At 56.0% G+C, this 230,686-nt stretch carries 204 protein-coding genes, 15 tRNA genes, 4 pseudogenes and 1 riboswitch (2 of these 224 cut by a window edge); of the genes and pseudogenes, 106 read left to right on the top strand and 117 right to left on the bottom strand.

Translation table 11 applies throughout. From position 1 onward, the window contains the following. Positions 1–528, top strand: the 3' portion of a protein-coding gene (ybbP, locus tag H7R76_RS17570; protein WP_182965958.1) for a putative ABC transporter permease subunit YbbP. 1,887 nt of this gene lie to the left of the window's left edge; only the last 528 of its 2,415 coding nucleotides appear in the window; its start codon lies off the left edge, out of view; it ends in the stop codon at positions 526–528. 270 nt (positions 529–798) lie between these two features. Beyond that, positions 799–1,941, top strand: coding sequence for a porin (locus H7R76_RS17565; RefSeq protein WP_106930513.1), 1,143 nt, complete (start codon positions 799–801; stop codon positions 1,939–1,941). 39 nt (positions 1,942–1,980) lie between these two features. On the opposite strand, the gene mnmH is transcribed toward H7R76_RS17565, so the two are convergent. From mnmH to ppiB, 5 genes are all read right to left on the bottom strand, one after another. After that, positions 1,981–3,066, bottom strand: coding sequence for a tRNA 2-selenouridine(34) synthase MnmH (mnmH, locus tag H7R76_RS17560; protein ID WP_182965956.1), 1,086 nt, complete (start codon positions 3,064–3,066; stop codon positions 1,981–1,983). A 106-nt stretch (positions 3,067–3,172) separates the two neighbouring features. Beyond that, positions 3,173–4,240, bottom strand: a complete 1,068-nt coding sequence (purK, locus tag H7R76_RS17555; protein WP_106930509.1) for a 5-(carboxyamino)imidazole ribonucleotide synthase — start codon at positions 4,238–4,240, stop codon at positions 3,173–3,175. Beyond that, a complete protein-coding gene (gene purE / locus H7R76_RS17550) occupies positions 4,237–4,746 on the bottom strand; it encodes a 5-(carboxyamino)imidazole ribonucleotide mutase (RefSeq protein ID WP_106930507.1) in 510 nt (169 codons plus the stop codon). Before purE ends, purK begins: the two co-directional genes overlap by 4 nt. Before the next feature lie 117 nt (positions 4,747–4,863). Beyond that, positions 4,864–5,586, bottom strand: coding sequence for a UDP-2,3-diacylglucosamine diphosphatase (gene lpxH / locus H7R76_RS17545; RefSeq protein ID WP_106930505.1), 723 nt, complete (start codon positions 5,584–5,586; stop codon positions 4,864–4,866). A gap of 3 nt (positions 5,587–5,589) precedes the next feature. Beyond that, positions 5,590–6,084: a peptidylprolyl isomerase B gene (ppiB, locus tag H7R76_RS17540; protein WP_106930503.1), complete on the bottom strand. Its 495-nt coding sequence runs from the start codon at positions 6,082–6,084 to the stop codon at positions 5,590–5,592. Positions 6,085–6,269: 185 nt separating this feature from the next. Here ppiB and cysS point away from each other — a divergent pair, with 185 nt between their 5' ends. After that, positions 6,270–7,655, top strand: a complete 1,386-nt coding sequence (cysS, locus tag H7R76_RS17535; protein WP_106930501.1) for a cysteine--tRNA ligase — start codon at positions 6,270–6,272, stop codon at positions 7,653–7,655. A 243-nt stretch (positions 7,656–7,898) separates the two neighbouring features. Here cysS and ybcJ read toward each other — a convergent pair whose 3' ends face one another. Together ybcJ and folD are read right to left on the bottom strand one after the other, a co-directional pair. Beyond that, positions 7,899–8,111, bottom strand: a complete 213-nt coding sequence (gene ybcJ / locus H7R76_RS17530; protein ID WP_106930499.1) for a ribosome-associated protein YbcJ — start codon at positions 8,109–8,111, stop codon at positions 7,899–7,901. Between the two features lies 1 nt (position 8,112). Beyond that, the gene (folD, locus tag H7R76_RS17525) at positions 8,113–8,979 is read right to left on the bottom strand and encodes a bifunctional methylenetetrahydrofolate dehydrogenase/methenyltetrahydrofolate cyclohydrolase FolD (protein ID WP_182929361.1); all 867 of its coding nucleotides are present in this window, start codon (positions 8,977–8,979) and stop codon (positions 8,113–8,115) included. 250 nt (positions 8,980–9,229) lie between these two features. Between folD and H7R76_RS17520 the strand changes: the two genes are divergently transcribed. Further along, a tRNA-Arg gene (locus H7R76_RS17520) sits at positions 9,230–9,306 on the top strand. A 94-nt stretch (positions 9,307–9,400) separates the two neighbouring features. Here the strand turns inward: H7R76_RS17520 and H7R76_RS17515 are convergent. Continuing rightward, positions 9,401–10,957 (bottom strand): T6SS phospholipase effector Tle1-like catalytic domain-containing protein, encoded by a 1,557-nt coding sequence (locus H7R76_RS17515; protein ID WP_182965954.1) that lies wholly within the window; start codon positions 10,955–10,957, stop codon positions 9,401–9,403. A 662-nt stretch (positions 10,958–11,619) separates the two neighbouring features. On the opposite strand from H7R76_RS17515, the gene sbmC reads away from it, so the two are divergent. Next, entirely contained in the window at positions 11,620–12,090 is a 471-nt protein-coding gene (sbmC, locus tag H7R76_RS17510) for a DNA gyrase inhibitor SbmC (RefSeq protein WP_182965952.1), read from the top strand. Positions 12,091–12,161: 71 nt separating this feature from the next. Here sbmC and H7R76_RS17505 read toward each other — a convergent pair whose 3' ends face one another. Further along, positions 12,162–13,472 carry a serine hydrolase domain-containing protein gene (locus H7R76_RS17505; protein WP_182965950.1) on the bottom strand — a complete coding sequence of 437 codons (1,311 nt, stop codon included), beginning with the start codon at positions 13,470–13,472 and terminating at the stop codon, positions 12,162–12,164. A gap of 140 nt (positions 13,473–13,612) precedes the next feature. On the opposite strand from H7R76_RS17505, the gene H7R76_RS17500 reads away from it, so the two are divergent. Then, positions 13,613–14,527 (top strand): LysR family transcriptional regulator, encoded by a 915-nt coding sequence (locus tag H7R76_RS17500; RefSeq protein ID WP_182965948.1) that lies wholly within the window; start codon positions 13,613–13,615, stop codon positions 14,525–14,527. Here the strand turns inward: H7R76_RS17500 and H7R76_RS17495 are convergent. Further along, a complete protein-coding gene (locus H7R76_RS17495; RefSeq protein WP_182965946.1) occupies positions 14,483–15,325 on the bottom strand; it encodes a DMT family transporter in 843 nt (280 codons plus the stop codon). The two genes, H7R76_RS17500 and H7R76_RS17495, sit on opposite strands and share 45 nt — an antisense overlap. A 245-nt stretch (positions 15,326–15,570) precedes the next feature. Here H7R76_RS17495 and H7R76_RS17490 point away from each other — a divergent pair, with 245 nt between their 5' ends. From H7R76_RS17490 to H7R76_RS17465, 6 genes are all read left to right on the top strand, one after another. Further along, positions 15,571–17,772: a TonB-dependent receptor gene (locus tag H7R76_RS17490; protein ID WP_502711072.1), complete on the top strand. Its 2,202-nt coding sequence runs from the start codon at positions 15,571–15,573 to the stop codon at positions 17,770–17,772. A gap of 145 nt (positions 17,773–17,917) precedes the next feature. Then, complete coding sequence (pheP, locus tag H7R76_RS17485; protein WP_106924760.1) at positions 17,918–19,309, top strand: phenylalanine transporter; 1,392 nt, start codon at positions 17,918–17,920, stop codon at positions 19,307–19,309. Positions 19,310–19,509: 200 nt separating this feature from the next. Then, complete coding sequence (locus tag H7R76_RS17480) at positions 19,510–20,751, top strand: MFS transporter (RefSeq protein ID WP_106924759.1); 1,242 nt, start codon at positions 19,510–19,512, stop codon at positions 20,749–20,751. Between the two features lie 17 nt (positions 20,752–20,768). Further along, the gene (locus tag H7R76_RS17475) at positions 20,769–21,797 is read left to right on the top strand and encodes a sugar phosphate isomerase/epimerase family protein (RefSeq protein ID WP_182929356.1); all 1,029 of its coding nucleotides are present in this window, start codon (positions 20,769–20,771) and stop codon (positions 21,795–21,797) included. Further along, the gene (locus H7R76_RS17470; RefSeq protein WP_182965943.1) at positions 21,794–22,945 is read left to right on the top strand and encodes a Gfo/Idh/MocA family protein; all 1,152 of its coding nucleotides are present in this window, start codon (positions 21,794–21,796) and stop codon (positions 22,943–22,945) included. Before H7R76_RS17475 ends, H7R76_RS17470 begins: the two co-directional genes overlap by 4 nt. 76 nt (positions 22,946–23,021) lie before the next feature. Continuing rightward, positions 23,022–24,002, top strand: coding sequence for a LacI family DNA-binding transcriptional regulator (locus H7R76_RS17465; protein ID WP_106924756.1), 981 nt, complete (start codon positions 23,022–23,024; stop codon positions 24,000–24,002). Here the strand turns inward: H7R76_RS17465 and H7R76_RS17460 are convergent, their stop codons facing one another. Together H7R76_RS17460 and H7R76_RS17455 are read right to left on the bottom strand one after the other, a co-directional pair. Next, positions 24,003–25,250: a mechanosensitive ion channel family protein gene (locus H7R76_RS17460; RefSeq protein ID WP_182934676.1), complete on the bottom strand. Its 1,248-nt coding sequence runs from the start codon at positions 25,248–25,250 to the stop codon at positions 24,003–24,005. Positions 25,251–25,327: 77 nt separating this feature from the next. Next, complete coding sequence (locus H7R76_RS17455) at positions 25,328–26,755, bottom strand: MFS transporter (protein ID WP_182965941.1); 1,428 nt, start codon at positions 26,753–26,755, stop codon at positions 25,328–25,330. A 107-nt stretch (positions 26,756–26,862) separates the two neighbouring features. On the opposite strand from H7R76_RS17455, the gene H7R76_RS17450 reads away from it, so the two are divergent. Then, positions 26,863–27,726, top strand: a complete 864-nt coding sequence (locus H7R76_RS17450) for a helix-turn-helix transcriptional regulator (protein ID WP_182929353.1) — start codon at positions 26,863–26,865, stop codon at positions 27,724–27,726. Positions 27,727–27,811: 85 nt separating this feature from the next. Here the strand turns inward: H7R76_RS17450 and nfsB are convergent, their stop codons facing one another. The 3 genes from nfsB to H7R76_RS17435 form a co-directional block, all read right to left on the bottom strand. After that, a complete protein-coding gene (gene nfsB / locus H7R76_RS17445; protein WP_106924752.1) occupies positions 27,812–28,465 on the bottom strand; it encodes an oxygen-insensitive NAD(P)H nitroreductase in 654 nt (217 codons plus the stop codon). Positions 28,466–28,587: 122 nt separating this feature from the next. Next, positions 28,588–28,956: an MmcQ/YjbR family DNA-binding protein gene (locus H7R76_RS17440; RefSeq protein WP_182965939.1), complete on the bottom strand. Its 369-nt coding sequence runs from the start codon at positions 28,954–28,956 to the stop codon at positions 28,588–28,590. Then, a complete protein-coding gene (locus H7R76_RS17435) occupies positions 28,956–29,531 on the bottom strand; it encodes a TetR/AcrR family transcriptional regulator (RefSeq protein WP_106924750.1) in 576 nt (191 codons plus the stop codon). The genes H7R76_RS17440 and H7R76_RS17435 overlap by 1 nt, the downstream gene beginning before the upstream one ends. A gap of 190 nt (positions 29,532–29,721) precedes the next feature. Between H7R76_RS17435 and H7R76_RS17430 the strand changes: the two genes are divergently transcribed. Both H7R76_RS17430 and H7R76_RS17425 read left to right on the top strand, forming a co-directional pair. Then, positions 29,722–30,822, top strand: coding sequence for an MBL fold metallo-hydrolase (locus H7R76_RS17430; RefSeq protein WP_106924810.1), 1,101 nt, complete (start codon positions 29,722–29,724; stop codon positions 30,820–30,822). A gap of 33 nt (positions 30,823–30,855) precedes the next feature. Then, a complete protein-coding gene (locus tag H7R76_RS17425; RefSeq protein ID WP_106924749.1) occupies positions 30,856–31,203 on the top strand; it encodes a RamA family antibiotic efflux transcriptional regulator in 348 nt (115 codons plus the stop codon). Positions 31,204–31,290: 87 nt separating this feature from the next. Here H7R76_RS17425 and H7R76_RS17420 read toward each other — a convergent pair whose 3' ends face one another. Continuing rightward, positions 31,291–31,539, bottom strand: coding sequence for a DUF1158 domain-containing protein (locus tag H7R76_RS17420; protein WP_106924748.1), 249 nt, complete (start codon positions 31,537–31,539; stop codon positions 31,291–31,293). A gap of 506 nt (positions 31,540–32,045) precedes the next feature. On the opposite strand from H7R76_RS17420, the gene H7R76_RS17415 reads away from it, so the two are divergent. From H7R76_RS17415 to H7R76_RS17405, 3 genes are read left to right on the top strand one after another with little or no spacing between them, the layout of a single operon-like run. After that, positions 32,046–34,769, top strand: coding sequence for a cation-transporting P-type ATPase (locus H7R76_RS17415; RefSeq protein ID WP_182929352.1), 2,724 nt, complete (start codon positions 32,046–32,048; stop codon positions 34,767–34,769). A gap of 56 nt (positions 34,770–34,825) precedes the next feature. Beyond that, entirely contained in the window at positions 34,826–35,896 is a 1,071-nt protein-coding gene (locus H7R76_RS17410) for an efflux RND transporter periplasmic adaptor subunit (RefSeq protein ID WP_106924746.1), read from the top strand. A gap of 10 nt (positions 35,897–35,906) precedes the next feature. Beyond that, entirely contained in the window at positions 35,907–39,002 is a 3,096-nt protein-coding gene (locus H7R76_RS17405) for an efflux RND transporter permease subunit (protein ID WP_182929350.1), read from the top strand. Here H7R76_RS17405 and pdxR read toward each other — a convergent pair. Continuing rightward, positions 38,999–40,462 carry a MocR-like pyridoxine biosynthesis transcription factor PdxR gene (gene pdxR / locus H7R76_RS17400; RefSeq protein WP_106924744.1) on the bottom strand — a complete coding sequence of 488 codons (1,464 nt, stop codon included), beginning with the start codon at positions 40,460–40,462 and terminating at the stop codon, positions 38,999–39,001. The genes H7R76_RS17405 and pdxR overlap by 4 nt on opposite strands. A 232-nt stretch (positions 40,463–40,694) precedes the next feature. Here pdxR and H7R76_RS17395 point away from each other — a divergent pair, with 232 nt between their 5' ends. The 4 genes from H7R76_RS17395 to H7R76_RS17380 are packed head-to-tail and all read left to right on the top strand — an operon-like array spanning position 40,695 to position 43,668. Continuing rightward, entirely contained in the window at positions 40,695–41,546 is an 852-nt protein-coding gene (locus H7R76_RS17395) for a transporter substrate-binding domain-containing protein (protein WP_106924743.1), read from the top strand. A gap of 46 nt (positions 41,547–41,592) precedes the next feature. Beyond that, positions 41,593–42,234 carry an amino acid ABC transporter permease gene (locus H7R76_RS17390; protein ID WP_106924742.1) on the top strand — a complete coding sequence of 214 codons (642 nt, stop codon included), beginning with the start codon at positions 41,593–41,595 and terminating at the stop codon, positions 42,232–42,234. A gap of 14 nt (positions 42,235–42,248) precedes the next feature. Then, the gene (locus H7R76_RS17385; RefSeq protein ID WP_106924741.1) at positions 42,249–42,914 is read left to right on the top strand and encodes an amino acid ABC transporter permease; all 666 of its coding nucleotides are present in this window, start codon (positions 42,249–42,251) and stop codon (positions 42,912–42,914) included. Continuing rightward, positions 42,907–43,668 carry an amino acid ABC transporter ATP-binding protein gene (locus H7R76_RS17380; RefSeq protein ID WP_106924740.1) on the top strand — a complete coding sequence of 254 codons (762 nt, stop codon included), beginning with the start codon at positions 42,907–42,909 and terminating at the stop codon, positions 43,666–43,668. Before H7R76_RS17385 ends, H7R76_RS17380 begins: the two co-directional genes overlap by 8 nt. A gap of 251 nt (positions 43,669–43,919) precedes the next feature. Here the strand turns inward: H7R76_RS17380 and H7R76_RS17375 are convergent, their stop codons facing one another. Continuing rightward, the gene (locus tag H7R76_RS17375; protein ID WP_182965937.1) at positions 43,920–44,684 is read right to left on the bottom strand and encodes an SDR family NAD(P)-dependent oxidoreductase; all 765 of its coding nucleotides are present in this window, start codon (positions 44,682–44,684) and stop codon (positions 43,920–43,922) included. A 180-nt stretch (positions 44,685–44,864) separates the two neighbouring features. Between H7R76_RS17375 and H7R76_RS17370 the strand changes: the two genes are divergently transcribed. Continuing rightward, entirely contained in the window at positions 44,865–46,181 is a 1,317-nt protein-coding gene (locus H7R76_RS17370; protein ID WP_106924738.1) for an aspartate aminotransferase family protein, read from the top strand. Between the two features lie 85 nt (positions 46,182–46,266). Here the strand turns inward: H7R76_RS17370 and H7R76_RS17365 are convergent, their stop codons facing one another. The 3 genes from H7R76_RS17365 to H7R76_RS17355 all read right to left on the bottom strand — a co-directional run bounded on the left by H7R76_RS17365 (position 46,267) and on the right by H7R76_RS17355 (position 50,921). Further along, on the bottom strand, positions 46,267–47,829 hold the full coding sequence (locus H7R76_RS17365) for an AbgT family transporter (protein WP_106924737.1): 1,563 nt from the start codon (positions 47,827–47,829) through the stop codon (positions 46,267–46,269). Positions 47,830–48,021: 192 nt separating this feature from the next. Continuing rightward, positions 48,022–48,645, bottom strand: a complete 624-nt coding sequence (entD, locus tag H7R76_RS17360) for an enterobactin synthase subunit EntD (protein ID WP_182965935.1) — start codon at positions 48,643–48,645, stop codon at positions 48,022–48,024. Between the two features lie 47 nt (positions 48,646–48,692). After that, positions 48,693–50,921 carry a TonB-dependent siderophore receptor gene (locus tag H7R76_RS17355; RefSeq protein ID WP_182965933.1) on the bottom strand — a complete coding sequence of 743 codons (2,229 nt, stop codon included), beginning with the start codon at positions 50,919–50,921 and terminating at the stop codon, positions 48,693–48,695. A 195-nt stretch (positions 50,922–51,116) separates the two neighbouring features. On the opposite strand from H7R76_RS17355, the gene fes reads away from it, so the two are divergent. Genes fes through entF form a run of 3 tightly spaced genes read left to right on the top strand, consistent with a single transcriptional unit; the run spans position 51,117 to position 56,422 of the window. After that, on the top strand, positions 51,117–52,331 hold the full coding sequence (gene fes, locus H7R76_RS17350; RefSeq protein WP_182929307.1) for an enterochelin esterase: 1,215 nt from the start codon (positions 51,117–51,119) through the stop codon (positions 52,329–52,331). A gap of 15 nt (positions 52,332–52,346) precedes the next feature. Further along, positions 52,347–52,562 carry an MbtH family protein gene (locus tag H7R76_RS17345; protein WP_106924733.1) on the top strand — a complete coding sequence of 72 codons (216 nt, stop codon included), beginning with the start codon at positions 52,347–52,349 and terminating at the stop codon, positions 52,560–52,562. Continuing rightward, entirely contained in the window at positions 52,559–56,422 is a 3,864-nt protein-coding gene (gene entF, locus H7R76_RS17340) for an enterobactin non-ribosomal peptide synthetase EntF (protein ID WP_182965931.1), read from the top strand. Before H7R76_RS17345 ends, entF begins: the two co-directional genes overlap by 4 nt. A 121-nt stretch (positions 56,423–56,543) precedes the next feature. Here entF and fepC read toward each other — a convergent pair whose 3' ends face one another. Genes fepC through fepD form a run of 3 tightly spaced genes read right to left on the bottom strand, consistent with a single transcriptional unit; the run spans position 56,544 to position 59,331 of the window. Then, positions 56,544–57,338 carry an iron-enterobactin ABC transporter ATP-binding protein gene (fepC, locus tag H7R76_RS17335; RefSeq protein ID WP_182929305.1) on the bottom strand — a complete coding sequence of 265 codons (795 nt, stop codon included), beginning with the start codon at positions 57,336–57,338 and terminating at the stop codon, positions 56,544–56,546. Further along, positions 57,335–58,327: an iron-enterobactin ABC transporter permease gene (gene fepG, locus H7R76_RS17330; protein WP_182929304.1), complete on the bottom strand. Its 993-nt coding sequence runs from the start codon at positions 58,325–58,327 to the stop codon at positions 57,335–57,337. The genes fepC and fepG overlap by 4 nt, the downstream gene beginning before the upstream one ends. Further along, positions 58,324–59,331, bottom strand: a complete 1,008-nt coding sequence (gene fepD / locus H7R76_RS17325) for a Fe(3+)-siderophore ABC transporter permease (RefSeq protein ID WP_106924729.1) — start codon at positions 59,329–59,331, stop codon at positions 58,324–58,326. The genes fepG and fepD overlap by 4 nt, the downstream gene beginning before the upstream one ends. A gap of 110 nt (positions 59,332–59,441) precedes the next feature. On the opposite strand from fepD, the gene entS reads away from it, so the two are divergent. Then, entirely contained in the window at positions 59,442–60,680 is a 1,239-nt protein-coding gene (entS, locus tag H7R76_RS17320) for an enterobactin transporter EntS (RefSeq protein WP_182929303.1), read from the top strand. Between the two features lie 25 nt (positions 60,681–60,705). Here the strand turns inward: entS and fepB are convergent, their stop codons facing one another. Then, positions 60,706–61,665 carry a Fe2+-enterobactin ABC transporter substrate-binding protein gene (gene fepB, locus H7R76_RS17315; protein WP_106924727.1) on the bottom strand — a complete coding sequence of 320 codons (960 nt, stop codon included), beginning with the start codon at positions 61,663–61,665 and terminating at the stop codon, positions 60,706–60,708. Between the two features lie 233 nt (positions 61,666–61,898). Here fepB and entC point away from each other — a divergent pair, with 233 nt between their 5' ends. The 8 genes and pseudogenes from entC to H7R76_RS17275 all read left to right on the top strand — a co-directional run bounded on the left by entC (position 61,899) and on the right by H7R76_RS17275 (position 70,634). Beyond that, positions 61,899–63,080 (top strand): isochorismate synthase EntC, encoded by a 1,182-nt coding sequence (gene entC, locus H7R76_RS17310; protein ID WP_106924726.1) that lies wholly within the window; start codon positions 61,899–61,901, stop codon positions 63,078–63,080. Between the two features lie 9 nt (positions 63,081–63,089). Continuing rightward, the gene (gene entE, locus H7R76_RS17305; RefSeq protein ID WP_182928316.1) at positions 63,090–64,700 is read left to right on the top strand and encodes a (2,3-dihydroxybenzoyl)adenylate synthase EntE; all 1,611 of its coding nucleotides are present in this window, start codon (positions 63,090–63,092) and stop codon (positions 64,698–64,700) included. Between the two features lie 13 nt (positions 64,701–64,713). After that, on the top strand, positions 64,714–65,571 hold the full coding sequence (locus H7R76_RS17300; protein WP_106924724.1) for an isochorismatase: 858 nt from the start codon (positions 64,714–64,716) through the stop codon (positions 65,569–65,571). Next, positions 65,568–66,323 carry a 2,3-dihydro-2,3-dihydroxybenzoate dehydrogenase EntA gene (gene entA, locus H7R76_RS17295; RefSeq protein WP_182965929.1) on the top strand — a complete coding sequence of 252 codons (756 nt, stop codon included), beginning with the start codon at positions 65,568–65,570 and terminating at the stop codon, positions 66,321–66,323. Before H7R76_RS17300 ends, entA begins: the two co-directional genes overlap by 4 nt. Before the next feature lies 1 nt (position 66,324). Continuing rightward, a complete protein-coding gene (gene entH, locus H7R76_RS17290; RefSeq protein WP_182965927.1) occupies positions 66,325–66,738 on the top strand; it encodes a proofreading thioesterase EntH in 414 nt (137 codons plus the stop codon). A 284-nt stretch (positions 66,739–67,022) separates the two neighbouring features. Then, on the top strand, positions 67,023–69,128 hold the full coding sequence (gene cstA / locus H7R76_RS17285; protein ID WP_106924721.1) for a pyruvate/proton symporter CstA: 2,106 nt from the start codon (positions 67,023–67,025) through the stop codon (positions 69,126–69,128). Positions 69,129–69,187: 59 nt separating this feature from the next. Next, a complete protein-coding gene (locus H7R76_RS17280; protein WP_052284779.1) occupies positions 69,188–69,385 on the top strand; it encodes a YbdD/YjiX family protein in 198 nt (65 codons plus the stop codon). Between the two features lie 89 nt (positions 69,386–69,474). Then, positions 69,475–70,634 (top strand): annotated as a pseudogene (locus H7R76_RS17275) (pyridoxal phosphate-dependent aminotransferase). On the opposite strand, the gene H7R76_RS17270 reads toward H7R76_RS17275, so the two are convergent. The 3 genes from H7R76_RS17270 to citR all read right to left on the bottom strand — a co-directional run bounded on the left by H7R76_RS17270 (position 70,635) and on the right by citR (position 73,510). Further along, on the bottom strand, positions 70,635–71,261 hold the full coding sequence (locus H7R76_RS17270; protein ID WP_106924719.1) for an IbrB-like domain-containing protein: 627 nt from the start codon (positions 71,259–71,261) through the stop codon (positions 70,635–70,637). Further along, a complete protein-coding gene (locus tag H7R76_RS17265) occupies positions 71,246–72,469 on the bottom strand; it encodes a phosphoadenosine phosphosulfate reductase (RefSeq protein ID WP_106924718.1) in 1,224 nt (407 codons plus the stop codon). Before H7R76_RS17265 ends, H7R76_RS17270 begins: the two co-directional genes overlap by 16 nt. A gap of 150 nt (positions 72,470–72,619) precedes the next feature. Then, complete coding sequence (citR, locus tag H7R76_RS17260; protein ID WP_182965925.1) at positions 72,620–73,510, bottom strand: DNA-binding transcriptional repressor CitR; 891 nt, start codon at positions 73,508–73,510, stop codon at positions 72,620–72,622. A gap of 698 nt (positions 73,511–74,208) precedes the next feature. Here citR and ahpC point away from each other — a divergent pair. After that, positions 74,209–74,772 carry an alkyl hydroperoxide reductase subunit C gene (ahpC, locus tag H7R76_RS17255; protein ID WP_106924716.1) on the top strand — a complete coding sequence of 188 codons (564 nt, stop codon included), beginning with the start codon at positions 74,209–74,211 and terminating at the stop codon, positions 74,770–74,772. Positions 74,773–74,955: 183 nt separating this feature from the next. Further along, on the top strand, positions 74,956–76,521 hold the full coding sequence (gene ahpF / locus H7R76_RS17250; protein WP_106924715.1) for an alkyl hydroperoxide reductase subunit F: 1,566 nt from the start codon (positions 74,956–74,958) through the stop codon (positions 76,519–76,521). A 70-nt stretch (positions 76,522–76,591) separates the two neighbouring features. On the opposite strand, the gene uspG is transcribed toward ahpF, so the two are convergent. Next, on the bottom strand, positions 76,592–77,002 hold the full coding sequence (gene uspG / locus H7R76_RS17245; RefSeq protein WP_182965923.1) for a universal stress protein UspG: 411 nt from the start codon (positions 77,000–77,002) through the stop codon (positions 76,592–76,594). 100 nt (positions 77,003–77,102) lie between these two features. Here uspG and H7R76_RS17240 point away from each other — a divergent pair. Continuing rightward, a protein-coding gene (locus H7R76_RS17240) for an IS3-like element ISEc36 family transposase (protein WP_182965921.1) occupies positions 77,103–78,330 on the top strand; the annotation gives its coding sequence in 2 pieces (ribosomal slippage) (positions 77,103–77,419 and positions 77,418–78,330; 1,230 coding nt in all). 189 nt (positions 78,331–78,519) lie between these two features. Here the strand turns inward: H7R76_RS17240 and rnk are convergent. After that, complete coding sequence (gene rnk / locus H7R76_RS17235; RefSeq protein ID WP_106924713.1) at positions 78,520–78,930, bottom strand: nucleoside diphosphate kinase regulator; 411 nt, start codon at positions 78,928–78,930, stop codon at positions 78,520–78,522. Positions 78,931–79,164: 234 nt separating this feature from the next. Between rnk and H7R76_RS17230 the strand changes: the two genes are divergently transcribed. Continuing rightward, positions 79,165–80,004, top strand: a complete 840-nt coding sequence (locus tag H7R76_RS17230) for an alpha/beta fold hydrolase (RefSeq protein ID WP_182965919.1) — start codon at positions 79,165–79,167, stop codon at positions 80,002–80,004. Between the two features lie 24 nt (positions 80,005–80,028). Here H7R76_RS17230 and rna read toward each other — a convergent pair whose 3' ends face one another. Further along, positions 80,029–80,829: a ribonuclease I gene (gene rna, locus H7R76_RS17225; protein WP_182965917.1), complete on the bottom strand. Its 801-nt coding sequence runs from the start codon at positions 80,827–80,829 to the stop codon at positions 80,029–80,031. A 93-nt stretch (positions 80,830–80,922) separates the two neighbouring features. After that, a complete protein-coding gene (gene dcuC, locus H7R76_RS17220; RefSeq protein ID WP_106924711.1) occupies positions 80,923–82,293 on the bottom strand; it encodes an anaerobic C4-dicarboxylate transporter DcuC in 1,371 nt (456 codons plus the stop codon). A gap of 599 nt (positions 82,294–82,892) precedes the next feature. Here dcuC and H7R76_RS17215 point away from each other — a divergent pair. The 3 genes from H7R76_RS17215 (at position 82,893) to cspE (ending at position 85,090) form a co-directional block, all read left to right on the top strand. Further along, a protein-coding gene (locus H7R76_RS17215; RefSeq protein ID WP_502711062.1) for an IS5-like element ISKpn26 family transposase occupies positions 82,893–83,872 on the top strand; the annotation gives its coding sequence in 2 pieces (ribosomal slippage) (positions 82,893–83,778 and positions 83,778–83,872; 981 coding nt in all). A 297-nt stretch (positions 83,873–84,169) separates the two neighbouring features. Next, on the top strand, positions 84,170–84,718 hold the full coding sequence (pagP, locus tag H7R76_RS17210; RefSeq protein ID WP_353654621.1) for a lipid IV(A) palmitoyltransferase PagP: 549 nt from the start codon (positions 84,170–84,172) through the stop codon (positions 84,716–84,718). Positions 84,719–84,880: 162 nt separating this feature from the next. Next, a complete protein-coding gene (gene cspE, locus H7R76_RS17205; protein WP_000034825.1) occupies positions 84,881–85,090 on the top strand; it encodes a transcription antiterminator/RNA stability regulator CspE in 210 nt (69 codons plus the stop codon). Positions 85,091–85,148: 58 nt separating this feature from the next. On the opposite strand, the gene crcB is transcribed toward cspE, so the two are convergent. Beyond that, positions 85,149–85,532, bottom strand: coding sequence for a fluoride efflux transporter CrcB (crcB, locus tag H7R76_RS17200; protein WP_106924709.1), 384 nt, complete (start codon positions 85,530–85,532; stop codon positions 85,149–85,151). 115 nt (positions 85,533–85,647) lie between these two features. Between crcB and H7R76_RS17195 the strand changes: the two genes are divergently transcribed. Together H7R76_RS17195 and tatE are read left to right on the top strand one after the other, a co-directional pair. Then, on the top strand, positions 85,648–86,436 hold the full coding sequence (locus tag H7R76_RS17195) for a deaminated glutathione amidase (RefSeq protein WP_182965915.1): 789 nt from the start codon (positions 85,648–85,650) through the stop codon (positions 86,434–86,436). Positions 86,437–86,562: 126 nt separating this feature from the next. Further along, the gene (gene tatE / locus H7R76_RS17190) at positions 86,563–86,763 is read left to right on the top strand and encodes a twin-arginine translocase subunit TatE (protein ID WP_106924707.1); all 201 of its coding nucleotides are present in this window, start codon (positions 86,563–86,565) and stop codon (positions 86,761–86,763) included. A 209-nt stretch (positions 86,764–86,972) separates the two neighbouring features. Here tatE and lipA read toward each other — a convergent pair whose 3' ends face one another. The 15 genes from lipA to leuS form a co-directional block, all read right to left on the bottom strand. Continuing rightward, complete coding sequence (gene lipA, locus H7R76_RS17185) at positions 86,973–87,938, bottom strand: lipoyl synthase (protein WP_182929293.1); 966 nt, start codon at positions 87,936–87,938, stop codon at positions 86,973–86,975. A gap of 200 nt (positions 87,939–88,138) precedes the next feature. Continuing rightward, positions 88,139–89,095 (bottom strand): YbeF family transcriptional regulator, encoded by a 957-nt coding sequence (locus H7R76_RS17180; protein WP_182928315.1) that lies wholly within the window; start codon positions 89,093–89,095, stop codon positions 88,139–88,141. 306 nt (positions 89,096–89,401) lie between these two features. Beyond that, positions 89,402–90,043 carry a lipoyl(octanoyl) transferase LipB gene (gene lipB / locus H7R76_RS17175; RefSeq protein ID WP_182934679.1) on the bottom strand — a complete coding sequence of 214 codons (642 nt, stop codon included), beginning with the start codon at positions 90,041–90,043 and terminating at the stop codon, positions 89,402–89,404. Between the two features lie 97 nt (positions 90,044–90,140). Further along, positions 90,141–90,404 (bottom strand): DUF493 family protein YbeD, encoded by a 264-nt coding sequence (gene ybeD, locus H7R76_RS17170; RefSeq protein WP_035894333.1) that lies wholly within the window; start codon positions 90,402–90,404, stop codon positions 90,141–90,143. 106 nt (positions 90,405–90,510) lie between these two features. After that, complete coding sequence (dacA, locus tag H7R76_RS17165; RefSeq protein WP_106924703.1) at positions 90,511–91,710, bottom strand: D-alanyl-D-alanine carboxypeptidase DacA; 1,200 nt, start codon at positions 91,708–91,710, stop codon at positions 90,511–90,513. Positions 91,711–91,846: 136 nt separating this feature from the next. Further along, on the bottom strand, positions 91,847–92,941 hold the full coding sequence (rlpA, locus tag H7R76_RS17160) for an endolytic peptidoglycan transglycosylase RlpA (RefSeq protein WP_182965913.1): 1,095 nt from the start codon (positions 92,939–92,941) through the stop codon (positions 91,847–91,849). 10 nt (positions 92,942–92,951) lie between these two features. Further along, positions 92,952–94,064, bottom strand: a complete 1,113-nt coding sequence (mrdB, locus tag H7R76_RS17155; RefSeq protein ID WP_106924701.1) for a peptidoglycan glycosyltransferase MrdB — start codon at positions 94,062–94,064, stop codon at positions 92,952–92,954. A gap of 2 nt (positions 94,065–94,066) precedes the next feature. After that, on the bottom strand, positions 94,067–95,968 hold the full coding sequence (gene mrdA / locus H7R76_RS17150) for a peptidoglycan DD-transpeptidase MrdA (protein WP_106924700.1): 1,902 nt from the start codon (positions 95,966–95,968) through the stop codon (positions 94,067–94,069). Between the two features lie 27 nt (positions 95,969–95,995). After that, a complete protein-coding gene (rlmH, locus tag H7R76_RS17145) occupies positions 95,996–96,463 on the bottom strand; it encodes a 23S rRNA (pseudouridine(1915)-N(3))-methyltransferase RlmH (protein WP_064548242.1) in 468 nt (155 codons plus the stop codon). A 3-nt stretch (positions 96,464–96,466) separates the two neighbouring features. Then, positions 96,467–96,784, bottom strand: a complete 318-nt coding sequence (gene rsfS, locus H7R76_RS17140; RefSeq protein WP_106924699.1) for a ribosome silencing factor — start codon at positions 96,782–96,784, stop codon at positions 96,467–96,469. A gap of 260 nt (positions 96,785–97,044) precedes the next feature. Beyond that, positions 97,045–97,656 carry an adenosylcobalamin/alpha-ribazole phosphatase gene (locus tag H7R76_RS17135; RefSeq protein ID WP_182965911.1) on the bottom strand — a complete coding sequence of 204 codons (612 nt, stop codon included), beginning with the start codon at positions 97,654–97,656 and terminating at the stop codon, positions 97,045–97,047. Between the two features lie 22 nt (positions 97,657–97,678). After that, entirely contained in the window at positions 97,679–98,338 is a 660-nt protein-coding gene (nadD, locus tag H7R76_RS17130) for a nicotinate-nucleotide adenylyltransferase (protein WP_146145691.1), read from the bottom strand. Further along, entirely contained in the window at positions 98,331–99,362 is a 1,032-nt protein-coding gene (holA, locus tag H7R76_RS17125; protein ID WP_182965909.1) for a DNA polymerase III subunit delta, read from the bottom strand. Before holA ends, nadD begins: the two co-directional genes overlap by 8 nt. Continuing rightward, positions 99,362–99,934, bottom strand: a complete 573-nt coding sequence (gene lptE, locus H7R76_RS17120) for an LPS assembly lipoprotein LptE (protein ID WP_182929289.1) — start codon at positions 99,932–99,934, stop codon at positions 99,362–99,364. Before lptE ends, holA begins: the two co-directional genes overlap by 1 nt. Before the next feature lie 14 nt (positions 99,935–99,948). Beyond that, positions 99,949–102,531, bottom strand: coding sequence for a leucine--tRNA ligase (gene leuS, locus H7R76_RS17115; RefSeq protein WP_106924694.1), 2,583 nt, complete (start codon positions 102,529–102,531; stop codon positions 99,949–99,951). Positions 102,532–102,756: 225 nt separating this feature from the next. On the opposite strand from leuS, the gene H7R76_RS17110 reads away from it, so the two are divergent. Continuing rightward, positions 102,757–103,239, top strand: a complete 483-nt coding sequence (locus H7R76_RS17110; RefSeq protein WP_182928314.1) for a zinc ribbon-containing protein — start codon at positions 102,757–102,759, stop codon at positions 103,237–103,239. A 95-nt stretch (positions 103,240–103,334) separates the two neighbouring features. On the opposite strand, the gene rihA is transcribed toward H7R76_RS17110, so the two are convergent. The 10 genes from rihA to miaB all read right to left on the bottom strand — a co-directional run bounded on the left by rihA (position 103,335) and on the right by miaB (position 113,730). Next, positions 103,335–104,270 (bottom strand): pyrimidine-specific ribonucleoside hydrolase RihA, encoded by a 936-nt coding sequence (gene rihA, locus H7R76_RS17105; RefSeq protein WP_182929288.1) that lies wholly within the window; start codon positions 104,268–104,270, stop codon positions 103,335–103,337. Between the two features lie 117 nt (positions 104,271–104,387). Further along, on the bottom strand, positions 104,388–105,113 hold the full coding sequence (locus tag H7R76_RS17100; RefSeq protein ID WP_182965907.1) for an amino acid ABC transporter ATP-binding protein: 726 nt from the start codon (positions 105,111–105,113) through the stop codon (positions 104,388–104,390). Further along, positions 105,113–105,787 (bottom strand): glutamate/aspartate ABC transporter permease GltK, encoded by a 675-nt coding sequence (gene gltK / locus H7R76_RS17095; RefSeq protein WP_106924690.1) that lies wholly within the window; start codon positions 105,785–105,787, stop codon positions 105,113–105,115. Before gltK ends, H7R76_RS17100 begins: the two co-directional genes overlap by 1 nt. Continuing rightward, positions 105,787–106,527, bottom strand: coding sequence for an amino acid ABC transporter permease (locus H7R76_RS17090; protein ID WP_106924689.1), 741 nt, complete (start codon positions 106,525–106,527; stop codon positions 105,787–105,789). Before H7R76_RS17090 ends, gltK begins: the two co-directional genes overlap by 1 nt. Positions 106,528–106,693: 166 nt before the next feature. Continuing rightward, positions 106,694–107,617: an amino acid ABC transporter substrate-binding protein gene (locus tag H7R76_RS17085; protein WP_182965905.1), complete on the bottom strand. Its 924-nt coding sequence runs from the start codon at positions 107,615–107,617 to the stop codon at positions 106,694–106,696. Positions 107,618–108,054: 437 nt separating this feature from the next. Next, positions 108,055–109,593, bottom strand: coding sequence for an apolipoprotein N-acyltransferase (gene lnt, locus H7R76_RS17080; protein WP_106924687.1), 1,539 nt, complete (start codon positions 109,591–109,593; stop codon positions 108,055–108,057). A 5-nt stretch (positions 109,594–109,598) separates the two neighbouring features. After that, positions 109,599–110,477, bottom strand: a complete 879-nt coding sequence (corC, locus tag H7R76_RS17075) for a CNNM family magnesium/cobalt transport protein CorC (RefSeq protein ID WP_106924808.1) — start codon at positions 110,475–110,477, stop codon at positions 109,599–109,601. 164 nt (positions 110,478–110,641) lie between these two features. Continuing rightward, the gene (gene ybeY, locus H7R76_RS17070; protein WP_106924686.1) at positions 110,642–111,109 is read right to left on the bottom strand and encodes an rRNA maturation RNase YbeY; all 468 of its coding nucleotides are present in this window, start codon (positions 111,107–111,109) and stop codon (positions 110,642–110,644) included. Beyond that, positions 111,106–112,152: a PhoH family protein gene (locus tag H7R76_RS17065; protein WP_106924685.1), complete on the bottom strand. Its 1,047-nt coding sequence runs from the start codon at positions 112,150–112,152 to the stop codon at positions 111,106–111,108. Before H7R76_RS17065 ends, ybeY begins: the two co-directional genes overlap by 4 nt. Before the next feature lie 153 nt (positions 112,153–112,305). Further along, positions 112,306–113,730: a tRNA (N6-isopentenyl adenosine(37)-C2)-methylthiotransferase MiaB gene (gene miaB / locus H7R76_RS17060; RefSeq protein ID WP_106924684.1), complete on the bottom strand. Its 1,425-nt coding sequence runs from the start codon at positions 113,728–113,730 to the stop codon at positions 112,306–112,308. A 149-nt stretch (positions 113,731–113,879) separates the two neighbouring features. On the opposite strand from miaB, the gene ubiF reads away from it, so the two are divergent. Then, positions 113,880–115,055, top strand: a complete 1,176-nt coding sequence (ubiF, locus tag H7R76_RS17055; RefSeq protein ID WP_182968025.1) for a 3-demethoxyubiquinol 3-hydroxylase — start codon at positions 113,880–113,882, stop codon at positions 115,053–115,055. Positions 115,056–115,190: 135 nt separating this feature from the next. Here ubiF and H7R76_RS17050 read toward each other — a convergent pair. The 8 genes from H7R76_RS17050 to H7R76_RS17015 form a co-directional block, all read right to left on the bottom strand. Continuing rightward, positions 115,191–115,265: transfer RNA gene (locus tag H7R76_RS17050), tRNA-Gln, on the bottom strand. Between the two features lie 36 nt (positions 115,266–115,301). Beyond that, a tRNA-Gln gene (locus tag H7R76_RS17045) sits at positions 115,302–115,376 on the bottom strand. Between the two features lie 45 nt (positions 115,377–115,421). Continuing rightward, positions 115,422–115,498 (bottom strand) — tRNA-Met (locus H7R76_RS17040). Positions 115,499–115,516: 18 nt separating this feature from the next. Further along, a tRNA-Gln gene (locus tag H7R76_RS17035) sits at positions 115,517–115,591 on the bottom strand. A 36-nt stretch (positions 115,592–115,627) separates the two neighbouring features. Beyond that, a tRNA-Gln gene (locus tag H7R76_RS17030) sits at positions 115,628–115,702 on the bottom strand. Positions 115,703–115,725: 23 nt separating this feature from the next. Further along, positions 115,726–115,810: transfer RNA gene (locus H7R76_RS17025), tRNA-Leu, on the bottom strand. Positions 115,811–115,818: 8 nt separating this feature from the next. Further along, positions 115,819–115,895: transfer RNA gene (locus H7R76_RS17020), tRNA-Met, on the bottom strand. Between the two features lie 199 nt (positions 115,896–116,094). Continuing rightward, positions 116,095–116,460: a hypothetical protein gene (locus H7R76_RS17015; protein ID WP_106924683.1), complete on the bottom strand. Its 366-nt coding sequence runs from the start codon at positions 116,458–116,460 to the stop codon at positions 116,095–116,097. A 206-nt stretch (positions 116,461–116,666) separates the two neighbouring features. Here H7R76_RS17015 and H7R76_RS17010 point away from each other — a divergent pair, with 206 nt between their 5' ends. From H7R76_RS17010 to H7R76_RS16990, 5 genes are read left to right on the top strand one after another with little or no spacing between them, the layout of a single operon-like run. Next, complete coding sequence (locus H7R76_RS17010) at positions 116,667–116,993, top strand: HMA2 domain-containing protein (protein WP_106924682.1); 327 nt, start codon at positions 116,667–116,669, stop codon at positions 116,991–116,993. Positions 116,994–117,012: 19 nt separating this feature from the next. Next, positions 117,013–117,708 carry a YtxH domain-containing protein gene (locus tag H7R76_RS17005; protein WP_106924681.1) on the top strand — a complete coding sequence of 232 codons (696 nt, stop codon included), beginning with the start codon at positions 117,013–117,015 and terminating at the stop codon, positions 117,706–117,708. Further along, positions 117,692–118,003 (top strand): magnetosome protein MamC family protein, encoded by a 312-nt coding sequence (locus H7R76_RS17000; RefSeq protein WP_106924680.1) that lies wholly within the window; start codon positions 117,692–117,694, stop codon positions 118,001–118,003. Before H7R76_RS17005 ends, H7R76_RS17000 begins: the two co-directional genes overlap by 17 nt. Further along, positions 117,990–118,292 carry a YtxH domain-containing protein gene (locus H7R76_RS16995; protein WP_227673911.1) on the top strand — a complete coding sequence of 101 codons (303 nt, stop codon included), beginning with the start codon at positions 117,990–117,992 and terminating at the stop codon, positions 118,290–118,292. The genes H7R76_RS17000 and H7R76_RS16995 overlap by 14 nt, the downstream gene beginning before the upstream one ends. Then, positions 118,289–120,373, top strand: a complete 2,085-nt coding sequence (locus tag H7R76_RS16990; protein ID WP_182965903.1) for a heavy metal translocating P-type ATPase — start codon at positions 118,289–118,291, stop codon at positions 120,371–120,373. The genes H7R76_RS16995 and H7R76_RS16990 overlap by 4 nt, the downstream gene beginning before the upstream one ends. Before the next feature lie 135 nt (positions 120,374–120,508). Here H7R76_RS16990 and asnB read toward each other — a convergent pair whose 3' ends face one another. From asnB to nagB, 7 genes are all read right to left on the bottom strand, one after another. After that, positions 120,509–122,173 carry an asparagine synthase B gene (gene asnB, locus H7R76_RS16985; protein WP_182965901.1) on the bottom strand — a complete coding sequence of 555 codons (1,665 nt, stop codon included), beginning with the start codon at positions 122,171–122,173 and terminating at the stop codon, positions 120,509–120,511. Between the two features lie 269 nt (positions 122,174–122,442). Beyond that, a complete protein-coding gene (locus H7R76_RS16980) occupies positions 122,443–123,195 on the bottom strand; it encodes an HAD-IIA family hydrolase (RefSeq protein WP_106924677.1) in 753 nt (250 codons plus the stop codon). Positions 123,196–123,280: 85 nt separating this feature from the next. Next, complete coding sequence (locus H7R76_RS16975; protein ID WP_106924676.1) at positions 123,281–123,685, bottom strand: type II TA system antitoxin MqsA family protein; 405 nt, start codon at positions 123,683–123,685, stop codon at positions 123,281–123,283. Position 123,686: 1 nt separating this feature from the next. Beyond that, positions 123,687–123,986 carry a type II toxin-antitoxin system MqsR family toxin gene (locus H7R76_RS16970; protein ID WP_106924675.1) on the bottom strand — a complete coding sequence of 100 codons (300 nt, stop codon included), beginning with the start codon at positions 123,984–123,986 and terminating at the stop codon, positions 123,687–123,689. 123 nt (positions 123,987–124,109) lie between these two features. Continuing rightward, positions 124,110–125,330 (bottom strand): DNA-binding transcriptional regulator NagC, encoded by a 1,221-nt coding sequence (gene nagC / locus H7R76_RS16965; protein ID WP_182928313.1) that lies wholly within the window; start codon positions 125,328–125,330, stop codon positions 124,110–124,112. 8 nt (positions 125,331–125,338) lie between these two features. After that, positions 125,339–126,487 carry an N-acetylglucosamine-6-phosphate deacetylase gene (gene nagA / locus H7R76_RS16960; protein WP_106924673.1) on the bottom strand — a complete coding sequence of 383 codons (1,149 nt, stop codon included), beginning with the start codon at positions 126,485–126,487 and terminating at the stop codon, positions 125,339–125,341. A gap of 57 nt (positions 126,488–126,544) precedes the next feature. After that, entirely contained in the window at positions 126,545–127,345 is an 801-nt protein-coding gene (gene nagB, locus H7R76_RS16955; protein WP_106924672.1) for a glucosamine-6-phosphate deaminase, read from the bottom strand. 341 nt (positions 127,346–127,686) lie between these two features. On the opposite strand from nagB, the gene nagE reads away from it, so the two are divergent. The 4 genes from nagE to H7R76_RS16935 all read left to right on the top strand — a co-directional run bounded on the left by nagE (position 127,687) and on the right by H7R76_RS16935 (position 133,646). Further along, positions 127,687–129,558 carry a PTS N-acetyl glucosamine transporter subunit IIABC gene (nagE, locus tag H7R76_RS16950; protein ID WP_182965899.1) on the top strand — a complete coding sequence of 624 codons (1,872 nt, stop codon included), beginning with the start codon at positions 127,687–127,689 and terminating at the stop codon, positions 129,556–129,558. 186 nt (positions 129,559–129,744) lie between these two features. Next, positions 129,745–131,403: a glutamine--tRNA ligase gene (glnS, locus tag H7R76_RS16945; protein ID WP_106924669.1), complete on the top strand. Its 1,659-nt coding sequence runs from the start codon at positions 129,745–129,747 to the stop codon at positions 131,401–131,403. 447 nt (positions 131,404–131,850) lie between these two features. Then, positions 131,851–133,257: a chitoporin ChiP gene (gene chiP / locus H7R76_RS16940; protein WP_106924668.1), complete on the top strand. Its 1,407-nt coding sequence runs from the start codon at positions 131,851–131,853 to the stop codon at positions 133,255–133,257. Positions 133,258–133,307: 50 nt separating this feature from the next. Then, entirely contained in the window at positions 133,308–133,646 is a 339-nt protein-coding gene (locus H7R76_RS16935) for a ChiQ/YbfN family lipoprotein (RefSeq protein ID WP_106924667.1), read from the top strand. Between the two features lie 121 nt (positions 133,647–133,767). On the opposite strand, the gene fur is transcribed toward H7R76_RS16935, so the two are convergent. The 4 genes from fur to ybfF form a co-directional block, all read right to left on the bottom strand. After that, on the bottom strand, positions 133,768–134,220 hold the full coding sequence (gene fur / locus H7R76_RS16930; protein WP_106924666.1) for a ferric iron uptake transcriptional regulator: 453 nt from the start codon (positions 134,218–134,220) through the stop codon (positions 133,768–133,770). 292 nt (positions 134,221–134,512) lie between these two features. After that, entirely contained in the window at positions 134,513–135,043 is a 531-nt protein-coding gene (gene fldA, locus H7R76_RS16925; RefSeq protein WP_064548295.1) for a flavodoxin FldA, read from the bottom strand. Positions 135,044–135,193: 150 nt separating this feature from the next. Further along, positions 135,194–135,487, bottom strand: a complete 294-nt coding sequence (gene ybfE, locus H7R76_RS16920) for a LexA regulated protein (protein WP_106924665.1) — start codon at positions 135,485–135,487, stop codon at positions 135,194–135,196. A 129-nt stretch (positions 135,488–135,616) separates the two neighbouring features. Beyond that, complete coding sequence (ybfF, locus tag H7R76_RS16915) at positions 135,617–136,381, bottom strand: esterase (RefSeq protein ID WP_182965897.1); 765 nt, start codon at positions 136,379–136,381, stop codon at positions 135,617–135,619. Positions 136,382–136,563: 182 nt separating this feature from the next. On the opposite strand from ybfF, the gene seqA reads away from it, so the two are divergent. Together seqA and pgm are read left to right on the top strand one after the other, a co-directional pair. Then, complete coding sequence (seqA, locus tag H7R76_RS16910) at positions 136,564–137,136, top strand: replication initiation negative regulator SeqA (protein ID WP_106924663.1); 573 nt, start codon at positions 136,564–136,566, stop codon at positions 137,134–137,136. A 38-nt stretch (positions 137,137–137,174) separates the two neighbouring features. Beyond that, on the top strand, positions 137,175–138,815 hold the full coding sequence (gene pgm / locus H7R76_RS16905) for a phosphoglucomutase (alpha-D-glucose-1,6-bisphosphate-dependent) (RefSeq protein ID WP_182965895.1): 1,641 nt from the start codon (positions 137,175–137,177) through the stop codon (positions 138,813–138,815). Positions 138,816–138,887: 72 nt separating this feature from the next. Here the strand turns inward: pgm and H7R76_RS16900 are convergent, their stop codons facing one another. The 12 genes and pseudogenes from H7R76_RS16900 to kdpF form a co-directional block, all read right to left on the bottom strand. Beyond that, positions 138,888–139,361, bottom strand: coding sequence for a pyridoxamine 5'-phosphate oxidase family protein (locus H7R76_RS16900; RefSeq protein ID WP_106924661.1), 474 nt, complete (start codon positions 139,359–139,361; stop codon positions 138,888–138,890). 62 nt (positions 139,362–139,423) lie between these two features. After that, the gene (potE, locus tag H7R76_RS16895; protein WP_106924660.1) at positions 139,424–140,740 is read right to left on the bottom strand and encodes a putrescine-ornithine antiporter; all 1,317 of its coding nucleotides are present in this window, start codon (positions 140,738–140,740) and stop codon (positions 139,424–139,426) included. After that, a pseudogene (locus H7R76_RS16890) lies at positions 140,737–141,600 on the bottom strand (Orn/Lys/Arg family decarboxylase); the annotation flags it as partial. The pseudogene H7R76_RS16890 and the gene potE, both read right to left, overlap by 4 nt. Positions 141,601–141,689: 89 nt before the next feature. Then, positions 141,690–142,670, bottom strand: coding sequence for an IS5-like element ISKpn26 family transposase (locus tag H7R76_RS16885; RefSeq protein WP_182918900.1), 981 nt, complete (start codon positions 142,668–142,670; stop codon positions 141,690–141,692). A 66-nt stretch (positions 142,671–142,736) separates the two neighbouring features. Next, a pseudogene (locus H7R76_RS16880) lies at positions 142,737–143,609 on the bottom strand (Orn/Lys/Arg decarboxylase N-terminal domain-containing protein); the annotation flags it as partial. A gap of 243 nt (positions 143,610–143,852) precedes the next feature. Further along, positions 143,853–143,957: a leader peptide SpeFL gene (gene speFL / locus H7R76_RS16875; RefSeq protein ID WP_106924658.1), complete on the bottom strand. Its 105-nt coding sequence runs from the start codon at positions 143,955–143,957 to the stop codon at positions 143,853–143,855. A gap of 278 nt (positions 143,958–144,235) precedes the next feature. After that, complete coding sequence (gene kdpE, locus H7R76_RS16870; RefSeq protein ID WP_182965892.1) at positions 144,236–144,913, bottom strand: two-component system response regulator KdpE; 678 nt, start codon at positions 144,911–144,913, stop codon at positions 144,236–144,238. Beyond that, positions 144,910–147,597: a two-component system sensor histidine kinase KdpD gene (kdpD, locus tag H7R76_RS16865; protein WP_182968021.1), complete on the bottom strand. Its 2,688-nt coding sequence runs from the start codon at positions 147,595–147,597 to the stop codon at positions 144,910–144,912. Before kdpD ends, kdpE begins: the two co-directional genes overlap by 4 nt. A gap of 2 nt (positions 147,598–147,599) precedes the next feature. Further along, complete coding sequence (kdpC, locus tag H7R76_RS16860) at positions 147,600–148,175, bottom strand: potassium-transporting ATPase subunit KdpC (protein ID WP_106924656.1); 576 nt, start codon at positions 148,173–148,175, stop codon at positions 147,600–147,602. Positions 148,176–148,185: 10 nt separating this feature from the next. Next, the gene (kdpB, locus tag H7R76_RS16855) at positions 148,186–150,234 is read right to left on the bottom strand and encodes a potassium-transporting ATPase subunit KdpB (RefSeq protein ID WP_182965890.1); all 2,049 of its coding nucleotides are present in this window, start codon (positions 150,232–150,234) and stop codon (positions 148,186–148,188) included. 20 nt (positions 150,235–150,254) lie between these two features. Beyond that, positions 150,255–151,934 carry a potassium-transporting ATPase subunit KdpA gene (kdpA, locus tag H7R76_RS16850; protein WP_182968019.1) on the bottom strand — a complete coding sequence of 560 codons (1,680 nt, stop codon included), beginning with the start codon at positions 151,932–151,934 and terminating at the stop codon, positions 150,255–150,257. Continuing rightward, positions 151,934–152,023 (bottom strand): K(+)-transporting ATPase subunit F, encoded by a 90-nt coding sequence (kdpF, locus tag H7R76_RS16845; protein ID WP_077625464.1) that lies wholly within the window; start codon positions 152,021–152,023, stop codon positions 151,934–151,936. Before kdpF ends, kdpA begins: the two co-directional genes overlap by 1 nt. Positions 152,024–152,327: 304 nt before the next feature. On the opposite strand from kdpF, the gene H7R76_RS16840 reads away from it, so the two are divergent. Further along, positions 152,328–152,534, top strand: coding sequence for a YbfA family protein (locus H7R76_RS16840; protein WP_182965888.1), 207 nt, complete (start codon positions 152,328–152,330; stop codon positions 152,532–152,534). A gap of 180 nt (positions 152,535–152,714) precedes the next feature. Next, positions 152,715–154,136: a deoxyribodipyrimidine photo-lyase gene (gene phrB / locus H7R76_RS16835; protein WP_182965886.1), complete on the top strand. Its 1,422-nt coding sequence runs from the start codon at positions 152,715–152,717 to the stop codon at positions 154,134–154,136. Between the two features lie 22 nt (positions 154,137–154,158). On the opposite strand, the gene dtpD is transcribed toward phrB, so the two are convergent. Further along, positions 154,159–155,640, bottom strand: a complete 1,482-nt coding sequence (dtpD, locus tag H7R76_RS16830) for a dipeptide permease DtpD (protein WP_106924651.1) — start codon at positions 155,638–155,640, stop codon at positions 154,159–154,161. A 281-nt stretch (positions 155,641–155,921) separates the two neighbouring features. Between dtpD and H7R76_RS16825 the strand changes: the two genes are divergently transcribed. From H7R76_RS16825 to nei, 5 genes are all read left to right on the top strand, one after another. After that, a complete protein-coding gene (locus H7R76_RS16825) occupies positions 155,922–156,665 on the top strand; it encodes a type 2 GTP cyclohydrolase I (RefSeq protein ID WP_106924650.1) in 744 nt (247 codons plus the stop codon). A gap of 17 nt (positions 156,666–156,682) precedes the next feature. Beyond that, positions 156,683–157,339 (top strand): 5-oxoprolinase subunit PxpB, encoded by a 657-nt coding sequence (pxpB, locus tag H7R76_RS16820; protein WP_182929280.1) that lies wholly within the window; start codon positions 156,683–156,685, stop codon positions 157,337–157,339. Beyond that, entirely contained in the window at positions 157,333–158,265 is a 933-nt protein-coding gene (pxpC, locus tag H7R76_RS16815) for a 5-oxoprolinase subunit PxpC (RefSeq protein ID WP_106924648.1), read from the top strand. The genes pxpB and pxpC overlap by 7 nt, the downstream gene beginning before the upstream one ends. Positions 158,266–158,475: 210 nt before the next feature. Beyond that, positions 158,476–159,342: a DUF1266 domain-containing protein gene (locus tag H7R76_RS16810; RefSeq protein WP_227673982.1), complete on the top strand. Its 867-nt coding sequence runs from the start codon at positions 158,476–158,478 to the stop codon at positions 159,340–159,342. A gap of 80 nt (positions 159,343–159,422) precedes the next feature. Then, positions 159,423–160,214 (top strand): endonuclease VIII, encoded by a 792-nt coding sequence (gene nei, locus H7R76_RS16805; protein ID WP_182965882.1) that lies wholly within the window; start codon positions 159,423–159,425, stop codon positions 160,212–160,214. 138 nt (positions 160,215–160,352) lie between these two features. On the opposite strand, the gene H7R76_RS16800 is transcribed toward nei, so the two are convergent. After that, positions 160,353–161,636, bottom strand: coding sequence for a citrate synthase (locus tag H7R76_RS16800; protein WP_106924645.1), 1,284 nt, complete (start codon positions 161,634–161,636; stop codon positions 160,353–160,355). A 637-nt stretch (positions 161,637–162,273) separates the two neighbouring features. Between H7R76_RS16800 and sdhC the strand changes: the two genes are divergently transcribed. From sdhC to sucD, 8 genes are all read left to right on the top strand, one after another. Then, positions 162,274–162,678: a succinate dehydrogenase cytochrome b556 subunit gene (gene sdhC / locus H7R76_RS16795; RefSeq protein ID WP_181357960.1), complete on the top strand. Its 405-nt coding sequence runs from the start codon at positions 162,274–162,276 to the stop codon at positions 162,676–162,678. Further along, on the top strand, positions 162,672–163,019 hold the full coding sequence (sdhD, locus tag H7R76_RS16790) for a succinate dehydrogenase membrane anchor subunit (protein WP_035892719.1): 348 nt from the start codon (positions 162,672–162,674) through the stop codon (positions 163,017–163,019). The genes sdhC and sdhD overlap by 7 nt, the downstream gene beginning before the upstream one ends. Beyond that, on the top strand, positions 163,019–164,785 hold the full coding sequence (gene sdhA, locus H7R76_RS16785; protein WP_064548330.1) for a succinate dehydrogenase flavoprotein subunit: 1,767 nt from the start codon (positions 163,019–163,021) through the stop codon (positions 164,783–164,785). Before sdhD ends, sdhA begins: the two co-directional genes overlap by 1 nt. A gap of 15 nt (positions 164,786–164,800) precedes the next feature. After that, a complete protein-coding gene (gene sdhB, locus H7R76_RS16780; RefSeq protein ID WP_064548333.1) occupies positions 164,801–165,517 on the top strand; it encodes a succinate dehydrogenase iron-sulfur subunit SdhB in 717 nt (238 codons plus the stop codon). 298 nt (positions 165,518–165,815) lie between these two features. After that, on the top strand, positions 165,816–168,617 hold the full coding sequence (sucA, locus tag H7R76_RS16775; RefSeq protein ID WP_182929275.1) for a 2-oxoglutarate dehydrogenase E1 component: 2,802 nt from the start codon (positions 165,816–165,818) through the stop codon (positions 168,615–168,617). A 13-nt stretch (positions 168,618–168,630) separates the two neighbouring features. Next, entirely contained in the window at positions 168,631–169,851 is a 1,221-nt protein-coding gene (gene odhB, locus H7R76_RS16770) for a 2-oxoglutarate dehydrogenase complex dihydrolipoyllysine-residue succinyltransferase (RefSeq protein ID WP_106924642.1), read from the top strand. A gap of 146 nt (positions 169,852–169,997) precedes the next feature. Next, on the top strand, positions 169,998–171,164 hold the full coding sequence (gene sucC, locus H7R76_RS16765) for an ADP-forming succinate--CoA ligase subunit beta (RefSeq protein WP_003022927.1): 1,167 nt from the start codon (positions 169,998–170,000) through the stop codon (positions 171,162–171,164). Further along, positions 171,164–172,033, top strand: coding sequence for a succinate--CoA ligase subunit alpha (gene sucD / locus H7R76_RS16760; RefSeq protein WP_006809578.1), 870 nt, complete (start codon positions 171,164–171,166; stop codon positions 172,031–172,033). Before sucC ends, sucD begins: the two co-directional genes overlap by 1 nt. Positions 172,034–172,131: 98 nt before the next feature. On the opposite strand, the gene H7R76_RS16755 is transcribed toward sucD, so the two are convergent. Beyond that, positions 172,132–172,848 carry a GntR family transcriptional regulator gene (locus tag H7R76_RS16755; RefSeq protein ID WP_182965880.1) on the bottom strand — a complete coding sequence of 239 codons (717 nt, stop codon included), beginning with the start codon at positions 172,846–172,848 and terminating at the stop codon, positions 172,132–172,134. Between the two features lie 194 nt (positions 172,849–173,042). Between H7R76_RS16755 and mngA the strand changes: the two genes are divergently transcribed. From mngA to pnuC, 22 genes and pseudogenes are all read left to right on the top strand, one after another. After that, positions 173,043–174,959: a PTS 2-O-a-mannosyl-D-glycerate transporter subunit IIABC gene (gene mngA, locus H7R76_RS16750; RefSeq protein WP_182965878.1), complete on the top strand. Its 1,917-nt coding sequence runs from the start codon at positions 173,043–173,045 to the stop codon at positions 174,957–174,959. A 24-nt stretch (positions 174,960–174,983) separates the two neighbouring features. After that, positions 174,984–177,624 (top strand): annotated as a pseudogene (gene mngB / locus H7R76_RS16745) (mannosylglycerate hydrolase). Positions 177,625–178,359: 735 nt separating this feature from the next. Further along, entirely contained in the window at positions 178,360–179,928 is a 1,569-nt protein-coding gene (gene cydA, locus H7R76_RS16740) for a cytochrome ubiquinol oxidase subunit I (RefSeq protein ID WP_106924638.1), read from the top strand. Between the two features lie 15 nt (positions 179,929–179,943). Continuing rightward, entirely contained in the window at positions 179,944–181,083 is a 1,140-nt protein-coding gene (gene cydB, locus H7R76_RS16735) for a cytochrome d ubiquinol oxidase subunit II (RefSeq protein ID WP_182965876.1), read from the top strand. 14 nt (positions 181,084–181,097) lie between these two features. Beyond that, positions 181,098–181,211, top strand: coding sequence for a cytochrome bd-I oxidase subunit CydX (cydX, locus tag H7R76_RS16730; protein ID WP_006177208.1), 114 nt, complete (start codon positions 181,098–181,100; stop codon positions 181,209–181,211). Then, positions 181,211–181,507 (top strand): cyd operon protein YbgE, encoded by a 297-nt coding sequence (gene ybgE / locus H7R76_RS16725; RefSeq protein ID WP_106924636.1) that lies wholly within the window; start codon positions 181,211–181,213, stop codon positions 181,505–181,507. The genes cydX and ybgE overlap by 1 nt, the downstream gene beginning before the upstream one ends. A gap of 145 nt (positions 181,508–181,652) precedes the next feature. Beyond that, the gene (ybgC, locus tag H7R76_RS16720) at positions 181,653–182,057 is read left to right on the top strand and encodes a tol-pal system-associated acyl-CoA thioesterase (protein ID WP_035892730.1); all 405 of its coding nucleotides are present in this window, start codon (positions 181,653–181,655) and stop codon (positions 182,055–182,057) included. Next, on the top strand, positions 182,054–182,755 hold the full coding sequence (gene tolQ / locus H7R76_RS16715; protein WP_074398837.1) for a Tol-Pal system protein TolQ: 702 nt from the start codon (positions 182,054–182,056) through the stop codon (positions 182,753–182,755). The genes ybgC and tolQ overlap by 4 nt, the downstream gene beginning before the upstream one ends. A 3-nt stretch (positions 182,756–182,758) precedes the next feature. Continuing rightward, a complete protein-coding gene (tolR, locus tag H7R76_RS16710; protein ID WP_064548352.1) occupies positions 182,759–183,187 on the top strand; it encodes a colicin uptake protein TolR in 429 nt (142 codons plus the stop codon). Positions 183,188–183,275: 88 nt separating this feature from the next. Continuing rightward, the gene (gene tolA, locus H7R76_RS16705; protein WP_106924635.1) at positions 183,276–184,568 is read left to right on the top strand and encodes a cell envelope integrity protein TolA; all 1,293 of its coding nucleotides are present in this window, start codon (positions 183,276–183,278) and stop codon (positions 184,566–184,568) included. Between the two features lie 132 nt (positions 184,569–184,700). After that, positions 184,701–185,993 (top strand): Tol-Pal system beta propeller repeat protein TolB, encoded by a 1,293-nt coding sequence (tolB, locus tag H7R76_RS16700; RefSeq protein WP_106924634.1) that lies wholly within the window; start codon positions 184,701–184,703, stop codon positions 185,991–185,993. Between the two features lie 34 nt (positions 185,994–186,027). Continuing rightward, positions 186,028–186,549 carry a peptidoglycan-associated lipoprotein Pal gene (pal, locus tag H7R76_RS16695; RefSeq protein WP_106924633.1) on the top strand — a complete coding sequence of 174 codons (522 nt, stop codon included), beginning with the start codon at positions 186,028–186,030 and terminating at the stop codon, positions 186,547–186,549. Between the two features lie 9 nt (positions 186,550–186,558). Continuing rightward, positions 186,559–187,356: a cell division protein CpoB gene (cpoB, locus tag H7R76_RS16690; RefSeq protein ID WP_182965874.1), complete on the top strand. Its 798-nt coding sequence runs from the start codon at positions 186,559–186,561 to the stop codon at positions 187,354–187,356. 165 nt (positions 187,357–187,521) lie between these two features. Beyond that, positions 187,522–187,597 (top strand) — tRNA-Lys (locus H7R76_RS16685). 137 nt (positions 187,598–187,734) lie between these two features. After that, positions 187,735–187,810, top strand: a tRNA-Val gene (locus H7R76_RS16680). A 2-nt stretch (positions 187,811–187,812) separates the two neighbouring features. Further along, a tRNA-Lys gene (locus H7R76_RS16675) sits at positions 187,813–187,888 on the top strand. Positions 187,889–187,938: 50 nt separating this feature from the next. Beyond that, positions 187,939–188,014: transfer RNA gene (locus H7R76_RS16670), tRNA-Val, on the top strand. Positions 188,015–188,017: 3 nt separating this feature from the next. Then, positions 188,018–188,093, top strand: a tRNA-Lys gene (locus H7R76_RS16665). Positions 188,094–188,137: 44 nt separating this feature from the next. Then, positions 188,138–188,213 (top strand) — tRNA-Lys (locus H7R76_RS16660). Positions 188,214–188,243: 30 nt separating this feature from the next. Further along, a tRNA-Lys gene (locus tag H7R76_RS16655) sits at positions 188,244–188,319 on the top strand. 304 nt (positions 188,320–188,623) lie between these two features. After that, positions 188,624–189,667 (top strand): quinolinate synthase NadA, encoded by a 1,044-nt coding sequence (gene nadA, locus H7R76_RS16650; RefSeq protein ID WP_182968017.1) that lies wholly within the window; start codon positions 188,624–188,626, stop codon positions 189,665–189,667. A 24-nt stretch (positions 189,668–189,691) separates the two neighbouring features. After that, positions 189,692–190,411: a nicotinamide riboside transporter PnuC gene (pnuC, locus tag H7R76_RS16645; protein WP_106924630.1), complete on the top strand. Its 720-nt coding sequence runs from the start codon at positions 189,692–189,694 to the stop codon at positions 190,409–190,411. On the opposite strand, the gene zitB is transcribed toward pnuC, so the two are convergent. Beyond that, on the bottom strand, positions 190,408–191,352 hold the full coding sequence (gene zitB / locus H7R76_RS16640) for a CDF family zinc transporter ZitB (RefSeq protein ID WP_106924629.1): 945 nt from the start codon (positions 191,350–191,352) through the stop codon (positions 190,408–190,410). The genes pnuC and zitB overlap by 4 nt on opposite strands. A gap of 332 nt (positions 191,353–191,684) precedes the next feature. Here zitB and aroG point away from each other — a divergent pair, with 332 nt between their 5' ends. Then, on the top strand, positions 191,685–192,737 hold the full coding sequence (gene aroG, locus H7R76_RS16635; RefSeq protein ID WP_182965872.1) for a 3-deoxy-7-phosphoheptulonate synthase AroG: 1,053 nt from the start codon (positions 191,685–191,687) through the stop codon (positions 192,735–192,737). A gap of 114 nt (positions 192,738–192,851) precedes the next feature. Here the strand turns inward: aroG and gpmA are convergent, their stop codons facing one another. The 7 genes from gpmA to modE all read right to left on the bottom strand — a co-directional run bounded on the left by gpmA (position 192,852) and on the right by modE (position 200,700). Continuing rightward, positions 192,852–193,604: a 2,3-diphosphoglycerate-dependent phosphoglycerate mutase gene (gpmA, locus tag H7R76_RS16630; RefSeq protein WP_035892201.1), complete on the bottom strand. Its 753-nt coding sequence runs from the start codon at positions 193,602–193,604 to the stop codon at positions 192,852–192,854. A gap of 250 nt (positions 193,605–193,854) precedes the next feature. Beyond that, a complete protein-coding gene (gene galM, locus H7R76_RS16625; RefSeq protein WP_106924625.1) occupies positions 193,855–194,895 on the bottom strand; it encodes a galactose-1-epimerase in 1,041 nt (346 codons plus the stop codon). Further along, positions 194,889–196,037 (bottom strand): galactokinase, encoded by a 1,149-nt coding sequence (gene galK, locus H7R76_RS16620; protein ID WP_106924624.1) that lies wholly within the window; start codon positions 196,035–196,037, stop codon positions 194,889–194,891. The genes galM and galK overlap by 7 nt, the downstream gene beginning before the upstream one ends. A gap of 2 nt (positions 196,038–196,039) precedes the next feature. Next, positions 196,040–197,086: a galactose-1-phosphate uridylyltransferase gene (galT, locus tag H7R76_RS16615; protein WP_106924623.1), complete on the bottom strand. Its 1,047-nt coding sequence runs from the start codon at positions 197,084–197,086 to the stop codon at positions 196,040–196,042. Between the two features lie 10 nt (positions 197,087–197,096). Next, positions 197,097–198,113 (bottom strand): UDP-glucose 4-epimerase GalE, encoded by a 1,017-nt coding sequence (gene galE / locus H7R76_RS16610; RefSeq protein ID WP_182965870.1) that lies wholly within the window; start codon positions 198,111–198,113, stop codon positions 197,097–197,099. A 261-nt stretch (positions 198,114–198,374) separates the two neighbouring features. Beyond that, the gene (gene modF, locus H7R76_RS16605) at positions 198,375–199,844 is read right to left on the bottom strand and encodes a molybdate ABC transporter ATP-binding protein ModF (RefSeq protein WP_182965868.1); all 1,470 of its coding nucleotides are present in this window, start codon (positions 199,842–199,844) and stop codon (positions 198,375–198,377) included. A 67-nt stretch (positions 199,845–199,911) separates the two neighbouring features. Then, on the bottom strand, positions 199,912–200,700 hold the full coding sequence (gene modE / locus H7R76_RS16600; RefSeq protein ID WP_106924620.1) for a molybdenum-dependent transcriptional regulator: 789 nt from the start codon (positions 200,698–200,700) through the stop codon (positions 199,912–199,914). A gap of 130 nt (positions 200,701–200,830) precedes the next feature. On the opposite strand from modE, the gene H7R76_RS16595 reads away from it, so the two are divergent. The 4 genes from H7R76_RS16595 to modC all read left to right on the top strand — a co-directional run bounded on the left by H7R76_RS16595 (position 200,831) and on the right by modC (position 203,681). Continuing rightward, positions 200,831–200,980, top strand: a complete 150-nt coding sequence (locus H7R76_RS16595; protein ID WP_072129149.1) for an AcrZ family multidrug efflux pump-associated protein — start codon at positions 200,831–200,833, stop codon at positions 200,978–200,980. 176 nt (positions 200,981–201,156) lie between these two features. After that, entirely contained in the window at positions 201,157–201,930 is a 774-nt protein-coding gene (gene modA / locus H7R76_RS16590; protein WP_182965866.1) for a molybdate ABC transporter substrate-binding protein, read from the top strand. Further along, positions 201,930–202,619, top strand: coding sequence for a molybdate ABC transporter permease subunit (modB, locus tag H7R76_RS16585; RefSeq protein WP_182965864.1), 690 nt, complete (start codon positions 201,930–201,932; stop codon positions 202,617–202,619). The genes modA and modB overlap by 1 nt, the downstream gene beginning before the upstream one ends. 3 nt (positions 202,620–202,622) lie before the next feature. Continuing rightward, positions 202,623–203,681 carry a molybdenum ABC transporter ATP-binding protein ModC gene (gene modC, locus H7R76_RS16580; protein WP_182929266.1) on the top strand — a complete coding sequence of 353 codons (1,059 nt, stop codon included), beginning with the start codon at positions 202,623–202,625 and terminating at the stop codon, positions 203,679–203,681. Here modC and H7R76_RS16575 read toward each other — a convergent pair whose 3' ends face one another. Continuing rightward, on the bottom strand, positions 203,682–204,500 hold the full coding sequence (locus tag H7R76_RS16575) for a pyridoxal phosphatase (RefSeq protein ID WP_182928310.1): 819 nt from the start codon (positions 204,498–204,500) through the stop codon (positions 203,682–203,684). A gap of 117 nt (positions 204,501–204,617) precedes the next feature. On the opposite strand from H7R76_RS16575, the gene pgl reads away from it, so the two are divergent. After that, complete coding sequence (gene pgl, locus H7R76_RS16570) at positions 204,618–205,613, top strand: 6-phosphogluconolactonase (protein WP_106924608.1); 996 nt, start codon at positions 204,618–204,620, stop codon at positions 205,611–205,613. A 43-nt stretch (positions 205,614–205,656) separates the two neighbouring features. On the opposite strand, the gene H7R76_RS16565 is transcribed toward pgl, so the two are convergent. The 12 genes from H7R76_RS16565 to bioA form a co-directional block, all read right to left on the bottom strand. After that, entirely contained in the window at positions 205,657–206,964 is a 1,308-nt protein-coding gene (locus H7R76_RS16565) for a PTS sugar transporter subunit IIC (protein WP_182965862.1), read from the bottom strand. Next, positions 206,961–207,320: a PTS sugar transporter subunit IIB gene (locus tag H7R76_RS16560; RefSeq protein ID WP_106924606.1), complete on the bottom strand. Its 360-nt coding sequence runs from the start codon at positions 207,318–207,320 to the stop codon at positions 206,961–206,963. The genes H7R76_RS16565 and H7R76_RS16560 overlap by 4 nt, the downstream gene beginning before the upstream one ends. A gap of 13 nt (positions 207,321–207,333) precedes the next feature. Next, complete coding sequence (locus tag H7R76_RS16555) at positions 207,334–207,636, bottom strand: PTS sugar transporter subunit IIA (protein WP_106924605.1); 303 nt, start codon at positions 207,634–207,636, stop codon at positions 207,334–207,336. Then, on the bottom strand, positions 207,633–208,355 hold the full coding sequence (locus H7R76_RS16550) for a 6-phosphogluconolactonase (RefSeq protein ID WP_182934684.1): 723 nt from the start codon (positions 208,353–208,355) through the stop codon (positions 207,633–207,635). Before H7R76_RS16550 ends, H7R76_RS16555 begins: the two co-directional genes overlap by 4 nt. Then, entirely contained in the window at positions 208,355–209,734 is a 1,380-nt protein-coding gene (locus H7R76_RS16545; RefSeq protein WP_182965860.1) for a family 4 glycosyl hydrolase, read from the bottom strand. The genes H7R76_RS16550 and H7R76_RS16545 overlap by 1 nt, the downstream gene beginning before the upstream one ends. A gap of 71 nt (positions 209,735–209,805) precedes the next feature. Next, positions 209,806–210,555: a GntR family transcriptional regulator gene (locus H7R76_RS16540; RefSeq protein ID WP_182965858.1), complete on the bottom strand. Its 750-nt coding sequence runs from the start codon at positions 210,553–210,555 to the stop codon at positions 209,806–209,808. Positions 210,556–210,757: 202 nt separating this feature from the next. Beyond that, positions 210,758–212,041, bottom strand: a complete 1,284-nt coding sequence (locus H7R76_RS16535; protein ID WP_182965856.1) for a putative acyl-CoA thioester hydrolase — start codon at positions 212,039–212,041, stop codon at positions 210,758–210,760. A gap of 195 nt (positions 212,042–212,236) precedes the next feature. Next, on the bottom strand, positions 212,237–212,794 hold the full coding sequence (locus H7R76_RS16530) for an MltR family transcriptional regulator (protein ID WP_223878907.1): 558 nt from the start codon (positions 212,792–212,794) through the stop codon (positions 212,237–212,239). A 171-nt stretch (positions 212,795–212,965) separates the two neighbouring features. Further along, positions 212,966–214,117: a mannitol-1-phosphate 5-dehydrogenase gene (locus tag H7R76_RS16525; protein WP_106924599.1), complete on the bottom strand. Its 1,152-nt coding sequence runs from the start codon at positions 214,115–214,117 to the stop codon at positions 212,966–212,968. A 52-nt stretch (positions 214,118–214,169) separates the two neighbouring features. Next, complete coding sequence (locus tag H7R76_RS16520) at positions 214,170–216,140, bottom strand: PTS mannitol transporter subunit IICBA (RefSeq protein WP_106924598.1); 1,971 nt, start codon at positions 216,138–216,140, stop codon at positions 214,170–214,172. A 455-nt stretch (positions 216,141–216,595) separates the two neighbouring features. After that, the gene (locus tag H7R76_RS16515; RefSeq protein ID WP_106924597.1) at positions 216,596–217,072 is read right to left on the bottom strand and encodes a kinase inhibitor; all 477 of its coding nucleotides are present in this window, start codon (positions 217,070–217,072) and stop codon (positions 216,596–216,598) included. A 70-nt stretch (positions 217,073–217,142) separates the two neighbouring features. Further along, positions 217,143–218,432 carry an adenosylmethionine--8-amino-7-oxononanoate transaminase gene (gene bioA / locus H7R76_RS16510; RefSeq protein WP_182965854.1) on the bottom strand — a complete coding sequence of 430 codons (1,290 nt, stop codon included), beginning with the start codon at positions 218,430–218,432 and terminating at the stop codon, positions 217,143–217,145. Positions 218,433–218,515: 83 nt separating this feature from the next. Between bioA and bioB the strand changes: the two genes are divergently transcribed. The 5 genes from bioB (at position 218,516) to uvrB (ending at position 224,782) form a co-directional block, all read left to right on the top strand. Then, on the top strand, positions 218,516–219,556 hold the full coding sequence (gene bioB / locus H7R76_RS16505) for a biotin synthase BioB (protein ID WP_106924595.1): 1,041 nt from the start codon (positions 218,516–218,518) through the stop codon (positions 219,554–219,556). Then, entirely contained in the window at positions 219,553–220,710 is a 1,158-nt protein-coding gene (gene bioF / locus H7R76_RS16500) for an 8-amino-7-oxononanoate synthase (protein WP_182965852.1), read from the top strand. The genes bioB and bioF overlap by 4 nt, the downstream gene beginning before the upstream one ends. After that, positions 220,694–221,449 carry a malonyl-ACP O-methyltransferase BioC gene (gene bioC / locus H7R76_RS16495; protein ID WP_182929256.1) on the top strand — a complete coding sequence of 252 codons (756 nt, stop codon included), beginning with the start codon at positions 220,694–220,696 and terminating at the stop codon, positions 221,447–221,449. Before bioF ends, bioC begins: the two co-directional genes overlap by 17 nt. Next, positions 221,442–222,119, top strand: a complete 678-nt coding sequence (gene bioD, locus H7R76_RS16490; RefSeq protein ID WP_106924592.1) for a dethiobiotin synthase — start codon at positions 221,442–221,444, stop codon at positions 222,117–222,119. The genes bioC and bioD overlap by 8 nt, the downstream gene beginning before the upstream one ends. Positions 222,120–222,757: 638 nt before the next feature. Then, positions 222,758–224,782, top strand: coding sequence for an excinuclease ABC subunit UvrB (uvrB, locus tag H7R76_RS16485; protein WP_182965850.1), 2,025 nt, complete (start codon positions 222,758–222,760; stop codon positions 224,780–224,782). A 307-nt stretch (positions 224,783–225,089) separates the two neighbouring features. Here uvrB and pmrB read toward each other — a convergent pair whose 3' ends face one another. From pmrB to yvcK, 4 genes are read right to left on the bottom strand one after another with little or no spacing between them, the layout of a single operon-like run. Continuing rightward, positions 225,090–226,169 carry a two-component system sensor histidine kinase PmrB gene (gene pmrB / locus H7R76_RS16480; RefSeq protein WP_106924590.1) on the bottom strand — a complete coding sequence of 360 codons (1,080 nt, stop codon included), beginning with the start codon at positions 226,167–226,169 and terminating at the stop codon, positions 225,090–225,092. A 3-nt stretch (positions 226,170–226,172) separates the two neighbouring features. Next, positions 226,173–226,844: a two-component system response regulator PmrA gene (pmrA, locus tag H7R76_RS16475; protein WP_106924589.1), complete on the bottom strand. Its 672-nt coding sequence runs from the start codon at positions 226,842–226,844 to the stop codon at positions 226,173–226,175. A 10-nt stretch (positions 226,845–226,854) separates the two neighbouring features. Next, on the bottom strand, positions 226,855–228,486 hold the full coding sequence (eptA, locus tag H7R76_RS16470; protein WP_182965848.1) for a phosphoethanolamine transferase EptA: 1,632 nt from the start codon (positions 228,484–228,486) through the stop codon (positions 226,855–226,857). A gap of 47 nt (positions 228,487–228,533) precedes the next feature. After that, positions 228,534–229,475, bottom strand: a complete 942-nt coding sequence (gene yvcK / locus H7R76_RS16465; RefSeq protein WP_182965844.1) for a uridine diphosphate-N-acetylglucosamine-binding protein YvcK — start codon at positions 229,473–229,475, stop codon at positions 228,534–228,536. A gap of 230 nt (positions 229,476–229,705) precedes the next feature. Beyond that, positions 229,706–229,844: riboswitch (molybdenum cofactor riboswitch) on the top strand. Between yvcK and moaA the strand changes: the two genes are divergently transcribed. Further along, positions 229,832–230,686, top strand: partial view of a GTP 3',8-cyclase MoaA gene (moaA, locus tag H7R76_RS16460; protein ID WP_106924585.1) — the 5' portion only. 135 nt of this gene lie beyond the right edge of the window; 855 of the gene's 990 nt are visible here — the first part of the coding sequence; its start codon is at positions 229,832–229,834; its stop codon lies off the right edge, out of view. Its footprint overlaps the riboswitch before it by 13 nt.

Here is a 230,686-nt window from a genome sequence, read left to right as displayed (position 1 = left end):
GGTCAGCCGCAGAGCTGGCTAACCAGCTTCCGCTGGGATCACGGTAACACGCTGCTAACGCAGCTCAACCGCGAGTTCCCGACGGTTACGTTGCTGGATATCGGCGCAATCCTGAAACAGGTCGGCCAGGTGCTGGCGCAGGTGAGTCGGGCGCTGGAAGTGATGGTGGTGCTGGTCACCGCCTGCGGTGTGCTGCTGCTGCTGGCTCAGGTGCAGGTGGGAATGCGCCAGCGCCATCAGGAGCTGGTCGTTTATCGCACCCTCGGTGCCGGGAAGCCGTTGCTGCGGCTAACGCTGTGGGCTGAATTTGCGCTGCTGGGCGCGATTTCCGGGCTGGTGGCGGCCATCGGGGCCGAAACGGCACTGGCGATGCTGCAAACGAAAGTGTTCGACTTCCCGTGGTCGCCGGACTGGCGTCTGTGGCTGGCCCTGCCGCTGTGCGGCGCGCTGCTGTTGTCATTATGCGGCGGTGGCTTAGGGCTGCGGCTGTTGAAAGGGCGGGCGCTGTTCCGCCAGTTCTCCGGCTAGTTTAACGGCGTTGCTCTTGCGTAGCGCCGGACGGCGCTACGCTGCACGTTGTTGGATGGCGGCATAAACGCCGTACCCTGCCTATGCGTAGCGATCGCTGCTCGTCAAAATTATTCATCCTTTCATCATCTTGCCTGTTTTATGGCACCATTCGGTAAAACTGGAAACCTAAATCGCACATTTTAATAAAAATCAGCCAGGTGGATTTTATTAATAGACGATAATATTTATCAGCCAGATAGTTGGCTATAAATCTATCAAGGAAAAATAATGACTATAAAAATGAAAGCACTGGCGTTGTCGATCGGTGCAGCAGTGGCGTTAACGTCTTTCGCATCCCAGGCTGAAATTACCCTGCTCAAGCAGGATCCGCAGGCCGGGAACCCGCTTAGCCGTCTTAATTTCACCGTGGGCGGGAGTATTCGTCCGCAGTTCAACATGATGACCGGTGATGGTGATAAAGGCTCATACAAGCGTAACGGCTTCGATGGCGGCACCCGTTTCCGCTTCGCAGCAGATTACTACCTGTTCGATGACATTAGCTGGGTCAGCTACTACGAACTGGGCGTGAACATTCCGGCGCTGTTTGACTGGGATAACCACTACGCTGACGGCGCGAACAACACTACCCGTCGTATGCTGTACACCGGTCTGAAAAGCAACACCTGGGGTACGTTGACCTTCGGTCAACAGAACAGCGTTTATTACGATGTGGTCGGCGTGAAAACCGATATCTGGGACTATGACATGATTGGTCAGGCGCCAGGTAACGGTATCAACGGCGATTACGATGGTTCTTACCGTACCCGTAAATCACTGAAATACAAAAAAACCGTGGGTGATGTCGATCTTTATGCATCCTACCTGTTCAGCGACGACTACAACCCGAACAACGGCCTGCTTTACAAACGTAAAGGCGGCGGTTCACTGGGTGTGGATTACCACATCACCGACGACCTGACCTGGGGTACGGCGTGGAACTACACCCGCGCGGATATGCACAACCCGCAGAATACCGACGGTAAAACCTACGATCAGAACATCGTGGGCACCGCGCTGAGCTGGACCCCGGATAACTGGACATTTGCTCTGGGCGGCGGCTGGTATCAGAACTTCATGACCACCAAGAAAGTGAACGTTCACGACTACTTCGCGGGCGACGCGTGGGGTATTGAATACTTCGCGGGCTACAAAATCCCGGTGGGTCAATACGCGGTTAAATCTATTCAACCGTACTTTATGGGTGACCGTATTGAATACGTGAATGGTCGCAACTACCAGCGCACGGATAATGGCGTAGGTATTAGCTTCCAGCTGGATTACGGTTTCCGCGTGGACTACGAACACGTGTTTACTTCCAGCACCGACGATCTGGGCGATATGAACCTGGTGCGTCTGCGCTACGATTTCTAATCGTTAACAAGGGCGGCTCTGCCGCCCTTGGTTTACCCTTCAGTTTTCCCCAAGCCATTCGGTCACTTCTTGACTTGTCCCGCGAAACACAATCTTGTCGGTCTTTCTTTCCAGTTGATAGCGGTACATCGGATCGTAGTACTCTTCAAGCAGGGGAATCAGCCAGGCGAAGTGTGCCTCGGTGGAGCCGCTTTGTTGCTGCGCGGCGAGCGCACCGTCGAGCGTCGCGGTCAATTCGGCAAAGCGCTGTAACCCCAGGCGGCGACGAATCGCGTACAGACCGTGATGCAGATATTCGCTGTATTCCTGCCAGCCTTTTTCCTCGCCATAGGTGGCGATAAAGTCACGGTGCATGCGGGTGAAATACTCTTCGCGCAGACGTGTAAGACGGATCTCAAACGGGTCCTCGACCACGGCGATAGGCGACTGCGCCATGCGCTCGCGCAGGCATTCCGGCAGATGATTTGCGCCAATCATTCGGCCTTCATCTTCCAGCACCCAGCGTACGCGATCCCGCTTATGTGCGCCCTTCAGCAGCGCCGTCGCCAGATGGTTCTCAAAGGTAGCCTGGGAAAACTGGGCGCTGAGGGTCCGGCCGAATGAAGAACCGCGATGGTGTGCTAACCCTTCCAGGTCGATGCCCTGAGGCTGCTGGCGAACCAGCGGCGTTTTGCCATTACCGGTACAGCCGCCGATCAGCACGATCGGATGACGAACCAGTGCTTCCGTCGCCTGCATTGCCGCCTGGCGCAGCGCCTTGTAGCCGCCGACGATCAGCGGGTAATCAATGCCCTGGTCTTTAAGCCAGCTTTGCACAATATGCGAACGCTGCCCGCCGCGCGCGCAGCACAGATAGCCCTGCGGCGCCTGTCGACAGGCCGCCAGCCATGCGTCGATGCGGCGCTGGCGCGTCTCACCGGCAACCAGTTTGTGGCCGAGCGCGAGGGCGGCTTCCGCGCCTTGACGTTTATAGCAGGTGCCGACGGCTGCGCGTTCATCATCGGTCATCAACGGTAGGTTCATGGCTGCAGGCACCGCGCCGTGGGCAAACTCAACCGGGGCGCGAACGTCAATGATGGGCGTTTCCGCGCGCAGAATGGCGCAGTAATCCGTCCCATTTTCCATGGGGCAATCCTTCTCTGGCAAAGTGGGGTATGGCGTTTAGGGCAGGATTTTACGCTTCAAGGAGGGGGCCGGGGAAGCGTTAGATTCTTTCCCCGGCACTAAAGGCTTACTTCAGGCGTGCTTGCGCCCAAGCAATGCCGCTGGCGTATTCGCCAGGCAGCAGCGGAACCAGCGCTTCCAGCGTTGCGCTGAGGCGGCCGGTGTCGCTGTCGCTGAGGTTAAGGTGGCCCACTTTACGACCCGGGCGAACCTCTTTGTCGTACCAGTGCAGATGCACCAGCGGCAGCTTCAGCCAGTCATAGTTGAGATCGGTACCAATCAGGTTAACCATCACCGACGGGCTGTTGACCACCGGCGGCGGCAGCGGCAGATCGGTAATGGCGCGCAGGTGCAGTTCGAACTGGCTAATCGACGCGCCGTTCTGCGTCCAGTGGCCGCTGTTGTGCACGCGCGGCGCCAGTTCGTTAATCAGCAGCCCGCCCGGCGTGATAAAACACTCCATGGCCATCACGCCGACGTAGTTCAGCGCTTGCATAATGGCGCTGAGCATGGCTTCTGCCTGCGCCTGCTGTTGGGCATCGGCCTGCGGGAAGGCAACGCTCATGCGCAGAATACCGTCCTGATGCAGGTTGTGGGTCAACGGATAAAATACGGTGCTGCCGTCGCGCGCGCGGGCGCCCACCAGCGACACTTCGCCGGAGAAATTAATCCCCTGCTCGACGATGCATTCGCCATAGCACTCTTCCGGCAGCTGCGCGGTATCGTCTTTGCGCAGGCGCCACTGGCCGCGGCCGTCGTAGCCGCCGGTGCGGCGCTTGACGATCGCCAGCTCGCCCAGACGGTCAAATACGGCCGGCCACTCTTGCTCGCTGGCCAGCAGTTGCCACGGGGCGGTGGCCAGGCCGAGCTTATCGAAGAGCTGCTTTTGCGTCAGACGGTCGGCGATAATCGGGAAGACGTCGCGGTTTACAAAAGCGGTATGCTCGGCCAGCTCGCGGGTCAGGGCGGTTTCCGGCCAGCGTTCAATTTCAGCGGTAATCACGCTCTGCTGGAACGGCACGGCGGCCGGGTCAGCTTCTAGTCCTACCGGCCAGACGGCAATGCCCAGCGGTTCACCGGCCTGACGCAGCATACGGCCAAGCTGGCCGTTGCCCAGTACGCAGACCTGCTTCATGCGGCACCTCGCGGGTCCGGGTTTTCCAGAACGTCATCGGTTTGTGCTTGGCGCCACTCGGCCAGACGCTGATGCAATTGCGCATCGTGCTGAGCCAGAATCTGTGCGGCCAGCAGCGCGGCGTTGGCGGCGCCGGCTTTACCAATCGCCAGCGTCCCTACCGGGATCCCGCGCGGCATCTGTACGATAGAGTAGAGACTATCGACGCCGCTTAATGCCGCGCTCTGTACCGGCACGCCCAGCACCGGTACCAGCGTTTTGGCGGCAATCATTCCGGGTAAGTGCGCTGCACCGCCGGCTCCGGCAATAATCACCTGGTAGCCGTTCTCTTCCGCCGTTTCGGCAAAACTGAACAGCTTATCGGGCGTGCGGTGGGCGGAAACCACTTCAACATGGTGAGGAACATTCAGAATATCGAGGATTTCTGCGGCGAACTGCATGGTAGCCCAGTCGCTTTTGGACCCCATCACGATGGCGATACGTGCCGGATTATTGCGGGAAGACATGCGTCTGAAAACTCCTGTGGGTGTGCTGCACACGACTTAGAGGCCACAGAGAATACCACGGAAAATGGGCAAGGAAAACGGTTGCGTCGCCGTGAAATGGCGTATTCAGACGGAAATTTAAAACGCGAAAGGAATCAGCTCAACGTCGTCCTGGGTCACTTTGACCATCGAGCCGTTGCTGTGCCATGCTCCGAGCACCACGCGGTGCGCCAGCGCGCCGTTGGCGTTGAGCTCATGGATAGCCGGACGATGCGTATGACCGTGAATCAGCCACTGCACCTGATGTTTTTCCATCACCGCGACGACGGCATTCTGGTTTACATCCATGATGTCCATCGACTTGTGGCTATTGGCGGCTTTGCTGTCGTGACGCATTTTCTGCGCAATACGGCGGCGAATAAACAGCGGCAGGGCGAGGAACAGCCTTTGAATCCAAGGAGTATGTACTTTTGCGCGGAAGGCCAGATAGCCGGGATCGTCGGTACAAAGCGTGTCGCCGTGCATAATCAGCAGCCGGCGGCCATAGAGATCGAGCACCTGTTCTTCGGGCAGCAGCAGCATACCGCTCTCGCGGGCAAAGCGTTTGCCTATCAGGAAGTCACGATTGCCGTGAATAAAGAAACAGGGTACGCCAGCGTCAACCAGCGATTTAATGGCCGCAGCCATTTCACGGTGCAGCGGATTCGGATCGTCATCGCCAATCCACGCCTCGAACAGGTCGCCTAAGATATACAGTGCGTCGGCCTGGCGAGCTTCACCGCGTAAAAAACGCAGAAAACCGGCGGTAATCGCCGGTTCTTCTGTTTGCAGGTGCAAATCTGCGATAAAAAGTGTCGCCACTAATTACTCGCTGACGGTCACGCTGGTGATCACGACGTCTTCTTTCGGAACGTCCTGATGCATACCGCTGCGGCCGGTGGAAACGCCTTTGATCTTGTCAACAACGTCCATACCTTCAACCACTTCAGCAAACACGCAGTAGCCCCAACCCTGCAGGCTTTCGCCGGAGAAGTTCAGGAAGTCGTTGTCGGCAACGTTAATGAAGAACTGGGCGGTGGCGGAGTGCGGAGCCTGAGTACGCGCCATGGCCAGCGTACCACGGGTGTTTTTCAGACCGTTGTTCGCTTCGTTCTTGATCGCTTCTTTGGTGGTTTTCTGCTTCATGCCCGGCTCGAAGCCGCCGCCCTGAATCATGAATCCGTTGATAACACGGTGGAAGATGGTGTTGTCGTAGAAACCTTCGCGGCAGTAATCCAGGAAGTTTTTAACTGTTTCCGGCGCTTTGTCGTCGAAAGTTTTGATAACGATGTCGCCGTGATTAGTGTGGAAAGTAACCATTTCTGCATCCTGTTCCGTTTATTGTGGTGCTTTCGCCCGACGGTGGGCGGCATATAGGCGTCTGTTATAGCATAAGCCGGGACATCGATCACCTTGCATTGTGTGCTGCTTCCGGGTTGAATTACGGGTAGAATATACCGTTTCAGGCGTATGCCCGGTTCACACACGTAAACATGGAATTCTCGATGCTAAAAATCTTCAATACAATGACCCGCCAAAAAGAGGAATTTAAGCCTATTCACGCCGGTGAAGTCGGCATGTACGTGTGTGGTATCACCGTTTACGATCTCTGTCATATCGGCCATGGCCGCACCTTCGTCTCCTTCGACGTCGTCGCGCGTTACCTGCGTTTCCTCGGTTATAAGCTGAAGTATGTGCGTAACATCACCGATATTGACGACAAAATTATCAAACGTGCCAATGAAAACGGCGAAAGCTTTGTTGCGCTGGTGGATCGCATGATTGCCGAAATGCACAAAGACTTCGACGCGCTGAACATTCTGCGTCCGGATCAGGAGCCACGTGCGACCCACCACATTCACGAGATTATTGAAATCACCGAACAGCTGATCGCCAAAGGCCACGCCTACGTGGCGGATAACGGCGATGTGATGTTCTCGGTGCCCACCGATCCCAACTACGGCAAGCTGTCGCGTCAGGATCTGGACCAGCTTCAGGCGGGCGCGCGCGTTGACGTGGTGGACGTGAAGCGCAACCCGATGGACTTCGTGCTGTGGAAAATGTCTAAAGAGGGTGAGCCGAGCTGGCCATCGCCGTGGGGCGCTGGGCGTCCGGGCTGGCACATTGAATGTTCGGCCATGAACTGCAAGCAGCTGGGCAACCATTTCGATATTCACGGCGGCGGCTCTGATCTGATGTTCCCGCACCATGAAAACGAAATTGCCCAGTCTACCTGTGCGCACGACGGCGAGTACGTCAACTACTGGATGCACTCCGGTATGGTGATGGTTGATCGTGAGAAAATGTCCAAATCGCTGGGCAACTTCTTTACCGTGCGCGACGTGCTGAAGTACTACGATGCGGAGACGATTCGCTACTTCCTGATGTCCGGTCACTACCGTAGTCAGCTGAACTACAGCGAAGAGAACCTGAAGCAGGCGCGTTCGGCGCTGGAACGTCTGTACACCGCTCTGCGCGGCACCGATAAATCCGTCGCAGCGGCGGGCGGCGAGGCGTTTGAAGCACGCTTTATTGAAGCCATGGACGACGATTTCAACACACCGGAAGCCTATTCCGTCCTGTTTGATATGGCGCGTGAAGTAAACCGCCTGAAAACGGAAGATGCGCATGCGGCCAACGCGCTGGCGTCGCATATGCGTAAGCTCGCCTCTGTGCTGGGGCTGCTGGAGCAGGAACCGGAAGCCTTCCTGCAAAGCGGTGCGCAGGCTGACGACGGTGAAGTTGCGGAAATTGAAGCGTTAATTCAGCAGCGTCTGGATGCGCGTAAGGCGAAGGACTGGGCGGCGGCCGATGCCGCGCGTGACCGTCTCAACGAGATGGGCATCGTGCTGGAAGATGGCCCGCAGGGCACCACCTGGCGCCGTAAGTAATCTGGTCGGCCCCGCCGCGCGAATAGCGTGCGGTGGGGCCGTGCTTCATGCTCCCCCCTCCACGACTCCACCATATTCCTCTGATATCACCATCCGCTCCCCGTAAGGCGTGCGAACGCGCAAAGGGCGGCTATTTCATCGATAACGTGCACGGGAGTACCGCTGCGCGAAGCAGGGGAGAGTCTGAATGGGGGGAGAGAAATAAACCCGGCGTTGCAGCGCTCGGCCGGGAGACTGGCGGGATTATGCGGTAACGGTGATGCTCTGGCCTTCAAAACTCACCGTTTGACCGGCGATAATTTTGCAGCGTTTGCGGGTTTCGACCGCTCCGTCCACTTTGACCAGACCGTCGGCGATGGCGATTTTCGCCTGTGCGCCGCTTTCGCTCCAGCCTTCCAGCTTCAGTAAGTCACAGAGTTCCACATGCGGATGCTTACCCAAAGAAAATGTTGCCATCTTATGCCTTCTCCACGTCGTGATACTCTTCACAAGCTTGTAAGGTGTTTTCAATCAGGGTGGCAACGGTCATTGGACCGACGCCGCCCGGTACCGGGGTGATGTAGGATGCGCGCGCGGCGGCATCTTCAAACACCACGTCGCCGACAACTTTACCGCTTTCGAGACGATTAATCCCGACATCAATGACGATTGCGCCTTCTTTAATCCATTCACCCGGAATAAAGCCCGGCTTGCCGACCGCGACGATCAGCAGATCGGCGTGCTCGACGTGATGGCGCAGGTTTTTGGTGAAGCGGTGGGTGACGGTCGTGGTGCAGCCAGCCAGCAGCAGCTCCATGCTCATCGGGCGACCGACGATATTGGACGCGCCGATCACGACCGCATTGAGACCGTAGGTGTCGATGTTATAGCGCTCCAGCAGCGTCACGATACCGCGTGGGGTGCACGGGCGCAGGCGCGGCGCGCGCTGGCACAGGCGGCCAACGTTGTACGGATGGAAGCCATCGACGTCTTTGTCCGGCGCAATGCGCTCGAGGACTTTCACGTTATCAATGCCCGCAGGCAGCGGAAGCTGCACCAGGATGCCATCGATAGTGGCGTCGGCGTTCAGGGTATCAATCAGCGCCAGCAGCTCAGCTTCGGACGTGGTTTCCGGCAGATCGTAAGAGCGGGAGACGAACCCCACCTCTTCACAGGCTTTGCGCTTGCTGCCGACATAAATTTGCGAAGCCGGGTTGCTGCCAACCAGCACAACGGCGAGCCCAGGGGCGCGTTTTCCTGCGGCAACGCGCGCCTTCACTTTTTCCGCAACCTCAGAGCGCACCTGCTGCGCAATCGTTTTACCGTCAATAATCTTTGCTGCCATCAGGGAAACTTTTCCATCTGTCATATACGAAGGGGGGATGCACATATTTTGTCAGATGCGAGGCTTGCTGTCAGGTATCGTTTGCGAGTTTTCATCGGAAAGTCGTTTTGTTGAAGACTTGAGCGATAGTTGGTCGTACTTTGTCCATCGTCGCTGGCGGCGCAGGTTTCGTTAGAAAATGGATTGACTCATCGGACTGTGACCGTATAATTCCACGCGTTTCACCCCCTCGAAGTGTCCACTTCTCAGTGCGCCCTTAGCTCAGTTGGATAGAGCAACGACCTTCTAAGTCGTGGGTCGCAGGTTCGAATCCTGCAGGGCGCGCCATTTAATTTCAATAGCTTACGCTTCTTTTGCTTCCTCCTGATATTCACTGCTTTAACATTAACAGGATTTCAAGGTGTCATGAATTACTGAGCCACTACAGCCGTCCATCATATAGAATTCTCGTTTCTATCGGCGATCGCAGCGTTCCGTCAGGCTGCTTATGGCAACTCTTTATCGACGGCGTAAAGATCCTAGGCTCGCCGATAAACCCAGGCTTGGATTCTGCTAGTTTATCATCTATCCAGATGGCGAGATTCGCCATGTTTCCCTCTACTATGAAGGTGATAGTCAGTTCGGATCCCTTCGGCTCATCGCTGATCTGTTTCAGTACATTCGGTTCAAGCAATAAGCTACTACCGCCCCCTAATTGGCTGAAGCGATACTTCAACCGAATGGCATCACCTTCCGGGGTAAACGTCACAGATGCTGCGTCAATACTCTTGCCGACACTCAGCAATTCAAGTTTGTTAGCCGTTTTCCTTAATTGCATTCGGGCAAACAACGCCTGTGTACTATGGGTAAATATATTGATTCCGCGTGCGGCATTGGCTATGTACATCGCCTGAAGACGATCTGCAATCATCGCCCGCTCTTCAGGCGTTAGCGGAGAGGCCGGTTTAGTAATATCATTGCGACTGACATGATTGACCTGAGTCGGATCGAGGCTGCCAAAGAGTTTATCCAGTAATCCACGAGAATCATGCTTCCCTGCCAGTAGCGGATCCTCGTCGTTCTCCCAGCAGTTGTTCCCACTTAATCCCATGGCATACAAAAATTGTTCCGTTAGTTGGATATAAATATCGCTGATTCCCTTAGGGTAGGATGCACCGATGTCAGAATGGGCTCCTGGCAAGCGGATCAGATTGATGCGATGGGGTATCGGTTGGAAACGCCATAGGGGTGGTAGAGGGGTCGGGTCGCTATCGATTATCGGCGCAAAAGTTTGGTTACGGGTTTCATTTGTCGCATAGAAGTGCACCAGATAATCCACGGACGACGGGATGTTCAGCATCAGAGTATGACTCTGCGCGGTGGCTACGGTATCGTAAAGCAGCGCATAAAATCTTGGGCCGGTGCTAGCAGCGGACCTTTCAGCCGTGCCAAATTGCATCGGCCACTGCTGCGTCACTAAATTCATAAAATGCCGCGCTGTTGCCGCCCCCCGACTGAATCCTGTGACAAATACACGAATATCGGTGTTGGGATTATCCAACAGCCATTTGCTTGCTTGCGCGAAAAATTCGCGCTTTGCCTGCTCGGCAACGTCAAAACTACTGGAACCCGAGATCCCGTCAAGATAATCGATACCACTGCCTTGCATGCCAACGCCACGATAATAACGATCAGCATTCACTTGCCGGGCAATTCTTGCCACCAGCGTCTCACGTTCATCTAAGGGTATCCGATCGCGATCGTTAAAGGTACCATCAAACGCCACCTTATAAATCTTGACTGGGCGATGCCCAATTGGGTACGTGATCAATGGCGCATCTATCGGCATAGCTAAAGCCTTCTCTATATCCTCCTGATCAGTGGCGCGTACTGGAACTGACCTATTACCAGAAATTAGGCTTGTACAGGCACTGAGTACAATGCAACACAGTGCCGCTATGATGAGTTTGCAGACCCGATATATTAGAGTGTTATTCATATTATTCATCCTGATGATAAAAAATCGGGTACTGCCTCTGTGCCTATATGGCCCAAAGAAAATTTATTGCCAGAATAAGGGGGCCGATTGAGTAAATATTCCTATATCTCATTGATATATTAAGTCATGTTTTATGTCGTCGGAAGAATAAAAATTATCTATGGAAAAACCATAGTATTTAAAAGCAGCTGCAGTCAGGCTGTACGCCTCTCTAAAGTTGCTGTACTGCCCGACGATGTGAAGTAGCTCGATAGGTTAGGTGGTTATGCACGGCCTGCAGGTTTGATATCAGTAACGAACAATCTACGGGAGTTTGATCATGTATCTGGACTATGAGTGGGGCAATGTGTCAGCCTATAGTCCATATTCAGCCCTCTCCCAAAACAGGATATAATCCACCCTCCATTGCGGATAACCCGCAAAAAATCCAGCCAGAAAGGTTTGGGGGCCTCAACGTTTTTCGGACTGGTGAAAATCATTTTATTTCAATATAGATACGTGGTTAATTCGAATTCTGCAGGGGCCATTTATCCTTTTTTTCTTCCGTCCTACGCGTATTGGCAAGAGTGCGAATTTGCTCACATATTGTTCGCTGTGTGATTGTCTGTATCCGAAAACAGTGATTATACTGTATGTAATTACAGTGTCTTAACGGAGGCGGTATGGAATACGAAGTGAAGCAGGCTGCAGCACGTAAAATTGCCGGTTTTCATATGGTTGGCCCCTGGGAGCAGACGGTTAAACAAGGCTTTGAGCAACTGATGATGTGGGTCGAAGGTAAACAGATCCCCGCACAAGAGTGGCTGGCGGTTTACTACGATAATCCCGACGACGTCCCGCCGGAGAAGTTGCGCTGTGATACCGCCGTCACGGTACCTGAGGGTTTTGTTATTCCGCCAAACAGCGAAGGCGTGATGATGACCGAGGTTGAAGGCGGCCTGTATGCGGTGGCGCGCGCCCGCGTTATCGATCACGACTTCTCTACGCCCTGGTATCAGTTCTTTAATAGCCTGGCGCAAGATGAGGCGCATACCATGGCGCCAAAACCGTGCTTTGAGCTTTACCTGAACAACGGTGCGCAAGACGGTTACTGGGATATTGAAATGTATGTCGCGGTAGCGCCGAAGGCGTAATAAAAAATGCCAGAGCGCATGAGCGACTCTGGCGTTGAGTGCGCTGGCTGACATACGCCGTTGTCGGGATCTTAACGGAGCGCGTGGGCGATCGCGCTGAACATCAGCGAAGCCTCAAGCGGCTGAGCGCTGAAGGACGGTTCTGCCTGCGGCCACGTTGACCACTGAACGATCACCAGATTCTCCGCGCGGTTTACCATAATCATTTGCCCATAAATTCCCAGCGCCCACATAGAGCCTTTGAGAGACGTTTTTGCCGCAGGAACAACGTCGCGAGCATTAGCGGGAACTTCATTGTTCCACCATTGGTAGCCATAGATTCCCTGCGGATGTGCGGCGGAAACGGAGCCTTTTGCGGTCGTCCAGGCGGCGGAGTCCGAGACCCAGTTTTCCGGTAGTATCTGTTTGCCGTCAGGCAGGCGGCCGTTGTGTAACACGAATTCACCAAAGCGTCCCCAGTCTTCCAGCGTAGCGTTAAAGCCATGCGCGCCAACGTTGTGCTGACCTTTGGCATAAGCGTGCCATACGCCATCATTTACCATACCGTACGGTTGCCAGATGCTTTTCTCAAGGTAGGCCGCGAGCGTCATACCGGTAGCACGTTCCAGCACGTCGCCCAGGAGCCAGGCACCGCCGGATGAGTACGACCAGACTTCACCCGCCGGATGCGCGCGCTTCAACCCGGAGACCAGCTTGCGTACGCAATCATAGGTGCCTGGATGCGCCTCGCACTGCGTCAACTGAGCGAAATCAGACTGTGGATTGGTGTAATCCTCATTCCATGCGACCCCGGAGGTATGCTGGATCAGCTGCTTCAGAGTGACACCCTCCCAGGCGGTCCCCTTTAAGTCAGGCTCATACCGTGTGACCAGATCGTTCAACGAATGAATTTTACCTTCCTTCAGCGCAACCCCAACCAGCGTTGAAACCACCGATTTGCCCACTGAACGCGAAGTCCACAGGGTGCTATCCGTATTGCCTTCGCCTAAATATTTCCAGGCTATCTTGCCGTCTTTCAGGACCAGCATGCCGCTCACATTCTGTCGTTTAATGTAATCCTGCAAATTCCATGTTTGCCCCTTCAACTGGTAAGTGGCTTGGGTGAGCGGTTGGTTTGCCATTTGCAGGGGGGTTGCATGACCGTGGTGGAAAACATCGCCCGCGTAGTTGCGATAATCGTTACGAAAGCCGATGACGCGCTCGGCCTGATCCCAGGTGAGCATCTTTTGCGTATCCGGCAGTTGAGCGTCAAACGGTGCCGGGCAGCGGGTTAATTCCGTCCCTTCGCAGGCGGCCATGGCCGGGGCGCAAAAGAAGGCTCCGGCAACCAGACCGGCCAGCAGACAATATTGTGCAGGTGAAGATTTTTGTTTTTGATTCATAGCGTTCTCGATTTTCGTTATACCCATAGACAGGTAACCGCGCAGAGAGGTGATACGGATGCAGTATAAAAATCGGCGGACTATAATAAAAAACGCAATATGGGGGGAAAACCCCACCATAAGAGCTTAAGGAGAGAGGTGTGCCGTCATTGTCGTATTCACTTGCCCAGCTTGAAGCCTTCACCGCCGTTGCCGAATACGGCAGCCTCGTCAAGGCGGCCATCAGGCTCGGAAAAGACCGCACGACGCTGCGCGATTTGATCGATCTTCTTGAGGATGGTCTGGGCTATGAACTGTTTGTTCGTCAGGGACGGTCGCTGCAGCTTACGCCTGAAGGCGAGCTGCTTCATCGTCAGGCCCATCTGCTGATTCGCCAGGCGCGGGCATTTGAGCAGTTTGCGCATCAGGTACCGGCCACCGATGTTCAGTCGCTTGAGGTCATGTACGATCCCTTCACCCCGCGCGCCTTTCTGCGGGCACTGATTGCGCAGATGGCCAAACGCAACGTGCGCTTGAGTCTGACCTGTACGACGCGTGAGCAAGGGGAGAGCGGGTTAGCAACTGGGCAGGCCGATTTGGGTTTTTTTCAGGCCCATAATCGCAGCCTTGGTAATGAAATGGAGTGGCGCGCGCTCGGCAGCGTTGAGATGAATTTCTACGCCTCGCAGAGGCGTTTTGCCGATGTAGTGCTGCCCTGTTCACTGCTTGACCTGTCGCTTATTCCGCAGATCGTGATGCACCCGGCGAGCGACATACCGGTGTCCCGTCGGCTGCAAATTGCGGGAAGCGTGATTTTTAGCAATGAGCGGGAAATGGTACGCAGTCTGATAGAGGCGGGATGCGGATGGGGATTTTTACCCACGCATTTTCATGCATCGCAATGGGCCGGAGTCTCCGTCGTGCCTACGGTGGTGGGCAACGAGGGTATCAGCCAGACGATGGTGGTTATCTGGCGTCCCGGCAGCGATAAACGCCCTATCATCGAAGAGGCGCTTGCTCATCTGCCCACGCTATGGCGTGAAGCCTCTGCCTCGTCGGTCGGCGGCAATCACTAGCCCGATCCCGGACAGGGTCAGTGCGATAGCCACCAGCATCCGCGTATCGAGCGTTTCGCCCATCAAGATAAGGCCACCCAGCGCCGCGAGGCAGGGAACGCTCAACTGGAGCGTGCTGGCAGTGGTTGGGCTCAGTCGCGGTAGGATAGAATACCATAGCAGGTAGGCACCGCCAGACATCAGCGCCCCCGACGTGATGGCCAGCAGCAGCCCCGCCGCATCGGCGTGGATGGGCACGCCGCTCAGCACGAGCGCGACCAGCGCCATCGGTACGGCCAGCGTAAAATTGCCTGCCGTGGCCGCCGCCGCGTTCTGGACCTTTTTGCCGGTAATACAGTAGGCCGCCCAGGCCGCGCCGGAGATCATCATCAGCAACGCCGCCCCGCCGGAAGGATGACCCGCGCCCGGCAAGAGCAGCAACGCCAGCCCGGCCATTGCCCCCAGCATGCCCACGCTTTTGAGCCACGTCAGCCGTTCTCCACGTATCAGCCCCCAGCCGGTCATCATGCACTGCACCGTGCCGAAGAGTAACAACGCGCCGGCGGCGGTCGTTAATGACAGATAGGCCAGTGAAAAGGCGAAAACGTAAAGGGCCAGCAGCGCCGCGTTCAGACCATTGAACTCTGGTTTTTTGGGGATGCCGGGCAGTCGTAGAAAAAGCAGCAGCGCGACCGCGCCGCTGATCAGGCGGAGGGCGCTGAAAGAGACGGCGTCCATATGCATACCTTTTAGCGCCAGCCGACAGAGCAGGGAGTTGGCGGCAAAGGCGGCCATGGTGAGCAGAATCTTGGGGAGCACGGAGAATTCCTCGTCAAACGGTTCGCTGATTATGCACGAAGCCGTCGCACGTCGCGCCATCGTTCTTAGATGACAACCTGTTTTGAGTCACGTCTATTGACACTTGATTACGTAAAGATAATGAGTATAGTTCTCGTTCTCTTTTTTATTCACCGGTATGGTGCGGCAAACCCGGCAATCGATGAGGGTAGCTTACGGGGGCGCTGAAGCATGAGATCACGCTAAACCTGCTGTCGCCATCGGTGATTTTTGATTCCGGGAATGCTTCTATGAAAACCAAACTCTCCGCGCTGGCTCTGGCGATAAGCGCCGTCATGCCCGCCGCACAGGCTGATGATGCGGCAACGGCCAAAAAACAGCCTGAAACGATGATTGTTCAGGGCGTCGATGGCGGCGACTTTAAGGCCGGTGGTGAACAACTGGTGCCCGCCTACCTTGATGGGCAGGTAGCTCATGGTGGGCGCGTGGGGATGCTGGGCGAGCAGAAAGCGATGGACGTCCCGTTCAACGTTATCGGCTATACCTCGAAGCTGGTGCAGGATCAGCAGGCGAAAACCATCGCTGATGTGGTGAAAAACGACGCTGGCGTACAGGCAGTACAAGGCTACGGCAACTTTGCTGAAACCTATCGCATCCGCGGCTTTAAGCTCGACGGCGACGACATGACCATGGGCGGTCTCCCTGGCGTAGTGCCACGTCAGGTAGTGGATACTCAAATGCTGGAGCGTATTGAGGTCTTCAAAGGGGCGAATGCGCTGGTGAACGGCGCGGCAAGTTCCGGCGTGGGCGGCATGATTAACCTTGAACCGAAACGCGCTGAAGATATCCCAACGACGCGTATTGGCGTGGATTACACCAGCGATTCTCAGGTGGGTGGTTCGCTGGATGTTGGCCGTCGCTTCGGTGATGACAATCAGTTCGGCGTGCGCGTCAACGTGCTGCACCGTGAAGGGGAAGGCCGTATCGATAACGATAATCGCCGCACTACGCTGGCCTCGTTGGGTCTGGATTACCGTGGCGATCGCTTCCGTTCATCCTTCGATTTTGGCTACCAGAAAAAGACCTTCCACGGCGGTGAGATGGGCATAGGCTTCGCGGCGATTAGCGAAGTGCCGAAAGTCCCGGACAACAGCAAAAATACCGGACAGAAGTGGGGCTACAGCGATATCGAAAATGAATTCGGTATGGCCAAAGCGGAATACGATCTGAACGACAGCTGGACCACCTACGCGGGGTTAGGCGCGCAGCATGCGCACGAGCAGGGGATCTATGGCGCACCGAAACTGACCAACATCAACGGCGATGCTACCATCGGGCGTCTGGATACTAACCGTATTATCGATAGCTTCAGTGGTATGGGGGGCATTCGCGGTCGCTTTAACACTGGCGTGGTGTCACACAATGTTAACGTTGGCTATTCCGCGCAGATCCGCAGCGATGCCACCGCCTGGCGTATGTCGAACAGTAATGCCAACCCGGTCGTTAATATTTACAACAACCATGATGTGAGCATGCCAGCGTACGCATCGGTGGGCGGTAACTATCACGATCCGCTGGTGACTGCGCGTAACCGTACTCAGGGCTGGCTGTTCAGCGATACCGTCGGATTCTTTGACGATACGCTGCTATTTACCGCCGCGGCGCGCAATCAGAAGGTGGTGATTCGTAACTACAGCAACGAGACGGGCCTGGAGACCACCTCCTCCAGCTTTACCGAAAGTCGCTGGATGCCCACTTTTGGCCTGGTCTACAAGCCGTGGCAAACGGTGTCGCTGTATGCCAACCACACGGAAGCCCTTCAGCCGGCGGACAATGCGCCGAAAACGGCAAAAAACTATGGTCAGAGCATTGGGATCGCGCACTCCAAACAGGATGAAGTGGGCGTTAAGATTGACTACGCCCGCGTCGGCGGGTCGCTGTCGCTGTTCCAGATTACCAAACCGTCCGGGGTTCTGGATAACGACGGCTACTACCGCATGGATGGTGAACAGCGCAACCGGGGCCTTGAGCTGAACGTCTTCGGCGAGCCGGTACTCGGCCTGCGCCTGAACGGCAGTACGCTGTGGATCGATCCTGAAATGACCAAAACCAAAGGCGGCCTGAACGATGGCAACGATGCGATCGGCGTGTCCCGCTTCTATGCGGTGCTGGGTGCAGAGTATGACATTAAACCGGTTGACGGTCTGACGGCCACCGCGCGCGTCAACTATACCGGTTCTCAGTATGCTGATAGTGCCAACACCAAAAAACTCGACAGCTACACTACGCTGGATTTAGGGATGCGCTATCGCATGCACCTCAACCAGGAACAAAACGATTTGGTGTGGCGCGTGGGTGTGACCAACGTGACCAATGAAAAATACTGGTCCGGGGTCGACGACACCGGTGTTTACCTCTATCAGGGGGAGCCGCGTACGCTGAAAGTCGCAGTCAGCTACGACTTCTAAGTCATTGCAAAAATAAGGTTATTGCCCCGGAACGCTCGTCCTTCCGGGGCTTTTTGTTTCCGTCGTCCGGGTACTGATTGCCTTGCGGCAAGCCGCGCTAAGTGTTAAAAGGTGCCCCTTCCTATAAAAGCTACAGGGGTTAGACGTGAAAAACGCGTCCTCAGCATCCAGCCAGAATCAACCGGATGCTTCGTCGGAGCAGGGGCCGACGCTTCACCGCGGGTTACAAAACCGCCATATCCAGCTTATCGCCCTCGGGGGCGCCATCGGTACCGGCCTGTTCCTTGGCATCGGCCCAGCCATTCAGATGGCAGGCCCGGCGGTGGTACTGGGTTACGCCATTGCCGGTATTATCGCTTTTCTGATCATGCGCCAGCTCGGCGAAATGGTGGTGGAAGAGCCGGTATCCGGCTCGTTTGCGCATTTTGCCTATAAATACTGGGGGCCGTTCGCTGGTTTTGTTTCCGGCTGGAACTACTGGGTGATGTTCGTGCTGGTAGGCATGGCCGAGCTGACCGCCGCCGGGATCTATATGCAATACTGGCTGCCGGACGTGCCGACCTGGATCTGGGCGGCTGGGTTCTTCATCCTGATTAATGCCGTCAATCTGGTCAACGTGCGCCTGTACGGCGAAACCGAATTCTGGTTTGCGCTGATTAAAGTGCTGGCGATTATTGGCATGATCGGCTTCGGGATCTGGATGCTGGCCACCGGACGCGGCGGCGATCATGCCAGCATTGACAACCTCTGGCGCGACGGCGGTTTCCTCGCCACCGGCTGGAAGGGGCTGATTCTGTCGCTGGCGGTCATTATGTTCTCTTTCGGCGGTCTGGAGCTTATTGGTATCACGGCGGCGGAAGCGCGCAGCCCGGAAACCACTATTCCAAAAGCGGTCAACCAGGTGGTGTACCGTATCCTGCTGTTTTATATCGGCTCGCTGATTGTACTGCTGGCGCTGTATCCGTGGCAGGGCATCAAGTCAGATAGCAGCCCGTTCGTAATGATTTTTCACAATCTTGACAGTAACGTGGTGGCTTCTGCGTTGAATTTCGTCATTCTGGTGGCCTCGCTGTCGGTGTACAACAGCGGCGTTTACTCAAACAGCCGCATGCTGTTCGGCCTTTCCGTGCAGGGCAACGCGCCGCGTTTCCTGACCCGGGTCAGCCGCCGCGGCGTGCCGGTTAACTCGCTGCTGCTGTCGGGCGCGATCACCTCGCTGGTGGTGCTGGTTAACTATCTGCTGCCGCAGAAAGCCTTTGGCCTGCTGATGGCGCTGGTGGTCGCAACGCTGCTGCTGAACTGGATAATGATCTGCATGGCGCACCTCAAGTTCCGCTCGGCGATGCGCCGTAAAGGACGCGAGCCGAAGTTCAAAGCGCTGCTGGCTCCGGCCAGTAACTACGTTTGCATTGCGTTCCTGCTGATGATTCTGGTGCTGATGTGCACGATGGACGGTATGCGCTTGTCGGCGATTCTGCTGCCGGTGTGGGTGCTGTTCCTGTTTGTCGCGTTTAAAACGCTGCGCCGTAAGGCGTGATCGCTTAATCAGAAGGCGGCGCACTGAGCCGCCTTCTGCCGCACTCTGCGCGTCTTTTGCGCATTCTGTTTAAATTTCCCGCTTCTCGTTTATCGTGACCGCTCTCGCAAAACCGAACTGACACGCGCGATCTTATTTTTGTAATCGATTACTTTTCATGTGATCTGTATTTGTAATCGATTACTTTTGAGGGTGAGAACATGGTGTCTACAACGGAAAGTCGTGAACGTAGCGGCGTACAGCACCGGCTGTTAGTGCCGCGCCTGTCGCTTATGATGTTTATGCAGTTTTTTATCTGGGGAAGCTGGTCGGTCACGCTCGGGCTGGTCATGACCCAGTACAACATGTCGCTGTTGATTGGTGATGCTTTTTCTGCGGGGCCGATTGCCTCGATTCTATCGCCGTTCGTTCTGGGGATGCTGGTTGATCGCTTTTTTGCTTCGCAGAAGGTCATGGCGGTCATGCACCTGCTGGGTGCGGCGATTCTGTGGTTCGTACCGCAGGCGCTGGTGGCGCAAAATGGCGCGATGCTGATAGCGCTGCTGTTTGGCTACACGCTTTGCTATATGCCGACGCTGGCGCTGACGAACAATATTGCGTTCCACAGTCTGAGCAATATCGACAAAACGTTCCCGGTGGTGCGCGTATTCGGCACCATTGGCTGGATTATCGCCGGTATTTTTATTGGCGTGACCGGTATTTCGGATACCACCGGCATCTTTACGCTGGCGGCGCTGTGTTCGGTCGTACTGGCGGTGTATAGCCTGACGCTGCCGCACACGCCAGCCCCGGCAAAAGGGCAGCCGCTCAAGCTGCGCGATCTGTTCTGTGCCGACGCTTTTGCGCTGCTGAAAACCCGTCACTTCCTGGTATTTGCGGTCTGCGCCACGCTGATCTCGGTACCGCTAGGCACCTACTACGCCTATACCGCCTCGTTCCTGGCCGATGCGGGCGTCGCGGATGTCAGTACCGCGATGTCCTTCGGCCAGATGTCAGAAATTATTTTCATGCTGATTATCCCGCTGTTGTTCCGGCGTCTTGGCGTGAAGTACATGCTGCTGATTGGCATGCTGGCGTGGTTCGTGCGCTACATGTTCTTTGCGCTGGGCATCAATGAAGAAACGCGCTTCCTGCTGTATCTCGGCATTCTGCTGCACGGTGTGTGCTACGACTTCTTCTTCGTGGTGGGCTTTATCTATACCGACCGCGTGGCGGGCGAAAAGGTCAAAGGGCAGGCGCAAAGCATGGTGGTGATGTTTACCTACGGTATCGGCATGTTGCTCGGATCGCAGATTTCCGGCGCGCTGTATAACCATCTGGTGGCCGGGCAAACCGTTCCGACGGCCTGGGTGAGTTTCTGGTGGATTCCCGCCGTCGCAGCGGTGGTTATCGCATTGATTTTCCTTGTCTCGTTTAAATACAACGAGCAAGAGCAGGCGTGAATTTTTAAGGAGGGGGTATGAAAACTATCAAGGGACCGGGCATTTTTCTGGCGCAGTTTATCAGCGGTCAGCCGCCGTTTAATACGCTGGACGGGCTGGCGGAGTGGGCGGCGGGGCTGGGCTTTAAAGCGCTACAGCTACCGTGCAACCACCCGACGATATTCGACCTGACGCAGGCGGCGGCGAGCCAAACCTATTGTGATGATATCGCCGGGCGGTTAGCGGAACGCGGGCTGGCTATCAGCGAACTGTCAACGCATCTGGAAGGGCAGCTTGTCGCCGTTAACCCAGCCTACGACAGCGCTTTTGATGCTTTTGCTCCGGCGGCGCTGCGCGGCGATCCGACGGCGCGGCAGCAGTGGGCGGTCGCCAGCGTTAAAATGGCGGCGCAGGCTTCGGCGCGCCTGGGTCTGAAGGCGCATGCGACTTTCTCCGGTGCGCTGGCCTGGCCCTATTTTTATCCGTGGCCGCCGCACAATGCGGCGCTGCTGGATGAGGCGTTTAAGGCGCTGGCAAGCCGCTGGCGGCCAATTCTCGACTGCTTTGATGAGCACGGCGTCGATCTGTGTTACGAGATCCACCCCGGTGAGGATCTGCATGACGGCGTGACCTTCGAGCGTTTTTTGCAGCAGGTGGGGAATCACCCACGCTGCCATATGCTGTATGACCCTAGCCATCTGCATTTGCAGCATATTGATTATCTTAGCTATATCGATATTTACCATTCGCGCATTCGCGCTTTTCACGTTAAAGACGCCGAGTTTCAGCGCAACGGGCGTAGCGGCGTTTACGGTGGCTATCAGAACTGGGCGCAGCGCGCCGGGCGTTTTCGCTCGTTGGGCGACGGCGATATTGATTTCAAGAAGATATTCAGCAAATTAACCCAGTACGACTTTGACGGCTGGGCGGTGATGGAGTGGGAGTGCTGCCTCAAGGATGCGCAAACCGGCGCACGCGAAGGCAGTGAATTTATTCAGCGGCATATCATCCCCGTCTCCGCGCGGGCGTTTGATGACTTTGCCGCCGGTAGCGAGGTTCGTGGATGATTCAGGTTGGTATAGTGGGTTCAGGTTTTATTGGCCCGGCGCATATTGAAGCGCTGAGGCGACTGGGGGATGTTGAGGTGGTGGCGCTGTGCGATGCTTCGCTGGAGCAGGCGCAGGCAAAGGCGCGGCAGCTCAATATTCCATCCGCCTACGGTGATGTCGAGGCGCTGCTGGCGCATCCTGGGCTACAGGTGGTGCATAACTGTACGCCTAATTTTCTGCACGCCTCGATCAACCGGCAGATTTTACGTGCGGGGAAACACGTCTTCTCTGAGAAACCGCTGTGCATGACGCCGGAGGAGGCGCGCGAGTTGGAACAAATGGCGCAGGATGCGGGCGTGGTCCACGGCGTCAGCTTCGTCTATCGCCAGTTTGCGATGGTACAGCAGGCGGCCAGTATGATGCGTGCAGGCCAGACCGGCCGTCTGTTTTCAGCCTACGGCGGCTATCATCAGGACTGGATGCTGCTAGAACACGACTTTAACTGGCGAGTCGATGCGGAGCAGGGAGGCGTATCGCGCGCGGTGGCCGACATCGGATCGCACTGGTGTGACACGGTGCAGTTTGTTACCGGACGGCGAATTGTGGAAGTGATGGCCGATCTGGCTATCGTCTGGCCGACGCGCAAGGCCAGCCCTGACGCTCAGGCAACGTTTAGCGAACGCGGCGAAGCGCTGGCGTATCGCGATGTCCCGGTCACGACGGAGGATGCCGGCTCGGTTTTGTTCCGCTTCGATGACGGCAGCAAGGGCTGTTTTAGCGTCTCGCAGGTCAGCGCCGGGCGTAAAAATCGTCTGTATTTTGATATTAACGCCAGCGCCTGTTCGCTTGCCTGGGATCAGGAAACGCCGCAACAGCTGTGGATTGGTCAGCGTAGCCAGCCCAACCAACTGCTGAGCGATGACCCCGGGCTGCTGAACGGCGACGTGGCCGGGCAGGCACACTTCCCCGGCGGTCATAGTGAAGGCTGGCCCGACGCGTTTAAAAATATGATGGGGTATTTCTACCGTGCCGTGCAGAGTGGGAAAATGCCAGCCGCCGCTGAACGCCGTTTTGCCTCGTTCAGTGAAGGGGCGAATGTGATGTATATTGTTGATGCTATTGTGAAAAGCTATCAGCAGAGACGCTGGATACACGTTGAACAATAACCCTGTGCCCGGTACGCCGGGCACGTTTTTTGTGGTAGCCTGCACGCAAAGCGTTAACTGCAGGGAATGGCGTTGTATGTCAATTCAGAAAATCGCTCAGCTGGCGGGCGTTTCGGTAGCGACCGTGTCGCGCGTGCTGAACAACAGCGAAACGGTGAAGGCGAAAAACCGCGAGCGTGTTCTTCAGGCCATTAAAGAGAGCAACTACCAGCCTAACCTGCTGGCACGACAGCTACGCACGGCGCGTAGCTCAATGATTCTGGTGATGGTATCGAACATCGCCAACCCGTTCTGCGCCGAGGTGGTGAAGGGCATCGAAGAAGCGGCGGAAAAGAACGGTTACCGTATTCTGCTGTGCAACTCCGGTTCGGATATTGAGCGTTCGAAATCCGGCCTGCGTCTGCTGACCGGCAAAATGGTCGACGGTATTATCACTATGGATGCGTTTACCCGCCTGCCGGAGCTGACGACCGTGATTGGCGACGCGCCGTGGGTTCAGTGCGCCGAGTACGCTGATGCGGGCGACGTTTCCTGCGTGGGGATCGACGACGTCAAGGCTGCCGAACATGCGGTGGGCTATCTGGCGGCGCTCGGGCGTCGGCACATTGCGCTTATCAACCATGACCTCAACTACAAATATGCGCGCCTGCGTGAACAGGGCTATAAGAACGTGCTGGCGCGGGAAAGCCTGGCGTACCAACCGGTAGAATACGCCAGCGACCTTAGCGCCGCTGCGGGCAAGGCGGCGATGAAAAAGCTGCTGGCGATGAACCCGCGTCCTGATGCCGTGTTTGCGGTATCCGACGCGCTGGCGGCGGGAGCCCTGCGCGCCGTGGAGCAGGCGGGGCTGCGCGTGCCGCAGGATATTGCGGTGGTGGGTTTTGACGGTACGGAGCTGGCCGAAATGGTGTCACCGCAGCTGACGACCGTGGAGCAGCCGTCGCGTGAGATTGGCGCCCACGCCGTCGCGCTGCTGCTCAACAAAATCGAAAACCCCGACGCCCGTCCAGAACGAACCATGCTGGACTGGCGCTTTATTTCACGCGCCAGCGCCTGATTATTGCTGCCCCATCGCGCCTGCCAGGGCGCGAATATCGTTACCGGTCGGCGACTGATGAATCCGTAAGCCAAACTCTTCGACCACGGCGAAAATATGGTCAAAAATATCGGCCTGGATGCTTTCATATTCCGCCCACACTACGGTATTGGTGAAGGCGTATATCTCAATCGGTAAACCGTTATTATCCGGTGCCAGCTGGCGAACCATTAGCGTCATATCTTTGCGAATGCGCGGATGGTTACGCAGATATTCATTGAGGTAGGCACGGAAGGTACCAATATTGGTCATCTTGCGCAGGTTCAGCACAGAGCCATCGCCGCCGTGCTCCTGATTCCACAGGCTAATTTCCTCATGACGCGAGTCCATATACGGTTTTAGCAGGCGAGCCTGAATTAACCGCTGTTGCTCTTGCTCGTCAAGAAAATGCACGCTAGTGGTATCAACATTAATGCTGCGCTTAATGCGACGGCCGCCCGAAGCCGACATGCCGCTCCAGTTTTTGAATGAGTCAGAGACCAGCGACCAGGTGGGGATGGTGGTAATGGTATTATCCCAGTTCCGCACTTTGACGGTAGTTAAACCAATATCGGTTACCGCGCCGTCGGCCCCGTATTTCGGCATCTCCAGCCAGTCGCCGAGCTTCAGCATGTCGTTTGCAGAAAGCTGAATTCCCGCCACCAGACCGAGAATCGGATCCTTAAATACCAGCATTAATACCGCCGCCATTGCCCCGAGGCCGCTGATTAAAATAGCCGGCGACTGCCCCAGCAGTAGCGAAATCATCAGAATGCCAATCAGGATCGCGCTGACCAGCTTAACGCCCTGGAATATCCCCTTCAGCGGTAGCTGCGAAGAGAACGACAGCTTCTGTGACAGGTTAAAAATAACGTCCAGCAGCGAGAAGAACGACAGCAGCGCATAAAGCATCACCCACAGCTGGGCGGCGGTGGTTAATATTTGCGCCGCATCGCTGCCTTTTTGCAGCCACAGTACGGCCTGCACGTTGACGATAATCCCCTGCAGGGTAAACGCCAGCCGGTGGAAAAGTTTATTCTGCGTAATAATTTGCAGCCATAAATGGCTGCTGGCCTGCGCGCGTTTTTCAAAGGTGCGTAGCACCACCCGATGGAGTATCAGATGGACAATGATGGCAGTGAGAAAAATAATACCAAAAATGATGATCAATGAATTGGTATGGTTTATTTCAATGCCCATCTCTTCTATCTGTGTAATCAGTTCCTGCATAACATCTCCTGTATAGCCAGCTAATTATAATGGCTGCGATGGCTATATTATGCAAACGGCTATACAGGAACTTAAGGTTACGACGTTGCCAGCGCCGGACGGTGGTTTAAATGATGGCGCAGACAGATAGCGATGACCGCAAGCGCCAGCATCATCACCGCTTCTACGGCGAGAAAGCCGATCATCGCATCGGTATAGCTGCCGCGGTGGCTATGCATGAGCGCCAGCAGCAATGAACCAAACACCGCGGGACCGAGGCCCAGCGTGGCCTGCTGTAGCGTGCTTAGCAACGCACTGCCGGCGCCCGCGTCGTTGGCGGTGATGTCGCGCATTCCTACCCGATAGAAGCAGTTTACGATCAGCGCCTGACCGTAGCCAATCAGCGCCGTCGACGGCGCCAGCGCCAGAGCGGTTGTCGCATGCGCAAAATGATGGAAGGTTGCCATCAGCAGCAGCAGACCGCTTATCTGTATGGCCAGACCCGCAAGCAGAATCCGCCCCATGCTGTGGCGAGTAATCAGCTTAGGCGCATACAGCGCCGAGATGAAATAGGCTACGCCCAGCGCCACAAAGCTGTTACCCGATTGCCATGGCGCCATGCCCAGACCAGACTGCATGGTGAGCGCCATGCAGAACATAAAGCCGGACCAGGCGCTGAAAAACAGCAGGGCGATCGCCATACCAAAGCGGACGCTGGCGAGCTGGAGCAGACGCGGGGGCAGCAGAGGGTGCTCGCCGCGTCGCTGTTGACGTAGCGCGCTGGCACGCATCCACCACAGCAGCGGAATAATCGCCAGCAGCATCAGGCGCAGCGGCCACGGCCAGCGGAGTTCCGGCCCCAGCGCCATCGGGAACAGCAGACAGCACAAAATCAGTCCAAGGCTAAAAGTGCCCTGCCAGTCGATTCGGGTATGCTCATCGCGGCGGGTTTCCGGCACGTAGCGGCGGCTATAGGCCAGCACCAGCAGGCCTATCGGCACGTTGATAAAAAAAGCATTACGCCAGCCGAGCCCGGCAATATCCGCGGAAACCAGCCAGCCGCCGCACATCTGCCCGACGATAAACGAAATGCCGCCAATGCCGCCGTACAGGCTGATGGCGCGAGCGTGGGCGCTCCCTTTCAGCGTCACGTGCAGCGTGGCGAGAATTTGCGGCACGATGAGCGCTGCCCCTGCGCCCTGTAAGGTGCGGGCGGCCAGCAGGGCGGTGATTGAGTTCGCGAGCCCGCACAGTAAGGACGCGAAGCTAAAAATTGCCACGCCCCACATAAACAGACGGCGGCGGCCATAGTTGTCGCCAAGTTTACTGCCCATCGCCAGGCAGACGGCGAACGCCACGCCGTACAGTGCGACGATCAGCTCCAGTTGGGTGGGGCTGGCGTGCAGTGATGCGGTGATGGAGTCGAGGGCGACGTTGGTGATCGAGGTGTCGATCTGGGGCAACATCAGGCCGGTTAACAACAGGAAAAGCCCCGCGCGACCGGGGGAAACAGCAGACGTTTTCATGGTAGCTCCATTGCGTCGTTCAGCGAATGGACGTAGCATCGCTGATTCAATAAACGGGTACCAGTTCCTGGTTATACGGGTATTGGCACTACCATGCTGGAGAGATGATGAGCCTTATTACCCCGGGTGAAGCCGCCGCACCGACCGCGCGGCAGGACGATAGCCGCAAGCAGCTGGGCGCTTTTCTTCGCGCGCGGCGGGAAAGCCTCGATCCGCAGCGCCTGGGGCTACCGCGTAGCGGACGGCGGCGCACACCCGGCCTGCGCCGTGAAGAAGTGGCGATGCTGGCAGACGTTGGCGTGACCTGGTATACCTGGCTGGAACAAGGGCGCGAGGTTAACCCCTCGGTGGCGGTGATGCAGGCGATTGCCGAGGCGCTGCAGTGCAGCGAGCTGGAGACGCGCCATCTGTTCGTGCTGGCTGGGCTGAAACCGCTGGAGTCTGCCTACGTGCCGCTTTGCGAAGGTATCAGTCCAGGCGCGCGCCGCATGCTCGACAGTTTGCTGCCGCAGCCGGCCAGTATTCAGCGTGCGAATTTCGACATTGTGGCGTGGAACGACGCGTTTTGTCGGCTGATGGGCGTCGATTTTTCGACCATTCCTGAAGACGATCGAAACTGTATTTATCTGTATCTGACGCATCCCGGCTGGCGCAGCCGCCTGGCGAATCGCGACGTGCTTGCGACATTTGTGTCTTACTTCCGTGCCGCCATGGCTGAACATCGCGGTGACGCGGCGTGGGAGAACAAGCTGGCGCGCTTCTTTGCCGCTTCAAGCGAGTTTGAGGCGCTATGGCATCAGCGCTATGACGTGCGCGGCGTTGAGAATCAGATCAAAGATTTTCACCATCCTGAGTTCGGCGATTTTCAGCTGCAGCAGATGTACTGGTACTCTGCGCCGCGTAATGGCTCACGTTTGCTGGTGTACTTACCGGTGGATGATATTGGGGAAGCGGTGCTGGCGAAGCTCTAGTCCGAAAACGGTTCCGGCGCCGCCGCACGTGTCCGGGCTACGCAATAAGAGTAGCCCGGCTACGCACAGCGCCGCCGGGGCTAAATCAGATCTCAGTAATCACCGTTTCTTCCGGCAGGCGAGATTTCGGCAGCGTCTTGTTGAAATCTTCTACGCTGTGGTAGCCCACCGGCACGACAACCAGGCTGGTATAGCCTTTTTCTTTCAGGCCAAATTCTGCGTCGAGAACATCGGCGTCGAAGCCTTCGATGGGTACTGCGTCCAGGCCCATTGCGCCCACGCCCAGCAGGAAGTTGCCGACGTTCAGGTAAACCTGACGCGCGGCCCACTGGTCATCGTCGTGACGATCTTTACGGTGCAGGTCGGCAAAGAAAGTGCGGCCTTTGTGGTTCGCGGCTTTCGCTTCCGGCGTCGCAAAACGGCCGTCGGCATCTTCCTGGTCGACGACTTTTTCCAGCCAGGCATCGTCGATGGCGGTTTTGGCGCAGAATACCACCACATGAGAAGCATCCAGCATTTTACGTTCGTTAAACACGTAGCCGCCCGCAGCGGATTTCGCCACGCGCGCTTTGCCTTCGTCGGTACTGGCGACGATAAAGTGCCACGGCTGAGAGTTCGTGCTCGACGGGCTATAGCGCAGCAGGGTATTGAGATGAGCAGCCTGCTCGGCGGTTAACTTTTTGCTGGCATCAAAGGCCTTGGTGGAATAGCGCGCTTTTGCAACGGAAACGATATCCATAAAAACTCCTGAATGATGATAGACACCGCGTATCGGTGCGTTGAATCAAAGCAGGGTACCGCGCGCTGTGACAAATGAGAAGGGTGTTAAATGCGATAACACTTATCGCATTTAACGCAAAATCAAACCGGGCGCACCCGCGTCTGGACGCGTTTGGGCAGCTTATCGACGACCCGGTTCCACGAATCTTCAATCAGGCTTTCCAGCAATTCCGGCACGATCTCGTCGCCAGGATAGACCGAAATCCAGTGCTTTTTGTTCATGTGATAGCCCGGCTTAATATGCGGGTAGATAGCCTGATGCAGTAGGGACTGTTCGGGATCGACCTTCAGGTTGACGATCGCTTCACCGCGCAGAAAGGTTTTGATCATAAAGATCTTCCCCTCGACGGTAAACACGTCATATTCCGGCCCGAAAGGCCAGTAGACGTCAGAAAAGGGCAGGGTCAGGGCAAAGTCGTGCGCCCGCTGGTGCAGCGTTTTTCCGTCCATTAGTCGTCCTCGGCCAGCGCCAGCCACATGGCTTCAAAACCCAGCGCCTTCAGCGTATCGGCCCGCAGCGGTTCGCGGCTGGCAAACTCAATGGTGGTTTCCGCCAGCGACAGGAACAGGGCGTCGCCAAAAGCGCGAAATTCGTCGGACATAAACACCGGACGCACCGAGCGTTGGCAAAGCTTTTGCAGCTCCGGGAACATGGCTCTGACCTGCTGCACCGTCTCTTCGGTAATTTTTTCGCTCACCGCCATGCGGCGAATGGCCTGGTGGCCGGTAGGGTTGCGTACGCCCCAGTCGATATAGCTGTTCCAGATGCCGTGGGTAAAGGCCTTGGGGGAGTCGGTATCGACAAGCCCGGCGAGCATCGCCTGGCAGAGGTCGCTTTTCAGATGCAGGTAAAGTGCGTTCAGCAGGTCGTCTTTGGTGGCAAAATAGCGAAACAGCGTGCCCTCAGCCACGCCCGCACTGCGCGCAATCATCGCAGTCGAAGCGGCAATGCCGGACTGGGCAATGGCGCTGGTGGCGGCTTCCAGTAACGCTTGTTTTTTATCTTCACTCTTTGGACGAGCCACTACACTTTACCTCTCTGACTGTAAAAAAATGTGATTGAAACATGCCAACCCCAGGGACTTCAACGTCGATTGTCAAAATTTGAAAATTGCTTGACGATTTTTTCTGCCTCTTTCTATAATGAGTGCCTACTCACTCATAATCAATCTTTTTAGTGTGGCTTCCTGGATGAGGCCGGTTTTGGGTCTGGATATGAAACCTTTCATCATCAGTGTGGTTGCCATCATGCTTATTGCCAGTGCAGCAAGCCTGTCCTTTGTTCTGAATCCCGGCTTCGGTCAGGTGCCGCAAGGGGCAGAGAAGAGTCAGATTGAGCGTTCGCCGAACTACCGCGACGGGGCGTTTCACAACAGCCTGCCGACGCCGGGGTTCACCAGCGATAAAAATATGCTGATGGCGTGGTGGGAATTTCTCACCGCAAAGCGTGAAAACGCGCGCCCCTCGCGCCCGCTGCCGCTGGTAGCGACCGATCTTGCCAGCCTGCCGCGTGACCAGGATACGTTAATCTGGCTGGGCCACTCGTCGTGGTATCTCCAGCTGGCGGGCCAGCGGATCCTGATTGATCCGGTGTTCAGCAGCTATGCCGCGCCGTTTTCGTTTCTGAATAAAGCCTTCGACGGCGACTATCCGTGGCGCGCAGAGACGATGCCGGAGATCGATCTGCTGATTATCTCCCATGACCACTACGATCACCTCGACTACGCCACCATCAAAGGGCTGTTGCCGAAGGTTAAGCGCGCCGTCGTGCCGCTGGGCGTCGGGTCGCATCTGCGCTATTGGGGCATGGCAAACGACATCATTACCGAGGCCGATTGGCAGCAGAGCGTGACGCTTAGCGATGCGTTGAGCGTGCACGTACTGCCGGCGCGGCATTTTTCCGGCCGCGGCCTGAAGCGTAACCAAACGCTGTGGGCGAGCTTTATGTTCGTGACGCCGCAGCAGAAGGTGTATTACAGCGGCGATAGCGGCTACGGCCCGCACTTCAAGGATATTGGCGAGCGGTTTGGCAAGGTTGACGTGGCGATACTGGAGGACGGTCAGTATGACCAGGACTGGCGCTACATCCACATGATGCCGGAGCAAACCGCACAGGCGGCAGTGGATCTGCGTGCGGACCGGGTGGTGCCGGGTCACGCTGGGCGCTTCGTACTGGCCAAACATACCTGGGACGATCCGTACAAGCGGCTGGCGCAGGCCAGCAAAGATAAAGCATATCGGCTGCTGACGCCGATGCAGGGCGAGCCGGTTCGCCTGGCGGACGCTATGCAAACATTTCGAGCCTGGTGGGAATAGCCACCGGCTGTCGTTAAGCGAGGGGAAGGGCGTATGACCGAATTAGCCACTCAGGTAATCGACACTCTGGTCGAATGGATTGACAATAACCTGCATCAGCCATTGCGTATTGATGAAATCGCCCGCCGGGCGGGCTATTCAAAATGGCACCTGCAGCGTCTGTTTTTACAGCACAAAGGGGAGAGCCTTGGCCGCTACATCCGTCAGCGCAAGCTGAATCTGGCGGCGGATGAACTGTGTACGACCGATCAAAAGGTCTACGACATCTGTCTGAAGTACGGGTTTGATTCCCAGCAAACGTTTACCCGCATTTTTACCCGCACGTTTAATCAGTCGCCGGGTGCCTATCGTAAAGTGAATCATCGCCCGCGGGCGCATTGATTCTGCCCTGATTGTAGGCCGGATAAGGCGCTAGCCGCCATCCGGCAACGTGCATCGGTGTGCCTGATGGCGCGTTGCTTATCAGGACTACGCCGCCAGCGAGAACCAACGTCGCCAGACGTAGCGAATCACCAGATACTCAATCGCCCCCAGGGCCAGAAACCACGCGCAGAACAGCACGGTATAAAACTGGTTGAGATCCATAAAATGGAAGGTCTCAACCAGCTTTTGCGCCAGCGTCAGTCCCAGCGAAGGCGCTGGAAGCAGCAGACAGGAAAGGAACGCCATCAATAAAATACCGGCGGCGGTCATCAGTGATTCAAGAGGATGCTTCATGCGTTGTTAATCTTTGGTTAAAGATATTATTGTCCGGTAATTTTTATTTGAACGCAATGTTTATAATTTAATATACCTCCGGTTGAATATTTAAAACAAATACTCAAGCCTACGAAAATAATCGTATGGCAAAAGAGTAAATAATGTTTTGAATTAAATTAAATAATGCTTTCGTAAATAAACGTCATGCTCAGGATAATAGTTTTACAAAAGTATAAGTACTGTATCCAACCAGCGTCGCAATCACGATAGCCAGCGCGATGTACAGCGCCAGGCGGCGTCCTCTGTAGATTCCAAACATAATGACCTCGTTTAGATGGGGTTTAGGAACATTCTGTAATATTAATATTAGTAAATCAACTGAATGTCGTTTTGAAATTTAAAAAGCGGAAATATTGTGAACTAACGAATATTTCTTCGCTTAATTAAAAATATCCAACGATGTCGCCTTGGCCAGAAATGAATTCAGGCTTTCCGTTTGCAGGAATTTAAAAGGAAAATTTATCGTGTCGAAAATGATGAATGCCAAAAACGTGCCGCACGGGGACTACGACCCGCAGGTGCACGCGTACCAGCAGCCGACCGAGCGGGTGCTATCGCAGGTCAACAGTCAGCCCGAGGGGCTGGCGGCGGCCGAGGCGGCGGAGCGCCTGAATACCTACGGCCCTAACGCACTGCCAGAAAAGAAAGGTAAGCCAGCGTGGCTGCGTTTCCTCGCCCACTTTAACGATGTGCTGATCTACGTCCTGCTGGCCGCAGCGGCGCTGACTGCCGTAATGGGACACTGGGTCGATACCTTCGTCATTCTTGGCGTTACGGTGATTAACGCCCTGATTGGTCATATTCAGGAAAGCAATGCGGAAAAATCGCTGAAAAGCATCCGCAATATGCTCTCCAGCGATGCGCAGGTTATCCGTGATGGTAACCATCAAACCGTCGCCACCACCGAGCTGGTGCCGGGCGATATCGTGGTGCTGCGCGCGGGCGACCGTATTCCGGCCGACATGCGCCTGATTGAAGCGCACAACCTGCGCGTGGAAGAAGCGATTCTGACCGGCGAGTCGACCGTTGTGGATAAACACACCGACGTCCTGCACGGTGAACTGCCGCTGGGCGACCGCACCAATATGGTGTTCTCTGGCACCACCGTGAGCGCAGGCGGCGGCATCGGGGTGGTTGTGGCTACCGGTCAGGAGACCGAGCTCGGCCACATCAACCAGATGATGGCGGGTATTGAAAAGCACCGCACGCCGCTGCTGGTGCAGATGGACAAGCTGGGCAAAGCGATTTTCGCCATTATCCTGGCGATGATGGCCGCGCTGTTCGTGTTCAGCATGCTGCTGCGCGACATTCCGCTGGGCGAGCTGCTGCTGTCGCTGATTAGCCTCGCGGTGGCCGCTGTACCGGAAGGTCTGCCGGCGATTATCTCGATTATTCTGTCTCTGGGCGTACAGGCCATGGCGCGCAAGCGGGCGATTATCCGCAAGCTGCCGACCGTGGAAACCTTAGGGGCAATGACCGTGGTCTGCTCGGATAAAACCGGCACGCTGACCATGAATGAAATGACCGTGAAGGCGATTATCACCGCCGATAGCTGCTACCGCGTAGACGGCGATAGCTATGAGCCGCACGGCAACATCTACCTGGAAGGCAGCAACGAGCCGGTAAAAGTACAGCCGTACACCGTGCTCGAGAAATACCTGCGCACCATCGATCTGTGTAACGACAGCCAACTGGTGAAAGACCCGCAGGGCCACTGGGGGATTACCGGCGGCCCAACCGAGGGCGCGCTGAAGGTGCTGGCCGCGAAAGCGAGCCTTGAGCCGCTGCGTACCCAGCTGGTAGCGAAGATCCCGTTTGACTCACAGTACAAGTACATGGCAACGCATTTCCAGCTGGCCGACGAAGAGATTGTGATGGTGACCGGCGCGCCGGACGTCCTCTTCGCGCTGTGTCAGCAGCAGCAGACCGCCCGTGGCGTGGTGCCGTTTGAGCGCGGCTACTGGGAAGCCGAAATGGCGCGCTTTGCCAGCCAGGGGCTGCGCATGGTCGCGGCGGCCACTAAGCCTGCTAACGCTGGGCAGAACACCCTCGATCACAGCGACCTGCAGGACGGTCTGGTATTCCTCGGCATTGCCGGGATGATGGACCCGCCGCGTCCGGAAGCCGTTGATGCGATCCACACCTGTCAGAATGCCGGGATCCGCGTCAAGATGATCACCGGCGATCACCCGCAGACGGCGATGAGCATTGGCCAGATGCTGGGGATCCGCAACAGCAGTGAAGCGATGACCGGCTACCAGCTGGAGCACATGGATGACGCCGAGCTGGCAAAAGCGGCGGTCGAGTACGATATCTTCGCCCGTACCAGCCCGGAGCATAAGCTGCGCCTGGTGAAAGCGCTGCAGGAAAGCGGCGAGATTGTTGGCATGACCGGCGACGGCGTTAACGACGCCCCGGCGCTGCGCCAGGCCGACGTGGGTATCGCGATGGGCATCAAAGGCACCGAGGTGACCAAAGAGGCCGCGGACATGGTGCTGACCGATGACAACTTTGCCACCATCGCCAGCTCGGTAAAAGAAGGGCGTCGCGTATACGACAACCTGAAGAAGACGATCCTGTTCATCATGCCAACTAACCTGGCGCAGGGGCTGTTGATTATTATCGCGCTGCTGGCGGGTAATATTATCCCGCTGACGCCGGTACTGATTCTGTGGATGAACATGGCGACCTCCGCCACGCTCTCCTTTGGCCTCGCATTTGAAGCCGCTGAGCGTAACGTGATGAACCGTCCGCCGCGTAAAACCGGCCAGCACGTGATGGATGCATTTGCCGTCTGGCGCGTCGCCTTTGTCGGTTCGATGATTGCCGTTGCCGCCTTCATCCTTGAAGCCTGGCTTGCGCCGCGCGGCCACAGCGCCGAGTTTATCCGCACCGTGTTGTTGCAGATGCTGGTGACCGCGCAGTGGGTTTACATGATTAACTGCCGCAGCAGCGACCGCTTCTCCCTGAATAGCGGCCTGCTGAAGAACAAAGGTATCTGGCTGGTGACCGGCGTGCTGCTTCTGCTGCAGCTGGCGATTATCTACCTGCCGCTGATGCAGACGCTGTTCGGCACCGAAGCGCTGCCGCTGCGCTACTGGGGCATCACCCTGGCCATTGGCGCCGCGATGTTCCTGGTCGTTGAAGTTGAAAAGCGTCTGACCCGCCGTTTCCGCAAGACAACCTAGTGATGACCAGCCCCTCTCCTGGCGGAGAGGGGCACTTGCCACGCAAGGATCCCCTCATGAAGAAAACTTTCCGCCTCGCCCTGTTGGCCTGCGGCCTGGCAGGCTGCACGCTGGCTTACGCCTCGGTACCGGTACGTGTCGCGACCGTTGAGCGCGCGCCGCACGCGGTGGAGCGTCAGCTACCGGGCCGCGTGGAGGCTATCCACGCCGTTGAAATCCGCGCACGCACCGAAGGCACCATCGTGCAGCGCCACTTCCAGGACGGCCAGAACGTCAGTCAAGGCGATCTCCTTTTTACGCTTGATGATGCCCAGCCGCGGGCGGCGCTGGCGCTGGCACAGGCCGAACTGAAAAGCGCTCAGGCGTCGCTACGCCAGGCACAGCAGCTGCTGACGCGCTACCAGAGTCTGAAAACTAACCACTCCATCAGCCGTAACGACGTTGATACGGCTCAGATGCAGCGCGACGTTGCCGCCGCCGCCGTTGAGCAGGCGAAAGCGCGGGTAACGGCGCAGCAGATAACGCTCGACTACACCCGTATTACCTCACCGGTAAGCGGCCGCGTGGGCCACAGTGCCTTTCACGTCGGCACGTTGGTCAATGCCGCCAGCGGCGTGCTGGTGGATATCGCCCAGCTTGACCCCATTCGCGTGAGCTTCGCGCTGGATGAGGCCGCGTTCTACAGCAAAGCGGGACAGCATGCGGATATCCGCGCGCTGAAGGCGGCCTGGCTGGCGCAAATTACCCTCGATGGTCAACGTGAAGACGGGGTGCTGACCTCGGTCGATAACCGTATTGATGCCCGTACAGCCAGCGTGGCGGTACGCGCAGAGTTTGCCAATCCGCAGCATCGGTTGCTGCCAGGCGGTAACGTTACGGTGACGCTGCGTCCGCAGCAAATGACCGAGAGCGTGATGATTCCGGCGGCAGCCGTGCAGCAGGATGCCAAAGGCTATTTCAGCTGGGTGCTGACGGCGGAGAATACCGCCGGGCAGCGTCGGCTTGAGCTGGGCGGCCAGCAGGGACAGACCTTTGCGGTGGCGAAAGGGCTTAACGCGGGCGAGCGCGTGATCACCGACGGCGCGCAGCGCCTGACGGACGGCGCCGCCGTGCAGCTATTGAATTAAGGAGCACAGGATGCTGACGTTTTTTATCCGCCGTCCGCGTTTCGCGATGGTGATTGCGCTGCTGATGGTCTTTGTGGGCGCCGTCGCGCTGAAGCTCATTCCGGTGGAGCAGTACCCGCAAATCACGCCGCCGGTGGTGAACGTCAGCGCCAGCTGGCCGGGTGCCAGCGCGCAGGATGTGGCCGAAGCCATCGCCGCGCCGCTGGAGACGCAGCTTAATGGCGTTGATCATATGCTCTATATGGAGTCGACCAGTTCCGATGACGGCGCTTACAGCCTTAGCCTGACCTTTGCCGCCGGAACTGACCCGGATATGGCGGCCATTGACGTCCAGAATCGCGTGGCGCAGGCGGTGGCGCAGCTGCCGACCGAGGCGCAGCAGAACGGCGTACAGGTGCGCAAACGCGCCAGCAATCTGTTGATGGGCGTCAGCCTTTATTCGCCTGACGGCACGATCTCGCCGCTACAAATCAGCAACTACGCCAGCACTCAGATTCGCGAAGCGCTGTCGCGCCTGCCGGGCGTCGGCCAGGTACAGATGTTTGGCGCACGCGATTACAGCATGCGCATCTGGCTGCGTCCGGACCGCATGAACGCGCTGAATATCACCAGTGAAGATATTGCCCAGGCGCTGAATGAACAGCACGTACAGGGTGCCGCCGGTCAGGTGGGGACGCCGCCGGTGTTTAACGGTCAGCAGCAAACCCTGACCATTAATGGGTTAGGGCGGTTGAGCGAGGCCGAGGAGTTCAGCCGTATTGTGGTGCGCAGCGGCGAACAAGGGCAGCTGGTACGCCTTGCCGATGTCGCCAATATTGAACTGGGCGCGCGCAGCTACAGCTCCAGCGCGCAGCTCAACGGCGTCGATTCGGCCTATATGGGGATTTACCCGACGCCTACCGCGAACGCCTTACAGGTCGCAAACGTTGTGCGCGCGGAACTGACGCGTCTGCAAGACCGATTCCCGGCGGATCTGGCCTGGGAGGTGAAGTTTGATACCACCCGCTTTGTTGCCGCCACGATCAAAGAGATTGGGACCTCGCTGGCGCTGACGCTGCTGGCGGTTGTGGCCGTGGTTTCTTTATTCCTGCAAAGCCTGCGAGCGACGCTTATTGTGGCGCTGGCGATTCCCGTTTCGCTGGTAGGGACGTTTGCGGTGCTTTACGTCCTGGGCTACAGCGCCAATACCCTGAGCCTGTTTGCCATCATTCTTGCGCTGACGATGGTGGTGGATGATGCCATTGTGGTGGTGGAAAGCGTAGAAGGACACATGGCCGAAGGGATGGGCCGACAGGAGGCCACCGCGCTGGCGCTGAAACAGATCGCCGGACCGGTGATCGCCACCACGCTGGTGCTGTTGGCGGTATTTGTACCGGTCGCGATGCTGCCAGGGATCGTCGGCGAGCTGTACCGTCAGTTTGCCGTCACGCTCTCTACCGCGGTCACGCTGTCGAGCATCGTGGCGCTGACGCTGACGCCGGCGCTGTGTGCGCTGCTGCTGCGACCGCGTCCGGCACAACCTGCCAGGCTGTTCCAGTTGTTTAACCTTGGGCTGAACACCACCCGCGACGGCTATGGTCGCCTGGTGGCGTGGATGAACCGCCGCCCGCTGGTGGCCGTTGGCGCAACCCTAAGCGCCGCGCTGTTGGTGGCATTGAGTTTCTCCATGATGCCGAAGGGATTCCTGCCGCAGGAAGATCAGGGCTACGTGTTCGCCAACGTCCAGCTGCCGGAATCGGCCTCTCTTGAGCGTACGGAAGCGGTGATGGCGAAAGCGCGCGACCTGCTGGGCGCACATCCGGCCGTTGAGGATGTGATTCAGGTGTCTGGCTTCAGTATTCTTAGCGGCACCAGCGCCTCTAACGGCGGGTTTATTTCGCTGATGCTGAAAGACTGGTCGCAGCGTGCGTCGCTGGAGACGGTCATGGCCGAACTGCAGCGTCAGCTACACGCGCTGCCGGAAGCCAATATCATGCTGTTCGCACCGCCGACGCTGCCGGGACTGGGCAGCGCCGCAGGCTTCGATTTGCGCATTCTGGCGCAGGCCGGGCAAACGCCTGCCGAGCTGGAGCAGGTGACGCGGCAGATTCTGCAGCAGGCGAATCAGCATCCTCAGCTGAGCCGGGTATTTACCACCTGGAGCAGCAACGTGCCGCAGCTGACGTTGAACGTGGATCGCGATCAGGCCGCGCGGCTGGATGTCCCGGTTTCGCGCATTTTTAACAGCCTGCAAACTGCCTTTGGCGGCACGCGTGCCGGTGATTTCAGCATTAACAACCGCGTGTATCACGTGGTGCTGCAAAATGAGATGCAGTGGCGCGAGCGCGCTGAGCAGATCGGCGAGCTGTTTGTCCGCAGCAATCACGGCGAGCGGGTGCGGCTGAGCAACCTGGTGACCATTACGCCGACCGTGGGGGCGCCGTTTATTCAGCAGTTTAACCAGTTCCCGTCGGTGTCGGTGAGCGGCTCCGCGGCGGAAGGGGTGAGCAGCCGTACGGCGATGAGCGAGATGGAAAAACTGCTTGCCGCGCACCTGCCCGCGGGCTACGACTACGCGTGGAGCGGGCTGTCGTGGCAGGAGCAGCAAACCGGCAACCAGGCTATCTGGATCGTGCTGGCGGCGGTGGCCATGGCGTGGCTGTTCCTCGTGGCGCAGTATGAAAGCTGGACGCTGCCGGCAAGCGTCATGCTGTCGGTGCTGTTCGCTATCGGCGGCGCGCTGCTGTGGCTGTGGGCGGCGGGCTATGCGAACGATGTTTATGTACAGATAGGTCTGGTGTTGTTAATCGCCCTCGCAGCGAAGAACGCTATCCTGATCGTGGAATTCGCCCGCGAGCGCCGCCAGTCGGGGTTGTCGATCGTGGAGGCCGCACGCGAGGGGGCAACCCGTCGTTTCCGCGCGGTTATGATGACGGCAGTGTCGTTTATTATCGGCATTATGCCGATGATGTTCTCGACCGGAGCCGGGGCGCAGAGCCGACGGATTATCGGCACCACGGTGTTCAGCGGCATGCTGGTGGCGACGGCGATCGGCATCCTGTTTATTCCGTCGCTGTACGTCTTGTTCCAGCGGCTGCGCGAGTGGGCGCACCGGCGGCTCGGTTAACCCATCTGCGCCAGCTGGGCACGCAGCACCTCGACCCCCGGCGCGATGGCGTCGGGGGTAATGGCGTGAAAGCCCATGCGGAAGAAATTATCCGGCGGGGTGGCATCCAGAAAATGACGTGCGCCGGGCTCTATCAACACGCCGGTGTGGGCGGCACGCCAGGTGAGCTGCTGGGTGCTGATGTGCGTCGGCGTGCGAAGCCAGAAGGCGTTGGCGTGTTCGCTGCCGGGCAGCGGCTGGCATTCTGGCATTTGCGTCATTAGCGCCTTGTGCAGCATGTCCCAGCGGCGCGCGGAGTCATCGCGATAGCGGCGCAGATGCGTTTCGTAGTGGCCCTGGGCAAGGAAATGCGCCATCTGATACTGAATGTTGCTTGGCGGATGGCGGTACACCAGACGGCGCAGCGCCCGGGCTTCATCAATCAAGTCCGGATCGGCGACCATAAACCCCAGACGCAGACCCGGCGACAGCGCCTTCGACAGGCTGCTGACGTACACCACCCGCCCGCTGCGATCGCTGGCCTTTAGCGCGGGCAGCGGGTTAGCCTGAAAGTTACTCTCCGAATCATAATCATCCTCAATAATCACCGCGTCGTGCTGGGCGGCGTGCGCCAGCAGCTGGCTGCGCCGCGCCTTACTCATGGTCACTCCGGTGGGGACCTGATGACCCGGCGTGACGTAGTAGTAATCGCAGGGCAGGTTATTTAACACGATGCCTTGTTCATCGACCGGGTGCGGGACAATCTGGCAGTCGCTGAGCATAAAGGTGTTAATCGCCTCGCGAAAACCGGGGTTCTCTACGCCAACCCGGGTCTGACGCGACAACAACAGGCGAGTGAGCAGGTACAGCGCATTCTGCGATCCGAGTGTAATCAGAATTTCGTCCGGCGCGGCAACGATACCGCGTTTGGGCAGTACGCGAGTGCGAATTTGCTCAATAAGCATCGGTACGTCCTGATCGATATGGTCTACCACCCAAGCCGGATCGCGCGTGCCGCCGTGCAGCCAGTTAGCGGCGGCCCGCCAGTTGGTCAGCGGGAAACAGCGGGTATCGGGTTGACCGTAAATAAACGGGTAGCGGTAGTGCATCCAGCCCGCGGGCTTCAGGATTGACTCCTGCTGACTGGGGGTGATGTTCAGCCGTTTGCCCCATGATGGTGCACGGCCGGCGTCGTCGGGTGCAGGCGCTGGCGTCGCCAGACGCGGCGCATGATAATCCGGATGCAGGTAATAACCGCTGCGCGGGCGGCTGACCAGATAACCTTCGTTGACCAGACTTTCAAACACCAGCGCAGTGGTATTGCGTGAAACCTGCAGCTGCTGGGCCAGCTGGCGGCACGACGGCAGCGGCGTGTCGGCGGCAAAAATCCCGCCGAGAATGGCGTTAACCAGCGATTCGCGGACCTGCTCTTGTAAACCGCGCTGCGCGTCGAAATCCACATGCAATAAGTGCCGAATCATTCGCTGCTCCCCTGATTATTCGCGTTATCAACGTGCAGCAATTTTTGTACCAGCCTGAAACCGTCTGCCACAAGCGCGTGCGAAAACTGGCTCTATTCAGAATGCAAAAAGTCTCCCTACAGTAAAAACGTCGCCAGTCAGCCTCCCCAATGCGTCTGTCGGCACATATCTTGCAAAGTCTCCAGCGCGTCTGGAATAAACGTATCGGACATATTTGAGTAGGGGTCAAACGATGAAAAAAACGCTCGGTTCATATTATCTTGCCGCCATCATGGCGATGACCTTTTCTTTGCAGGCGGTCGCTGCCGATTTACCGGAAATTGAAAAAAACGGCACCTTAAAAGTGGCGACGGAAGATGATTACGCGCCGTTTAACTTTATGAATAACGGCAACGCTGACGGTTTTAATAAAGACATGCTGGCGGCGCTGCGCGAGTACGCCAAATTTAATGTGACGCAAAGTATTCTGCCGTGGACGGGGTTATTAGCCGCGGTCTCAACCGGGCAATACGATATGGCACTGACCGGCGCGGTGGTGACCGATGAACGCCTGAATGTGTTTAATTTTACTCCGCCGTGGGCCTCGGCTCAGCATTATTTCGTTAAGCGTGCGGGCGATAATTCGCTGAATACCATTGCAGACCTCAGCGGTAAAAAAGTGGGCCTCCAGGCGGGCAGCGCGCTGCTGGCGCGCTTACCGGAGCTGAAGGCGATGATTGAGAAAACCGGCGGCAAGCTGGGGCCGGTGGTGGAATACCCGTCCTATCCTGAAGCCTACGCGGACCTGGCCAACAAGCGCCTCGACTACGTGATCAACGTGGTGATTTCCGTTAATGACCTGGTGAAAGCCAAGCCGAAGGTCTTCGCCAAAGGCCTGGCGGTATCCGGGCCGGGCTATATGGCCTGGCCTATTCCGAAGAACTCACCGGAGCTTCTGGCGTATATGACCAAATTTATCAATCACATGCGTGAAACCGGTAAGCTCGCCGAGCTGCAGAAAAAATGGTTTGGCGAAACCTACGATGACCTGCCAACGGAGCCTATCACCAGCGCCGCGCAGTTCCACAAGCTGGCTGGGCAGTAAGCAACGCGGCGGGAAACCGCCGCCCGTATGACCTCAGGAGGGCAACATGGACTCAATAGCATGGCAGTTACTGATTGAAGGCGCATGGACGACCCTCTGGATTTCGGCCATCGCCATCGCGTTTGGCGTGGTGATTGGGCTGATTATTGCCTTTGTGCGCATGATGAAGATTCCGGTGATAGATCAGCTTCTGGTTATCTATATCAGCCTGGCGCGGGCGACGCCGCTGGTGACGCTGGTGCTGTTCCTGTTTCTATCGCTGCCGACGGTGGGCATTAACCTTGATAAAACGGTTGCCGCCATTGTGGCATTGACGCTGAACACCTCGGCGTTTAATGCCGAAATCTGGCGTAATGCGTTTCGCACCTTTCCGCGCGAGCAGCGCGAAGCGGCAGAATCGGTGGGAATGCGCCGCTGGCCCTACTTTCGCTACATTATGCTGCCGCAGATGTGGCTGGAAAGCCTGCCCGCGCTGGTCAATGAAATGTCTTTTTTAATCAAAGGAAGCCCGGCGATTGCGGTAATTGGCGTGGTGGATCTGACCCGTGTGACCAACCGTATTGCCTCGGTGACCTATGAACCGCTTTCCCCCATTCTGGCGGCCGGGCTGCTGTATGTGGTGATAATCGGCCTGCTGCTCAAGCTCCAGAGCCTGGCGGAACGTAAAGCAAAACGACTGGCGCGCTAAGCCCGGGAGGACTGATGAATCAATGGGCAATTATCTGGGCCGAGCACGACAATTTTATTGCCGGGCTGCTGGCGACGCTTGAACTGTTTATTATTGCTGCTGTTGTTGGGTTATTTATCGGCACCCTGCTGTGCTATATCACTGAATATCAAAAACGGGTGTTAAATAACCTGATTATGGGGTTGGTAAACCTGATGCGGGCTATCCCTTTCCTGATTCTGGCGTACCTGTTGTATTACGGTTTGCCGGAATTAGGCATCAGTATGGAAGCCTGGACGGCAGGGCTGCTGGCATTAATTATTTATCATGGCGCTTATTTCTTTGAAATCCTTCGTAGCCAGCGACGCGTCTTTTCCAACGGCTATATCGAGGCCGCTGTGGTGCAGGGATTTTCTCGCTACACTATTTTTCGCCGTATTGTTCTGCCTAATATTTTTTCCTCCGCGCTGCCGCTTTTGGGCAATCAGCTGATTATTTGCCTGAAGGACACCGCGTTTCTCAGCATTATTACCGTACAAGAAATCACCGCCGCCGCCAACAGCGTGCAGGCCACCTACTTTATTCCGTTTAATGCCTTTATTGTCGCGATTGCGCTGTATTGGGCCATCAGCATTGTGCTGGAACTGCTGGTGAAACGGCTAACTGTTTATAGCGCGAAACGAGGAATGAGCCATGTCTGAGACTACAGCGGTAAGCGTAAAAAACGTCTCCAAACAGTTTGATAATGTTGAAGTGCTGCGCGATATCAACCTGACGGTAGAGAAGGGGACGGTGGTCAGTATCCTCGGCTCGTCCGGATCGGGAAAATCAACGCTGCTGCGTTGTATGAACTGGCTGGAGCAGCCGGATCGCGGGGAAATTCGTATCGGTGGTCAGCGCATTGGGGTCAATGAGCAGAACGGAAAAGCCATGTCGCACCGCGATCTGTCGAAAATTCGTGAGCGGGTCGGCATGGTTTTCCAGAGCTTCAATCTGTGGCCGCATTTGACCGTGCTGCAAAACGTGATGGAAGCGCTGCTGCACGTAAAGGGGATGCCGCGCGACGAGGCGCGCGCCGTTGCCGAGCAGCAGCTGAAAAAGGTGGGGATGGACCATAAGGCTGATGCCTATCCGATCACGCTCTCCGGCGGGCAAAAGCAGCGGGTGGCGATTGCGCGATCGCTGGCAATGTCGCCGGAGGTGCTGTTATTTGATGAACCGACGTCGGCGCTGGATCCGGAACGCGTTAACGAAGTGCTGAGCGTGATGAAGTCGCTGGCGGCAGAGGGGTACACCATGGTGGTGGTGACGCATGAGATGGAGTTTGCCCGTCAGGTTTCCAACGAAGTGGTGTTTCTTGAAAAAGGGATTTTGATAGAGAAAGCGCCGCCGGAGGTTTTCTTTACGGCGCCGAAGTCGGAGCGGGTGAGGCAGTTTTTGCAAAGTAGTCGTTAATACCAAGGGGGGATATATTTGGGATTATCACTCCGTTGCGCTCCCTTTCAATTCCAGTCATATAAATTGCGCGGGCGCGGGGATTGCGAAGGGGGGCGCGGCCGCCCCCCTTCGCCCGTTCACCGGTGAAGGAACTTCATATTCCACCCGACGTAAAGTGAACGGAACCCCTCACCTCACTGACAAATATCACGTTTTCCCTGTAATTTGTGCATAAAAGCCCCCCTGGAAAGGAGAGGTAGAAAACCACACTAATCCCGGTCAATGGCAAACGGCTGCCACGCCTGACGTACCGGCATTACCTCCACGCGGTTAATATTCATATGGTCCGGCAGCGTCGCAATGTAGAACATCTGCTCGGCAATATCCTGCGCCGACAGTGGCGTGGTGCCCCGGTACAGCGCATCGGACGCCGCCTGGTCGCCTTTGGTGCGCACCAGCGTGAACTCCGTCTCTGCAATGCCCGGCGCCAGATCGGTCACCCGCACGCCGGTACCTAACAGATCGCAGCGCAGGTTATAGCTGAACTGCTTAACGAACGCTTTACTCGCTCCGTAAACGTGGCTGCCCGGGTATGGCCACTGTCCGGCGATGGAACCAATGTTAATAATACTGGCCCCCGCGCCGTGACGAATCAGGGTCGGCAGCAGGGCGTGGGTGACGTTGACCAGCCCGGTGACGTTGGTATCAATCATCGTCTGCCAGTCGGTCAGTTCCACCTTCTGCGCCGGCTGCGGCGCCAGCGCCAGCCCGGCGTTATTGATAAGCGCGGTGATATCGGCAAACGGCGCGGGCAGGTCGGCAACGGCTGCGGCCACCGCGGCGCTGTCGCGCACGTCAAGTTCTATGATGTGGACCGGTGCCAGCGGCGCCAGCTCGGCCTGTAACGCCTGTAGACGCGCCAGCCGACGGCCGCTCAGTACCAGCGCCCAGCCGGCGCGCGCAAACACGTGCGCCGCCGCTTCCCCAAAGCCGGAGGTCGCTCCGGTAATAAACACCACGTTTTGTTTTTGCATTGTGCTCTCCAGTGCAGGTTGTTCCGAACACTATAAAAACCGTGGCGTCACCTGCCGAGGGACAGTCTGCGTAAGGCGTTGTGACACCGTTGTCACAGCCGTCGGTCTACACTGGCTCTATCACTTTTTTTTCCGCCGACGACATGATGAGCCATAGCCAACCGTATGTGAGGAACGACGATGACAGAGTTGAACAATCAGGCCATTCGCCAACTGGACAGAGAGTTTGTTTTTCATTCCTGGTCGATGCAGGGTAACCTCAGCCCGCTGGTGATTGCCGGGGCGAAAGGGTGTGAGCTGTGGGATTATGATGGCAAAACCTATCTGGACTTCAGCAGCCAACTGGTCAACGTGAACCTCGGCTACCAGCATCCCCGGGTGCTGGCGGCAATGAAAGCGCAGCTGGAATCTTTGGTGACCATCGCCCCCGCTACCGCCAACCTGGCGCGCGGTGAAGCGGCGAAGCGCATTATTGGCCTCGCGCCGGAAGGGTTTAGCAAGGTGTTCTTCACCAACGCCGGGGCCGATGCCAACGAGAACGCGATTCGCATGGCGCGCCTGTACACCGGGCGCGATAAAGTGCTGTCAGCGTATCGCTCGTATCACGGTAACACCGGTAGCGCGATTGCGGCGACCGGTGACTGGCGACGCGTACCGAACGAATATTCGCGCGGCCACGTCCACTTCTTTAACCCGTACCTGTATCGCAGCGAATTTAATGCGACCACCGAGCAAGAAGAATGCCGCCGTGCGCTGGCGCATTTACGCCGGATGATTGAATGTGAAGGTCCCTCGTCAATTGCGGCTATTTTGCTGGAGTCGATTCCGGGGACGGCCGGGATTCTGGTGCCACCGGAAGGATACATGAAAGGCGTGCGGGCGCTGGCGGATGAGTTCGGCATTATTCTGATTCTCGATGAAGTGATGGCCGGTTTCGGCCGCACCGGCAGCTGGTTCGCGTTTGAACAGGACGGGATCGTACCGGATCTGATCACTTTCGCCAAAGGTGTCAACGCCGGTTACGTACCGGCCGGCGGGGTGATCATTAGCGAGAAGATTGCCCGCTATTTTGACGATCATTTCTTTGCCGGCGGGCTGACCTACTCAGGGCATCCGCTGGCGATGGCGGCGATCGTCGCTACGCTGGATACCATGAAAGAAGAAGGCATCGTTGAAAACGCGGCGCTGATAGGTAACGGCGTGCTGCGTCAGGGGCTGGATGCGCTGGCGGAGGCTTCGCCGCTGGTGGGCCACGTTCGCGGCCGTGGCGTCTTCCAGGCGCTGGAGTTGGTGAGCGACCGTGAGAAGAAAACGCCGCTGGCAGCAGGGGATATGGCGGAGATTAAGGGCGCGTTAACCGAAGCGGGGCTGCTGAGTTTCGTGGTGGAAAACCGCATTCACGTGGTGCCGCCGTGTACTATTAGCGCCGAACAGGTGAAAAAAGGGTTGGGTATTCTGCACAACGTATTAGGCCATTTTGCCCATTTAGCCGTGTAGTGTTGTACCGGGGTTCCCGGCCTCGTCCGGGCAACGATCGGTTCCCTCTCCCCATCGGGGAGAGGGGCTGCGTTGAACCGGATGCTTAACTCGGGCTCCAGGTATACGGCGCAGCGATACCCAGCGGCAGGCCCAGACCCCACCACACCAGCAGCAGGATGCTCCATGCCACGAAGAAGGCGATGGAGTAAGGCATCATCATCGACACCAGCGTACCGACACCCGCGCCTTTCACGTAGCGCTGGCAGTAGATAACGATCAGCGGGAAGAAGACCATCAGCGGCGTAATGATGTTGGTGCAGGAGTCGCCGATACGGAATGCCGCCTGGGTCAGCTCCGGCGAAATGCCCACCGCCATCAGCATGGGGACCATAATCGGCGACAGCAGCGCCCATTTTGCCGAGGCGGAGCCAATCAGCAGGTTAACGACGGCGGTCAGCACAATCATGCCGATGATCGTTGCCTGGCCCGGCAGCTCCAGCGCTTTCAGGCCGTCCGCGCCCATCAGCGCGACCAGCGTACCGATGTTGGAATCGCTGAATGCTTTGATGAACATGGCGCAGAAGAAGGCCATCACCATGTATGAGCCCATTTTGCTCATCGAGTCATTCATCGCGCCAATCACGTCTTTGCCGGTTTTAAAGGTGCGGGAAGCAAAACCGTACACAATGCCCGGCAGAATGAAGATCAGGAAAATCAGCGGCACGATAGACTTCATGATTGGCGCGCTGTATGAGGTCAGCGAGCCGTCGCTGCCGCGCAGCATCGAACCTTCCGGCCAGGCCGCTGCCGCCAGCGCAACAAGACCCAGCAGCATCACCAGCGATGCGCGGTTGAAGGCGCGGCTTTCTTGCGGCGTGACGTTAGACATATCTTCGTCATGCTTAAAGTCGCCGTCGATGGTCATTTTGCTGACGCGCGGTTCCACGATGCGCTCGGTAACCCACCAGCCCACCAGGGTAATGACGATAGACGAGGCGATACCGAAGATCAGGTTACACAGGGTATTGACGGTGTAGCTGCTGTCGAGCAGCTGGGCTGCCGCCTGGGTGAAGCCTTGTAGCAATGCGTCATTGCCGGTTGGCACCATGTTGGCGGCAAAACCGCCGGAAACGCCGGAGAACGCGGCGGCAATCCCGACCAGCGGGTGACGGCCTGCGGACATAAAGATAATTGCGCCTAATGGAATAACCAGCACGTAGCCCGCATCGGCGGCAACGTGGCTGAACATCGCGACGAAAATCAGCATTGGCGTCAGCAGTTTCTTCGGCGTCACGCGCAGCATTTTTTTCAGCGCCACGTTGATAAAGCCGGAGCTTTCCGCCACGCCCACGCCCAGCATCGCGACCAGTACGATCCCTAGCGGCGCGAAGCCGGTGAAGGTCGTGACCATATTGGCCAGCGTATTGGTTAGCGCTTCGGCGGAGAGCAGGTTGTTAACCTTAACGGCTTCCTGGGTCATTGGGTTGATAACGTCAAACGTCATCATCGACAGCACGGCCGATAAGCCCATGACCGCCAGTAAAAAGTAGAAAAAGATCAGCGCCGGTTCCGGCAGACGGTTGCCCGCTTTTTCGATGGCGTTAAGAAAGCCTGTCATCAGCCGACTTTCACCCGCCTTATTCTGAGTCCGTGTTTGCGTATTCATTCGATTTCCTTATTCCGCACAATTGTTTCATTGTTTGTGTGAATGTTTCCAGGAAATGATAGGGGTAATTGCGCGAGGAAACTATGTTTTTATAGCGTGAAAAACTGACTTGTTACGCATTTATTGAATTTATATCTAATTATTGCGGATATATCTGGTTGTTCGTTCGTTATTTACGATTACTGGTCATATTTATTTCTGAGAGAAACACGTGATGATGTGCTGAGGGGAAACGGCGTACCAGCGCAGTGAGGCACTCTGCGCAAGGGCGGGAAGCGAGAGGGTGATAGTGCTGGCGCTCAGGCCTTTGACGACGGCATCGTGAAAATGCAGCAGCGTCGGGTGACGAGCCGAAAGCGCTTTGTAGAGGCTCTCTTTTGCCGAGAACGCCAGCGTCAGCGCCAGCGGGAAGGGGAGTTCGCCGCCGCGCAGCACGGCAAGTTCATCTTCACGGGCAATGTCGTTTGCCAGCGCATCGGCAAGAGCGGGTGAAAATAGGGTTTCAATATCAATGCCGACCGGCGCACGCGCGACGATCGCCACCGCCGTATGACCGCAGTGGCTGATGCTGCCATGCAGCCCAGCGGGCCACACCGGCTGGCGCTGATGACCTATGCTCGGCACCGATTTCTCTGCGAACGCGCGCAGCGCATGAACGGCGGCAATGCGTCCGGCAAGGTGTTCGGTCTGGCGTTTTTTACCGCTGTTGGCAAGCTGAGCGTGGTGCGGCAGCCACAGCAAATCGGCGGCAGTAAAGCTGTCGGGTTCAAAGTCGATACGGTGTATGGCGTGGAAAGTACTGTGGCGGGTAAGCATGAGGCTCCTGAAGACCCCTCTCCCGAGCGGGAGAGGGGTGAGACCGATTAGAAGCGGGTGTTAATGCCCATGAACCAGGTGCGGCCGGATTCGTTATAGGTTTCCGCACCGGCACCGTACATGTAGCCCGTGGTGCCGCCGGTGGTCTGGGCGTTACCGGCACGCCAGTGACGCTTGTCGAAGACGTTATCCACGCCGCCGGTCAGGCTGACGTTTTTATTCACATCCCAGGTCGCGCTCAGGCCAACGATGCTGTACGGGCTAACTTCATTGGTTTCGCTGCCGGTCACCGCCTGACCTTTGTAGTTATACTTCTTCGGCTGCTGCTTACCGTACCAGGTGAAGGTCGACTGGACGGAAAGATCCTGCTGAATTTGCCAGCTCAGCGTTGAGTTCAGCGTGTACTCCGGAATGATCGACAGGCGATCGCCGGTGGTTTTATTTTTACTTTGCAGCATATAGGTGATGTTGTTGGTCCAGTTCACCGTCTCGCTAACAGGAACGTTTAACGTACCTTCCAGACCCTCTACCACCGCTTTAGGCACGTTTTCCCATTTGTAGAGATCGGTGCCTTTCCCGTTGGTATAAACCGGAGAATAACCGGCTTCAATCTTGTTGCGGTAGTCGTTACGGAACCAGGTTGCACCGGCTAACCAACCGTTGCGTTTGAACTCCAGTCCGATCTCTTTGTTGATGCTGGTCTCGGCCTTCAGGTCGTCATTACCCTGCAGGTAACAGCCGGATTTACTGGCGTAGCAGCCCTGACCTTTACTGTACAGAATGTAGTTCGGGTTGGTCTGATACAGGCTTGGTGCTTTGTAGGCGCGGGCGATACCCATTTTCAGCGTGAAATCATCCCACAGGCCCTGAGACAGGTTTAATGATGGGCTCCAGTTGTCGCCAACGATGCTGTGATGGTCGAAACGCAGCGCCGGGGTCAGCATGGTGGTGTCGGTCAGCTCCATGTTGTTTTCGGCAAACAGGGAGAAAATTTCTGCCTGGGAGTACGGGCTGCGATCGGTGCTGCTGTAGCCCGGGATATCCCCGCCCAGGAAGGTCTGGGTGTTGGAGGCCTTATCCTTCATCCGCTGCTGGTTCCATTCGCTACCCAGCGTCAGGTTCTGATTTACCAGGAAATCAAACGGAATGTTGATTTCACTGTGCAGCATGACGTCCGACAGATCGATATCGGAGAACTGGTTACTGCTGAAGATCCCTTCCGTACCGCCGGCCAGGCCTTCGCCCTTACGGGAGTTACGGGTATGTTCGTACTGCGCCCAGTTGCTGGTGGTAATGCCGTTGTCCCAGCCGCCGTTCCAGGTAATCGCGTAGGTGTTACGGTACAGGCGGTTAGTCTCTTTACCGTAGTTCTCTTTCACCAGGTCGTTGGTGTTGGTGTTCTGGGTATCGCCCGCGTAGAGGTTGCCCTGACGGCTGTAGCCGGCTTCGAACTCCAGCGACTGCATCGGGGCAAAGTCCCAGCGCACAACGCCGTTAATATTTTTGTTTTCAACGCCTTCACGTCCGGCTGGCAGGGTATCCTGATAAATGCCGGTACGCTCGGACTGGTGGCCCTGGTTAATATCCCAGGCATCGGCCTGCGTTTTATCGAGGTTGCCGTACAGACGGAAGCTGAACGCGTCGCCCAGTGGGCCGGTCAGACTAAAGTCGGTGCGCTTGGTCGCGCCTTCGTCTTTGTGCTCCGGGGCGTTCATGTAGGCGTTCCACGTGCCGTGCCATTCATTTTCCGGTTTTTTGGTGATGATATTGACGACGCCGCCCGCCGCACCGTTACCGTAACGCGCGGCCGCAGGGCCACGAATCACATCGATACGTTCGATCATTTCCGGCGGCACCCAGCTGGTATCGCCACGGGTATCACGTTCGCCGCGCCAGCCCAGACGGACTGAGTTGCGGCTGGTGACCGGTTTGCCGTCAACCAGGATCAGGGTGTTTTCCGGGCCCATACCGCGAATGTCGATCTGACGGTTGTTGCCGCGCTGGCCGCTGGTGGAGTTACCGGTCAGGTTAACGCCCGGCATGGTACGGATGATTTCGGAGACGTCGCGTGCGGGTGGACGTTTGCGAATCTCATCGGCAGTGATGGTCGACACGCCCGGCGCCTGTAGATTCTGCTCGGCGGCGGTAACGACCATGGTTTCGCCGTCGGCGTCGGTTTTGCTGGTGCTGTCCGTCGAGGCAGCGAAGGCCGGAGCGGCCACACCGTAGATCCCCAAATTGACCAGGAAGGCCAGGGATTTGATTTTATTATTCATTTTTAATCCTGCTTTTCGTCGCCGATGTCTCGTACTGATCCATCCCAAAGGGGGAGACGCGGCATGGTTGTATGCGTAAAGCACGTGAAAGTTGCGCGCCAATACGCTATTGCAAATGCAAATAGTTATCAATAATATTATCAATAAATTTTCATATGTAACAATAAATTCCACAATAAACATGGGGTTAACGCGGTGGAGAAGTTAGCGACAGGAAGTGACGCCTGGTGGGCGACGATAAAAGGCCCGCAATATGAACGCGTTAATGACAATTATCAGGTCACCTTCTGGTGGCGTGACCCCGCGGGAAGTGAAGCCTCCTCGCCGATTCGGCGGGTGTGGATTTACATTACCGGCGTCACCGATCACCACCACAACTCGGCCCCGCAAACCCTGCGACGTATTGCTCATACCGATGCGTGGTGCTGGACGACGACGCTGCCGCCGACCTGGCGCGGTAGCTACTGCTTCGCACCGTCCGCGCGCGAGGATGACTTTTCCCCGGATATATTCACCGCCGCTGAGCCAGACCGCCTGCAGCTGCGTGAGGGCTGGCGTAAGCTGCTGCCGCGGGCGATCGCCGATCCGCTGAATCCGCAGAGCTGGAAGGGCGGGCGCGGCCATGCGGTGTCAGCGCTGGAGATGCCACAGGCTCCGGAACAGCCCGGCTGGTCTGCCCCTGCCGCGCGCTGGAATGCGCCACAGTGCCTGACCTGGCACAGCGAACGGCTGGGCAATCAGCGCCGGGTATGGGTCTTCACCACCGGCGACGCGCAGGACGGCGAACGCCCGCTGGCGGTGCTGCTCGACGGTCAGTTCTGGGCCGAAAGCATGCCGGTATGGCCTGCGCTGACAGCGCTCACTCGCGAAGGCAAACTGCCTGCGGCGGTGTATGTGCTGATTGACGTGATTGATAACGCCCACCGCAGCGTCGAACTGCCGTGCAATCCCGACTTCTGGCTGGCGGTACAGCATGAGCTGCTTGCCCAGGTACGGACGATCGCACCGTTCAGCGATCGTGCCGATCGCACCGTCGTTGCCGGGCAAAGTTTTGGCGGACTCTCCGCGCTGTACGCCGGGCTGCACTGGCCTGCGCGTTTTGGCTGCGTGTTGAGTCAGTCCGGTTCCTACTGGTGGCCACACCGCGGCGGGCGGCAAACCGGTATCCTCCTCGAACAGCTTCAGCGCGGTGAACTCCAGCCCAGAGGGCTGCGCATCGTGCTCGAGGCAGGCCTGCGCGAACCGATTATTTTTCGCGCCAATCAGGCGCTTTTAGCACAACTACAGCTCACACAGCAGCCGATTTTCTGGCGTCAGGTTGACGGCGGACATGATGCGCTTTGCTGGCGCGGCGGATTAACCTCCGGGCTAATGACCCTCTGGGGCAGCGAGACGACAAAGCGCGATTAACGACAGGAGTTTGGTATGCAAATCAGTAACCCCTTCGACGTGGCGCAAGGGCAGTTTTACCTTCTGCAAAACCCGCAGCGGCAGTTCAGCCTTTGGCCCCAGCAGTGCACGCTGCCTGCGGGCTGGACGGTTGTTTGCGAGCCGCAGCCCCTTGATGCGTGCAACGCGTGGTTGAACGCCAACTGGACGACGCTACTTCCCGATAATTTCGCCGCCGGGGGCCGCTTATGAACACACGTTTACCGCTGATTGCCGCTCAGCTCGGCATCTGGATGGCGGAAGCCCTTTCTACGTTGCCGAACGCCTGGAGCGTGGCGCACTACGTCGAGCTCCAGGGAGAGGTCGACGGCGAGCTGCTGGCGCGGGCGATTGCTGAGGGAATGATGCAGGCCGATACCCTGCGGATGCGTTTTTCTGAAGAGAACGGTGAAGTCTGGCAGTGGGTGGATGAGAGCATTCGCATTGAGGCTACGCCGATTGATGATCTACGTCAGGCCAGCGATCCGCAGCAGGAGGCGCTGGCGCGGATGAACGCCGATTTGGCGCAGAACAGCCGCGTTGACAGCGGCAATTCACTGTTCTGTCACCGGCTGTACCGGATCGGCGATAATCGCTGGTTCTGGTATCAGCGCTATCATCATCTGCTGGTCGATGGTTTCAGCTTCCCGGCGATTACCCGCCAGATCAGCCTGATTTATCAAGCCTGGCAGCGTGGAGAGGCCACGCCAGCCTCCGTTTTCACGCCGTTTGCGGACGTGGTTGAGGAGTATCAGCGCTATCGTCACAGCGACGCCTGGGCGCGCGATAAAGCGTTCTGGGCTGAACAACGAAAAACGCTGCCGTCACCGGCATCGCTGTCACCTGCGCCGCTGCCGGGACGGGCCCAGAGCAGCCATATCTGGCGGCTGAAGCTGGCTGCCGACCGCCGAACATTCGCCCGTTTGACTGCCTCTGCGCCGCAGTGCCAGCCGGCCGATCTGGCGCTGGCGTTGGTGACGCTATGGTTAGGACGCCTGTGCGGGCGCAGCGAATACGCCGCGGGATTTATCTTTATGCGCCGTATGGGGTCCGCCGCGCTGACGGCGACCGGCCCGGTGCTGAACGTTCTGCCGCTAGCCGTGACGCTGAACGGCCAGGAGACGCTGGCGCAGCTGGCGACGCGTCTGGCCGCACAGCTGAAAAAGATGCGCCGCCATCAGCGCTACGATGCTGAGCAAATTGTTCGTGACGCCGGGAAAGCCGCCGGTGACGAGGCGCTGTTTGGCCCGGTATTTAACGTCAAGATGTTTGATTATCGATTAGCTTTCGACAACGTTAATGCGATAACGCATACCCTCGCGACCGGCCCGGTCAACGATCTGGAGCTGGCGTTATTCCCCGATGAAGACGGCGGCCTGTCGCTGGAAATCCTGGCTAACCAGCAGCGCTATGATAAAGCGGTGCTTCAGCAGCATATTGGCCGCTTAACATCGCTGTTGCAGCAGTTTGCGGATAATCCGGCGCTCAGCTGCGCCGATGCTGAACTGCTTACCGGCGATGAATATCATCGCCTGGCGACGATTAACGCGACCGGAAAATCCTTACCGCCCGCGACGCTAAGTTCGCTGGTGGCCGCCCAGGCGGCAAAAACGCCGGATGCCGTGGCGCTAAGAGACGCCGACTATTGCTTCACCTACCGTGAGATGCGCCAGCAGGTTGTGGCGCTGGCAAACGTATTGCGCCAGCGCGGCGTGGCTCCCGGCGATAGCGTTGCCGTTGCCCTGCCGCGTTCGGTATTCCTGACGCTGGCGCTGCACGCTATCGTTGAGGCTGGCGCGGCCTGGCTGCCGCTGGATACCGGTTATCCTGACGATCGTTTACAGATGATGCTGGAAGACGCACGCCCCTCGCTGCTGATTACCGCAGACGATCAGCTGCACCGTTTCCCTGATGTCGCCAGTCTGTGCCTGAACGCACCGCTGACGCCGGGCGATGACCGCCCGCTGATGCTCGCACAGCCGCAGCAGACGGCCTATATCATCTTTACCTCAGGTTCGACCGGCCGCCCGAAAGGGGTCATGGTGGGCCATGAGGCGATCGTTAACCGCCTGCTGTGGATGCAGGATCAGTATCCGCTTACCGCCGATGACGTGGTGGCGCAGAAAACGCCGTGCAGCTTTGACGTGTCGGTCTGGGAATTCTGGTGGCCGTTTATCACCGGCGCGAGCCTGGTGATGGCGGAGCCCGAGGCACATCGCGATCCGCTGGCAATGCAGCGTTTCTTTGCGCAATACGGCGTCACCACCACCCACTTTGTACCGTCAATGCTGGCCGCGTTCGTTGCCTCGCTCACCCCGGACAATGTGGCCAGTTGCTGTTCGTTGCGACGCGTATTTTGCAGTGGCGAAGCGCTGCCCACTGCCCTGTGTCGCGAATGGGAAGTACTGACCCACGTACCGCTGCATAACCTTTATGGACCCACGGAAGCGGCGGTTGACGTCAGCGGGTATCCGGCCTACGGCGAGGCGCTGGCGGCGGTTACCGGCAACAGCGTGCCGATTGGTTTTCCGGTGTGGAATACCGGGCTGCGTATCCTTGATGCCATGATGCGCCCGGTGCCATTTGGCGTTGCGGGCGATCTGTATCTGACCGGCATTCAGCTGGCTCAGGGCTATCTTGGTCGTCCGGATTTAACCGCGAGTCGCTTTATTGCCGACCCGTTTGCCCCCGGCGAGCGAATGTACCGCACCGGCGACGTTGCGCGTTGGTTGGATAACGGCGCGGTGGAGTATTTAGGCCGCAGTGACGATCAGCTAAAAATTCGCGGTCAGCGCATTGAGCTGGGCGAGATTGACCGGGTGATGCAGACGCTGCCAGACGTTGAACAAGCGGTCAGCCATGCCTGCGTCATTAACCAGGCGGCGGCCACCGGTGGCGATGCGCGTCAGTTGGTGGGCTACGTGGTGTCCTCTTCCGGTTTGCCGCTGGATAGCGCTGCGCTGCTGGCACAGCTGCGCGATCGTTTGCCGCCGCATATGGTGCCGGTGGTGCTATTACAGCTCAGCGCGCTGCCGCTGAGCGCCAACGGTAAGCTCGACCGTAAGGCGCTGCCGCTGCCGTCGCTGACGCAGAAAACCGCCGGACGCGCGCCGAAGTCGCCAACTGAGATGCAGGTCGCTGAGGCCTTCAGTCAGCTGCTGGGCTGCGAAATTCGGGATATTGATGCCGACTTCTTCGCTCTCGGGGGACACTCGCTGCTGGCGATGCGCCTGGCGGCGATGCTTAGCCAGCGTATCGGGCGACAGGTCACGCCGGGTCAGGTCATGGTCTCTTCGACGGTGGGCAAGCTGAGCGCGCTGCTCGATAACGGCGATGAGGAACAGGCGCAGCGTCTGGGCTATGAGCCGCTGCTGCCGCTGCGAACCGGCGACGGCCCGACGCTGTATTGTTTCCATCCCGCGTCGGGCTTCGCCTGGCAGTTCAGCGTACTGTCGCGCTACCTGTCGCCGCGCTGGTCGATTACCGGCATTCAGTCGCCGCGCCGGCAGGGGCCGATGCAAACGGCGCAGACGCTGGACGAGGTGTGCGAGCACCATCTGGCAACGCTGCTCGCTCAGCAGCCGCACGGGCCGTATTATCTGCTCGGTTATTCGCTCGGCGGGACGCTGGCGCAGGGCATTGCCGCTCGCTTGCGGCTGCGCGGTGAAAGGGTGGCGTTCCTGGGGCTGCTCGATACCTGGCCGCCGGAAACGCAAAACTGGGCAGAAAAAGAGGCTAACGGTCTTGATCCTGCGGTATTGGCGGAGATTGAACGCGAACGTGAAGCGTTTCTCGCCGCCCAGCAGGGGCAAGGCTCCAGCGAATTGTTCAGCGCAATTGAATGCAACTACGCCGATGCCGTGCGCCTGCTGAGCACCGCGCACAGCGCGACGTTTGACGGTAAAGCGACGCTGTTTGTCGCCGAGAAAACCCGTCAGGCGGATCCGCAGAAGGCCTGGGGGCCGTGGGTGGGCGAGCTGGAGGTTTATAGTCAGGATTGTGCGCACGTCGACATCATTACGCCAGCGGCGTTTGAGGCGATTGGGCCGGTGATTCGGGAGATATTGGGGTAGGAGAACAGCGGTTGATTATCCTGTAGGCCGGATAAGCAAAGCGCCATCCGGCAGACCGGCTCACGGTGCCGGATGGCGGCTACGCCTTATCCGGCCTACACGGTGGTCGCCTGGGGGAGATTCACCGCCGTCCGAGCGGCACCACCAGCGGCGTATTCGCCACCGGGTCGTCAATAATCACGCAGCGCAGGCCGTAAATCGCCTCAATCAGCGCCGGAGTGACAATCTCTTTCGGCGCGCCTTCCGCCACAATCTTCCCATCACGGAGTGCAATCAGGTGCGTCGCGTAGCGACACGCCTGGTTTAAATCGTGCAGCACGGCGGCCAGCGTATAGCCGCGCTCGCGGTTCAGCTCGCTTAATAATTCCAGCAGATCGATCTGGTGGCTGATATCCAGCCAGGTTGTTGGCTCGTCGAGCAGCATGATGGCCGTATCCTGCGCTAATACCATTGCAATCCATGCGCGCTGGCGCTGCCCACCGGAGAGCGTATCGACGCTTTGGTTGGCGAGATTGACGATACCGGTCGCCTGCATGGCGCGCTGCACCGCATCTTCATCTTCCTGTCGCCAGCGGGTAAACAGCGGCTGGTGCGGGTAACGCCCGCGCGCGACCAGCTCCTGCACCGAAATATCGCCCGGCGTGGTGGCGTTTTGCGCCAGCAGGCCGATGCGTCGAGCCACCTCTTTACTGGCGTAGCGCTGGATCTCTTCACCGTCGAGATAGACATGACCGCGCGTCGGCGCCATCAGGCGACTGAGCGTGCGCAGCAGCGTCGATTTGCCGCAGCCGTTAGGGCCGATAATCGCGGTGAAATGGCCGTCCGGGATGGTCACGTTCAGCGACTCGGCGATGGTCTTTTTCCCGTAGGCGAGGGTTAACGCCTCGCCGCGCAGGCGGGCGGCGGTGTCGGTCATTTTTTGCGAGACTCCTGAATAAGCAACACGATGAGGTAGATACCGCCAAGGCTGACGGTGACGACGCCCACCTGGAGCTGGTAAGGCAAGAACAATTGCTGTGCACAAAAATCGGCGGCGGTCAGCAGCAGGGCGCCGCACAGCGCCGCCTGGGTTAGGCCCCAGCGCGCGGTGCCGCTCAGGCGACGGGCAATGTGCGGTGCGACCAGCGCGATAAAGGAAATCGGCCCTGCCAGCGCCGTGGCGGCAGCGGTGAGCACCACCGCGACCAGCATCAGCAGCAGACGCGATAATTCGACGCGAACGCCCAACGCGCAGGCGCTATCGTCGCCCATCTCCAGCAAACGCAGGCGGCGTACCAGCAGTGCCGAACAAACCAGCGCGGCGATCATCAGCGGGGCGGCGGGCCAGATTTTGACCCACGTGATGCCGTTGAGCGAACCGGCAAACCACAGCCCGGCGGAAACGGCGGTTTCCAGCGATGCGCGCAGCAGCAGCCAGGTGTTGAAGGCCATCAGCATGGCACGAATGCCGATGCCGATAATGATCAGCCGGAAGGTTTCGATACCCTCACGCCATGCTAACGCCCACACCAGCAGCGAGGTGGCGATCCCGCCCGCCATGGCGGCGAGGGTAATGGTGGTCAGATTCTGGCCGAAAAATACCAGCGCCACCAGCACGCCGCTCCACGCCCCGGTGTTAAAGCCCATGACGTCGGGGCTGCCCAGCGGGTTACGCATCAGCGATTGAAAAATCGCGCCGGAGACGCCAAGCGCGGCGCCAATTAACAGCGCCATCAGCACGCGCGGCAGGCGCCACTCGGTCACCACCATGGTAATGGCGCGCGGCGCGTCGCCGAATAGCGCCGCGAAAACCTGGGAAAATGTCAGCGTAACCGCACCGTTGCGCAGGCTGAAGAGGGTTAACAGCAGACAGACCGCGATCAACAACAGGCTACTGAACAGCAGACGACGGGATGGGGCGTTCATCGACCACCTCCCGTCGATTTACGGCGAACGAGGAAAATCAGCACCGGTGCGCCGATAAATGCGCTGACCACCGATACGCGCAGTTCGCCCGGTACCAGCAGGCGGCCAATAATATCGGCAAACAGCAGCAGCGACGGGGTGGCAAGCAGGGTGACCGGCAGCGACCAGCGGTGATCTGAACCCACCAGCCAGCGGGCAATATGCGGCATCATCAGGCCGATAAACGCGATGGGCCCCACCACAGAGGTGGCGCTGGCGCACAAAATGGTGATGACCAACAGCCCGAGAATTTGCGTGCGCGCGACTTTGCTACCAAGCGCGGTGGCGGTATCGGTACCCAGGCTCAGGCTGTTCAGCGAGCGGCTCATCATTAGTGCGATGGCGCCCGCGATAAGTACCGGAATCAGGACCGTTTTCAGCGTTTGCAGGGTGCGAATATCCAGCGACCCGGCCTGCCAGAAGCGCAGCTGGTCGTAGACATCCTGGTTGAGCAGGGCGATACCACTGGAGAAGCCTTCCAGCACGGCGGCGAGCGCGACGCCCGCCAGCGTTAAGCGTACCGGGCTCAGCTGGCCGCCGCCCTGACTGCCGGTAAAGGCCACGATCAGCGAGGCGATCAGCGCGCCGCAGAAGGCCATCATCAGTTGATCCTGCGGCGAGGTCATGCCGAACAGCGCGGCCCCCAGCACGATAGCAAAGCTGGCGCCGGCGTTGACGCCGAGAATGCCGGGGTCGGCCAACGGGTTGCGGGTCAGCGTTTGCATCAACGCGCCGGCGACACCCAGCGCGCCGCCAGCCAGCAGGCCGGCGAGGGTTCGCGGCAGGCGGGCATCCAGCACGATAGTGCAGTCGGCGCTCTGGCAGGTACCGCTGAGGGCATCGATGACGACGGTCATCGGCAGCGGCGTCGCGCCGATTAATAAACTCAGCGTGGCGGCGACAAGCAGCAGCAATAACAGTCCGGGCAGCGCAACGGCGCGCAGCGCGGCGGTGGAAAACGACATAGCAACATCCCTGATTTGATAATGATAGTGATTATCGTTATCTATCTTGTTCGTTTATGTTAGCATGAGCGCCCTCGGAAAGGGTATGAAAAAAGTCACAAGGTCTTGTAATGAACCGACAATCCTGGCTGCTGAATCTGAGCCTGCTAAAAACGCACCCGGCCTTCCGCGCCGTGTTTATCGCCCGCTTTATCTCCATTCTGTCGCTTGGCCTGCTGGGGGTTGCTGTCCCCGTTCAAATCCAGATGATGACCCACTCCACCTGGCAGGTGGGGCTGTCGGTGACGCTAACCGGCGGGGCGATGTTCGTCGGGCTGATGGTGGGCGGCGTGCTGGCCGATCGCTATGAGCGCCGCAGGCTGATTCTGCTGGCTCGCGGTACCTGTGGGGTGGGGTTTATCGGCCTGTGGCTGAATGCGCTGCTGCCGGAACCGTCGCTGCTGGCCATTTATCTGCTGGGCCTGTGGGACGGTTTCTTTGCCTCGCTCGGCGTCACGGCGCTGCTGGCGGCGACGCCTGCGCTCGTGGGGCGGGAAAACCTGATGCAGGCCGGGGCCATCACCATGCTGACGGTCCGTCTGGGATCGGTGATTTCGCCGATGGTCGGCGGCCTGCTGCTGGCTTCCGGCGGCGTGTCCTGGAACTACCTGCTGGCGGCGTTGGGCACCTTTATTACCACGTTAACGCTACTGCGTTTACCGCAACTGCCGCCGCCGCCGCAGCCGCGCGAACATCCGTTCACTTCATTGGTGGCCGGGTTCCGCTTTCTGCTCGGTAGCCCGCTGATTGGCGGCATTGCGCTGCTGGGCGGGCTGGTCACCATGGCCAGCGCGGTGCGCGTGCTTTATCCGGCGTTGGCGCAGGGCTGGCAGATGTCGGCGGCGTCGATTGGCCTGCTGTATGCGGCGATTCCATTGGGGGCTGCTTTCGGTGCGCTCACCAGTGGACAACTGGCGCATAACGAGCGTCCGGGCTGGGTCATGCTGCTGGCGACCGTTGGCGCGTTTGTGGCGATTGGGCTGTTTGCGCTGATGCCGCACTGGGCGCTGGGAATGGTCTGTCTGGCGCTGTTCGGCTGGCTGAGCGCGATAAGCTCGCTGTTGCAATACACCTTGATTCAGACCCAAACGCCTGAGGCGATGCTGGGGCGGATTAACGGGCTGTGGACGGCGCAGAACGTGACCGGCGACGCCATCGGCGCGGCGCTGCTCGGCGGGTTGGGGGCGATATTAACGCCGGTCGCGTCGGCAAGCGCCAGCGGCTGGGGGCTGGCGATTGTTGGCGGGATTTTGCTGCTGGCGCTGGGCGAGCTGCGGCGGTTTCGGCGCGAGGTGCCGGAGTCGGCGTAACGGTGCGTTCGGGTGCCGGATGGCGCTAGCCAAACAATGCCGACAGCCTCGCCAGCACCTGCGTTGCGCTGTAGTAGTCGAGACGGAACGTCTCGGTGCCCAGCGCGTAAACGTGCTTGTTTTTCACCGCTGGAAGATGCGCCAGCAGCGGGTTGGCGTAAATCGCGTCAGCGTCTTTCTGGTCACCGGCGAACAGGAACAGGCTGTTGCCGTTCAGACCGGTTGCCAGACTTTCACCGCCAAGCTGGATGATGTCATGACGTTTGCCCTGGCTTTGGCTAGCGTGAAGGCCTTCCGGCAGCGTGGCGAGCGTAAAGCCGAGCTGGGAGAGGAACTGCCCCTGTGCGGACTCGCTGGTCCACAGGTTGGCGCTATGCGCGGCGGCGGTATAGACCAGCGCGCTCACCGGTTGCGGTGGCAGCTTCATCTGCTGTTTTACCGTTGCCAGCTGCTTATCAAACTCGGCAATACGTGCGGTAGCCTGTTTTTCCTGTCCGGTAATGCCGCCGAGCTGCGTCAGCAGCGCCTGCCAGCTTTTATCGTCGTAGTTGATGATAAGCGTGGGGGCGATGGCGGAGAGCTGGTCATACAGTGCCAGCGCCGAATCACCGCCGGTGGCGCTAATCAGGATCAGATCCGGCATTTGTGCAGCGACCGCTTCCGCGCTGGGTTCGCCGATATAAAGGCGAGTGACGTTGCGCGCTTTCGCCACATCTCCCCACTGGCGCAGGAACCCCTGGGCGTCGGCCACGCGGTTGTTCGGCGTGGTGGCGCCGCTGGCGATCACCGGCGCGTCAATGGCCAGCAGCGAACCGGTGAGGGTTACGCTGGTCGAGACAATGCGCGTCGGTTTGTGTTCCAGCGTGTGTACGCCGCGGCTGTCGGTAATCTGGCGCGGCCAGTCGGCGGCCTGGGCTGAGGATAATCCTAAAACGCTGAGGCCAGCGATCAGCGCAGCGGCACGCCACAAAGCGGAAAAATTCACAGATAAGCATCCTGATGTTAGTTAGTTAATGCTTCTCATTTTCAACTATTGTCCGGTGAAGATGCAAGCGCGACCTCTGCAAGCGCAGGTGACCGTGGCCAGGAGGGGCGATATCTATTCAGCACAAGTTGCTGGTTTGCCCTGTTGACATAAGAAGTGTTTACTCTTAGGTTACCGAACCGAAATATAAATGATAATTATTCGTAATGTCTTTATCGTTTTTGGAGAATGATATGGAAACGTCACTGGCTGTGGATGAACAGGAACAGCAGCATCAGGCTACGATCGCGGCCGATAGCTTTTTCTTTATGTCGCCGTTTCGCAGTTTTACAACCTCGGGCTGTTTTCAGCGTTTCACCTGCCCGGCAGAAGGGGGCGACGCGCCTGATAGCGCTTTCCAGCAAGAGCTCGCTGCGGCATTTGCTGCGGCAAAAGCTGCGGGTATTGCCAACCCGGTGATGGTGGGGGCGATCCCGTTTGATACCCGCCAGCCTTCTGCGCTGTTTATCCCTGAACGCAGTGAGACGTTCTCACGTACGGCAAAGCAGCGTACCTCGCGGTATCACGTTTCCCGCGAACCGACGGGCGTCGCTTCACGTCAGGCGATACCGGAACATCCTGTTTTTCTCGATATGGTCGCCCGTGCCGCGGCGCTGACGGCGACGCCGCAGGTTGATAAAGTGGTGCTCTCCCGCCTGATTGATATTGAAGCCGAACAGCCGCTGGACAGCGGCGTGCTGCTGGAGCGTCTGGTGGCGCAGAATCCGGCGAGCTTCAACTTCCACGTGCCGCTGCCGGACGGCGGCGTGCTGCTGGGCGCAAGCCCGGAACTGTTGCTGCGTAAAGACGGCGACCTGTTTAGCTCGCTGCCGCTGGCGGGCTCGGCGCGTCGTCAGCCGGACGACCTGCTGGATCGCGAGGCGGGTAACCGGCTGCTGGCTTCAGAAAAAGATCGCCACGAGCATGAGCTGGTCACCCAGTCGATGCAAAAAACGCTGGCACCGCGCAGCCTCCAACTGACCTTGCCGCAGACGCCGCAGCTGATTACCACGCCAACGCTATGGCATCTGGCCACGCCGATTGAAGGGCAGGCAAAAGCGGCGGAAAACGCGCTGACGCTGGCCTGTCTGCTGCACCCAACGCCGGCGCTGAGCGGCTTCCCGCACGAGGCGGCCAAACAGGTGATCGCCGAGCTGGAACCCTTCGACCGCGACCTCTTCGGCGGCATCGTCGGCTGGTGCGATGCCGAAGGCAACGGCGAGTGGGTGGTCACCATCCGCTGCGCACGAGTGAAGGCTAACCGCGTGCGTCTGTTTGCCGGGGCGGGCATTGTGCCCGCGTCGTCGCCGGAATCCGAATGGCGTGAAACCGGCGTCAAACTTTCCACCATGCTGAATGTTTTCGGCCTGCATTAAGGAACCAGAATGACCGTAGAATTTACCCGCTGGCCGGACGCGCTTGCGGCGCGTTATCGCGAAAAGGGCTACTGGCAGGATCTGCTGTTAACCGAGATGGTGACGCGCCATGCGCAGAGCGACGCCATTGCGGTGATCGACGGCGAACGCCAGATTAGCTACCGCGAGCTGAACCAGTCTATTGATAATCTGGCCGCCATGCTGCAAAGCAAAGGGCTTAAGCGCGGTGAGACGGCGCTGGTGCAGTTGGGGAATATCGCCGAATTCTATATCACGCTGTTTGCGCTGCTGAAGATTGGTGTGGCGCCGGTGAATGCGCTATTCAGCCATCAGCGTAGCGAGCTGAACGCCTATGCCGAGCAGATTGCGCCCGCCGTGCTGATTGCCGATCGCGGCCACGCGCTGTTCGGCGACGATACCTTCCTGAATACCTTTTGCGAACAGCACCGTTCGCTGCGCGTGGTGCTGCTGCGCGGCGGCGAAGGCGAACATGCGCTGGAGGCGGCGCTGTCCCGTCCGGCGGTCGATTTTACGCCGACGCCGACGGCTGCCGACGAAGTGGCCTTCTTCCAGCTTTCGGGCGGCAGTACCGGCACGCCGAAGCTGATCCCGCGTACCCACAACGATTATTACTACAGCATTCGCCGCAGTAATGAAATTTGCCATTTTAATCCGCAGACGCGCTACCTCTGCGCCATTCCGTCGGCGCACAACTACGCAATGAGCTCGCCGGGCGCGCTGGGCGTGTTTCTTGCGCAGGGCACCGTGGTGCTGGCAGCAGATCCGAGCGCCACGCAGTGCTTCCCGCTGATTGAGCAACATCAGGTCAACGTCGCCGCGCTGGTGCCGCCGGCGGTAAGTCTGTGGCTGCAGGCGATTGCCGAAGGGAGCGGCAACGCTCAGCTGCGATCGCTGACGCTACTGCAGGTGGGCGGTGCGCGTCTCTCTGCGACGTTGGCGGCGCGGATTCCGGCGGAGATAGGCTGCCAGCTTCAGCAGGTGTTTGGCATGGCGGAAGGGCTGGTGAACTACACCCGTCTGGACGATACGCCGGAAAAAATTCTCAATACTCAGGGCTACCCGATGTGCCCGGACGATGAGGTGTGGGTGGCCGATGAAGAGGGCAACCCGCTGCCGCGCGGTGAAGTCGGGCGGTTGATGACCCGCGGGCCGTATACCTTCCGTGGCTACTACAAAAGCCCGCAGCATAACGCCAGCGCCTTTGACGCCGAGGGTTTTTACTGTTCCGGCGATCTGATTTCTATCGACGAAGACGGCTACATCACCGTGCAGGGTCGCGAGAAAGATCAGATCAACCGCGGCGGCGAGAAGATTGCTGCCGAAGAGATTGAAAACCTGCTGTTGCGTCACGAGGCCGTGGTGCACGCGGCGCTGGTGAGCATGGAAGATAGCCTGCTCGGTGAGAAAAGCTGCGCCTACCTGGTGGTCAATGCGCCGCTACGCGCGGTGCAGGTGCGTCGCTTCCTGCGGGAACAGGGCGTTGCCGAATTCAAACTGCCGGACCGCGTGGAGTGTGTTGAGCAACTGCCGCTGACCCACGTCGGCAAAGTCGATAAAAAACAATTACGTCAGTGGCTGGCTAGCCGCTCGCTGGCCTGAAGGAGAGAACATCATGGCAATTCCAAAACTGCAGGGCTACGCGCTGCCGACCGCAATGGACATTCCGGAAAACAAGGTGAACTGGGCGTTTGAACCGGCGCGCGCGGCACTGCTGATTCATGATATGCAGGAATATTTCCTCAACTTTTGGGGCGAAGACAGTGAGATGATGGACACGGTAGTGGCCAACATCGCCGCGCTGCGTGATTTCTGCAAGAAAAACGGGATTCCGGTTTACTACACCGCGCAGCCTAAAGCGCAGAGTGATGAAGACCGTGCTCTGCTGAATGACATGTGGGGGCCGGGCCTGACCCGTTCGCCGGAGCAGCAGCGGGTGATTGCCGCACTGGCACCGGACGATGAGGATACCGTGCTGGTGAAATGGCGCTACAGCGCTTTCCACCGCTCGCCGCTGGAGCAGATGCTCAAAGAGACCGGTCGTAACCAGCTGATTATCACCGGCGTATACGCGCATATCGGCTGCATGACCACCGCCACGGATGCTTTTATGCGCGACATTAAGCCGTTCTTCGTTGCCGACGCGCTGGCGGATTTCAGCCGTGATGAGCATTTAATGTCGCTGAAATACGTTGCCGGCCGCAGCGGTCGCGTGGTGATGACTGACGAACTGCTGCCGTCTGTTCCTGCCAGCAAAGAAGCGCTGCGCGCGTTGGTGCTGCCGCTGCTGGATGAATCTGACGAACCGTTCGATGATGACAACCTGATTGATTACGGCCTGGATTCCGTGCGCATGATGGCGCTGGCGGCACGCTGGCGTAAAGTGCACGGTGATATTGATTTCGTCATGCTGGCGAAAAATCCGAGCATTGATGCCTGGTGGGCTTTGTTGTCCCGTGAGGTGAGATCATGAGTGATTTCGATTTTCGCGGACAAACCGTGTGGGTGACCGGCGCAGGGAAAGGGATCGGCTATGCGACGGCGCTGGCGTTTGCTGAGGCGGGGGCGCAGGTGACGGGCTTTGATTTGGCCTTTGACGGCGGCGACTACCCGTTTTCGACAGAAATTCTTGACGTTGCCGATGCGCAGCAGGTTGCGCAGGTGTGTGAACGACTGCTGGCGACAACCGAGCGCCTGGACGTGCTGGTGAACGCGGCGGGCATTTTACGCATGGGCACGACCGATGCGCTGAGCCAGGCCGACTGGCAGCAAACCTTTGCCGTTAACGTCGGCGGCGCGTTTAACCTGTTTCAGCAGACGATGGCGCAGTTCCGTCGCCAGCAGGGCGGAGCGATTGTGACCGTGGCGTCGGACGCCGCCCACACGCCGCGTATCGGCATGAGCGCCTATGGGGCATCTAAGGCGGCGTTGAAAAGCCTGGCGCTGAGCGTCGGGCTGGAGCTGGCCAGCGCTGGAGTCCGTTGCAATCTTGTCTCGCCGGGGTCGACCGACACCGATATGCAGCGCGCAATGTGGGTCAGCGACGATGCCGAGCAGCAGCGTATTCGCGGTTTTGCCGAGCAGTTCAAGTTGGGGATCCCGCTGGGCAAAATTGCTCGGCCGCAGGAGATTGCCGCGACGATTCTGTTCCTGGCTTCCCGCAGCGCTAGCCATATCACGCTGCAGGACATTGTGGTCGACGGCGGCTCAACGCTGGGGGCGTAACATGATCTGGAAACGGCATTTAACGCTCGATGAACTGAATGCGACCAGTGAGAATACCATGGTGGCGCATTTAGGCATTGTCTATACCCATATTGGCGACGATAGCCTGGAAGCGGTGATGCCGGTAGACGGCCGCACGCATCAGCCGTTCGGGCTGCTTCACGGCGGCGCCTCTGCCGCGCTGGCGGAGACGCTGGGCTCAATGGCCGGATATCTGATGACCCGCGAGGGACAGTGTGTGGTGGGAACCGAGCTGAATGCGTCGCACCACCGACCGGTGTCGCAAGGGCAGGTGCGGGCGGTCTGTCAGCCGCTGCATCTGGGGCGTCAGAGCCAGAGCTGGGAAATTGTCGTTTTTGACGAGCAGGGGCGGCGCTGCTGTACCTGCCGGTTAGGGACGGCGGTGTTCGGTTAGGTTTCGGTAGCCGAATAAGGCGTAGGCCGGATAAGCGCAGCGCCCTCCGGCATGGTGCGGTACATTGCCGGAGGGCGCTGCGCTTATCCGGCCTGTATACCTGCGTTCATCTCACTTTCACTCCCCGTTTCTCATCCGTTTTTCTGACTTAAGTGATCCCGTTAACAATGTGATGTAAATGTCAGGTTCCCTTTCTGGTCATATCAGTTTCAAGGATGTTAAATCAAAGGTGTTGCTATGGACACAAAATGTAACATCCTCTGCTACTGATACGGAAAATAACGATGAACAATTCAGGGAAATACCTTATATGGGCATTGCTCTCCATTGTTGGAGCCTTTGCTCTGGGCTATATCGCCCTCAACCGTGGTGAACAGATAAACGCGCTGTGGATAGTGGTTGCCGCAGTCTGTGTTTACCTGATTGCCTACCGCTTTTATGGCCTGTATATCGCGAAAAACGTCCTGCAGGTTGACCCAACCCGCATGACGCCTGCCGTGCGTCACAACGACGGCCTTGACTATGTGCCGACCGATAAGAAAGTCCTGTTCGGTCACCACTTTGCGGCGATTGCCGGTGCGGGCCCGCTGGTTGGGCCGGTGCTGGCAGCGCAGATGGGCTATCTGCCGGGGATGATCTGGCTGTTGGCTGGGGTCGTGCTGGCCGGGGCGGTACAGGACTTTATGGTGCTGTTCGTCTCGACGCGCCGCGACGGCCGTTCGCTGGGCGAACTGGTGAAAGAAGAAATGGGGCCGACTGCGGGCGTGATTGCGCTGATTGCCACGTTTATGATCATGGTGATCATTCTGGCGGTACTGGCGATGATCGTGGTGAAAGCATTGACCCACAGCCCATGGGGTACTTACACCGTGGCGTTTACCATTCCGCTGGCCCTGTTTATGGGGATTTATATTCGCTATCTGCGCCCAGGGCGTATTGGCGAGGTGTCGGTTATTGGTCTGGTGCTGCTGGTGTTTGCGATTGTCTCCGGCGGCTGGGTTGCCGCCAGCGAAACGTGGGCGCCGTGGTTTGACTATACCGGCGTGCAGTTGACCTGGATGCTGGTGGGCTATGGCTTTGTGGCCTCGGTGCTGCCGGTGTGGCTGCTGCTGGCGCCGCGTGACTACCTTTCTACCTTCTTAAAAATTGGTACCATCGTCGGGCTGGCGATCGGCATCCTCATTATGCGTCCAACGCTGACCATGCCAGCGCTGACCAAATTTATCGACGGCACCGGCCCGGTGTGGACCGGCGACCTGTTCCCGTTCCTGTTTATCACCATTGCCTGTGGCGCGGTGTCGGGTTTCCACGCGCTGATTGCTTCCGGCACAACGCCGAAAATGCTGGCGAACGAAGGCCAGGCCTGCTTTATCGGCTATGGCGGCATGTTGATGGAATCTTTTGTCGCCATTATGGCGCTGGTGGCCGCCTGTATTATTGACCCGGGCGTATACTTTGCAATGAACAGCCCAATGGCCATGCTGGCGCCCGCCGGAACCGCCGACGTGGTGGCTTCAGCCGCGCAGGTTGTCAGTTCGTGGGGCTTCTCGGTGACGCCGGATCTGCTGCACCAGATTGCCAACGAAGTGGGCGAGCAGTCGATTATCTCCCGTGCGGGCGGCGCGCCGACTCTGGCGGTGGGGATGGCCTACATCCTCCATGGCGCGCTGGGCGGGCTGATGGATGTGGCGTTCTGGTATCACTTCGCGATTCTGTTCGAAGCGCTGTTTATCCTGACGGCGGTCGACGCCGGGACCCGTGCGGCGCGCTTTATGCTGCAGGATCTGCTGGGGGTCATTAACCCGGGGCTCAAACGCACCGATTCGCTGCCGGCGAACCTGCTGGCAACGGCGCTGTGCGTGCTGGCCTGGGGCTACTTCCTCCACCAGGGCGTGGTCGATCCGCTGGGTGGTATTAACACTCTGTGGCCGCTGTTTGGTATTGCCAACCAGATGCTGGCAGGGATGGCGCTGATGCTCTGTGCGGTGGTACTGTTCAAGATGAAACGTCAGCGCTATGCGTGGGTTGCCCTGGTGCCGACGTCCTGGCTGCTGGTGTGTACGCTGGTGGCCGGCTGGCAGAAATCGTTCAGCGACGATAACCGCGTGGGCTTCCTGGCGATTGCCAATAAGTTCCAGGCGATGATCGACAGCGGTAACATCCCGCCGCAGTACACCGAGTCGCAGCTGGCGCAGCTGGTGTTTAACAACCGTCTGGATGCTGGCCTGACCATGTTCTTTATGGTGGTGGTGGTCGTGCTGGCGCTGTTCTCTATCAAAACCGCGCTGGCGGCGTTGAAAGAGGATAAACCGACGGCAAAAGAGACGCCGTATGAGCCGATGCCGGCGGATGCGGAGAACCTGATCGCGCAGGCGAAACGCGCGCATTAATCTGAAATCTTGCCCGGCCGAGCGCAGCGACGCCGGGCAAACGCAACAGGAGCACAGCGATGTTTGATACGCTCTCAAAAGCCGGGAAATACCTTGGCCAGGCCGCAAAAATGATGATTGGCGTGCCGGACTATGACAACTATGTTGAGCATATGCGCATTAACCACCCGGACCAGACGCCGATGACCTATGAAGCGTTTTTCCGCGACCGTCAGGATGCCCGCTATGGCGGCAAGGGCGGGGCCAAGTGCTGTTGATTGTTTTAGACATCTAAACGTCTTGATTGCTAAGTCTGCTCGCCATGTTATAGTGATTTAACATTGGCGCTACGCGTGGCAGATAACAAATGAAGACAACGCAACTCATCCCCCAAAGTAAGCTTCCCAATCTCGGCCCACCATTTTCACTCAGATGAGCGCTCTGGCGCAGCAGCATCAGGCGATTAATCTATCCCAGGGATTTCCCGATTTTGACGGCCCATCCTATCTTCAGCAGCGGCTGGCGCACCATGTCGCGAGCGGCGCGAATCAGTATGCGCCGATGACCGGTGCGCAGGTCCTGCGCGAGGCGATTGCCGAGAAAACGGCGGCGCTGTATGGGTATTTACCGGACGTTAACGGCGAGATTACGGTGACCGCCGGCGCCACCGAAGCGCTGTACGCCGCCATTACCGCGCTGGTGCGCGAGGGGGATGAGGTTATCTGCTTTGACCCCAGCTACGACAGCTATGCCCCTGCGGTGGCGCTGTCCGGTGGCGTGGTGAAGCGCATTGCCCTGCAGCCGCCGCACTTTCGCGTTGACTGGCAGGCGTTCACCGCATTGCTCAGCGATAAAACGCGGCTGGTTATCCTCAATACGCCGCATAATCCTTCTGCTACCGTCTGGCAGAGCGCTGATTTTATCGCGTTGTGGCAGGCGATTGCCGAACGGGAAATTTACGTACTGAGCGACGAAGTGTATGAACATATCTGCTTTGCTGAGGCGGGGCACGCCAGCGTATTGGCGCATCCACAGCTTCGCGAGCGGGCGGTGGCCGTGTCGTCGTTTGGTAAAACCTATCACATGACCGGCTGGAAGGTCGGTTACTGCATCGCGCCTGCGGCCATCAGCGCCGAGCTGCGCAAGGTGCACCAGTATCTGACGTTTGCGGTGAATACCCCGGCACAGCTCGCGCTGGCGGATATGCTGCGCGCGGAGCCGGAGCACTATCGTGAACTGCCGACGTTCTACCGGGCGCGGCGTGACCGATTTGTTGAGGCGCTTGGGCAGAGCCGTTTGACGCTGCTGCCCTGTGAGGGGACCTATTTTCTGCTGGCGGACTACAGTGCGATTTCAGATATGGACGATGTGAGTTTCTGCCGCTGGCTGACGAGCGAAGTCGGCGTGGCGGCGATTCCGCTGTCGGTGTTCTGCGATGCGCCGTTTCCGCATAAGCTGATTCGTCTGTGCTTTGCTAAGCAGGAAGCGACTTTACTGGCCGCGGCTGAGCGCCTTTGCCGTCTGTAATTATTTCACCGTCCAGGCCTGTGAGAACTGGCGATTACCGAACATTTCACACAGGCCATTAATCTGCTTAAGGCGCAGAATTTCGTCGGCATCCATACCCAGCTCCTGGCCCATTTTTTCATCGCTCCAGCCAAGATGGCTCAGTTCGCGCACGATATCTGACATCGCGCTAATCTGGTGACGACCGCGTGCGCGGTTGTGGCGCACGGTAGCGGCCATGCGTGAAGGGAGCGAGTCGTCGCGTTTATCCAACTGGGTTATTGGCAGGTAGCCGTGGAAGCGTTTTTTCAGTGCCGCTCTGGACTGCGACAGCATATGGCGATGGAAGCCGTCGACGATTTCGTAACGGTGGGCCTGTTTCTCAATGACCACAATCGGCTGGGTAAAACCGTCTGCCTCCAGCGACTTGGTTAACAGACGTTTTTCCTGCGGCGCCATATTGTTTGGGTTGTAATCATTTGGCGTGACCTGCGCTTCCTTTACCCACAGTACGCAGTCAATCGGCTGATCTTTGAATGGGCTTTCATCGTGCAATGCCTGACGAAATTGGTTAATGGCCTCAATTTTTTCATCCGACGTAAGGTGCTGCAGATACTCATGCAGCTGGTCGATTAGTTTTTGTCGCATAAGATTCCCCATTGCTGACGCTTTTGTTCCATGCGCGCGCGATAGCGCTGATAGTGATTGGCTTTGGTGGGGCTGAATGACAGCATGCGGCACCAGTAATCATTGTTTAACAACACCTTACAAATCCGTCGCCACGACGGGATATCTTTTGAACCGAGATCTTTTTCCTGCTCGTCTGGAATGTCTTCCCAGCCCTGTTTTTGGTACCAGTGCAGGTAGACGGCGATTTTGTTGCGATAATGGTCGGCGGTGGATTCCGGCATGCTGCTCAGCAGGAAATGGGCGTAGCTACGCCAGCTGTGGTTTCCCGGTTTTTCGAGCTTACGATGACCGTAAAACTGATTGTCCTGCCCGGCATACATGCCGCCGCTGTGTACACCGCTGACCCGCTGACACATATCCGCCCAGCGATCCGGTTCCAGTACGTGATACAGCCATAGCCCTTGACGCTGCTCCGGGCCAAACGGTTCGCAGATGCGCATATAGCGTAGCGGGACGCCCGCTTGATACATCAGGTCGTAGAGCGGGTTGTAGGGCTGTTGGGTGCGGGCGAACCATGTCCAGATATCGGCGGTTTTCCAGTCGTATATCGGGTAGACGTACCAGGCGTGGTTGCCGGGTGCGATGGTGGTCCAGGGTTTGTCATCGGCAAAACGGCGTTTGCGCTGCGAGGCAATAGTCAAAAAGCGGTTATAGGATTCGTCTGCGCGGATCCCGACCAGCACCGCCGCCGGGCGCTGTCGGGAAAACCACTCGGCAAATTTCTGGACGAACCGTTCAAAGGTCATGCCCGTCTCGTAAAAAGAAAAGAAGGCGGGGTCGGTAATGGCATCCTGCGGCGGCTGCCGGACCCATTTGATGCCCGGCTCCCAGCATTGCCATTCAGGGGTAAATTGGGTGAGTGAATTTTGCGTGGTGAGCGGTAAGGCAACCCAGTAAAAACAATCGATAACATCCTGGTATTGTTCGCGTAATTTTTCGCAGTGGCTGATGGTATAGGAAAATTGTGCTTCCCAGTCTATAAACAGAATACTGATTTTCTTCCCTATTGCTCGCGCAGCCTGCGCGGTTAAATGCAGCATCACCGTTGAATCTTTACCGCCAGAAAATGAGACGCAAACGCGGGAAAAATTAGTTAATGTCCAGACGATGCGTTCCTGAGCCGCATCCAGTACCGATTGCGTTAACGGGAGTTTGACCATGGGCATACTCTGGCCATCCTTGATCGAGAGTTCAACTAAACATGGATGATATAATACAATAGAGTTAAGTCAGCTTGTTAAATAAAATGCTACCAACTTCTGTTTTGTCAGTATTAATTTTACTTTGTGCTTATTTATATTTTTATTATGCCTAATTTAAATCGCATTTATTATTTTGGTGAATAATTCACTGTGCAATACCGCGCGGTTGTAAACTTTATAAATCGTGATTTTAGGCAGTTCGACCGGAAGCGTAATGCGCTTAAGCGCTAAGGTATCTTTAAAGACATTAAACATAGTCAGAGGCAACAGGCCGATCAGATCCGTGTGATGAATGGTGCTGATAATGGCCGTGAGCGATGACGAGCGAAAAGCGCACCGACGTTCCATGAGAAAGTTTTCGCTAGCATACTGGTACTGTTTAATTCCGCTATCCTGAGTGTCATAAAAGGTGAAACTTTCATTGAGCACTTCGTCAATCGAAGCAAAATTGCCAAGTCGGGGGTGATCGTTACGGCTGACCAGTACCGTCGGAATCTCAATAAAGGGCTCGCATACCAACGCCCGGTTGCTGAGCGGGGAGGTGGTAAACACGATATCGGCTTTGCGATAGGTTAATAAATTTTCGACATTGTCATTAGCTCCCGAAAAATCATGGTATTCGACGTTCAGATTGGGTTCACGTAATAACTGACCGATCATCACGGTAAATTTTTCGGAGAAATAGACCTGCGGGCCATAAATAATAAATCGCTTATCCAGCGTGGAATTTTCCATCATGTTAATCGTTTGCTCTATCTGATTCAGGTTCTCAGACAGATGATGATGCAGATTCACCGCGACGGTTGTGGGGGTGATCCCTTTGCCGGCACGGACAAAGAGCGGATCGTTTAGCTGCGTTCGCAGGCGTTGCAGAGACTGACTGACGGCGGAGGGCGTAATAAAGAGCGTTTCGGCGGCTTTACTGATGCTGAGGTGCTGGTATATACACTCAAAAATAACCAGTAAATTGAGGTCAAATCGTTTTAAATCATAAAGATTAGCCATAGTTTATCCTTTTATATTGGGAGGTATATTCATTTACCTCTGAAACCACAATCCATGTGTTCGTAAAACTTAAAAATGCCTAAATCCATGCTTAATATATATCAGACTCTCTATATTATCTACTGCAAAACAAGAAAGGTAAAAAATGAATGGACGTTATGGGTAAATGATTATTCATAAAACGAATATTAAATTAATATAGAAGAGTGAATATGAATAATTTGTCGGTCCTTTCATCTCGTGATGGGGGCCAGGGACGCTCCTTGAGATACGGTGCCGGTAAAGTTCGGTTTAGCATGTAAAACCTCTGTAAAATCAGTGTGTCGTTGAGTTGCAACGAGATAACCTATCACAACCATAGATAAGACCGACGTTGCGCAGATTGCCCCGAATGAAAGGGGATGATGTAATCAGGAGGCTGTTACAGCCTTTGTTAAGGTTATGTAGAGCGCAACACGCAAGCCAGCATCGCTGGCGCTGAGCTTACCCGCGGGTGACTCAGGTAATCGGGCCGCCTCTGTTGCGGCCTTTTTACGTCTGGGGATGGGCGATTTGTGCGTATCCTCGATACTGGTTCACAAAGCTGTCTTGTTCCGGTTGTTAGATAACGCTTATTGATTTGATAATGTAAACGCATTGGTCGAATCAGGAAAAGTTCGTTAACTTAGACCTCAACGAAAACACGGAGGAAGTACTCGATGTCATTAATTAATACTAAAATCAAACCTTTCAAAAACCAGGCGTTCAAAAACGGTGAATTCGTAGAAGTGACCGAGAAAGATACCGAAGGCCGCTGGAGCGTGTTCTTCTTCTATCCGGCTGACTTCACTTTCGTTTGCCCGACCGAACTGGGCGACGTTGCTGACCATTACGAAGAACTGCAGAAGCTGGGCGTAGACGTGTACTCCGTTTCTACCGATACCCACTTCACCCATAAAGCATGGCACAGCAGCTCTGAGACTATCGCCAAAATCAAATATGCGATGATCGGCGACCCGACTGGCGCCCTGACCCGTAACTTCGACAACATGCGTGAAGATGAAGGCCTGGCCGACCGTGCGACCTTCGTTGTTGACCCACAGGGTATCATTCAGGCTATCGAAGTTACCGCTGAAGGTATCGGCCGTGACGCATCTGACCTGCTGCGTAAAATAAAAGCCGCTCAGTATGTTGCTTCCCACCCAGGTGAAGTGTGCCCGGCTAAATGGAAAGAAGGTGAAGCCACTCTGGCGCCATCTTTAGACCTGGTAGGCAAAATCTAAGTCGTCTGCCCGGCGGCACGGCACCGGCCTACAGCCTGTAGGCCGGATAAACGCAGCACCGTCCGGCATCCCACAGGCGCACCTCTGCGCCTGTTTTATTCCAGCATCATGATGCAAGTTGCTTACAGAGGCAGCTCGTATGTGGCCGCTTGCATGATGATGTTTTAAGCCCAGGAGATAAAAATGCTCGACACCAACATGAAAACCCAGCTCAAGGCTTACCTTGAGAAGCTGACCAAACCTGTTGAGCTGATTGCCACGCTGGACGACAGCGCTAAATCGGCAGAGATCAAGGAACTGTTGGCTGAAATCGCTGAACTGTCAGATAAGGTCACCTTCAAACAAGATAACGACCTGGCGGTGCGTAAGCCGTCGTTCCTGATTACAAATCCCGGCTCTCACCAGGGCCCGCGTTTTGCCGGCTCTCCGCTGGGTCACGAGTTCACTTCTCTGGTTCTGGCGCTGCTGTGGACCGGCGGTCATCCGTCGAAAGAGGCGCAGTCTCTGCTGGAGCAGATTCGCGACATCGACGGTGATTTTGAATTTGAAACCTACTATTCACTGTCGTGCCATAACTGTCCGGACGTTGTGCAGGCGCTGAACCTGATGTCGGTGCTGAACCCGCGCATCAAGCATACGGCAATCGACGGCGGTACTTTCCAGAATGAAATCACCGAACGTAACGTGATGGGCGTCCCGGCGGTCTACGTGAATGGCCAGGAATTTGGTCAGGGCCGTATGACGCTGGCGGAAATCGTCGCGAAAGTTGACACCGGCGCGGAAAAACGCGCGGCGGAAGAGCTGAATAAGCGCGATGCGTATGATGTGCTGATTGTTGGCTCCGGCCCGTCTGGCGCGGCGGCGGCGGTTTACTCTGCGCGTAAAGGGATTCGCACCGGCCTGATGGGCGAGCGTTTTGGCGGCCAGGTGCTGGATACCGTCGATATCGAAAACTACATTTCCGTGCCGAAAACCGAAGGTCAGAAGCTGGCAGGCGCGCTGAAGGCGCACGTTAGTGAATACAACGTCGATGTGATTGATTCCCAGAGCGCGTCTAAGCTGGTGCCTGCTGCGGTTGAAGGTGGCCTGCATCAGATTGAAACGGCCTCCGGCGCGGTGCTGAAAGCACGCAGCATCATTATTGCTACCGGTGCAAAATGGCGCAACATGAACGTACCGGGCGAAGATCAGTACCGTACCAAAGGCGTAACCTATTGCCCGCACTGCGACGGCCCGCTGTTTAAAGGCAAGCGCGTGGCGGTCATTGGCGGCGGCAACTCGGGCGTGGAAGCGGCCATCGACCTGGCGGGCGTGGTTGAACACGTTACGTTGCTGGAATTTGCGCCGGAAATGAAGGCCGATCAGGTCCTGCAAGATAAAGTGCGTAGCCTGAAAAACGTCGACATTATTCTCAATGCCCAGACCACCGAAGTGAAAGGTGATGGCACCAAAGTGACCGGTCTGCAGTATCGCGACCGCGTGAGCGGCGACGAACATCACGTCGCGCTGGCGGGGATCTTTGTCCAGATTGGTCTGTTGCCGAACACAACCTGGCTGGAAGGGGCGGTTGAGCGTAACCGTATGGGTGAGATTATCATCGATGCGAAATGCGAAACGAACGTTAAGGGCGTATTTGCCGCTGGCGACTGTACTACCGTGCCGTACAAACAAATTATTATCGCCGCCGGCGAAGGTGCAAAAGCGTCACTGAGCGCGTTCGATTATCTGATTCGCACCAAAACAGCATAAAAAAGAAGACAATACCTGCAATGTCAAAGGCCACCGAAAGGTGGCCTTTTTTTATACCGCGCAGTTAACGTTAGCGCACAACCAGCACGGGAATGTTAGCGTGGCGAATCACGCTGGAGGCGTTAGATCCCAGCAGGTGGGTACTGATAGACGGATTACGAGAACCAATTACCACCATATCGGCGTTGAGCTCTTCCGCCAGTTCGTTCACCGCATCGCGCACGTTGCCCACCCGGACATGCAGCTTAATGCGGGAAGGGTCGATCGTGAAATGACTCACCATGGTGGTCAGCCGGGTTTCCGCCTCCTGCTGTAAATGCTCTTCAAAGCGGCGCAGATCGGCGGCAAAGCGGCTCATGGTGTAGCTTGCCGAACCGGGCAGAACGTGTAGTAGGTGGATAATGCCATCCTGCTGGGCTAAAAACTCCGCGTGACGAATCGCTTTGTCGCTTAACTCCATCTCAAAAACATCAACGGGCATAATGATTGTTAGACTGGCCCCCTGAATCTCCAGACAGTTGGTATCACTTAAGTTAGTGATAGTCTTAATACTAGTTTTTAGACTAGTCGTTGGAGTCCGAATGATTGATGTTTTAGGTCCAGAGAAGCGCAGACGGCGAAGTGTTCAGGAAAAAATCGCCATTGTTCAGCAGAGTTTTGAGCCCGGAATGACCGTGTCGCTGGTCGCCCGTCAGCATGGCGTTGCTGCCAGTCAGCTGTTCCTGTGGCGTAAGCAGTATCAGGAAGGCAGCCTTACAGCCGTTGCCGCAGGAGAACAGGTTGTGCCCGCGTCGGAGCTGGCATCTGCGATGAAGCAAATTAAAGAGCTGCAACGCCTGTTGGGCAAGAAAACCATGGAAAACGAGCTGCTAAAAGAAGCCGTTGAATATGGCCGACAAAAAAGTGGATAGCGCACGTGCCCTTGTTGCCGGAGGATGGCGAATAAGCCTTGTCAGTCGTTGCCTCCGGGTCTCACGTGCGCAACTGCATGCCATGGCCCGTCGGTCAAAGGACTGGCAGGATCGTCGGTGCAAGCGCAAGCCTGATGATACTGACGCGCTGGCCCGTATCCATACCGTTATCGGCGATCTGCCCACCTATGGTTATCGTCGGGTATGGGCACTGCTGCGCAGACAATCAGAAACTGACGACATGGCGGTGATCAATGCCAAACGCGTATACCGCATCATGCGTCAGAATGCGCTGCTGCTTGAGCGTAAACCGGAAATACCGCCATCGAAGCGGGCGCATACAGGGAAAGTGGCCGTTGGAGAAAGTAACCAGCGGTGGTGCTCTGACGGCTTCGAGTTCAGCTGTGATAACGGTGAAAAACTGCGGGTCACGTTCGCTCTGGACTGTTGCGATCGCGAGGCACTTTACTGGGCGGCCAGTAACGGTGGATATGACAGTGAAACCGTGCAGGACGTCATGCTGGGTGCCGTGGAGCGTCGTTTCGGTAACAGCCTGCCGACATCCCCAGTTGAGTGGCTGACAGACAACGGTTCAGCCTACCGTTCTTATCAGACGCGTCAGTTCGCCAGAATGGTAGGACTGGAGCCTAAACATACGGCGGTACGTAGCCCGGAAAGCAACGGGATGGCAGAGAGCTTCGTGAAAACGATGAAGCGCGATTACATCAGCATCATGCCGAAACCCGACGGGTTAACAGCGGTAAAGAACCTTGCGGAGGCCTTCGAACATTACAACGAATGGCATCCGCATAGTGCACTGGGGTATCGTTCGCCACGGGAATATCTGCGGCGGCGAACCAGTAATGGGTTAAGTGATAAAAAGTGTATGGAAATATAGGGGCCAATCCAATTGTTTTGTACATAGGCTCCTCCTTGTCTTTATAGAACTATCAAAACACATAATGCATTTTGAATATGTCATTTAGTTCGCAAAATAGTTTATCTCGCGGAGGGGCGTTGTAAAGTTTGGTCAGGCGGGGACAGAAAGAGGATGCATGGCATCCCCTTTAATCATTTCGGCACAGAATTAGCGGTGAAATTCGCCGGCGGCTTCCGGCTGATAAAGCAGTTCAAGCACTTCCAGATGTGTTGATGCACCGCCCGGTAACTCCCAGTGAATGGTGCTACCTGCACGCAGGCCGAGCAGGGCTGCGCCAACCGGAGCCATCACCGACAGCTGGCTGCTGCTGTCGGTCATCTGCGCCGGGAAGACCAGCGTGCGTACGCGCTCTTCGCCGGTGGTGAGATCGCGGAATCTGACCTGGCTATTCATACTCACTACGTCGTGCGGCATGTCCTCTGGGGCACACATCTGGGCACGATCCAGCTCGTCGTTTAGCGCGCTCGCCACCGGGGAATTTGCGTAAGCAGATTGCTCAAGCAGGCGGTCGATACGCTCGGCATCGAACTCATTAATAATGATGGCAGGTCGGGTCATTATTTACTCCATGTCTATCGATTATCCAAAAGAAAACCCTCACCGCCAGCGGCAAGGGTTCATCTGCTTCCATCATACTGATCCTGGCGTCAGGTTTGAAGTGATGCAGCGCACATTCGCAGATGGCAATAATTTTCGTTGTGTGAAATTTATGCGAAATACATCGCAACCTATAAATCTGGATTATTCTTTTTAGGCTGCGCCTGGCAGCGTCCTCAAAGTACAGGAGATCGTATGAGCGGTTTCGATAAACTGACCCTGAAAGATGGTAGTTATCTCTGGTTTAAAGATTGGGGGAGCGGACAGCCAATCGTATTTAGCCACGGCTGGCCGTTGACGTCTGATGCGTTTGAGGATCAGATGCTGTATCTGGGGTCAAAAGGGTATCGTGTGATTGCCCACGATAGACGAGGCCACGGACGTTCTGCGCAGCCATGGGACGGGCATAATATGGATCAGTATGCCGATGATTTGGCCGAGTTAACGGCGCACCTTAACCTGAAAGATGCGGTGCATGTCGGGCACTCTACCGGCGGCGGCGAAGTCGCACGCTACATCGGTCGCCATGGAACCAGCCGGGTAGCGAAAGCGGTGCTGATTGGTGCCGTTACGCCGATTATGGTGAAAACCGATTTTAACCCGAACGGCGTGCCAGCGGAGGTCTTTGACGGCATTCGTAACGGGGTGGTGGAAGATCGCGGTGGGTTCTTTTATGAGCTGACGGCGGCATTTTATGGCTATAACCGCCCAGGAGCCAAAGAGTCGAAAGCGGTGCGTGAAGGGTTTGTTGAGCAGGGCCTTCAGGGCTCGATTAAAGCGCTCTACGATTGTATTAAAGCTTTTTCAGAAACCGATCTGCGTGAGGACCTGCGTAAGATGACTATCCCGACGCTGGTGATTCACGGTGATGACGATCAGATTGTGCCGTTTGAAACCTGCGGGAAGGTGGCAGCGCAGCTGCTGCCGGACGCTGAACTGAAGGTATATAAAGGCGGTTCGCACGGGATCTGCACCACCCATAAGCACCAGATCAATGACGATCGCTGGCCTTTATTCAGAAGTAGGGGCGTTTAACCCCCGCAGGCGCGGGGGCGGAAATTAATAACCGTTTTTATCCACCACGAACTGTTTGCCGCAGTTGCCGGGATGCGGCTGTGGCAGCAGCGAGGCCGAGGTCAGCGGCTCGTTGATGCTGGCTGATTTGATAGCAATCTGCATTTCCGTCAAATAGGCCGGGTTGCCGTTACAGGTTAGCTTAACGGCTTTGACGTTCTCTTGACCGAAAGCGGTGGCCACCGCGGCATCGAAGCTGGCGCGGGTTACGGTTTTACCGTAGTTGGCGGCCAGGAACTGGCCGAGCGCGCTCTGCTTCACTTCGCCGTTCAGCCGAACCATAGTGCTGAAGTAGGCATCCGGATCGAAGCCAAAACAAACGCCGTGCTTAGCAAATTCATAACGCTCGAGGCAGCTTTTTCCACCGCTGCCGGGCATCACCTGGTTAAGTTTATTGGCCACTTCCAGCGACAGGCCGGTTTCTTCAGCGGCGCATTTACGGCTGGCTTTCGCTTCCGGCATATTTGGAATGGGACGGGTGGCGCAGCCGAAGCGCATCCAGCGATTGTTATCGACCCCGCGTGAGGCTATTGAGGCAGGCAGGCCCGGCCATAAACCGTGGACCGTTAAATAGTCAGCCTTATTATTGAGTTCTTTAGGCTGTTGGCATTCCAGTGGTTCTTTACGGTTGCGGTCATACTGACTCTGACAAAAGCCCGTTTGCCAGGAGAGCGCCAGTACGTAACGATCGAAGTCACCATATTGCGTCGGGACGAGCGGCTCGGCGTGAAGGCTTCCGGCGCAGAGTAACAGCGCACATCCTGACACAATATTCTTCCTTAGCATTTTCCTGGCTCCACGTTTTTAATCATTTAGTGACGTTATTACATAATAAAATAAGGCGCCTTCAGGCGCCTTATTTATTTGAGCTATCAATGATTATGCGGACGCGCCGGGAACCAGAATTTCGGTAGCGATAATCACCACAATCAGGCCCACAATGACCGGTACTGAAGTCCGCTTCACCACTTCGAACGGTGAAATTTTTGCCATCCCGGCAACCGCGACAACGACGCCGGAAACCGGGGAGATGGTACGGCCCAGGTTGGAGGCCTGGAGCATCGGGATGGACAGGTAGGCCGGGTTAATACCGGAGGAGTGCGCCAGCTTTGGAATCATCTCCACGAAAGCATAGAACGGGGCGTTACCGGAACCGGTCGTCATTGCTGCCAGCATGGTCAGCACGACCAGCACCAGCATCAGGATGATGCTGGCGGAGCCGAACGAGGTGGCGATAGAGATCAGGCTATTAATAAAGCCGATGGTGCTCAGACCCTGGGCGAAGACGCCGGCTGCAACCAGCAGCATAACCACGCCGGCGAAGGCGTCCGCCATGCCGCGATAGGCCACTTCCAGACCCGCAAACACGTTCTGGGTGTTAAAGCCGCGGAAGAACTCCAGCACCGCGGCCAGCAGCATACAAATAACCAGAATCGCGATGATATGCAGCTCCGGGCCCCATTTACCGTCAAAAATCAATACGCCGATAATGGGCGTGAACGGTAAAATGGCATAGAAGGACGGCGCGGTAGTGGTAATTTCGCTGACATCCAGCATCTCGTGAGAGATATTTTCTTTTTTGTCCAGGTAGCGCTGCCAGAAGAAATGGGCAATAGCCATCGCGATAATCGCGGCGATAGAGATTGGCAGTGTGGTTTTAAAGGCAAAATCAATTAACGGCATTTCGGCGGCCTTGGCAGCCAGCACGACGTCACCGGACGTCGGAGAGAGAATAATGGCTGCCGGGGAGGCACAAATAGCCGCTGCGGCGCCGCGGCTAATGCCGACGTTAACCATGACCGGGAAGAGAGTCGCCATCAGCAGCACGCCCAGACCGGTAGCGGAGGAGACAGCCAGCGACATCAGGCACGCCACAAAATAGGCCGCAATCATCAGTAAATACGGTGAGTTAATATATTGCAGCGGTTTGGAAGCCAGCTTAACAACCATATCGTTAGCGCCAATGTGGGTCATATAAGCGGCAAAACCACAGAGCATCATAATCATCATGCCGAGATCGCCGCCGCGGCTCATCAGCAGAATTTTAATATATTCAATGATGTCAGTAGCAGAGTAACCCGTGCTGGTTTCACTACTCGGTAAAATCTTATGCCCCATCAATGCACTGGCAATCAGTAGCAGCAGACCGCCGACAAAGAGGACCCCTGTCGCGGAATATCCTTTGATGATGTAGCGGGCTACGCCCACGATAACCACAACACCAATCAGGAGTTCAAAGAACGTTAACATTATTAACACCTATCGCCCAGTTGTAAAATTGATGCAGTGCAGCATCAAAAAGTAAGGATGAAATGTGCCGAAAAAACCGGCGAACTTAGCTGATGAAAATCAAAAAAGAGACTAATTAAAGATGATGACTTTGCAAATTACACGATGTACTCACAAAGCGGAACATTGCCCTCACACTAAGTATAGCGGGCTGCGTGAATAATAAACAGAAAGGTGAATGAAATGTATTATTTCAGTTAGATAACATCGTGAATGGCCGGCGCTGCGGCGGTGTGGTATCGCTTATGCTGTGGGGGAGAGTGTTTGCTTTATTTTATTGTGTCATATTTATTGATTAATGTTATAAATGAAGTGGCTTAGAAATAAATAAGGTTAAACTTTGGTTTTAATATAATTCCAAGCGGTGGGTGGTTATTTATTTTTATAATGAAATGATGTGAGTAAATAATGAAAGTTTTGACTGCATATAATTGACGCTTTGAGTTGATATTTATGCACTTGAGCTGAGGGTCGGGTTGAACAATCATCTAAGGAAGGTGCGAACAAGTTCCTGATATGAGATCATCATGTTCATCCGGAGCGCATCCCAGAGGGACATCATGAGCCATCAACTCACCTTCGCCGATAGTGAATTCAGCACTAAGCGCCGTCAGACCCGAAAAGAGATTTTCCTCTCCCGCATGGAGCATATTCTGCCATGGCAGAATATGACCGCTGTCATCGAGCCGTTTTATCCCAAGGCGGGCAATGGCCGACGGCCCTATCCGCTGGAGACCATGCTGCGTATTCACTGCATGCAGCATTGGTACAACCTGAGCGACGGTGCCATGGAAGATGCCCTGTACGAAATCGCCTCCATGCGCCTGTTTGCCCGATTATCCCTGGATAGCGCCCTGCCGGATCGCACCACCATCATGAATTTCCGCCACCTGCTCGAGCAGCATCAACTGGCCCGTCAATTGTTCAAGACCATCAATCGCTGGCTGGCCGAAGCAGGCGTCATGATGACCCAAGGCACTTTGGTGGATGCCACCATCATTGAGGCACCCAGCTCTACCAAGAACAAAGAGCAGCAACGCGATCCGGAGATGCATCAGACCAAGAAAGGCAATCAGTGGCACTTTGGCATGAAGGCCCACATTGGTGTCGATGCCAAGAGTGGCCTGACCCACAGCCTAGTCACCACCGCGGCCAACGAGCATGACCTCAATCAGCTGAGTAATCTGCTTCATGGAGAGGAGCAATTTGTCTCAGCCGATGCCGGCTACCAAGGAGCGCCACAGCGCGAGGAGCTGGCCGAGGTGGATGTGGACTGGCTGATCGCCGAGCGTCCCGGCAAGGTAAAAACCTTGAAGCAGCATCCGCGCAAGAACAAAACGGCCATCAACATCGAATACATGAAAGCCAGCATCCGTGCCAAGGTGGAGCACCCGTTTCGCATCATCAAGCGGCAGTTCGGCTTCGTGAAAGCCAGATACAAGGGGCTGCTGAAAATGATAACCAACTGGCGATGTTATTCACCCTGGCCAACCTGTTTCGGGTGGACCAAATGATACGTCAGTGGGAGAGATCTCACTAAAAACCGGAAATAACGCCAGAAATGGCGGAAAAAATAGCCTAAATAGGCTGATTCGATGTGTTTGCGGGAAAAAAATCGGCCCAGATCCGCGAAATTTTAATCAGCGAGTCAGCTTTGGAAGAAATGACCTGCTTATTCGCACCTTCCCTAAGAATATTCTAATTTGTAACCAGGCGGTATGAAAAAAACTATGGATTGATGTCGTTGAGACTCAATTGAGTTTATTCTTGTTAGACTATTCTTAATGGATACTTTACTGGCAAGTCTATCGTGTTAAATCTCAATAAAAATTTTGCACTGTCGCTCGTGTTCGCGGGGCTGTCGGCTACAGCACTTCCTGCGGCGGCGTCGTTTAGCGAAACCATAAAAGAGGGTTACAACACCCTTAGCAGCAACATTGCTCAGACGTGGAATGAGCCGCAGCATTACGATCTGTATGTGCCAGCAATTACCTGGCACGCGCGTTTTGCCTACGATAAAGAAAAAACCGACGCGTACAATGAACGTCCCTGGGGAGCGGGGTTTGGCGTGTCCCGCTGGGATGAAAAAGGCAACTGGAACGGCATTTATCTTATGGCTTTTAAGGACTCCTTTAATAAATGGGAGCCTATCGGAGGCTACGGCTGGGAAAAAACCTGGCGACCGCTGGCTGATGATAACTTCCATGTTGGCCTCGGATACACCATCGGGGTGACCGCACGCGATAACTGGAAATACATCCCGATTCCGGTGGCGCTCCCTCTGGCCTCCATCGGCTACGGCCCCGCAACATTCCAGATGACCTACATCCCGGGTACCTATAACAACGGTAATGTGTACTTTGCCTGGATGCGTTTCCAGTTCTGAAAACCGCTTCTGGAACCAATGCTGAGATAAAGTCAACCTGCAAATAAAAGTTAGCGACATTTATCACTTTTTAACGAAGTTGGGCTGGACAAAACCGACGACAATTGTTGTACTGTTAACTGACACAGATTAGTGTCGTTTTTTCATATAAAGGTAATTTTGATGTCTAAGATTAAAGGTAACGTTAAGTGGTTTAATGAGTCCAAAGGATTCGGTTTCATTACTCCGGAAGATGGCAGCAAAGACGTATTCGTACACTTCTCTGCAATCCAGACCAACGGTTTCAAAACTCTGGCTGAAGGTCAGCGCGTAGAGTTCGAAATCACTAACGGTGCCAAAGGCCCTTCTGCTGCTAACGTCATCGCTCTGTAAGCGACAAATAGCAGTCAGAATTCAAAACCCGCTTAACTGCGGGTTTTTTTTATTCTTTTTATCCCTGACTGGTGGCGCTGAACAGCCAGAACGCCAGCGCCGTCATGGCAAATGAGCCGAAAAGGTTAACCGCCACGTTTAACAGCGCCCAGCTGAATTTCCCCGCCTGCAACAGAAAGACCACTTCTGCCGAAAACGTCGAGAAGGTCGTCAGGCCGCCGCAAAAACCGGTGGTGAGCAGCACTTTCCACACCGGATCAATGTGCGGGAGCCGATTAAACCAGGCAAGACCGGCGCCGATAATGAACGCCCCCAGCAGGTTGGCCGTAAGCGTACCCAGCGGAAGCGCATGGTGCATAGGGTTAAAGCGAAAGCTAAGCAGCCAGCGGGCTACGCTGCCGGTACCGCCGCCGATAAAAACGGCTAACAAAAGTTGCATCATGCGAATTTCCTGCCATCTTCGAGTGTGGCCAGAGTTTACCCTTGAAGGGACGATCTGGCTATATACTGATCGATATTCATCATCTTGATATATTAGCAAAACTTAAGGAGTTACGATGCGAGTAGCGGCGGGACAGTTTGTCGTGACACCGGAGTGGCAGGTTAACGCGCAAACCTGCGTGACGCTGATGCAGTCGGCGGCAGCGCTGGGCGCTGAGCTGCTAGTGTTGCCAGAAGCGCTGCTGGCGCGTAGCGATAGCGATCCGGATATGTCGGTGAAATCGGCGCAGCCGCTGAACGGTGGCTTTATGCAGCTCCTCAAGGCGCAGAGCCGTCTTGACGATTTGACGACGATACTCACCATTCACACTCCCTCTTCGGCGGAACGGGCCAGAAATACGCTGGTCGCGCTACGCGGTGGGGAGGTGATTGCTCACTACCATAAGCTGCATCTCTATGACGCTTTTGCTATCCAGGAGTCGAAGCGGGTCGATGCCGGGGGAGCGCTGCCGCCGTTAATTGAGGTGTCGGGGTTTAAGGTCGGCCTGATGACCTGCTATGACCTGCGCTTTCCGGACATGGCGCTAGCGCTGGCGTTACAGGGGGCTGAGATTCTGGCGCTGCCTGCCGCCTGGGTACGCGGGCCGCTGAAGGAACATCATTGGTCGACGCTGCTGGCTGCGCGAGCGCTGGACACGACCTGTTACCTCGTCGCCAGCGGCGAGTGCGGCACGAGAAACATTGGTCAGAGCCGAATCGTGGATCCGCTTGGCGTGACCCTGGCAGGAGCTTCAACGGCACCGCAGCTGATTGTGTCTGAGGTGAGTCGCGACGATCTTTCACGCATTCGTCAGCAGCTTCCGGTGCTGAAAAACAGGCGTTTTGCGCTACCGCAATTAACATGACGTTTTTTTAAACAATGCTTGATTCACCTTGTTACAGATTGCTATTGTGTGCACGCGCTAAATGACCGTTAATAAACTATGGTGATGTGGCGCATTTTGCAGCCTGTTTTTGAGAAGAAGGTATCTATGGGTGAGATTAGTATTACCAAACTGCTGGTAGTGGCAGCACTGATTATTCTGGTGTTTGGTACCAAGAAATTACGGACTCTGGGTGGAGATCTGGGTTCAGCGATCAAAGGCTTTAAAAAAGCCATGAATGACGATGAAACCGCCGCGCAAAAGAGCGCAGACGAGACTCCGGCAGAAAAGCTCTCTCATAAAGAGTAAGCAGGGCAGCGTTTCAGATGATATGCGGGTGAATGCGTGTCATCCGTGGGTGTAACAACCCGCAGAAAAGGCTTCAGCATGACGATGCTGAAGCCTTTTTGATACTATTTGATTTCCAAATGCATTTCATTGAAACAATTTATTTCTTCAATGAGCAATAAAAAAGCCGCTGTCGACAGAGAGCGGCTTTTTCGTATTGGCAACTATCCCTACTTCACTTCAATGCCTTTGGCCTGAAGATCGGCATGGTAAGACGAACGGACAAACGGGCCGCAGGCGGCGTGGGTGAAGCCCATCGCCAGCGCTTCGGCTTTCATCTCTTCAAACTCATCCGGGCTAACGTAGCGCTGTACCGGCAGGTGATGACGGCTCGGCTGCAGGTACTGGCCCAGCGTCAGCATGGTCACTCCGTGGCGGCGCAGATCGCGCATAACGTCGATAATTTCGGCGTTGGTTTCACCCAGGCCAACCATAAGGCCGGATTTCGTTGGGATTTCCGGGTGCGCTTCTTTGAAGCGCTCAAGCAGCTTCAGCGACCAGTTATAGTCGGCGCCCGGGCGAACCTGGCGATACAGACGCGGCACGTTTTCCAGGTTGTGGTTAAACACGTCCGGCGGGGTTTCCGTCAGAATCGCTAAGGCGCGATCCATACGGCCGCGGAAGTCCGGTACCAGCGTTTCAATGCGGATGCTCGGGCTTTTCTCGCGAATTGCAGCAATACAGTCGGCGAAGTGCTGGGCGCCGCCGTCGCGCAGATCGTCACGATCGACGGAGGTGATAACTACATAGCGCAGCGCCATGTCAGCGATAGTTTGCGCCAGCTTTTGCGGTTCGTTGGCATCCGGGGTCACCGGGCGACCGTGGGCCACGTCGCAGAACGGGCAGCGACGGGTGCAGATTGCGCCAAGGATCATAAAGGTCGCGGTGCCGTGGTTGAAGCATTCCGCCAGGTTCGGGCAGGAGGCTTCTTCACACACGGAGTGCAGACCATTTTTACGCATGGCCGCTTTGATGCCCTGGATACGGGAAGAGTCCGCCGGAAGTTTAATTTTCATCCACTCCGGTTTTCGCAGCAGCGCTTCGCGCTCTGTTGCCACGTTTTTTACCGGGATAAGGGCCATCTTATCGGCATCGCGGTACTTTACACCGCGTTCCATCACAATGGGTTTACTCATAGCGTACGTGTTCCAGTTCCGAGTATCGAGGGAAAGCGTTTCAATTCAAGGGAATGTTGTATTTATCAACTATTTTTGAATTAATGGCAGGCAGTATACCATTGAAACGGGGTATAAAGCAGCCTGCCAGGCCGGCAAATTGTAAAATAGTTGTTGAATAATGCTTTTTTGCCGGCAGAGGATAGCGAGTGGCGGGTGAACTAGAATGCCTGATGGATGACGTTGATAATGTTTTGCATTACCGGGTCCCGCAGGCTGAGTTTATTGTAATGCAATGAAAAATCGACCCGTTCCTGCTGTAATGGCGCGAAATCCAGCGTGCACAGCGGCCAACACTGCTTAAAGATATGGTAGAAGCGCAGCGGCATGATGCCTATCAGGTTGCTCGAGGCGATCAGTGACGCAATGGTAAACAGGTTGTAACTGCTCACGCTGACCTGACGGTCGGGGAGCATGTCGCGAATGCGTTTGTAGAGGTCGTTCTGCCCGGCGCCGTCCATTGTCAGCAGCGTATGCTCGTATTGCATCAACGTTTCGGCCGACGGCTCTTCGTTAAGCGCAGGATGGTCGTTACGACAAACGAGCACCAGATTATCGCTGAAGAGGGCATGGCGGCCCAGCGTTCGCGGATTGTTATGCTCATGGTTGTCGATCACTAAATCGGTCTGGAACTGGCTAAGCTGGGCGTTGGCGTCGGTTACCGCCACGTTGCGTAGCAGCACCTGTGGGTAGGTCTGCTTCACCGCCTGATAGATAACCGGCATGACAATGGCCCCCACAGACGCCGCCGTCCCGATGGTGATCACCCGCTGTTTGTCATAGCTGCCGTCCAGGTCCAGTGCGCCGAGAATCGATTCCAGCCCCTGGCTAATGTACTCGTGCAGATGCGAGGCATAGGCAGTTGGCGTGACGCCCTGTCCTTTACGAATGAACAGCGGGTCAGGGAACAGCAGGCGGAGTTTCTGGATGGATTGGCTAATGGCGGACGGCGTAAGGTTCAGGACTTTTGCCGCATTGACGATGCCTTTATGAACATAAACCGCTTCAAATATCGTCAACAGGTTCAGGTCTATATTGCGCAGGGTGCGAAAGATTTGTGGTGTGTCATTATCGACATTAAGGTTTATTTTATTTTCTGGCTTATTGTTATAATCCACACTGCTTACTCCATATTCATTCACACCATGAATGATAGTTGATAGTTACATTATTATTATTATTCCTGAGCCCATGTTACTGCAAGGTAAAAAATAGCAATTTTGCGTTATCCCTCAATGCATTAATGAATCTAATGCATTCATTAAATGTATATCAACACTCTCAGTTTTGCACAGAAATGAGATCTGCTTTGCACTTTTTTGCTAAATGTGCAGCAGGAAGATACGAAAAACGAGATATTGTTCAGCGGGCGAGTGACGAAGCGTTAATGGCCCAAAAAATATTGGGCCGAAATATATAATATATTAAGCAGAGATATATTCATGCGGCGGATTGTTTAGCCGCGCTAAAAATTTGTCCACAAGAATTGGGGATATATTTTCCGGTTTGGCTTCGCTCACCCACTGTGAGACCTGCGCCATCTCCATGCCCGCATAGCCGCAGGGGTTAATGCGCAGGAAAGGGGAAAGGTCCATCGCCACATTCAGCGCCAGCCCGTGGAAAGAGCAGCCCTTACGGATACGCAGCCCCAGCGAGCAAATCTTTTTCTCGCCAACGTAAACGCCCGGCGCGTCGGCGCGCGGATGGGCTTCAATCCCGAGTTCTGCCAGCGTATCGACCACGGCTTGCTCCAGCAGGGTCACCAGTTCACGTACGCCGAGCTTGCGGCGCTTCAGGTTTAACAGCACGTACATAACCTGCTGACCCGGGCCATGATAGGTTACCTGGCCGCCGCGATCGCTCTGAATGACCGGAATATCGCCCGGTACCAGCACATGTTCTGCTTTCCCCGCCTGACCCTGCGTAAAAACCGGCTGATGCTCAACCAGCCAGATCTCATCAAGCGTGGATTCATCACGGTTATCGGTAAAGTCGTGCATCGCCTGGGAAATAGGTTCGTAAGGCTGTAGGCCCAGTTGACGGATGAGGAGGGTATTGAAGTCCAAAACAGCGTCTCCGCAGAGGGGAAATAATGGACGCAGAGTATATCACAGGCAGGTGGAGAGAAGCGTTACCCGGGCGTGCCGGGTAACGGTGATGCGATTACAGCACCATACGGACAATTTCAATATTGCCCAACTCTTCGTACAGCGTCTCGACCTGCTCAATGTGGGTTGCATTGATGGTAATGGACACCGAGTGGTAGTTGCCTTTGCTGCTCGGTTTTATCTGCGGAGAGTAATCACCTGGCGCATGGCGCTGTACCACTTCAACCACCAGGTCAACCAGCTCAGGTTTCGCCAGACCCATTACTTTGTAAGTAAACGGAGTAGGGAATTCAAGCAGTTCGTTCAGTTTGGTTTTCATGTCAGCTCCAGTGTTAAAAAAGAATAACTCCCGCATGGTTAGCGGGAGTTATTTTAGCTATGCATAGTATATGGGGATGGAAATCACACTTTCAAGTGGGTGATTTTTAACCAAACCAGTGATGGAACATTAATTTAATGTAATCAATGATTTTGCCGAAGAAGTTACCTTCCGGTATTTCTTGCAGCACCACCAGAGGGCGCTGGTCGATGGTTTTACCGTCCAGCTGGAAGTTAATGGTACCGACCACCTGGTTTTTCTGCAGCGGTGCGTGCAGCTCGCTGTTGTTCAGCACGTAGCTGGCTTTCAGGTCCTTCATGCGGCCGCGCGGGATGGTCAGGTAAACGTCTTTATCGACGCCCAGGGACGCACGATCGGTATCACCAAACCAGGCGGGTTCAGAGGCGAACTCTTTACCGGCTTTGATTGGGTTAACGGTTTCAAAGAAGCGGAAGCCCCAGGTCAGCAGCTTTTTGCTCTCAGTTTCACGCCCTTTGTAGGTGCGGCCGCCCATGACGGCAGAAACAAGGCGCATCTGGCCTTCGGTCGCGGAGGCCACCAGGTTGTAACCGGCTTTGTCGGTGTGGCCGGTTTTAATGCCGTCAACGTTCAGGCTATTGTCCCACAGCAGGCCGTTACGGTTTAGCTGACGAATGCCGTTAAAGGTGAACTCTTTTTCTTTGTAGATGGTGTATTCGTTCGGCACGTCGCGAATCAGCGCCTGGCCAATCATCGCCATATCACGTGCGGAACTGTACTGGCCGTCTGCATCCAGGCCGTGAACGGTCTGGAAGTGGGTGTTTTTCAGCCCCAGCGCGTTGACGTAGCTGTTCATCAGGCCCACGAAGGCATCCTGGCTGCCAGCGACGTAGTCGGCCATGGCAACACAGGCATCGTTACCCGATTGCAGGTTAATCCCGCGAATCAGCTGTGATACCGGTACCTGCATACCCGGCTTAAGGAACATCAGGGAAGAGCCTTTGAACACCGGGTTGCCGGTGGCCCAGGCATCGTTACCGATGGTGACCAAATCGGATTCTTTAAACTTGCCCGCTTTCATTGCCTGACCGATGACGTAGCTGGTCATCATTTTTGTCAGGCTGGCCGGATCGCGGCGGGCGTCAGCGTTTTGCTCAGCCAGCACCTTGCCGGAGTTGTAATCAATAAGAATGTAGGACTCGGCGTCAATCTGCGGAACGCCTGGAATCATGGTTTTGATGTTCAGGTCATCGGCGTGGGCGACGGAGCTCAGTGCTGCGACGGAGAGCGCCGGAATGAGTAAGCAAGCGAGAAAAGAGGTCTTCATGGTCAAAACAACGACATCCGTGATGGAGTTAAAAAGTGCCTTACTATAGCAAATGCCCTTTAGACAGGCATCCGACATCGTATATGACTTTGTTAATGACGTTTACATATACGAAGCATCGGATGCCGCGAGCGCTTTAGTTGGCGTGCGTAATAAACGATTGCAGCTGTGCTTCGCTCTGCAAACGTTGCTGTATGGTACCGGCTTCCGCTTTGCTGGCGAATGGACCGAGCTGAATACGCCAGACCGCGCCGTTTTGCGTTACGCGGCCCGGGACGGAGAACTGCTGGCTCAGACGCTGCTGATACTGCTGTGCGCGGGTCTGGTCGCTGACTGCGCCAACCTGAACTACGTAGTTTCCGGCTGCTGCTGCTGCAGGTGCGGCGACGGCAGCCGTCGCGGCTGGCGCGGCGCTTGCGGGGGCACTTACCGGCGCGGTGACCGGTGCCGGTGTGGACTCTTCGAGTACGCCGCTATTTAATGGTGTCGGAGCACCAAGGAAGCCACCGCTTTTCACCGGCGCGCCTTCGCCGCTGTCGGCTGAGGCGAGGGTATCGTTACTGATCGCGCGTACGTCACCCTGAGGCGCGCTGGCCTGCGGGGTGGAAGAGGCGCTGCCCATGCCGCCGCTCAGGTCAGGGCGGTCCGGGAGCGCGTAGGTTTGCTTCGCGACGGTGGTACAGGCCATGCCGGGGCCGGAAAGCGAACCATCCTGGGCGACGATAATCGGGTCGATACGGACTTTGGTATTGTTTGATGTGTTCAGACGATCCGCCGCCGCGCGGGAGAGCGAAATCACGCGATCGTTGCCATAAGGGCCGCGATCGTTAATACGCACTACGATCATCCGGCCGTTAGCCAGATTGGTAATACGCGCGTAGCTCGGCACCGGCAGGGTAGGGTGCGCGGCGGTAAGCTGCGTCGGATCGAACGCTTCGCCGATCGCCGTCAGATTGCTGCCCGGTTCGGCATCATAGATGGCGGCAAGCCCGGCCTGGCTGAAGTTGGACGGGTCCTGGACAATTTTATATTTCTTACCGTCGCGTTCGTAATCCTGATTCGCCGTCGCGTTCAGTGGCTCAAAGCGTGGATCGGCCCCGCTGATTTCCACCGTCGGGCCATTACATACCGCAGGTTTTGGTGCGGAGACGGTCTGCTGCTGAACATCATCACTCGAACAAGCCGCCAGCAGCCCTGCCGCTATGCAGATCCCAAGCCATTGCTTACGCATTGAGCACCCCTTAGACGCTTTTTGACAACATTTTCCTGTGGGTGTGTATCGACATGACGATACCGAACCCGGCCATCAGTACGATCAGGGCTGACCCCCCGTAGCTGACCAGCGGCAGCGGAACGCCCACCACCGGCAAGATGCCACTTACCATACCAATATTAACAAATACATAAACGAATAAAATCAGCATCAAACCACCGGCCATGACGCGGCCAAACGTGGTTTGCGCCTGGGCGGCGATCCACAGGCCGCGCATAATCAGTAGCACGTACAACGCCAGCAGAATCAGAATACCAATAAGCCCCAGCTCCTCGGCCAGTACCGCAAAGATAAAGTCGGTATGGCGTTCCGGCAAGAATTCGAGCTGCGATTGCGTGCCGTGCAACCAGCCTTTGCCACGCAGGCCGCCAGATCCGATGGCGATTTTGGACTGAATAATGTGGTAGCCCGCGCCCAGCGGATCGGATTCCGGGTCCATCAGCATCATCACGCGCTGGCGCTGATAGTCGTGCATCAGGAAGAACCAGAGTATCGGGATAAAGCAGGCGACCAGCACCACGGCGACCAGAATTAACCGCCAGCTCAGGCCTGCCAGGAACAGCACGAACAGGCCGGACAGGGCGACCAGGATGGATGTACCAAGGTCCGGCTGGGCGGCGACCAACAGCGTCGGCATGAAAATCAGCACCAGCGCGATGGCGGTATTTTTCAGCGTGGGCGGGCAAACGTCGCGGTTAATAAAACGCGCCACCATTAGCGGGACGGCGATTTTGGCTATCTCAGACGGCTGGAAGCGCACCACGCCGAGGTCCAGCCAGCGCTGGGCACCTTTGGAGATGGCGCCAAAGGCATCGACCGCCACCAGCAGGATAATACAGAAGATATACAGCCAGGGCGCCCAGCCTTCGTAGACTCGCGGCGGGATCTGCGCCATGACGACCATGATAACGAGCCCCATGGCGATCTGGCCAATTTTACGTTCCGTCATCCCCATGTCCTGGCCGCTGGCGCTCCAGATAACCAGCGCGCTATAGGTCAGCAGCGCCAGCAGAATCAGCAGCATGGCTGGGTCGAGGTGAATTTTATCCCAGAACGATTTTTTGTTCGGATTATCCGTCATGATTATTGGTCCTCCGACGCGGCTGCAGCAGGGTTCTCAGCCGGTAAATCGGTGTTGTTGTCGCCCAGCATGATGTGGTCAAGGATCTGACGCATGATGGTACCGACAGCCGGGCCAGCGCCGCCGTTCTCCAGGATAATCGCTACGGCGACCTGGGGATCGTTATACGGCGCAAAGGCGGTCATTAGTTTGTGGTCACGCAGACGCTCGGCAATACGATGCGCATTATAGGTTTCGTTAGCCTTCAGGCCAAAGACCTGCGCGGTACCGGATTTCGCCGCAATTTTATACGGTGCGCCGGCGAAGTATTTATGCGCGGTGCCGTTCGGGCGATTGGCTACGCCGTACATGCCGTCTTTGGCAATTTCCCAGTAGCCGGAATGAATGTCGCCAATCGGCGGCTCTTCAGGCTGAGTCCACGGCACTTTTTTACCGTCTTCGACCCGGCTTGCCAGCAGGTGAGGGATTTTCACCACGCCGTCGTTAATCAGGGTCATCAGCGCTTTGCTCATCTGAATCGGGGTCGCGGTCCAGTAGCCCTGGCCGATGCCGACAGGAATGGTATCGCCCTGATACCACGGTTTCTTAAAGCGCTTCAGCTTCCATTCGCGCGTCGGCATGTTACCGGAACGTTCTTCCGCCAGATCGATGCCGGTGTAGTCGCCGTAGCCGAACTTACTCATCCACTCAGACAGGCGGTCGATCCCCATGTCATAGGCTACCTGGTAGAAGAAGGTATCCGCCGATTCTTCCAGCGCTTTGGTGACGTTAAGGTGCCCGTGGCCCCATTTTTTCCAGTCACGGTAGCGTTTTTCTGAGCCGGGAAGCTGCCACCAGCCCGGGTCAAACAGGCTGGTATTGCGGTTGATCACGCCTGCGCTCATTGCGGAAACCGCCACATACGGTTTCACCGTCGATGCCGGTGGGTAAACCCCCTGCGTCGCGCGGTTAACCAGCGGGGTATTCGGGTCGTTTAGCAGACCGCTGTAGTCTTTGCTGGAAATACCGTCAACGAATAGGTTGGGATCGTAGCTTGGCGTGGAAACCAGCGCCAGAATGCTGCCGGTGCGCGGGTCGGTGACCACCACGGCGGCACGGCTGCCCGCCAGCAGCGTTTCAATGTATTGCTGGAGCTTGAGATCGAGCGTCAGGTAAATATCGTGCCCGGCCTGCGGCGGCACTTCTTTAAGCTGACGAATGACGCGGCCGCGGTTGTTGACTTCAACCTCTTCGTAGCCGGTCTGCCCGTGGAGCATATCTTCGTAATAACGCTCAATACCCAGCTTCCCGATATCGTGGGTTGCCGCGTAGTTGGCCAGTTTGCCGTCTTTGTCCAACCGGTCGACGTCTTTATCGTTAATTTTTGATACGTAGCCGATAACGTGGGTCAGGGCAGAACCGTAGGGATAGAAACGGCGTTTATAGCCTTTGACTTCTACGCCAGGAAAGCGGTACTGATTGACGGCAAAGCGGGCCACCTGCACTTCGGTGAGGTTGGTTTTAAGCGGAATAGAGGTAAAGCGGTGCGAACGGGCGCGCTCTTTTTTAAAGGCGGCGATATCGTCATCGCTGAGATCGACGACGTCGCGCAGGCCGTCGATGGTCTGCTGCACGCTGTCGACTTTTTCCGGCATGATTTCCAGCTGGTAGATGGTGCGGTTAAGCGCCAGCGGCGTACCGTTACGATCGTAGATTATGCCGCGGCTCGGTGCGATCGGCACCAGCTTGATGCGGTTTTCGTTAGAGCGCGTCTGATAGTCGGTGAAACGGACGATCTGTAAATTGTAGAGGTTGGCAATCAGCACGCCGGTAAGCAGCAAAATTCCCAAAAAAGCGACCACTGCCCGGCGCACAAAAAGCGCGGACTCTGCCGTATAGTCGCGAAAAGAATTCTGTAGTTTCATTCGCTGCTTAATCTACCCTGGTCATCATTACTCGCGGTGGTAAGGGTGGTTGGTGGTAATGCTCCACGCCCGATAAAGGCTTTCGGCGACCAGCACGCGCACCAGCGGGTGAGGGAGCGTCAGGGTGGAGAGCGACCAACTTTGTTCTGCTGCGGCCTTGCATGCCGGGGAAAGACCTTCCGGACCGCCGATTAACAGGCTGACATCACGACCGTCACCCTTCCAGCGTTCCAGTTCGCGCGCAAGCTGCGGCGTATCCCAGGGTTTCCCGGGGATATCCAGCGTGACGATGCGGTTTTTTCCTGCGGCGGCGAGCATCATCTCGCCTTCTTTATCCAGAATACGTTTGATATCGGCGTTTTTACCGCGCTTGCCGGCGGGAATTTCCACCAGTTCGAACGGCATATCTTTCGGAAAACGACGAAGGTATTCGGTAAAACCGGTTTGTACCCAATCCGGCATTTTGGTGCCGACGGCGACCAACTGCAGCTTCACAACTTAACCCCAGAGTTTTTCCAGCTCATACAGGCGACGGCTCTCTTCCTGCATGACGTGGACAATGACATCGCCTAAATCAACGACAATCCAGTCGGCAACGCTTTCGCCTTCAACGCCTAATGGCAGCAGACCGGCTGCGCGGGATTCCTGAACCACATGATCGGCAATGGACATAACGTGGCGGCTGGAGGTGCCGGTGCAGATAACCATGCAATCAGTGATGCTGGATTTACCCTGAACATCAATTTTGATGATGTCCTGACCTTTTAAATCATCAATTTTGTCGACAACAAAATCCTGGAGTGCTTTACCCTGCAAGTGTTCCCCCTGGGGTGTGAAGATGAACGATATAAAACAGCCTGACAGTATACCCGAACTGAAAATATTGTCGGGACAAAAAATCACCAAACGGCCTTTCAGGCGGGGTATCATCCCATTCCTTCATGCCGATTGCATCGCCATTTTTGTAAAACAATTTCTGTCCACAAATGCTGGAGGGGGATGATTCAGGCTGCGGAGAATAACAGTCTATGGTTTGGTGTCAATGGGCTGGCGTCTCTGCGGCGCAGAAATCGGTTTTATCCCTCTTCCGGTAGCCAAATGGCCCGGCTGTTCAGCACCCGCAGCGTGGTAAATTCTGGCGTGAAATCAATGACGCTCCACGCGCCGTGATCGATGCGAAAATGCCACATGCTGGCGGTTGGCATTCCCAGTAAACAGGCGGTTAACAGGCTCAATACGCCCTGATGGCTGACGATAAGGAGATTCTGGTATGTATAGCCCGGTAATTCGGCGGCAAAGGCGGCGACGCGGCGGGAAAAGTCGGGGAAACCTTCACCGTTGGTGGGAGCCGCATGCTGCCAGTCGGCGCACCAGGCGGCATAGTTATCTTTGTCTTCTTTCTGCAGGTCGCGGTGGTGGCGCATTTCCCAGTCGCCGAAATACATTTCGTTGAGCAGCGGGTGGGGAGTAAAGAGAATGTCGCGCTCGCCGAGCAGCAGTCGAGCGGTGTGCTGTGTACGCTCCAGTTCACTGCACAATACGCCATCGAAGGGGACCTGTCGCAGCATCTCGCCGAGGCGTATGGCCTGCTGCTGGCCACGGGCAGTCAGCGGCGTGGGGGCGTGGCCGCTATACAGCCCGGCTACGTTGGCTTCGGTTTCGCCGTGGCGAACTAACCAGAGTTTCATGCTGTCTTCCCCGTTTACAGGCCTAGGCGCCGTGGTGGTACAACCCCTGCTGCATAATATAGTTGAGCACCGGTTCTGGCATCATTTCGTCGCAAGACTCACCGCGCTCCAGGCGCTCGCGAATCAACGTCGCGGAGACGTCGAACCAGGGCGTTTCGGCGAGGAAAATTTTACCCGCGGGCTGATTGTGCAGGTCTTCAATATTGCTGGTAAGGTGACGATCCAGCCAGTCCTGATGCTCTTCCTGCTGCATAGTCAGCGGGTAGCCCGGGCGACGCGTCACCAGCAGGTGTACGTGCTCGAGAATCGTTTCATAGCGGTGCCAGCTAGGGAAGGTGAGCAGCGAGTCCTGTCCGATAATAAAGGCCAACGGCTTATCCGCGCCCTGTTCCGCGCGCCACTCCTGTAGGGTGTCGGCGGTAAACGACGGCGTGTCGCGACGCAGCTCGCGTTCGTCGAGTACGAATAGCGGCTTATCGGCAATCGCCAGCTCAACCATTAATTTACGCTGTTCGCTGGTGGCTTCCGGCTGTGGGCGATGCGGCGGCACGTTGTTGGGCATAATGATCACCCGCGAAAGACCAATCTGGTTAGCCAGAATCTCAACCGGCTTCAGGTGGCCGTAGTGGATGGGATCGAAGGTCCCGCCGAAAAGCGCCTGTAGTTTTGCCATATCATCCATCGATAAATACGTCGGCTAGCGCTTTGTGACAAAGCAGCAGCGACAAACTTTCCAGCTCAGCCCAAATGGACTGACCGTAATCTTGTTTCAGCGTCAGCTCGGCACGGCTGAGCAGGGTGACCGCCTGGCGCAGCTGCGGGCCGCTCAAACGGTTGAGCGCTTCGCCGACCATCGCCCGACGGTTTTGCCAGACGCGGTGTTTATCAAACAGCGAACGCAGTGGCGTATGCGCGCTCTGGCGCTTCAGCGTGACCAGCAGCAGCAGTTCACGCTGGACGGTGCGCAGCAGGATCACCGGCTCGCTGCCTTCGAGACGCAGCTGTTGCAGAATATGCAGCGCGCGTTTGCTCTTGCCGGCCAGCAGGGCGTCGACCCAGTGGAACGGCGTAAAGTGCGCGGCATCGTTGACCGCCTGTTCGACGCGCGGCAGCGTCAGCTTGCCGTCAGGCCACAGCAGTGACAGACGTTCCAGCGCCTGGGCCAGCGCCAGCAGGTTGCCCTCGTAGCAGTAGCAAAGTAGCTGACTGGCGGGTTCATCAAGCTGGAGGTTGCTCTGCTTTGCACGGTTAGCCAGCCAGCGCGGTAGCTGGGCCGGTTCCGGCGTCTGGCAGCTGATCTGCACGGCGCGGCTGGCCAGCGCCTGGATCCAGGCGGCATTTTCCTGTGATTTGGTCAGTTTATTGCCGCGCACGATCAGCAGCAGATCGTCATGCAGCAGGCTGACCAGCGTTGACAGCTGTTCGTTGATGGCCGCATTCGGGCCGTTTTCTGGCAGCAGCAGCAGCAGCGTCTGGCGACTGGCAAACAGGCTCATTGCCTGGCATAGCGAGAAGATCTCGTTCCAGTCGGTGCTGGCGTCCAGCGTGAATGTATGATGTTCGGTAAAGCCTTCGTTCACGCAGGCGTGGCGTATCGCATCCTGGCTTTCCTGAAGAAAAAGGGGGTCGTTACCGAGCAGGAGATACGCCGCGCGCAGCCCTTCAGAGAGCTGCGCGCGGAGTTGTTCTGGGTACAGCCGAATCATCAGTTACCCAGAGTAGTTGAAACACGAGAGCCGTTCGACGGCGTGACGGCCGCCTCGTCTTTACTCTCTTTCACATCGGCGATGTGAACGCTTGGCAGCTTACGAATCAGCTGCTCGGCGGCCTTCTGATACATCTCCTGAACGATCAGGCTTTGCTCGTTGTCTTTTGCCAACGCTTGCTGCGGGTTGTCAAAGAACGAACGGTACACTTTGGTGGTGATCGGGAAGATATCCTGGCCCGGGATCAGCACCGAAGCGTTGACCGTCATGACCATTTGATATTCTGCTGTCTGGCCGTTCTGGAATACCGATGCCGTGTCCTGAGCAAGGCTAATATTGCCCAGACGCAAAGACGGTACGTCCTGACGAAGCGTGCTCTGATCAAGCACCGTAATACCGCTGCTTCTCAGCTGTTCGCGCACCGCGCGGCTCAGCGGGCCGTTCGGATCGCCGGACTGCAGGATCAATGTTTTCATTTCATCCGGCACCTGCGTGGTACTACGCAGATGCCAGCCGCACCCGGCGGTGACCAGCACCGCCAAAGATAACAACAATGTTGTCAGATATCGCACGCTTCCTCCCGCGCTTAGCCTACGACCAGGTTAAGCAGTTTACCCGGTACGTAGATGACTTTACGTACGGTAACGCCTTCAAGGTATTTCGCCACCAGGGGTTCCTGGCCTGCGCGTTCACGCACCTGCTCTTCGGTCGCATCGACCGCGACGGTGATTTTACCGCGCACTTTACCGTTGACCTGTACGACGACCAGCGTGGTGTTTTCAACCATCGCGTTCTCGTCGGCAACCGGCCACGGCGCGTTATCGATATCGCCTTCGCCGCCCAGTTCCTGCCACAGCGTGAAGCTCACGTGCGGAGTGAACGGGTTGAGCATGCGCACGACAGCCAGCAGCGCTTCCTGCATCAGTGCTCTGTCCTGCGCGTCTTCCATCGGCGCTTTCGCCAGTTTGTTCATCAGCTCCATGATTGCCGCAATCGCGGTGTTGAAGGTCTGACGACGGCCGATATCATCGGTGACTTTGGCGATGGTTTTATGGACATCACGACGCAGCGCCTGCTGATCTTCGTTCAGCGCATCAACGTTGATGGCTGCCACTGGGCCACGAGCGGTGTGCTCGTAAACCAGTTTCCAGACACGTTTCAGGAAGCGGTTCGCCCCTTCAACGCCGGATTCCTGCCATTCCAGGGTCATGTCAGCCGGAGAGGCAAACATCATGAACAGACGTACGGTGTCGGCGCCGTAGCGTTCAACCATAACCTGCGGGTCGATGCCGTTGTTTTTGGACTTGGACATCTTGCTCATGCCGGTATACACCAGCTCATGGCCCGCCGCGTCTTTCGCCTTCACGATACGGCCTTTTTCGTCGCGCTCAACGATGGCGTCAACCGGGGAAACCCAGTTACGTTCGCCGTTTGCGCCCACGTAGTAGAAGGCATCTGCCAGCACCATGCCCTGACACAGCAGCTGTTTAGCCGGCTCGTCAGAGTTGACCAGGCCTGCATCGCGCATCAGTTTGTGGAAGAAGCGGAAGTAGAGCAGGTGCATGATGGCGTGTTCGATACCGCCAATGTAGATATCAACCGGCAGCCAGTAGTTAGCGGCTTTGGAATCCAGCATGCCTTCCTGATACTGCGGGCAGGTGTAGCGCGCGTAGTACCATGATGATTCCATAAAGGTATCGAAGGTGTCGGTTTCACGCAGCGCAGGCATACCGTTAACGGTGGTTTTCGCCCACTCCGGATCGGCTTTGATCGGGCTGGTGATACCGTCCATGACCACGTCTTCCGGCAGAATCACCGGCAGCTGATCTTCTGGCGTTGGCAGCACGGTGCCGTCTTCCAGCGTCACCATCGGGATCGGTGCGCCCCAGTAACGCTGGCGGGAAACGCCCCAGTCGCGCAGACGGTAGTTAACTTTGCGCTCGCCCACGCCTTTTGCTGCCAGTTTGTCGGCAATGGCGTTAAAGGCATCTTCAAAGGCCAGACCGTCGAATTCACCGGAGTTAAACAGCACGCCTTTTTCGGTCAGCGCCTGTTCAGACAGATCCGGCTCGCTGCCGTCAGCGGCCAGGATAACCGGCTTGATGGTCAGGCCGTATTTGGTGGCAAATTCGTAGTCGCGCTGGTCGTGACCCGGAACGGCCATCACCGCGCCGGTGCCATACTCCATCAGCACGAAGTTGGCAGCCCATACCGGAATCTCTTCGCCGGTCAGCGGGTGAACGGCTTTAAAGCCGGTGTCGACGCCTTTTTTCTCCATGGTCGCCATATCGGCTTCGGCCACTTTGGTGTTGCGGCATTCGTCGATAAAAGCAGCCAGCGCGGGGTTAGTCGCAGCGGCTTTCTGCGCCAGCGGGTGACCTGCAGCTACTGCCAGGTAGGTTGCGCCCATGAAGGTGTCTGGACGGGTGGTGTAAACGGTCAGCGTATTGTCGTAACCGGTCACGTCGAAGGTGATTTCTACGCCTTCAGAACGCCCGATCCAGTTGCGCTGCATCGTTTTCACGGTGTCAGGCCAGTGATCAAGGTTATCCAGGTCGCGCAGCAGTTCGTCAGCGTAAGCGGTGATTTTGATAAACCACTGTGGGATCTCTTTACGCTCAACTTTGGTATCGCAACGCCAGCAGCAGCCGTCGATAACCTGTTCGTTGGCCAGGACGGTCTGGTCGTTCGGACACCAGTTCACCGCAGACGTTTTCTTGTACACCAGGCCTTTTTTATACAGCTCGGTGAAGAATTTCTGTTCCCAGCGGTAGTATTCCGGGGTACAGGTTGCCAGCTCGCGGCTCCAGTCGTAACCAAAGCCCAGCATTTTGAGCTGGTTTTTCATGTACGCGATGTTGTCGTAGGTCCACGGCGCCGGGGCGGTGTTGTTTTTGACCGCGGCACCTTCAGCCGGCAGGCCGAACGCATCCCAGCCGATAGGCTGCAGGACGTTTTTGCCCAGCATGCGCTGATAGCGAGCGATAACGTCGCCGATGGTGTAGTTACGGACGTGGCCCATGTGTAGTCGACCAGAAGGATAGGGAAGCATCGACAGGCAGTAATACTTCTCTTTGCTCTCGTCTTCAGTAACTTCAAATGTGCGCTTCTCATCCCAGTGAAGCTGGACTTTCGATTCTATCTCTTCCGGGCGGTATTGCTCTTGCATGGCAGCCAGTAATCCTGTTTTCAATGCAGCTACAAATGTAGCCAGTAGATGTGGTATTTCAGATCCGCATAGCATAGCCCAAACGTGCACGTCAAAACAGCCTTTAGCACGTTAAGCCGATGAAAAGCTCAAGGCATAATTTACGCACTCTGTGGCAAAGCTGACAAAGCGAAAGAGAAATAACGGCTACTATTAGAATAGGTTAACTGGCTGGGAGAGGAAACAATGAACAAGGTTGCTCAAATTTACCGTGAACTGGTCGCTACGCTGAGTGAACGTTTACGTAACGGCGAACGTGATATCGACGCGCTGGTGGATCAGGCGCGGGCGAAAATCGCGCAAACCAGCGAGTTAACGCGCGGCGAAATCGACGAGCTGCTGCGCGCCGTCCGTCGGGATCTGGAAGAGTTTGCGATGAGCTACGGTGAAAGCCAGGAAGACGAGTCCGACAGCGTCTTTCTGCGGGTAATTAAAGAGAGTATCTGGCAGGAGCTGGCGGATATTACCGATAAAACGCAGCTGGAGTGGCGCGAGGTGTTTCAGGATTTAAGCCATCACGGCGTCTACCACAGCGGTGAGGTGGTGGGGCTGGGCAATCTGGTGTGCGAGAAGTGCCACTTCCACCTGGCGGTGTATACGCCGGACGTGTTGCCGCGCTGCCCGAAGTGCGGGCATGACCAGTTCCAGCGCAGGCCGTTTGAGCCGTAGTTAACGGTGCCGGATGGCGATGCGATGCGTCTTATCTGGCCTACACGTTTGTGTTATATGCAGGCCGGATAAGCGTTAGCGCCATCCGGCATCACTCAGGCGTAAAATTTTAGTCGTTCTGCCAGCAGGTCAACAAACGCCTGCCGGTCAACGTCTACCATCACCGCGGCATTTGGCTTATTCCCCGTCAGGAAGTAATAATCCACCACCGTCATCCCTTGGGTATATTTCCCCTGCGTTTCCACGCCAACCCAACGTTCTACGGTAGTGAATATTTCCGGCTTCAGCAGCCAGGCGATGGTGCAGGGGTCATGCAGCGGCGCGCCGACAAAGCCCCATTTCTCATCTTTGTGGTACTCAAGGAAGAAATCCAGCAGCTCCGCGACAATTGTCGCTACCGGATTGCCAATGGCGCGAAAACGCTCGGTGTCTTCAGCGTGGATCTGCGCTTTATGCGTCACATCCAGGCCCGCCATCACGACCGGAATACCGGACTGGAAGACGATTTCTGCCGCTTCCGGATCAACGTAAATATTGAACTCGGCGGCGGGCGTCCAGTTGCCCAGGCTCATTGCGCCGCCCATGATCACAATACGGGTGATTTTCGCCCGCAGCTCCGGGTGCGAGTTCAGCAACAGCGCGACGTTGGTCTGCGGCCCGGTGGAGACAATGGTCACCGGTTCCGGGCTCTCGCGCAGGGTTTTCGCCATCAGTTCTACGGCAGTGCAGCTTTGTGGGGCAAATGCCGGCTCCGGCAGCGCCGGGCCATCAAGGCCGCTTTCACCGTGGACGTTATCGGCAATAATGAGTTCGCGCATCAGCGGCTTCACCGCGCCGCCCGCCACCGGGATATCCGGGCGTTTCAGTAATGTCAGCATGCGCAGAACGTTACGCAGGGTTTTCTCCGGCGTCTGGTTACCGGCGGAAGAGGTGATGGCTTTCACCTCCAGCTCGGGGGAGGCGAGGGCGAGCACGATAGCGATCGCGTCATCATGACCTGGGTCGCAGTCCAGAATAATTGGCAGTGCCATAGCGGCTCCTTGTTCGCGTTATTTTGTGACAAGGGTAAGGCCTGCTAATGGAATGAACGAGAGGGTAAGCGTTAAAGCGTGATGCAGCGCGCACTCTGCCGAGTGCGCGCGGGAAGGTTAGTGCAGAATTTTCGCAAGGAAGTCTTTGGCGCGGTCCGATTTCGGGTTGGCGAAGAAGGCCTCTTTTTCGGCATCTTCAACGATCTTACCTTCGTCCATAAAGATCACCCTGTTGGCCACTTTGCGCGCAAAGCCCATTTCGTGGGTCACCACCATCATGGTCATGCCTTCATGCGCCAGCTCAACCATAACATCCAGCACTTCGTTGATCATTTCAGGATCGAGCGCGGAGGTGGGTTCGTCAAACAGCATGGCGACCGGATCCATACATAGCGCGCGGGCGATCGCCACGCGCTGCTGCTGACCGCCGGAAAGCTGCGCTGGAAACTTGTTGGCATGCGCGGAAAGGCCGACGCGCTCAAGCAGCTTTAAGCCCTTTTCGCGGGCGGCCGCTTTATCTCGCTTCAGCACCTTAACCTGCGCCAGAGTGAGGTTCTCAATAATCGACAGGTGCGGGAACAGCTCGAAGTGCTGGAATACCATGCCGACGTGAGAGCGCAGCTTTGCCAGATTGGTTTTCTTGTCGTTCACCTTGGTGCCGTTGACAAGAATTTCCCCTTGTTGCACGGGTTCCAGACCGTTGACGGTTTTGATAAGCGTGGATTTGCCGGAGCCGGACGGCCCGCACACCACCACCACTTCGCCTTTTTTTACTTCCGTGGAGCAGTCGGTCAACACCTGAAAGTGACCATACCATTTAGAGACGTTTTTCAGGATAATCATTATACGGTCCTTTTCTTCAAGTAGCTGACCAGCAGCGAGGCGCTAAGACTAATCACAAAATAAACAAAACCAGCAAACAGAATCATTTCTACCTGGGTACCGTCACGTTCGCCGATAGTTGAGGCGGTACGGAAGAAGTCTGCGAGGCTTAACACGTATACCAGCGAGGTATCCTGGAACAGCACGATCCCCTGAGTCAGCAGCAGCGGCACCATGGCACGGAAGGCCTGCGGCAGAATGATAAGCTTCATCGACTGCCAGTGGGTCATCCCCAGCGCCAGCGCAGCGCTGGACTGGCCGCGTGAAATACTCTGGATACCGGCGCGGATAATCTCGGAGTAATAGGCGGCTTCGAACATCGAGAACGCCACCATTGCCGAGATCAGGCGAATATCGCTTTTCGGTGACAGCCCCAGTACGTTTTGCAGGAAACCGGGCACAATCAGGTAGAACCACAGCAGCACCATCACCAGCGGGACGGAGCGGAACACGTTGACGTAGGCTTTGGCAAACCAGGCAATCGGCTTGAAGGATGACAGGCGCATGACCGCCAGCAGCGTCCCCCAGACGATACCGATAACAATTGCCGTAACGGTAATTTTGAGCGTGACGACCAGACCTGCAATCAGGTAGGGCATCGACGGAACGATAGAACTCCAGTCAAATTCGTACATTATTTACCCCCCAGGTTGCCGGGCAGGCGGATTTTCCGTTCTACCACAGCCATCACTAACATAATGACCGCGTTAATCAGCACGTAGGCCAGGGTAATCGCCGTAAAGGATTCCCAGGCGTGCGCGGAATAGTCCAGCAGCTTGCCGGCCTGTGCCGCCATATCGACCAGACCGATGGTGGAGGCGATGGCTGAGTTCTTCACCAGGTTCATCATCTCTGAGGTCATCGGTGGCACGATCACGCGATAGGCGTTCGGCAGCAGCACGTAGCGATAGGTTTGCGGCAGCGTAAGCCCCATCGCCAGCCCGGCGTTTTTTTGCCCGCGCGGCAGCGACTGAATTGCCGCACGCACCTGCTCACAAACGCGCGCGGCGGTGAACAGGCCCAGGCAAATCATGGAGGAGAGGAAGAACTGAATGTTTGGATCCAGCTCGGATTTAAACCACATGCCGAGGTTTTCCGGCAGCAGCTCCGGCACCACAAGGTACCAGGTAAAGAACTGCACGATCAGCGGCACGTTGCGGAACAATTCGACGTAGCAGGTGCCGATACCCGATAAGAACCGGTTAGGCACGGTACGCAAAATGCCGAACAGCGAGCCGACGAGAAACGCGATAATCCAGGCGGTGATAGAGAGCGCGACGGTGACCTGGAAACCGCTCCAGAGCCAGCCGAGATAGGTGGTGTTGCCGAAAGGGGCCTGTTGTAAAAAGATGCCCCAGTTCCAGTCTATTGACATAATAAACTCCAGAAAAAAAAGGGTAGCAGTACGACCTGCTACCCTCGAAGATTGTTGAACAGCGTTTTGCGGTATTCAGGCCAGGTGGGGAACGACCACCTGACGTATAGTCTGTCCGTGCTGAACCACAATCGAGAGGGCAGATTTTTCCGCCCCATATTTTTTATTAGTTAAGCGCTTTATCGTTTGGCGTTTTGAACAGCGTTTTCATCTCTTCCGAGAGCTCAAAGTTCATGTTCAGATTTTTAGGCGGAATCGGGTTCTTAAACCACTTATCAAACCACTTGGTGGCTTCGCCGGAGGTCTGCGCCTGGGCGATAGTATCGTCCATCAGCTTTTTAAACTCAGGGTCATCTTTGCGCAGCATACAGCCATAGGCTTCCTGGGACTGCGGTTTGCCGACAATTTCCCAGTTGTCCGGTTTCTTGGCTTTCGCTCGTTCGCCGGCCAGCAGCGCGTCATCCATCATAAAGGCTACCGCACGGCCGCTTTCCAGGGTGCGGAAAGAGTCGCCGTGGTCTTTGGCGCTAATGATGCGCATATTCATTTTCTGCTCGTCGTTCAGCTTATGCAGCAGAACTTCGGAGGTGGTACCGGAGGTCACCACTACCGCTTTGTCTTTCAGATCCGGGAAGTCTTTAATCGGACCGTCTTTTTTCACCAGCAGGCGGGTGCCGACGACGAAGATGGTGTCAGAGAAGGCGGCCTGCTTCTGGCGCTCGAGGTTGTTGGTGGTTGAGCCACACTCGAAGTCAAACGTGCCGTTTTGCAGCAGCGGAATACGGTTTTGAGAGGTAATTGGAATCAGCTTCACGTCCAGCTTCGGGTTGTTCAGCTTTTTCTTTACCGCTTCAACGATGGCGTTGGAATAGTCCTGAGAGTAACCGACCACTTTCTGCTGGTTATCGTAATAGGAGAACGGCACGGATGATTCGCGGTGACCCACGACGATAACGCCGTTTTTCGCGATTTTTTCCAGAGTCGATTGCTGCTGTGCGGCATCGGCGGCTGGCTTTGCGTCTTCAGCATGTGCCAGACCGGCGGTAACACCCATGACCAGCATGGCAGCGGCCAGTTTACGTAATTGCATATCCAACTCCTTTATCCTCTGCATCGGTAAGGATGCATTGATACCCATTGTGAATGTTGTGTTGTTATCACTGCGTCTTTAGCGTGCAGCGTTATCTGTGTTTGTTAGCATTTAGTTTGGCTTAATGTAAAGATTTTGCTGCGTTATTGTTTATTTTTGCGAAGCACACCGCACCGCTTTGAGGCAATAATCGACGTTTGCACAAAAATGGTGCTACCGGCGGCGTGTCGTGGTGCAACCCAGTTGCCCCTGGCGGTGATATGCAGCTTCTTGATTATATAAAGCAATTGGCGTGCCAGAATGGGGCTTGGAAGAGGAAGTGCTGGTGGGGAAAACCGCGTAGGCCTGATAAGCGTAGCGCCATCAGGCCCGATGCAGCGCGACTGCCGGATGGCGGCGTACCGCCTTATCCGGCCTACATTCGATAGTGCAATACTTTATTTGCGACGTTGACGCAGGCTCATCACCAGGGCGCCAAAACCGAACAGCGCGGTAATCAGCCATAGCGTCCAATCACCGGTGCGTGCATACGGCGTCAGGCCGGCGGTTGGCGTCACCTTGGTGGTCAGTACCTGACGGGTGAACTGCGGGATCATATCCTGAATTTCACCGCGCGGGCCAATCACTGCCGTAATGCCGTTGTTGGTGCTGCGCAGCAGCGGGCGCGCCAGCTCCAGCGCGCGCATCCGCGCCATCTGGAAGTGCTGCCACGGGCCGATGGACTTACCGAACCACGCGTCGTTGGAGATAGTCAGCAGGAAGTTGGTGTCCGGGCGGAAGTTGTCGCGTACCTGCTGGCCGAGAATGATCTCGTAGCAGATCGCCGCAGTCAGCTTCAGATTATGCGCCTGCAGCTGCGGTTGAATGTACGGCCCGCGGCTGAAGGAGGACATCGGCAGGTCGAAGAACGGCGCCAGCGGGCGCAGAATCGATTCCAGCGGCACAAACTCACCAAACGGCACCAGATGGTTTTTGTTATAGCGGTTGCTGGATTCATAGCTGTACGGGCTGTCTTTGCCCAGCGTGATGATGGTGTTATAGGTGTCGTAGCGATTCTGCTTATTAAGGCGTGAGTCGACGATACCGGTAATCAGCGTGCTGTCTTTGGCGCGCAGTAAATCGTCCATCATGCTGAGGAAGCGCTGCTGGTTGATTTCCAGATCCGGAATTGCCGACTCCGGCCAGATAATCAGCTGCGATTTGCCCATCACCTGCTCGGTGGCGTCGAGGTAGACTTTCAGGGTATTCAGCAGCTGGTTTTCGTCCCACTTCAGCGCCTGAGGGATGTCGCCCTGTACCAGCGAAACCTGGGTCGTTTTGTCGGTTTGCAGGGTATACCACTGGATATAGCGCAGCGGGAAGGGCAGTGCGAACAGAATGACGCCAGCCGCCAGCGGACGCCAGTTGCGGGTAACCAGCGCCAGCGCCAGCAGGCCGCTCACCGCCATCAGCAGGAAGTTAATCGCGCCGACGCCCATCACCGGCGCCAGCCCTTTCAATGGGCCGTCAATCTGGCTGTAGCCAAACTGTAGCCATGGGAAGCCGGTGAGCACCCAGCCGCGCAGGAACTCGGTAAGCTGCCAGACCACCGGGGCGGCGATTGCCATGCGCACCCAGTTTGTCTTCGGCCATAAGCGCGACAAAATACCGGCAAAAAGCCCGGTATAGAGCGAGAGATAGGCGGCCAGCAGCACCACAAGAAAGACGTTAACCGGGCCGGGCATACCGCCGAACTGCGCAATACTCACGTAAACCCAGTTGATACCGGAGCCAAACAGGCCGAAGCCCCAGGCATAACCGATAGCGGCCGCCTGCACCGGGCGACGGTTGAGCGTCAGCCCTTGCAGGCCCATCAGCGATATTATCGCCGCTGGCCAGATGTCATAAGGAGAAAAAGCCAGCGTACCGCTGGCTCCGAAAAGTAGCGCCAGCAGCAGGCGAATGCGCTGGCGTTCAAGCAATGAGGCAAATGCCATGGAGATTATTCGTCCAGTTTCGGTTGGGGGGAATCGTCCGGAATCTTAACATGAACCTGAATAATACGACGGCTGTCGGCCATCGCCACCTTAAACTGGTAACCATCGATGTCGATAGTTTCCCCGCGCGCCGGCAGATGACCGAAAGCCTGCATGACCAGACCGCCGATGGTATCGACCTCTTCATCGCTGAAGTGAGTGCTGAAGGCATCGTTAAAGTCTTCGATCGACGCCAGCGCACGCACCGTCCAGGTGTGGCGGCTCAGCTGACGGAAGTCGATATCGTCTTCTTCGTCATACTCGTCTTCAATCTCGCCGACGATAAGCTCCAGAATATCTTCGATAGTCACCAGGCCCGAAACGCCGCCAAATTCATCGATAACGATAGCCATATGGTAGCGCTGGGAGCGGAACTCCTTGAGCATCCGGTCAACCCGTTTGCTTTCCGGTACGACAACCGCGGTGCGTAACACTTTATCCATGCTGAAGGCTTCGGCATCGCTGCGCATAAACGGCAGCAGATCTTTCGCCATCAGAATCCCTTCAATGTGATCTTTGTCCTCGCTGATGACCGGGAAGCGCGAGTGGGCGGACTCGATGATCACATCGAGACATTCGTCCAGCGTTTGGTTGCGTTTCAGGGTGATCATTTGGGAGCGAGGGATCATGATGTCGCGGACGCGCTGGTCGGCGATATCCATTACCCCTTCGAGCATGTCGCGCGTATCTTCATCGATAAGCTCGTTTTGCCCGGAATCACGGATCAGCGCCAGAAGATCGTCACGGTTTTTCGGTTCACCGTGGAAAAGCTGGCTGAGTAAGAGGGAGAAAAATCCCTTTTTGCTGTGTACTGTGTCACTACTGTGTGAATTGTCGTCGCTCATGGCGTCGTTTGGGTTCTCATGTTGATTTAACTGTCGCTCGCCGCGCGTAAACTCAGCGCCGGACGGCATGTATATTCGCTCTGTAGGCCGGATAAGCGCGGCGCCATCCGGCACAATGCCGGATGGCGGCCAGGCCTTATCAGGCCTACAGTTTATCGAAATGTTTATTCTTTCTCGGAAATGTACGGATCCTCATAGCCCAGAGCAAGCATTATCTCTGTCTCAAGGCTTTCCATCTCTTCCGCTTCGTCATCTTCAATATGGTCATAGCCCAGCAAATGCAGACTGCCGTGGACAACCATATGCGCCCAGTGGGCATCCAGCGGTTTTTCCTGCTCTGCGGCTTCCTGCTCAACCACCTGACGGCAGATGATCAGATCGCCCAGCAGCGGCATCTCCATTCCCGGCGGTGCTTCAAATGGGAATGACAGCACGTTGGTTGGCTTATCCTTGCCGCGATAGGTGAGGTTCAGCTCGTGGCTTTCGGCTTCATCCACCAGGCGAATCGTGACTTCCGATTCTTCCTGAAACTGCGGGATAACCGCATCCAGCCATGTCTGAAACTGACTTTCTTCTGGCAGACCGGTGTTGTTTTCACAGGCCAACTGGAGATCGAGGATCACCTGACTCATTTCTGCTCCTGCGCCTGAGCTTCGCGTTTACGTTCTGCGGCCTGCTCGGCTTTACGTTTTTGATCGGCTTCTTCCCACGCTTCATAGGCGTTCACAATGCGGGCAACCACCGGGTGGCGCACCACGTCTTCGCTGTGGAAGAAGTTAAAGCTGATTTCATCGACTTCGGCCAGCACTTCGATAGCGTGGCGCAGGCCAGATTTGGTGCTGCGCGGCAGGTCAATCTGGGTGACGTCGCCGGTAATGACCGCTTTGGAGTTAAAGCCGATACGGGTCAGGAACATCTTCATCTGTTCGATGGTGGTGTTCTGGCTCTCATCGAGAATGATAAAGGCATCGTTCAGCGTACGCCCACGCATGTAGGCCAGCGGAGCCACTTCAATCACGTTGCGCTCCATCAGTTTCTCAACCTTCTCGAAGCCGAGCATTTCGAACAGCGCGTCATACAGCGGGCGCAGATACGGGTCGACTTTCTGGCTCAGATCGCCCGGCAGGAAGCCCAGTTTCTCACCGGCCTCAACCGCCGGACGGGTCAGCAGAATGCGGCGAATCTCCTGACGCTCCAGCGCATCAACGGCAGCGGCGACGGCAAGGTAGGTTTTACCGGTACCCGCAGGGCCTACGCCGAAGGTGATGTCGTGGTCAAGAATATGGGCGATGTACTGCGCCTGGTTTGGCGTACGTGGTTTAATCACGCCACGTTTGGTTTTGATATTGATAGCTTTGCCGTACTCCGGCACGCTCTCCGCGCTTTGTTCCAGCACGCGGGCTTCTTTTATCGCCAGGTGAATCTGTTCCGGCTCAATGTCCTGAATCTGGCCGCGCATCGGCGCGGTGTCCACATACAGGCTGCGCAGAATGTCGGCAGCGGCGGTCACGCAAATGGCGCGCCCCGTCAGTTTGAAATGGTTATCGCGGCGGTTGATCTCGATGCCCAGTCGTCGCTCCAGCTGTTTGATGTTGTCGTCAAACGGGCCGCACAGGCTCAGCAGACGGGCATTGTCTGCGGGCTCCAGGGTAATTTCGCGAGTGTCTATGTTCAAACTGTTCCTCTTATGTCTGTATAGCCGCAGGACAAGCGTCTTTGGCTCGTAAAGGAATTATTCACGCCGCAGCGGAAAGGCGCAAGCATTGCGATAAATATGGGGATAGCAGGAGGAAATACAAGGCCCGCCAGAACGGACGGGCCATGAAGATTACGGCTGGTAGATTCCAACGCCCAGGTCGCTCTCTTTGCGGGTGCGGGCAATGACCGACTCCGGAGATTCCACCACGCGCAGGCCCATCTCATCTTCGGTCCGTACCAGCTTACCGCGTAGCGAGTTGGTGTAAACGTCGATAATTTCGACGTCCACGAACTTGCCGACCATATCCGGGGTGCCTTCAAAGTTCACCACGCGGTTGTTTTCGGTGCGGCCGGTCAGCTCCATGATGCTCTTACGCGACGTGCCTTCCACCAGAATGCGCTGAACGGTGCCGAGCATGCGGCGGCTCCAGGCCATCGCCTGCTGATTGATGCGTTCTTGCAGGATGTACAGACGCTGCTTTTTCTCTTCTTCCGGCACGTCGTCAACCATATCGGCCGCCGGTGTTCCCGGACGGGCGGAGAACACAAAGCTGAAGCTCACGTCGAAGTTGACGTCGGCAATCAGCTTCATGGTCTGTTCGAAGTCTTGCGTGGTTTCGCCCGGGAAGCCGACGATGAAGTCGGAGCTAATCTGAATATCCGGGCGTGCGGCGCGCAGCTTACGAATAATCGACTTATATTCCAGCGCGGTATGCGGGCGGCCCATCATCGTCAGCACGCGGTCGGAACCGCTCTGAATCGGCAGATGCAGGAAGCTGACCAGCTCTGGCGTATCGCGATAGACGTCAATAATGTCGTCGGTAAACTCGATCGGGTGGCTGGTGGTGAAACGCACGCGGTCAATCCCGTCAATGGCGGCGACGAGGCGCAGCAGCTCGGCAAACGAGCCGGTGGTGCCGTCGTAGTTCTCACCGCGCCAGGCATTCACGTTCTGGCCAAGCAGGTTGACTTCGCGCACGCCCTGCGCCGCCAGTTGGGCTATCTCAAACAGGATATCGTCGCACGGACGGCTGACTTCTTCGCCGCGGGTGTACGGCACCACGCAGTAGGTACAGTATTTGTTGCAGCCTTCCATGATGGAGACGAATGCGGTTGGGCCTTCGGCGCGCGGTTCAGGCAGACGGTCGAATTTTTCGATTTCCGGGAAGCTGACATCAATAACCGGTCGGCGGTTATTGCGAACGGCATCGATCATTTCCGGCAGGCGATGCAGGGTTTGTGGCCCAAAAATAATGTCGACGTAGTGTGCGCGTTGGCGAATGAGCTTGCCTTCCTGAGACGCGACGCAGCCGCCAACGCCAATGATCACCTTTGGATTTTTTGCTTTGATTAATTTCCAGCGGCCCAGTTGGTGGAAGACTTTCTCCTGCGCTTTCTCACGAATTGAGCAGGTGTTAAGCAGTAATACATCGGCTTCTGCTGCGTTTTCAGTCAGTTGATACCCATGTGTGGCATCCAGCAGATCGGCCATCTTTGATGAATCGTACTCGTTCATCTGACAGCCCCAGGTTTTAATATGGAGTTTTTTTGTCATCGACTTGCTCTTGCTCAATTATGAATAGCCAACATTGCAGGGCGCGTATTGTAATGCTTTGGCGCGGTTGTGACCAGCCTGGCGGATATTCGCCGCAAAAGGCAAAAGTCCGGTAAACTGAAGGGATTCGGCTTTAAGGATAATAAATGATGACAATTCTACACGCTGACGTTGCCATTATTGGCGGCGGGATGGTCGGAGGGGCGCTGGCGCTGGCGCTGGCACAGAATGGTTTTTCGGTGACGGTACTCGACAAAGCCCCGCCGGTGGCCTTTGAGCCCACCGCGCAGCCAGACGTGCGCATTTCGGCCATTAGTGCGGCTTCGGTACAGCTTTTACGCAGCCTTGGCGTCTGGGATGCGGTGCTGGCAACGCGCGCGCATCCGTGGCGACGCCTGGAAACCTGGGAGTGGGAGACCGCGCATGTGGTCTTCGATGCTGCCGAGCTTAAGCTGCCGAATCTTGGCTATATGGTTGAAAACAATGTCCTGCAGCTGGCGCTGTGGCAGGCGCTGGAGGCGCACCCGCAGGTGACGCTGCTGCACGGCAGCGCATTACGCGCCATGCAGGCTCAGGACGCCGTTCATCGACTCCATCTGCAGGACGGCACAAATATTGAGGCCCGGCTGGTGGTGGGGGCCGACGGCGCGCTTTCGCAGGTGCGGCAGATGGCGGGCATTGGCGTGCAGGGGTGGCAGTATCCGCAGTCCTGTATGCTGATTACCGTGCAGTCCGAAAACGAACCTGGCGACAGCACATGGCAGCAGTTTACGCCTACCGGGCCGCGCGCTTTTTTACCGCTCTACGATAGCTGGGCCTCGCTGGTGTGGTACGACACGCCCGCCCGTATTCGTCAACTGCAGGCGATGTCGATGGGGCAGCTGCAGCGGGAAATCAGCGCGCATTTTCCTCCGCGTTTAGGCAAGGTGACGCCGGTAGCGGCAGGGGCATTTCCGCTTACCCGACGCCATGCGCTGCAGTATGTGCAGCCGGGACTGGTGCTGGTGGGGGATGCGGCGCATACCATCCATCCGCTGGCCGGGCAGGGCGTTAACCTCGGCTATCGCGATGTCGACGCGCTGCTGGACGTACTGGCGAACGCGCGCAGCGTGGGCGAAGATTGGGCCAGCCTGCCGGTGCTAAGGCGCTATCAGTCGCGTCGTAAGATCGATAACCTGCTGATGCAGAGTGGGATGGATCTATTCTACGCCGGCTTTAGCAACGATCTTGGTCCGCTGCGCATTTTGCGCAATGTGGGGCTCATGGCGGCCCAACGTGCGGGGGTTTTGAAACGTCAGGCGCTGAAGTATGCGTTAGGGTTGTAGGCCGGATAAAGCAGAGCCGTCATCCGGCATCTTGCACCGCAGTGTCTGATGACGCTTTGCTTATCAGGCCTGCGGCACGCTGGATTCGGGATGGGACAAAAACAAAAAAAGCTCGCCGAAGCGAGCTTTTGAATTTGGCTGGGGTACGAGGATTCGAACCTCGGAATGCCGGAATCAGAATCCGGTGCCTTACCGCTTGGCGATACCCCAACGGGTGCGCTCACCGAAGTGAACGACTTTTTAAATTGGCTGGGGTACGAGGATTCGAACCTCGGAATGCCGGAATCAGAATCCGGTGCCTTACCGCTTGGCGATACCCCAACAAATTGTTTTCGGATAATCGGGTAAACCCAATGCTCCTGAATATGGTGGCTACGACGGGATTCGAACCTGTGACCCCATCATTATGAGTGATGTGCTCTAACCAACTGAGCTACGTAGCCAAATTTTCTTTTCTTCGATGGCTGGGGTACCTGGATTCGAACCAGGGAATGCCGGTATCAAAAACCGGTGCCTTACCGCTTGGCGATACCCCAATACCGTCGCGGCGATCCGCAAATATCGAAGAAATATGGCTGGGGTACCTGGATTCGAACCAGGGAATGCCGGTATCAAAAACCGGTGCCTTACCGCTTGGCGATACCCCATCCGTGCAACGCTTATTGGTGAATGGTGCGGGAGGCGAGACTTGAACTCGCACACCTTGCGGCGCCAGAACCTAAATCTGGTGCGTCTACCAATTTCGCCACTCCCGCAAAAAAGATGGTGGCTACGACGGGATTCGAACCTGTGACCCCATCATTATGAGTGATGTGCTCTAACCAACTGAGCTACGTAGCCATCTTTTTTTCGCGTTACCTTATCGGCGTTGCGGGGCGCATTATGCGTATTGAGTTCTGGACCGTCAACATCTTTTTCAATGAAATTCACCGGAATGTGACTGTTTGGTTAGGTTGCGAACAGCATGACGCATTATTCGGCAATTATTGGCTATTTACCGTTATACCCGGCCTTCACATTGCCCCGGCTGCGCGCGGGATTATCGGGTTAACACGCTCACAATCGAAACCACAGGACCACCGACTGTACGCTTTAATGCGCCAAAAGCCAGCGTTTTAAGAAGATGTCCGGCGCCGACGCGCAGGCTGTTCTCGATATAGCTTTTATCTTTCTGGCTGCTTAGCCACTGGGCTTGTTCCAGTTCACTCAGGAGTGCGCTCGCGGAGATACGTGAGGGATCGAAACTGACCGCCACTGAACCGGCGTACAAACGATGAACGACATCAAGGATCCCATCACGGGCGCGCAGCGAGTCCACCAGGCGCGTGACGTCCTGGGGATGGCGCTGGATCCAGCTGGAACGGATACGAATGCGATTGGGGGTCTGGTGCAGGTAAGGAGTCATAGCCGCCGCCTGTTTATTTTTAAAGTGGTAATGAGAGTAATTTATATTTGCATTAACACACTGTCCAGCACTCCCCGCACGTCTTGCCAAAATGAAAGCCGAATAGCCTTTTGATACACCGCAAAAGAAGGGCGATTAGCGCTGTCTGGCGCGCGGCATCTGTGATTTGATTCATATCACCTATAAATATCAGGGTATTAAATGATATGCCTGTCGAATCTTTTAGCGACTTACTTACGCTGCGCCGCTTTGTCGAAGTGGCACACCATATACCCGGGCGTTTACGCCTGCGATTTTCCAATAAGCTCATCGCCAGCCTTAGCCAGGGCAAGCTCAAACAGCTGGATGCTTATTGCCATCCTGAAGGGTACCTCCGGCGATATCAGATCAATAGCGAAACCGGCTCGATCGTCCTTGAGTACGATGCCGCCGCCATTCGCCCACAAATTCTTAATCAACTCTTCGGCAGCGACGGTGAGCAGGCACAGCAGGCGCTGGCTCAGCTCGCATCCATCCTTGAACCTTCTCACTAAATGATAAAGGACAGCCATCATGAGCTCGAATGACAACAATACGCAGCAAGTTCCACCGGTAGGTTACTATCCTCCGTACGGCTACCCTTGGTATCCGTATCCACCGATGCCGCAGGGGATGGCCTGGCCGCAGAATGGTCAGATGCCAGCGCAACCGCCGGTTCCCCCACAACCGCAAATGCAGATGCCGCCGCAAATGGCGATGGGCTTCCCGCCGATGGGCTTCCCTCCGACTCCGCAGGGCGTGCCGCCGCAGTTTGCTCACCCACATCACCACCATCACCATCATGCAGCGCAGCAGGGCGTTGACTGGAGCCAGTACGCGCAGAGCGTTGTTGACGGCGCGATGGGCGAACAGGCGGGCCTGCTGAAAAATATTATCAGCACCGTCGGTATGGACGACAAAGAGTTCTGGAAAGGGGCAATGGTAGGCGCCGCCGTGACGCTGCTGCTGACCAACGATTCCGTGCGGGGCATGCTGATGCAGACGCTGGCCGGTGCAGGCGACATGCTGAAGGCCGGTACCAGTAAAGTGAAAGATGGCGTGAAAAACGGATCGGAAACGATTAAAGAAACCGCCACCTCCAGTGCGGCTATTTTCCGCGACACCATGAAAGCGGGAAAAGACGGTTTTCAGGAATCCGTAGAGCGCCATCGCCAGCCGACCGCTATGCCGTTTGAAGATGAGGATGCCGCGGATGAGCAACAATCCTGATCGCGATAAACGGGTCAGCCGCGCCGTTGTTGCCGGTGCGCTGGTCGGTGGAAGCGCCGCCTGCCTGCGGGAATGGCAGCGCTACCAGCAGAACGAGCAGACGTTAAACGAAGCGGCTTGCGCAGTGATGAAAGAGACGGCGAAAGCCAGCCTTATTAGCGGCACGGTCATGGCGATTGCTGACAGCAATAAGGCGCGTCCCCTGCAGTCTGTACTGACCATTATTGGCGTCGGCGCAGCGTCACTTTACCTGATGGATGCGATAGCCAAGCGAGGAAACAATGAATCAGCCTGAATACCTTTACAACCCTTACACCGGCATGTGGGAGCCGAATCCTGCCGCAGCGCCTGTACGCACATCGGCCGCCAATAATGGCCGTAACCATTTGATTACCGGACTGGTTGCCGGTGCGGCGATTACGTGGCTACTGACTAATCGTAACGTGCAGCAAGGCATTACCAATACGGCAACCAAGGCCTGGGGCACCGTGCGCGGTGAGATGGAAGAACTGAAAGAACGCGTTGCCGATCTGCAGGCCGAGCTGGATTACTCTCGTAGCCAGAATAAGGATGATATCGCGTGAGTGCATCAGGCGAACGCGTGACGATCGTTCACCAGTTGCCCGGGCGCCTGCGACTGCGGGTCTTTGCGCTGACCGATTATCCGCAGGCCGCTGGCTGGCTTAAGCAGCAAATCCTCGGATTGCCGGGCGTCAGCGGGGTGCGCATCCGCCCTTCGGCGCGCAGTGCGGTGATCCACTGGGATGGCGAGCGCACGACGGCGGCGGCGATTGTGGCGGCGGTGACCGCGCTGGACTGGCAGTCGGCAGACGACAGCGAGCTGGAGGCAGAATACTGCGGTGGCGATAACCTGCTCAATCTGGCTGGACTGGCATTGACGCAGGCGCTGCCGCCCCGCTGGGCTCGTGTGCCTGCGGCGCTGCTGACGGCGCCGACAATTCTGGAGGGCGCGCAGACGCTGAGCCAGGGTCAGTTGAAGGTTGAAGTGCTTGATGCGCTCGCGCTCAGCCTCTCAATGCTGCGGGGAGACAGTCGAACCGCGATGTTGACGCAGTCGCTGCTGACGCTAGGCGAATACATGGAGCAGGAAACCAGCCGTCATTCTGACGCGCTGTTAGCCGATCTGATGCAGCCTCGTGAGCACCCGGTCTGGGTTGAGCGCGACGGCGAGAGCGTAGAGATCAACAGCAGCGAGCTGGTCGCGGGTGATGTGATGCTGCTGGGGCCGGGCGACAGCATTCCGGCTGACGGTACGGTAGTGCGCGGCGTGGCGCAGGTGAACCAGGCATCGATGACCGGTGAAAGCGTACCGGTACGTCGTGAGCCCGGTTCCTGGGTCTATGCGGGCACGCAGATTCAGGAAGGTAACGTGGCTATTACGGCGGAGCAGGTGGGGGAATCTTCCTCAACGGCGCATATCCGGCGTTTTATTCGCGATTCCCTGACTCAGCGTAGCGAAACTCAGCGGGTCACTCAGCAGATGGCGGATCGCCGCGTGGCGATTACCCTCGGGGTAGGGGCTGCCGTCTTCGCGATGACGCGCAGCTGGCAGCGACTGGCCTCGGTTTTCCTGGTCGACTACTCCTGCGCGCTGAAGCTCAGTACGCCGATTGCGTTTAAATCGATCATGTATCGTGCCGCCCAGAGCGGTCTGCTGCTGAAAGGCGGACGCGCCATTGAGAAGCTCGCGGAAGTTGATACGGTGGTGTTCGATAAAACCGGCACGTTGACCCATGACCAAATGCAGGTCACGGATGTGATCAGCTTTGACGATCGGCTGGTGCAGGCAAAACGGCTGTTGGCGATTGCCGCCTCGGTGGAAGAACACAGCAATCATCCGCTGGCTCATGCCGTGGTGGCGGCGGCTGAGCACCATGAGCTGCCGCATATTCCGCACGGAGAAGTGGAGTATGTGATTGCTCACGGCCTGCTGTGTTCGCTGGAAGAACACCAGATGGTGATCGGCAGCCGTCACTTCCTGGAAAGCCACTATGCGATTGATTTCTCACCTTATGAAGGAGAAATTAATGCGCTGGCGAATCAGGGGAGGCATCTGCTGTTTATCGGCTTCGATAACCAACTGGTGGGGATGATCGGTTTACAGGATCATCTACGTGAAGAAGCGGCTGATGTCATCGCGCAACTGAAGGCAACCGGTATCCGTCAGGTTGTGCTGCTGACCGGCGACCGGGCTGAGAAGGCTTACCAACTGGCGGATCGCGTGGGTATTGAGCACTACGTCGCTGAAGCCACGCCGGAGAGCAAGGTTGAGGTGGTGAAGGCGCTGCAGGGCAGAGGACATAAAGTTCTGTTCGTGGGCGACGGCATCAACGATGCGCCGGTGCTGACGCAGGCCGATGTTGGCCTGGCGATGAACCAGAGCACCGAGCTCGCGCAGCAGGCGGCGGATGCCGTGCTGTTGCAGGACACCCTGCACGGCGTCGTCGCAGCGCGCCAGCTGTCACTCGAGGCGATGAAGCTGGTTAACAGCAATATTAAGCTTACCGAGTGGATTAACAGCGCGATTATGCTGGCGGCGGCGCTGGGCTGGCTGTCACCGGGCGCGAGCGCGATGCTGCATAACGGCACGACGCTGGGTGTACTGCTCAGATCGCTGGCAGCGAAGAAGGGGCGTGGAGAGTAGTTTCCCCTCACCCTAACCCTCTCCCATTGGGAGAGGGAACCGTTCGGCGCTTGAGATTTCTCGCCCCTCACACTGCACCAAAATAAAAGCCCCCCGATGTCGCCATCGGGGGGCTTTTTTACTTAAGCGGCAATCTTATTTATAAGCCGACTGGTGCACGCCTACCGCACGGCCTGACGGATCGTCCATGGTTTTGAACGCTTCGTCCCACTCGATGGCTTTTGCGGAAGAGCAGGCAACGGATGGGCCGCCCGGTACGCACTCCGCAGCGCTCGGCACCGGGAACAGCTCTTCAAAGATTTCACGGTACAGGTAGCCTTCTTTAGAGGTCGGCGTGTTGTACGGGAAGCGGAAGTGCGCGGTTTGCAACTGCTGGTCAGTCACCTGCTTAGCCGCCACTTCTTTGAGCGTATCAATCCAGCTGTAGCCTACGCCATCAGAGAACTGCTCTTTCTGGCGCCACGCCACGCTTGCCGGCAGATAGGACTCGAAGCATTCACGCAGCACGTGTTTTTCCATTTTGCCGTTGCCGCACATTTTGTCCTGCGGGTTGATACGCATGGCCACGTCGAGGAATTTTTTATCCAGGAACGGTACGCGCGCTTCCACGCCCCAGGCGGACATCGCTTTGTTGGCACGGGCGCAGTCGTACATATGCAGCGCCTGCAGCTTACGCACGGTTTCTTCGTGCAGCTCTTTGGCGTTTGGCGCTTTGTGGAAGTACAGGTAGCCGCCGAACACTTCGTCAGAACCTTCGCCAGACAGCACCATCTTGATGCCCATCGCTTTGATTTTACGCGACATCAGGTACATCGGCGTTGAGGCGCGAATGGTGGTCACATCGTAGGTTTCAATGTGATAGATAACATCGCGAATCGCATCCAGGCCTTCCTGCACGGTGAAGTGAATTTCATGGTGCACGGTGCCAAGGTGGTTAGCTACTTCCTGTGCGGCTTTCAGGTCCGGAGAACCTTCCAGACCGACGGCGAAGGAGTGCAGCTGCGGCCACCAGGCTTCAGAGCGTTCCTGATCTTCTACGCGACGGGCGGCGAATTTTTTGGTGATCGCGGAGATAACCGAAGAATCCAGACCACCGGACAGCAGTACGCCGTAAGGAACGTCGGACATCAGGTGACTTTTCACCGATTCTTCCAGCGCCTGACGCAGTTCGTTTTTATCGGTCACGTTGTCTTTGACGGCATCGTAGTCGAACCAGTCACGCTGATAGTACTGACGAATCTCACCGTCTTTGCTCCACAGGTAGCTACCTGCCGGGAACTCTTGAATAGTACGGCATACCGGGGTCAGCGCTTTCATTTCAGAAGCAACGTAGAAGTTCCCGAATTCGTCATGGCCCATGTACAGTGGGATGATACCGATATGATCGCGGCCAATCAGATAGGCGTCTTTTTCGCTGTCGTACAGCGCGAAGGCGAACATACCCTGCAGGTCGTCGAGGAACTCAGGGCCTTTTTCCTGGTACAGCGCGAGGATCACTTCGCAGTCTGAGCCGGTCTGGAACTGGTAACGGTCAGCGTATTCCGCACGCAGCGCCTGATGGTTGTAAATTTCGCCGTTGACCGCCAGAGCGTGCGTTTTCTTTTCGTTATACAGCGGCTGCGCGCCGGCGTTGACGTCAACAATCGACAGGCGTTCATGGGCCAGAATCGCTTTGTCGCAGGCATAAATACCGGACCAGTCCGGGCCACGGTGACGCATCAGGCGGGAGAGCTCAAGCGCCTTTTTACGCAGCTCGACCGCGTCAGTTTTAATATCCAGTACACCGAAAATAGAACACATAGACTTCTCCGTTAACCCTGTGGTGTTGTGCTGCAAAAGTGTGTGGCATTCGCCTTCGTTGAGATAAAAAATGCCGCAAAGGGGGGCGCGGTGCAAGCGTTTTAGCCGCTGTGGGATAAAAAGTGCAACAGGAGTTATTGGATGTTGAAAAATGGTGATTCTATAAGCGAAGTTTTTGACGATTATTCAATAATTCGTGCTTTTTATTAGATGGTGTGATTTTAATGGCGGGTAAATGCAAAAAACCACGTCCGGGGACGTGGTTTTGTTTAGATAATATCGATTTCCGCGACTGACGGATAAATCCAGGATGGCCTGAATGGCATATTGTCGATGTCATCAACGGTAGAGACGCCAGAGAGGACCAGAATCGTTTCCAGCCCGGCCTGGAATCCGGCCAGAATATCGGTGCGTAGATTATCGCCAACGATCACCGTTTGCTCTGAGTGCGCCTGCATCTTGTTAAGCGCGGCGCGAATGATCCACGGACTTGGCTTGCCCACGACGAAGGGTTTGCGGCCAGAGATTTTTTCAATGCCTGCGCAAAGCGCGCCGCATGCCGGATAGTATCCGCGCCCGTGCGTGTCGGGGTTCGTGGCGATGAAGCGTGCACCATTGGCCACGAAGAACGCCGCTTTGTGCATCATTTCCCAGTTAAACGAGCGGGTTTCGCCAACGATAACGAAGTCCGGGTTGACGTCAGTAATGGTGAATCCGGCTTTATACAGTTCATGAATCAGTGCGCCTTCGCCCACCACATAGGCTTTTTTCCCTTCCTGACGACGCAGAAAATCGGCCGTGGCCATGGCGGAGGTATAAAACACGCTGTCAGGAACGTCGATGCCGGCGGTCGCGAAACGGTTTGCTAAATCCTGGCCCGTCTGTGAAGGGTAGTTGGTCAGGCAGAGAAACGGCATACCTTTATCCAGCACGCGCGCGACGAACTCTGCCGCGCCCGGCACCGCAACGTTATCGTGCATCAGCACGCCGTCAATATCACAGATTACATTCTGAATGGTCATGGACTACCTGGCGTTTGTTTTAAAGAGGCGTAATTATACACGTTATCCTTCAGGCTGCCTTGTCGTTGGCCTGTTCTCTCATTCTTTACGCTTGTTTTCTCAGCTCTTCGAACCATTCAGGATGTTTTTCTAAGGTCTTAAACAGCAGAATGAGTGGCTTGGGGGGCGCAATTCGCCCCGTTTCATAACGGCTAAAGGCGTTTGCGCCGCCGCCAAATATTTCTGCTGCCTGGCGCTGATCGAGTTCCAGACTTTTTCGTACGCGGGCGATGAACGCAGGGTCAACCTCACGAGCATTGACCTGGCGGTTAAATTCCACCATGCCAGCCATATACGCATCGCCTTCACCTTTGCCAAAGATAATTTCACCGCAGGCGTCACAGTACTGGCCTTTTACGCCGTAAAAAGTTGTTTTATTCCCTTTGTATTCATAGGGGATATTGCGACATTCATGCTTGAGTTCCGCACCACCGCAAAGAGGACATTTCATGCTATAGCTCCTTAAATGACACTATCAGGAGGTTGCCTGATACGATGAATTTTATGTATAGAGGCTGCCCTCTGTAGATCGGGCGATAGACCTCATGCCAGATGGTGTGGTCATGATGCGCCGTCATGCTTTTGTAAAAATCGCTGGTGTTCAGTGCCATAACAACCTCAAGGAGGTCCTGTTTTGACCGAAATCCGATTTGAGACGCGCTGATTAACGCTGTATTTGTGATGCTGACAAGACCATTACGGGCCATGTTTTTTAGGATGCTTAAGCGGGTATGCGGCGTTCTCTTTTCCATAAGATTAACCTAAATGCCAAATTTGGCAAATAGGTTAATGGAGGCGAGCGGTGTGTCCAGATACGCTGATATAAAGATTTGCGCCACATCAACAGTTGCAACGCATTACTTGCCGGTTTGCGACTACCCTTCCAGCAAATGCTGTAGCAGGATACCGTTCAACATCGCGCGTTTGACCAGCGCAAAAGCGCCGATAGCCGAGCGGTGGTCGAGGGTTGAACGCACAACCGGTAGATTCTTGCGAAAGGCCTTTAAAACCTGCGTGTTGATGCAGCCTTCAATGGCGGGCAACAGTACGCGGTCGGCCTCGATGATTTCACCGGCAATCACCACTTTCTGCGGGTTAAACAGGTTGATGGCAATGGCGATGGTTTTTCCCAGATGGCGACCAACGTGTTCAATGACTTCGGTCGCTAGCGGGTCGCCTTTATTGGCGGCTTTGCAGATGGTTTTGATATGGCAGTCATCAAGCGTAACCCGGCTCTGATAGCCCTGTTCGAGCAGATGACGTACGCGTTGTTCGATAGCGGCGTTGGCGGCAACGGTCTCCAGACAGCCGAAGTTGCCGCAGTGACAGCGTTCACCGAGCGGGTCGACCTGAATATGACCAATTTCACCGACGTTACCATTACGGCCGATAAAAATGCGCCCGTTGGAGATAATGCCCGCACCGGTGCCGCGATGCACGCGCACCAGAATGGAGTCTTCACAGTCCTGGCTTGCACCAAAGTAGTGCTCGGCCAGCGCCAGGCTGCGGATATCGTGACCGACAAAGCAGGTCACTTTAAAACGTTTTTCCAACGCTTCAACCAGCCGCCAGTTCTCTACCGGAATATGCGGCATATAGCGAATCACGCCGCTCTCCGGGTCAACCAGACCGGGTAAAATGACGGAAATCGCAATCAGCTCGCGGATTTTACGCTGGCACGATTCAATAAAGGTGGCGATGGTATTAAGCAGCGCATGTTCCAGCGTCTCCTGGGTGCGCTCCGGCAGCGGATAATGTTCTTCTGCGACGGCTTTACTGCTCAGATCGTACAGCGTCAGCGTCGTGTCGTGACGGCCCAGGCGCACGCCAATCGCGTGGAAGTTGCGGGTTTCGGTGATGATAGAGATAGCGCGGCGGCCTCCGGTGGAGGCCTGCTGATCGACTTCTTTGATCAGCCCGCGTTCAATAAGCTGACGCGTGATTTTGGTCACGCTGGCGGGAGCAAGCTGGCTTTGCTCGGCAATCTGAATACGCGAGATTGGCCCATGCTGGTCAATCAGGCGGTAAACGGCCGCGCTGTTTAGCTGTTTTACGAGGTCAACATTACCAATTTGAGCTTGTCCGCCTGATGTCATACTTTCTCTTACTTAGTAACGACCTCGTTGCCATTAACGATGGTCTTGATGATGTTAAAGTCGTGCGTAAATGCGGTCAGGTTCGCGACTTTGCCTGGCCCAATGCTGCCAAGGCGTTTGTCGACGCCAATGGCGCGGGCAGGGTAGAGCGTCGCCATGCGCAGCACTTCGTCCAGCGCGATATTCGCGTGCTCGACCAGATTGCGTACACCTTCGATCATCGTCAACGATGAGCCGCTGAGGGTACCGTTCTCATCTACGCAGAGCCCATTGCGGTAGTATATTGTTTTACCGGCAAAAATGAACTGCTCAATATTGGCACCAGCCGGCGCGGTGGCGTCGGTGACCAGGCACAGCTTATCGCCTTTCAGGCGCTTGGCGTTACGGATATTAATAAAGTCGACGTGCAGACCGTCGGCGATAATTCCGCAGTAAATTTCGTTGGCATCGAGAATGGCGCCGGTCAGGCCTGGTTCACGGCCGGACATATACGGCATCGCGTTAAACAGATGCGTAGCAAAGGTAATACCCGCGCGGAAACCGATGCGCGCTTCTTTCGCCGTGGCGTTAGAGTGACCGGCAGAAACCACGATACCGGCATTTGCCAGCGCGGTAATGACTTCCGGTTCTACCATTTCGGGTGCCAGGGTGACTTTGGTGATGACGTCGGCGTTATCGCAAAGGAATTTCACCAGCTCAGCATCCGGCTTGCGCACGAAGTCCGGATTGTGGGTGCCTTTTTTCACCAGGTTCAGCCACGGGCCTTCAAGGTGCAGGCCCAGCGCCTGGTTCGGGTGTTTAGCGAGATACTCACGCATCACGCGCACGCCCTGTTTCATCAGATCGTCGCTGGTGGTGATAAGCGTCGGCAGGAAGTTTGTGCAGCCCGACTTTTCGTTGGCTTTTTGCATAATTTCCAGCGTTTCAACGGTAACCGCCTCGGCGGTATCGTTGAACTGTACGCCGCCGCAGCCGTTAAGCTGAACGTCGATAAAGCCCGGGGCGATAATGGCGCCATTAACGGAACGCTGTTCGACGTTCGCGGGTACATCAGCCAGTGGGCAAACACGTTCAATAAGGCCATTGGCGATGATAATCGCATGGTCATCCAGAATTTCGTGACCGGTAAAGATCCGGCCATGGGTTAATGCATACATTACGACCCCCGGTATTCAAAAATGTTGTCCCGCGACGGAGCGCGGGACGATAATACATTACAGACCTTTAATATTTTCAGCTTCTAATTCAGTGAAATATTTCAGGGTCTTCACCTTCAGTTCCATCGTAGATGGTTCGTCACAGACGATCAGTGATTTCGGGTGCAGCTGCAGACAGGTAATGGTCCACATGTGGTTAACGTTGCCTTCTACCGCCTGCTGCAGCGCCAGCGCTTTCGTTGCGCCCTGCACCAGAATCATCACTTCTTCGGCATCCAGCAGAGTACCCACGCCCACGGTCAGCGCATATTTAGGCACCAGCGCTACGTCGCCATCGAAGAAGCGAGAGTTGGCTACGCGCGTTTCGTGAGTCAGCGTTTTGATACGGGTACGCGAAGAGAGCGAAGACGCTGGCTCGTTGAACGCGATGTGACCGTCGTTACCCACGCCGCCCATAAACAGGTGGATTTTACCGTAAGAGCGGATTTTTTCTTCGTAGCGGCGGCATTCGGCATCCACGTCCGGCGCGTTACCGTTCAGCAGGTTGATATTTTCTTCAGGAATATCGATGTGATCGAAGAAGTTACGGTGCATGAAGCTGTAGTAGCTTTCCGGATGCTCTTTCGGCAGGCCAACATATTCGTCCATGTTGAAGGTGACGACGTGCTTGAAGCTAACCTGGCCCGCTTTATGCATTTCGACTAAGACTTTATAAGTCGCCAGCGGGGTACCGCCGGTTGGCAGGCCGAGGACAAACGGGCGGTCGGCGGTGGGTTTAAACGCATTGATGCGGTTAACGATGTGGCGAGCAGCCCATTTGCCGACTTGTTCAGCGTTAACGAGAGGAATCAGTCTCATTCTTCACCTCAAAATGTAAAATGTAAGAAGTTGGCGGATGGCGTCTCCGTGCACTCTCTAAGCGTAACCTGTTTGCATCGATAGGGAGCAATCCGTTTTGATTTTTTGAATGATAAAATAAGTTTTCAGTGTTAGCCAGTAAAAGGGAGTGGTGATAACAATATTTGGTGACTGTAGTCACAAAAAACACGTGTTTAATTTGCGATACGAATTAAACTTTCACACACTCTGATGCCTGAACAGGTGTGTATGCAGTTTACAAGACATCACAGTGTCATGCTTTTTTACACAATAAAAAATGGCTTAAATGAGCCGTGTCGGGGTCTCGTAGGGGGAATAAGATGAATATTTTAGGTTTTTTCCAGCGACTAGGTAGGGCCTTACAGCTCCCTATCGCCGTGCTGCCGGTGGCGGCGCTGTTGCTGCGATTCGGTCAGCCAGATTTACTGAACGTTGCGTTTATTGCGCAGGCCGGTGGGTCTATCTTTGATAACCTGGCGCTAATCTTCGCTATCGGTGTGGCATCCAGCTGGTCGAAAGACAACGCGGGTTCGGCAGCGCTGGCGGGCGCAGTAGGTTATTTCGTATTGACCAAAGCAATGGTTACCATCAACCCAGCGATTAACATGGGGGTACTGGCCGGTATCATCACCGGTCTGGTTGCGGGTGCGACGTACAACCGTTGGGCGGGCATCAAACTGCCTGACTTCCTGAGCTTCTTCGGCGGTAAACGTTTCGTGCCGATCGCCACCGGTTTCTTCTGCCTGGTGCTGGCTGCTATCTTCGGCTACGTGTGGCCGCCGGTGCAGAACGCCATCCACGCAGGTGGTGAATGGATCGTGGGCGCTGGCGCGCTGGGCTCCGGTATCTTTGGTTTCATTAACCGTCTGCTGATCCCAACCGGTCTGCATCAGGTGCTGAACACTATCGCCTGGTTCCAGATTGGTGAATTCACCAACGCGGCGGGTGCGGTCTTCCACGGTGACATTAACCGCTTCTATGCGGGTGACGGCACTGCGGGGATGTTCATGTCCGGCTTCTTCCCGATCATGATGTTCGGTCTGCCGGGTGCGGCGCTGGCGATGTACTTCGCAGCACCGAAAGCACGTCGTCCGATGGTTGGCGGTATGCTGCTGTCCGTCGCGGTCACCGCGTTCCTGACCGGTGTGACCGAGCCGCTGGAATTCCTGTTCATGTTCCTGGCACCGGTACTGTACCTCCTGCATGCGATTCTGACCGGCGTAAGCCTGTTTATCGCTACGCTGCTGGGTATCCACGCGGGCTTCTCCTTCTCCGCTGGCGCCATCGACTACGTGTTGATGTACAGCCTGCCGGCAGCAAGTAAGAACGTCTGGATGCTGGTGGTAATGGGTCTGGTGTTCTTCGTTATCTACTTCGTACTGTTCAGCGTGGTTATCCGCATGTTTAACCTGAAAACGCCCGGCCGTGAAGATAAAGACGACAGCGTGGTAACTGAAGAAGCAAACAGCAACACCGAAGAAGGCTTGAACCAGCTGGCCACTAACTACATTGCCGCCGTAGGGGGCACTGACAACCTGAAAGCGATTGACGCCTGCATTACCCGTCTGCGCTTGACCGTTGCTGACTCTGCGAAAGTGAACGATGCCGTATGTAAACGTCTCGGCGCCTCCGGCGTAGTGAAACTGAACAAGCAAACCATCCAGGTTATCGTGGGTGCGAAAGCGGAATCTATCGGCGACGCCATGAAGAAAGTGGTTGCGCGTGGCCCGGTTGCCGCAGCGGCAGCGGACAGCGCTGCACCGGCAGCACCGGCGGCGGCAAAACCGCAGGCTGTGGCGAATGCCGCAACCGTAGAAACCCTGGTTTCTCCGATTACCGGTGATGTGGTGGCGCTGGAGCAGGTACCTGATGAAGCGTTCGCCAGCAAAGCGGTTGGTGACGGCGTCGCGGTGAAACCGACGGACAAAATTGTCGTTTCCCCGGCTGCGGGCACCATTGTGAAAATCTTCAACACTAACCATGCGTTCTGTCTGGAAACAGACAAAGGTGCGGAAGTGACGGCAGGCCAGCCTATCCTGGAAATGGATCTGGACTTCCTGAACGCGAACGCGCGTTCAATGATTAGCCCGGTGGTGTGCAGCAACAGCGATGATTTCGGCGGCCTGGTGATTAAGGCTGAAGGTCACGTCGTTGCAGGGCAAACGCCGCTGTATGAGATTAAAGGTAAGTAATCGCTCCTGAGTAAAGTAGATTAATGCCTTAAGCGGCGGGGGGAGATCCTCCGCCGCTTTTTTTTGTCGTAAATCCCCCCATATACACCAGAGAGACGCCATTTTTGTGCAACTAATAGTTGTCTCTTAGCGCCGCTTATAAGATCATGTGCCGTTATACGTTGTTTACGCTTTGAGGAATCCAAGATGAGTGAGGCTGAAGCCCGCCCGACTAACTTTATTCGTCAGATCATTGATGAAGATCTGGCTACCGGTAAGCACACCACGGTGCATACCCGTTTTCCGCCAGAGCCGAATGGTTATCTGCACATCGGCCATGCGAAATCCATCTGCCTGAACTTCGGCATTGCGCAAGACTACCAGGGCCAGTGCAACCTGCGTTTCGATGACACCAACCCGGTCAAAGAAGACATCGAATACGTTGACTCCATCAAAAATGACGTCGAGTGGTTAGGTTTTCACTGGTCTGGCAACGTTCGCTATTCCTCGGATTACTTCGATCAGCTGCACGCATACGCGGTAGAGCTCATCAATAAAGGCCTGGCCTACGTTGACGAGCTGACCCCAGAACAGATCCGCGAGTACCGCGGCACGCTAACCGCACCGGGTAAAAACAGCCCGTTCCGCGATCGCAGCGTGGAAGAGAACCTGGCGCTGTTCGAAAAAATGCGTACCGGCGGCTTTGCGGAAGGTACCGCCTGTCTGCGCGCGAAAATCGATATGGCGTCGCCGTTTATCGTCATGCGCGATCCGGTGCTGTACCGCATTAAATTTGCCGATCACCACCAGACCGGCACCAAGTGGTGCATCTACCCGATGTACGACTTTACCCACTGCATCAGCGATGCCCTGGAAGGCATTACCCACTCGCTGTGTACGCTGGAATTCCAGGACAACCGTCGTCTGTACGACTGGGTATTGGACAACATTTCCATTCCGGTTCACCCGCGTCAGTATGAATTCTCGCGCCTGAATCTGGAATACACCGTGATGTCCAAGCGCAAGCTGAACCAGCTGGTCATGGAAAAACACGTAGAAGGTTGGGACGACCCGCGTATGCCGACCATCTCCGGTCTGCGTCGTCGTGGCTACACCGCCGCGTCCATCCGTGAGTTCTGTAAACGCATCGGCGTGACCAAGCAGGACAACACCATTGAGATGGCATCGCTGGAATCCTGCATTCGCGAAGATCTGAACGAAAATGCGCCGCGCGCGATGGCGGTTATCGATCCGGTTAAGCTGGTTATCGAAAACTACCCGCAGGGCGAAAGCGAAATGGTCGCCATGCCTAACCATCCGAATAAGCCGGAGATGGGCAGCCGCGACGTGCCGTTCAGTGCGGAAATCTGGATCGATCGCGCCGACTTCCGTGAAGAAGCGAACAAACAGTACAAGCGTCTGGTGATGGGCAAAGAAGTTCGCCTGCGTAACGCCTACGTCGTGAAAGCAGAACGCGTGGAGAAAGATGCTGAAGGCAATATCACCACCATCTTCTGCACCTACGATGCCGATACCCTGAGCAAAGATCCGGCCGATGGTCGCAAGGTGAAGGGCGTTATTCACTGGGTGAGCGCCGCGCATGCGCTACCGGTAGAAATTCGTCTGTATGACCGTCTGTTCAGCGTGCCGAATCCGGGCGCTGCGGAAGACTTCCTCGCGGTGATGAACCCTGAGTCGCTGGTCATCAAGCAGGGCTATGCCGAACCGTCTCTGCAGGCCGCAGAGGCCGGTAAAGCGTATCAGTTTGAGCGTGAGGGGTACTTCTGTCTCGACAGCCGCTACACCACCGCGGATAAACTGGTCTTTAACCGTACCGTCGGTTTACGTGATACCTGGGCGGGCTAAGCTCAGTCAGCAGAATAAAAAACGCCGCTTTTGCGGCGTTTTTTTTACGCCAGAATCAGGAGGGCAATTTTGTCCCCGTATCGTTCATGATGACTTATCATTTCGCAGAGCGAATTAATAGTAATATCCTGGGTCTGATACGTTCGTTTTTTTTCACAACTCCCATCACACATTCTGAATGTAAACGGTCTCATTAACATTCCACTAAGGCCCCGCAAGGGTTGGCGTGGATAAATGTTAATAACGCATTACGTTACACATTGAAACCAAATATGTGCGCTTTGTCATAATCCTGCACTCTTGTTGCGGAAAAGGATTGATAATTCGCGTCGCGAAAAATAGTCTATCCGTGTACTAAATATCTTTTTCCAGAAGTTCATTTTTTTTAAGTTTTATTTTTTGCCTCTGCTTTGCGGCGGCATTTTAAAAGTCAAAGAGGATATAACTATGCGTACGTTTAGTGGCAAACGTAGTACGCTGGCGCTGGCTATCGCCGGTGTGACAGCTCTCTCAGGTTTTGCAATGACCCCGGAAGCCAAAGCGGAAGGGTTTATTGATGATTCAACATTGACCGGTGGCGTCTATTACTGGCAGCGTGAACGTGACCGTAAAGATGTGACCGACCACGACAAATATAAAACCAACCTTTCCCACTCCACCTGGAACGCTAACCTTGATTTCCAGTCTGGCTATGCGGCTGACATGTTCGGTATTGATATTGCGGCGTTTACCGCAATTGAAATGGCGGAAAGCAGCGAAAGTGGCCACCCGAACGAAATTGCCTTCTCGTCGAAAAACAAAGGTTACAGCGAAGATTACAGCGGCGATAAGAGCGGTATCAGCCTGTATAAAGCGGCAGCTAAATTTAAACTGGGCCCAACCTGGGCACGTGCCGGTTACATTCAGCCAACCGGTCAAACCCTGCTGGCGCCGCACTGGAGCTTTATGCCGGGTACCTATCAGGGTGCTGAAGCCGGGGCGAATTTCGACTACGGCGACAACGGTGCGCTGAGCTTCTCGTACATGTGGACCAACGAGTATAAAGCGCCGTGGCACCTGGAGATGGACGACTTCTATCAGGCCGATAAGAAGACCAAGGTTGATTATCTGCACTCCGTTGGTGCGAAATATGATTTCAAAAACAACCTGGTGCTGGAAGCAGCATTCGGTCAGGCGGAAGGGTATGTTGATCAGTACTTCGCCAAAGCCAGCTACAAGTTTGATATTCCTGGCGGCCCGCTGACCACCAGCTACCAGTTCTACGGTACGCGCGACAAGGTTAACGACGGCAGCGTAAACGATATCTATGATGGCACCGCCTGGCTGCAGGCGCTGACATTCGGCTACAAGCTGAACGAAGTCTTTGACTTCCGCCTGGAAGGGACCTGGGTTAAGGCCGACGGTCAGCAGGGTTACTTCCTGCAACGTATGACCCCGACCTACGCATCGTCCAACGGTCGTCTGGATATCTGGTGGGATAACCGTTCTGACTTCAACGCCAACGGCGAAAAGGCGGTCTTCTTCGGTACCATGTATGACCTGAAGAACTGGAACCTGCCGGGCTGGGCAGTAGGGGCTTCCTATGTCTATGCATGGGATGCGAAGCCAGCGACCTGGCAGAGCAACCCGGATGCTTACTACAACAAAAACAACACTATCAGAGAGTCTGCATACAGTCTGGATGCGATGTACACCGTACAGGAAGGCCGCGCGAAGGGTACGCTCTTCAAACTGCATTTCACTCAGTATGACAACCACTCCGATATCCCGAGCTGGGGCGGTGGTTACGGCAACATCTTCCAGGATGAGCGCGACGTGAAATTCATGGTTATCGCTCCGTTCACTATTTTCTGATGCATGATGCGGCAGGGGGAGACCTCTGCCGCCGCTAAGAGGCTCATCGTATGAAAAAACTGATTATGGTTGCTCTGATGGCCGCAGGGCTGACCGCCTGTGTTCAGCCGCCAGCGCCAAAAGAAGATAGCAAGCTGAAGGATGCCTACAGCGCCTGTATTAACACCGCGCAGGGTAATCCGGATAAAATCGAAGCCTGCCAAAGCGTGCTGAACGTGCTGAAACAAGAGAAGCAGCACCAGCAGTTTGCTAACCAGGAAAGCGTGCGCGTGCTGGATTATCAGCAGTGCATTCAGGCAACCCGTACCGGTAACGACCAGGCGGTAAAAGCCAAATGCGATAAAATGTGGCAGGAAATTCGCAGCAACAATACTCCTGCGCAAAAATAAATATTCCGCCACGCTAATCACTGAAAAAACCGCTGCTTGCAGCGGTTTTTTTATGGCCAATATCTGACGGCAGGCGAAAAAAAACCAGCGGATAGCGCTGGTTTTTAACGAAGACGATGCGTTATTTTTCTACGGCGTCGTGAGCGTGTTCATCTTCACGGCAGTCGCCTTCAGCGCAGTGGCCGTACAGATAAAGACTATGGTTAGTCAGGCGAATACCGTGCTTCGCGGCGATTTCACGCTGGCGAGCTTCAATGGAATCATCGCTGAACTCGATCACTTTCCCGCAATCAAGGCAGATCAGGTGATCGTGGTGATGCTGCTGGGTCAGTTCGAAAACGGATTTGCCGCCTTCAAAGTTATGACGGGTAACGATGCCAGCATCGTCAAACTGGTTCAGGACGCGGTAAACCGTCGCCAGACCAATTTCTTCACCCATGTCGATCAGGCGTTTGTATAAGTCTTCCGCACTGACATGGTGGTTGTCCGGCCCCTGAAGCACTTCCAGGATCTTTAACCGTGGAAGTGTGACTTTCAGGCCAGCCTTCTTTAATGCGGTATTATTGTCAGTCATGCGGAATCTGTCCTGTTGCTAAACGATTAACTTCCATCAGCGAAAGTATCACAGAGAATTCACCCGTTTTAATGCGTCTCATTATAGAATGACCCTATTGAAATGAAAACAGCAAGACTTGGGTAAACTAAGCTTTCAAAAACGAGGCTTCATCGACAAACTCCCGATGAGACCGCGCTAAATCAGAAGATATTGTACAGGTATGCGCTAAAAAGTTAAAAAAATGTAGCTATTATTTTGATTGCTTTTACCTATTAATGAGGCGCAATTTCATAATTGCGCCTCATTATCATCAGGCGTTTTTAATTTCGTCCAGGTGCAGTTCTTCCGCGACCTGTTTAACCCATTTTTCAACGCGCTCTGCGGTCAGCTCCGGCTGACGATCTTCGTCAATGGCCAGACCGACAAAGTGGTCGTCATCGGCCAGACCTTTAGAGGCTTCAAAATGGTAGCCCGCAGTCGGCCAGTGGCCGACGATGGTGGCGCCGTTTGGTTCAATGATGTCACGGATGGTGCCCAGCGCATCGCAGAAGTATTCCGCATAATCTTCCTGATCGCCGCAGCCGAACAGCGCAACCAGCTTACCGTTGAAGTCCACTTCTTCCAGTGATGGGAAGAAATCATCCCAGTCGCACTGTGCTTCACCGTAGTACCAGGTCGGGATACCCAGCAGCAGGATATCGTAGCCCGCCAGGTCTTCTTTACTGCTCTTGGCAATGTCGTGAACGTCTGCGACATCTTTACCAAGCTGTTTTTGAATCATTTTTGCGATATTTTCGGTGTTCCCGGTGTCGCTACCGAAGAAGATGCCAACGATTGCCATGAGTAAAATAACCTCTTGAAACTTAATGATATGGTGGTGGCTTATTGCCCACAGATAAGGGCAATCATAGCAGAACAGAGAAGCGTGCGGAAACAGCTATCGTGCCGGACTGCACACTCTGCTACATGAAAGTGTGTTCTGGGGGATTTTTCAGACGTTCCCCTGTCCGTGCAACAGGGCTAACTGGCTCATCAGAATTTCTTCGATGAGTTCGCTACGGCTCATGTCACGGGCAGTTGCCAGCTCGTTAAGCGCATCAACGGCGTCGCTGTTCAGTTTGAGCTCGACGCGCTTAAGCCCGCGAACTTTATCGCGTTTGAGCTGATTGCGCTTATTAATGCGGAGCTGTTCGTCACGCGAAAGCGGATTGGTTTTGGGTCTTCCCGGCCGACGCTCATTTGCGAACAAATCTAATGTCGTACGGTCCGTTTGTTCTTTTGCCATGGTTCAGAGTGACTTCGGGGAAACAAGCTACCGGGCGGTGCCCGATGCAGACAGCGCGCAATCATACAACAGTGGGGCCCGCACGCCAACGACCACGGCCATTCTGACGCGCGGTCGATGCATTTTTAATCACTCTGCGAGGTAGCGGCGGATGGCACGCAGTACCGCATCCGGTTTTTCCGCGTGCACCCAGTGTCCTGCACCGGCAATGACGTGCGCTCTGGCCTGCGGGAACTGGGCGAGCAGATCGGCGCGGTAGGCTTCCGTAACGTACGGCGAGTTGCCGCCGGGAATAAACAGTGCCGGATGATCCCTGGCCGGAATGGCCTCCCAGCCCACGATATGCGGGTATTGTTCCCACAGCACCGGTACGTTAAAGCGCCAACCGCCGTCAACGAACGACTTCAGCAGGAATTGAATGACGCCCTCTTCATGCAAATACTCGCGCATGACCGTTGCCGCTTGTTGGCGAGTGGCAACTCCGGCGCTGGTGACGGCGTTAATGGCGGCAAAAATCTCATCGTGACGGCGCACGTGGTAGTCCACCGGCGCAATATCGATCGCGACCAGGCGGTCAATCCGCTCCGGAGCCAGCGCGGTCATCGCCATGACGGCTTTACCGCCCATGGAATGGCCAATCAGCGTGGCTTTTTCAATCTGGTTGGCGTCCAGGGTATCCAGCAGATCCTGCGCCATGGCCGGATAGTTCATCTCGTCGGCGCGAGGAGACAATCCGTGGTTACGCATATCGACCTGAATGATGTCGTGGTCAGAAACCAGGTCACGCGCCAGGATGCCCAGGTTATCCAGGCTGCCGAACAGGCCGTGAACCAGAACGATGGGGGAATTATTGTGCAGGTTTTGTGCAGTTTGCGCTCGGAAATTCAATTTCATAGCAAAGTTCTTTTTTTCGCATTGTCGGGTTAGGGTATCATGTTGAGCATTCTAACGCGCAGGGGGAAGTGAGGAACTCATCCGAATTTTGCCGTCCCCCTGGTTTGGCGCTACCCGCTGTTGGGTTTTGACTTTATAATCCCAATAAACTGTATACAGAAAAATAATTGCACCGGATTAAGATGAAAACGATCGAAGTTGATGACGAGCTCTATCGCTATATTGCAGCCCACACTCTGCGCATTGGCGAGAGCGCGTCCGACATTTTACGGCGTATGCTGAAATTCTCCGCCGCTTCCCAGCCGGCAGCCGCTGCTGTCGCGCCGGTCGTCAAAGCCGAACCCGTTGCCGCTCCGGCTCCGGCGGCTACCCCCGTTGCTGAGGTAAAAGCGGTCAAAACCGCCAAAGATAAAGTTCGCGCCATGCGCGAGCTGCTGCTTTCTGACGAATACGCTGAGCAGAAAAAGGCGGTAAATCGCTTTATGCTGGTGCTGACCACGCTCTATTCGCTGGACAACCAGGCGTTCGCCGAAGCCACCGAATCCCTTCACGGCCGTACCCGCGTCTACTTTGCCGAAAATGAGCAAACGCTGCTGAAAAACGGCAACCAGACCAAACCGAAACAGGTTCCGGATACGCCATACTGGGTTATCACTAATACCAATACGGGCCGTAAATGCAGCATGGTCGAACACATCATGCAGTCAATGCAATTCCCGGCGGAATTGATTGAAAAGGTTTGCGGTACCATCTAATACTGACAATCTAACCCTTGCATAAGAAGGACCAGGCAATGGCAAACCATACCCGTGCGGGTCAACCCGCACAGCAGAGTGATTTGATCAACGTCGCTCAACTGACTGCGCAGTACTACGTGCTGCAGCCGGACGTGAGCAATGCGGAACATGCGGTGAAATTCGGGACCTCCGGTCACCGCGGTAGTGCAGGTCGTCACAGCTTCAATGAAAAGCATATTTTGGCCATTGCCCAGGCGATTGCTGAAGAGCGCGCGAAAAACGGAATTTCGGGCCCATGCTTCGTCGGGAAGGATACGCACGCGCTCTCTGAGCCGGCGTTTATCTCCGTTCTTGAAGTGTTAGCCGCCAATGGGGTGGATGTTATTGTGCAGGAAGACAATGGTTTCACGCCGACACCGGCGGTTTCCAACGCTATCCTGGTACACAATAAAAAAGGCGGCCCGCTGGCTGACGGCATTGTGATTACGCCGTCCCACAACCCGCCGGAAGACGGTGGCATCAAGTACAACCCGCCAAACGGTGGTCCGGCTGATACCAACGTCACTAAAGTGGTTGAAGACCGCGCCAATGCGCTGCTCGCCGCCGATCTGGCTGGCGTTAAGCGTATTCCTTATGATGCCGCGCTGGCCTCGGGTCACGTGAAAGAAGTGGATCTGGTGCAGCCGTTTGTTGAAGGGCTGGCGGATATCGTCGATATGGCGGCTATCCAGAAAGCCGGTCTGACGCTGGGCGTCGATCCTCTCGGCGGCTCCGGTATTGAATACTGGAAACGTATCGCGAAGCACTACAACCTGAACCTGACTATCGTCAACGATCACGTTGACCAGACGTTCCGTTTTATGCACCTCGACAAAGACGGCGCTATCCGTATGGACTGTTCCTCCGAGTGTGCGATGGCTGGCCTGCTGGCGCTGCGCGATAAGTTTGATCTGGCGTTCGCCAATGACCCGGACTACGACCGTCACGGTATCGTGACTCCGGCAGGGCTGATGAACCCGAACCACTACCTGGCGGTGGCCATCAACTACCTGTTCCAGCACCGTCCTCAGTGGGGCAAAGAGGTCGCGGTCGGTAAAACGCTGGTCTCTTCCGCTATGATTGACCGCGTGGTGAACGACCTGGGGCGTAAGCTGGTAGAAGTACCGGTGGGCTTCAAATGGTTTGTTGACGGTCTGTTTGACGGTAGCTTCGGCTTTGGCGGTGAAGAGAGCGCGGGCGCGTCTTTCCTGCGTTTCGACGGCACGCCGTGGTCAACCGATAAAGACGGCATCATCATGTGCCTGCTGGCGGCAGAAATTACCGCCGTTACCGGTAAGAATCCGCAGGAGCACTACAACGAGCTGGCCGCACGCTTCGGTGCGCCGAGCTACAACCGTTTGCAGGCTAGCGCAACGTCCGCACAGAAAGCGGCGCTGTCTAAGCTCTCTCCGGAAATGGTAAGCGCCAGCACGCTGGCGGGCGATCCGATCACCGCTCGTCTGACGGCTGCGCCGGGTAACGGTGCGTCAATCGGCGGTCTGAAAGTCATGACTGACAACGGCTGGTTCGCTGCGCGTCCGTCCGGTACGGAAGATGCCTACAAAATTTACTGCGAAAGCTTCCTTGGCGCTGAGCATCGTCAGCAGATCGAGAAAGAAGCGGTTGAAATTGTTAGCGAAGTACTGAAAAACGCCTGATGGCGCTTCGCTTATCTGGCCTACGTCTCCTGTAGGCCTGTACTCTGAGGAGCCGAAAGGCTCCTTTTTTGATCACGCGGTGTGCTGATGGCAGGTTAAGGTCTGGCAATCGAGACGCACGACGCAAACAGCCTTCATCATGTCCTCCCGATAGTCAAAGGATTGCCCCGGCGCCGACTGACGCATGATCGCGTCCAGCCCGCGTATCATCTCTTCACGGTCATGTAAGATAGTCGCCCGGCCGCTGGCGATGATACTGGAATACGCGAAGCTAAAATCACAGGCCTCTGGTGCCGGAATTAACCCGTGATCGCCATCGATTTCAAGGCTGATGTGCGGGTCTTTACGCAGTAAACGCATCTTTTTTCCGGTGCGGGCACCGTGGAAAAAGAACGTCCAGCGTTCGTCCTCATAGGTATAACCAAAGTTGACCGGCACAATATACGGGCTGCGCTCGTCGTTAAGCGCGATGCGGCAAATTTGCTGGCGTTGAATCAGGGGAATGATTTTTTCTGCGGTGCTGATGATGCGTTCGGGATTGCTCATGATGGCTGTCTTATCACAAAGAAGGGGCCGGGCTGCAGGGGGACTACAGCCCGGCCGGATGATTAACCGTGTTTGTTTTTCAATTCAAAGCGCGGTGATACCAGACCGTACAGCGTCCAGCCGAGGAAGGTCACGATGGAACCGTACAGCATCGCTTCTTCGCCGGAAGAGAACAGGGCGTAGAAGCTGTACATCGCGCCGATAAACGCCACGATGTTAGCCATACGCGCTTTGCCCGCCGGTACGTTTGCCATTCGCTGGATAATCGCCAGCGCCGCCATCGACAGGATGTACGGAATGATGTTGGTCACCACCGCCAGGTTAACCAGTACGTTAAACTGGTTGTTCAGCGACGGGCTGATGGTCATCAGCGATAGGCCAGACTGAATAATCACAATCACCAGCATGCCTTTCACCGGTGCATCTGCATGGCTGACCTGTGAAAAGACTTTCGGGAAGTAGCCTTCGTCCGCAGAGGATTTGAAGACCTGGGCGATGGTGAACTGCCAGCCGAGCAGCGAACCGCAGCAGGACATCACCATCAGCGCCATGATCACTTTACCGACTTCCGGCGTGAACATCTGCGCAAAGGCCAGGCCAAACGGTGCGGTGGAGTTGGCCAGATCCATGTTTGGCACAATCCCGGCAATCACGTTGGTGGAAATGATGTAAATCACCGCAGCCCCCAACGTCCCGCCGAGTACGGCGATCGGGACGTTACGTTCCGGGTTTTCAACCACGTCGGCGTTGGCGCAGGCCGATTCCAGACCGAGGAAGGCCCACAGCGTCATGGCGATAGACGAGCCAACGGCGCTAAAGAACGGTACATGATGCGGGTTCCAGGATTCGACATACATGGTCGGGCTGAACCAGAACCAACCGATGACGCACAGGCCGACAACCGGGATAATCACCCCCCAGACGGTAATGCTGCTGATCTGCCCGGTAATACGTGCACCGCCAAAGTTGGCGACCGTACAGATCCACAGGACACCGATGGTGGCCAGCCCGATTTGCACCGGGCTCAGCGTGGCACCGAAGAGCTCGGTGCCGTAACCCACAGCGGAGATAGCAATCGCCACGTTGGCAATCAGCAGTGAAACCCCGTAGGTATAGTTGGCCATAAAGTTGCCAGACTTACCAAAGGCATACTCGGCGTAGCCGCCCATGCCCCCGGATTTCTTACTGAACATCCCGCACTTAGCGAAGGCCCAGGCCAGCGCCATCGAACCGACGGCGGTGACCAGCCAGGAGATAATGGAGATGGTGCCGACTTCAGCGAGTTTGGTGGGCAGCATAATGATACCGGAGCCCATCATGTTCACCATCGTCAGGATGGTGAGCTGAACAACACCCATCTTATTTTTGGCTGTGCTCATAATTTCTCCCCTTTCAGCAGCGCCGGTTGCGGCTGCTGAGTCTTAATCACGTTGCACCACACTTCTTTGCGGCCATCATGTTCCTGGATATATACCCCTTGCAGTTCTGGCGCGAAGCCCGGCAGCAGGTTGATCCCTTCTTCCAGCGCTTTGAAGTAGCGCAGTACGGAATCACCCCAGATTTCGCCCGGGACAACGCACAGCACGCCAGGAGGATACGGCAGAGCACCTTCTGCGGCGATTTTGCCTTCCGCCATGGACAGCGGCACCAAATCGACTTCGCCACGGATATAAGCGAAGTTGGCTTCCTGCGGGTTCATGCTGACGCGCGGGAAGTGTGATTTACGGAACATCTCTTTCTGCAGCTGTTTCACGTTATGGCGGGCGTACAGGTTATGCATTTCCTGGCACAGTTGGCGCAGGGTGTAGCCTTCGTAACGATCTTTATGCTGCCCGTACAGCGACGGCAGAACGTCTTTCAGCGGCGCATCGGCTTCCAGCAGCGTTTCAAAGCGCACCAACAGCGCAACCAGCTGCTGCAGTTTGGCCATATCTTCGGCCGGTGTCAGCAGGAACAGGATAGAGTTGAGGTCGCATTTTTCCGGCACTACGCCGTGTTCGCGCAGGTAGTTCGCCAGAATGGTTGCCGGTACGCCGAAGGTGTCGTATTCGCCGTTGCCGTCAATCCCCGGCGTGGTCAGCAGGAGTTTGCAAGGGTCGACGAAATACTGATGTTCGGCGTAGCCTTCAAAACCATGCCAGCGTTCGCCCGGTACGAAGTGGAAGAAGCGCAGATCGTTAGGGAAGGTGCGAATAAGCAGGTCATTTCTTCCAAAGCTGACTCGCTGATTAAAATTTCGCGGATCTGGGCCGATTTTTTTCCCGCAAACACATCGAATCAGCCTATTTAGGCTATTTTTTCCGCCATTTCTGGCGTTATTTCCGGTTTTTAGTGAGATCTCTCCCACTGACGTATCATTTGGTCCACCCGAAACAGGTTGGCCAGGGTGAATAACATCGCCAGTTGGTTATCATTTTTCAGCAGCCCCTTGTATCTGGCTTTCACGAAGCCGAACTGCCGCTTGATGATGCGAAACGGGTGCTCCACCCTGGCACGGATGCTGGCTTTCATGTATTCGATGTTGATGGCCGTTTTGTTCTTGCGCGGATGCTGCTTCAAGGTTTTTACCTTGCCGGGACGCTCGGCGATCAGCCAGTCCACATCCACCTCGGCCAGCTCCTCGCGCTGTGGCGCTCCTTGGTAGCCGGCATCGGCTGAGACAAATTGCTCCTCTCCATGAAGCAGATTACTCAGCTGATTGAGGTCATGCTCGTTGGCCGCGGTGGTGACTAGGCTGTGGGTCAGGCCACTCTTGGCATCGACACCAATGTGGGCCTTCATGCCAAAGTGCCACTGATTGCCTTTCTTGGTCTGATGCATCTCCGGATCGCGTTGCTGCTCTTTGTTCTTGGTAGAGCTGGGTGCCTCAATGATGGTGGCATCCACCAAAGTGCCTTGGGTCATCATGACGCCTGCTTCGGCCAGCCAGCGATTGATGGTCTTGAACAATTGACGGGCCAGTTGATGCTGCTCGAGCAGGTGGCGGAAATTCATGATGGTGGTGCGATCCGGCAGGGCGCTATCCAGGGATAATCGGGCAAACAGGCGCATGGAGGCGATTTCGTACAGGGCATCTTCCATGGCACCGTCGCTCAGGTTGTACCAATGCTGCATGCAGTGAATACGCAGCATGGTCTCCAGCGGATAGGGCCGTCGGCCATTGCCCGCCTTGGGATAAAACGGCTCGATGACAGCGGTCATATTCTGCCATGGCAGAATATGCTCCATGCGGGAGAGGAAAATCTCTTTTCGGGTCTGACGGCGCTTAGTGCTGAATTCACTATCGGCGAAGGTGAGTTGATGGCTCATGATGTCCCTCTGGGATGCGCTCCGGATGAACATGATGATCTCATATCAGGAACTTGTTCGCACCTTCCCTAACTGAATGACCGCCAGACGGAACGGGCGCTCGTTGCGCGCGCGGTTCGGTGCAACTTCGGCAACCAGCTCACGCAGGTAGCGTTCTTCGAAGCAGTGGGCATCAATACCGCCGATAAAGCCGTACGGGTTACGTGCGGTTTCCAGATACACCGGCGTTGCACCAGCCTGCAGCAGCGCGCCGTGGTGGTTTGATTTGTGGTTATTACGGTCAAACAGCACCAAATCGCCCGGGGTCAGCAGCGCATTCAGCACCACCTTGTTAGACGAAGAGGTCCCGTTCAGTACGAAGTAGGTTTTATCCGCGTTAAAGACTTTGGCTGCGTGCTGTTGGGCAATGCACGGTGCGCCTTCGTGGATCAGCAGGTCACCCATCGCGACGTCGGCGTTGCACAGGTCAGAGCGGAAAAGCGTTTCACCAAAGTATTCAACGAATTGGTTACCGGCAGGGTGACGGCGGAAGAATTCACCGCCCTGGTGCCCCGGGCAGTCAAATGCGCTGTTGCCCTGTGCTACGTAGTCGACCAGTGCGCTGAAGAACGGCGGGCGCAGATTCACTTCATATTTGTGCGCAGCGGCTTCCAGCTGGCGGCCGTAGAAGTCGTTACGGGTTTCATCGTGCTCAAATACCCCTTGAATACGTGAGAGATATTCAGAAGGAACGATTTGATCTTTATTAATAGCAATGAAGACGGGCAGGTTATAACCCGTGGCATCTATTTCATCGAGTTTACCGCACTCAACGTCTTCAATTGATAATACGGCGGCCGCGACATCAATAAAGTGGGTGTCACAGGTGTTGATAATACTGCGCTGGGTAGTAAAGCAGTCCGGGCATGAACGACTTACGGCAATTTTTAATTCAGACATTTTTCGACTCTTCATTTTAGGTAATAGCAGTCCGTCAATTACTCGAAAGAGAAATTGATATCGCCGGAAAAAAAGCAAGACGATCCCGCTGACAATAAAATCAGGGCGTTGCTTTTTTCAGAATATGGCAAACCCTACCGGTCCGGTGGCCGGAAGAAACAGGTTTGTCAGAGCGAGCGCTGGCAGCAGGCGGTATGCCTGTATTTACAAGGAAATACTGCGAGGCGCCCGAAGTCGGAAGACTTATCGGGCGTTAAAGAAGTGAAAGTCGAAGCTATTACGGTGGGCAAACATCATAATATGTGTTGTCCGCCGGATATGGGGCATTTGTCGGTTATTGTTTTCCATTTCGTATCCCTCCGATGAATATCTTAAGGCGGAGTCATTTTATCTCTGATAAGGCGTAAAACTGTGAGGTTGATCAACAATAGGAGATCATTCATAAAATAATCAATTATTGGTAGGTGGTGTGCCAGGATAAAATGCTGTTTTGTTGAGATGTTGTAAACAACTTGTATTTTATTTATTTAAAGTAGAATTAAGCCACGCCATTTAAATATGCGGGTGGCTTACGTTAATTCTTAATAAAATAAGTATGTGATAGTAGGGTTATTATGAATAATTATTCATAACATAAAACGATAGCCAATACCGGTTTCGGTTAATAAATGCTGAGGGCGCGCGGGATCGATTTCCAACTTCTGGCGAAGGTGCCCCATATAAATGCGCAAATAATGACTATGTTCCACCGCATTCGGCCCCCACACCTGGCTCAGTAGCTGCCGTTGAGTGAGCACTTTTCCAGCATTGTTGAGTAACACCGCCAGCAGGCGGAACTCAATAGGGGTGAGGTGAATTTCTTCACTGTCGCGGGTTATGCGTCGTGAAGCCAGGTCCACGGTGATATCAGAGAAGGTCACTTGTGGATCGTGCGGCTGCGTGCTGGCATGGCGGCGCAGGGCCACGCGCAGTCGTGCCTGAAGCTCGCCGATGCCAAATGGTTTACTCAGATAGTCGTCGGCGCCGGCGTCCAGTGCGGCAATTTTATCGTGTTCTTCGCTGCGTGCGGACAGCACAATAATCGGCACCGGGCTCCACTGGCGAATATCGCGGATAAAATCGAGACCGTCACCGTCGGGCAGGCCAAGGTCAAGGATCACTAAATCCGGCTTACGCGTCGCCGCTTCCAGCAGACCGCGTTGCAGGGTATCGGCATCGAACACGCTCAGGTCTTCTGCTTCCAGCGCGGTGCGCAGAAAACGGCGGATAGCCTGTTCATCTTCAACAATCAGAACGCTGGTCACAGCTCCTCGGGTCCCTCTTCAAGTTCAGGTGGTTTTTCTAGTGGAAGTGTAACACGAAAACAGGCTCCCCCTTCCGGGCGGTTGCTGGCCGACAGCGTGCCGCCGTGGATCTCAACGATTGCCTGGCAAATGGCCAGACCTAGCCCGACGCCGGGAATCGCCGACTCTTTGTTGCCGCGGGCAAATTTGGCGAAAATTAGCTGCTCCTGGCCGAGAGGAATACCCGGCCCGCTGTCCCAGACGTCGAGCAGCAGACGGTTATTCTCAGTGGTGGTGCGAATGCCGATTTGTGCCTCGCTGCCTGCGTACTTCACGGCGTTTTCCAGCAGATTGTTCAGCACCCGCTCGAATAACGGTCCATCGAGGTGGACCAGCATGAGCGGGTCGGGTAGGGCGAGCGCGATCCGGCGGCCGCCGAGCGTGGGCTCTAGCGTGCGCAGCGCGCTGCCGACGACCTCTTCCAGCGTCAGCCATTCCTTATGAAGATTAAACCCGCCGGACTGAATGCGCGCCATATCCAGCAGGTTATTGACCAGCCGCGTGGTGTTCAGCACGTGCTGGCGAATTTCGTTTGCCTGTGGCGCGTAGGGCGAGCCGCTGCTGGCCAGATCGAGCGTCAAAATTTCCGCCTGTCCGAACAGCACGGTTAGCGGCGTGCGCAGATCGTGCGACAGAGCGGCCAGTAGGGAGTTGCGCAGGCTTTCACGTTCGCTGATAAGCCTGGACTGCTCCTCGCTTGCCGTCAGCGCCAGCCGCTCCAGCGCGCTGGCGACCAGCAGGGTGAACGTTTCCAGCAGCCGCTGTTGTTCCGGCACCATTAACTGGCGCAGATTATTGGGTTCCACCACCACCAGCCCGTGGGTTTTATCGGCGCTGCGCAGCGGCAGAATCAGATAAGGTACGCCGGGGAGGGTATCGGTTCCGGCCCCGGCGGGCAGCCCTTTGTCAAAACTCCAGTGGGCAATGGCTTCATCCCACGGCGTCATGCCCTCCTGATGGTTAAGCGCCGCCAGCTTACCGTGCTCATCCGGCAGCAGTACCTGGCTGCGGGCGTGGAACGTCGAGCGGATATACTGCTCGCAGGTCACGGCGATATCGCGGGCATTACGCCCGACCGCCAGCGTTTTGGACATCTCGTAGAGGTGTCGCGTTCGCTGCTCGCGGTAGCGGGCAACGCGTGCCTGGTAACGTACTCCAGCGGTCAGATTACCGATCACCAGCCCCACCGTCAGCATGACCCCGAAGGTCAACAGATACTGTACGTCGGACACGGCCAGGGTGCCGCGCGGCGCCACGAACACTAAGTCAAAGCTCACGACGTTGATGACCGTGGCCAGCACCGAGGGCCAGCGGCCGTAGAACAGGGCCACGATCACCACGCCGAGCAGGTAGAGCATGACGAGGTTGGCGGCTTCAAAGGCCACCAGCCACTGCGCGGCAATAAAGGTAATGGCCGCGCACAGCGCGAGCGCCACCGCGCAGCCGCGAATCTGTACGCGCCATTTATCCCGCCATGGCCGCCGATCGTGCGGGCGATCCGGCAGAGGCAGCGGCGTTTCATCCACGCCGATAACCAGCAGATCCAACTCTGGAGCATGGCGTGAGAGGCGATCGCCGAAGCGTTCGCCGCGCCACCATTGACGCTTTTGTTGGCGACCAATCACAATTTTGCCGAGATTATGCTCGCGGGCGTAGCGAATCACCGCGGCTTCTTCGGAGGGATCGGAGAGCGTAGCGGTTTCAGCTCCCAGCTCCTGCGCCAGGCGCAGCGATTTAAGGATTGCCCGTCGCTGAGGTTCCGGCAAACGGTGCAGCGCAGGGGTCTCGACGTAAACCGCGTGCCAGGCGCTGCCCAGACGAGCAGCCAGGCGGGCAGCGGTACGCACCAGCTTCTCGCTACCGGCATGGTGGCCGATGCACAGCAGAATGGCATCGTGGGTATGCCAGACTTTTTCCTGCCCCTGCGCGTCACGCCAGGCGCGCATTTGATCGTCCACGCGTTCGGCGGTGCGGCGCAGCGCCAGTTCGCGCAGGGCAATCAGGTTCCCTTTACGGAAGAAATTTTCGATGGCCCGCTCGGCCTGGCCGGCAAGATAGACCTTGCCTTCATTCAGCCGCTGGCGCAGATCGTCGGGCGGTAGATCCACCAGCACCACTTCATCTGCGGCGTCAAAGAAGGGATCGGGTACCGTTTCCCGCACCTGAATCCCGGTTACCCCACTGACCACGTCGTTGAGGCTCTCAAGGTGCTGAACATTGACGGTGGTAAACACATCAATTCCGGCGTCCAGCAGTTCATCGATATCCTGCCAGCGTTTAGGGTGACGTGAACCGGGGGCATTGCTGTGGGCCAGCTCATCCATCAGCACCAGCGCCGGGCGACGGGCGAGGGCTGCGTCGAGGTCAAACTCGCTGACGTAGCGGCCGCGATAGGCGGTGCGCTTTGGTGGCAGCATGCTCAGGCCGTTGAGCATCGCGGCGGTTTCTTTACGTCCGTGGGTTTCGACCACGCCCGCCAGCACGTCCAGCCCCTGTGCGCGCAGCCGCTGCGCCTCAGCCAGCATGGCCCAGGTTTTACCGACCCCGGCGCAGGCGCCGAAGAAAATCTTCAGCTTGCCGCGGTGCGCATCGGCGGTTTGTTCCAGCAGGCGATCCGGGTCAGGACGCAGCGGCTCATCGGTCATCATTAATTATCCTTGTGGGCATCCAGCGCCATATTCAGCTCAACAATATTTACCACAGGTTGACCGAGAAAGCCGAGCAGCGGCTTATGGGTTGCGGCCTGAACCTGCTGCATGAGCCACTGCGGCGAAAGGTGGCGCGCTTTGGCAATGCGCGGTACCTGCCATAACGCAGCGGCGGGCGTCAGGTGTGGGTCTAGTCCGCTGGCGGATGCGGTCACCAGTTCAACCGGAACCCGGCTGCTGGCGTCCGGATTGGCAGCACGTAGCGCGGCAATTCGGTCGGTAAACAGCTTATCCAGCGCCGGGTTACTGCCCGCCAGGTTACTACCGCCGGAGGCCATCGGGTTATCCGGCGTATCGGCGGTGGCGGAAGGGCGGCCCTGGAAATAACCAGGATCGGTAAAGGACTGGCCGGTAAGCCGCGAGCCGCGAATATCGGTATGGTCAAAAATCAGCGAGCCGTTAGCCTGAGTATGGAACAACCACTGCCCCAGCGCGGTGGTCACGAGCGGATAAATACCGCCGGTGATAACCGCGAGGAACAGGAAGATAACAACGGCAGGACGCAATGCAGACATGGTTTTTTCCTCACACCAGACCCAGCAGGGTTAACAGTAAATCAATGAGTTTGATGCCAATAAACGGCACTACCAGCCCGCCGGCGCCGTAAATCCACAGGTTGCGGCGTAGCATTGCTGATGCCGACAGCGGGCGGTAGCTCACCCCTTTTAGCGCCAGCGGCAGCAGGAACACGATGATCAGCGCGTTAAAAATGACGGCGCTGAGAATCGCAGAGTCCGGCGAGTGCAGACGCATAATGTTCAGCACTCCCAGCTGCGGCCAACTGGCGGCAAAGGCGGCGGGAATAATGGCGAAGTATTTCGCCACGTCGTTGGCGATACTGAACGTGGTCAGCGAGCCGCGGGTCATCAGCATTTGCTTGCCAATGTGCACCACCTCAATCAATTTGGTCGGGTTAGAGTCCAGGTCGACCATATTGCCCGCCTCTTTGGCCGCCTGAGTCCCGGAATTCATTGCCACCGCAACGTCGGCCTGGGCTAACGCCGGGGCGTCGTTGGTGCCGTCGCCGGTCATTGCCACCATGCGGCCTTCGGACTGGTACTGGCGAATCAATGCCAGCTTGGCTTCTGGCGTGGCTTCAGCAAGGAAGTCGTCAACGCCCGCTTCGGCGGCGATGGCCGCGGCGGTCAGCCGGTTGTCGCCGGTGATCATCACCGTTTTAATGCCCATCTTACGCAGTTGAGCGAAGCGTTCTTTAATACCGCCTTTGACAATATCCTTCAGCGCTATGACCCCAAGCACGCGCGCGCCTTCGGCGACGACCAGCGGCGTGGCACCAAGGCTCGCGACGCTTTCCACTTTCTGTTCGACATCAAGCGGGAAGCGGCCGCCGTTGCTTTCAATATGACGGCGAATAGCATCAACGGAACCTTTGCGAATCATACGGTTGTCGATGTTTATCCCGCTCATCCGGCTCTGTGCGGTAAACGGGACGAAGGTCGCGTGCAGCGCCTGCACGTCGCGTTCGCGCAGGTTGAAGCGCTGTTTTGCCAGCACCACGATGCTGCGTCCTTCCGGGGTTTCATCCGCCAGCGATGACAGCTGAGCGGCATCGGCCAGCGTTTTTTCGTCTACGCCTTGTGCTGGAAGGAACTGCGATGCCTGGCGGTTGCCCAGCGTAATAGTGCCGGTTTTATCCAGCAGCAGCACGTCGACATCGCCCGCCGCTTCCACGGCGCGACCGCTGGTGGCGATAACGTTAGCGCCCAGCATGCGACTCATCCCGGCAACGCCGATAGCCGATAGCAGACCACCAATGGTGGTGGGGATCAGGCATACCAACAGCGCGACCAGCACGGTGACGCTTATTGGCGTACCGCTCCAGGCGGAGAACGGCCAGATGGTGGCGGTCGCCAGCAGGAAGACGATAGTCAGCGCCACCAGCAAAATGGTCAGGGCAATTTCGTTCGGCGTCTTACGACGCTGCGCACCTTCCACCATCGCAATCATGCGATCGAGGAACGTCTCCCCCGGGTTGACGCTACAGCGCACCACCAGCCAGTCGGAGAGGATGCGCGTCCCGCCGGTGACCGAGGCGAAGTCGCCACCGGATTCACGAATAACCGGTGCGGATTCGCCGGTAATGGCGCTTTCGTCTACCGATGCGCCACCCTCGATGACTTCGCCGTCGCAGGGAATAATGCCGCCTGCTTCAACCAGCACCACGTCGCCTTTGCGCAGATCGTCGGCCGGGATGTGATCCATTGCGGCACCGTAGCGAGCCTCACGCAATTTGCGGGCAAAAGCCGTTTTTTTGACCCCTTTCAGGCTGTTGGCCTGCGCCTTACTGCGGCCTTCGGCCATGGCTTCGGCAAAGTTGGCAAACAGTACGGTAAACCACAGCCACAGGGCGATGGCGCTACTAAAGCCCACGTTGCCAGGCAGGGCACCCAGCGCCATGGCGGCGGCCAGCGCGCTGGTCAGCACGCTGCCAATCCAGACGATAAACATGACCGGATTACGCCACTGCACGGTGGGGCTGAGTTTTTTCACGGCGTCGATCAACGCCTGGCGAACCAGAGACGGTTCAAACAGGCCCAGTTGTTTGCGACTCATAACCAATTGCTCCGCATGACTCAAAACAGGGAAAGATGTTCCGCTACCGGGCCAATCGCCAGGGCGGGAATAAAGGTCAGTGCGCCCACCAGCAGCACGGTGCCGATCAGCAGGCCAATAAACAGGGCATCGTGTGTCGCCAGCGTGCCTGGCGTAGCGGGCTGGATTTTTTTATTCACCAGCGAACCGGCAATTGCCAGCACCGGGAGAATCACGCCGAAGCGGCCGACAAACATGCACACCGCCATCAGGCAGTTCCAGAATGGCGTGTTGGCGCTTAAGCCCGCGAAGGCGCTGCCGTTGTTATTCGCGGCCGACGAAACGGCATACAGCACCTCGCTAAAGCCGTGCGAACCGGGGTTGGCCATGGCGCTACGTCCGGCATCGGTCATCATCGCCAGCGCGGTGCCGAGCAGCACCAGCGTTGGGGTGACCAGAATCGCCAGCGCGGTCATTTTCATCTCCGGTACGTCGATTTTTTTGCCGAGGTATTCGGGGGTGCGACCAATCATCAGCCCGGCGATAAACACCGCCAGCAGGACGAACAGCAGCATGCCGTACAGACCGGAGCCCACGCCGCCGAAGACCACTTCACCAATCTGCATCAGCCACAGCGGGATCATGCCGCCCAGCGCGGTAAAGGAGTCATGCATAGCGTTTACCGCACCGCAGGAGGCTGCGGTTGTCACCACCGCGTACAGGCTGCTGGCAAGGATGCCGAAGCGGCTCTCTTTCCCTTCCATATTGATACTGCTGTCGGCACCGAACGCGAGCAGGTGTGGGTTACCGCGGGTTTCCGCCCACATCACCACCGCCACGCAGACCACGAAAATAATCGTCATCGCCCACAGAATCGCCCGGCCCTGGCGGTTGTCGCCTACCGACTCGCCGAAAGCAAAGCACAGCGCCGCCGGGATCAGGAAGATCGCCAGCATCTGCACGAAGTTGGTCAGCGCCGTCGGGTTTTCAAAGGGGTGTGAAGAGTTAGCGTTAAAGAACCCGCCGCCGTTGGTGCCCAGCATTTTAATGGCCTCCTGTGAGGCGACGGGGCCCATCGGCAGCAGCTGATGCGCACCTTCCAGCGTGGTAAACGGCTGGTAGGGCAGGAAGTTCTGTAACGTGCCTTGCTGAATAAAGAACAGCGCCAACAGCAGTGAAATGGGCAGCAGCAGCCACAGGGTAATACGGGTGATATCGACCCACGCGTTACCCAGCGTACTGACGCTATGGCGGGCAAAAGCGCGCACCAACGCAAACAGCACGGCGATGCCGGTGGCGGCAGAGAGGAAATTCTGTACCGTCAGACCAGCCATCTGGCTGAAATAGCTTAGCGTGGTTTCACCGCTGTACGACTGCCAGTTGGTGTTGCTGACGAAGCTCACGGCGGTGTTCAGCGCCAGGTGCCATGACAGGCCCGGCAGCTGCTGTGGGTTAAGCGGCAGATAGCCTTGCAGCATTAGCATGGCAAACAACGCCGCCAGACCGCAAAGGTTCAGCAGTACGATGGCCATGGCATAGCGTCGCCAGCTCATTTCCTGGCCGGAAATGCCGAGGATGCGCCACAGAACGCTTTCCGTCCGGGCCAGACCCGGCAGCGGCGCATTGCCGATCATCGTCGCCAGCATCTTGCCGAGCGGACGAGCGAGAATAAACAGCACCAGCAGGAAGCTGGCAACGAGTAGAAATCCCTGAGCAGCCATCACAGCGCCTCCGCCTTCAAAAGGGCATAAACCAGATACGCCAGTAACAGGAACACCAGCACCACGCCGGCTATTACGCCTGTAGTCACAATCCACCTCCGGACGATTGAGTTATTGCGCTAAGCGTAGGTTTTCAGGTGCAAAGATTTCGCAAAAATTGCCGGGCGGGGTGTAAAAAAAGTATAAAAATAACAAATCCACAATTTAACTAATGGTTAGTATTAATTTAACAATCACGTAACTAAGTTACGCGGTGAATGTAAATAAACACAAAACAAACCGAAATTAGTGGTCGGATGAGTAGTAAAATTACACAAAAAGCGGTACGATTTTAAACAGATTACCAAGCATGATTTTCCGGCGAAGATTGCCGGCCAACTTAGGGGAGAGAATATGGAGCTGTACAAAAAATATCCTGCACACGTCGTGTTAATGCGCCGTACTTTCGCCGTGGTGGCGGGGATTCTGGCGCTGCCGGTGATGCTGTTCTGGAAAGACCGCGCCCGTTTTTACAGCTATCTGCACCGCGTCTGGTCGAAAACCAGTGAGAAACCGGTATGGATGGAACAGGCTGAAGGGGCCGCCTGCGACTTTTATTAATCGTGTCGCAGCGAAAAAAAACGCGCAAGCCGCTCCTGCAAAGGGGCGGCTTTTTGCATTTACAGTGATGCAGGCCTGATAAGTGCAGCGCCATCAGGCAGGTGTGGTATCAACGTCGAAAGGTGTTGTGAAATAATTGGTGTAATATGAATGTATTAGTTAAATATATTCAGGATTTTTATGCCTACGCATCTGGTCTGGTTCCGCGCTGATTTGCGCCTGCATGACAACCTCGCCCTTGCCGCTGCCTGCCGCGATCCGCACGCGCAGGTGCTGGCATTGTATATTGCCACCCCGCAACAGTGGGCGGCGCACGCCATGGCCCCCCGCCAGGCCGCCTATCTTGCCGCGCAGCTGAACGCGCTTCGTCAGGCGCTGGCAGAGAAAAATATCCCGCTGATTTTCCACGAGGTGGCTGATTTTGCCGCCAGCATTGAGGTGGTGCGCAGCGTCTGCAAACGGCATGCGGTCACGCACCTTTTCTACAACTATCAGTATGAGTTCAACGAGCGTCAGCGCGATCGCCAGGTGGAACACTCGCTGGTGGATACCGTCTGTCAGGGGTTTGATGACAGCGTGATCCTGCCACCGGGGGCGGTGGTGGCCGGCAATCACGAGATGTATAAAGTGTTTACGCCGTATAAAAACGCCTGGCTACGACGACTGCGTGAGCACCTACCGGAGTGCGTTCGTGCGCCAGCGCCAAGAAATGCGCCTGCGGTAACGGCAGGGCCGGCGATAACATTGACCTATCCGCAGCAGCCGTTTGATCCGGCGCTGTTTCCTGCCGATGAAAACACGGCGATTCAACGGCTGCGTCAGTTCTGCCAGCAGGGCGCATCTGAGTATGAATCTCAGCGTGATTTCCCGGCGATTGAGGGGACCAGCCGTTTATCCGCGTGCCTGACCGTTGGCGTACTGTCACCGCGTCAGTGTCTGCATCGCCTGCTGGCCGAGCAGCCAGCGGCACTGGACGGCGGTGCGGGCAGCGTGTGGCTAAACGAACTGATCTGGCGTGAGTTTTATCGCCATCTGATGACTTATTATCCGCGGCTCTGTCAGCACCAACCGTTTATCAAGTGGACAGATAATGTCCGCTGGCACGACGCCCCGGCGGCGCTGACGGCCTGGCAGCGCGGGCAAACCGGCTATCCGATCGTCGACGCCGCGATGCGCCAGCTCAATGCTACTGGTTGGATGCATAACCGCCTGAGAATGATCGTCGCCAGCTTCCTGGTGAAAGACCTGCTGATCGACTGGCGGGAAGGGGAGCGCTACTTTATGTCGCAACTGGTGGATGGCTGCCTGGCGGCTAACAACGGCGGCTGGCAGTGGGCGGCCTCAACCGGTACCGATGCAGCGCCCTATTTTCGTATCTTTAACCCGACAACCCAGGGCGAACGTTTTGATAAAAGCGGGGCGTTTATCCGTCAGTGGCTGCCGGAACTGGCGGCGGTGCCGGACAGCGCGATTCATCAGCCGTGGACGTGGGCTGAGAAGCAGGAAAGGGGATTGGATTATCCTCGGCCCATCGTTAATCACAGTGAAGCGAGGGTTGCCACGCTTGCCGCCTATGAAGCTGCGAAGAAAAATGAGGCCTGATATTCAGGCCTCATAGACAGGGTTACGCGTCAACCGCCAGGCGGCGTTGGCGAACTTTCACCGAGTGGTACAGCCAGATAACCATGACGACGCCGACGCAGGCCAGCGCGCCCCAGGTAATCTGGCTAAAGACGTCAATATAGGCATTGATGGAGTAGTCTGCCGCACCGGCGGAATCAAACGAGGCCTGCGAGGTCTGGTCGGCAATAATGCCCGCCACATAGTTGGCCACCGCGCCGGAGAGCAGCATGTAGATGCCGGTCAGTACACCGGTGACGCCCGGGATCTGAATACGGGTAATCTGCGACATGGCCACCGGGTCGATAAACAGCTCCGCAAAGCCCATCACCGACAGCCCCAGCAGCATCAGCGGCATGGAGGAGTGCCCGTAGCTGGCAGACCAGCGGGCGCTGAGGGTCAGAATACAGAACCCGGCGCTCATCAGCCCCAGGCCCAGCGCATACTTGCCCCAGATCCGTAGATCGCGGTTGCGGGTCACCTGCTCTTTAATCAGCCACGCCAGTACCACGCCGCAAAGCATGACCGCAAAGGCATTCACCGACTGGAACATGGCGGTCGGCACTTCGTAGCCCAGCACGTTACGGTTAACGAAACGGTCAATATACAGGCTGATTGAGCTGCCGCCCTGCTGGGCAAAGGCCCAGAACAACAGGCTGAAGAAGGTCAGCACCACAATCAGGCGCAGGTCTTTACGCTGTTCAGCCGTTTCGGCGCGACGGTAAATTTTCGCCAGTACCGCCAGGCCGATAATCGAAGCCGCGATCAGCGCATAGACCGACCATTCCTGCCAGAACAATACCGTAATAAACAGCGGTGCAACGACCAGCAGTACCAGCAGCCAGCCCCAGTTGGGCAGCAGGAAGCTGCGCGCGCACAGTACTTCTTTGTTGACCCCGCGGGTGTGAGCGAAGTGGCGACGGCCGCTGATAAAAATGACCAGCCCGGCCAGCATGCCGACGGCAGCCAGCGTAAAGCCCATCGCCCAGCTATACTGCTCTTGCGCGAAGCCACAGGCGATAGGCGCCACGATTGACCCGACATTACCCGCCGCGTACATCAGCGAGAAACCGCCGTCACGGCGCGGATCGGTGGGTTCATACAGCTCGCCTAACAGGCAGCTGACGTTGGATTTAAACAGCCCGTAGCCGCAGACAATAATGGCCAGCGACAGATACAAGAACATGGGGGCCACTTCGCTGGCACCCAGTACCATATGCCCGATGACCATCAGCAGCGCGCCGAGCATCACCGCCATGCGGTTACCCAGCACTTTATCGGCCAGATAGCCGCCGAGAATCGGCGTGACGTAGACCAGTGAACAATAGGCGCTGAACAGCTCGTAGGCGTGAGTATCGTTGTACTTCAACTGGTTGGTGAGATACAGAATCAGCAGCGCGCGCATGCCGTAGAAGCTGAAGTATTCCCAGATTTGCAGGGCGACAACGTAGTAAATTGCCTTCGGCTGCGATTGTGATTTATTCATTGCACATTTAACCTCGAAACCCGGCAACGGCCTGCTGCGTAAGGCTTTGTTTCATTTATGTAATAATACGTATAAAAGCGTATTATCTTTGTAATATGCGGTATGGTTGCATAAATATACATGAAGTTGCTCACATTGAAACAGGCAAATCGTGTTATTCAGGCATTTATTGTGCGTAGTTAAGCGGCGTTCCGGCGGATGTCAGGCATTGTGTATCGACGTAGCGGCAAAGTGACGCTATTTTATTCTGCTTAACAGCATTGATGGCTAAGTGAGCGAAAATGAAAAATACCGAGCTAGAACAACTGATTAATGAAAAACTTGGCAGCGGTGCCTTTAGCGATTATGCACCTAATGGCCTGCAGGTCGAGGGGCGTGAAACGGTACAGAAAATTGTGACCGGCGTGACCGCCAGTCAGGCATTGATTGATGAAGCCGTACGCCAGCAGGCGGATGCGGTTATCGTCCATCACGGTTATTTCTGGAAGGGCGAGTCGCCGGTGATTCGCGGCATGAAACGCAACCGCCTGAAGGCGCTGCTGGCAAACGACATCAACCTCTATGGCTGGCATCTGCCATTGGACGCACATCCAGAGCTGGGGAATAACGCCCAGCTGGCGCACCTGCTCGGTATTAACGTGATGGGTGAAATTGAACCCCTGGTGCCGTGGGGGGAACTGTCGATGCCGGTTTCAGGGCTTGAGCTGGCGTCGTGGATAGAAGTGCGTCTGGGGCGTAAACCGCTGTGGAGCGGCGATACCGGGCCGGAAAAAGTCTCCCGCGTGGCCTGGTGTACGGGCGGCGGACAGGGGTTTATCGATAGCGCAGCGCGTTTCGGCGTGGATGCCTTCATTACCGGTGAAGTGTCAGAACAAACCATTCATTCTGCTCGCGAGCAGGGGCTGCATTTTTATGCTGCGGGCCACCATGCGACCGAACGCGGCGGCATTCGTGCGTTGAGCGAATGGCTCAATGAAACCACCGATCTGGATGTCACCTTTGTTGATATCCCTAATCCGGCCTGATTAACGGGGGGCATAAAGTGCAGCGAGCGCGTTGTTATCTGTTAGGGGAAACCGCCGTCGTGCTGGAGCTGGAACCGCCGGTCACGCTGGCGGCGCAAAAGCGCGTATGGCGATTGGCCCAGCGTCTGGCGGCGATTCCGGACGTGGTGGATGCGATTCCCGGAATGAATAATATTACCGTGACTCTGCGCCATCCGCAGACCCAGGCGCTGGACGCCATTGAGCGCCTTCAGCGCTGGTGGGAAGAGAGTGAGGCGCTGGAGCCTGATTCGCGGCAAATCGATATCCCGGTGGTCTACGGCGGAGAAAGTGGCCCTGACCTACCCGAGGTGGCCCGCCTGAGCGGCCTGACGCCAAAGCAAGCCGTAGAACTTCATGCGTCGGTGGACTACGTCGTGTGGTTTCTCGGCTTCCAGCCCGGTTTTCCTTACCTTGGTGGCCTGCCGGAGCGCCTGCATATGCCGCGTCGCGCGGAGCCCAGGCTGAAGGTGCCCGCCGGTTCGCTCGGCATTGGCGGCGCGCAAACCGGTATTTATCCGCTGTCGACGCCCGGTGGCTGGCAGCTGATTGGTCGCACGCCTCTGGCGCTGTTTTCGCCGAACCGTGAGGATCCTATTCTGCTGCGCCCCGGGGATACGGTGCGCTTTGTGCCGCAAAAGGAGGGAATATGCTAAAGGTGATACGTGCGGGCATGTATACCTCAGTGCAGGACGCCGGGCGTGATGGGTTGCGACAGTCCGGCGTGAGCCGCTGCGGCGCGATGGATAAGCCGGCGCTGATAACGGCCAATTTGCTGGTGGGCAACGATGCTAACGCTGCGGCGCTGGAGATTACGCTGGGGGCGGCAACCTTTCAGTTTGCCCGCGACGGTTGGTTTGCGTTAACCGGCGCGGGCTGCGAAGCCACCCTGGACGGTGCGGCGGTATGGAGCGGCTGGCGACACTGGGCAACGGCAGGGCAGACGCTGATGCTCGGGCGCCCTCAGCACGGCATCCGTAGCTACCTGGCGCTGGCGGGCGGTATTGATGTGCCGATGGTGCTGGGCTCACGCAGTACCGATCTGAATGCTGGCGTCGGCGGTCTTGAGGGGCGATGCCTGCGCGATGGTGACGTGCTGCCGCTGGCAACGCCGCAGCGTACTTTCCGCGCGCCACGCGGCGTAAAGCCGCTTCTCGCCAGCAATCGCATCCGTGCGCTGCCGGGGCCGGAGTATCATGAGTTCGATGACGTTTCGCAGGAGGCGTTCTGGCGCTCACCCTGGCAGCTCAGCCCGCAAAGCAACCGCATGGGCTATCGGCTTAAAGGGCAACCGCTGACGCGCGCTCATGCGCGCGAGCTGCTGTCGCACGGGCTGGTGCCAGGCGTCGTGCAGGTGCCGCATAACGGCCAGCCGATCGTGCTGATGAATGATGCGCAGACCACCGGCGGCTATCCGCGTATCGCCTGTATTATTGAGGCCGATATGTTCCAGCTAGCGCAAATTCCGCTGGGGCAGCCGATACATTTTGTCCGCTGCTCGCTGGAAGAGGCGCTGAAGGCTCGCGATGACCAGCAGCGTTATCTGGCGCAGCTTAGCTGGCGGCTGAATGAGGAAGCATGACGGCGGAGACGCGTCTCCCGTAATGAAACCGGCGCGAGGGGAATATGCGCCGGTTTATTATTTATTTCTTGAATGTAATCTTTGAGAATAATATTTGAATATTATTTATTTATTCTGATTTCATCATGCGATAAAGACCTTTTGTAGCGTTGTTCTTAAGGTTGTGCTTATATCCACACTGTCTGAACAGTAATCCAGGGATGGAATGTGATGTTTAATATTGTCACGCCGCTGGCGGTTTTTTTTGCCTGCGAAATAGCCGAGCGGCAGTTTAATTTATTTCCCAGTAAGTCGATCTATCATACGGTTTATGGGCTGGTTTTAGTATGGCTGCTGTTGGCTATTATTCTTCATTTTATGACCACGCGCAGGTCGGAACAAACGACGCCGTTTGCCATCGCCAAGCTCTATAATACTCGCCCGGTCTACCCGCTACGTACCGACAACGAACGTCTTGCCGCCTGCGCTGAGGCGCTGTTTCTGATTAGCGAAACGGCGAACCCTCACCCATCTATTAGCTATATAAATTCACTGGAGCAGCTGGATTTAAATAATGTTGAAGATATTAAAGACGCGCGGCTATTAATGAGTTCGGCCTGGAATATTGATGGCGATCGGGCATTACGCAAAATGCTGAATAAACTCATCACCCGCGCCACCTCAGGTGCAAATATACCGATGGCGACGATCGCAGGTAAGGAGCGATATATCGCCTTTTTGCAACATCAGGGGCTGCCGTTCCAGGACATCGATGCGTGCCCGATTACCGGTTTCGATTTGGTTCGGGCTTCGTGTCTGGTCAGGATTGGCTTTTCCGTTGGCTATATTGATGAACAGGAAGCGCGATCGTTTCTGAATATCGTTGGTGAACTTATTGCGCGGCAATTCACGTCGTGGGAGCAGCTGACTGCCTCATATCTGGTCATGTATCTGGAGTGGAACGGCGGAGTGAAAGGGCCGCTCGGCGTTCTGCTTTCCTGGTTTGGCCCCCGCAACCGGATTTTGGGGGCCCGGCTGCTGCTGGAGGATGACGCGTCGCCATTTCGCCGCGCATCTTTTCAGCCTTACGCCTCCTGAACGGCCGAAATTGCCGCTTGCGCCAATAAGACAGGGCGCTCAGGATAATAGGCGTGATGGTTTAGCAGAAGGAGAGAGGCATGCCTGAGGGCCCAGAGATCCGCCGTGCGGCGGATAGCCTTGAAGCGGCAATCAAAGATCAACCTTTGACCGAGGTGTGGTTTGCATTCCCTGAACTTGCGCCCTACGCGCCGGGCCTGGTGGGGCAGCGCGTAACGCGTGTAGAAACCCGCGGCAAGGCGCTGCTGACGCACTTTTCCAGCGGGCTGACGCTCTATAGCCATAATCAGCTCTATGGCGTGTGGCGCGTGGTTAACGCCGGTGAAATCCCACAAACGACCCGCGTGCTGCGCGTGAAGCTGCAAACGGCAGACAAAGCCATTCTGCTTTACAGTGCCTCAGATATCGAAATGCTGACGGCTGAGACGCTGAAAACGCACCCGTTTTTACTGCGCGTTGGCCCCGATGTGCTCGACATGAGCCTGACGCCACAGGCGGTTAAAGCACGCCTGTTGTCGGCAAAATTCCGTCATCGCCAGCTCTCCGGGCTGCTGCTTGATCAGGCGTTTCTTGCCGGGTTGGGTAACTATCTGCGGGTTGAGGTGCTGTGGCAGGTTGGCTTAACCGGCAATCACAAGGCCTCACAGCTTGATGAACAGCAGCTTGAGGCGCTGTCGCATGCGCTGCTCGATATTCCTCGCCTTTCCTACAACACGCGCGGCCTGGTGGATGATAATAAACACCACGGCGCGCTGTTTCGCTTTAAAGTGTTTCACCGCGACGGCGAGACCTGTGAGCGCTGCGGTGAGGTGATTGAGAAGACGATGCTGTCATCAAGACCGTTTTACTGGTGTCCTGGCTGCCAACACTAGGCGAGCTGGCGTGTGTTGTGTCGGTCGCCGTCATCCGCCAATCAGCCACGCGTTGCCTGATGGCGCTTCGCTTATCAGGCCGACAGGATAGCCATAAAAAAAGCGCCCGCAGGCGCTTTTTTACGTTCAAACGCTCAATTATTTCTTGAGGTCTGATTTGAAGTCGCGCTGTTCGTAGCCGGTGTACAGCTGACGCGGACGCGCAATCTTCATGCCGTCGGTGTGCATTTCGTTCCAGTGGGCAATCCAGCCAATGGTGCGCGCCATCGCGAAGATAACGGTGAACATCGAAGACGGAATACCCATCGCTTTCAGGATGATGCCGGAGTAGAAATCGACGTTCGGGTACAGTTTCTTCTCGATGAAGTACGGATCGTTGAGCGCAATATGCTCCAGCTCCATGGCCACTTCCAGCAGATCGTCTTTGGTGCCCAGTTCTTTCAGTACTTCATGGCAGGTTTCACGCATCACGGTGGCACGCGGGTCGTAGTTTTTGTACACGCGGTGGCCAAAGCCCATCAGGCGGAAAGAGTCGTTCTTGTCTTTCGCGCGACGGACGAATTCCGGAATGTGCTCAACGGAGCTGATCTCTTCCAGCATCTTGAGCGCTGCTTCGTTGGCGCCGCCGTGCGCAGGCCCCCACAGAGACGCGATACCCGCAGCGATACAGGCGAACGGGTTCGCGCCGGATGAGCCTGCCGTACGGACGGTGGAGGTAGACGCGTTCTGTTCGTGGTCAGCGTGCAGGATCAGAATGCGGTCCATGGCGCGTTCCAGCACTGGGTTCACTTCGTAGTCTTCGCAAGGCGTCGCGAACATCATACGCAGGAAGTTACCGGCATAGGAGAGATCGTTGCGCGGATACACGAACGGCTGACCGATAGAATATTTGTAACACATCGCCGCCATGGTCGGCATTTTCGACAGCAGGCGGAAGGCTGCAATTTCACGATGACGCGGGTTATTGACGTCCAGAGAGTCGTGATAAAACGCAGCCAGTGCACCGGTGATCCCGCACATCACCGCCATCGGGTGAGAGTCGCGACGGAAGGCGTGGAACAGACGGGTAATCTGCTCGTGGATCATGGTGTGGCGAGTGACGGTGGTGGTGAACTCGTTGAATTCGGCCTGGTTCGGTTTTTCGCCGTACAGGAGGATGTAGCATACTTCGAGGTAGTTAGATTCGGTGGCTAACTGATCGATAGGGAAGCCGCGGTGCAGCAGGATGCCCTCGTCGCCATCAATAAAAGTAATCTTAGACTCGCAAGATGCGGTAGAGGTAAAACCAGGGTCAAAAGTAAAAATGCCTTTTGAACCGAGAGTACGGATATCAATAACATCCTGACCGAGCGTGCCTTTCAGCACATCAAGTTCAATAGCAGTATCACCCGATAGAGTGATTTTTGCCTTTGTATCAGCCATTTACGGTCTCCTTAGCGCCTTTTTGCTTAAGACTGCCGGATGCCGGATTTGCAATTCAAAAAATAGTTCGACGGTGCCAGTTTGTTATTTGGCTCACGGCTCTGCTGTAGAGATGCAACAAGGGTACAGAGCAAGGGCGCTTGACGGTGCACGTCTAATCTACAGTGAAACAACAGCAAATCAGGGTCTTAGCAATCCAATGATTCAAACCTGAACAAACACTAATAACTTTACTGATAGGTTGGGTCAACCCCATCACACTGTTACATAACTTATTATCAGGTGAAAGAGTGACCCCATAACTTTTGAGCATTATATGCTTTTACAGGTGATGGTTGTAACAATAATGTTTAATATTTGTCAAATCACGTGATTAATTTTTAAAAAATTGTTTTAATCGTGAGCGTGATCACTGTTCTGCATAAAACCAGACAAACTATATGTAGGTTAATTGTAATGATTTTGTGAACGGCCTATACTGCCGCCAGGTCTCCGGAACACCCTGCAATCCCGAGCCACCCAGCGTTTTAACGTGTCGATTTAGCATCTGTGAGCAGATTTAACCATGACGCGAAGTTATAGAAAGGACGCTGCTTGACCCGCCTGCAGACCGGAGGAAGGAAATAATAAGAACAGCATGTGGGCGTTATTCATGATAAGAAATGTGAAAAAACAAAGACCTGTCAATCTGGATTTGACAACGATCCGGTTCCCTATAACAGCGATAGCGTCCATTCTTCATCGCGTTTCCGGCGTGATTACGTTTGTGGCGGTGGGCATTCTGCTTTGGCTGCTGGGCACCAGTCTCTCTTCCCCGGAAGGCTTCCTGACCGCTTCCTCTATCATGAGCAGTTTCTTCGTTAAATTCATTATGTGGGGCATCCTCACTGCGCTGGCCTACCACGCGGTTGTGGGTATTCGTCACGTGTTAATGGATTTCGGTTATATCGAAGAAACCCTCGAGGCCGGTAAGCGCTCTGCCAAAATTTCTTTCGTTATTACTGTCGTGCTTTCAATTCTTGCAGGAGTCCTCGTATGGTAAGCAACGCCTCAGCATTAGGACGCAACGGCGTACATGACTTCATCCTCGTTCGCGCCACCGCTATTGTCCTGACTCTGTACATCATCTACATGGTGGGCTTTTTTGCGATTCACGGTGAAGTCACCTGGGAAATCTGGAGCGGTTTCTTTGCCTCTGCGTTCACTAAAGTGTTCACCCTGCTGGCTCTGTTCTCCATCTTGATTCATGCCTGGATCGGCATGTGGCAGGTGTTAACCGACTACGTTAAACCGCTGGCGCTGCGCCTGACGCTGCAACTGGTGATTGTTGTTGCGCTGCTGGTTTACGTTATCTATGGATTTGTTGTGGTGTGGGGTGTGTGATGAAACTGCCAGTCAGAGAATTTGATGCTGTAGTGATTGGTGCCGGTGGCGCAGGTATGCGCGCGGCGCTGCAAATTTCCCAAAGCGGCCAGACCTGTGCGCTGTTGTCTAAAGTGTTCCCGACCCGTTCCCATACCGTATCAGCGCAGGGTGGCATCACCGTGGCGCTCGGTAATACCCATGAAGATAACTGGGAATGGCATATGTACGACACCGTAAAAGGGTCGGACTATATCGGTGACCAGGACGCCATTGAATACATGTGTAAAACCGGTCCGGAAGCGATTCTGGAGCTGGACCATATGGGGCTGCCGTTCTCCCGTCTGGAGAATGGGACCATCTATCAACGTCCGTTTGGCGGCCAGTCGAAAAACTTCGGCGGCGAGCAGGCGGCACGTACCGCCGCAGCGGCTGACCGTACCGGTCACGCGCTGTTGCATACTCTTTATCAACAGAATTTGAAAAACCACACCACGATTTTCTCCGAGTGGTATGCGCTGGATCTGGTGAAAAATGCCGATGGCGCGATTGTGGGTTGTACTGCCCTGTGTATCGAAACCGGCGAAGTGGTTTACTTCAAAGCCCGTGCCACCGTGCTGGCGACCGGCGGTGCAGGGCGTATTTATCAGTCCACCACTAACGCCCACATCAATACCGGTGACGGCGTGGGTATGGCTATCCGTGCCGGTGTGCCGGTGCAGGATATGGAGATGTGGCAGTTCCACCCGACCGGTATTGCTGGCGCGGGCGTTCTGGTCACAGAAGGCTGCCGTGGTGAAGGTGGTTATCTGCTGAACAAACACGGCGAGCGCTTCATGGAGCGTTATGCGCCGAATGCGAAAGACCTGGCGGGTCGTGACGTGGTGGCGCGTTCCATCATGATCGAAATCCGTGAAGGTCGTGGCTGTGACGGCCCATGGGGTCCACACGCCAAGCTGAAGCTGGATCATCTGGGTAAAGAAGTGCTGGAATCCCGTCTGCCGGGCATTCTGGAACTGTCTCGTACCTTCGCACACGTTGACCCGGTTAAAGAACCAATCCCGGTTATCCCAACCTGCCACTACATGATGGGCGGTATTCCGACCAAAGTAAGCGGTCAGGCGCTGACCGTGAACGAGCAGGGCGAAGATGTGGTGATTCCTGGTCTGTTCGCGGTAGGTGAAATTGCCTGCGTATCCGTTCACGGCGCCAACCGCCTGGGCGGTAACTCGCTGCTGGATCTGGTGGTATTTGGTCGTGCAGTTGGCCTGCATCTGCAGGAATCCATTGCCGAGCAGGGCGTACTGCGTGATGCAACCGAAGAAGAGATCGACGCTTCTCTGGAACGCCTGAACCGCTGGAACGGTAATCGTAACGGTGAAGACCCGGTTGAAATCCGCAAAGCGCTGCAGGAATGTATGCAACACAACTTCTCGGTGTTCCGTGAAGGTGATGCGATGGCAAAAGGTCTGGAGCAGCTGAAGGCTATCCGCGAGCGCCTGAAAAATGCCCGTCTGGATGATACCTCCAGCGAGTTCAATACCCAGCGCGTTGAGTGCCTGGAGTTGGATAACCTGATGGAAACGGCTTTCGCCACCGCGATGTCCGCCAACTTCCGTACCGAGAGCCGTGGCGCGCATAGCCGCTTTGACTTCCCGGAGCGTGATGATGAAAACTGGCTGTGCCATTCCCTGTATCTGCCAGAGTCGGAGTCTATGACGCGTCGTAGCGTCAATATGGAGCCGAAACTGCGTCCGGCATTCCCGCCGAAGATTCGTACTTATTAATGCGGAGACAGGAAAATGAAACTCGAGTTTTCAGTTTATCGTTATAACCCGGACGTAGACGATGCTCCGCGCATGCAGGATTACACCCTGGAAGCGGAAGAAGGTCGCGACATGATGCTGCTGGATGCGTTAATCCAGCTGAAAGAAAAAGATCCGAGCCTGTCGTTCCGCCGCTCCTGCCGTGAAGGGGTTTGTGGTTCGGACGGTCTGAACATGAACGGGAAAAACGGTCTGGCATGCATTACGCCGATCTCCGCGCTGAATCAGCCGGGCAAGAAAATTGTTATCCGTCCGCTGCCTGGATTGCCGGTGATCCGCGATTTGGTGGTAGACATGGGGCAATTCTACGCACAGTATGAGAAGATTAAGCCTTACTTGTTGAATAATGGGCAAAATCCTCCGGCTCGTGAGCATCTGCAGATGCCGGAGCAGCGTGAGAAACTCGATGGTCTGTACGAGTGTATTCTCTGCGCATGCTGTTCGACCTCTTGCCCGTCGTTCTGGTGGAACCCGGACAAGTTTATCGGCCCGGCAGGCCTGCTGGCTGCGTATCGCTTCTTAATTGATAGCCGTGATACCGAAACCGACAGCCGCCTGGAAGGGTTAAGTGACGCTTTCAGCGTATTCCGCTGCCATAGCATCATGAACTGCGTCAGTGTATGTCCGAAAGGTCTGAACCCGACGCGCGCCATCGGCCACATTAAGTCGATGCTGCTGCAACGTAGTGCGTAAGTAGTCATTGTTGCCGGATGGCGACGTACCGTTTTATCCGGCCTACATCCCCCGTAGGCCTGATAAGCGAAGCGCCATCAGGCAACAAACATGCAGGAAACCTTTAAAAACTGCCAAATCTACTTTCTCTGAGCAGAAAGGGTGAGAGTCCAAAAAACTCTAAAGACAGTTTCTAAAGGTTCCTTCGCGGGCCAGTGCAAATACAAGAGCTCGCAAGTGAACCCTGGGACGTGTGCTTTACCGGCGTACGTCGTAGTTATCCACGGCGAAATAAGCATAAAATGCTTAAGGGATCACGATGCAGAACGGCGCAATGAAAGCCTGGCTGGACTCTTCTTACCTCTCTGGTGCGAACCAGAGCTGGATAGAACAGCTCTATGAAGACTTCTTAACCGATCCTGACTCTGTCGACGCTCACTGGCGTTCAATGTTCCAGCAGTTACCTGGTACCGGAGTCAAACCGGATCAATTTCATTCCAAAACGCGTGATTATTTCCGTCGTCTGGCGAAGGATGCCTCACGTTACTCTTCTTCGATTTCCGACCCTGACACGAATGCGAAGCAGGTTAAAGTCCTGCAGCTTATCAACGCTTACCGCTTCCGTGGTCACCAGCATGCGAATCTCGATCCGCTGGGACTGTGGCAGCAGGAGCGAGTGGCTGATTTAGATCCCGCTTTCCACGATCTGACCGAGGCCGACTTCCAGGAGAGCTTTAACGTAGGTTCTTTTGCCATCGGCAAAGAGACGATGAAGCTCGGCGATCTGATTGATGCCCTCAAACAGACCTACTGCGGCCACATTGGCGCGGAATACATGCACATTACCAGCACCGAAGAAAAACGTTGGATTCAACAGCGTTTTGAAGCGGGGCATGCCACCTTTAGCGCAGAAGAGAAAAAGCGTTTCCTGAGCGAACTGACCGCGGCGGAAGGCCTGGAACGCTACCTGGGCGCGAAATTCCCGGGCGCAAAACGCTTCTCGCTGGAAGGCGGCGACGCGCTGGTACCGATGCTCAAAGAGATGATCCGCCATGCGGGCAAGAGCGGTACCCGTGAAGTAGTGCTGGGTATGGCGCACCGCGGTCGTCTGAACGTGCTGATCAACGTACTGGGCAAACAGTCCCAGGAGCTGTTTGACGAGTTCTCCGGCAAACATAAAGAACACCTCGGCACCGGTGACGTGAAGTACCACATGGGCTTCTCTTCCGACATCGAAACCGAAGGCGGTCTGGTACACCTGGCGCTGGCGTTTAACCCGTCGCACCTCGAAATCGTGAGCCCGGTCGTCATGGGTTCCGTTCGCGCGCGTCTGGACCGACTGGACGAGCCGAGCAGCAATAAAGTGCTGCCTATCACCATTCACGGTGATGCGGCAGTGACCGGGCAGGGCGTGGTTCAGGAAACCCTGAACATGTCCAAAGCGCGGGGTTACGAAGTGGGCGGTACCGTTCGCATCGTTATCAACAACCAGGTGGGCTTCACCACCTCTAACCCGCTGGACGCGCGTTCTACGCCGTACTGCACCGACATCGGTAAGATGGTTCAGGCGCCGATTTTCCACGTTAACGCGGACGATCCGGAAGCCGTGGCCTTCGTGACCCGTCTGGCGCTGGACTTCCGTAATACCTTCAAGCGCGACGTGTTCATCGACCTGGTGTGCTACCGCCGTCATGGCCACAACGAAGCCGACGAGCCAAGCGCAACCCAGCCGCTGATGTACCAGAAAATCAAAAAGCATCCGACCCCGCGCAAACTCTACGCTGACAAGCTGGAAGCGGACAAAGTCGCGACGCTGGAAGATGCCACTGAAATGGTTAACCTGTATCGCGACGCGCTGGACGCGGGCGAATGCGTGGTGAAAGAGTGGCGTCCAATGAACCTGCACTCCTTTACCTGGTCGCCGTACCTCAACCATGAATGGGACGAAAGTTACCCGAACAAGGTTGACATGAAGCGCCTGCAGGAGTTGGCTAACCGTATCAGCACCGTGCCGGAAGGCGTGGAAATGCAGTCGCGCGTAGCGAAAATCTACGGTGACCGTCAGGCCATGGCGGCAGGCGAGAAGCTGTTCGACTGGGGCGGCGCGGAAAATCTGGCGTACGCCACGCTGGTTGATGAAGGCATCCCGGTGCGTCTGTCTGGTGAAGATGCCGGTCGTGGTACCTTCTTCCATCGTCACGCGGTGATTCATAACCAGACCAACGGTTCGACCTACACCCCGCTGCAGCACGTGCACAACGGCCAGGGCGATTTCAAAGTGTGGGACTCCGTGCTGTCTGAAGAAGCGGTACTGGCATTTGAATACGGCTATGCGACGGCTGAGCCGCGCACGCTGACCATCTGGGAAGCGCAGTTTGGCGACTTCGCCAACGGTGCGCAGGTGGTGATTGACCAGTTTATCTCCTCCGGTGAGCAGAAGTGGGGCCGTATGTGTGGCCTGGCGATGCTGCTGCCGCACGGCTACGAAGGGCAGGGCCCGGAGCACTCCTCCGCGCGTCTGGAACGTTATCTGCAGCTTTGCGCACAGCAGAATATGCAGGTTTGCGTACCGTCTACCCCGGCTCAGGTTTATCACATGCTGCGTCGTCAGGCGCTGCGCGGGATGCGCCGTCCGCTGGTCGTCATGTCGCCGAAGTCGCTGCTGCGCCACCCGCTGGCGGTTTCCAGCCTGGATGAGCTGGCGAACGGTACCTTCATGCCGGCGATTGGCGAAATTGACGATCTGGACCCGAAAGCGGTGAAACGCGTGGTGCTGTGTTCTGGTAAGGTTTACTACGACCTGCTGGAACAGCGCCGTAAGAACGATCAGAAAGATGTCGCTATCGTGCGTGTTGAACAGCTGTACCCGTTCCCGCACCAGGCGGTACAAGAAGCACTGAAACCTTATGCACACGTGCATGATTTTGTCTGGTGCCAGGAAGAGCCGCTCAACCAGGGCGCCTGGTACTGCAGCCAGCATCATTTCCGTGATGTGATTCCATTTGGGGCCGCTCTGCGCTATGCAGGTCGCCCGGCCTCCGCCTCACCGGCGGTAGGGTATATGTCCGTTCACCAGAAGCAGCAACAAGATCTGGTCAATGACGCGCTGAACGTCGATTAATTAAGGATACATAATGAGTAGCGTAGATATTCTGGTTCCCGACCTGCCTGAATCCGTAGCGGATGCCACCGTCGCCACCTGGCATAAAAAACCGGGCGATGTGGTTGTGCGTGATGAAGTGCTGGTAGAAATCGAAACTGACAAAGTGGTACTGGAAGTACCGGCGTCGGCAGATGGCATCCTTGATGCCGTTCTGGAAGATGAAGGTACCACCGTCACTTCCCGTCAGATCCTGGGCCGCCTGCGTGAAGGCAACAGCGCGGGTAAAGAAACCAGCGCCAAAGCTGACAGCAAAGAGTCAACGCCGGCTCAGCGCCAGCAGGCTTCTCTGGAAGAGCAGAACAACGAAGCGCTCAGCCCGGCGATCCGTCGCCTGCTGGCTGAGCACAACCTCGAAGCCAGCGCCATTAAAGGCACCGGCGTCGGCGGCCGTCTGACTCGTGAAGACATCGAGAAGCACCTGGCAAAAGCACCGGCGAAAGCCGCTGCGGCGCCGGCACCGGCTGCTGCCGCTCCGGTTGCGCCGCTGGCTGGTCGCTCTGAGAAACGCGTACCGATGACCCGTCTGCGTAAACGCGTGGCCGAGCGTCTGCTGGAAGCGAAAAACTCTACCGCGATGCTGACGACCTTCAACGAAGTGAACATGAAGCCAATCATGGACCTGCGTAAGCAGTACGGTGACGCGTTTGAAAAACGTCACGGTATCCGTCTGGGCTTTATGTCCTTCTACGTGAAGGCCGTAGTGGAAGCGCTGAAACGCTATCCGGAAGTGAACGCGTCCATCGACGGCGATGACGTGGTTTATCACAACTACTTCGATGTGAGCATGGCGGTTTCTACGCCGCGCGGCCTGGTGACCCCGGTCCTGCGTGATGTTGATGCACTGGGTATGGCTGACATTGAAAAGAACATCAAAGAGCTGGCGGTTAAAGGCCGTGACGGCAAGCTGACCGTAGAAGATCTGACCGGCGGTAACTTCACTATTACCAACGGCGGCGTATTCGGCTCCCTGATGTCTACCCCGATCATCAACCCGCCTCAGAGCGCGATTCTGGGTATGCATGCCATTAAAGACCGCCCGATGGCGGTGGATGGTAAAGTGGAAATTCTGCCTATGATGTACCTGGCACTGTCCTATGACCACCGTCTGATCGATGGGCGCGAGTCTGTGGGCTTCCTGGTCGCCATTAAAGAGTTGCTGGAAGATCCAACCCGTCTGCTGCTGGACGTGTAGCCAATAAGAGTACCACCTGCCCTGTAGGCCGGATAAGGCGTTTACGCCGCCATCCGGCGTTGATGCGATGCCTGATGGCGACGCTCGCGCGTCTTATCAGGCCTACAGGTTTAAGATAATGATTACCTGAAGGATGGATAGAACACATGAACTTACATGAATATCAGGCAAAACAACTCTTTGCCCGCTATGGCTTACCGGCTCCGGTGGGTTATGCCTGTACTACTCCGCGCGAAGCAGAAGAAGCCGCTTCAAAAATCGGCGCTGGCCCGTGGGTAGTGAAATGTCAGGTTCACGCTGGTGGCCGCGGTAAAGCGGGCGGTGTGAAGGTTGTTAACTCGAAAGAAGACATCCGCGCTTTCGCTGAACATTGGCTGGGCAAACGTCTGGTGACTTACCAGACGGACGCACACGGCCAGCCGGTTAACCAGATCCTGGTTGAAGCGGCTACCGACATCGGTAAAGAGCTGTACTTGGGCGCGGTCGTCGATCGTAGCTCCCGTCGCGTGGTCTTTATGGCCTCTACCGAAGGCGGCGTGGAAATCGAAAAAGTGGCGGAAGAAACCCCGCACCTGATCCACAAAGTGGCGCTCGATCCGCTGGCTGGCCCGATGCCTTACCAGGGTCGCGAACTGGCGTTCAAACTGGGTCTGGAAGGTAAACAGGTTCAGCAGTTCACCAAGATCTTCATGGGTCTGGCGACCATTTTCCTGGAGCGCGACCTGGCGCTGATCGAAATCAACCCGCTGGTTGTCACCAAACAGGGTGACCTGATCTGCCTCGACGGCAAGCTGGGCGCTGACGGCAACGCGCTGTTCCGCCAGGCCGATCTGCGTGAAATGCGCGATCAGTCGCAGGAAGATCCGCGTGAAGCGCAGGCTGCACAGTGGGAACTGAACTACGTTGCGCTGGACGGCAACATCGGTTGCATGGTTAACGGTGCGGGCCTGGCAATGGGCACCATGGACATCGTTAAGCTGCACGGCGGCGAACCGGCTAACTTCCTCGACGTTGGCGGCGGCGCAACCAAAGAGCGCGTGACCGAAGCGTTCAAAATCATCCTCTCTGATGACAATGTTAAAGCCGTTCTGGTTAACATCTTCGGCGGTATCGTACGTTGCGACCTGATCGCTGACGGTATCATCGGCGCGGTAGCTGAAGTGGGCGTTAACGTCCCGGTTGTCGTCCGTCTGGAAGGCAACAACGCCGAACTCGGCGCGAAAAAACTGGCTGATAGCGGCCTGAATATTATTGCAGCGAAAAGTCTGACGGATGCAGCTCAGCAGGTTGTTGCCGCAGTGGAGGGGAAATAATGTCAGTTTTAATTAATAAAGATACCAAGGTTATCTGTCAGGGCTTTACCGGTAGCCAGGGGACTTTCCACTCCGAACAGGCGATTGCTTACGGTACGCAGATGGTTGGCGGCGTAACGCCAGGCAAAGGCGGCACCACGCACTTGGGCCTGCCGGTGTTCAACACCGTGCGTGAAGCGGTAGAAGCGACGGGCGCGACCGCTACCGTTATCTACGTTCCGGCACCGTTCTGCAAAGACTCCATTCTGGAAGCGATCGATGCAGGCATCAAACTGATCATCACCATCACCGAAGGCATCCCTACGCTGGATATGCTGACCGTGAAGGTGAAGCTGGATGAAGCGGGCGTGCGTATGATTGGCCCGAACTGCCCAGGCGTTATCACCCCGGGCGAATGTAAAATCGGTATCATGCCGGGCCACATTCACAAGCCGGGTAAAGTGGGCATCGTTTCCCGTTCCGGTACGCTGACTTATGAAGCGGTTAAGCAGACCACCGACTACGGTTTCGGCCAGTCCACCTGTGTGGGCATCGGTGGTGACCCGATCCCGGGTTCTAACTTTATCGATATCCTGAAACTGTTCCAGGAAGATCCGCAGACTGAAGCGATCGTTATGATCGGTGAGATCGGCGGTAGCGCAGAAGAAGAAGCCGCTGCGTACATTAAAGATCACGTGACCAAGCCGGTTGTCGGTTACATCGCGGGCGTCACCGCGCCGAAAGGCAAGCGTATGGGCCACGCTGGCGCCATCATCGCAGGCGGTAAAGGTACGGCAGACGAGAAATTCGCTGCGCTGGAAGCCGCGGGCGTGAAAACCGTTCGTAGCCTGGCCGATATCGGCGAAGCGCTGAAATCAATTATCAAGTAATCCTCTCTGCTCCCTACGCGAATTCCTGACGCATACAGGAAGTAGGGAGCCTTATATGTCTGGTTTCGACATGGTTGGCCGCCCCTGGGCGGCCTTTTTTAATGGCGCCGTCTGGCGACCAGCGTAAATTTATAGTCGTCGCTCTTAAAGGTATTGCGGCTATATTCAAAGATTCGCCCATCCTGCAAAAAGCCGCGCGATACTTTTTCCAGCACCGGTTTGCCCGGCATAATTCCCAGCATAGCCACCGTTTCTTCGTTGGGGATCACTGGGATAAGTTCCTGTTCGCTACGATCGATAACCATTTTTTTGATCGCTTCAATAAAGTGATATTTAGAATTCTCCATCACTTCCCAGGTCAGGTCGGGGAAAAGGGCGAGTGGCATCCACGTTTCTTCAAGGGTGACCGCCTTTTGCTTGATAAACCGCACGCGCTTAACGTGCCAGACCTTATCGTCGGCGGCCAGCTGCAGCTGCTCGGCCAATGCTTCACCGGCCGCGATGACTTCAAACACTTTCACTTCGCTGTGGGTTTCGACGTGTCGGTCGGCGAGCTTCTCGTAAAAGCTGGTGAGTTGGTAGATATCGTAGTTGACGCGCTCTTCTTTCACATAGGAGCCGCTTCCCTGAATGCTTTCAATAATTTCCTGCTCGGTAAGCAGCTTGAGCGCCTGTCTGACGGTCACACGGCTGACCTGAAAAGCTGCCTGTAACGCTGATTCGGTTGGCAACGCGTCGCCCGGTTTTAGCTCACCGCGCGTAATTTGCCCCCGCAGTGCGTCGGCAATCTGGCGATACATCGGTTTTTTACTCATCGCTTTTCGCTTTTGTATGAATTGGTTAAGACCTTTTTAGCTGATTATGCCGACATCTCAATAATAGTAAACAATACAAATTAAATACAAATTAAATACAAATTATTGGCTATTAGTGAAATTGATCACTTAAATGTATTATTTTGTCTGCCACAATCGCCGCACAACATAACGACAATCCTCTGAGGATCATCATGAACCTGACGACCCTGTCTCACCCTCGTGCTGTCTGTTTACAGGCATGTTTTACCGATCGCGATGACGCGATTCGCCAGCTGGCACAGCGGCTGGCTGAACTGGGCAACATTACCGATATCGATGCCTATCTGGCGGAAGTTTTTCACCGGGAATCGCAGGGGCCAACGGCACTTGGCGAAGGTCTGGCGGTGCCGCACGGCAAAACGGCGGCGGTAAAAGAGGCGGCATTTGCGGTCGCCACGCTGAGCAAACCGCTGGCATGGGACGGGGTAGATGGCCCTGAACCGGTCGAGCTGATTTTTCTGCTGGCCATCCCGCCAGCGCAAGCGGGATCCACCCATATTCAGATCCTGACGGAACTCACCACCCGGCTCGCCGATGACGACGTGCGGCGCCGCGTGATGGCTGCCGACAGCGCCGAAGCGTTGCTGGCAGCGCTGGCGGCTCAGCCAGAGAAGGCGGCGATTGAACTGGACGCCGAGGCGCCCACCATCGTCTGCGTGACCGCTTGCCCGGCGGGCATTGCGCACACCTATATGGCGGCAGAGTATCTGGAGAAAGCCGGGCGGCGCATGGGCGTCAATGTGGTGGTGGAAAAGCAGGGAGCCAACGGTATTGAAGGCCGCCTCACCGCGCAACAGCTCAACGATGCCCGGGCCTGTATTTTCGCGGCAGAAGTGGCCATTAAGGAGAGCGAGCGCTTTCGCGGTCTGCCGTCTCTTTCCGTTCCGGTTGCGGAACCGCTGCGCCACGCCGAGGCGCTGATTGAACGCGCGTTGGCGCTGGAGCCCCTGAAAGGGGAGAGGCACGCCCAGCCGCAGTTGGAGCAGAAAAAAAGCGTGAAAACCGAGCTCAAACAGGCATTGCTGAGCGGCATTTCATTTGCTGTTCCGCTGATTGTCGCCGGTGGGACCGTGCTGGCGGTGGCGGTACTGCTGGCGCAGATTTTTGGCCTGCAGCACCTTTTTGATTTGGAGAACTCCTGGCTGTGGATGTACCGCAAGCTGGGCGGCGGCATGTTGGGAACGCTGATGGTGCCCGTGCTGTCTGCCTATACGGCTTACTCGTTGGCCGATAAACCGGCGCTGGCACCCGGCTTTGCCGCCGGGCTGGCGGCCAATATGATTGGCGCCGGTTTTCTGGGCGCCGTCGCCGGGGGGCTGATCGCGGGTTACCTGATGCGCTGGGTCAAAAACCATATCCGCCTGAGCGCGCGTTTTAACGGTTTTCTGACGTTCTACCTTTATCCGGTTATCGGCACGCTGGCGGCGGGCAGCCTGATGCTGTTCGTGATTGGTGAACCCGTGGCATGGATTAACAATTCGCTCACCGCGTGGCTGAACGGGTTATCCGGTGCAAATGCTCTGCTGCTGGGCATGATCCTCGGTTTTATGTGCTCGTTCGATCTCGGTGGTCCGGTAAACAAAGCCGCTTATGCCTTCTGCCTGGGGGCTATGGCCAACGGCGTATATGGCCCGTACGCCATTTTTGCTTCAGTCAAAATGGTTTCGGCCTTCACCGTGACGGCGTCCACCCTGCTGGCACCGCATCTGTTTAAACAGTTTGAGATCGAAACCGGTAAATCGACCTGGCTGCTCGGTCTGGCCGGAATTACCGAAGGGGCGATTCCGATGGCTATTGAAGATCCGCTACGCGTGATTGGTTCTTTTGTCCTGGGGTCGATGGCGACCGGCGCGATTGTCGGCGCGATGGGGATCGGTCTTTCCACGCCGGGCGCAGGGATTTTCTCTCTCTTTTTACTTCAGCATGCCGGAATCGGCGCTTTTACTGCGGCGGCGGGCTGGTTTGGCGCCGCGCTGGTTGGGACGTTTATCTCGACCATGGTGCTGTTGCTCTGGCGTCGTCAGGCGGTAAAGCAGGGAAAATACACCACCGATAGCGTGATGCCGTAAGCACTTACTTAACAGGAAACGAAGATGAAAGCAGTATCTCGCGTTCACATTACGCCACATATGCACTGGGACCGTGAATGGTATTTCACTACCGAAGAGTCACGTATTTTACTCATCAACAATATGGAAGAGATCCTCTCCCGCCTTGAACAGGACGCTGATTACAAGTACTACGTGCTGGACGGGCAAACGGCCATACTTGAAGACTACTTCGCCGTGAAGCCGGAAAATCGCGAACGCGTGAAATCGCTGGTACAGGCCGGTAAATTGATCATTGGACCCTGGTATACGCAAACCGACACCACCCTTGTCTCTGGTGAATCTATCGTGCGTAATCTGATGTACGGCATTCGTGACTGTATGGCGTTTGGCGAACCGATGAAGATTGGCTACCTTCCGGATTCGTTCGGTATGTCCGGGCAGCTACCGCATATTTATAACGGCTTTGGTCTGACCCGCGCGCTCTTCTGGCGCGGCTGCTCTGAGCGCCATGGCACCGATAAAACGGAGTTTTTATGGCAAAGCCGGGACGGAAGTGAAGTGGTCACCCAGGTGCTGCCGTTGGGCTACGCGATTGGTAAGTACTTACCGGAGGACGAAGCCGGGCTGCGTAAACGGCTTGATGGTTACTTTGATGTGCTGGAAAAAGCCTCGGTCACCCAAGAGATCCTGCTGCCCAACGGCCACGACCAGATGCCACTGCAACAAAATATCTTCGCCGTGATGGAGAAGCTGCGCGAGATTTATCCGCAGCGGCAGTTTGTCATGAGCCGTTTTGAAGATGTCTTTGAGCGCATTGAAGCGCACCGCGACGTGTTGGCGACCCTACAGGGCGAGTTTATCGACGGCAAATACATGCGCGTTCACCGGACTATTGGCTCTACGCGTATGGATATCAAAATCGCCCATGCGCGCATTGAGAATAAAATCGTCAATATTCTGGAACCGCTAGCCACGCTGGCCTGGAGCCTGGAGCCTGGGCTTTGAATATCACCATGGCCTGCTCGAGAAAATGTGGAAAGAAATTTTAAAAAACCACGCCCATGACAGCATTGGCTGCTGCTGTAGCGACAAAGTCCATCAGGAGATTGTCTCGCGTTTTGTACTGGCCGAAGACATGGCGGATAACCTGATTCGCTTTTATATGCGCAAGATTGCCGACAACATGGCGCACAGCGCAGAAGATAAACTGGTGATGTTTAACCTGATGCCGTGGCCGCGCGAAGAGACGATCAACACCACGATTCGCCTGCGGGCCAGCCAGTTCCGCCTGGTTGACGGCAAAGGTCATGACATTCCCTATTTTATTCGCCAGGCGAGGGAGATCGATCCCGGGCTTATTGACCGGCAAATTGTGCACTACGGGAACTACGAGCCCTTTATGGAGTTTGATATTCAGCTTCACCAAATCCTGCCGTCGATGGGCTACCGCACGCTGTACGTTGAGCCGCACGTCGCGGGAAGCCTGGTGAAGCCTTCACCCGCGGCGACATCGCTGCTGGAAAACGCCTTCTGGCAAATTGAGATGAATAGCGACGGAACGTTACGACTGCGTGATAAAGACAGCGGAATCGTTTATGACCGGGTGCTGGAAATCGAAGACGGCGGTGACGATGGTGATGAATATGACTATTCGCCTCCGCGAGAGGAGTGGGTGCTGACGAGCGTGCAAACGCCTTTTGACTACGAGGTCATCCACGATGCCTGGCAAAGTCGGGTGATTATTCGTTATCAGATGGCGGTGCCAGCAAATCTTAACGCGCGTGCGGCGCGCCAGCGTAACGGTGAGCTTGGCATCGAAGTGGAGGTGACCCTCAGCCACAATAGTCGGCGTATTGACGTGGAGGCCAGGCTGGATAATCAGGCTGACGATCACCGCGTTCGGGTGCTGATTCCGACGCCTTTTCACACGCGGGAAGTACTGGCCGATACACAGTTTGGCTCAATAATGCGCCCGGTTCGCGATGAGGCAATGGCTTACTGGCAAGAAGAGGGGTGGAAGGAAGCGCCGATCCCGGTATGGAATTTACTCAACTATGCCGCTCTTCAGGAAGGGCGTAACGGGCTAGCCGTTTTTAGCGAGGGGCTACGCGAGTTTGAAGTACTCGGCGAGGAGAAAAAAACCTTCGCCCTGACGCTGCTTCGTGGCGTAGGGGTATTGGGTAAAGAAGATCTGCTTCTACGCCCTGGTCGTCCCTCGGGAATTAAACTGCCGGTGCCTGATTCGCAGATGCGTGGCCCGCTTCATGGGCGGTTTAGCCTGTTCAGCTATAGCGGGACGCCGCTGAATATCGGCCTGGCTCAGCAGGCAAGATCCTGGCTGACCCCCATTCAGTGCTATAACAAAATTCCGTGGGATGCGATGAAGCTGAATAAAAGCGGGGCGATTGTGCCCGAAAGCTACAGTCTGCTCAGCATGTCGCCGGTAGGCTGCCAGCTCAGTGCGCTAAAAAAGGCCGAGGATCGCGATGAGATTATTTTACGTTTGTTCAATCCGTCCGACAGCCAGTGTAGTGAGGCCGCTGTGTCATTCAGCCAAGGTGTGGCGGCGTGCCGGGAAACGGGAATGGATGAAATCCCGTACCCGGATCAGGATGCCACAAAGGTCATCGCCGGCGTTTTCCATCCATGTCAGTCGCGTACTTTTAGCGTTAAGCCTGGCTGATGGTGTGGAGGGTAACGTCAGCGAGCCTGCTGGCGTTGCCCGCTTGCCTGTTTTTTGTTCGATTGACGAGTAAGGGCTCAGACGTTTATACCCGGCTGGCATCCGTTCAGAAGGGATGAATGTTGCATTAATAATTTATTTGGTTAAAAACTTGTTAATTATCATTCAGACAGATGTCAGCATTGGAAAAAAATGACGGAAGGTCTACTTTAATCTATACGGGCATTATTGGCCTGTTCCCAGCATGCCTCGTTAAATTTAATTACCACACCATTCAATCTCACTTCATTTGATAACCATCAATGCCAGAATAAAAACACATCATTAACATTCTATTCATCATGACGTTCAATTAAAAACATAATTAACAATATTGCGTGAAGTTGATTTAAATCAATATGTAATCACTGGATATAAGGTGTCAAAACGGATAAATTGTCGTGGATCAAATTGGCCTAAAACAGTGTGATTCGCTATAAATTGATCACCGTCAAAAAACGTAAAACTTCTCCAATAAAAACCTGTTTATTGTAAGGGTTTTACAGCGTAATATATTTTAGGGATCAATTGAGTTTTTTATTAACAGGTTTGTAACTTTCACTTATTGCTGTTTCCTGTTGACGACAAGGGGCTGCTGTAGGGAAGGGGACAAATAAATTTGTATTGGGGCATGTGTTTGAATCCCGGGTAACGGGTTCAATCTCGGAGTCTTCATGCGATGAGCAAGGAGTCATGATGTTAGATATAGTCGAACTGTCGCGCTTACAGTTTGCCTTGACCGCGATGTACCACTTCCTGTTTGTTCCGCTGACGCTGGGTATGGCGTTCCTGCTGGCAATCATGGAAACGGTCTACGTCCTTTCCGGCAAACAGATTTATAAAGATATGACCAAGTTCTGGGGCAAGTTGTTTGGTATCAACTTTGCGCTGGGTGTGGCTACCGGTCTGACCATGGAGTTCCAGTTCGGGACTAACTGGTCCTACTACTCCCACTACGTGGGCGATATCTTCGGTGCGCCGCTGGCCATCGAGGGTCTGATGGCCTTCTTCCTCGAATCTACCTTTGTAGGTCTGTTCTTCTTCGGTTGGGATCGTCTGGGTAAAGTCCAGCATATGGCGGTCACCTGGCTGGTGGCGCTTGGCTCCAACCTCTCCGCGCTGTGGATTCTGGTAGCGAACGGTTGGATGCAGAACCCGATTGCTTCCGATTTCAACTTTGAAACCATGCGTATGGAAATGGTCAGCTTCTCTGAGCTGGTCCTGAACCCGGTTGCGCAGGTGAAATTCGTTCACACCGTCGCTTCCGGCTACGTGACCGGCGCGATGTTCATTCTGGCCATCAGCTCCTGGTATATGCTCAAAGGTCGCGACTTCGCGTTTGCCAAGCGCTCCTTTGCGATTGCCGCTAGCTTCGGTATGGCGGCAATTCTTTCCGTTATCGTACTGGGCGATGAATCCGGTTACGAAATGGGTGACGTGCAGAAAACCAAACTGGCCGCTATTGAGGCCGAATGGGAAACGCAGCCGGCGCCGGCCGCCTTTACTCTGTTTGGTATTCCGGATCAGGATGCGCAGGAAAACCGCTTCTCGATTCAAATTCCTTACGCGCTGGGCATCATCGCCACCCGTTCCGTTGATAAACAGGTGACGGGCCTGAAAGATCTGATGGTGCAGCACGAAGAGCGTATCCGTAACGGTATGAAAGCCTACTCTCTGCTGGAGCAGCTGCGCGCGGGCGCGACCGATCCGGCGGTACGTGCGCAGTTCAATGACGTGAAGAAAGATCTGGGCTATGGCCTGCTGCTGAAACGCTATACGCCGAACGTGGCTGATGCGACTGAAGAGCAGATCCAGAAAGCGACCAAAGACTCTATTCCGCGCGTTGCGCCGCTGTACTTCGCCTTCCGTATCATGGTGGCGTGCGGTGTGCTGATGCTGCTGATTATCGGCGCCTCCTTCTGGACTGTTATTCGTAACCGTATCGGTGAGAAAAAATGGCTGCTGCGCGCTGCGTTCTATGGCCTGCCGCTGCCGTGGATTGCCGTTGAGGCGGGCTGGTTTGTCGCTGAGTATGGCCGCCAACCGTGGGCTATCGGTGAGGTGCTGCCAACGGCGGTCGCCAACTCGTCGCTGACGGCGGGTGACCTGATCTTCTCCATGGTGCTGATCTGCGGTCTGTACACGCTGTTCCTGGTGGCTGAACTGTTCCTGATGTTCAAATTTGCCCGCAAAGGACCAAGCAGCCTGAAAACCGGTCGCTATCACTTTGAACAGTCCTCCGCGACTATTCAGCCGGCACGCTAAGACAGGAGTCGTCAAATGATCGATTATGAAGTATTGCGTTTTATCTGGTGGCTGCTGATCGGCATTCTGCTGATCGGTTTTGCGGTCGCCGACGGCTTCGACATGGGGGTGGGCATGCTCACCCGCTTCCTCGGTCGCAATGACACCGAGCGTCGAATTATGATTAACGCCATCGCACCGCACTGGGACGGTAACCAGGTATGGCTCATCACCGCCGGCGGCGCGCTGTTTGCTGCCTGGCCGATGGTCTACGCGGCAGCCTTCTCTGGCTTCTACGTGGCGATGATTCTGGTTCTGGCATCATTATTCTTCCGCCCGGTGGGTTTCGACTACCGTTCGAAGATTGAAGATAGCCGCTGGCGTAACATGTGGGACTGGGGCATCTTCGTGGGCAGCTTTGTGCCGCCGCTGGTGATCGGCGTGGCGTTTGGTAACCTGCTGCAGGGCGTCCCATTCCATATTGATGAGTACCTGCGTCTTTACTACACCGGCAATTTCTTCCAGCTGCTGAATCCGTTTGGCCTGCTGGCGGGCGTGGTGAGCGTGGCGATGATCCTGACCCAAGGGGCGACCTACCTGCAGATGCGTACCGTGGGCGAGCTGCATCTGCGCACGCGCTCCGTTTCGATGGTGGCTGCGCTGGTTACGCTGGTTTGCTTCGCACTGGCAGGCGTTTGGGTCTACTACGGTATCGACGGCTACGTGGTGAAATCTGTTCTGGATCACACCGGTCCGTCCAACCCGCTGACCAAAGAAGTGGCGCGTGAAGCCGGTGCGTGGATGGTGAACTTCAACAACATGCCGGCGCTGTGGGCGATTCCTGCTCTGGGCGTGGTGCTGCCGCTGCTGACTATCCTGTGCACGAAAGCGGATAAAGGCGCGTGGGCGTTCCTGTTCTCCTCACTGACGCTGGCCTGCATCATTCTGACCGCTGGTATCGCCATGTTCCCGTTCATTATGCCGTCCAGCACGATGATGAATGCGAGCCTGACCATGTGGGATGCAACGTCCAGCCAGCTGACGCTGAACCTGATGTCCTATGTCGCGATTGTCTTCGTACCGATTATTCTGGCCTACACCACCTGGTGTTACTGGAAAATGTTCGGTCGCATCACCAAAGAAGACATCGAACGTAACACCCACTCTCTGTACTAAGTAAGGAGCTGAATATGTGGTATTTCGCATGGATTTTGGGAACGCTTCTTGCCTGTGCATTCGGCGTGATCACCGCGCTGGCGCTTGAGCACGTTGAAGCGTCCAAAGCGGGTGAAGAAAAACACTGATGAAAAATGTTATCGCAATGTTGTATGCGATAATGGACAAGCGCCCCCTGCGGGCGCTTTCCCTTGTGATGGCCCTGCTGCTGGCAGGCTGCATCTTCTGGGACCCGTCGCGCTTTGCGGCGAAGACCAGCGAACTGGAAATCTGGCACGGTTTTCTGCTGATGTGGTCGGTGTGCGCGGGCGTGATTCACGGCGTGGGCTTCCGCCTGCGGTCGATTCACTGGCAGGGGATTTTTTGTCCGCTTATCGCCGAACTGGTGCTGTTTGCCGGGCTGATTTTCTTCTTTTCCCGCTGAAAATTTTCATCTGAAAACGATGGGCTTGCTTAAGCCCATAAAAATTTACTCTCCGTTTACTTCCCCCCATTCCAAAGCATCATTCCCGCGCGTATAGTAGCGAAGTTCAAAAACCCAAAATTTTTTTGCATTACTGGGACGTAAAGTGAATACAACGCTGTTTCGATGGCCGGTTCGTGTCTACTATGAAGATACCGATGCCGGTGGTGTGGTTTATCACGCCAGCTATGTCGCTTTCTATGAAAGAGCGCGCACAGAGATGCTGCGTCACCATCACTTCAGCCAGCAGGTACTGTTGGCTGAGCGCGTGGCCTTTGTCGTGCGTAAAATGACGCTGGAGTATTTTGCGGCTGCCCGACTCGACGATATGCTCGAAGTCCAGACAGAAATTACATCAATGCGCGGTACCTCAATGGTGTTCACGCAGCGAATAGTCAACGCTGAGAATAAGGTTCTGAACGAAGCAGAAGTCCTGATTGTCTGTGTTGATCCACTCATCATGAAGCCTCGTGCGCTTCCCAAGTCTATTGTCGCGGAGTTTAAGCAGTGACTGACATGAACATCCTTGATTTGTTCCTGAAGGCTAGCCTTCTGGTTAAACTTATCATGTTGATTTTGATTGGTTTTTCAATCGCCTCCTGGGCCATCATCATCCAGAGAACGCGCATCCTTAACGCGGCAAGCCGTGAGGCCGAAGCGTTTGAAGATAAATTCTGGTCCGGCATCGAACTGTCTCGTCTGTATCAGGAGAGCCAGGGGCGTCGTGAAAACCTCGCGGGATCGGAACAGATCTTCTACAGCGGCTTTAAAGAGTTTGCGCGTCTGCATCGTGCCAACAGCCATGCGCCGGAAGCCATCGTGGAAGGGGCATCGCGTGCGATGCGTATTTCGATGAACCGCGAGCTGGAAACGCTGGAAACGCACATTCCGTTCCTGGGTACCGTGGGGTCCATCAGTCCGTATATCGGTCTGTTCGGTACCGTATGGGGGATCATGCACGCCTTTATCGCGCTGGGCGCGGTAAAACAGGCTACGCTGCAGATGGTTGCGCCGGGGATCGCCGAAGCGCTGATCGCTACCGCTATCGGTCTGTTCGCCGCGATCCCTGCGGTTATGGCGTATAACCGTCTGAACCAGCGTGTGAATAAACTGGAGCTGAACTACGACAACTTTATGGAAGAGTTCACCGCGATTCTGCACCGTCAGGCTTTTACCGCCAGCACCGCCAGCGAGAGCAACAAGGGGTAAGCCATGGCCAGAGCACGTGGACGCGGACGTCGCGAACTGAAGTCCGAAATTAACATCGTTCCGCTGCTGGATGTGTTGTTGGTGCTGCTGCTGATCTTTATGGCGACAGCGCCGATCATTACGCAGAGCGTGGAAGTGGATCTTCCTGATGCCACCGAATCACAGGCTGTCAGCAGTAATGATGAACCCCCGGTCATTGTTGAAGTGTCCGGCGTGGGGCAATACAGCGTGAACGTTGGCCCGGAAAAGATGCCGCAGCTGCCGCCTGAACAGGTGGTCGCAGAAGCGCAGCGCCGTTTGCAGGCGAATCCGAAGACGGTCTTCTTAATTGGGGGCGCGAAAGACGTGCCTTACGATGAAATAATTAAAGCGCTTAACCTGTTACACAGCGCCGGGGTGAAATCGGTCGGGTTGATGACCCAGCCAATTTAACCGCCGACATACCGTATTTGCCGCAGGCCGGGAACGGCCTGCACCGTGTACGGTAGGGTAACGGGGGAACAGTTTTTGGGAACCGAGAGTGTCAAAGGCAACCGAACAAAACGATAAGCTTAAACGAGCGATAATTATTTCAGCAGTGCTGCACGTCATTCTGTTTGCGGCGCTGATCTGGAGTTCGTTCGATGAGCATTTAGACGCCGCGGCCGGCGGGGGCGGTGGGTCATCCATCGACGCGGTCATGGTCGATCCGGGTGCGGTCGTCGACAACTATAATCGCCAACAGCAGCAGCAGGCCAGTTCGAAACGTGCGCAAGAGCAGCGTGAAAAACAGGCTCAGCAGCAGGCCGAAGAGCTGCGTGAAAAGCAGGCTGCGGAACAGGAACGTTTAAAAGCGCTGGAAAAAGAGCGTTTAGAAGCCCAGGAAGCGGCTAAGCAGGCGCAGGAACAGCAGAAGCAGGCTGAGGAAGCGGCGAAGAAAGCCGCCGCCGACGCCAAAGCGAAGGCCGACGCACAGGCTAAAGAAGCCGCAGAAGCTGCCGCGAAAGCCGCGGCCGATGCCAAGGCGAAGGCCGATGCTCAGGCAAAAGCCGCCGCTGAAGCGGCGAAGAAAGCCGCTGCTGACGCGCAGAAAAAAGCGGAAGCTGAAGCGGCAAAAGCCGCCGCCGATGCGAAAAAGGTTGCCGAAGCTGCCGCCGCGAAAGCTGCCGCAGATGCAGAGAAGAAAGCGGCTGCGGAAGCGGCGAAGAAGGCTGCCGCTGAAAAGGCCGCTGCTGAGAAAGCCGCTGCCGCTGAAAAAGCGGCCGCCGAGAAAGCGGCCGCAGCTGCGGAAAAAGCCGCTGCTGATAAAGCTGCCGCTGCCGCGAAAGCTGCTGCAGATAAGAAGGCTGCTGCAGAAAAAGCCGCTGCAGACAAGAAAGCGGCTGGCGAGAAAGCGGCTGCCGCGAAAAAAGCCGCCGCTGAAAAAGCGGCTGCCGCTTCGGGGGTTGATGATCTGCTGGGCGATCTGAGTTCTGGTAAGAATGCGCCGAAAGGCAACACCAGCGGTAGCGCCGGTGGCTCTTCTCCTGCTAAAGGTAACAAGCCGGGGCAGGGTGGGGCGTCGCAGGCTGAAATTGCGTCCTATATTGCGCAGGTTCAGGCCGCGATTAAAGGTCACCTGTACGACTGGGATACCTATAAAGGGAAGACCTGTACGTTACGCGTGAACCTGGCTGAAGATGGTACCGTGCTGAGCGTGAAACAGGAAGGTGGCGATGAGGCGTTCTGTCAGCAAATGCTGGCGGCAACCAACCGCATGACCAAATTCCCGAAACCGCCGTCACAAGCGGTCTGGCAGACCTTTAAAAATGCGCCGCTGGACTTTAAGCCTTAAGCATTATTTTTCGTCGCAGTACGTGAAAAATAAAGGCGGAATCGTCGCAGGGTTTTGGTAGTTTTGTGTATTTTAGTTTGTTAACATTCTGCTAAATTATCGTGGGCTTTCCGCCTGGATAAGGGAGAAATGATGAAGCAGGCATTACGAGTAGCATTTGGTTTTCTGATGCTGTGGGCAGCGGTGCTGCACGCAGAAGTACGTATCGAGATCACCCAAGGGGTGGACTCGGCGCGTCCGATTGGCGTCGTTCCGTTCCAGTGGGCCGGGCCGGGTGCTGCGCCTGAAGATATCGGCGGCATCGTGGGCGCTGACCTACGTAACAGCGGGAAATTCAACCCGTTAGATCGTTCTCGTCTGCCGCAGCAGCCGGGCAGCGCTCAGGAAGTTCAGCCGGCAGCCTGGTCTGCGCTGGGCATTGATGCTGTGGTTGTCGGCCAGGTAAGCCCGAACGCCGACGGCAGCTATAATGTTTCTTACCAGTTAGTCGATACCGGCGGTGCGCCGGGTACCGTACTGGCGCAAAACACTTACAAAGTGAACAAGCAGTGGCTGCGCTACGCGGGCCACACTGCCAGTGATGAAGTGTTCGAGAAGCTGACCAGCATCAAGGGAGCATTCCGTACCCGTATTGCCTACGTCGTGCAGACCAACGGCGGTCAGTTCCCGTACGAACTGCGCGTTTCTGACTACGATGGTTACAACCAGTTTGTCGTTCACCGTTCTCCGCAGCCGCTGATGTCTCCGGCGTGGTCTCCGGACGGCTCGAAACTGGCTTACGTCACCTTCGAAAGCGGCCGTTCGGCGCTGGTTATCCAGACGCTGGCAAACGGTGCGGTTCGCCAGGTGGCTTCCTTCCCGCGTCACAACGGTGCGCCGGCGTTCTCTCCGGACGGCAGCAAACTGGCGTTCGCGCTGTCTAAAACCGGCAGCCTGAACCTGTACGTGATGGATATCGGCTCCGGTCAGATCCGTCAGGTAACCGATGGTCGCAGCAACAACACGGAACCGACATGGTTCCCGGACAGCCAGAACCTGGCCTTTACTTCCGACCAGGCCGGTCGTCCGCAGGTGTATAAAGTTAACGTCAACGGCGGTGCTCCGCAGCGTATTACCTGGGAAGGTTCGCAGAACCAGGATGCTGATGTCAGCAGCGACGGTAAGTTTATGGTAATGGTCAGCTCGGCTAACGGCCAGCAGCACATTGCTAAGCAGGATCTGGTAGCGGGTGGCGTACAAGTACTGTCGTCAACGTTCCTGGACGAAACGCCAAGTCTGGCACCTAACGGCACTATGGTAATCTACAGCTCTTCTCAGGGGATGGGATCCGTGCTGAATTTGGTTTCTACAGATGGGCGTTTCAAAGCGCGTCTTCCGGCAACTGATGGACAGGTCAAATTCCCTGCCTGGTCGCCGTATCTGTGATAATAATTAATTGATTAGTAAAGGAATCATTGAAATGCAACTGAACAAAGTGCTGAAGGGGCTGTTGATTGCTCTGCCTGTTATGGCAATCGCGGCATGTTCTTCCAACAAGAACGCCAGCAATGACGGCAGCGAAGGCATGCTGAACGGCGCCGGCACTGGTATGGATGCGAACGGTAACGGCAACATGTCTTCTGAAGAGCAAGCGCGTCTTCAGATGCAACAGCTGCAGCAGAACAACATCGTTTACTTCGATCTGGACAAGTACGATATCCGTTCTGACTTCGCTGCAATGCTGGATGCGCACGCAAACTTCCTGCGTAGCAACCCGTCTTACAAAGTCACCGTAGAAGGTCATGCGGACGAACGTGGTACTCCGGAGTACAACATCTCCCTGGGCGAACGTCGTGCTAACGCTGTTAAAATGTACCTGCAGGGTAAAGGCGTTTCTGCTGACCAGATCTCCATCGTTTCTTACGGTAAAGAAAAACCTGCAGTACTGGGTCATGACGAAGCGGCTTACGCCAAAAACCGTCGTGCCGTACTGGTTTACTAAGAGAATTGCATGAGCAGTAACTTCAGACATCATTTATTGAGTCTGTCGTTACTGGTTGGCATAGCGGCCCCTTGGGCCGCTTTTGCTCAGGCGCCAATCAGTAGTGTCGGCTCAGGCTCGGTCGAAGACCGCGTCACCCAACTCGAGCGTATTTCTAATGCTCACAGTCAACTTTTGACCCAACTCCAGCAACAACTCTCTGATAACCAGTCTGATATTGATGCCCTCCGTGGACAGATCCAGGAAAGTCAGTACCAGTTGAATCAGGTGATGGATCGTCAAAAGCAGATCATGCTGCAAATTGATAGCCTGAACAGCGGTGGCGCCGCATCAGCGGCGCCGCAGACTTCTGGCGATCAAAGTAACGCAGCGGCGGCTACGGCTGCGCCAGCGAGCGGAGGGACCGCCTCTGCTGGCGTTCCGGCGCAAACGGGCGATGCGAATACCGATTACAATGCGGCGATCGCGCTGGTGAAGGACAGTTCCCGCCAGGACGATGCGATTGCGGCGTTTCAGAATTTCGTCAAAAAGTACCCTGATTCAACCTATCAGCCCAACGCCAACTACTGGCTGGGGCAGTTGAATTACAATAAGGGTAAAAAAGATGATGCGGCGTACTACTTTGCGTCGGTGGTGAAAAACTATCCGAAGTCGCCAAAGGCGGCAGACGCAATGTTTAAGGTTGGGGTCATCATGCAGGACAAAGGGGATACCGCGAAGGCAAAAGCGGTTTACCAGCAGGTTGTCAGCAAATACCCAGGTACCGACGGTGCCAAGCAGGCGCAAAAACGTCTTAGCGGGCTGTGATGCGTGAAGTAAGACCAGAAATCGTTTTATTTCTGGTCTTGCCGCATGAAACATAAGCACTTAAACGATCTTTGTCGAAATACTTGTTGCGCTGAATTCTGAATTCAGTAATATATGCCGCCGTTGCCAAGGGATATCAAACATCCTGAAAGCGACAAAAAAAGTGGGTCGTTAGCTCAGTTGGTAGAGCAGTTGACTTTTAATCAATTGGTCGCAGGTTCGAATCCTGCACGACCCACCAATCGCTAAGGTGGAACGCGATTGTAAAACGTGAAGGATAACGTTGCGTAAGCAACGGCCCGTAGGGCGAGGCGAAGCCGAGTCATCCTGCACGACCCACCACTAACTTAGTTAGTAAGCAGTATCCAGCGTAGTATCGGGTGATTAGCTCAGCTGGGAGAGCACCTCCCTTACAAGGAGGGGGTCGGCGGTTCGATCCCGTCATCACCCACCACCGGGTCGTTAGCTCAGTTGGTAGAGCAGTTGACTTTTAATCAATTGGTCGCAGGTTCGAATCCTGCACGACCCACCATTTCTATGATGGGTCTGGTGGAAGTAGTCAGTAGTATCCAGCGCAGTTTCGGGTGATTAGCTCAGCTGGGAGAGCACCTCCCTTACAAGGAGGGGGTCGGCGGTTCGATCCCGTCATCACCCACCACTCGGGTCGTTAGCTCAGTTGGTAGAGCAGTTGACTTTTAATCAATTGGTCGCAGGTTCGAATCCTGCACGACCCACCATCTTTAGATGGTCCGAGTAAAAATCTTTCAGGCTGCACCCGTATGGGTCGTTAGCTCAGTTGGTAGAGCAGTTGACTTTTAATCAATTGGTCGCAGGTTCGAATCCTGCACGACCCACCATCCTGAAATGATTAAGTTGTTCCCCATAAGGGGTCGTTAGCTCAGTTGGTAGAGCAGTTGACTTTTAATCAATTGGTCGCAGGTTCGAATCCTGCACGACCCACCAGTGTAAAAAGGCGCCCTAAAGGCGCCTTTTTGCTATCCAGCGTTTACGGGTAAGTTAAGGTGCAGGCGAGCGGTAGGCCGGATAAGGCGTTTACGCCGCCATCCGGTAATCTGTCGCTGGCCGCCGGATGGCGCTTCGCCTATCCAGCCTACAGCGAAATTTCCCGAAGAGTGACCCAAAATTCACCACGACTTTTCCACCGCAATCGGCTATCTTGTTTAGCATATAAAACATATTTCCGTGGTAATGGTGAATCCACATCTTAAACCACGTATTTCGTTAAGCCAGTAAAACGAGAAGCATGATGAGCGTGATGTTCGATCCTGAAGCAGCGATTTACCCGTTTCCGCCAAAACCAACGGCGTTGAGCAGCGATGAAAAACAATTTTATCGTGAAAAAATTAAGCACTTGCTCAAAGCGCGCAACGCGGTGATGGTGGCGCACTACTATACCGATCCAGAGATCCAGCAACTGGCGGAAGAAACCGGCGGCTGCATTTCCGATTCGCTGGAGATGGCGCGCTTTGGTGCGAAGCATGCTGCTTCCACGCTGCTGGTTGCTGGCGTGCGGTTTATGGGAGAGACGGCCAAAATCCTCAGCCCGGAAAAAACCATCCTGATGCCAACGCTCAACGCTGAGTGTTCGCTGGATCTTGGCTGCCCGATTGAAGAGTTCAACGCCTTCTGTGATGCACATCCGGATCGCACCGTGGTGGTCTATGCCAATACCTCCGCTGCGGTAAAAGCGCGCGCTGACTGGGTCGTTACTTCAAGTATTGCCGTTGAACTCATTGAACACCTCGATAGCCTGGGCGAGAAAATTATCTGGGCTCCGGACCGTCACCTTGGTCGCTACGTGCAAAAACAGACCGGTGCCGACGTGTTGTGCTGGCAGGGAGCCTGTATTGTTCACGATGAGTTTAAAACCCAGGCGCTGAGCCGTATGAAAGCGCTGTATCCGCAGGCTGCGGTACTGGTTCACCCGGAATCGCCGCAGGCGATTGTCGACATGGCCGACGCCGTTGGGTCGACCAGCCAACTGATCAACGCAGCCAAAACGCTGCCGAACCAGCAGCTTATCGTGGCGACCGACCGCGGTATCTTCTACAAAATGCAGCAGGCGGTACCAGATAAAGCGCTGTTTGAAGCACCGACTGCCGGGGAAGGCGCGACCTGCCGCACCTGCGCGCACTGCCCATGGATGGCGATGAACGGCCTGAAAGCTATTGCGGAGAGCCTTGAAAACGGCGGTGTGGCGCATGAAATTCACGTCAATGAGTCTCTCCGCCAGGGGGCGCTGATTCCGTTGAACCGCATGCTTGATTTTGCGGCTACACTACGAGGGTAAACTGTCTAACACGCTGGAGTTGAAATGGATTTTTTTAGCACGCAGAACATCCTGGTCCATATCCCACTGGGGGCAGGGGGTTACGACCTGTCGTGGATTGAAGCCGTAGGTACCGTCGCTGGCCTGCTGTGTATCTGGCTGGCAAGCCTCGAGAAGATCGTGAACTATCTGTTTGGTCTTATCAACGTCACGCTGTTTGCGATTATCTTTTTCCAGATCCAGCTGTACGCCAGCCTGCTGCTGCAGCTTTTCTTCTTTGCCGCCAACCTCTACGGCTGGTATGCGTGGTCGCGGCAAACCAGTCAGCATGAAGCCGAGCTGCAGATTCGCTGGCTGCCGCTGCCTAAAGCGCTCGGCTGGCTGGCGGCGTGCGTGATTGCTATTGCATTGATGACGCTCTATATCGATCCCGTCTTTGCCGTATTGACGCAGGTGGCCGTTAACGTGATGCAGGGGCTGGGTATGAACGTGGTGATGCCCACGCTGCAGCCGGATGCGTTTCCGTTCTGGGATTCGTGCATGATGGTGCTCTCAATTGCCGCGATGGTGCTGATGACCCGCAAATATGTTGAGAACTGGTTGCTTTGGGTGGTGATCAACGTTATCAGCGTGGCTATTTTCGCGCTCCAGGGTGTGTATGCGATGGCGCTGGAGTATCTGCTGCTGACCTTCATTGCCCTTAACGGCAGTCGGATGTGGATGAATAGCGCGCGTGAGCGTGGCTCTCGCGCGCTATCTCATTAATGGTGGTGATGATGCCCGTGTGCGGATTGCGCCTCGTTAAGGTGGCATTCCGGGCCGCTGCAGGGCTGATACTCCATCTGTACCGTCGCATGATCGACCTGATAGTGCTCCTCAAGGAAGTGATGAATTCTGTCGAGCAACGCATCGTGGTCGTGCGGCGGTACGACCTGAACGTGCAGGGTCATGAGCGGTTTTTCACCGACTAGCCAGACGTGGACGTGGTGAACGTCGCGTACCTCTGGCAGCGAACGGCGCATGTTGCGCTTGAGGGCGGCGACGTCAATTGACTGCGGTGCGCCTTCCAGCAGCTCATTCATGCTCTCTTTCAACAGCGTCCACGCGCTGCGTAGCACCAGGCAGGAAACCAGGACGGACAGGATCGGATCGATAGGCGTCCAGCCGGTGGTCATGATCACCAGGGCAGCAATAATCGCGCCGACCGATCCCAGCAGGTCGCCCATGACGTGCAGCGCTGCGGCACGTACGTTGAGGTTTTTCTCTTCACTGCCGCGATGCAGGATCCAGAACGCCAGCACATTTGCCAGCAGCCCGGCGACGGCAATGACCATCATGGTTACGCCGGCAACCGGCTGCGGATGCGTGAAGCGCTGCACCGCTTCCCAGACGATCAGAATAATAATAAACAGCAGCGCGATGGCGTTAACGAAGGCGGCGAGAGTGGTCAGACGCAGCCAGCCAAAAGTGTGGCGCATGCTTGGCGGCCGGCTGGCAAAGTGAACGGCCAGTAGTGCAAACAGCAGGGCGGCCGAGTCGGTGAGCATGTGCCCGGCATCGGCTAACAGGGCCAGTGACCCCGAAATCATCCCACCGATAGCTTCTACGATCATAAATCCGGCGGTGACGCCGAAGGCCAGCAGTAAACGCCGGGCGTTGCCCCGATCCTGCGTGGCGTGAGAATGTGAATCATGCCGGTGCGCCATGACGCTTTTCCTTCCGTATTGTGAATGTGACTCTCTGACATCATTGCAGATCTTTGCTTTTTACGCACAAAAATACGTGCGTCGTCGCGATGGGGGAAAATAGTGCAACGGGGCGGAAGTGATACTGAATTATATTGTTTTTATGGTGTTTGTTAGTTCATATATCCGATATTTATAATTTATTAAGTTATTTCACTATTAAATTCTAAATAACGTGGTTTTTTTAGCTATTATCCGGTTAAAGTGTAAAATCCAGTTTACACTTTTTGACTGAGGATATAGATTGAAGGGATTGCACTCAATTATATAAGTATGGCAACACTGGAACAGTCATGAATTATCAGAACGACGATTTACGTATTAAAGAGATCAACGAGTTACTTCCGCCAGTCGCACTCCTTGAAAAATTCCCCGCTACCGAAAACGCCGCGAACACCGTGTCTCATGCGCGTAAAGCGATCCATCAGATCCTGAAAGGGGAAGACGATCGTCTGCTGGTTGTTGTGGGTCCGTGCTCCATTCACGATACCGTCGCGGCAAAAGAGTACGCCCAGCGTCTGCTGAAACTTCGTGAAGAGCTTAACGGTGAGCTGGAAATCGTCATGCGCGTGTATTTTGAAAAACCGCGCACTACCGTGGGCTGGAAAGGGCTGATTAACGATCCGCATATGGACAACAGCTTCCAGATTAACGATGGCCTGCGCATTGCCCGTAAGCTGCTGCTGGACATCAACGATACCGGCCTGCCGGCGGCGGGCGAGTTCCTGGACATGATAACCCCGCAGTACCTGGCCGACCTGATGAGCTGGGGCGCTATCGGCGCACGCACCACGGAATCTCAGGTACACCGTGAACTGGCCTCTGGCCTGTCTTGCCCGGTCGGTTTTAAAAACGGCACCGATGGCACCATTAAAGTCGCCATTGATGCGATTAACGCAGCGGGCGCGGCCCACTGTTTCCTGTCAGTCACCAAATGGGGCCACTCCGCTATCGTTAACACCAGCGGCAATGGCGATTGCCATATCATTCTGCGCGGCGGTAAAGCGCCGAACTACAGTGCTTCCCACGTGGCGGCGGTGAAAGATGGGCTCGAGAAAGCGGGTCTGCCGGCGAAAATAATGATCGACTTCAGCCATGCCAACTCCTGCAAGCAGTTCAAAAAGCAGATGGAAGTGGGCGCGGACGTCTGCCAGCAGATTGCCAGCGGCGAGAAAGCAATTATGGGCGTGATGATCGAAAGTCATCTGGTGGAAGGCAACCAAAACCCGGATAGCGGCGAGCCGCTGGTGTACGGGAAAAGCATCACCGATGCCTGCATTAACTGGGAAGATACCGACACCCTTCTGCGTCAGCTGGCGAATGCGGTAAAAGCGCGTCGCGGGTAAAAACGCATCCGGGCGATTCTCGCTCGGTAGGCCGGATAAGGCAACGCCGCCATCCGGCAATAAAAAAGCGTGGAACATTCCACGCTTTTTTCGTTTAAACAACCCGGTCGAAAATTACTTCGCTTTACCCTGGTTTGCTACCGCAGCGGCTTTCGCGGCGATTTCATCCGCATTGCCCAGATAGTAGTGTTTGATAGGCTTGAAGTTTTCGTCGAACTCGTACACCAGCGGAACGCCGGTCGGGATGTTCAGCTCAAGAATTTCATCTTCGCCCATGTTGTCGAGGTATTTGACCAGCGCACGCAGGGAGTTACCGTGCGCAGCGATGATTACGCGCTCGCCGCTTTTCAGGCGCGGCAGAATGGTTTCGTTCCAGTAAGGCACCACGCGCTCAATGGTCAGCGCCAGGCTCTCGGTGGTCGGCAGCTCTTTATCGGTCAGCTTAGCGTAACGCGGGTCGTGGCCCGGATAGCGCTCGTCGTCTTTCGTCAGCTCTGGCGGGGTGACCGCGAAACCGCGGCGCCACTGCTTAACCTGCTCGTCACCGTATTTTTCTGCGGTTTCGGCTTTGTTCAGACCCTGCAGCGCGCCGTAGTGGCGCTCGTTCAGTTTCCAGGATTTCTCAACCGGCAGCCAGGCCTGATCCAGTTCATCCAGAACGTTCCACAGCGTGTGGATGGCACGTTTCAGCACAGAGGTATAAGCAAAGTCGAAGCTGAAGCCTTCAGCCTTCAGCAGTTTGCCTGCTGCTTTTGCTTCGCTAACGCCTTTCTCAGACAGATCAACGTCGTACCAACCGGTGAAACGGTTTTCGTTGTTCCACTGACTTTCACCGTGACGAACCAGTACCAGCTTAGTTACAGCCATACTCTCACTCCTCAAGCTTTATTGAATGATAACAATTCTCATTATATTGCCGCGATCGCCTCGCCAGCAACGCTTATGCATAACCATAGCGAAAATAGTGCCCCAGTGTAAGATGCATGTGAACTCAGCGTTATTATTTTGTCTGTTCGTGACGTTATTTTCAGCGATATGCTTAAAAGATCGGCGAGATGCCGCAGGGGAGAGAATAGCCCGGCGTCGCTTCGCTCGGCCGGGCGGGTAACATCGGTCACTACAGGGCAATAAACTGATATTCGGTCAGGCTAACGTACTCGTTGCCCGGCCGTAAAACGCAGTCCGGCTGCGGCCATTCCGGATGGTTAGGGCTGTCCGGCAGAAATTCGCTTTCCAGCGCAAGCCCCTGCCATGCGGCATAAGGTTGCGCGGTGCGGGAAAGGGTACCGTCGAGGAAGTTGCCCGAGTAGAACTGGATTGCGGGCGCCGAGGTGTAGACCGCCATCTGCAGCTTTTTGTCTTGCGACCAGACGTTGGCAACCACTTGGCTGGCGTCGCCGTTGGCCTGTAGCAGGAAGGCGTGATCGTAACCATTCACCTTTTTCTGATCGTCATCGCGCAAGAAGTCCTGTGCGACGGTCTTCGGCTCACGGAAGTCGAAGCCGGTGCCTGCTACCGCTTTCAGCCCTTCGTGCGGGATCCCGCTGGCGTCCACCGGCAGATAGTCATCTGCCAGCAGCTGCAGGGTGTGGTTGCGCACGTCGGTCTGCGCGCCGTCAAGGTTAAAGTAAACGTGGTTAGTCAGGTTCACCGGGCAGGCCTTATCAACCTTAGCGCGGTATTCAATAGAGATGCGGTTGTCTTCGGTCAGGCGGTAGATTGCGGTAGCCTGCAATTCGCCGGGGAAACCCTGGTCGCCGTCTGGCGAGGTCAGGGTAAAGACCGCTTCCGTCGCGTTCTGGGTGGTCACTAACCAGCGTCGCTTATCAAAGCCTTCCGGTCCGCCGTGCAGCTGGTGCTCTCCCTGGCTTGGCGCGACGTCTACCGTCTGTCCATCGAGCGTGAAGCGGCTGTTGGCGATGCGGTTGGCGTAGCGGCCAATAGACGCGCCGAGAAACGCCGCCTGCTGTGGGTACTGCGCTGGCGAAGCGCAGCCCAGCAACGCTTCACGCACGCTGCCGTCGCTAAGCGGAATACGCGCCGACAGCAGCGTGGCGCCCCAATCCATCAGGGTCACGACAACGCCGTTGGCATTGCGTAAGGTGATCAGACGGTACGGTTGGCCGTCAGCGGCCAGCTCGGGAGTTTCAGTTAGCACTGGCCAGCTCCTTGCGACGGTTTGCAAACATAGAAGGTTTCCTTGATGCCCGTTTTCGCTTCGTACTGTTCCGCTACCGCTTGTTTCACCGCCGGAACCAGCGTTTCTGGAATCAGCGCAACGATGCAGCCGCCGAAGCCGCCACCGGTCATACGCACGCCGCCCTGCTCGCCGACGGTCGCTTTGACGATATCCACCAGGGTATCAATCTGCGGTACGGTGATTTCAAAGTCATCGCGCATTGAGGCGTGTGATTCGGCCATAAGTTGGCCCATACGCAGCAGGTCGCCTTTCTCCAGCGCGGCCGCCGCTTCCACGGTGCGGGCATTTTCGGTCAGGACATGGCGTACGCGTTTGGCCACCACCGGGTCCAGCTCGTGGGCCACAGCATTAAATTCGTCGACGGTGACGTCACGCAGAGCCGCGCGCTGGAAGAAACGCGCGCCGGTTTCGCACTGTTCGCGACGGGTGTTGTATTCACTGCCAACCAGAGTGCGCTTGAAGTTGCTGTTGATAATCACGACGGCGACGCCTTCAGGCATCGAGACCGCTTTTGTGCCCAGTGTCCGGCAGTCGATCAGCAGCGCGTGGTCTTTTTTGCCCAGCGCCGAAATCAGCTGATCCATAATGCCGCAGTTACAGCCCACAAACTGGTTTTCGGCTTCCTGGCCGTTGAGCGCAATCTGCGCGCCGTCGAGCGGCAGATGGTAAAGCTGCTGGAAAACGGTACCGACCGCCACTTCCAGCGAGGCGGAGGAGCTTAAACCCGCCCCCTGCGGCACGTTGCCGCTGATGACCAGATCCGCCCCGCCAAAGGCGTTATCACGTTTTTGCAGATGCTTGACGACGCCACGAACGTAGTTGGACCACTGCTGAGTTTCGTGGCTGACGATCGGCGCATCGAGGGAAAAGGTATCGCTTTCGTTGTCGTAGTCGGCGGCGATCACGCGCACCGTACGGTCTTCACGCGGTGAGCAGCTGATAACGGTTTGATAATCAATGGCGCACGGCAGTACAAAGCCATCGTTGTAGTCGGTGTGTTCACCAATCAGGTTAACGCGGCCCGGAGCCTGGATGACGTGGGTGGCAGGGTAGCCGAATTTTTCAGCAAACAGGGCTTGTGTTCTTTCTTTCAGACTCATTGTTATTCTCCGGACTCGCGAAAGTGGATGTCGCTGACCGCGCGCAGGCGCTCGGCCGCTTGTTCTGCCGTCAGGTCGCGCTGGGTCTCTGCCAGCATTTCATACCCGACCATAAATTTGCGCACGGTGGCCGAGCGCAGCAGCGGCGGATAGAAGTGCGCATGCAGCTGCCAGTGAGCGTTATCTTCTCCGTTGAACGGCGCGCCGTGCCAGCCCATCGAGTAGGGGAAGGAGCACTGGAAGAGGTTATCGTAGCGGCTGGTCAGTTTTTTCAACGCCAGCGCCAGGTCTTCGCGCTGGGCGTCGGTTAAGTCGGTAATGCGCAGTACGTGCGTTTTTGGCAGCAGCAGCGTTTCGAACGGCCAGGCCGCCCAGTAGGGAACAACCGCCAGCCAGTGTTCGGTTTCAACCACCGTGCGGCTGCCATCGGCCAGCTCGCGGTTAACGTAATCCACCAGCATCGGCGACCGCTGTTCAGCGTAATAGTCGCGCATCAGGCGATCTTCACGCTCAATTTCGTTGGGCAGAAAACTGTTTGCCCAGACCTGGCCATGTGGATGCGGGTTAGAACAGCCCATCGCCGCGCCTTTATTTTCAAACACCTGAACCCACGGATAGCGCTGACCCAGTTCTGCGGTCTGCTCCTGCCAGGTTTTAACCACCGACTGCAGGGCGCTGAGGCTCAGCTCCGGCAGCGTTTTGCTGTGGTCAGGGGAGAAGCAAATCACCCGGCTGGTACCGCGTGCGCTCTGGCAGCGCATTAACGGATCGTTGCTTTCCGGTGCATCCGGTGTATCGACCATCAGCGCGGCAAAATCGTTAGTGAAGACGTAGGTGCTGGTGTAGTCCGGGTTCTTATCGCCCGTCACCCGGGTATTTCCCGGGCACAAAAAGCAGTCCGGATCGTGTGCGGGCAGCGTCTGTTTTGACGGTGTCTCTTGCGCCCCCTGCCAGGGGCGCTTTGCACGATGCGGTGACACGAGGATCCACTGGCCGGTTAACGGATTAAAGCGGCGATGCGGATGGTCGACGGGGTTAAATTGCGTCATTTCACAATCCTTAATCGGGATATCCCTGAGGATGGCGGGACTGCCAGTGCCAGGTGTCCTGCGCCATTTCATCAAGGTTACGGGTGACACGCCAGTTCAGCTCCTGGTCGGCTTTGCTTGCATCGGCCCAGTAGGCCGGGAGGTCGCCGTCACGACGGGGAGCGAAGTGGTAGTTAATGGGTTTGCCGCAGGCTTTGCTGAACGCGTTAACCACGTCAAGCACGCTGCTGCCGACGCCTGCACCAAGGTTGTAGATATGCACGCCGGCTTTGTTGGCCAGCTTTTCCATCGCCGCAACGTGGCCGTCGGCGAGGTCCATGACGTGGATGTAATCGCGCACGCCGGTGCCGTCAGGCGTCGGGTAGTCGTTACCGAAAATGGCCAGCGATTCACGACGGCCTACCGCCACCTGCGCAATGTACGGCATCAGGTTGTTCGGAATGCCCTGCGGATCTTCGCCCATATAGCCAGACTGATGCGCACCCACCGGGTTGAAGTAGCGCAGCAGCGCAATGCTCCAGTCCGGCTGCGCTTTTTGCAGGTCGGTCAGGATCTGTTCAACCATCAGCTTACTTTTGCCGTATGGGCTTTGCGGTGTACCGGTCGGGAAGCTTTCAACATAAGGGATTTTCGGCTGGTCGCCGTAGACGGTCGCGGAGGAGCTGAAAATGAAGTTTTTAACGTTCGCGGCGCGCATTGCGCTGATTAAACGCAGGGTGCCGTTAACGTTGTTGTCGTAGTACTCCAGCGGCTTTTGCACTGATTCACCGACGGCCTTCAGGCCCGCGAAGTGGATCACCGCATCAATGGCGCGATCGCGGAGGATCTCGGTCATCAGCGCTTCGTCACGGATATCGCCTTCGACGAACGATGGGGCTTTGCCGCCCAGGCGGGTAATGACGGGCAGAACGCTACGTTTGCTGTTGCACAGGTTGTCGAGAATCACCACTTCATGACCCTGCTGCAGCAGCTGTACGCACGTGTGGCTTCCAATGTAACCGCTACCACCTGTAACCAATACTTTCATTTTTAGCTCCGTTAAGCTTATGGCATGGAATAACCTTAGCATAACAGAACGGCTAAAAGTGTGACATGGGCTAAATTAGTGGTATCGTTTACACAGCAATACGTTAAACAGGGAATCGAATAAAAATGATTTTAAATCAAAAGGGTAACTTGTTCATGTGAAAAAAATCTGAAAAAGGACCTTATTTGAGAACGGATTATTCTCTGCAGAGCGGTGTTTGTCCGGGCTACGCGTAGCACGCCGTAACCCGGACAAACGCGATTACAGCGGGCCGACCTCGTAGCGATAGCCGTCACCGTCGGCGACAAACGCCAACCGGTGGGTAATACACTCCGGCGCGTCTTCCGCATGATGCGAGACAAACAGCAGTTGGGTTTTTCCCTCACTTATCAACACGTCGATAAAACGGCGCACCACCTGACGATTGAGCGGGTCCAGCCCCTGCAACGGCTCGTCAAGAATGAGCAGCGTAGGATGCTTAACCAACGCGCGAACAATCAGCGCCAGCCGCTGCTGGCCCCAGGAGAGTCTGTGGAACGGCGCGTCGGCGGTACGCGCGTTCATGCCGAGTATCGCCAGCCATTCGTCCACCTGTTTACGCTGCTTATCAGAAACGGCCTGATAAATGCCAATGGAATCAAAATAGCCGGAAAGGATCACGTTGCGTACCGTCGTGCTGACGCGGTAGTCAAGGTGCAGGCTACTGCTGACATAGCCGATATGCTTTTTGATATCCCAGATGGTTTCGCCGCTGCCGCGGCGACGGCCGAACAGCGTAAGATCGTTGCTGTAGCCCTGCGGATGATCGCCGGTGACAAGGCTTAGCAGCGTCGATTTACCGGCGCCGTTGGGCCCGACAATCTGCCAGTGCTCGCCGGGTGATACCGTCCAGCTCAGGTGGTTAATGATCGGTCGATCGTTATACGACACCACGCCGTCGCGCAGCACGATACGTGGCTGGTCGTCGGGTAAGGAAAGGCGGGCCGAGGGGGCGTCCGGTTCGGGCAGCGTCATCCCGGCGAGCCTCTCGCTGTGGGCCAGCTGGGCAACCAGCGTTTGTTCAAGCAGCGTTTTTTTCTCGCCCATGTCGCTCAGCGTACAGTCGGCGAGCACGCCAGCAAAGGGCACGAAGTCCGGAATATCATCAAAGCGGTTGAGCACCAGCACCAGGGTATAGCCTGACTGGTAAAGCGTGGCCAGATGATCGGCCAACTGACGGCGTGAGGCAACGTCGAGACCATCAAACGGTTCATCAAGGATCAGCAGGTCGGGCTGTGCCATCAGCGCCTGGCAGAGCAGGGTTTTGCGAGTTTCGCCGGTAGAGAGGTATTTAAAGCGTCTGTCCAGCAGGTGGTCAATGCCGAACTGGGCGGCCAGCTGCGCGCATCGCGCAGCGTCCTTGACCTCATCCTGAATAATTTGTGCGGCGGTGCGTCCGGTGTCGTCTTCGTCGGCGCTGAGCATGTCGGTGTTGTTACGCTGCCATTCGTCGCTGACCAGTTTTTGTAGCTGCTCGAAGGAGAGGCGGGTGATGCGACTGAAGCCGCACGTCCGGCTGCCGGACAGCAACGGCAGCTCCCCCGCCAGTGCGCGGGCCAGCGCTGATTTTCCGCTCCCGTTGCTGCCGACGAAAGCCCAGCTTTCGCCAGCGCGCAGCGTCAGCTGGTCAATATGGAGCGTTTTGGTGTCGCTAAGACGAAACGTGCCTTGCGAAATTTGCAATGATGACATTATGTATCCCGTTTTTTGCAGCGTTATGCATCAGGGATACGTCTTCCTCAGCGCAAAGTCAATGCCATCAGCACAACGTAGCAAGAATGATGCGATCGGCATTGAAGTATGCTGTGACATCGCTCCCTTCTTCCAGCGTTTCGGCATCCTGAAGCGGCAGCGTGGCGCACAGGGTTTGCCCGTCGGGCAGCGCCATCAGAACTTCGCACTGCTCTGCGCCGCGCTGAATGTGGCTAATACGGCAGGCGAGCTGGTTGTCAGCGGCAGCGGCTAGTGCGGGATCGCGAGTGACGTTGACCCACGGCGCTTTCAGCAGCACCAGTACTTCCTGACCTTCATCGAGCCCCAGGCGCTCGCCGCTTTGTGCGGTAATCGCCACCTTGAGACGGGTTGTGCCATCAGCCAGTAAAATATCGACATGCTGTTGTACCTGCTGGTGGTCACGGCGGGTAACCGTACCAAACCACTGGTTGCGAGCGCTGGTTTGCAGCGAGAAGCGAGAGATAGCCGCCAGCAGGCTGTCGAGCGGCAGCGCATCGTCGTCACTCAGCACATCAAAGGCTTTTTGTTGAATTTGCGCCAGCAGATCGTAGAGCTGAATCAGACGCTGACCGTAGCGGGTGAGCACCGCGCCGCCGCCGCCTTTGCCGCCGGTTGCGCGGTCGACCAGCGACTGCTCGCTGAGCTGATTCATTTCGTTAATGGCATCCCATGCGCTCTTGTAGCTGATGCCGGCGTTTTTGGCCCCCTGGCTGATTGAGCCGGTCTGTGCTATTTGTTTGAGGAGCGAGATGCGGCGCGGATCGGCAAACAGGCGCTGCTGGAGCTTAAGGGTCAGAAGGATTTCAGCCTGCATAACAGTGTCCTGGAGTCAAAAAGGGTATTCTGACCCAAATGTTAGCCTGCGCAAAGCTCACCGCACAAAAGGGCGTGTTTTTCTGCGTTATCCGGTTACAATAGCGGCATCACATTGTATGGAGTAAACCATGTTAGAGCTGTTGAAAAGTCTGGTATTTGCCGTAATCATGGTACCCGTAGTGATGGCTATCATCCTGGGGTTAATTTACGGTCTGGGTGAAGTGTTCAACATCTTCTCCGGCGTTGGTCATAAAGACAGAAGCCAGCAAAACCACTGATTCCTCAAAAACGCCCGGTTCCGCCGGGCGTTTTGCTATCAAGTTCCCCACCTTTGTGCCGATAATCAGTCCTGTACGCTGCGATCGTTGATGTATCTGTAATGCATTAATGTCAGAAAACCCCTATACTCTTCGCTGTATTTTACTTTATATAACGACATTTACAGGAGTTTCAAATGGCAGGTTCATGGTTACGCTTGTTTGCAGGGGCGACATTATCGCTTTCCGTTGTGGGTCACGCGCTGGCGGATGACGCGAAGATTACCGTTTTCGCCGCGGCGTCGTTGACGAATGCGATGCAGGATATTGCGAAGGCCTATAAGAAAGAGAAAAACGTAGACGTGGTCTCCTCTTTTGCGTCTTCCTCAACGCTGGCTCGCCAGATTGAAGCCGGCGCGCCGGCAGACCTGTTTATCTCCGCTGACCAGAAGTGGATGGACTATGCGGTGGATAAAAAAGCGATTGATACTGCGACACGTGAAACGCTGCTGGGCAACAGCCTGGTCGTTGTTGCGCCGAAGGCCAGCGAGCAGAGCGATATTACTGTCGATGCAAAAACCAACTGGACCAGCCTGCTGAAAGGCGGCCGTCTAGCGGTAGGCGATCCGGATCACGTACCGGCAGGCATCTACGCGAAAGAAGCGCTGCAGAAGCTGGGCGCATGGGAAACGCTGTCGCCGAAACTGGCCCCGGCAGAAGACGTGCGTGGCGCGCTGGCGCTGGTGGAACGCAACGAAGCACCGTTGGGTATTGTGTACGGTTCTGACGCGGTCGCCAGCAAAGGTGTTAAAGTTGTCGGCACGTTCCCGGAAGACTCTCATCAGAAAGTGGAATACCCGATTGCCATTATCGATGGCCATAAAAATGCCACCGTCTCGGCGTTCTATGATTATCTGAAAGGCCCGCAGGCGTCTGAGATTTTTAAACATTACGGATTTACGACTCGCTAATGATATTGACCGATCCCGAATGGCAGGCGGTAATGCTGAGCCTGAAAGTATCTTCCCTGGCTGTGGTATTTAGCCTGCCGTTTGGGGTTTTTTTTGCCTGGCTGTTGGTACGGCGCAACTTCCCCGGTAAAGCCCTGCTCGACGGGCTTCTTCACCTCCCGCTGGTGCTCCCGCCGGTGGGTGTGGGGTATCTTTTGCTGGTAGCGATGGGCCGCCGAGGCTTTATCGGTAGCTGGTTGTATGACTGGTTTGGCCTGACCTTCGCTTTTAGCTGGCGCGGCGCGGTGATTGCGGCGGCGGTGATGTCGTTCCCGCTGATGGTCAGGGCGATCCGTCTGGCGCTGGAAAACGTCGACGTTAAGCTTGAACAGGCGGCACGCACCTTAGGGGCGGGGCGCTGGCGGGTATTTGGTACCATTACGCTGCCGTTGATGCTACCGGGGATTATTGTCGGTACCGTACTGGCGTTTGCCCGCTCGCTCGGCGAGTTTGGTGCCACGATCACCTTTGTGTCGAATATTCCCGGCGAAACACGCACCATTCCTTCGGCCATGTATACCCTGATTCAGACCCCCGGCGGCGAAAGCGCTGCGGCGCGTCTGTGTCTGATTTCTATCGTACTGGCGCTGATTTCCCTGATGATTTCCGAATGGCTGGCAGGCATTAGCCGTCGCAGGATGGGGGCGTAAATCATGCTGGAGCTGAATTTTAGCCAGACGCTGGGCACGCACTGTCTGGAGATCAATGAATCGCTGCCGGCTTCCGGCATTACCGCCGTTTTCGGCGTCTCGGGCGCGGGAAAAACTTCCCTGATTAACGCCATCAGCGGACTGACGACGCCGCAGCAAGGGCGCATTGTGCTCAACGACCGCGTGCTGAATGATGCCGAACGGGGAATTTGCCTGGCACCGGAGAAACGACGCATCGGCTATGTGTTCCAGGATGCGCGCCTGTTCCCGCATTACAAGGTACGCGGCAATCTGCGCTATGGGATGGCAAAAAGCATGGCTGAGCAGTTCGATAAGCTGGTCTCGTTGCTCGGTATTGAGCCGTTGCTCGACCGGCTGCCGGGCAGCCTGTCCGGCGGCGAAAAACAGCGCGTGGCGATTGGCCGTGCGCTGCTGACCGCGCCGGAGCTGCTGTTGCTCGATGAGCCGCTGGCCTCGCTGGATATCCCGCGCAAGCGCGAGCTGCTGCCGTATCTTCAGCGTCTGGCGCGAGAGATCAATATACCGATGCTCTACGTCAGCCACTCGCTGGATGAAATTTTGCACCTGGCTGACAAGGTGCTGGTGCTGGAAGGCGGCAAGGTGAAGGCGTTTGGCAATCTGGAAGAGGTGTGGGGCAGCAGCGTAATGCATCCGTGGCTGCCGCAGGATCAGCAGAGCAGCATTCTGCGCGTGACGGTGCTGGAACACCATCCGCACTACGCGATGACGGCGCTGGCGCTGGGCGATCAGCACATCTGGGTGAATAAACTCGACAAGCCGCTGCAGAGCGCCGTTCGCGTGCGTATTCAGGCAACCGATGTGTCGCTGGTGCTACAGCCTTCGCCGCACACCAGTATTCGCAACGTACTGCATGCGAAAGTCCAGCAGTGCTATGACGACAACGGTCAGGTCGAAGTGCAGCTGGACGTCAGCGGCCGCACGCTGTGGGCGCGCATTAGCCCGTGGGCCCGCGATGACCTGGCGGTGAAGCCAGGCCAGTGGCTCTATGCGCAGGTGAAGAGCGTATCGATTACCGCCTGATTACAGCAGGTGGGTATTGATATAGTCGGCGATAGCATCAGTGGTGTTGTCACCGATCACCACGTTAGCGCGCGCCTTCACCGCGTCATCCGCGTTGCCCATCGCTACGCCGGTGCCGGCCGCTTCAAGCATACTGATGTCGTTAAAGTTATCACCGAAGGCCACCACGTCGCGCATCGACCAGCCCTGTGCGGTGATGAACTGCGTCAGACGGTTACCTTTGCTGTTACCCTGGCGCGCAATATCGACCTGATCGTGCCACGACCACTCGCATTCCAGCTGTAGCGTCTGTTCAACGTGCTTGGCAAAGTTTTGCAGTTTTTCGCCATCTTCATCGGTCAGGGCAAACTTCCAGACGTTTTTTACCTCGCGTGCCGCCTGTGCCAGCGAGTCGACCTGGGTAAACGACGGGCGCTGCGCTTCCGGCAGGCTCTGCGCCCAGTTGCTGGTTCGCACCACATGGCCGGTTGGGTACTGGTACATCATGGTATCGTCGACGTACATCAGGCCATGCACCTTGTGTTCATCAAGCAAAGCGATCAGCTGCTGGGCTTTATCAACCGGCATAGGATCGGCATCCAGTACTTTTTTCGCTTGATAATCATACAAGTAAGTGCCATTACAACAAATTGCAGGTGTATCCAGCGCCAGTGCCTGATAAAAAGGATGAATGGCAACGTGATGACGACCGGTGACGATCATTAAGTGATAGCCTGCCGCTTTGGCGCGATTCAGCGCCTCCAGCGAAGAGGGCAGTAAGGTTTTCTTTGGTGTCAGGAGCGTTCCGTCCAGATCCAGGGCAATCACACGTGCAGTCATAATGTTGTCTCGCGTTAAAGAGAAAATTTGCTGTGCAGGATGGTACACCGAGATACCTGCGCGGCAAAATGGTGTGATAAATAGCCGCAAATTATGTGTTTTCAGAAAGGAGTGTTCATGAAACAGACCGTTTATACCGCCAGCCCCGAGAGCCAGCAGATCCACGTCTGGACGTTGAACCATGACGGCAGCCTGAAGCTGGTCCAGGTGGTGGATGTTCCGGGGCAGGTGCAGCCGATGGTCATCAGCCCTGATAAACGCTATTTGTACGTCGGCGTGCGCCCGGAGTTCCGCGTGCTGGCCTACCGTATTGCACCGGACGACGGTGCGTTGACCTATGCTGCCGAAGCGCCGCTGCCGGGTAGCCCGACTCACATTTCCACCGATCGTAAAGGCAACTTTATCTTCAGCGCCTCTTACAACCAGGCCAACGTGGCGGTGATTCGCCTGCAAGACGGTCTTCCGCGCGATACCGTGACGGTGGTGGAAGGGCTGGAAGGCTGCCACTCGGCGAATATCTCACCGGATAACCGTACCCTGTGGGTACCGGCGCTGAAGCAGGATCGTATCTGCCTGTTTACCCTCAGCGACGACGGCTTCCTGGCGGAGCAAACGCCGGCGGAGGTGACCACCGTAGAGGGCGCGGGCCCGCGTCACATGGTGTTCCATCCGAACGAGCAGTATGGCTATTGCGTCAACGAGCTAAACAGCACCGTTGATGTGTGGGAGCTGAAAGATCCGTACGGCAAAATCGAATGCGTTCAGACGCTGGATATGATGCCGCATGATTTCACCGGTACGCGCTGGGCGGCGGATATCCACATCACTCCGGATGGCCGTCACCTGTACGCCTGCGACCGTACCTCTAGCCTGATCACCGTCTTTAGCGTCTCTGAAGATGGCAGCGTACTGTCGCTGGAAGGCTTCCAGCCGACCGAAACCCAGCCGCGTGGCTTCAATATCGATCACAGCGGTAAATACCTGATTGCCGCTGGGCAGAAATCGCATCACATTGCGGTGTATGAAATTGCCGGTGAGCAAGGGTTGCTACAGGAAAAAGGGCGCTATGCCGTAGGGCAGGGCCCGATGTGGGTGGTGGTGTACGCGCACTAATCGTGGCGGTTAAACCACCTGCTTGCGCAGGTGGTTTACGTCATCAGAAGTCCAGATTCAACGCATCATATTTATCCCGCTGTGCCTGCATTTCACTCTCTTTGTTGAGAATGCTGCGTTCATACATCTTAAAAAATGGGTAATACATCAATAATCCCGCCAGAATCACCAGTACCGCGACGATCGGCGCACGCCAGTCCATCGTGATAAAGTACTGGGCAATAGGTGTTGGTATTCCGCCAACCTGGGCCACCGGCCCGCCAACAAAGCCCATGTCGAAAACTAAATACGTCAGTGACGCCAGGATCGGTGTCCCGAGCACGAACGGAAAGAAAAAGTAAGGGTTAAAGGCGATTGGAAAACCGTAGACCACCGGTTCAGAAATACCAAACAGAGAGGGGACGATGGCTGCTTTCCCTGCCGCCTTCAGCTGCGGTGCTCTGCTCATTAAGCCAAGAAGGGCGATGGCACCGGTAATCCCTGAGCCCGTACAGGCGGCAAATGCGCCCCACCAGCCTTCGGTAAATACGTGTTCCGTCGGCAGGCCCTGCGCAAAGTTTGCTGCATTCAGCGACAGGTATTGCGTCATAAATGGCAGCGTAAAACCGATGAGAATCGCGTAACCGTTGAGGCCGAAAAACCAGAAAATCATCTCCAGCAGAATGATGATGAAGACCCCCCAGACGGAATCGATGCCACTGACGGCCGGCGCCAGCGCAGTCGTGAACAGTTCGGGCACAATCTGCTGGTTGAACAGGCTCTGGCTGGTAATGGTCATTGCGCAGGCTGCTATAACGACAAAAAGCAAAGGGAATATTGATTCGAAGGTTTTGGCAATCATATCTGGCAATCCGCCGATGCGGATGGTGATTTTCTTGCGATAGGCCCAGCTAATAAATTCCACGGTTGCCAGTGAGGCAATAATGGCAACGAACAGGCCGCGAGAGTCTAAAAACGCAATATTAATATTACCCTCAACAATCTTGCTGTTCAGAATCATCGTTACCATCACCGAACTGATAATGGGGTAAAGGGGGGCAACGTTGATTTTTTGCGTGTGGTGGTAGCTAATGGTAATGGCACAATAAACCGAAAGCAGACCGAAGGTATAGGTAAAAGGCAGTTGAAATAAAGCCCCGTATTGCGCAAAAACATGGCTGATAGCCGTATCGGGGGAAAACAAACTGCCTAACCCCGTAATGATTAAGCTGATGGAACCTACCATCAGAATCGCCATTAAGCTAATCATTCCATTTTTTATCGATGAGATAAAACGATTCTGCTCAATCCGGGTTGCAATATAGACCATGTGTTGCTCAAATTTCTTGAGAAACGGCTGTGAGGCTGTCATTTTACACCTTCCTTGGCAGGCCGATTAAGATGATATAAATAGAGTGCTTGTTTCAATATTAATGCGCCATCAGCAAGCCCGTAGGCCTGGCTGTCGATAACTTCAATGGGTTTAGCATATTGCCCGGCGATGGCCGCAAGCTCGGGAAATTTATGCTTCATCTGCGGGCCGACCATCACCAAATCGTAATCAGCGATATAGGTATTTAGATCGCCAGCGCTGCGGGCATCGATACGAATATTCTGGCCTTTCAGTACTTCACTGTTATCGACAACCTCGCGCATTTTACTCACCATCACGCTAGTCGATGCTCCGAGGTTACAGACGAGAAGAATGGATAAATTCTGATAGTTCATATTGGGGCCTCGATTATTTATTTTTATACAGTTCGATAAATTCGCGATAAATATTCTGCGCCAGCAGGACGTTCATTAAATGATCCTGGGCATGAACAAAAAGCAGAGAAAACGCGATCGGTTGGCCGCTGATTTCACCTTGTAACGATTCACTTTGAATATGATGGGCCCGCTGAAGGTTAACTTCCGATTCGTGAAAATAAGCCTCAGCCTGCGTGATATCGCCGCTTTTAGCGGCCTGTAACGCGGCATTAAGCTGCGAAAAGCTTTCTCCGGCGCAGGCTATAATGCTGAACCACCGTTGTTCGTCGGTCATAGAATACTCTCCACGTTAAACACGGCATCATCCAGCAGCAGTAGCGTATTGGCGTGCTGTTTTAAGCTGGTGGCCGGGAAGTTTTCGTTCGGGGGCGTAAACAGCAGGCGCTGCACAATATTGCGTTTATGCGCGCCGCTAGCGGCAATGATAATGTGTTCACTGGCAAGAATATTACCAATGCCAAGCGTAATGCCCTGATGCAGGCGGGTGGCTGTCGGGAAATACTTCTGTGCAACGCGAATGGTTGTTTCGCTAAGGTTGGAGATGTGCGCCAGCGAGTTGAATGCGCTGCCGGGCTCATTGAGACCAAGATGGCCATTCTGACCTATCCCGAGTAGCGTCAGGCGCAGCGGCCGTTCGGCCAGCAGCTGGTTTATGCGGTGGCACTCGTGTTCCAACGCCTCTCCGGTATGCGTAGCGTCGAACTGCTGGAGTTGGCCGGGGCGCAGCGCTAAATGTTGATACAGGTCGTGATGCATTGCGTACTGGCAGCTGCCTTCATCCTGCTGACCGAGCCCGACCCACTCATCAAGCCCAACGAGCGTTGCGCGCAGCGGGAAGCGGCGACGTTGATATTCTGCGGCAACGTACTGATAGGCTCGCTGAGGCGTATCGCCCGAAGCCAGGCATACGGTGCCTTCTTGCTGAAGAGCATCAATGATGGCGTCGCCGAGCACGCGGGAAAACTGCTGTTGAGAACATATCGCCAGTTCCATTAGCGCCACTCCCCGGTGTAGGCCTGATATTCGGCGAGTAACTCATTGAGAATCTGCGTGGCGATGGTGTAGTCATTAATCAGCGGATGTACCATGAGCGCCCGAATTGCGCTCTTTTTACAACGCTGCTCAATCGCGTGAATCGTCAGGTTTTCAAAGCGTTTGATCGTACTGATGATGTGGCTCTGATAGGCCGGCAGATCGTCGACGCGTCGCGGTATTATTTTGCCGTCATGCATATCGCAGGTTATCTCAATGACATCATCGGGATGCAACTGGCGGATGCTGTCGTTGTTTTTCACCAGAATCGTCATTGGCCACGCAGGTTTATTCTGTAATCCCCTGATAATATTCAGCGCGATTCCCGAGTAGCCGCCGGTATCTGGAGCGGCAATAAACTCCGGGAGGCTGAGTGCTTTATAGTGGTTATCCCGGCGGCCGTCGCTTTCAATCGCAAAGTAAGAGTTTTCTCGCTCCAGCAGATGGTGCGCAAAAATAGCAAATTGCTGCTCTATACTGGCTGATTGATTCGCGCGCAGCTCGTCCAGCATCCGCTGATTAATGTTTTGAATCGTCTCACCACGCGCGCAACCGTGGCGAGCTATCGAGGTAATAATGGCCTGATGGTTGAAATAAAAGTAGAGATACTCATTGGGGAGCTCTTGTTGTAAAACGTCGATGGTTGCTTCGTCGAACAGCTTCATCTCCGTCTCTTTGAACAACTGCTGATGGGCCAGGATCTGCGCGCTGACGTCTTTACCGTCGACGGTGAAATCGCGGTAGAACGAGAGATGATTCAGACCATAGCAGGTTGCTGAGAAACGCATAATGTCGACGTCCAGCAGTTTTGCTATTTCACGCATGAAGCTCGCAGGGCCATCACAAATGCCATAAACATTGTCGTAACCGGCATTAATCAACGCCTGGGTAACCAGCCCTGATGGGTTGGTGAAATTGAAGAACAGTACCCCTTTGGCGGAAACCTGGCGGGCCAGTTCGAGATACTCTTTTAAGACAGGAATGGATCGCAGGGCCATCGCAAATCCGCCAATGCCGGTGGTTTCCTGGCCCAGAATATTGTATTTCTGAGCCAGTTTTTCATCAAAAACGCGCCCGGCATCCCCTTCAACGCGTAGCGTGGTGATAACATAATTTGCGTCGGTCAGTGCAGTCCGTGGGCTGGTGGTCAGGGAAATCGTTAAATCAGGATTTATTTTCTTTGCAATAGCCCGGGCTAGCCCGCCATAAATAGTCAGTTTCTCTTCGTTAATATCCATAAAGCATATTTCAGTCAGTGTGAGCTGCTTTGACTGTAATGCTAACGTCTTGGCAAGATATGGCGCGCGAACGCCGCCACCGCCTAATACGGTTAATTTCATTCAGGTCACTCCTTTATAATACGGTTAAATTAATTAACTGTTTATTAAAAAGGCGTGTGAGCAGGAATTGATCAAACAGCTGTAATTGATGAGTTCAGCGTCACGCCTTGTAATTCAATGGTGTATTCGAATCTACTACCACGAGCGATTTCAATCGTGTACTCAACAGGGATGTTATCGAGAAATGCGATGCGTTCAATTTGTAGTCCGGGTGAACCCTGTGTTTCATTTAAATGCCTTGCCGTTTCTTTGGGGATATTGATAGCCCGAAAAGTATCAATTGCCCGACGAATAGAAACATGATATTTGTTTTTCAACGCATGATATAGACCATGTTGCTCTATATCATGCTGGTGTAACTCAGGGAAGTGAGTGCTGGATAAATAAGTTTCTTCATATAATATAGGCTCATTATCAGCAGATCGTAGACGGATAATATGATAAACTAATTCATTACTGTTTAGTTTATTTGCTATTTGGATGGAAGGTTTTTTCAGCTTGAAGAAAAGTAATGTGCTGCCAGGTTGCTTATTTAAGCGTTTCATCTCATCATGAAAGCTATAAATTTTTATCAAGCTTTGTTTTACCGCTTGTCCTTTTACAAACATCCCCTTTCCGTGAATCTTTTTTATATAGCCCTCTTTTTCAAGATCGGACATTGCCTGACGAACGGTTGTTCTGCTGATATCGTACTGGGTACATAATTCATGTTCAAAAGGAAGTTTCTCACCTTCAAGAAGTTCCCCGCTGCTGATTTTGTGGCGGATTGACTCAAAGAGTTGCGCATACATCGGAAGTTTACTTTCTTTATTGAGTCTCATGCGCTTATCTCTTCATGACCAAATCTCGATGAGATAATGATGTCATGACATCGTTATCTCATGATGTTAATTTGCTCACAAAAGAAATAATAAGCAAAATAATGCTTTTAATTCAAATTAATTATGTGTTTGTTATTATCATTAAAAATACAAATAAAAAAGGCCCATGATAAACATGAGCCCTTGAATCAAGCTGACAGTATTACTGTTTCGCTTCTGCCACGATATGACTTCCCACGCCGCGGTTGTTGTATTCCCACATGCGGTTGAAGTTACGGTCGTTGAGGTCGCGCTTCAGCTGACCTTTTTCGTCCTGCGCGCCGGTGTTGCCGCTGAACGGACGTTTAGAAACGGCGGCGTCAGCCCATGGTTTCGCGACGTTAAAGCCTTCGTTAATTACGCTATCGCGGATCACGACCTGGCCGTTGGTGTTGCTGTCGACGTCGAGCGAGCGGCCCAGCTGCGCTACGCCGTCACCGGAAGCGGTGAAGCGGCTGTTAGTGGCGAGGAAACCGTAGAAGATGTTGGATGACGTCGCCGGTGCGAAGACATAGCCTTCCTGCTGGGTACGCGAGTTCACTACGCGGAAATCGGTGTTGTCGAACACCACCGCGCCGCGGCCGGAAACGATATCCACATCGCCTTCGAGGTAGCTGTTGCTGACCAGCGTACGGGTCTGGCGATTGTTCTGCAGACGGTTATCAACACCGCTGTTGGTGACGAAGAACGTATTCTGACGGCCCAGCACATTGACGTTGTTAAGCTGGGTTTTATCGCCATCGGTACGCAGCGCGACCGCCTGGTGAGTCCCGGCATCGACGCTGTCGCCCAGGGTATTTTGAATCGTCAGGTTTTGCAGCTGCAGACCGTTGTTCTGCGACCAGACGACTGCCGAGCACATGACGCCAATCGTGGCGCTGCGCTTGCTCTGGCAGCTGTCAAACATGTACCACGCCGGTTTGCCCGGCATGTATTTACCGCCTGGGTTAACCAGCTTACGCCAGCTTGCCGGGTCGATTTCAGAATCGATGGCCAGACCGATTTTGACATCAATCGCTTTCTCGCCGGTACCGTAGATGGTCAGGCTGCCCGGAGCGGCCGGCACATAAACGGTGCCCTGATACTCACCTGGCAGCACGGCAATATAGATGCGTGAGCTGCTGTGGCGCGCGATAGCGGCATCAACGGCGGCCTGAATGCTGGTGTGCGTCACACCCTGGGTACCGGCTGGGCCAACCACGAAGTCTGCTTTCGCCGGCACGGCGATAGACGACGGCGACCAGGCTGCAGCGTTAGGGTCAAGCGAAGCGAAGTAACGCGCGGCGGTAAAGTTTTGCGCTTCATCTGCCGACAGCACCGGGCGGGAAGAGGTCCCTGGCGCGGTCTGATCGGACGGACGCTGATCCGCAGGGGTTGAGCTGCAAGCCGTCAGTGTCACGCCAAAAGCCAATGCCAGCGCCAGACGAGAAACCGAGAAAGTGTTCATGTTGCTCCAGGCTAAGTAAGTGAAAGAGAATCCTGTAAAAGCAGCCTTTTTATACTAAGTTGAGCGAAACGGGAAGATGCGCTGATAAAAAAAACGCCGGTTTTTTGCCGACTTATGTCAACAAAAAGCAAAGAACTGCGGATGGCAAAGGCGAGGGCCCTATTACGAGTATTATCCATCCGCTGTTGACAGCGCTTAAAACGCTTTCTTATGCGCCAGACTGGTCACTAAATCCGTAATGCTGAGCACCAGCGTTGAGCGGACCATCTGCTGATAACGCTGTTCCTGCATGGTTCTTAGCGCATCATCAACCACGTCTTCCGGCAGGTGTAGCGTAGGCGGCGGCGGGAGTGCTGTCATGCAGTGCAGCATATTGATAGGGCCCAGGATTTCATCGTCGGTAAAGCTGTAGATTTTGTTCTCATGCGCCAGCTCGTTATTCAGCGCCAGCAGCAGTTCGACGTCTTCGTATTCATCGCGGCTGATCACGCCCAGAGCGTAGATAAGCTTGAGCCGCACCGGCAGGTTTGCCAGCGGCCCGCTGCCTTCCAGCAGCGGCTCTACCGCGTATTTAACGGCGTAATCATCTTTACGAAAGGCCTGGAGGATGAGCTGATCCACCGCTTCGGACAGCAGCCCGACGGCGGTCTGAATAAAACCGGTCAACGTCTGGCGGGCGTTCAGCCGCTCCAGGATGCGGTTTTCCACCGCCTGATTCTGATTAAGGTGTGCGTCGTCCATTGGGGCCATCATCGTTGCGTTGCTTTTTGCGAATGGTGGCTTCTCTGGAGCCGAGTCCTTTGGGTGTGGCTTTTCGCTTTCGGGTTGCGCGTTCATGCGCAGGCGATTCAGTTTCATTTTACCCTTCTTATCGGCAGCGGCCGCCTACGGCAGCCGCGCCTGTCCTATGGGGTGACATCGTCGTTAACGTTGCATGGCGTTATACACATTCACGATCTGTGCGACAAGCTCTGGCTGGTCATGCAGCCCACAAACCTGATTAACCGTGCTTGTTACCCCTTTTTCCTCCAGCAGGTTTGCCATTTCTTGCGCCTGCGGGTCTTGGTGGCTGCGATAGCGTAACGCGGCGGCAATGCCGATTATCAGGTGCCGGTTCGGCAGCGCGTACTCCAGCGTGCCGCGCAGCGGTTTGATTAAGCGATCGTTCTCGCTCAATTTACGCAGCGGCTGACGGCCTACGCGTTCGACCTCATCGTGCAGGTACGGGTTTTCGAAGCGGGTCAGAATTTTGTCGATGTAGGCGGCATGCTGCTGCGAATCGAAGGCGTAGCGCTTAATCAGCACGTCGCCGCTTTCGGTCATGGCGTTTTTCACCACCTCACGAATAGCCGGGTCCAGAATGGACTCGCGAATGGTCCGGTAGCCGGCCAGTTGACCAAGGTAGGCCGTGATAGCGTGACCGGTGTTGAGCGTGAACAGTTTACGTTCGATGTAGGCCATCAGATTGCTGGTGGGTTCCATACCGGCAATCTCCGGTAGCGCCCCCTTGAACTGGGTGCTGTCGACGATCCACTCGCTGAAGGTTTCAACGGTGACGTCCAGTGGATCGTCGTTTGCCGCGGTCCCCGGTGGTACGATGCGATCGACCGCCGAATCGACAAAGCCAATGTGTTCTTCCACCCACCCGTGCAGCGCGATGGGCATTGCCTGCAGCACGTGCTGCTTGAGCTGGCTGGTACCGCGCACCATGTTTTCGCAGGCGATAATATTCATCGGCTGCGCGTTGCCGCGCTCAAAGCGGGCGATCAACCCCTGGGCCAGGGTGCTGGCGATTTTGCTGAGCACCTGCGGGCCTACGGCGGTGGTGATGATATCGGCCTGCGCAATCTGCGCGATAGCGTCCGGGCTGTTACTGTAGATGGCGCTAATGCGGCTGACCTGCTCGACGCGCGCATTTTCACCCACTACGTTGACCTGATAATGCTGCTGGTGCGCCAGCTGATCGACCAGCGGTTGATTAACATCGGCGAAGGTGAGCTCCGCCTGGGCGTCCGCCAGCAGTTTACCGATAAAGCCGCGGCCAATATTCCCTGCGCCAAAATGAATTGCTTTCATTGCTGTTTACCTCGAAAAAAATCCGTAGCCGGGGGCTGAGGCCCCCGAGACCTTATGCCGCTTGCTCGCCGGACAGGAGTTGTAAAATCTCCTGGACGCTGGTGGTTTGCGCCAGGCGCTCAATCACGTCCTTATCGTCCAGCGCGTTGGCCAGACGGGCGATAACCTGAACGTGCTCGTTGTTGCGTGCGGCAATGCCGATGACCAGGCGGGCGATATCGTCCGGTTCATCGCCAAAGCGGACGCCCTGCGGGTACTGGCAAATAACAATCCCGGTGCGCAGCACGCGGTCTTTGGCTTCTACGGTGCCGTGCGGCACGGCAATGGACTCTCCGAGGTAGGTGGTGGTTAACGCTTCCCGCGCCAGCATGGCGTCAACGTAATCCGGCTCGACGTAGCCGCCGGATACCAGCATTTCGCCAGCAAAACGAATGGCCTGTTCTTTATTGGCGGCGGTCAGGTTGAGGAAAATGTTATCGGCGCTGAGCTTAAACAGGTTTTCCTCGCGCTCGCCAGGCGTGAATGCATCGTCGTTGGCGGCGATAATGGTCTGATTAATCAGTCGGCTATCGTTGGCTGCGGGCGGTAGCTTCGCGGCCAGCAGACGGGTGGTGAGATCGGTGTACAGGCCGCTGTCGAGGAAGTTGCTCAGCGACATATGCATCGCCTGCGGCGCAAAGCGCATGGCGCGTTCGGTAAGGTCCTGGTGGGTGATGACCAGGTCGACATCCTCCGGCAGGCTATTGATGGCGCAGTTGGTCACCGAAATATGGTTCAGACCAGCATCCTTCACCTTTTTGCGCAGTACGCCTGCACCAAGGGCGCTCGAGCCCATTCCGGCATCGCAGGCTACGATAATTTTACGCACGTGGTGCAAATCTTTCGCCAGATCCAGCGCCGGCTGCGGGATTTCGCCAGACGGTTTGCCGCCGGTTTTAGACTGCTGTTTCAGGCTCTGCATACGGCGGGTGGCTTCCGCCAGGCCGTTGCTCTCTTCATCACCCACGCGAACGCGTTTAAGCAGCATCGAGGCCGTGAGGAAAGAGACCAGCGTTGACGCCAGAATCGACAGTACTACGCCAATCAGCGACGCTTTCGGCGTCATCAGCAGCACCGCAAAGATAGAGCCCGGAGAGGCCGGGGAAACCAGGCCTGCGTTGAACAGCGTCAGGGTAAAGACGCCGGTCATGCCGCCAAGAATGACCGCCAGAATTAAACGCGGGTTCATCAGCACGTATGGGAAATAAATTTCGTGAATACCGCCGAAGAAGTGAATGATCGCTGCGCCGCCTGCCGACTGCTTGGCGCTGCCTTTACCGAAGAACATGTATGCCAGCAGAATACCCAGACCCGGACCCGGGTTGGCTTCAATCAGGAAGAAGATAGACTTGCCGGTTTCCGTTGCCTGCTGAATGCCCAGCGGTGAGAAAATGCCGTGGTTGATCGCATTATTGAGGAACAGAATTTTCGCCGGTTCGACAAAGATCGAGGTTAACGGCAGCAGGTTGTTCTGTACCATCACGTTGACGCCGGTCGCGAGTGCTTTAGACAGCAGCTCGACCATTGGCCCGATGGCCAGGAAGGAGAGCATTGCCAGCAGCATGCCGATAATCCCGGCGGAGAAGTTGTTCACCAGCATCTCAAAGCCGCTTTTGATCTTACCGTCGACCCAGCGGTCAAAGCGTTTGATTGCCCAGCCGCCCAACGGCCCGGCAATCATGGCTCCCATAAACATCGGCATATCGGCACCGACGATCACGCCCATGGTAGTAATTGCGCCAACGACGCCGCCGCGCTCGCCGCCAATCAGGCGACCGCCGGTGTAGCCGATGAGCAGCGGCAGCAGATAGGTGATCATCGGGCCGACCAGTTTGGCCAGCGTCTCATTCGGCAGCCAGCCGGTAGGAATAAACAGTGCGGTAATCAAACCCCAGGCAATGAATGCGCCAATATTGGGCATCACCATATTGCTGAGGAAGCGGCCAAAATTCTGTACCTTGACCTTGATATCTGGTGATAACATAAAAACACCCCTTGTGGTGCGCGTTAGATGTTGCGCGCGTAATAGTTGTGGTGGTTTCGCCAAAAACCATCCAGTCGTTCTGTATGCAAAATCGACTCTATCACGCCGTTTTCGTCTCGCGTACCCCAGGGGGTGTTTGTGATCTGCGTCACTATCAAGGGGTCGATAAAAGGGTGTTTTTGGTGATGTTAGTCACATAAAAAGCCTGTAAGTCGGCTACAAAGTTAAAATATCGCGCATGTTGAGCTTGGTTTTGTGACTAAAATCACTTTTTGTGTTGGCGTGTTTGTTTTTGAATTGTGATCATATTCACAAGATAATTTTACCTTCTTCTCGCCCCGTCTTTTGACTCTCCTGGTTCATCGTTTTTTCGTCAGAAAATTACACCGTGCGGCTGTCGGCATAAAAAAGCCCCGCGAGGTTTCCCTGCGGGGCTCAAAGTATAGGCCGTGAGATTAGCTAAAAAGCGCGGTCAGCGATGCGCTGCCCAAACTATGGAAATGGACGTTAAAGCCGACCATTGCGCCGCTTGCACCTTCATCGACGTCTATCTTATCTACGTCCAGCGCGTGGACGGTAAAGATATAACGGTGAGTTTCGCCTTTCGGTGGTGCTGCGCCACCATAGCCTGCTTTACCAAAATCGGTGCGGGTTTGCAGCGCGCCGGCGGGCAGGCCGACCAGACCAGAGCCAGCGCCGGTGGGCAGTTCGCGGGTGTCCGCTGGCAGGTTGGCAACAATCCAGTGCCACCAGCCCGAGCCGGTTGGCGCGTCCGGGTCGAAGCAGGTCACAACAAAGCTTTTGGTCCCCGCCGGCACGTCATCCCATGCCAGATGCGGTGAAAGGTTTTCGCCGTCGTAGCCCATCCCGTTGAACACCTGGCGCTGGGGGAGTTTCTCGCCGTCACGCAGGTCGTGGCTGACTAATTTCATCAACTGCCTCCTTGGTTAATCTACTGATTAACCAAGGAGTGTAGCGGTTAGCCGCGCAGATTACCGCAGCTTATTGGATAAAAAATGTTTCCTGCTCGACGGCGAGGCAGACCGCACGGGTCAGGCGCGTCAACTGCTGCGGGGTGATGAGGTACGGCGGCATCAGATAAATAAGGCGGCCAAACGGGCGAATCCACACGCCTTGCTCCACGAAGAAACGCTGAAGCTGGGCCATGTTCACCGGGTAGCGCGTTTCCACGACGCCAATAGCACCCAGTACACGCACATCGGCAACCAGCGGTGCATCGGCAGCAGGGGCCAGTTCGCGCTTAAGCTGTCGCTCGATGGCGGCGACCTGCGTTTGCCATTCGCCGCTTTCCAGCAGCGCCAGACTTTCGGCAGCCACGGCGCAGGCCAGCGGGTTGCCCATAAAGGTCGGCCCATGCATAAAGCAGCCGGCTTCGCCGTTGCTGATGGTTTCGGCCACCTCGCGGGTAGTGATGGCCGCTGACAGCGTCATCGTTCCGCCGGTTAACGCTTTGCCCAGGCACAGAATATCGGCGCTGATGCCCGCATGTTCGCAGGCGAAAAGCTTGCCGGTGCGGCCAAATCCGGTGGCGATTTCGTCAGCAATCAGCAAAATTCCCTCCCGGTCGCACATTTTACGGATCCGCTTCAGCCACTCAGGATGGTACATCCGCATGCCCCCTGCGCCCTGCACGACCGGTTCGAGGATCACTGCCGCAATTTCATGGCGATGTGCGGCCATCAGGCGGGCAAACGCCACCATATCGTATTCGTCAAATTCGCCGTCAAAGCGGCTGTGCGGTGCGGGTGCAAACAGGTTCTCCGGCAGATAGCCCTTCCACAGACTGTGCATGGAGTTATCCGGATCGCACACCGACATCGCGCCAAAAGTGTCACCGTGGTAGCCGTTACGGAAGGTGAGGAAACGCTGGCGCGGCTCGCCTTTGGCCTGCCAGTACTGCAACGCCATTTTCATCGCGACTTCGACCGCAACGGAGCCAGAGTCAGCAAGGAAAACGCACTCCAGCGGCGCGGGGGTCATCGCGACCAGTTTACGGCACAGCGCCACGGCAGCAGGGTGGGTAATGCCGCCAAACATCACATGCGACATCTGGTCAATCTGCGTTTTCATCGCCGCGTTCAGGCGCGGGTGATTGTAGCCGTGAATCGCCGCCCACCACGATGACATACCGTCAACCAGGCGTTCGCCGTCGGCCAGCTGCAGTTCGCAGCCTTCGGCAGAAACCACCGGATAAACCGGTAACGGAGTGGTCATGGAGGTATAGGGATGCCAGATGTGGCGGCTATCAAAGGCGAGATCGTCCGTTGTCATAATCGACTTGTAAACCATTTTGAAAAGTTTTAGGTTTACGAGTATAAACCGAACCGAAAATTAACAAAACCCCGGAGAAGCCAATGGCTCACCCTTTACGCTGGACAATGTCGCAGGTCACCGCTCTTTTTGAAAAACCGCTGCTGGATTTACTGTTTGAAGCTCAGCAGGTTCACCGTCAGCATTTTGATCCCCGCCAGGTGCAGGTTAGCACGCTGCTGTCGATTAAAACCGGCGCTTGCCCGGAAGACTGTAAATATTGCCCGCAGAGTTCGCGCTACAAAACGGGCCTGGAAAGCGAACGTCTGATGGAAGTGGAGCAGGTGCTGGAGTCAGCGCGTAAAGCCAAGATGGCGGGCTCAACCCGTTTTTGTATGGGCGCGGCGTGGAAGAACCCGCACGAGCGCGATATGCCTTACCTCGAGCAGATGGTACAGGGCGTGAAAGCGATGGGACTGGAAGCCTGTATGACGCTGGGGACGCTCTCCGACGGTCAGGCGCAGCGTCTGGCTTCGGCCGGGCTGGATTATTACAACCACAACCTCGATACCTCGCCGGAGTTTTACGGCAACATCATCACCACCCGTACCTACCAGGAACGCCTGGATACGCTGGATAAAGTCCGCGATGCCGGGATCAAAGTGTGTTCTGGTGGGATTGTCGGGCTGGGAGAAACCGTTACCGATCGCGCGGGCCTGCTGCTGCAGCTGGCGAACCTGCCGACGCCGCCGGAAAGCGTACCCATCAACATGCTGGTGAAGGTGAAGGGGACGCCGCTGGCCGATAACGAAGACGTCGATGCGTTTGATTTTATTCGCACCATTGCCGTTGCTCGCATCATGATGCCAACCTCGCATGTGCGTCTATCCGCTGGCCGCGAGCAGATGAACGAGCAGACGCAGGCCATGTGCTTTATGGCCGGAGCCAACTCTATTTTCTACGGCTGCAAGCTGCTGACTACGCCGAACCCGGAAGAAGACAAAGATTTACAGCTGTTCCGTAAGCTGGGCATTAATCCGCAGCAAACCACGGTGACGGCCGGTGATAATGAACAGCAGCAGCGTCTGGAACAGGCGTTGATGACGCCGGATACCGACGATTATTACAACGCGGCGGCGGTATGAGCTGGCAGCAGCGAATAGAACAGGCCGTCACTGAGCGACGCGACGCGCAGGCTTTTCGCCAGCGTCAGCCGCTGGAACAGGGGGCGGGGCGCTGGCTGCTGCACGCCGGGCGTCGCTACCGCAACTTTTCCAGCAATGATTATCTTGGCCTCAGCCAGCATCCGCAGGTGATTCGCGCCTGGCAGGACGGGGCTGAACGCTACGGTGTCGGCAGCGGCGGGTCCGGTCACGTCACCGGCTATCATCTGGCGCATCAGCGGCTGGAAGAGCAGCTCGCTGATTGGCTGGGCTACGACCGCGCGCTGCTGTTTATCTCAGGCTTTGCCGCCAACCAGGCGGTCATTGCCGCGCTGGCCGGGCGTGAAGATCGGATAGTCGCAGACCGGTTAAGCCACGCTTCGCTGCTGGAGGCTGCCAGCCAGAGCCCGGCTCAGCTGCGCCGTTTTCAGCACAACGATAGCCATCACCTGGCTTCGCTGCTGGCCGCTTCTGTCAGCGGCCAGCAGTTGGTTGTGACGGAAGGTGTTTTCAGTATGGACGGCGACAGTGCGCCGTTGGCCAAAATCGCCGCCGCCGCGCGCACTGCTGATGCCTGGTTAATGGTCGATGATGCGCACGGTATTGGCACGACCGGTGAGCGCGGGCGCGGCAGTTGCCATCAGCAGGGCGTTCACCCTGAACTGCTGATCGTTACCTTCGGCAAAGCTTTTGGTCTGAGCGGCGCCGCCGTGCTCTGCAGCCATGCGGTGGCCGATTATTTTGTGCAGTTTGCTCGCCATTTGATTTACAGCACCGCCATGCCGCCCGCTCAGGCGCAGGCGCTACAAATGGCGCTGGCGGTGATTCAGAGCGACGATGGTCAGCAGCGTCGGGAAACGCTGGCGCAGCACGTGGCTGACTTTCGCCTCGGCGCCCGCGGCCTCGCTTATACGTTAACCGACTCAGCGAGCGCTATTCAGCCGCTTATCGTCGGCGATAACGGGCAAACCCTGCGGTTGGCCGAGCGTCTGCGCGGGCAGGGATGCTGGGTCACTGCGATTCGCCCGCCGACCGTTCCGGCTGGCACCGCCCGTTTGCGCCTGACCCTAACCGCAGCGCACGACGCACAGGACATCATGCATCTGCTGGAGGTGCTGCATGGCGAGCGTGGATAAACAGGCGGTCGCGGCGGCGTTTGGTCGCGCGGCAACGTCGTATCATCAACACGATGAACTACAGCGTCTTAGCGCGACGCAGCTGCTGTCCCAGCTACCAGCGCAGGCGTTTCCTCGCGTGCTGGACGTCGGCTGCGGGCCGGGCGGCTACAGCCGCTACTGGCGAGAACGCGGCAGCCACGTTACCGCGCTGGATCTCAGCGAAGAGATGCTCCAACAGGCACGCAAGCAGCAGGCCGCGGATTGCTACCTGCTCGCCGACATGGAGGCCATTCCATTGCCCGGCGACGGCTTCGAGCTGGTGTGGAGTAACCTGGCCATTCAGTGGTGCAACGATTTGCCCGCTGCGCTAGCCGGGCTTTATCGCCAGCTCGCCCCCGGCGGGACGCTGGCGTTCACCACGCTGACCGCAGGCTCGCTGCCGGAGCTGAACCAGGCCTGGCAGGCGATTGATAACCATCCGCACGCCAACCGTTTTTTGCCTGAATCGGCGCTCTCCGAGGCGCTGGCGGGGTACCGCAGCCGAAGTCGTGCAACCACCATCACGTTGTCATTCCCCAATGCGCTGAGCGCCATGCGTTCGCTGAAGGGGATTGGCGCGACGCACCTGCACCAGGGGCGCAGCCGTCAGCCGTTAACGCGCGGCAGGCTACAGCAGCTCGAGCTGGCCTGGCCATCGCAGGCGGGAAAATGCCCGCTGACTTACCACCTTTTTACTGGAGTGATTACGCGTGACTGAACGCTTTTATGTAACCGGAACCGATACGGAAGTGGGCAAAACCGTGGCCAGTACCGCGCTATTGCAGGCTGCGCGTTTGCTGGGGCGTCGAACGGCAGGCTATAAGCCGGTTGCCTCCGGCAGCGAAATGACTGAGGAAGGGTTGCGCAACAGCGACGCGCTGGCGCTACAGCGTAATAGCGTCGTGCCGCTGCGCTATGAACAGGTCAACCCCTATACCTTTGCGGAGCCGACCTCTCCGCATATCGTTAGCGCCGATGAGCAGCGGCCGATCGAGGCCAGCGTACTGTCTGCCGGGCTATGCGCGTTGGAATCGCAGGCTGACTGGGTGTTGGTCGAAGGGGCTGGCGGCTGGTTCACGCCGCTTTCCCCGACCTTGACTCTCGCCGACTGGGTGCGAGATGAACGGCTACCGGTGATTCTGGTGGTCGGGGTGAAGCTCGGCTGCATTAACCACGCGGTTCTGACTGCGCAGGCGGTACAGCAGGCAGGGCTGCGGCTGGCGGGCTGGATAGCGAATGACGTCACGCCGCCGGGACGTCGCCATGCCGAATATCTCAGCACCCTTCAGCGAATGCTGCCAGCCCCGATGCTGGGGGAAATTCCCTGGCTGGGTGAGGCGGTCGATACCCAACCGCTGGGCGGCTATCTTGACCTTAGCGCACTGTAAGTCCTGCTGTCGGGGGCGGGATTCGCGCCGGTGGTCATCTTCATTCGTAAATGCTAAACCGTGGAAAACGTAAGGGAAAAGGCGCAGAAACGAAGGAAAACAAGCGCGCTTTTTCGCTGATACATATCAAAATTGGCGAGAAAATATTTTTTTGCTCGAGCATTGACAGGATGTTGCGCAAATCGCCGCGTGGCGGGGGATAGGGGCTAGCGGCAGTTATCCACTATTCCTGTGGATAACCCTGTGTATTAGAGTTAGAAAACCCACGGTAAACGAGAGAGCATGCGGTCTGCGCCTGAATTGATGCGAAACGCGGCTTTTCTGTGTTTTTGTTGTTAATCAATAAGTTAAAATAAAGCAATGGCGTAATAAAAAGTGCCTTAGGTTGCCATAAAACTTTCATGACCTATATTGACAAATGTTAAAAGAGAAAAAATTCTGGGGATAACCCAATTTGGCCAGCGTTTTATCTTGTCACGGGTTAAATTTTCGCGGCGTGCGTCCGCCATTTCGTCGATTGTGCAAACTACAATAGGTGGTTACTGTTTTTATATCCAGTATTTTTTATTGGCAATTCGGCGGGCGGCGAGTAGAATTAATTCCCAGCCCGGCCCATTCGTCATCAGGTAGCGTCGCCCATGAGTAAACCGTTTAAGTTACATTCCGCATTCAGCCCTTCCGGCGATCAGCCGGCTGCCATCGCGCGCCTTAAAGAGGGGCTTGAGGACGGCCTGGCCCACCAGACGCTGCTTGGGGTGACCGGCTCGGGGAAAACCTTCACCGTCGCCAATGTGATTGCCGACTTACAGCGCCCAACGATGGTGCTGGCGCCGAACAAAACGCTGGCTGCGCAGCTGTATGGTGAAATGAAGGCCTTCTTCCCGGAGAATGCGGTAGAGTATTTCGTTTCTTACTACGACTACTATCAGCCTGAAGCCTACGTCCCAAGCTCGGACACCTTCATCGAAAAAGACGCCTCGGTGAACGAACACATCGAGCAGATGCGTTTATCCGCCACCAAAGCGCTGCTTGAACGCCGGGACGTGGTCGTCGTGGCATCGGTGTCGGCGATTTATGGCCTGGGCGACCCGGATCTTTATCTTAAAATGATGCTGCACCTGACCGTGGGCATGATTATCGACCAACGTTCTATTCTGCGTCGTCTGGCCGAGCTACAGTACACCCGCAACGATCAGGCGTTTCAGCGCGCAACCTTCCGCGTACGCGGCGAAGTCATCGACATTTTCCCGGCCGAGTCGGACGATCTGGCGCTGCGCGTAGAGCTGTTTGACGAAGAGGTTGAACGTCTTTCGCTGTTCGACCCGCTGACCGGTCACGTCGAGTCGACGATTCAACGCTTTACCATCTACCCTAAATCGCACTACGTCACGCCGCGTGAACGTATCGTGCAGGCGATGGAAGAGATCAAAGACGAGCTGGCAGATCGCCGCAAGGTGCTGCTGGCCAACAACAAGCTGCTCGAAGAGCAGCGCCTGAGCCAGCGCACCCAGTTTGACCTGGAAATGATGAACGAGCTTGGCTACTGCTCGGGCATTGAAAACTACTCGCGCTTCCTGTCCGGGCGCGGGCCGGGCGAGCCGCCGCCGACGCTATTTGACTATCTGCCTGCCGATGGCCTGCTGGTGATTGACGAATCACACGTCACCATCCCGCAAATCGGCGGTATGTATCGCGGTGACAGGGCGCGTAAAGAGACGCTGGTCGAATACGGTTTCCGTCTGCCGTCGGCGCTGGATAACCGTCCGCTGAAGTTTGAAGAGTTTGAGGCGCTGGCGCCGCAAACTATCTACGTTTCGGCAACGCCGGGCAACTACGAGCTGGATAAATCCGGTGGCGAAGTGATAGACCAGGTCGTGCGCCCAACCGGGCTGCTCGATCCGCTGATTGAAGTGCGGCCGGTGGCGACACAGGTCGACGACCTGCTGTCTGAAATTCGCAAGCGTTCGGTGATTAACGAACGCGTGCTGGTCACCACCTTGACCAAGCGCATGGCGGAAGACCTCACCGAATATCTCGAAGAACACGGCGAGCGGGTACGCTACCTGCACTCGGATATCGACACCGTCGAGCGCATGGAGATCATTCGCGATTTGCGCCTCGGCGAGTTTGATGTGCTGGTCGGCATCAACCTGCTGCGTGAAGGGCTGGATATGCCGGAAGTATCGCTGGTGGCGATTCTCGACGCCGATAAAGAAGGTTTCCTGCGCTCTGAACGTTCACTGATTCAGACCATCGGCCGCGCCGCGCGTAATATCAACGGTAAGGCGATTCTTTACGGTGACAAAATTACCCCGTCCATGGCGAAAGCTATCGGTGAAACTGAACGTCGTCGCGAGAAGCAGGAACGCTACAACGAAGAGCATGGCATCGTGCCGCAGGGGCTGGTGAAAGACGTCGTCGATATTCTGGCGATGGGCGAGGGGCTGGCGAAGACCAAAGCGAAGGGCCGCGGTAAGTCGCGCTCCGCGTCGCCAATCGTTGAGCCGGACGTTCAGGCGCTGACGCCGAAAGCCTTGCAGCAGCAGATTCAAACGCTGGAAGCGCAGATGCTGAAACACGCACAGAATCTTGAGTTTGAGGAAGCGGCAGACATCCGCGATCGCCTGCACCAGCTGCGCGAGCTGTTTATTGCAGCGTCATGAGTCGGTGCATGAATATCGCGTCGGCCTGATAAGCGTTGTGCTATCAGGCCGCGTGGCGGAGGGGGGCAAAGCCTTCTCCGGCCTGCTGGCTAGAGATGGGGCACTATTTTTCTGAATTGCGGCATCCATCACGAGCCAGCAGCCAGCCTTAATGTTCACTTAATAAATTGTGCTGATACTATCTGCAAAATCATTGAGGGTAGTGTCATGTCAAAACTGAATATCCAGCAGCTGTTCACCTTACTCATCTCTGTTGCCATCGTTGCCGGTTTCCTGAGCCACTGGATGCTGACCTTCTGAGCGCGCTTTAGCGCCTGGTGAGCTGAAACTCTACCCATGCCCGCGTGCCGGTTCCGGTCTCGCGGTTTTGCAGGAAGAATGCGGCTTCATGGAGTTGGGCAATGCGCGTGACGATGCTCAGCCCAAGCCCAATTCCGCCGTAGCGGCTGTCCATACGTACAAACGCCTGGCTAAGCTCACCTACCTTCGACTCATCAATCCCCGGCCCCTCATCTTCCACAATAAGCATCGGCTTTGAATCCCTCGCCAGCGACACCGTGATGGTTGACGATGGCGGGCTATAGCGGTGAGCATTCTCAATCAGATTACGCAGCAGCAGCCGCAGCAGCGTGGCGTCACCGGCCACGGTCACCGTCGGTACGGGCTCAGCGATGGCTAATGTCTGCTCACGTGATGCGAGCATCGTTTCCAGCTCTCCCTTCAGCGGTTCAATCACATCGCTCAGCAGATTAACCTGCTGATAGCTGCCCGCTGAGAACGATTGTCCGACGCGGGCCAGCAGTAAAAGTTGCGCAACGCTTTCGGTCATCTGGTCCAGACGCTGTAGCAGCGGCGCCAGATTCAGGTGCTGGGTTTTCTCCAGTAGCTCCAGATGCAGCTTCAGGCCCGCCAGCGGCGTGCGCAGCTCGTGGGCGACATCGGCGGTAAACAGGCGTTCGCGATCGAGCGTCTGGGTCAGGTTTTCCACCAGTTGGTTGATGGCATGGGTAACTGCTTCAACCTCAACGGTGGTCTGCTGCAGGAAAATGGGCTGCAAATTCCCCGGGGTGCGCGCATCCAATTCCCGCTGCAGGTCGGCGAGCGGCTGGGTGATGCGTTTTACCGCCTGCAGACACAGATACAGCGCCAGGCCGATAATCACCACGCTCGGAACCAGCAGGCTGGCGATGGCTTCACGAACCTCATGACGGATATGTTTAACGTTATTGTGGTTGTGCATAAGCATCGCCACTTCCAGCTCAATCTGCTCTTTGCTTTCATGCCATAGCCAGAACACGCTGATGAGCTGGAACACGACCAGAATCAGGCCAATTGCCAGCAGCAGCTGGTGGCGCATCGGCCATTTACGGACGGAAAAAAGCGCCATGCGTTATTCTGCCTTACCGGTATTCACCAATTGATAGCCAAAGCCTCGTACGGTACGAATCCGTGATTTTCCCACCTTGTCGCGCAGGTTATGGATGTGCACTTCCAGCGTGTTGGTGGCCGGTTCGTTGTCCCAGTTATAGATATCGTTGTAGAGAATTTCACGATGCACCGGGCTACCGGCCTTCAGCATCAGACGCGAAAGCAGGGCGTACTCTTTCGGCGTGAGCTCAAGCAGCGCGTCATCCAGCCACACCTGACGGCGCGTAACGTTGAGGCGCAGGTTTTCCACCGTCACTTCATTATCGCCCTGGTTCAGGTTGCGGCGCAGCAGCGCGCGGATACGGGCGTTCAGTTCTTCCAACGCGAACGGCTTGATTAAATAGTCGTCGGCGCCGGTATCAAGACCGCTGACGCGGTCCTCCAGCGTATCGCGGGCGGTCAGAATCAGCACCGGCGTGGTCATTTTCTCCTGCCGCATACGGTGGAGGAAATGCAGCCCGTCTTCATCCGGCAGGCCGAGGTCCAGCACGATCAGGCTATAGTGCCCGTTGGCCAGACTCAGCGCAGCCTGCTGCGCCGTGGCGACGCCGTCACAGGCATACCCTTCACTCTGCATGGCCAGAATCAGCCCCTGCAATAATAGGGTGTCATCTTCAACGACTAATATTTTCATCTGTTCGCCTCTATTTGCACGTCGCTAATATATCATCCGCTGCGCGATACTCTTTGGTCTCTACGCCGGTCATCCCCAGCACGGTAGAAAACAGATTATCCTGCGAGTAGTCATTCTCTTTGGCCTGTTTCTGCAGGCAGTCGTAATTCACACCGTAACGCTGCTGATAATCCTTGGATAGCCATAATAACATTGGTACATGTTTTTGCGTTTCCGGAGCAATAGAATACGGTAATCCGTGCAGATAAACGCCATTTTCCCCTAGCGATTCGCCGTGGTCGGAAAGATAAACCAGGCTGGTGGTAAATTTATCCTGTCTGGATTGCAGCAGCTTGATGGCCTTATCGACAATATAATCGATATACAGAATGGTATTGTCGTAGGTATTTTTCAGCTGCTCCTGGGAACAGGATTGAATTTCGCTGGTGTCGCAGGTTGGCATAAAGCGGCGGAACTGCGGCGGGTAGCGATTGTAATAGGTCGGGCCATGGCTACCAATGGTATGCAGCACAATGACGCCGTCGCCCTGCAGGCTATCGATGGTTTTTTCCAGATCGTGGAACAGCACTTCGTCGTAGCATTCACCGTTAATGCACTGGCCCGGCAGATTCAACGCCGTCACGTCCTGATGCGGCACGCGGTCACAGGCGCCTTTACAGCCGCCGTCGTTGTCGTTCCACTGCACCTGAATACCCGCGCGCTGGAGGATATCCAACAGCCCTTCCTGGTGATAGGCCAGCGCTTCGTCGTAGCGTGCTCGCGGCATATTCGAGAACATACAGGGAACGGACACCGCGGTAGCGGTACCGCAAGAGGTCGTGTTAGGGAAGTAAACCACATTATCTTGTGCTAACCGCGGGTTGGTATCGCGGTCGTAGCCGCCCAGCGAGAAATTGGCGGCGCGTGACGTTTCGCCCAGTACGATAATGGTTAAATTCTTACGCGGGCCATTTTTCATCAACGCTTTTTGCTGCGCATCTTCGCCAATTTTAACCAGCGGAAGATTGGCCATTTTGTGGTGATAATACCAGGAGTTAAGCGCAACAATACTGTTTGACGGGTTCAGTGATTTCACCAGTTCTTTATTATTACGGAACAGCGATGCGTAATCTTTATAGAACAGGCCTGCAACCAGCAGAATTAATAGGGTAGAGACAATAATTGTGCCCGCGCGCGTTAGCGCACCGCGCCACAGCGTTGTGGCGGGCTTAATTTTTACCCACCAGGCCAGCGCAATAAACAGCAGTGCGGTGATCCCCAGTACGATAATCATCTGGCCGGAAAGCAGGGCATAGCTCTCGGCGGGGGTGGTATCAAAAATATTGGTGACCATCGAGCGGTCAACAATAATACCGAAATTCATCATGAAATATTGTGCGCTGGCGCCGAGCAGAATAAACAGCGTCACGAGCACTTTCTCAAGACGAACGATGGACGCGAGCGCCAGACAAATCTCCATCACCGCAAAGGCGACGATCGGCATGGTCAGAAAGACCAGCGCGTTATGCAGGCTATCAACTGGCAGCAGGGTAAACGCCTGGCGATAAAATACGACGTTGAGCGCCAGGGCAATGTAGAGCGCGAATAAAACAATGTAGGCCAAACGGCTAATCGTAGGGCGTTGACGTAACAGGCGAAGCATAGCAGTAACCTAATAAGATTGATGCTCGCTATGCTGCCCGACCTATTTTAAGACAACCTTAAGATTTTAAGGAATCGCCGCCTAAAGCCTAAAGCCTGAAGCGCCTCTTCCAGCGCGTCGCGTAACAGGGCGCGATCGTGACGATACGGAATGTCGCTCGCTTCCAGCGCCTGCTGAATCACCACTTTATCTGCCGTACCGCTGATGTCCGCTTTCGGACTCACTACCACGGCATCAATAACCGATTTACCAATGTAATGCTCCAGCAGGCTCAGCCGGTCTCCCAGACTCAGATGACCGGCAGGGCTGTGCTCACGGCCCAGGTTTTCGATGTAAACCATTGGGGCAGGCGTGCGACGCAGCGCCTGAGCAATGTCCGGCAGCAGCAGAATCGGCAGCAGGCTAGTGTAGAAACTGCCCGGGCCGATGAGGATCAGATCGGCTTCGGCAATGGCCTGTACCGCTTCGCGAGTGGCGCTAACCGACGGCGTCAGCAGCAGCTCCTGTGGAGGCAGTGTGAGCTGGTCAATATTAACCTCGCCGTAGATTTCGTGGCCCTCGCTGTCGATTGCCATTAAATCGACCGGCTGCTCCGACATCGGGATCAAGGATGCCTCTACTTTCAGCAGGTTTCTGATTAAATTAATCGCCTCTAAAGGCCTTACGCTCAGGTGATCCAGCGCCTTTAACATCAGATTTCCGAGGTTATGCCCGGAAAGTTCGCCATTACCGCCAAAACGATACTCAAACATGGTCGATGCGACGCTGGGTTCGGTGATTAATTGATTGAGACAGTTACGCATGTCACCCCAGGCGATACCGCCTTCCGAACGGCGAATGCGCCCTGTAGAACCGCCGTTGTCGGTCGTGGTGACGATGCCGGTAAGGCGAGAACCCAACGATGACAGGGATGACATCACGCGTCCAAGGCCGTGCCCGCCGCCGAGCGCGACAACGCGGTCGAGATCGGCAAAAGTGCGATTGCGCATACAGCTTCCTTATGTCCTGAAAATGGGCTTACATTAGCCTAACTACCTCTAAAAGACGATGCCCCGTACCGGTCAAAATGACGTATATCAATGCAAAAACATGATTTTTACGTATTCTGTAGGGAAAGTGCACGATCGTCTCGTTATGTACAAGTTTATATAGCGAAAGCGAAAATGGCGAAACCGTTATTCTCGCGCTACTATTCGGCATAACATGGTTCAGTATTACCGACTGAACAACACACTCTAGCCTCTGCGCCTAAGTCAAAAGATAGGGCGTTTTGGCCGCGGCAGGTTCTCCTGTCGCCAGGGCGAAGGAAGAAATGATCTCGCCTCCCGTATTTGGAAAGGTGTCTATGGCTTCACAACTCACTGATGCGTTTGCGCGCAGGTTTTTCTATCTGCGCCTGTCGATTACCGACGTATGCAATTTTCGCTGCACCTACTGCCTGCCTAACGGCTACCAGCCTAATGGGGTCACCAATAAAGGGTTTCTGTCGCTTGACGAAATTCGCCGTGTGACGCGCGCCTTTGCGGCTCTGGGGACCGAGAAAGTGCGGCTGACCGGCGGCGAACCGTCGCTGCGTCGCGACTTTACCGATGTGATTGCCGCAGTCAAAGAGAACGCCGCCATTCGCCAGATCGCGGTCACCACCAACGGTTACCGTATGGCGCGAGACGTTGCCGCCTGGCGTGAGGCAGGACTGACGGCGCTGAACGTCAGCGTCGACAGCCTTGACGCGCGCCAGTTCCACGCGATAACCGGGCAGGATAAGTTCCGCCAGGTGATGGACGGCATCGACGCCGCCTTTACCGCAGGCTTTGATAAAGTGAAGGTCAATACCGTGCTGATGCGCGATGTTAACCATCACCAGCTCGACACCTTTCTGGCGTGGATCAAACCGCGCCGTATTCAACTCCGCTTTATTGAACTGATGGAAACCGGCGAGGGCAGCGAGCTGTTCCGCAAACACCATATTTCCGGCATGGTGCTGCGCGACGCGCTGCTCAGACGCGGCTGGATCCATCAAATCCGTCAGCGCAGCGACGGCCCGGCACAGGTCTTTTGCCACCCCGACTACGAAGGGGAAATCGGCTTAATCATGCCGTATGAAAAAGACTTCTGCGCCAGCTGTAACCGCCTGCGCGTCTCGTCCGTTGGGAAGCTGCATCTGTGCCTGTTTGGCGACGGCGGCGTTGATCTGCGCGAG

The sequence above is a fragment of the Klebsiella sp. WP8-S18-ESBL-06 genome, assembly GCF_014169755.1.
In the GTDB taxonomy this organism is placed as follows: domain Bacteria; phylum Pseudomonadota; class Gammaproteobacteria; order Enterobacterales; family Enterobacteriaceae; genus Kluyvera; species Kluyvera ascorbata_B.
The sequence above is the reverse complement of the archived record's forward strand: the minus strand, read 5'-3'. Positions and strand labels throughout refer to the sequence as shown.

Coding starts and splice junctions, on each gene's coding strand:
- H7R76_RS17565 (WP_106930513.1), top strand. CDS start 799: ATGACTATAAAAATGAAAGCACTGGCGTTGTCGATCGGTGCAGCAGTG.
- mnmH (WP_182965956.1), bottom strand. CDS start 3,066: ATGGAAAATGGGACGGATTACTGCGCCATTCTGCGCGCGGAAACGCCC.
- purK (WP_106930509.1), bottom strand. CDS start 4,240: ATGAAGCAGGTCTGCGTACTGGGCAACGGCCAGCTTGGCCGTATGCTG.
- purE (WP_106930507.1), bottom strand. CDS start 4,746: ATGTCTTCCCGCAATAATCCGGCACGTATCGCCATCGTGATGGGGTCC.
- ppiB (WP_106930503.1), bottom strand. CDS start 6,084: ATGGTTACTTTCCACACTAATCACGGCGACATCGTTATCAAAACTTTC.
- cysS (WP_106930501.1), top strand. CDS start 6,270: ATGCTAAAAATCTTCAATACAATGACCCGCCAAAAAGAGGAATTTAAG.
- ybcJ (WP_106930499.1), bottom strand. CDS start 8,111: ATGGCAACATTTTCTTTGGGTAAGCATCCGCATGTGGAACTCTGTGAC.
- folD (WP_182929361.1), bottom strand. CDS start 8,979: ATGGCAGCAAAGATTATTGACGGTAAAACGATTGCGCAGCAGGTGCGC.
- H7R76_RS17515 (WP_182965954.1), bottom strand. CDS start 10,957: ATGAATAACACTCTAATATATCGGGTCTGCAAACTCATCATAGCGGCA.
- sbmC (WP_182965952.1), top strand. CDS start 11,620: ATGGAATACGAAGTGAAGCAGGCTGCAGCACGTAAAATTGCCGGTTTT.
- H7R76_RS17505 (WP_182965950.1), bottom strand. CDS start 13,472: ATGAATCAAAAACAAAAATCTTCACCTGCACAATATTGTCTGCTGGCC.
- H7R76_RS17480 (WP_106924759.1), top strand. CDS start 19,510: ATGGTGTCTACAACGGAAAGTCGTGAACGTAGCGGCGTACAGCACCGG.
- H7R76_RS17475 (WP_182929356.1), top strand. CDS start 20,769: ATGAAAACTATCAAGGGACCGGGCATTTTTCTGGCGCAGTTTATCAGC.
- H7R76_RS17470 (WP_182965943.1), top strand. CDS start 21,794: ATGATTCAGGTTGGTATAGTGGGTTCAGGTTTTATTGGCCCGGCGCAT.
- H7R76_RS17465 (WP_106924756.1), top strand. CDS start 23,022: ATGTCAATTCAGAAAATCGCTCAGCTGGCGGGCGTTTCGGTAGCGACC.
- H7R76_RS17460 (WP_182934676.1), bottom strand. CDS start 25,250: ATGCAGGAACTGATTACACAGATAGAAGAGATGGGCATTGAAATAAAC.
- H7R76_RS17455 (WP_182965941.1), bottom strand. CDS start 26,755: ATGAAAACGTCTGCTGTTTCCCCCGGTCGCGCGGGGCTTTTCCTGTTG.
- H7R76_RS17450 (WP_182929353.1), top strand. CDS start 26,863: ATGAGCCTTATTACCCCGGGTGAAGCCGCCGCACCGACCGCGCGGCAG.
- nfsB (WP_106924752.1), bottom strand. CDS start 28,465: ATGGATATCGTTTCCGTTGCAAAAGCGCGCTATTCCACCAAGGCCTTT.
- H7R76_RS17440 (WP_182965939.1), bottom strand. CDS start 28,956: ATGGACGGAAAAACGCTGCACCAGCGGGCGCACGACTTTGCCCTGACC.
- H7R76_RS17430 (WP_106924810.1), top strand. CDS start 29,722: ATGAAACCTTTCATCATCAGTGTGGTTGCCATCATGCTTATTGCCAGT.
- H7R76_RS17425 (WP_106924749.1), top strand. CDS start 30,856: ATGACCGAATTAGCCACTCAGGTAATCGACACTCTGGTCGAATGGATT.
- H7R76_RS17420 (WP_106924748.1), bottom strand. CDS start 31,539: ATGAAGCATCCTCTTGAATCACTGATGACCGCCGCCGGTATTTTATTG.
- H7R76_RS17410 (WP_106924746.1), top strand. CDS start 34,826: ATGAAGAAAACTTTCCGCCTCGCCCTGTTGGCCTGCGGCCTGGCAGGC.
- H7R76_RS17405 (WP_182929350.1), top strand. CDS start 35,907: ATGCTGACGTTTTTTATCCGCCGTCCGCGTTTCGCGATGGTGATTGCG.
- pdxR (WP_106924744.1), bottom strand. CDS start 40,462: ATGATTCGGCACTTATTGCATGTGGATTTCGACGCGCAGCGCGGTTTA.
- H7R76_RS17395 (WP_106924743.1), top strand. CDS start 40,695: ATGAAAAAAACGCTCGGTTCATATTATCTTGCCGCCATCATGGCGATG.
- H7R76_RS17390 (WP_106924742.1), top strand. CDS start 41,593: ATGGACTCAATAGCATGGCAGTTACTGATTGAAGGCGCATGGACGACC.
- H7R76_RS17385 (WP_106924741.1), top strand. CDS start 42,249: ATGAATCAATGGGCAATTATCTGGGCCGAGCACGACAATTTTATTGCC.
- H7R76_RS17380 (WP_106924740.1), top strand. CDS start 42,907: ATGTCTGAGACTACAGCGGTAAGCGTAAAAAACGTCTCCAAACAGTTT.
- H7R76_RS17375 (WP_182965937.1), bottom strand. CDS start 44,684: ATGCAAAAACAAAACGTGGTGTTTATTACCGGAGCGACCTCCGGCTTT.
- H7R76_RS17370 (WP_106924738.1), top strand. CDS start 44,865: ATGACAGAGTTGAACAATCAGGCCATTCGCCAACTGGACAGAGAGTTT.
- H7R76_RS17365 (WP_106924737.1), bottom strand. CDS start 47,829: ATGAATACGCAAACACGGACTCAGAATAAGGCGGGTGAAAGTCGGCTG.
- entD (WP_182965935.1), bottom strand. CDS start 48,645: ATGCTTACCCGCCACAGTACTTTCCACGCCATACACCGTATCGACTTT.
- H7R76_RS17355 (WP_182965933.1), bottom strand. CDS start 50,921: ATGAATAATAAAATCAAATCCCTGGCCTTCCTGGTCAATTTGGGGATC.
- H7R76_RS17345 (WP_106924733.1), top strand. CDS start 52,347: ATGCAAATCAGTAACCCCTTCGACGTGGCGCAAGGGCAGTTTTACCTT.
- entF (WP_182965931.1), top strand. CDS start 52,559: ATGAACACACGTTTACCGCTGATTGCCGCTCAGCTCGGCATCTGGATG.
- fepC (WP_182929305.1), bottom strand. CDS start 57,338: ATGACCGACACCGCCGCCCGCCTGCGCGGCGAGGCGTTAACCCTCGCC.
- fepG (WP_182929304.1), bottom strand. CDS start 58,327: ATGAACGCCCCATCCCGTCGTCTGCTGTTCAGTAGCCTGTTGTTGATC.
- fepD (WP_106924729.1), bottom strand. CDS start 59,331: ATGTCGTTTTCCACCGCCGCGCTGCGCGCCGTTGCGCTGCCCGGACTG.
- entS (WP_182929303.1), top strand. CDS start 59,442: ATGAACCGACAATCCTGGCTGCTGAATCTGAGCCTGCTAAAAACGCAC.
- entC (WP_106924726.1), top strand. CDS start 61,899: ATGGAAACGTCACTGGCTGTGGATGAACAGGAACAGCAGCATCAGGCT.
- entE (WP_182928316.1), top strand. CDS start 63,090: ATGACCGTAGAATTTACCCGCTGGCCGGACGCGCTTGCGGCGCGTTAT.
- H7R76_RS17300 (WP_106924724.1), top strand. CDS start 64,714: ATGGCAATTCCAAAACTGCAGGGCTACGCGCTGCCGACCGCAATGGAC.
- entA (WP_182965929.1), top strand. CDS start 65,568: ATGAGTGATTTCGATTTTCGCGGACAAACCGTGTGGGTGACCGGCGCA.
- entH (WP_182965927.1), top strand. CDS start 66,325: ATGATCTGGAAACGGCATTTAACGCTCGATGAACTGAATGCGACCAGT.
- cstA (WP_106924721.1), top strand. CDS start 67,023: ATGAACAATTCAGGGAAATACCTTATATGGGCATTGCTCTCCATTGTT.
- H7R76_RS17280 (WP_052284779.1), top strand. CDS start 69,188: ATGTTTGATACGCTCTCAAAAGCCGGGAAATACCTTGGCCAGGCCGCA.
- H7R76_RS17270 (WP_106924719.1), bottom strand. CDS start 71,261: ATGCGACAAAAACTAATCGACCAGCTGCATGAGTATCTGCAGCACCTT.
- H7R76_RS17265 (WP_106924718.1), bottom strand. CDS start 72,469: ATGCCCATGGTCAAACTCCCGTTAACGCAATCGGTACTGGATGCGGCT.
- citR (WP_182965925.1), bottom strand. CDS start 73,510: ATGGCTAATCTTTATGATTTAAAACGATTTGACCTCAATTTACTGGTT.
- ahpC (WP_106924716.1), top strand. CDS start 74,209: ATGTCATTAATTAATACTAAAATCAAACCTTTCAAAAACCAGGCGTTC.
- ahpF (WP_106924715.1), top strand. CDS start 74,956: ATGCTCGACACCAACATGAAAACCCAGCTCAAGGCTTACCTTGAGAAG.
- uspG (WP_182965923.1), bottom strand. CDS start 77,002: ATGCCCGTTGATGTTTTTGAGATGGAGTTAAGCGACAAAGCGATTCGT.
- rnk (WP_106924713.1), bottom strand. CDS start 78,930: ATGACCCGACCTGCCATCATTATTAATGAGTTCGATGCCGAGCGTATC.
- H7R76_RS17230 (WP_182965919.1), top strand. CDS start 79,165: ATGAGCGGTTTCGATAAACTGACCCTGAAAGATGGTAGTTATCTCTGG.
- rna (WP_182965917.1), bottom strand. CDS start 80,829: ATGCTAAGGAAGAATATTGTGTCAGGATGTGCGCTGTTACTCTGCGCC.
- dcuC (WP_106924711.1), bottom strand. CDS start 82,293: ATGTTAACGTTCTTTGAACTCCTGATTGGTGTTGTGGTTATCGTGGGC.
- cspE (WP_000034825.1), top strand. CDS start 84,881: ATGTCTAAGATTAAAGGTAACGTTAAGTGGTTTAATGAGTCCAAAGGA.
- crcB (WP_106924709.1), bottom strand. CDS start 85,532: ATGATGCAACTTTTGTTAGCCGTTTTTATCGGCGGCGGTACCGGCAGC.
- H7R76_RS17195 (WP_182965915.1), top strand. CDS start 85,648: ATGCGAGTAGCGGCGGGACAGTTTGTCGTGACACCGGAGTGGCAGGTT.
- tatE (WP_106924707.1), top strand. CDS start 86,563: ATGGGTGAGATTAGTATTACCAAACTGCTGGTAGTGGCAGCACTGATT.
- lipA (WP_182929293.1), bottom strand. CDS start 87,938: ATGAGTAAACCCATTGTGATGGAACGCGGTGTAAAGTACCGCGATGCC.
- ybeD (WP_035894333.1), bottom strand. CDS start 90,404: ATGAAAACCAAACTGAACGAACTGCTTGAATTCCCTACTCCGTTTACT.
- dacA (WP_106924703.1), bottom strand. CDS start 91,710: ATGAAGACCTCTTTTCTCGCTTGCTTACTCATTCCGGCGCTCTCCGTC.
- rlpA (WP_182965913.1), bottom strand. CDS start 92,941: ATGCGTAAGCAATGGCTTGGGATCTGCATAGCGGCAGGGCTGCTGGCG.
- mrdB (WP_106924701.1), bottom strand. CDS start 94,064: ATGACGGATAATCCGAACAAAAAATCGTTCTGGGATAAAATTCACCTC.
- mrdA (WP_106924700.1), bottom strand. CDS start 95,968: ATGAAACTACAGAATTCTTTTCGCGACTATACGGCAGAGTCCGCGCTT.
- H7R76_RS17135 (WP_182965911.1), bottom strand. CDS start 97,656: ATGAAACTCTGGTTAGTTCGCCACGGCGAAACCGAAGCCAACGTAGCC.
- nadD (WP_146145691.1), bottom strand. CDS start 98,338: ATGGATGATATGGCAAAACTACAGGCGCTTTTCGGCGGGACCTTCGAT.
- holA (WP_182965909.1), bottom strand. CDS start 99,362: ATGATTCGGCTGTACCCAGAACAACTCCGCGCGCAGCTCTCTGAAGGG.
- leuS (WP_106924694.1), bottom strand. CDS start 102,531: ATGCAAGAGCAATACCGCCCGGAAGAGATAGAATCGAAAGTCCAGCTT.
- H7R76_RS17110 (WP_182928314.1), top strand. CDS start 102,757: ATGAACAAGGTTGCTCAAATTTACCGTGAACTGGTCGCTACGCTGAGT.
- rihA (WP_182929288.1), bottom strand. CDS start 104,270: ATGGCACTGCCAATTATTCTGGACTGCGACCCAGGTCATGATGACGCG.
- H7R76_RS17100 (WP_182965907.1), bottom strand. CDS start 105,113: ATGATTATCCTGAAAAACGTCTCTAAATGGTATGGTCACTTTCAGGTG.
- gltK (WP_106924690.1), bottom strand. CDS start 105,787: ATGTACGAATTTGACTGGAGTTCTATCGTTCCGTCGATGCCCTACCTG.
- H7R76_RS17090 (WP_106924689.1), bottom strand. CDS start 106,527: ATGTCAATAGACTGGAACTGGGGCATCTTTTTACAACAGGCCCCTTTC.
- H7R76_RS17085 (WP_182965905.1), bottom strand. CDS start 107,617: ATGCAATTACGTAAACTGGCCGCTGCCATGCTGGTCATGGGTGTTACC.
- lnt (WP_106924687.1), bottom strand. CDS start 109,593: ATGGCATTTGCCTCATTGCTTGAACGCCAGCGCATTCGCCTGCTGCTG.
- corC (WP_106924808.1), bottom strand. CDS start 110,477: ATGAGCGACGACAATTCACACAGTAGTGACACAGTACACAGCAAAAAG.
- ybeY (WP_106924686.1), bottom strand. CDS start 111,109: ATGAGTCAGGTGATCCTCGATCTCCAGTTGGCCTGTGAAAACAACACC.
- miaB (WP_106924684.1), bottom strand. CDS start 113,730: ATGACAAAAAAACTCCATATTAAAACCTGGGGCTGTCAGATGAACGAG.
- ubiF (WP_182968025.1), top strand. CDS start 113,880: ATGACAATTCTACACGCTGACGTTGCCATTATTGGCGGCGGGATGGTC.
- H7R76_RS17015 (WP_106924683.1), bottom strand. CDS start 116,460: ATGACTCCTTACCTGCACCAGACCCCCAATCGCATTCGTATCCGTTCC.
- H7R76_RS17010 (WP_106924682.1), top strand. CDS start 116,667: ATGCCTGTCGAATCTTTTAGCGACTTACTTACGCTGCGCCGCTTTGTC.
- H7R76_RS17005 (WP_106924681.1), top strand. CDS start 117,013: ATGAGCTCGAATGACAACAATACGCAGCAAGTTCCACCGGTAGGTTAC.
- H7R76_RS17000 (WP_106924680.1), top strand. CDS start 117,692: ATGAGCAACAATCCTGATCGCGATAAACGGGTCAGCCGCGCCGTTGTT.
- H7R76_RS16995 (WP_227673911.1), top strand. CDS start 117,990: ATGAATCAGCCTGAATACCTTTACAACCCTTACACCGGCATGTGGGAG.
- asnB (WP_182965901.1), bottom strand. CDS start 122,173: ATGTGTTCTATTTTCGGTGTACTGGATATTAAAACTGACGCGGTCGAG.
- H7R76_RS16980 (WP_106924677.1), bottom strand. CDS start 123,195: ATGACCATTCAGAATGTAATCTGTGATATTGACGGCGTGCTGATGCAC.
- H7R76_RS16975 (WP_106924676.1), bottom strand. CDS start 123,685: ATGAAATGTCCTCTTTGCGGTGGTGCGGAACTCAAGCATGAATGTCGC.
- H7R76_RS16970 (WP_106924675.1), bottom strand. CDS start 123,986: ATGGAAAAGAGAACGCCGCATACCCGCTTAAGCATCCTAAAAAACATG.
- nagC (WP_182928313.1), bottom strand. CDS start 125,330: ATGACATCAGGCGGACAAGCTCAAATTGGTAATGTTGACCTCGTAAAA.
- nagA (WP_106924673.1), bottom strand. CDS start 126,487: ATGTATGCATTAACCCATGGCCGGATCTTTACCGGTCACGAAATTCTG.
- nagB (WP_106924672.1), bottom strand. CDS start 127,345: ATGAGACTGATTCCTCTCGTTAACGCTGAACAAGTCGGCAAATGGGCT.
- nagE (WP_182965899.1), top strand. CDS start 127,687: ATGAATATTTTAGGTTTTTTCCAGCGACTAGGTAGGGCCTTACAGCTC.
- glnS (WP_106924669.1), top strand. CDS start 129,745: ATGAGTGAGGCTGAAGCCCGCCCGACTAACTTTATTCGTCAGATCATT.
- chiP (WP_106924668.1), top strand. CDS start 131,851: ATGCGTACGTTTAGTGGCAAACGTAGTACGCTGGCGCTGGCTATCGCC.
- H7R76_RS16935 (WP_106924667.1), top strand. CDS start 133,308: ATGAAAAAACTGATTATGGTTGCTCTGATGGCCGCAGGGCTGACCGCC.
- fur (WP_106924666.1), bottom strand. CDS start 134,220: ATGACTGACAATAATACCGCATTAAAGAAGGCTGGCCTGAAAGTCACA.
- fldA (WP_064548295.1), bottom strand. CDS start 135,043: ATGGCAATCGTTGGCATCTTCTTCGGTAGCGACACCGGGAACACCGAA.
- ybfE (WP_106924665.1), bottom strand. CDS start 135,487: ATGGCAAAAGAACAAACGGACCGTACGACATTAGATTTGTTCGCAAAT.
- ybfF (WP_182965897.1), bottom strand. CDS start 136,381: ATGAAATTGAATTTCCGAGCGCAAACTGCACAAAACCTGCACAATAAT.
- seqA (WP_106924663.1), top strand. CDS start 136,564: ATGAAAACGATCGAAGTTGATGACGAGCTCTATCGCTATATTGCAGCC.
- pgm (WP_182965895.1), top strand. CDS start 137,175: ATGGCAAACCATACCCGTGCGGGTCAACCCGCACAGCAGAGTGATTTG.
- H7R76_RS16900 (WP_106924661.1), bottom strand. CDS start 139,361: ATGAGCAATCCCGAACGCATCATCAGCACCGCAGAAAAAATCATTCCC.
- potE (WP_106924660.1), bottom strand. CDS start 140,740: ATGAGCACAGCCAAAAATAAGATGGGTGTTGTTCAGCTCACCATCCTG.
- H7R76_RS16885 (WP_182918900.1), bottom strand. CDS start 142,670: ATGAGCCATCAACTCACCTTCGCCGATAGTGAATTCAGCACTAAGCGC.
- speFL (WP_106924658.1), bottom strand. CDS start 143,957: ATGGAAAACAATAACCGACAAATGCCCCATATCCGGCGGACAACACAT.
- kdpD (WP_182968021.1), bottom strand. CDS start 147,597: ATGACCGATGAGCCGCTGCGTCCTGACCCGGATCGCCTGCTGGAACAA.
- kdpC (WP_106924656.1), bottom strand. CDS start 148,175: ATGTCTGCATTGCGTCCTGCCGTTGTTATCTTCCTGTTCCTCGCGGTT.
- kdpB (WP_182965890.1), bottom strand. CDS start 150,234: ATGAGTCGCAAACAACTGGGCCTGTTTGAACCGTCTCTGGTTCGCCAG.
- kdpA (WP_182968019.1), bottom strand. CDS start 151,934: ATGGCTGCTCAGGGATTTCTACTCGTTGCCAGCTTCCTGCTGGTGCTG.
- H7R76_RS16840 (WP_182965888.1), top strand. CDS start 152,328: ATGGAGCTGTACAAAAAATATCCTGCACACGTCGTGTTAATGCGCCGT.
- phrB (WP_182965886.1), top strand. CDS start 152,715: ATGCCTACGCATCTGGTCTGGTTCCGCGCTGATTTGCGCCTGCATGAC.
- dtpD (WP_106924651.1), bottom strand. CDS start 155,640: ATGAATAAATCACAATCGCAGCCGAAGGCAATTTACTACGTTGTCGCC.
- H7R76_RS16825 (WP_106924650.1), top strand. CDS start 155,922: ATGAAAAATACCGAGCTAGAACAACTGATTAATGAAAAACTTGGCAGC.
- pxpC (WP_106924648.1), top strand. CDS start 157,333: ATGCTAAAGGTGATACGTGCGGGCATGTATACCTCAGTGCAGGACGCC.
- H7R76_RS16810 (WP_227673982.1), top strand. CDS start 158,476: ATGTTTAATATTGTCACGCCGCTGGCGGTTTTTTTTGCCTGCGAAATA.
- nei (WP_182965882.1), top strand. CDS start 159,423: ATGCCTGAGGGCCCAGAGATCCGCCGTGCGGCGGATAGCCTTGAAGCG.
- H7R76_RS16800 (WP_106924645.1), bottom strand. CDS start 161,636: ATGGCTGATACAAAGGCAAAAATCACTCTATCGGGTGATACTGCTATT.
- sdhC (WP_181357960.1), top strand. CDS start 162,274: ATGTGGGCGTTATTCATGATAAGAAATGTGAAAAAACAAAGACCTGTC.
- sdhD (WP_035892719.1), top strand. CDS start 162,672: ATGGTAAGCAACGCCTCAGCATTAGGACGCAACGGCGTACATGACTTC.
- sdhA (WP_064548330.1), top strand. CDS start 163,019: ATGAAACTGCCAGTCAGAGAATTTGATGCTGTAGTGATTGGTGCCGGT.
- sdhB (WP_064548333.1), top strand. CDS start 164,801: ATGAAACTCGAGTTTTCAGTTTATCGTTATAACCCGGACGTAGACGAT.
- sucA (WP_182929275.1), top strand. CDS start 165,816: ATGCAGAACGGCGCAATGAAAGCCTGGCTGGACTCTTCTTACCTCTCT.
- odhB (WP_106924642.1), top strand. CDS start 168,631: ATGAGTAGCGTAGATATTCTGGTTCCCGACCTGCCTGAATCCGTAGCG.
- sucC (WP_003022927.1), top strand. CDS start 169,998: ATGAACTTACATGAATATCAGGCAAAACAACTCTTTGCCCGCTATGGC.
- sucD (WP_006809578.1), top strand. CDS start 171,164: ATGTCAGTTTTAATTAATAAAGATACCAAGGTTATCTGTCAGGGCTTT.
- H7R76_RS16755 (WP_182965880.1), bottom strand. CDS start 172,848: ATGAGTAAAAAACCGATGTATCGCCAGATTGCCGACGCACTGCGGGGG.
- mngA (WP_182965878.1), top strand. CDS start 173,043: ATGAACCTGACGACCCTGTCTCACCCTCGTGCTGTCTGTTTACAGGCA.
- cydA (WP_106924638.1), top strand. CDS start 178,360: ATGTTAGATATAGTCGAACTGTCGCGCTTACAGTTTGCCTTGACCGCG.
- cydB (WP_182965876.1), top strand. CDS start 179,944: ATGATCGATTATGAAGTATTGCGTTTTATCTGGTGGCTGCTGATCGGC.
- cydX (WP_006177208.1), top strand. CDS start 181,098: ATGTGGTATTTCGCATGGATTTTGGGAACGCTTCTTGCCTGTGCATTC.
- ybgE (WP_106924636.1), top strand. CDS start 181,211: ATGAAAAATGTTATCGCAATGTTGTATGCGATAATGGACAAGCGCCCC.
- tolR (WP_064548352.1), top strand. CDS start 182,759: ATGGCCAGAGCACGTGGACGCGGACGTCGCGAACTGAAGTCCGAAATT.
- tolB (WP_106924634.1), top strand. CDS start 184,701: ATGAAGCAGGCATTACGAGTAGCATTTGGTTTTCTGATGCTGTGGGCA.
- pal (WP_106924633.1), top strand. CDS start 186,028: ATGCAACTGAACAAAGTGCTGAAGGGGCTGTTGATTGCTCTGCCTGTT.
- cpoB (WP_182965874.1), top strand. CDS start 186,559: ATGAGCAGTAACTTCAGACATCATTTATTGAGTCTGTCGTTACTGGTT.
- nadA (WP_182968017.1), top strand. CDS start 188,624: ATGAGCGTGATGTTCGATCCTGAAGCAGCGATTTACCCGTTTCCGCCA.
- pnuC (WP_106924630.1), top strand. CDS start 189,692: ATGGATTTTTTTAGCACGCAGAACATCCTGGTCCATATCCCACTGGGG.
- zitB (WP_106924629.1), bottom strand. CDS start 191,352: ATGGCGCACCGGCATGATTCACATTCTCACGCCACGCAGGATCGGGGC.
- aroG (WP_182965872.1), top strand. CDS start 191,685: ATGAATTATCAGAACGACGATTTACGTATTAAAGAGATCAACGAGTTA.
- gpmA (WP_035892201.1), bottom strand. CDS start 193,604: ATGGCTGTAACTAAGCTGGTACTGGTTCGTCACGGTGAAAGTCAGTGG.
- galK (WP_106924624.1), bottom strand. CDS start 196,037: ATGAGTCTGAAAGAAAGAACACAAGCCCTGTTTGCTGAAAAATTCGGC.
- galT (WP_106924623.1), bottom strand. CDS start 197,086: ATGACGCAATTTAACCCCGTCGACCATCCGCATCGCCGCTTTAATCCG.
- galE (WP_182965870.1), bottom strand. CDS start 198,113: ATGAAAGTATTGGTTACAGGTGGTAGCGGTTACATTGGAAGCCACACG.
- modF (WP_182965868.1), bottom strand. CDS start 199,844: ATGTCATCATTGCAAATTTCGCAAGGCACGTTTCGTCTTAGCGACACC.
- modE (WP_106924620.1), bottom strand. CDS start 200,700: ATGCAGGCTGAAATCCTTCTGACCCTTAAGCTCCAGCAGCGCCTGTTT.
- H7R76_RS16595 (WP_072129149.1), top strand. CDS start 200,831: ATGTTAGAGCTGTTGAAAAGTCTGGTATTTGCCGTAATCATGGTACCC.
- modA (WP_182965866.1), top strand. CDS start 201,157: ATGGCAGGTTCATGGTTACGCTTGTTTGCAGGGGCGACATTATCGCTT.
- modB (WP_182965864.1), top strand. CDS start 201,930: ATGATATTGACCGATCCCGAATGGCAGGCGGTAATGCTGAGCCTGAAA.
- modC (WP_182929266.1), top strand. CDS start 202,623: ATGCTGGAGCTGAATTTTAGCCAGACGCTGGGCACGCACTGTCTGGAG.
- H7R76_RS16575 (WP_182928310.1), bottom strand. CDS start 204,500: ATGACTGCACGTGTGATTGCCCTGGATCTGGACGGAACGCTCCTGACA.
- pgl (WP_106924608.1), top strand. CDS start 204,618: ATGAAACAGACCGTTTATACCGCCAGCCCCGAGAGCCAGCAGATCCAC.
- H7R76_RS16565 (WP_182965862.1), bottom strand. CDS start 206,964: ATGACAGCCTCACAGCCGTTTCTCAAGAAATTTGAGCAACACATGGTC.
- H7R76_RS16560 (WP_106924606.1), bottom strand. CDS start 207,320: ATGAACTATCAGAATTTATCCATTCTTCTCGTCTGTAACCTCGGAGCA.
- H7R76_RS16555 (WP_106924605.1), bottom strand. CDS start 207,636: ATGACCGACGAACAACGGTGGTTCAGCATTATAGCCTGCGCCGGAGAA.
- H7R76_RS16550 (WP_182934684.1), bottom strand. CDS start 208,355: ATGGAACTGGCGATATGTTCTCAACAGCAGTTTTCCCGCGTGCTCGGC.
- H7R76_RS16545 (WP_182965860.1), bottom strand. CDS start 209,734: ATGAAATTAACCGTATTAGGCGGTGGCGGCGTTCGCGCGCCATATCTT.
- H7R76_RS16540 (WP_182965858.1), bottom strand. CDS start 210,555: ATGAGACTCAATAAAGAAAGTAAACTTCCGATGTATGCGCAACTCTTT.
- H7R76_RS16535 (WP_182965856.1), bottom strand. CDS start 212,041: ATGAACACTTTCTCGGTTTCTCGTCTGGCGCTGGCATTGGCTTTTGGC.
- H7R76_RS16530 (WP_223878907.1), bottom strand. CDS start 212,794: ATGATGGCCCCAATGGACGACGCACACCTTAATCAGAATCAGGCGGTG.
- H7R76_RS16525 (WP_106924599.1), bottom strand. CDS start 214,117: ATGAAAGCAATTCATTTTGGCGCAGGGAATATTGGCCGCGGCTTTATC.
- H7R76_RS16520 (WP_106924598.1), bottom strand. CDS start 216,140: ATGTTATCACCAGATATCAAGGTCAAGGTACAGAATTTTGGCCGCTTC.
- H7R76_RS16515 (WP_106924597.1), bottom strand. CDS start 217,072: ATGAAATTAGTCAGCCACGACCTGCGTGACGGCGAGAAACTCCCCCAG.
- bioA (WP_182965854.1), bottom strand. CDS start 218,432: ATGACAACGGACGATCTCGCCTTTGATAGCCGCCACATCTGGCATCCC.
- bioB (WP_106924595.1), top strand. CDS start 218,516: ATGGCTCACCCTTTACGCTGGACAATGTCGCAGGTCACCGCTCTTTTT.
- bioF (WP_182965852.1), top strand. CDS start 219,553: ATGAGCTGGCAGCAGCGAATAGAACAGGCCGTCACTGAGCGACGCGAC.
- bioC (WP_182929256.1), top strand. CDS start 220,694: ATGGCGAGCGTGGATAAACAGGCGGTCGCGGCGGCGTTTGGTCGCGCG.
- uvrB (WP_182965850.1), top strand. CDS start 222,758: ATGAGTAAACCGTTTAAGTTACATTCCGCATTCAGCCCTTCCGGCGAT.
- pmrB (WP_106924590.1), bottom strand. CDS start 226,169: ATGGCGCTTTTTTCCGTCCGTAAATGGCCGATGCGCCACCAGCTGCTG.
- pmrA (WP_106924589.1), bottom strand. CDS start 226,844: ATGAAAATATTAGTCGTTGAAGATGACACCCTATTATTGCAGGGGCTG.
- eptA (WP_182965848.1), bottom strand. CDS start 228,486: ATGCTTCGCCTGTTACGTCAACGCCCTACGATTAGCCGTTTGGCCTAC.
- yvcK (WP_182965844.1), bottom strand. CDS start 229,475: ATGCGCAATCGCACTTTTGCCGATCTCGACCGCGTTGTCGCGCTCGGC.